The organism is Corynebacterium sp. KPL1986, assembly GCF_000477975.1.
GTDB classification, from domain to species: domain Bacteria; phylum Actinomycetota; class Actinomycetes; order Mycobacteriales; family Mycobacteriaceae; genus Corynebacterium; species Corynebacterium accolens.
Genome location: NZ_KI515719.1, coordinates 1,072,863 through 1,297,461 on the forward strand (window position 1 = coordinate 1,072,863; position 224,599 = coordinate 1,297,461).

Annotated in this window: 224 protein-coding genes and 8 tRNA genes (2 of these 232 only partly in view); 71 read left to right on the forward strand and 161 right to left on the reverse strand. The window is 60.0% G+C overall.

The window, feature by feature from the left end; genetic code table 11:
- Positions 1-217, reverse strand: partial view of a 6-carboxyhexanoate--CoA ligase gene (locus tag HMPREF1287_RS04965; protein ID WP_023017160.1) — the start only. It extends 500 nt beyond the left edge of the window; the window shows 217 of its 717 coding nt (coding positions 1-217); the start codon lies at positions 215-217; the stop codon falls past the left edge of the window.
- A gap of 252 nt (positions 218-469) precedes the next feature.
- Between HMPREF1287_RS04965 and HMPREF1287_RS04970 the strand changes: the two genes are divergently transcribed.
- Positions 470-542, forward strand: a tRNA-Asn gene (locus tag HMPREF1287_RS04970).
- 206 nt (positions 543-748) lie between these two features.
- On the opposite strand, the gene HMPREF1287_RS04975 is transcribed toward HMPREF1287_RS04970, so the two are convergent.
- From HMPREF1287_RS04975 to HMPREF1287_RS04990, 4 genes are all read right to left on the reverse strand, one after another.
- Positions 749-2,122: an NAD-dependent succinate-semialdehyde dehydrogenase gene (locus HMPREF1287_RS04975; protein WP_023017159.1), complete on the reverse strand. Its 1,374-nt coding sequence runs from the start codon at positions 2,120-2,122 to the stop codon at positions 749-751.
- A 122-nt stretch (positions 2,123-2,244) separates the two neighbouring features.
- Entirely contained in the window at positions 2,245-3,450 is a 1,206-nt protein-coding gene (locus HMPREF1287_RS04980) for an oxygenase MpaB family protein (RefSeq protein ID WP_023017158.1), read from the reverse strand.
- Positions 3,451-3,483: 33 nt separating this feature from the next.
- Complete coding sequence (locus HMPREF1287_RS04985) at positions 3,484-4,860, reverse strand: oxygenase MpaB family protein (RefSeq protein WP_023017157.1); 1,377 nt, start codon at positions 4,858-4,860, stop codon at positions 3,484-3,486.
- Positions 4,861-4,917: 57 nt separating this feature from the next.
- The gene (locus HMPREF1287_RS04990; protein WP_023030419.1) at positions 4,918-6,276 is read right to left on the reverse strand and encodes an oxygenase MpaB family protein; all 1,359 of its coding nucleotides are present in this window, start codon (positions 6,274-6,276) and stop codon (positions 4,918-4,920) included.
- A gap of 404 nt (positions 6,277-6,680) precedes the next feature.
- Between HMPREF1287_RS04990 and HMPREF1287_RS04995 the strand changes: the two genes are divergently transcribed.
- The gene (locus HMPREF1287_RS04995; RefSeq protein WP_023017155.1) at positions 6,681-7,733 is read left to right on the forward strand and encodes a PDR/VanB family oxidoreductase; all 1,053 of its coding nucleotides are present in this window, start codon (positions 6,681-6,683) and stop codon (positions 7,731-7,733) included.
- A gap of 76 nt (positions 7,734-7,809) precedes the next feature.
- On the opposite strand, the gene HMPREF1287_RS05000 is transcribed toward HMPREF1287_RS04995, so the two are convergent.
- The 4 genes from HMPREF1287_RS05000 to HMPREF1287_RS05015 all read right to left on the reverse strand — a co-directional run bounded on the left by HMPREF1287_RS05000 (position 7,810) and on the right by HMPREF1287_RS05015 (position 12,382).
- Positions 7,810-8,733, reverse strand: coding sequence for a DMT family transporter (locus HMPREF1287_RS05000; protein WP_023017154.1), 924 nt, complete (start codon positions 8,731-8,733; stop codon positions 7,810-7,812).
- A 144-nt stretch (positions 8,734-8,877) separates the two neighbouring features.
- Complete coding sequence (accC, locus tag HMPREF1287_RS05005; RefSeq protein ID WP_005284133.1) at positions 8,878-10,254, reverse strand: acetyl-CoA carboxylase biotin carboxylase subunit; 1,377 nt, start codon at positions 10,252-10,254, stop codon at positions 8,878-8,880.
- Positions 10,255-10,271: 17 nt separating this feature from the next.
- Positions 10,272-10,823 (reverse strand): acetyl-CoA carboxylase biotin carboxyl carrier protein, encoded by a 552-nt coding sequence (gene accB / locus HMPREF1287_RS05010; RefSeq protein WP_023017153.1) that lies wholly within the window; start codon positions 10,821-10,823, stop codon positions 10,272-10,274.
- 2 nt (positions 10,824-10,825) lie between these two features.
- Positions 10,826-12,382 (reverse strand): hypothetical protein, encoded by a 1,557-nt coding sequence (locus HMPREF1287_RS05015; protein ID WP_023017152.1) that lies wholly within the window; start codon positions 12,380-12,382, stop codon positions 10,826-10,828.
- Between the two features lie 425 nt (positions 12,383-12,807).
- Between HMPREF1287_RS05015 and HMPREF1287_RS05020 the strand changes: the two genes are divergently transcribed.
- Positions 12,808-14,154: an MFS transporter gene (locus HMPREF1287_RS05020; protein WP_023017151.1), complete on the forward strand. Its 1,347-nt coding sequence runs from the start codon at positions 12,808-12,810 to the stop codon at positions 14,152-14,154.
- A 74-nt stretch (positions 14,155-14,228) separates the two neighbouring features.
- Here the strand turns inward: HMPREF1287_RS05020 and HMPREF1287_RS05025 are convergent, their stop codons facing one another.
- Positions 14,229-14,870: a 3-oxoacid CoA-transferase subunit B gene (locus HMPREF1287_RS05025; RefSeq protein WP_005278126.1), complete on the reverse strand. Its 642-nt coding sequence runs from the start codon at positions 14,868-14,870 to the stop codon at positions 14,229-14,231.
- Entirely contained in the window at positions 14,870-15,613 is a 744-nt protein-coding gene (locus tag HMPREF1287_RS05030; RefSeq protein WP_005278125.1) for a CoA transferase subunit A, read from the reverse strand. The genes HMPREF1287_RS05025 and HMPREF1287_RS05030 overlap by 1 nt, the downstream gene beginning before the upstream one ends.
- 116 nt (positions 15,614-15,729) lie before the next feature.
- Here HMPREF1287_RS05030 and HMPREF1287_RS05035 point away from each other — a divergent pair, with 116 nt between their 5' ends.
- Positions 15,730-16,503: an IclR family transcriptional regulator C-terminal domain-containing protein gene (locus HMPREF1287_RS05035; protein WP_023017150.1), complete on the forward strand. Its 774-nt coding sequence runs from the start codon at positions 15,730-15,732 to the stop codon at positions 16,501-16,503.
- Positions 16,504-16,512: 9 nt separating this feature from the next.
- A complete protein-coding gene (locus HMPREF1287_RS05040) occupies positions 16,513-17,730 on the forward strand; it encodes an acetyl-CoA C-acetyltransferase (RefSeq protein ID WP_023017149.1) in 1,218 nt (405 codons plus the stop codon).
- Between the two features lie 12 nt (positions 17,731-17,742).
- Here the strand turns inward: HMPREF1287_RS05040 and HMPREF1287_RS12580 are convergent, their stop codons facing one another.
- On the reverse strand, positions 17,743-17,907 hold the full coding sequence (locus HMPREF1287_RS12580; protein ID WP_198010364.1) for a hypothetical protein: 165 nt from the start codon (positions 17,905-17,907) through the stop codon (positions 17,743-17,745).
- A gap of 154 nt (positions 17,908-18,061) precedes the next feature.
- On the opposite strand from HMPREF1287_RS12580, the gene HMPREF1287_RS05045 reads away from it, so the two are divergent.
- Positions 18,062-18,343 carry a hypothetical protein gene (locus tag HMPREF1287_RS05045; protein ID WP_023017147.1) on the forward strand — a complete coding sequence of 94 codons (282 nt, stop codon included), beginning with the start codon at positions 18,062-18,064 and terminating at the stop codon, positions 18,341-18,343.
- 67 nt (positions 18,344-18,410) lie between these two features.
- Here the strand turns inward: HMPREF1287_RS05045 and dnaG are convergent, their stop codons facing one another.
- The gene (gene dnaG / locus HMPREF1287_RS05050; RefSeq protein ID WP_023017146.1) at positions 18,411-20,330 is read right to left on the reverse strand and encodes a DNA primase; all 1,920 of its coding nucleotides are present in this window, start codon (positions 20,328-20,330) and stop codon (positions 18,411-18,413) included.
- Between the two features lie 225 nt (positions 20,331-20,555).
- Between dnaG and HMPREF1287_RS05055 the strand changes: the two genes are divergently transcribed.
- On the forward strand, positions 20,556-20,978 hold the full coding sequence (locus HMPREF1287_RS05055; protein ID WP_034654152.1) for a ribonuclease domain-containing protein: 423 nt from the start codon (positions 20,556-20,558) through the stop codon (positions 20,976-20,978).
- Between the two features lie 2 nt (positions 20,979-20,980).
- The gene (locus HMPREF1287_RS05060) at positions 20,981-21,214 is read left to right on the forward strand and encodes a hypothetical protein (protein ID WP_005284161.1); all 234 of its coding nucleotides are present in this window, start codon (positions 20,981-20,983) and stop codon (positions 21,212-21,214) included.
- Positions 21,215-21,370: 156 nt separating this feature from the next.
- Here HMPREF1287_RS05060 and HMPREF1287_RS05065 read toward each other — a convergent pair whose 3' ends face one another.
- Together HMPREF1287_RS05065 and HMPREF1287_RS05070 are read right to left on the reverse strand one after the other, a co-directional pair.
- Positions 21,371-22,663: a deoxyguanosinetriphosphate triphosphohydrolase gene (locus tag HMPREF1287_RS05065; protein ID WP_005278111.1), complete on the reverse strand. Its 1,293-nt coding sequence runs from the start codon at positions 22,661-22,663 to the stop codon at positions 21,371-21,373.
- A gap of 11 nt (positions 22,664-22,674) precedes the next feature.
- A complete protein-coding gene (locus HMPREF1287_RS05070; RefSeq protein ID WP_023017144.1) occupies positions 22,675-23,262 on the reverse strand; it encodes a YdcF family protein in 588 nt (195 codons plus the stop codon).
- A gap of 71 nt (positions 23,263-23,333) precedes the next feature.
- Between HMPREF1287_RS05070 and HMPREF1287_RS05075 the strand changes: the two genes are divergently transcribed.
- Positions 23,334-25,349, forward strand: coding sequence for a TPM domain-containing protein (locus HMPREF1287_RS05075; protein ID WP_034654155.1), 2,016 nt, complete (start codon positions 23,334-23,336; stop codon positions 25,347-25,349).
- Positions 25,350-25,380: 31 nt separating this feature from the next.
- Here HMPREF1287_RS05075 and HMPREF1287_RS05080 read toward each other — a convergent pair whose 3' ends face one another.
- The 3 genes from HMPREF1287_RS05080 to HMPREF1287_RS05090 are packed head-to-tail and all read right to left on the reverse strand — an operon-like array spanning position 25,381 to position 27,804.
- Entirely contained in the window at positions 25,381-25,911 is a 531-nt protein-coding gene (locus HMPREF1287_RS05080; RefSeq protein ID WP_023017142.1) for a hypothetical protein, read from the reverse strand.
- Positions 25,911-26,420, reverse strand: coding sequence for a hypothetical protein (locus HMPREF1287_RS05085; RefSeq protein ID WP_023017141.1), 510 nt, complete (start codon positions 26,418-26,420; stop codon positions 25,911-25,913). The genes HMPREF1287_RS05080 and HMPREF1287_RS05085 overlap by 1 nt, the downstream gene beginning before the upstream one ends.
- 4 nt (positions 26,421-26,424) lie before the next feature.
- Entirely contained in the window at positions 26,425-27,804 is a 1,380-nt protein-coding gene (locus HMPREF1287_RS05090) for a glycine--tRNA ligase (RefSeq protein WP_023017140.1), read from the reverse strand.
- A gap of 188 nt (positions 27,805-27,992) precedes the next feature.
- Here HMPREF1287_RS05090 and HMPREF1287_RS05095 point away from each other — a divergent pair, with 188 nt between their 5' ends.
- Both HMPREF1287_RS05095 and HMPREF1287_RS05100 read left to right on the forward strand, forming a co-directional pair.
- Positions 27,993-28,283, forward strand: coding sequence for a helix-turn-helix transcriptional regulator (locus tag HMPREF1287_RS05095; protein ID WP_005278104.1), 291 nt, complete (start codon positions 27,993-27,995; stop codon positions 28,281-28,283).
- Positions 28,284-28,351: 68 nt separating this feature from the next.
- On the forward strand, positions 28,352-28,771 hold the full coding sequence (locus HMPREF1287_RS05100) for a Fur family transcriptional regulator (RefSeq protein WP_034654292.1): 420 nt from the start codon (positions 28,352-28,354) through the stop codon (positions 28,769-28,771).
- A 31-nt stretch (positions 28,772-28,802) separates the two neighbouring features.
- Here the strand turns inward: HMPREF1287_RS05100 and HMPREF1287_RS05105 are convergent, their stop codons facing one another.
- The 11 genes from HMPREF1287_RS05105 to hemW form a co-directional block, all read right to left on the reverse strand.
- On the reverse strand, positions 28,803-29,555 hold the full coding sequence (locus HMPREF1287_RS05105; protein WP_023017138.1) for an isoprenyl transferase: 753 nt from the start codon (positions 29,553-29,555) through the stop codon (positions 28,803-28,805).
- A 10-nt stretch (positions 29,556-29,565) separates the two neighbouring features.
- Positions 29,566-30,282 carry a DNA repair protein RecO gene (gene recO, locus HMPREF1287_RS05110; protein ID WP_005278101.1) on the reverse strand — a complete coding sequence of 239 codons (717 nt, stop codon included), beginning with the start codon at positions 30,280-30,282 and terminating at the stop codon, positions 29,566-29,568.
- Between the two features lie 6 nt (positions 30,283-30,288).
- Complete coding sequence (gene era / locus HMPREF1287_RS05115) at positions 30,289-31,326, reverse strand: GTPase Era (protein ID WP_023017137.1); 1,038 nt, start codon at positions 31,324-31,326, stop codon at positions 30,289-30,291.
- A gap of 913 nt (positions 31,327-32,239) precedes the next feature.
- Positions 32,240-33,259 carry a formamidase gene (locus tag HMPREF1287_RS05125; RefSeq protein WP_023017135.1) on the reverse strand — a complete coding sequence of 340 codons (1,020 nt, stop codon included), beginning with the start codon at positions 33,257-33,259 and terminating at the stop codon, positions 32,240-32,242.
- 126 nt (positions 33,260-33,385) lie between these two features.
- Complete coding sequence (pdxY, locus tag HMPREF1287_RS05130; protein WP_005284194.1) at positions 33,386-34,234, reverse strand: pyridoxal kinase PdxY; 849 nt, start codon at positions 34,232-34,234, stop codon at positions 33,386-33,388.
- Positions 34,235-34,285: 51 nt separating this feature from the next.
- Positions 34,286-34,906 carry an rRNA maturation RNase YbeY gene (gene ybeY, locus HMPREF1287_RS05135; RefSeq protein WP_005278097.1) on the reverse strand — a complete coding sequence of 207 codons (621 nt, stop codon included), beginning with the start codon at positions 34,904-34,906 and terminating at the stop codon, positions 34,286-34,288.
- Positions 34,907-35,884, reverse strand: a complete 978-nt coding sequence (locus tag HMPREF1287_RS05140; RefSeq protein ID WP_023017134.1) for a PhoH family protein — start codon at positions 35,882-35,884, stop codon at positions 34,907-34,909. It lies immediately after the preceding gene.
- A 10-nt stretch (positions 35,885-35,894) separates the two neighbouring features.
- Positions 35,895-36,638, reverse strand: a complete 744-nt coding sequence (locus HMPREF1287_RS05145) for a 16S rRNA (uracil(1498)-N(3))-methyltransferase (protein WP_023017133.1) — start codon at positions 36,636-36,638, stop codon at positions 35,895-35,897.
- Complete coding sequence (gene dnaJ, locus HMPREF1287_RS05150) at positions 36,638-37,798, reverse strand: molecular chaperone DnaJ (RefSeq protein WP_023017132.1); 1,161 nt, start codon at positions 37,796-37,798, stop codon at positions 36,638-36,640. The genes HMPREF1287_RS05145 and dnaJ overlap by 1 nt, the downstream gene beginning before the upstream one ends.
- Before the next feature lie 81 nt (positions 37,799-37,879).
- A complete protein-coding gene (gene hrcA / locus HMPREF1287_RS05155; RefSeq protein WP_023017131.1) occupies positions 37,880-38,920 on the reverse strand; it encodes a heat-inducible transcriptional repressor HrcA in 1,041 nt (346 codons plus the stop codon).
- Positions 38,921-39,083: 163 nt separating this feature from the next.
- Positions 39,084-40,223 (reverse strand): radical SAM family heme chaperone HemW, encoded by a 1,140-nt coding sequence (hemW, locus tag HMPREF1287_RS05160; RefSeq protein ID WP_023017130.1) that lies wholly within the window; start codon positions 40,221-40,223, stop codon positions 39,084-39,086.
- Between the two features lie 149 nt (positions 40,224-40,372).
- Between hemW and HMPREF1287_RS05165 the strand changes: the two genes are divergently transcribed.
- From HMPREF1287_RS05165 to HMPREF1287_RS05180, 4 genes are all read left to right on the forward strand, one after another.
- A complete protein-coding gene (locus HMPREF1287_RS05165; RefSeq protein WP_023017129.1) occupies positions 40,373-41,758 on the forward strand; it encodes a hemolysin family protein in 1,386 nt (461 codons plus the stop codon).
- Positions 41,758-42,816: a CNNM domain-containing protein gene (locus HMPREF1287_RS05170; protein ID WP_023017128.1), complete on the forward strand. Its 1,059-nt coding sequence runs from the start codon at positions 41,758-41,760 to the stop codon at positions 42,814-42,816. The genes HMPREF1287_RS05165 and HMPREF1287_RS05170 overlap by 1 nt, the downstream gene beginning before the upstream one ends.
- A 108-nt stretch (positions 42,817-42,924) precedes the next feature.
- A complete protein-coding gene (locus tag HMPREF1287_RS05175; RefSeq protein WP_034654297.1) occupies positions 42,925-44,079 on the forward strand; it encodes an ATP-binding protein in 1,155 nt (384 codons plus the stop codon).
- Between the two features lie 164 nt (positions 44,080-44,243).
- Positions 44,244-45,185 (forward strand): hypothetical protein, encoded by a 942-nt coding sequence (locus tag HMPREF1287_RS05180; RefSeq protein ID WP_023017126.1) that lies wholly within the window; start codon positions 44,244-44,246, stop codon positions 45,183-45,185.
- 93 nt (positions 45,186-45,278) lie between these two features.
- Here the strand turns inward: HMPREF1287_RS05180 and HMPREF1287_RS05185 are convergent, their stop codons facing one another.
- From HMPREF1287_RS05185 to HMPREF1287_RS05205, 5 genes are all read right to left on the reverse strand, one after another.
- Positions 45,279-46,715: a hypothetical protein gene (locus HMPREF1287_RS05185; protein WP_023017125.1), complete on the reverse strand. Its 1,437-nt coding sequence runs from the start codon at positions 46,713-46,715 to the stop codon at positions 45,279-45,281.
- Between the two features lie 358 nt (positions 46,716-47,073).
- A complete protein-coding gene (locus tag HMPREF1287_RS05190) occupies positions 47,074-47,754 on the reverse strand; it encodes a hypothetical protein (protein ID WP_005278077.1) in 681 nt (226 codons plus the stop codon).
- A gap of 225 nt (positions 47,755-47,979) precedes the next feature.
- On the reverse strand, positions 47,980-49,812 hold the full coding sequence (locus HMPREF1287_RS05195; RefSeq protein WP_023017124.1) for a long-chain fatty acid--CoA ligase: 1,833 nt from the start codon (positions 49,810-49,812) through the stop codon (positions 47,980-47,982).
- Between the two features lie 151 nt (positions 49,813-49,963).
- Complete coding sequence (locus tag HMPREF1287_RS05200; RefSeq protein ID WP_023017123.1) at positions 49,964-50,239, reverse strand: hypothetical protein; 276 nt, start codon at positions 50,237-50,239, stop codon at positions 49,964-49,966.
- On the reverse strand, positions 50,232-50,417 hold the full coding sequence (locus HMPREF1287_RS05205; RefSeq protein ID WP_232218816.1) for a hypothetical protein: 186 nt from the start codon (positions 50,415-50,417) through the stop codon (positions 50,232-50,234). Before HMPREF1287_RS05205 ends, HMPREF1287_RS05200 begins: the two co-directional genes overlap by 8 nt.
- Positions 50,418-50,472: 55 nt before the next feature.
- On the opposite strand from HMPREF1287_RS05205, the gene HMPREF1287_RS05210 reads away from it, so the two are divergent.
- Positions 50,473-51,735: a carboxylesterase family protein gene (locus tag HMPREF1287_RS05210; RefSeq protein WP_034654162.1), complete on the forward strand. Its 1,263-nt coding sequence runs from the start codon at positions 50,473-50,475 to the stop codon at positions 51,733-51,735.
- A gap of 8 nt (positions 51,736-51,743) precedes the next feature.
- Here HMPREF1287_RS05210 and idi read toward each other — a convergent pair whose 3' ends face one another.
- Together idi and HMPREF1287_RS05220 are read right to left on the reverse strand one after the other, a co-directional pair.
- On the reverse strand, positions 51,744-52,289 hold the full coding sequence (gene idi, locus HMPREF1287_RS05215; RefSeq protein ID WP_023017121.1) for an isopentenyl-diphosphate Delta-isomerase: 546 nt from the start codon (positions 52,287-52,289) through the stop codon (positions 51,744-51,746).
- Complete coding sequence (locus HMPREF1287_RS05220) at positions 52,286-52,834, reverse strand: hypothetical protein (RefSeq protein WP_023017120.1); 549 nt, start codon at positions 52,832-52,834, stop codon at positions 52,286-52,288. The genes idi and HMPREF1287_RS05220 overlap by 4 nt, the downstream gene beginning before the upstream one ends.
- Before the next feature lie 173 nt (positions 52,835-53,007).
- Between HMPREF1287_RS05220 and HMPREF1287_RS05225 the strand changes: the two genes are divergently transcribed.
- The 11 genes from HMPREF1287_RS05225 (at position 53,008) to HMPREF1287_RS05275 (ending at position 67,904) form a co-directional block, all read left to right on the forward strand.
- Complete coding sequence (locus HMPREF1287_RS05225; RefSeq protein ID WP_023017119.1) at positions 53,008-54,885, forward strand: ABC transporter ATP-binding protein; 1,878 nt, start codon at positions 53,008-53,010, stop codon at positions 54,883-54,885.
- Positions 54,886-54,936: 51 nt separating this feature from the next.
- Complete coding sequence (locus tag HMPREF1287_RS05230; protein WP_023017118.1) at positions 54,937-56,067, forward strand: MalY/PatB family protein; 1,131 nt, start codon at positions 54,937-54,939, stop codon at positions 56,065-56,067.
- A gap of 204 nt (positions 56,068-56,271) precedes the next feature.
- Complete coding sequence (gene brnQ, locus HMPREF1287_RS05235) at positions 56,272-57,690, forward strand: branched-chain amino acid transport system II carrier protein (RefSeq protein WP_023017117.1); 1,419 nt, start codon at positions 56,272-56,274, stop codon at positions 57,688-57,690.
- 167 nt (positions 57,691-57,857) lie between these two features.
- Positions 57,858-58,877 carry an LLM class flavin-dependent oxidoreductase gene (locus tag HMPREF1287_RS05240; RefSeq protein ID WP_005278049.1) on the forward strand — a complete coding sequence of 340 codons (1,020 nt, stop codon included), beginning with the start codon at positions 57,858-57,860 and terminating at the stop codon, positions 58,875-58,877.
- A 188-nt stretch (positions 58,878-59,065) separates the two neighbouring features.
- The gene (locus tag HMPREF1287_RS05245) at positions 59,066-60,586 is read left to right on the forward strand and encodes an ABC transporter substrate-binding protein (protein WP_023017116.1); all 1,521 of its coding nucleotides are present in this window, start codon (positions 59,066-59,068) and stop codon (positions 60,584-60,586) included.
- Positions 60,583-61,548: an ABC transporter permease gene (locus HMPREF1287_RS05250; protein ID WP_023017115.1), complete on the forward strand. Its 966-nt coding sequence runs from the start codon at positions 60,583-60,585 to the stop codon at positions 61,546-61,548. Before HMPREF1287_RS05245 ends, HMPREF1287_RS05250 begins: the two co-directional genes overlap by 4 nt.
- The gene (locus HMPREF1287_RS05255; protein WP_023017114.1) at positions 61,545-62,366 is read left to right on the forward strand and encodes an ABC transporter permease; all 822 of its coding nucleotides are present in this window, start codon (positions 61,545-61,547) and stop codon (positions 62,364-62,366) included. The genes HMPREF1287_RS05250 and HMPREF1287_RS05255 overlap by 4 nt, the downstream gene beginning before the upstream one ends.
- On the forward strand, positions 62,363-63,811 hold the full coding sequence (locus HMPREF1287_RS05260) for an ABC transporter ATP-binding protein (RefSeq protein ID WP_023017113.1): 1,449 nt from the start codon (positions 62,363-62,365) through the stop codon (positions 63,809-63,811). Before HMPREF1287_RS05255 ends, HMPREF1287_RS05260 begins: the two co-directional genes overlap by 4 nt.
- Positions 63,812-63,887: 76 nt before the next feature.
- Positions 63,888-65,579, forward strand: coding sequence for an FUSC family protein (locus HMPREF1287_RS05265; RefSeq protein WP_023017112.1), 1,692 nt, complete (start codon positions 63,888-63,890; stop codon positions 65,577-65,579).
- Between the two features lie 145 nt (positions 65,580-65,724).
- The gene (locus HMPREF1287_RS05270) at positions 65,725-67,524 is read left to right on the forward strand and encodes a BCCT family transporter (RefSeq protein WP_034654302.1); all 1,800 of its coding nucleotides are present in this window, start codon (positions 65,725-65,727) and stop codon (positions 67,522-67,524) included.
- On the forward strand, positions 67,524-67,904 hold the full coding sequence (locus HMPREF1287_RS05275) for a hypothetical protein (protein ID WP_023017110.1): 381 nt from the start codon (positions 67,524-67,526) through the stop codon (positions 67,902-67,904). The genes HMPREF1287_RS05270 and HMPREF1287_RS05275 overlap by 1 nt, the downstream gene beginning before the upstream one ends.
- 2 nt (positions 67,905-67,906) lie before the next feature.
- Here HMPREF1287_RS05275 and HMPREF1287_RS05280 read toward each other — a convergent pair whose 3' ends face one another.
- Positions 67,907-69,283, reverse strand: a complete 1,377-nt coding sequence (locus HMPREF1287_RS05280; RefSeq protein ID WP_023017109.1) for a M20 family metallopeptidase — start codon at positions 69,281-69,283, stop codon at positions 67,907-67,909.
- A gap of 157 nt (positions 69,284-69,440) precedes the next feature.
- Between HMPREF1287_RS05280 and HMPREF1287_RS05285 the strand changes: the two genes are divergently transcribed.
- On the forward strand, positions 69,441-70,430 hold the full coding sequence (locus HMPREF1287_RS05285) for an HNH endonuclease signature motif containing protein (RefSeq protein WP_023017108.1): 990 nt from the start codon (positions 69,441-69,443) through the stop codon (positions 70,428-70,430).
- A 398-nt stretch (positions 70,431-70,828) separates the two neighbouring features.
- Here the strand turns inward: HMPREF1287_RS05285 and efeB are convergent, their stop codons facing one another.
- The 5 genes from efeB to lepA form a co-directional block, all read right to left on the reverse strand.
- Positions 70,829-72,055 (reverse strand): iron uptake transporter deferrochelatase/peroxidase subunit, encoded by a 1,227-nt coding sequence (gene efeB / locus HMPREF1287_RS05290; protein ID WP_023017107.1) that lies wholly within the window; start codon positions 72,053-72,055, stop codon positions 70,829-70,831.
- The gene (locus HMPREF1287_RS05295) at positions 72,055-73,176 is read right to left on the reverse strand and encodes an EfeM/EfeO family lipoprotein (protein ID WP_023017106.1); all 1,122 of its coding nucleotides are present in this window, start codon (positions 73,174-73,176) and stop codon (positions 72,055-72,057) included. The genes efeB and HMPREF1287_RS05295 overlap by 1 nt, the downstream gene beginning before the upstream one ends.
- Positions 73,177-73,179: 3 nt before the next feature.
- Positions 73,180-74,619, reverse strand: a complete 1,440-nt coding sequence (locus HMPREF1287_RS05300; protein WP_023029108.1) for a phospholipase C — start codon at positions 74,617-74,619, stop codon at positions 73,180-73,182.
- On the reverse strand, positions 74,546-75,082 hold the full coding sequence (locus tag HMPREF1287_RS12775; RefSeq protein WP_023017104.1) for an alkaline phosphatase family protein: 537 nt from the start codon (positions 75,080-75,082) through the stop codon (positions 74,546-74,548). Before HMPREF1287_RS12775 ends, HMPREF1287_RS05300 begins: the two co-directional genes overlap by 74 nt.
- Before the next feature lie 246 nt (positions 75,083-75,328).
- Positions 75,329-77,179, reverse strand: coding sequence for a translation elongation factor 4 (gene lepA, locus HMPREF1287_RS05305; RefSeq protein WP_023017103.1), 1,851 nt, complete (start codon positions 77,177-77,179; stop codon positions 75,329-75,331).
- Between the two features lie 18 nt (positions 77,180-77,197).
- On the opposite strand from lepA, the gene HMPREF1287_RS05310 reads away from it, so the two are divergent.
- Both HMPREF1287_RS05310 and rpsT read left to right on the forward strand, forming a co-directional pair.
- Entirely contained in the window at positions 77,198-77,734 is a 537-nt protein-coding gene (locus HMPREF1287_RS05310; protein WP_023017102.1) for a type II toxin-antitoxin system PemK/MazF family toxin, read from the forward strand.
- 225 nt (positions 77,735-77,959) lie between these two features.
- On the forward strand, positions 77,960-78,223 hold the full coding sequence (gene rpsT, locus HMPREF1287_RS05315) for a 30S ribosomal protein S20 (RefSeq protein ID WP_005278016.1): 264 nt from the start codon (positions 77,960-77,962) through the stop codon (positions 78,221-78,223).
- Positions 78,224-78,321: 98 nt separating this feature from the next.
- Here rpsT and HMPREF1287_RS05320 read toward each other — a convergent pair whose 3' ends face one another.
- A complete protein-coding gene (locus HMPREF1287_RS05320) occupies positions 78,322-78,900 on the reverse strand; it encodes a TetR/AcrR family transcriptional regulator (RefSeq protein WP_005278014.1) in 579 nt (192 codons plus the stop codon).
- 304 nt (positions 78,901-79,204) lie between these two features.
- Between HMPREF1287_RS05320 and HMPREF1287_RS05325 the strand changes: the two genes are divergently transcribed.
- Together HMPREF1287_RS05325 and HMPREF1287_RS05330 are read left to right on the forward strand one after the other, a co-directional pair.
- Entirely contained in the window at positions 79,205-80,047 is an 843-nt protein-coding gene (locus HMPREF1287_RS05325) for a DNA adenine methylase (protein ID WP_023017101.1), read from the forward strand.
- Positions 80,040-81,401: a hypothetical protein gene (locus HMPREF1287_RS05330; protein WP_023017100.1), complete on the forward strand. Its 1,362-nt coding sequence runs from the start codon at positions 80,040-80,042 to the stop codon at positions 81,399-81,401. The genes HMPREF1287_RS05325 and HMPREF1287_RS05330 overlap by 8 nt, the downstream gene beginning before the upstream one ends.
- Here the strand turns inward: HMPREF1287_RS05330 and HMPREF1287_RS05335 are convergent.
- The 11 genes from HMPREF1287_RS05335 to HMPREF1287_RS05385 all read right to left on the reverse strand — a co-directional run bounded on the left by HMPREF1287_RS05335 (position 81,398) and on the right by HMPREF1287_RS05385 (position 90,577).
- A complete protein-coding gene (locus tag HMPREF1287_RS05335; RefSeq protein ID WP_023017099.1) occupies positions 81,398-82,045 on the reverse strand; it encodes a LysE family translocator in 648 nt (215 codons plus the stop codon). The two genes, HMPREF1287_RS05330 and HMPREF1287_RS05335, sit on opposite strands and share 4 nt — an antisense overlap.
- Positions 82,042-82,431 carry an ankyrin repeat domain-containing protein gene (locus tag HMPREF1287_RS05340; RefSeq protein WP_034654175.1) on the reverse strand — a complete coding sequence of 130 codons (390 nt, stop codon included), beginning with the start codon at positions 82,429-82,431 and terminating at the stop codon, positions 82,042-82,044. The genes HMPREF1287_RS05335 and HMPREF1287_RS05340 overlap by 4 nt, the downstream gene beginning before the upstream one ends.
- Positions 82,432-82,441: 10 nt before the next feature.
- The gene (holA, locus tag HMPREF1287_RS05345) at positions 82,442-83,410 is read right to left on the reverse strand and encodes a DNA polymerase III subunit delta (protein ID WP_023017097.1); all 969 of its coding nucleotides are present in this window, start codon (positions 83,408-83,410) and stop codon (positions 82,442-82,444) included.
- A gap of 7 nt (positions 83,411-83,417) precedes the next feature.
- The gene (locus HMPREF1287_RS05350; protein WP_023017096.1) at positions 83,418-84,821 is read right to left on the reverse strand and encodes a ComEC/Rec2 family competence protein; all 1,404 of its coding nucleotides are present in this window, start codon (positions 84,819-84,821) and stop codon (positions 83,418-83,420) included.
- Between the two features lie 20 nt (positions 84,822-84,841).
- Positions 84,842-85,519: a ComEA family DNA-binding protein gene (locus HMPREF1287_RS05355; RefSeq protein WP_023017095.1), complete on the reverse strand. Its 678-nt coding sequence runs from the start codon at positions 85,517-85,519 to the stop codon at positions 84,842-84,844.
- 158 nt (positions 85,520-85,677) lie between these two features.
- On the reverse strand, positions 85,678-86,475 hold the full coding sequence (locus tag HMPREF1287_RS05360; RefSeq protein WP_023017094.1) for a DegV family protein: 798 nt from the start codon (positions 86,473-86,475) through the stop codon (positions 85,678-85,680).
- Entirely contained in the window at positions 86,475-87,173 is a 699-nt protein-coding gene (locus HMPREF1287_RS05365) for a histidine phosphatase family protein (protein ID WP_023017093.1), read from the reverse strand. Before HMPREF1287_RS05365 ends, HMPREF1287_RS05360 begins: the two co-directional genes overlap by 1 nt.
- A gap of 7 nt (positions 87,174-87,180) precedes the next feature.
- Positions 87,181-87,624: a ribosome silencing factor gene (rsfS, locus tag HMPREF1287_RS05370; RefSeq protein ID WP_198010384.1), complete on the reverse strand. Its 444-nt coding sequence runs from the start codon at positions 87,622-87,624 to the stop codon at positions 87,181-87,183.
- Between the two features lie 117 nt (positions 87,625-87,741).
- Positions 87,742-88,359: a nicotinate-nucleotide adenylyltransferase gene (nadD, locus tag HMPREF1287_RS05375; protein ID WP_005284339.1), complete on the reverse strand. Its 618-nt coding sequence runs from the start codon at positions 88,357-88,359 to the stop codon at positions 87,742-87,744.
- 18 nt (positions 88,360-88,377) lie between these two features.
- The gene (locus tag HMPREF1287_RS05380) at positions 88,378-89,304 is read right to left on the reverse strand and encodes a cutinase family protein (protein WP_023017091.1); all 927 of its coding nucleotides are present in this window, start codon (positions 89,302-89,304) and stop codon (positions 88,378-88,380) included.
- 4 nt (positions 89,305-89,308) lie between these two features.
- Positions 89,309-90,577, reverse strand: coding sequence for a glutamate-5-semialdehyde dehydrogenase (locus HMPREF1287_RS05385; RefSeq protein ID WP_023017090.1), 1,269 nt, complete (start codon positions 90,575-90,577; stop codon positions 89,309-89,311).
- A gap of 225 nt (positions 90,578-90,802) precedes the next feature.
- On the opposite strand from HMPREF1287_RS05385, the gene HMPREF1287_RS05390 reads away from it, so the two are divergent.
- The 4 genes from HMPREF1287_RS05390 to HMPREF1287_RS05405 are packed head-to-tail and all read left to right on the forward strand — an operon-like array spanning position 90,803 to position 94,183.
- On the forward strand, positions 90,803-91,882 hold the full coding sequence (locus HMPREF1287_RS05390; protein ID WP_023017089.1) for a metal ABC transporter substrate-binding protein: 1,080 nt from the start codon (positions 90,803-90,805) through the stop codon (positions 91,880-91,882).
- Positions 91,879-92,577, forward strand: a complete 699-nt coding sequence (locus tag HMPREF1287_RS05395; protein WP_023017088.1) for a metal ABC transporter ATP-binding protein — start codon at positions 91,879-91,881, stop codon at positions 92,575-92,577. The genes HMPREF1287_RS05390 and HMPREF1287_RS05395 overlap by 4 nt, the downstream gene beginning before the upstream one ends.
- A complete protein-coding gene (locus tag HMPREF1287_RS05400) occupies positions 92,574-93,398 on the forward strand; it encodes a metal ABC transporter permease (protein WP_023017087.1) in 825 nt (274 codons plus the stop codon). The genes HMPREF1287_RS05395 and HMPREF1287_RS05400 overlap by 4 nt, the downstream gene beginning before the upstream one ends.
- Positions 93,386-94,183 carry a metal ABC transporter permease gene (locus HMPREF1287_RS05405; RefSeq protein ID WP_023017086.1) on the forward strand — a complete coding sequence of 266 codons (798 nt, stop codon included), beginning with the start codon at positions 93,386-93,388 and terminating at the stop codon, positions 94,181-94,183. Before HMPREF1287_RS05400 ends, HMPREF1287_RS05405 begins: the two co-directional genes overlap by 13 nt.
- 57 nt (positions 94,184-94,240) lie before the next feature.
- On the opposite strand, the gene HMPREF1287_RS05410 is transcribed toward HMPREF1287_RS05405, so the two are convergent.
- The 7 genes from HMPREF1287_RS05410 to HMPREF1287_RS05440 all read right to left on the reverse strand — a co-directional run bounded on the left by HMPREF1287_RS05410 (position 94,241) and on the right by HMPREF1287_RS05440 (position 103,830).
- A complete protein-coding gene (locus HMPREF1287_RS05410) occupies positions 94,241-94,930 on the reverse strand; it encodes a metal-dependent transcriptional regulator (RefSeq protein WP_023017085.1) in 690 nt (229 codons plus the stop codon).
- Between the two features lie 156 nt (positions 94,931-95,086).
- On the reverse strand, positions 95,087-96,016 hold the full coding sequence (locus tag HMPREF1287_RS05415) for a D-isomer specific 2-hydroxyacid dehydrogenase family protein (RefSeq protein WP_023017084.1): 930 nt from the start codon (positions 96,014-96,016) through the stop codon (positions 95,087-95,089).
- Between the two features lie 23 nt (positions 96,017-96,039).
- A complete protein-coding gene (proB, locus tag HMPREF1287_RS05420) occupies positions 96,040-97,272 on the reverse strand; it encodes a glutamate 5-kinase (protein WP_005277962.1) in 1,233 nt (410 codons plus the stop codon).
- A 137-nt stretch (positions 97,273-97,409) separates the two neighbouring features.
- Positions 97,410-98,942 (reverse strand): GTPase ObgE, encoded by a 1,533-nt coding sequence (obgE, locus tag HMPREF1287_RS05425; RefSeq protein ID WP_023017083.1) that lies wholly within the window; start codon positions 98,940-98,942, stop codon positions 97,410-97,412.
- A gap of 172 nt (positions 98,943-99,114) precedes the next feature.
- Positions 99,115-99,393: a 50S ribosomal protein L27 gene (gene rpmA, locus HMPREF1287_RS05430; RefSeq protein ID WP_023017082.1), complete on the reverse strand. Its 279-nt coding sequence runs from the start codon at positions 99,391-99,393 to the stop codon at positions 99,115-99,117.
- A 43-nt stretch (positions 99,394-99,436) separates the two neighbouring features.
- A complete protein-coding gene (gene rplU / locus HMPREF1287_RS05435; RefSeq protein ID WP_005277949.1) occupies positions 99,437-99,742 on the reverse strand; it encodes a 50S ribosomal protein L21 in 306 nt (101 codons plus the stop codon).
- 224 nt (positions 99,743-99,966) lie between these two features.
- Positions 99,967-103,830: a translation initiation factor IF-2 N-terminal domain-containing protein gene (locus HMPREF1287_RS05440; RefSeq protein ID WP_023017081.1), complete on the reverse strand. Its 3,864-nt coding sequence runs from the start codon at positions 103,828-103,830 to the stop codon at positions 99,967-99,969.
- A 224-nt stretch (positions 103,831-104,054) separates the two neighbouring features.
- Here HMPREF1287_RS05440 and HMPREF1287_RS05445 point away from each other — a divergent pair, with 224 nt between their 5' ends.
- Positions 104,055-104,822 carry a hypothetical protein gene (locus tag HMPREF1287_RS05445; RefSeq protein WP_034654308.1) on the forward strand — a complete coding sequence of 256 codons (768 nt, stop codon included), beginning with the start codon at positions 104,055-104,057 and terminating at the stop codon, positions 104,820-104,822.
- On the opposite strand, the gene arsB is transcribed toward HMPREF1287_RS05445, so the two are convergent.
- Entirely contained in the window at positions 104,819-105,883 is a 1,065-nt protein-coding gene (gene arsB / locus HMPREF1287_RS05450; protein ID WP_023017079.1) for an ACR3 family arsenite efflux transporter, read from the reverse strand. The genes HMPREF1287_RS05445 and arsB overlap by 4 nt on opposite strands.
- Before the next feature lie 110 nt (positions 105,884-105,993).
- Here arsB and HMPREF1287_RS12095 point away from each other — a divergent pair, with 110 nt between their 5' ends.
- Positions 105,994-106,344: a metalloregulator ArsR/SmtB family transcription factor gene (locus HMPREF1287_RS12095; RefSeq protein WP_023017078.1), complete on the forward strand. Its 351-nt coding sequence runs from the start codon at positions 105,994-105,996 to the stop codon at positions 106,342-106,344.
- A gap of 147 nt (positions 106,345-106,491) precedes the next feature.
- Here the strand turns inward: HMPREF1287_RS12095 and ndk are convergent, their stop codons facing one another.
- From ndk to HMPREF1287_RS05475, 5 genes are all read right to left on the reverse strand, one after another.
- The gene (ndk, locus tag HMPREF1287_RS05455) at positions 106,492-106,902 is read right to left on the reverse strand and encodes a nucleoside-diphosphate kinase (RefSeq protein ID WP_005277934.1); all 411 of its coding nucleotides are present in this window, start codon (positions 106,900-106,902) and stop codon (positions 106,492-106,494) included.
- 76 nt (positions 106,903-106,978) lie between these two features.
- Positions 106,979-107,290 carry a hypothetical protein gene (locus tag HMPREF1287_RS05460; RefSeq protein ID WP_023017077.1) on the reverse strand — a complete coding sequence of 104 codons (312 nt, stop codon included), beginning with the start codon at positions 107,288-107,290 and terminating at the stop codon, positions 106,979-106,981.
- A 5-nt stretch (positions 107,291-107,295) separates the two neighbouring features.
- Positions 107,296-107,790 (reverse strand): DUF4233 domain-containing protein, encoded by a 495-nt coding sequence (locus tag HMPREF1287_RS05465; RefSeq protein WP_005284398.1) that lies wholly within the window; start codon positions 107,788-107,790, stop codon positions 107,296-107,298.
- Positions 107,787-109,358 (reverse strand): folylpolyglutamate synthase/dihydrofolate synthase family protein, encoded by a 1,572-nt coding sequence (locus HMPREF1287_RS05470; protein WP_005277926.1) that lies wholly within the window; start codon positions 109,356-109,358, stop codon positions 107,787-107,789. The genes HMPREF1287_RS05465 and HMPREF1287_RS05470 overlap by 4 nt, the downstream gene beginning before the upstream one ends.
- Positions 109,358-112,090 (reverse strand): valine--tRNA ligase, encoded by a 2,733-nt coding sequence (locus HMPREF1287_RS05475; protein ID WP_023017076.1) that lies wholly within the window; start codon positions 112,088-112,090, stop codon positions 109,358-109,360. Before HMPREF1287_RS05475 ends, HMPREF1287_RS05470 begins: the two co-directional genes overlap by 1 nt.
- A 57-nt stretch (positions 112,091-112,147) precedes the next feature.
- Between HMPREF1287_RS05475 and panB the strand changes: the two genes are divergently transcribed.
- A complete protein-coding gene (gene panB / locus HMPREF1287_RS05480; RefSeq protein WP_023017075.1) occupies positions 112,148-112,969 on the forward strand; it encodes a 3-methyl-2-oxobutanoate hydroxymethyltransferase in 822 nt (273 codons plus the stop codon).
- Between the two features lie 11 nt (positions 112,970-112,980).
- On the forward strand, positions 112,981-113,802 hold the full coding sequence (gene panC, locus HMPREF1287_RS05485) for a pantoate--beta-alanine ligase (RefSeq protein WP_005284412.1): 822 nt from the start codon (positions 112,981-112,983) through the stop codon (positions 113,800-113,802).
- Here the strand turns inward: panC and HMPREF1287_RS05490 are convergent.
- Entirely contained in the window at positions 113,799-114,761 is a 963-nt protein-coding gene (locus HMPREF1287_RS05490; protein WP_034654179.1) for a malate dehydrogenase, read from the reverse strand. The two genes, panC and HMPREF1287_RS05490, sit on opposite strands and share 4 nt — an antisense overlap.
- A 408-nt stretch (positions 114,762-115,169) precedes the next feature.
- Between HMPREF1287_RS05490 and HMPREF1287_RS05495 the strand changes: the two genes are divergently transcribed.
- The gene (locus tag HMPREF1287_RS05495; RefSeq protein ID WP_005277915.1) at positions 115,170-115,928 is read left to right on the forward strand and encodes a TetR/AcrR family transcriptional regulator; all 759 of its coding nucleotides are present in this window, start codon (positions 115,170-115,172) and stop codon (positions 115,926-115,928) included.
- Positions 115,929-115,967: 39 nt separating this feature from the next.
- Here HMPREF1287_RS05495 and clpX read toward each other — a convergent pair whose 3' ends face one another.
- Positions 115,968-117,263, reverse strand: coding sequence for an ATP-dependent Clp protease ATP-binding subunit ClpX (gene clpX, locus HMPREF1287_RS05500; RefSeq protein ID WP_023017073.1), 1,296 nt, complete (start codon positions 117,261-117,263; stop codon positions 115,968-115,970).
- Between the two features lie 230 nt (positions 117,264-117,493).
- On the opposite strand from clpX, the gene fabG reads away from it, so the two are divergent.
- Complete coding sequence (fabG, locus tag HMPREF1287_RS05505; RefSeq protein ID WP_023017072.1) at positions 117,494-118,258, forward strand: 3-oxoacyl-ACP reductase FabG; 765 nt, start codon at positions 117,494-117,496, stop codon at positions 118,256-118,258.
- An 83-nt stretch (positions 118,259-118,341) separates the two neighbouring features.
- On the opposite strand, the gene HMPREF1287_RS05510 is transcribed toward fabG, so the two are convergent.
- The 9 genes from HMPREF1287_RS05510 to HMPREF1287_RS05550 form a co-directional block, all read right to left on the reverse strand.
- The gene (locus HMPREF1287_RS05510) at positions 118,342-118,596 is read right to left on the reverse strand and encodes a hypothetical protein (RefSeq protein ID WP_005277906.1); all 255 of its coding nucleotides are present in this window, start codon (positions 118,594-118,596) and stop codon (positions 118,342-118,344) included.
- A 164-nt stretch (positions 118,597-118,760) separates the two neighbouring features.
- Positions 118,761-119,051, reverse strand: a complete 291-nt coding sequence (locus HMPREF1287_RS05515) for a hypothetical protein (RefSeq protein ID WP_005277904.1) — start codon at positions 119,049-119,051, stop codon at positions 118,761-118,763.
- 3 nt (positions 119,052-119,054) lie between these two features.
- The gene (locus tag HMPREF1287_RS05520; protein ID WP_005277901.1) at positions 119,055-120,359 is read right to left on the reverse strand and encodes an inorganic phosphate transporter; all 1,305 of its coding nucleotides are present in this window, start codon (positions 120,357-120,359) and stop codon (positions 119,055-119,057) included.
- Between the two features lie 323 nt (positions 120,360-120,682).
- Complete coding sequence (locus HMPREF1287_RS05525) at positions 120,683-122,185, reverse strand: peptide MFS transporter (protein WP_005277899.1); 1,503 nt, start codon at positions 122,183-122,185, stop codon at positions 120,683-120,685.
- Positions 122,186-122,455: 270 nt separating this feature from the next.
- Positions 122,456-123,079 (reverse strand): ATP-dependent Clp protease proteolytic subunit, encoded by a 624-nt coding sequence (locus tag HMPREF1287_RS05530; protein ID WP_005277894.1) that lies wholly within the window; start codon positions 123,077-123,079, stop codon positions 122,456-122,458.
- Between the two features lie 20 nt (positions 123,080-123,099).
- Positions 123,100-123,711, reverse strand: a complete 612-nt coding sequence (locus HMPREF1287_RS05535; RefSeq protein ID WP_005277891.1) for an ATP-dependent Clp protease proteolytic subunit — start codon at positions 123,709-123,711, stop codon at positions 123,100-123,102.
- Between the two features lie 191 nt (positions 123,712-123,902).
- A complete protein-coding gene (gene tig / locus HMPREF1287_RS05540; protein WP_023017071.1) occupies positions 123,903-125,258 on the reverse strand; it encodes a trigger factor in 1,356 nt (451 codons plus the stop codon).
- Positions 125,259-125,352: 94 nt separating this feature from the next.
- Positions 125,353-125,426: transfer RNA gene (locus tag HMPREF1287_RS05545), tRNA-Pro, on the reverse strand.
- 134 nt (positions 125,427-125,560) lie between these two features.
- Positions 125,561-126,409, reverse strand: a complete 849-nt coding sequence (locus HMPREF1287_RS05550; RefSeq protein ID WP_023017070.1) for a hypothetical protein — start codon at positions 126,407-126,409, stop codon at positions 125,561-125,563.
- A gap of 121 nt (positions 126,410-126,530) precedes the next feature.
- Between HMPREF1287_RS05550 and HMPREF1287_RS05555 the strand changes: the two genes are divergently transcribed.
- Together HMPREF1287_RS05555 and HMPREF1287_RS05560 are read left to right on the forward strand one after the other, a co-directional pair.
- Positions 126,531-126,602: transfer RNA gene (locus tag HMPREF1287_RS05555), tRNA-Gly, on the forward strand.
- Positions 126,603-126,736: 134 nt separating this feature from the next.
- Positions 126,737-127,570 carry an aldo/keto reductase gene (locus tag HMPREF1287_RS05560; protein ID WP_023017069.1) on the forward strand — a complete coding sequence of 278 codons (834 nt, stop codon included), beginning with the start codon at positions 126,737-126,739 and terminating at the stop codon, positions 127,568-127,570.
- An 88-nt stretch (positions 127,571-127,658) separates the two neighbouring features.
- Here the strand turns inward: HMPREF1287_RS05560 and HMPREF1287_RS05565 are convergent, their stop codons facing one another.
- The gene (locus tag HMPREF1287_RS05565) at positions 127,659-128,138 is read right to left on the reverse strand and encodes a ribose-5-phosphate isomerase (RefSeq protein ID WP_023017068.1); all 480 of its coding nucleotides are present in this window, start codon (positions 128,136-128,138) and stop codon (positions 127,659-127,661) included.
- Between the two features lie 120 nt (positions 128,139-128,258).
- Here HMPREF1287_RS05565 and HMPREF1287_RS05570 point away from each other — a divergent pair, with 120 nt between their 5' ends.
- The 3 genes from HMPREF1287_RS05570 (at position 128,259) to HMPREF1287_RS12100 (ending at position 129,527) form a co-directional block, all read left to right on the forward strand.
- On the forward strand, positions 128,259-128,660 hold the full coding sequence (locus HMPREF1287_RS05570) for a hypothetical protein (RefSeq protein ID WP_023017067.1): 402 nt from the start codon (positions 128,259-128,261) through the stop codon (positions 128,658-128,660).
- Positions 128,661-129,153: 493 nt separating this feature from the next.
- The gene (locus HMPREF1287_RS12410) at positions 129,154-129,303 is read left to right on the forward strand and encodes a hypothetical protein (protein ID WP_023017066.1); all 150 of its coding nucleotides are present in this window, start codon (positions 129,154-129,156) and stop codon (positions 129,301-129,303) included.
- On the forward strand, positions 129,300-129,527 hold the full coding sequence (locus HMPREF1287_RS12100) for an AlpA family transcriptional regulator (RefSeq protein ID WP_023017065.1): 228 nt from the start codon (positions 129,300-129,302) through the stop codon (positions 129,525-129,527). The genes HMPREF1287_RS12410 and HMPREF1287_RS12100 overlap by 4 nt, the downstream gene beginning before the upstream one ends.
- 42 nt (positions 129,528-129,569) lie before the next feature.
- Here HMPREF1287_RS12100 and HMPREF1287_RS05575 read toward each other — a convergent pair whose 3' ends face one another.
- The 48 genes from HMPREF1287_RS05575 to HMPREF1287_RS05780 form a co-directional block, all read right to left on the reverse strand.
- Positions 129,570-129,914 (reverse strand): hypothetical protein, encoded by a 345-nt coding sequence (locus HMPREF1287_RS05575; protein ID WP_023017064.1) that lies wholly within the window; start codon positions 129,912-129,914, stop codon positions 129,570-129,572.
- Between the two features lie 3 nt (positions 129,915-129,917).
- The gene (locus tag HMPREF1287_RS05580; protein WP_156905099.1) at positions 129,918-130,325 is read right to left on the reverse strand and encodes a hypothetical protein; all 408 of its coding nucleotides are present in this window, start codon (positions 130,323-130,325) and stop codon (positions 129,918-129,920) included.
- Positions 130,322-130,690, reverse strand: a complete 369-nt coding sequence (locus HMPREF1287_RS05585; RefSeq protein WP_023017062.1) for a hypothetical protein — start codon at positions 130,688-130,690, stop codon at positions 130,322-130,324. Before HMPREF1287_RS05585 ends, HMPREF1287_RS05580 begins: the two co-directional genes overlap by 4 nt.
- 5 nt (positions 130,691-130,695) lie before the next feature.
- Positions 130,696-131,490 carry a peptidoglycan recognition family protein gene (locus tag HMPREF1287_RS05590; protein ID WP_023017061.1) on the reverse strand — a complete coding sequence of 265 codons (795 nt, stop codon included), beginning with the start codon at positions 131,488-131,490 and terminating at the stop codon, positions 130,696-130,698.
- An 11-nt stretch (positions 131,491-131,501) separates the two neighbouring features.
- On the reverse strand, positions 131,502-131,675 hold the full coding sequence (locus tag HMPREF1287_RS12415) for a hypothetical protein (protein ID WP_023017060.1): 174 nt from the start codon (positions 131,673-131,675) through the stop codon (positions 131,502-131,504).
- Positions 131,672-132,274: a hypothetical protein gene (locus HMPREF1287_RS05595; protein ID WP_023017059.1), complete on the reverse strand. Its 603-nt coding sequence runs from the start codon at positions 132,272-132,274 to the stop codon at positions 131,672-131,674. Before HMPREF1287_RS05595 ends, HMPREF1287_RS12415 begins: the two co-directional genes overlap by 4 nt.
- Positions 132,275-132,283: 9 nt before the next feature.
- On the reverse strand, positions 132,284-132,508 hold the full coding sequence (locus HMPREF1287_RS12420) for a hypothetical protein (RefSeq protein ID WP_023017058.1): 225 nt from the start codon (positions 132,506-132,508) through the stop codon (positions 132,284-132,286).
- Between the two features lie 711 nt (positions 132,509-133,219).
- A complete protein-coding gene (locus HMPREF1287_RS11920) occupies positions 133,220-134,737 on the reverse strand; it encodes a hypothetical protein (RefSeq protein WP_023017056.1) in 1,518 nt (505 codons plus the stop codon).
- A gap of 11 nt (positions 134,738-134,748) precedes the next feature.
- Positions 134,749-136,005, reverse strand: coding sequence for a hypothetical protein (locus HMPREF1287_RS05605; RefSeq protein WP_023017055.1), 1,257 nt, complete (start codon positions 136,003-136,005; stop codon positions 134,749-134,751).
- Positions 136,006-136,977 carry a hypothetical protein gene (locus HMPREF1287_RS05610; protein ID WP_023017054.1) on the reverse strand — a complete coding sequence of 324 codons (972 nt, stop codon included), beginning with the start codon at positions 136,975-136,977 and terminating at the stop codon, positions 136,006-136,008.
- 79 nt (positions 136,978-137,056) lie between these two features.
- The gene (locus HMPREF1287_RS11925; protein ID WP_156905101.1) at positions 137,057-137,782 is read right to left on the reverse strand and encodes a hypothetical protein; all 726 of its coding nucleotides are present in this window, start codon (positions 137,780-137,782) and stop codon (positions 137,057-137,059) included.
- Between the two features lie 12 nt (positions 137,783-137,794).
- Positions 137,795-144,349, reverse strand: coding sequence for a phage tail tape measure protein (locus HMPREF1287_RS05620; protein ID WP_023017052.1), 6,555 nt, complete (start codon positions 144,347-144,349; stop codon positions 137,795-137,797).
- A 23-nt stretch (positions 144,350-144,372) separates the two neighbouring features.
- Positions 144,373-145,071: a hypothetical protein gene (locus HMPREF1287_RS05625; protein ID WP_023017051.1), complete on the reverse strand. Its 699-nt coding sequence runs from the start codon at positions 145,069-145,071 to the stop codon at positions 144,373-144,375.
- Positions 145,071-145,427: a hypothetical protein gene (locus HMPREF1287_RS05630; RefSeq protein WP_023017050.1), complete on the reverse strand. Its 357-nt coding sequence runs from the start codon at positions 145,425-145,427 to the stop codon at positions 145,071-145,073. The genes HMPREF1287_RS05625 and HMPREF1287_RS05630 overlap by 1 nt, the downstream gene beginning before the upstream one ends.
- A gap of 138 nt (positions 145,428-145,565) precedes the next feature.
- On the reverse strand, positions 145,566-146,426 hold the full coding sequence (locus tag HMPREF1287_RS05635) for a hypothetical protein (protein WP_023017049.1): 861 nt from the start codon (positions 146,424-146,426) through the stop codon (positions 145,566-145,568).
- Between the two features lie 76 nt (positions 146,427-146,502).
- Positions 146,503-146,928 (reverse strand): hypothetical protein, encoded by a 426-nt coding sequence (locus tag HMPREF1287_RS05640; RefSeq protein ID WP_023017048.1) that lies wholly within the window; start codon positions 146,926-146,928, stop codon positions 146,503-146,505.
- Positions 146,918-147,220 (reverse strand): hypothetical protein, encoded by a 303-nt coding sequence (locus HMPREF1287_RS05645; protein WP_023017047.1) that lies wholly within the window; start codon positions 147,218-147,220, stop codon positions 146,918-146,920. Before HMPREF1287_RS05645 ends, HMPREF1287_RS05640 begins: the two co-directional genes overlap by 11 nt.
- Complete coding sequence (locus HMPREF1287_RS05650) at positions 147,210-147,578, reverse strand: hypothetical protein (RefSeq protein ID WP_023017046.1); 369 nt, start codon at positions 147,576-147,578, stop codon at positions 147,210-147,212. The genes HMPREF1287_RS05645 and HMPREF1287_RS05650 overlap by 11 nt, the downstream gene beginning before the upstream one ends.
- Positions 147,575-148,045 carry a Gp19/Gp15/Gp42 family protein gene (locus HMPREF1287_RS05655; RefSeq protein ID WP_023017045.1) on the reverse strand — a complete coding sequence of 157 codons (471 nt, stop codon included), beginning with the start codon at positions 148,043-148,045 and terminating at the stop codon, positions 147,575-147,577. Before HMPREF1287_RS05655 ends, HMPREF1287_RS05650 begins: the two co-directional genes overlap by 4 nt.
- A gap of 24 nt (positions 148,046-148,069) precedes the next feature.
- Complete coding sequence (locus HMPREF1287_RS05660; RefSeq protein ID WP_023017044.1) at positions 148,070-148,429, reverse strand: hypothetical protein; 360 nt, start codon at positions 148,427-148,429, stop codon at positions 148,070-148,072.
- A gap of 11 nt (positions 148,430-148,440) precedes the next feature.
- Positions 148,441-149,373: a hypothetical protein gene (locus tag HMPREF1287_RS05665; RefSeq protein ID WP_023017043.1), complete on the reverse strand. Its 933-nt coding sequence runs from the start codon at positions 149,371-149,373 to the stop codon at positions 148,441-148,443.
- 14 nt (positions 149,374-149,387) lie between these two features.
- Positions 149,388-149,780, reverse strand: a complete 393-nt coding sequence (locus tag HMPREF1287_RS05670; RefSeq protein WP_023017042.1) for a capsid cement protein — start codon at positions 149,778-149,780, stop codon at positions 149,388-149,390.
- Positions 149,773-151,242 (reverse strand): head maturation protease, ClpP-related, encoded by a 1,470-nt coding sequence (locus HMPREF1287_RS05675; protein WP_034654329.1) that lies wholly within the window; start codon positions 151,240-151,242, stop codon positions 149,773-149,775. Before HMPREF1287_RS05675 ends, HMPREF1287_RS05670 begins: the two co-directional genes overlap by 8 nt.
- Positions 151,235-152,629, reverse strand: a complete 1,395-nt coding sequence (locus HMPREF1287_RS05680; protein WP_156905102.1) for a hypothetical protein — start codon at positions 152,627-152,629, stop codon at positions 151,235-151,237. The genes HMPREF1287_RS05675 and HMPREF1287_RS05680 overlap by 8 nt, the downstream gene beginning before the upstream one ends.
- Complete coding sequence (locus tag HMPREF1287_RS05685) at positions 152,619-154,208, reverse strand: phage associated protein (RefSeq protein WP_034654186.1); 1,590 nt, start codon at positions 154,206-154,208, stop codon at positions 152,619-152,621. Before HMPREF1287_RS05685 ends, HMPREF1287_RS05680 begins: the two co-directional genes overlap by 11 nt.
- Positions 154,177-154,500, reverse strand: coding sequence for a hypothetical protein (locus HMPREF1287_RS05690; RefSeq protein ID WP_023017038.1), 324 nt, complete (start codon positions 154,498-154,500; stop codon positions 154,177-154,179). Before HMPREF1287_RS05690 ends, HMPREF1287_RS05685 begins: the two co-directional genes overlap by 32 nt.
- Positions 154,501-154,631: 131 nt before the next feature.
- A complete protein-coding gene (locus HMPREF1287_RS05695) occupies positions 154,632-154,973 on the reverse strand; it encodes a hypothetical protein (RefSeq protein WP_023017037.1) in 342 nt (113 codons plus the stop codon).
- A gap of 197 nt (positions 154,974-155,170) precedes the next feature.
- Positions 155,171-155,596, reverse strand: a complete 426-nt coding sequence (locus HMPREF1287_RS12425) for a hypothetical protein (protein ID WP_156905104.1) — start codon at positions 155,594-155,596, stop codon at positions 155,171-155,173.
- A 155-nt stretch (positions 155,597-155,751) separates the two neighbouring features.
- Positions 155,752-156,558: a hypothetical protein gene (locus HMPREF1287_RS05700; protein WP_156905105.1), complete on the reverse strand. Its 807-nt coding sequence runs from the start codon at positions 156,556-156,558 to the stop codon at positions 155,752-155,754.
- A gap of 31 nt (positions 156,559-156,589) precedes the next feature.
- On the reverse strand, positions 156,590-157,189 hold the full coding sequence (locus tag HMPREF1287_RS05705; protein ID WP_023017034.1) for a hypothetical protein: 600 nt from the start codon (positions 157,187-157,189) through the stop codon (positions 156,590-156,592).
- Positions 157,177-158,550 (reverse strand): DEAD/DEAH box helicase, encoded by a 1,374-nt coding sequence (locus tag HMPREF1287_RS05710; RefSeq protein WP_023017033.1) that lies wholly within the window; start codon positions 158,548-158,550, stop codon positions 157,177-157,179. The genes HMPREF1287_RS05705 and HMPREF1287_RS05710 overlap by 13 nt, the downstream gene beginning before the upstream one ends.
- The gene (locus HMPREF1287_RS05715) at positions 158,531-158,812 is read right to left on the reverse strand and encodes a VRR-NUC domain-containing protein (protein WP_023017032.1); all 282 of its coding nucleotides are present in this window, start codon (positions 158,810-158,812) and stop codon (positions 158,531-158,533) included. Before HMPREF1287_RS05715 ends, HMPREF1287_RS05710 begins: the two co-directional genes overlap by 20 nt.
- A gap of 270 nt (positions 158,813-159,082) precedes the next feature.
- The gene (locus HMPREF1287_RS05720) at positions 159,083-161,575 is read right to left on the reverse strand and encodes a virulence-associated E family protein (RefSeq protein WP_023017031.1); all 2,493 of its coding nucleotides are present in this window, start codon (positions 161,573-161,575) and stop codon (positions 159,083-159,085) included.
- 130 nt (positions 161,576-161,705) lie between these two features.
- The gene (locus tag HMPREF1287_RS12430) at positions 161,706-162,113 is read right to left on the reverse strand and encodes a hypothetical protein (RefSeq protein WP_023017029.1); all 408 of its coding nucleotides are present in this window, start codon (positions 162,111-162,113) and stop codon (positions 161,706-161,708) included.
- Between the two features lie 12 nt (positions 162,114-162,125).
- A complete protein-coding gene (locus HMPREF1287_RS12435; RefSeq protein ID WP_023017028.1) occupies positions 162,126-162,305 on the reverse strand; it encodes a hypothetical protein in 180 nt (59 codons plus the stop codon).
- A gap of 308 nt (positions 162,306-162,613) precedes the next feature.
- Positions 162,614-163,210, reverse strand: a complete 597-nt coding sequence (locus HMPREF1287_RS05735; protein WP_023017026.1) for a DUF2815 family protein — start codon at positions 163,208-163,210, stop codon at positions 162,614-162,616.
- A gap of 192 nt (positions 163,211-163,402) precedes the next feature.
- Entirely contained in the window at positions 163,403-164,845 is a 1,443-nt protein-coding gene (locus HMPREF1287_RS05740; protein ID WP_023017024.1) for a DUF2800 domain-containing protein, read from the reverse strand.
- A gap of 3 nt (positions 164,846-164,848) precedes the next feature.
- Positions 164,849-165,238, reverse strand: a complete 390-nt coding sequence (locus tag HMPREF1287_RS05745; RefSeq protein ID WP_023017023.1) for a hypothetical protein — start codon at positions 165,236-165,238, stop codon at positions 164,849-164,851.
- A complete protein-coding gene (locus tag HMPREF1287_RS12440; RefSeq protein WP_023017022.1) occupies positions 165,238-165,411 on the reverse strand; it encodes a hypothetical protein in 174 nt (57 codons plus the stop codon). The genes HMPREF1287_RS05745 and HMPREF1287_RS12440 overlap by 1 nt, the downstream gene beginning before the upstream one ends.
- On the reverse strand, positions 165,408-165,617 hold the full coding sequence (locus HMPREF1287_RS05750) for a hypothetical protein (protein ID WP_023017021.1): 210 nt from the start codon (positions 165,615-165,617) through the stop codon (positions 165,408-165,410). Before HMPREF1287_RS05750 ends, HMPREF1287_RS12440 begins: the two co-directional genes overlap by 4 nt.
- Positions 165,614-165,793 carry a hypothetical protein gene (locus tag HMPREF1287_RS05755; RefSeq protein ID WP_023017020.1) on the reverse strand — a complete coding sequence of 60 codons (180 nt, stop codon included), beginning with the start codon at positions 165,791-165,793 and terminating at the stop codon, positions 165,614-165,616. The genes HMPREF1287_RS05750 and HMPREF1287_RS05755 overlap by 4 nt, the downstream gene beginning before the upstream one ends.
- On the reverse strand, positions 165,793-165,987 hold the full coding sequence (locus HMPREF1287_RS05760) for a hypothetical protein (RefSeq protein ID WP_023017019.1): 195 nt from the start codon (positions 165,985-165,987) through the stop codon (positions 165,793-165,795). Before HMPREF1287_RS05760 ends, HMPREF1287_RS05755 begins: the two co-directional genes overlap by 1 nt.
- A complete protein-coding gene (locus HMPREF1287_RS05765) occupies positions 165,965-166,165 on the reverse strand; it encodes a hypothetical protein (protein ID WP_023017018.1) in 201 nt (66 codons plus the stop codon). Before HMPREF1287_RS05765 ends, HMPREF1287_RS05760 begins: the two co-directional genes overlap by 23 nt.
- A gap of 64 nt (positions 166,166-166,229) precedes the next feature.
- A complete protein-coding gene (locus tag HMPREF1287_RS12115) occupies positions 166,230-166,424 on the reverse strand; it encodes a helix-turn-helix domain-containing protein (RefSeq protein WP_023017017.1) in 195 nt (64 codons plus the stop codon).
- Between the two features lie 195 nt (positions 166,425-166,619).
- Positions 166,620-166,695, reverse strand: a tRNA-Ser gene (locus tag HMPREF1287_RS05770).
- Between the two features lie 425 nt (positions 166,696-167,120).
- Positions 167,121-167,576, reverse strand: coding sequence for a hypothetical protein (locus tag HMPREF1287_RS12445; RefSeq protein WP_156905106.1), 456 nt, complete (start codon positions 167,574-167,576; stop codon positions 167,121-167,123).
- 4 nt (positions 167,577-167,580) lie between these two features.
- A complete protein-coding gene (locus HMPREF1287_RS05775; RefSeq protein WP_023017015.1) occupies positions 167,581-168,378 on the reverse strand; it encodes an antA/AntB antirepressor family protein in 798 nt (265 codons plus the stop codon).
- A gap of 58 nt (positions 168,379-168,436) precedes the next feature.
- The gene (locus HMPREF1287_RS05780; RefSeq protein WP_156905107.1) at positions 168,437-168,754 is read right to left on the reverse strand and encodes a hypothetical protein; all 318 of its coding nucleotides are present in this window, start codon (positions 168,752-168,754) and stop codon (positions 168,437-168,439) included.
- On the opposite strand from HMPREF1287_RS05780, the gene HMPREF1287_RS05785 reads away from it, so the two are divergent.
- The 5 genes from HMPREF1287_RS05785 (at position 168,747) to HMPREF1287_RS05810 (ending at position 172,054) form a co-directional block, all read left to right on the forward strand.
- Entirely contained in the window at positions 168,747-169,004 is a 258-nt protein-coding gene (locus tag HMPREF1287_RS05785) for a hypothetical protein (RefSeq protein WP_034654193.1), read from the forward strand. The two genes, HMPREF1287_RS05780 and HMPREF1287_RS05785, sit on opposite strands and share 8 nt — an antisense overlap.
- Positions 169,005-169,305: 301 nt before the next feature.
- Positions 169,306-169,830, forward strand: a complete 525-nt coding sequence (locus HMPREF1287_RS11930) for a transcriptional regulator (protein WP_023017012.1) — start codon at positions 169,306-169,308, stop codon at positions 169,828-169,830.
- The gene (locus HMPREF1287_RS05795; RefSeq protein WP_023019839.1) at positions 169,823-170,194 is read left to right on the forward strand and encodes an ImmA/IrrE family metallo-endopeptidase; all 372 of its coding nucleotides are present in this window, start codon (positions 169,823-169,825) and stop codon (positions 170,192-170,194) included. Before HMPREF1287_RS11930 ends, HMPREF1287_RS05795 begins: the two co-directional genes overlap by 8 nt.
- 170 nt (positions 170,195-170,364) lie before the next feature.
- A complete protein-coding gene (locus HMPREF1287_RS12695; RefSeq protein WP_232218821.1) occupies positions 170,365-170,745 on the forward strand; it encodes a hypothetical protein in 381 nt (126 codons plus the stop codon).
- 109 nt (positions 170,746-170,854) lie between these two features.
- Positions 170,855-172,054, forward strand: coding sequence for a site-specific integrase (locus HMPREF1287_RS05810; protein ID WP_023017009.1), 1,200 nt, complete (start codon positions 170,855-170,857; stop codon positions 172,052-172,054).
- Here HMPREF1287_RS05810 and HMPREF1287_RS05815 read toward each other — a convergent pair.
- On the reverse strand, positions 172,051-172,671 hold the full coding sequence (locus HMPREF1287_RS05815; RefSeq protein WP_023017008.1) for a hypothetical protein: 621 nt from the start codon (positions 172,669-172,671) through the stop codon (positions 172,051-172,053). The genes HMPREF1287_RS05810 and HMPREF1287_RS05815 overlap by 4 nt on opposite strands.
- A gap of 98 nt (positions 172,672-172,769) precedes the next feature.
- On the opposite strand from HMPREF1287_RS05815, the gene pepN reads away from it, so the two are divergent.
- A complete protein-coding gene (gene pepN, locus HMPREF1287_RS05820) occupies positions 172,770-175,286 on the forward strand; it encodes an aminopeptidase N (RefSeq protein WP_023017007.1) in 2,517 nt (838 codons plus the stop codon).
- 4 nt (positions 175,287-175,290) lie between these two features.
- On the opposite strand, the gene HMPREF1287_RS05825 is transcribed toward pepN, so the two are convergent.
- Positions 175,291-175,980, reverse strand: a complete 690-nt coding sequence (locus tag HMPREF1287_RS05825) for an SDR family oxidoreductase (RefSeq protein ID WP_023017006.1) — start codon at positions 175,978-175,980, stop codon at positions 175,291-175,293.
- Positions 175,981-176,059: 79 nt separating this feature from the next.
- On the opposite strand from HMPREF1287_RS05825, the gene HMPREF1287_RS05830 reads away from it, so the two are divergent.
- A complete protein-coding gene (locus tag HMPREF1287_RS05830; RefSeq protein WP_023017005.1) occupies positions 176,060-177,931 on the forward strand; it encodes an FAD/NAD(P)-binding protein in 1,872 nt (623 codons plus the stop codon).
- Between the two features lie 26 nt (positions 177,932-177,957).
- Here the strand turns inward: HMPREF1287_RS05830 and HMPREF1287_RS05835 are convergent, their stop codons facing one another.
- Positions 177,958-179,115 carry a cystathionine gamma-synthase gene (locus HMPREF1287_RS05835; protein WP_034654196.1) on the reverse strand — a complete coding sequence of 386 codons (1,158 nt, stop codon included), beginning with the start codon at positions 179,113-179,115 and terminating at the stop codon, positions 177,958-177,960.
- 156 nt (positions 179,116-179,271) lie between these two features.
- Here HMPREF1287_RS05835 and HMPREF1287_RS05840 point away from each other — a divergent pair, with 156 nt between their 5' ends.
- Together HMPREF1287_RS05840 and HMPREF1287_RS05845 are read left to right on the forward strand one after the other, a co-directional pair.
- A complete protein-coding gene (locus tag HMPREF1287_RS05840; RefSeq protein ID WP_023017003.1) occupies positions 179,272-180,276 on the forward strand; it encodes a mechanosensitive ion channel family protein in 1,005 nt (334 codons plus the stop codon).
- Complete coding sequence (locus HMPREF1287_RS05845; RefSeq protein ID WP_023017002.1) at positions 180,277-180,660, forward strand: globin; 384 nt, start codon at positions 180,277-180,279, stop codon at positions 180,658-180,660.
- 132 nt (positions 180,661-180,792) lie between these two features.
- Here HMPREF1287_RS05845 and ald read toward each other — a convergent pair whose 3' ends face one another.
- From ald to HMPREF1287_RS05875, 6 genes are all read right to left on the reverse strand, one after another.
- Positions 180,793-181,884, reverse strand: coding sequence for an alanine dehydrogenase (ald, locus tag HMPREF1287_RS05850; RefSeq protein ID WP_023017001.1), 1,092 nt, complete (start codon positions 181,882-181,884; stop codon positions 180,793-180,795).
- A gap of 257 nt (positions 181,885-182,141) precedes the next feature.
- Positions 182,142-182,780, reverse strand: a complete 639-nt coding sequence (locus HMPREF1287_RS05855) for a hypothetical protein (protein ID WP_023017000.1) — start codon at positions 182,778-182,780, stop codon at positions 182,142-182,144.
- A gap of 42 nt (positions 182,781-182,822) precedes the next feature.
- Complete coding sequence (locus HMPREF1287_RS05860) at positions 182,823-183,236, reverse strand: thioesterase family protein (protein ID WP_005277857.1); 414 nt, start codon at positions 183,234-183,236, stop codon at positions 182,823-182,825.
- 12 nt (positions 183,237-183,248) lie between these two features.
- Positions 183,249-184,919, reverse strand: a complete 1,671-nt coding sequence (gene ettA / locus HMPREF1287_RS05865) for an energy-dependent translational throttle protein EttA (RefSeq protein ID WP_005277855.1) — start codon at positions 184,917-184,919, stop codon at positions 183,249-183,251.
- Between the two features lie 110 nt (positions 184,920-185,029).
- The gene (locus HMPREF1287_RS05870) at positions 185,030-185,626 is read right to left on the reverse strand and encodes a single-stranded DNA-binding protein (RefSeq protein ID WP_023016998.1); all 597 of its coding nucleotides are present in this window, start codon (positions 185,624-185,626) and stop codon (positions 185,030-185,032) included.
- 192 nt (positions 185,627-185,818) lie between these two features.
- Positions 185,819-187,870, reverse strand: a complete 2,052-nt coding sequence (locus tag HMPREF1287_RS05875; protein ID WP_034654200.1) for a cytochrome c oxidase assembly protein — start codon at positions 187,868-187,870, stop codon at positions 185,819-185,821.
- Positions 187,871-187,936: 66 nt separating this feature from the next.
- Here HMPREF1287_RS05875 and HMPREF1287_RS05880 point away from each other — a divergent pair, with 66 nt between their 5' ends.
- Together HMPREF1287_RS05880 and HMPREF1287_RS05885 are read left to right on the forward strand one after the other, a co-directional pair.
- Positions 187,937-188,860, forward strand: coding sequence for a LysR family transcriptional regulator (locus HMPREF1287_RS05880; RefSeq protein ID WP_034654201.1), 924 nt, complete (start codon positions 187,937-187,939; stop codon positions 188,858-188,860).
- A 40-nt stretch (positions 188,861-188,900) separates the two neighbouring features.
- Positions 188,901-188,974, forward strand: a tRNA-Arg gene (locus tag HMPREF1287_RS05885).
- Positions 188,975-189,072: 98 nt separating this feature from the next.
- On the opposite strand, the gene HMPREF1287_RS05890 is transcribed toward HMPREF1287_RS05885, so the two are convergent.
- Positions 189,073-190,266 carry an IS481 family transposase gene (locus HMPREF1287_RS05890; RefSeq protein WP_034653752.1) on the reverse strand — a complete coding sequence of 398 codons (1,194 nt, stop codon included), beginning with the start codon at positions 190,264-190,266 and terminating at the stop codon, positions 189,073-189,075.
- An 855-nt stretch (positions 190,267-191,121) separates the two neighbouring features.
- Here HMPREF1287_RS05890 and cmrA point away from each other — a divergent pair.
- Positions 191,122-191,922, forward strand: coding sequence for a mycolate reductase (cmrA, locus tag HMPREF1287_RS05895; protein WP_023016996.1), 801 nt, complete (start codon positions 191,122-191,124; stop codon positions 191,920-191,922).
- On the opposite strand, the gene HMPREF1287_RS05900 is transcribed toward cmrA, so the two are convergent.
- Positions 191,919-193,463, reverse strand: coding sequence for a sodium:alanine symporter family protein (locus HMPREF1287_RS05900; protein ID WP_023016995.1), 1,545 nt, complete (start codon positions 193,461-193,463; stop codon positions 191,919-191,921). The two genes, cmrA and HMPREF1287_RS05900, sit on opposite strands and share 4 nt — an antisense overlap.
- A 161-nt stretch (positions 193,464-193,624) precedes the next feature.
- Between HMPREF1287_RS05900 and orn the strand changes: the two genes are divergently transcribed.
- Entirely contained in the window at positions 193,625-194,266 is a 642-nt protein-coding gene (orn, locus tag HMPREF1287_RS05905; protein ID WP_034654203.1) for an oligoribonuclease, read from the forward strand.
- A gap of 49 nt (positions 194,267-194,315) precedes the next feature.
- Positions 194,316-194,391, forward strand: a tRNA-His gene (locus tag HMPREF1287_RS05910).
- Between the two features lie 28 nt (positions 194,392-194,419).
- Here the strand turns inward: HMPREF1287_RS05910 and HMPREF1287_RS05915 are convergent.
- Together HMPREF1287_RS05915 and HMPREF1287_RS05920 are read right to left on the reverse strand one after the other, a co-directional pair.
- A complete protein-coding gene (locus tag HMPREF1287_RS05915) occupies positions 194,420-195,364 on the reverse strand; it encodes an MsnO8 family LLM class oxidoreductase (RefSeq protein ID WP_023016993.1) in 945 nt (314 codons plus the stop codon).
- Between the two features lie 20 nt (positions 195,365-195,384).
- The gene (locus HMPREF1287_RS05920; RefSeq protein WP_023016992.1) at positions 195,385-196,590 is read right to left on the reverse strand and encodes an Ig-like domain-containing protein; all 1,206 of its coding nucleotides are present in this window, start codon (positions 196,588-196,590) and stop codon (positions 195,385-195,387) included.
- A 209-nt stretch (positions 196,591-196,799) separates the two neighbouring features.
- Here HMPREF1287_RS05920 and HMPREF1287_RS05925 point away from each other — a divergent pair.
- A tRNA-Lys gene (locus HMPREF1287_RS05925) sits at positions 196,800-196,872 on the forward strand.
- 104 nt (positions 196,873-196,976) lie between these two features.
- On the opposite strand, the gene HMPREF1287_RS05930 is transcribed toward HMPREF1287_RS05925, so the two are convergent.
- The 5 genes from HMPREF1287_RS05930 to HMPREF1287_RS05950 all read right to left on the reverse strand — a co-directional run bounded on the left by HMPREF1287_RS05930 (position 196,977) and on the right by HMPREF1287_RS05950 (position 201,654).
- Complete coding sequence (locus tag HMPREF1287_RS05930; protein ID WP_023016991.1) at positions 196,977-197,744, reverse strand: ABC transporter ATP-binding protein; 768 nt, start codon at positions 197,742-197,744, stop codon at positions 196,977-196,979.
- Positions 197,735-198,790 (reverse strand): iron ABC transporter permease, encoded by a 1,056-nt coding sequence (locus HMPREF1287_RS05935; RefSeq protein ID WP_005277826.1) that lies wholly within the window; start codon positions 198,788-198,790, stop codon positions 197,735-197,737. The genes HMPREF1287_RS05930 and HMPREF1287_RS05935 overlap by 10 nt, the downstream gene beginning before the upstream one ends.
- The gene (locus HMPREF1287_RS05940) at positions 198,790-199,956 is read right to left on the reverse strand and encodes an ABC transporter substrate-binding protein (protein WP_023016990.1); all 1,167 of its coding nucleotides are present in this window, start codon (positions 199,954-199,956) and stop codon (positions 198,790-198,792) included. Before HMPREF1287_RS05940 ends, HMPREF1287_RS05935 begins: the two co-directional genes overlap by 1 nt.
- An 83-nt stretch (positions 199,957-200,039) precedes the next feature.
- Positions 200,040-201,317, reverse strand: a complete 1,278-nt coding sequence (locus HMPREF1287_RS05945; RefSeq protein ID WP_005284487.1) for a glutaminase — start codon at positions 201,315-201,317, stop codon at positions 200,040-200,042.
- Positions 201,318-201,375: 58 nt separating this feature from the next.
- On the reverse strand, positions 201,376-201,654 hold the full coding sequence (locus HMPREF1287_RS05950) for a DUF3618 domain-containing protein (RefSeq protein ID WP_005277817.1): 279 nt from the start codon (positions 201,652-201,654) through the stop codon (positions 201,376-201,378).
- Between the two features lie 97 nt (positions 201,655-201,751).
- On the opposite strand from HMPREF1287_RS05950, the gene bcp reads away from it, so the two are divergent.
- The 3 genes from bcp to HMPREF1287_RS05965 all read left to right on the forward strand — a co-directional run bounded on the left by bcp (position 201,752) and on the right by HMPREF1287_RS05965 (position 203,912).
- A complete protein-coding gene (gene bcp / locus HMPREF1287_RS05955; RefSeq protein WP_023016989.1) occupies positions 201,752-202,219 on the forward strand; it encodes a thioredoxin-dependent thiol peroxidase in 468 nt (155 codons plus the stop codon).
- A gap of 4 nt (positions 202,220-202,223) precedes the next feature.
- Positions 202,224-202,841 carry a TetR/AcrR family transcriptional regulator gene (locus HMPREF1287_RS05960; RefSeq protein ID WP_023016988.1) on the forward strand — a complete coding sequence of 206 codons (618 nt, stop codon included), beginning with the start codon at positions 202,224-202,226 and terminating at the stop codon, positions 202,839-202,841.
- A gap of 84 nt (positions 202,842-202,925) precedes the next feature.
- On the forward strand, positions 202,926-203,912 hold the full coding sequence (locus tag HMPREF1287_RS05965) for an HNH endonuclease signature motif containing protein (RefSeq protein WP_023016987.1): 987 nt from the start codon (positions 202,926-202,928) through the stop codon (positions 203,910-203,912).
- A gap of 21 nt (positions 203,913-203,933) precedes the next feature.
- Here HMPREF1287_RS05965 and bioD read toward each other — a convergent pair whose 3' ends face one another.
- A complete protein-coding gene (gene bioD / locus HMPREF1287_RS05970) occupies positions 203,934-204,608 on the reverse strand; it encodes a dethiobiotin synthase (protein ID WP_023016986.1) in 675 nt (224 codons plus the stop codon).
- Complete coding sequence (locus tag HMPREF1287_RS05975) at positions 204,605-205,870, reverse strand: adenosylmethionine--8-amino-7-oxononanoate transaminase (protein ID WP_369707518.1); 1,266 nt, start codon at positions 205,868-205,870, stop codon at positions 204,605-204,607. The genes bioD and HMPREF1287_RS05975 overlap by 4 nt, the downstream gene beginning before the upstream one ends.
- Positions 205,871-205,920: 50 nt before the next feature.
- Here HMPREF1287_RS05975 and HMPREF1287_RS05980 point away from each other — a divergent pair, with 50 nt between their 5' ends.
- Positions 205,921-207,315, forward strand: a complete 1,395-nt coding sequence (locus HMPREF1287_RS05980; RefSeq protein ID WP_023016984.1) for a peptide MFS transporter — start codon at positions 205,921-205,923, stop codon at positions 207,313-207,315.
- Between the two features lie 4 nt (positions 207,316-207,319).
- On the opposite strand, the gene HMPREF1287_RS05985 is transcribed toward HMPREF1287_RS05980, so the two are convergent.
- From HMPREF1287_RS05985 to pflB, 5 genes are read right to left on the reverse strand one after another with little or no spacing between them, the layout of a single operon-like run.
- On the reverse strand, positions 207,320-208,225 hold the full coding sequence (locus HMPREF1287_RS05985) for an SPFH domain-containing protein (RefSeq protein ID WP_005277794.1): 906 nt from the start codon (positions 208,223-208,225) through the stop codon (positions 207,320-207,322).
- A gap of 56 nt (positions 208,226-208,281) precedes the next feature.
- Positions 208,282-209,520, reverse strand: coding sequence for an alpha/beta fold hydrolase (locus HMPREF1287_RS05990; protein ID WP_034654208.1), 1,239 nt, complete (start codon positions 209,518-209,520; stop codon positions 208,282-208,284).
- Between the two features lie 11 nt (positions 209,521-209,531).
- Positions 209,532-210,401, reverse strand: coding sequence for a pyruvate formate-lyase-activating protein (pflA, locus tag HMPREF1287_RS05995; protein ID WP_005277788.1), 870 nt, complete (start codon positions 210,399-210,401; stop codon positions 209,532-209,534).
- Between the two features lie 2 nt (positions 210,402-210,403).
- On the reverse strand, positions 210,404-210,655 hold the full coding sequence (grcA2, locus tag HMPREF1287_RS12780) for an autonomous glycyl radical cofactor GrcA2 (protein WP_005284503.1): 252 nt from the start codon (positions 210,653-210,655) through the stop codon (positions 210,404-210,406).
- A gap of 23 nt (positions 210,656-210,678) precedes the next feature.
- Positions 210,679-212,766: a formate C-acetyltransferase gene (gene pflB, locus HMPREF1287_RS06005; RefSeq protein WP_005277782.1), complete on the reverse strand. Its 2,088-nt coding sequence runs from the start codon at positions 212,764-212,766 to the stop codon at positions 210,679-210,681.
- Between the two features lie 310 nt (positions 212,767-213,076).
- Here pflB and HMPREF1287_RS06010 point away from each other — a divergent pair, with 310 nt between their 5' ends.
- Positions 213,077-214,984 (forward strand): solute carrier family 23 protein, encoded by a 1,908-nt coding sequence (locus tag HMPREF1287_RS06010; RefSeq protein ID WP_023016981.1) that lies wholly within the window; start codon positions 213,077-213,079, stop codon positions 214,982-214,984.
- 52 nt (positions 214,985-215,036) lie between these two features.
- Here HMPREF1287_RS06010 and HMPREF1287_RS06015 read toward each other — a convergent pair.
- Positions 215,037-215,118 (reverse strand) — tRNA-Leu (locus tag HMPREF1287_RS06015).
- Positions 215,119-215,214: 96 nt separating this feature from the next.
- Here HMPREF1287_RS06015 and HMPREF1287_RS06020 point away from each other — a divergent pair.
- Positions 215,215-215,733, forward strand: a complete 519-nt coding sequence (locus tag HMPREF1287_RS06020; protein WP_023016980.1) for a hypothetical protein — start codon at positions 215,215-215,217, stop codon at positions 215,731-215,733.
- 3 nt (positions 215,734-215,736) lie between these two features.
- Positions 215,737-216,087 carry a DUF3817 domain-containing protein gene (locus HMPREF1287_RS06025; protein WP_023016979.1) on the forward strand — a complete coding sequence of 117 codons (351 nt, stop codon included), beginning with the start codon at positions 215,737-215,739 and terminating at the stop codon, positions 216,085-216,087.
- On the opposite strand, the gene rdgB is transcribed toward HMPREF1287_RS06025, so the two are convergent.
- The 8 genes from rdgB to clpS form a co-directional block, all read right to left on the reverse strand.
- Positions 216,088-216,690 carry an RdgB/HAM1 family non-canonical purine NTP pyrophosphatase gene (rdgB, locus tag HMPREF1287_RS06030; protein ID WP_023016978.1) on the reverse strand — a complete coding sequence of 201 codons (603 nt, stop codon included), beginning with the start codon at positions 216,688-216,690 and terminating at the stop codon, positions 216,088-216,090. It lies immediately after the preceding gene.
- The gene (rph, locus tag HMPREF1287_RS06035) at positions 216,684-217,412 is read right to left on the reverse strand and encodes a ribonuclease PH (protein ID WP_005277773.1); all 729 of its coding nucleotides are present in this window, start codon (positions 217,410-217,412) and stop codon (positions 216,684-216,686) included. The genes rdgB and rph overlap by 7 nt, the downstream gene beginning before the upstream one ends.
- 15 nt (positions 217,413-217,427) lie before the next feature.
- Positions 217,428-218,189, reverse strand: coding sequence for an MBL fold metallo-hydrolase (locus tag HMPREF1287_RS06040; RefSeq protein WP_023016977.1), 762 nt, complete (start codon positions 218,187-218,189; stop codon positions 217,428-217,430).
- Positions 218,190-218,264: 75 nt separating this feature from the next.
- A complete protein-coding gene (gene murI, locus HMPREF1287_RS06045) occupies positions 218,265-219,044 on the reverse strand; it encodes a glutamate racemase (protein WP_023016976.1) in 780 nt (259 codons plus the stop codon).
- Positions 219,044-219,676 carry a rhomboid family intramembrane serine protease gene (locus HMPREF1287_RS06050; RefSeq protein ID WP_034654209.1) on the reverse strand — a complete coding sequence of 211 codons (633 nt, stop codon included), beginning with the start codon at positions 219,674-219,676 and terminating at the stop codon, positions 219,044-219,046. The genes murI and HMPREF1287_RS06050 overlap by 1 nt, the downstream gene beginning before the upstream one ends.
- Positions 219,677-219,689: 13 nt before the next feature.
- Positions 219,690-220,604 (reverse strand): P1 family peptidase, encoded by a 915-nt coding sequence (locus HMPREF1287_RS06055; protein WP_023016974.1) that lies wholly within the window; start codon positions 220,602-220,604, stop codon positions 219,690-219,692.
- Positions 220,604-221,140, reverse strand: a complete 537-nt coding sequence (locus HMPREF1287_RS06060) for a DUF2017 domain-containing protein (protein WP_023016973.1) — start codon at positions 221,138-221,140, stop codon at positions 220,604-220,606. The genes HMPREF1287_RS06055 and HMPREF1287_RS06060 overlap by 1 nt, the downstream gene beginning before the upstream one ends.
- A gap of 4 nt (positions 221,141-221,144) precedes the next feature.
- Positions 221,145-221,471, reverse strand: a complete 327-nt coding sequence (gene clpS, locus HMPREF1287_RS06065) for an ATP-dependent Clp protease adapter ClpS (protein WP_005277757.1) — start codon at positions 221,469-221,471, stop codon at positions 221,145-221,147.
- Positions 221,472-221,588: 117 nt separating this feature from the next.
- On the opposite strand from clpS, the gene HMPREF1287_RS06070 reads away from it, so the two are divergent.
- Both HMPREF1287_RS06070 and HMPREF1287_RS06075 read left to right on the forward strand, forming a co-directional pair.
- Positions 221,589-222,917 carry a nicotinate phosphoribosyltransferase gene (locus HMPREF1287_RS06070; protein ID WP_023016972.1) on the forward strand — a complete coding sequence of 443 codons (1,329 nt, stop codon included), beginning with the start codon at positions 221,589-221,591 and terminating at the stop codon, positions 222,915-222,917.
- An 18-nt stretch (positions 222,918-222,935) separates the two neighbouring features.
- Positions 222,936-224,599, forward strand: the 5' portion of a protein-coding gene (locus HMPREF1287_RS06075; RefSeq protein WP_023016971.1) for an ATP-dependent DNA helicase. Its footprint extends 301 nt past the window's final position; the window shows 1,664 of its 1,965 coding nt (coding positions 1-1,664); the start codon lies at positions 222,936-222,938; its stop codon lies off the right edge, out of view.

A 224,599-nucleotide genomic window follows, 5' to 3' on the forward strand; every position in this document is an offset into this window, starting at 1 on the left:
CTTTGACGTCTACGGAAGGGACGTGCAGAATATCGGACTCGGCCAAAGCCTCCACGGTGATGAAGGTATTTTCCGCCATTCCCTTCGGGTGTGCCAAAGCACGCTCGGATAGCGCCGCACAGACCGCCGGAACTTCGTGTTCCCTGACAATTCGCTCTGCGCCCGAAATGTGCTGGCCTGCGGAATCCGACCGCATTCGCACTGAGAAATAAGTCATAGCCTGAGGGTACCGGACGTATTGAACGGTGTTCAGGAAAAGAGAAAATTAGCCAGCCTCGACCAGGCTCCAGGCGACGCTTTCCAAACCGGATTACACAGGCCATGCGCTTTCCGATGCCTCCCGCCCCACCCCGCGTTGAGCCCCTAATTTTTCCGGACTAACCAGGCGATTTGTGCAAAAACGGCGTTAGCCTATATAGTTAATTCTCGTTGCACAGAGAACGGCACGTTCGAAGTACAACATGGATATTCCTCCATAGCTCAGTTGGCAGAGCATTCGACTGTTAATCGAAGGGTCACTGGTTCGAGCCCAGTTGGAGGAGCAGACTACATCCCGCCCAGCATCGCGCTGAGCGGGATTTTTCGCATGCACCACACAGCCTTGAATTCAGACCGGGTTCCGAAAGTCGGGGTTAAGCACAACGGGGACAGGAAAAGGGGCCTAGCCAATCAAGACTAGGCCCCTTCCTATTGCACTCTATGCGCTCGCTGCAGGCTCAGGGAGCGCTGAGCGAGCCTCAACGAGTAATTAGTCGTTGATGTAGAGGTACTGCTTGTTCACGAACTCGTCCAGCGCGAAGACGGAGAGCTCGCGGCCGAAGCCGGAGTTCTTGACGCCACCGAACGGCAGTACTGGGGAGAAGTACTGGCCCAGGTTGACGTGAATCATGCCGGCCTCGATCTGGTCAGCAACCTTGGTGGCACGCTCGGTGTCATCGGAGAAGACGGCACCGCCCAGGCCGTAGTTGGAGTTGTTGGCCAGCTCTACGGCTTCCTTCTCGGAGGAAACCTTGTAGATCTCTGCTACTGGGCCGAAGAACTCTTCGTAGTAGGAGTCGGAACCGACTGGGACATCGGTAAGCACGGTCGGCTCGTAGTACGCAGCGGTCTCGTGCAGGTTGCCGCCGGTGCGGATCTTAGCGCCGTTGTCCACAGCGGTCTTGACCTGCTTATCCAAGTTCTCTGCGGCTTCGCGGGAGGACATTGGGTAGTACTGGTTCTCGCCCGGCTGGGTTGGGTCAGCCTGCTTCATGCCCTCTGCAATGCGGACCATTTCATCGACGAACTCATCGTAGATGTCTTCCATGACGATGATGCGCTTGTTGGAGGTGCAAGCCTGGCCAACGTTCTCGATGCGCTTGACCCAAGCTTCCTCGGCAGCCTTGGTGATATCGGCTGCATCCAGGATGATGTAGGGGTCGGTGCTGCCAAGCTCCAGCACAACCTTCTTCAGGTTGCGGCCGGCGATCTCAGCCACAGCGGCACCGGCGCGCTCGGAACCGGTCAGGGATACGCCCTGGACGCGCTTGTCCCCGATGATCTCTTCAATCTGCTTGTGGTCGGCGTATACGTTGATGTACACGCCCTCTGGCAGGCCAGCCTCGCGGAAGATCTCCTCGATGACTGCAGCGGACTTCGGGGTAATTTCGGCGTGCTTCAAGATGATGCAGTTGCCGTTCATCAGGTTCGGTCCGGCGAAGCGGGCGACCTGGTAGAAGGGGTAGTTCCACGGCATGATGCCCAGCAGGGTACCAATGGGCAGACGGCGGAGGGTGGCCTTACCGCCTGGCACGTCAACCGGTTGATCCTTGTTGTGCTCTGGGGCGTTGTCTGCGTAGAACTGCAGGATATCGCCGGAGAAGTTAATTTCCCACTCGCCTTCTGGGGTGGACTTACCCATCTCCTCTGCGGCAATCTTGGCCAGCTCGCCCTTGCGCTCCTTGAGCAGCTCGGCTGCGCGGGAAACGATCTTTGCGCGCTCCTCAATGGAGGTCTCGCGCCAGGTCTGAAAAGCCTCGTTGGACTTAGCCAGTACCTCTTGAATCTGCTCATCGCTAAAGGTGTCGAACTTCTCTACTACTTCATTGGTAGCGGGGTTAGTTACTGCATAATCCTTGGACATTATTGTTCCCTTTCTAATTGGATTCTTGGAACTAATGTGGCGGCGAGCACACTCTGTGTTCGCCTGCCACAAGAGTACTTAAGTTCTATTAACTGCGTCACCCACGAATGTGGGTAATTCGTTTAGGAAGCCGCGACGACCGAGCCATCCTTCATCTTGATGCCCTCATCCTGCTTCATATAGGTGGCATCGCGAGTGAGCATCTGGCGCACCGCCTCCTCGTTCTTCTGGATTTCCGCCTCGAGCGCCTCCGAGTCTTGGCGGAGGAGGTCAAAGCGCTCCTGCACCAGTGGCGCCTCCATTTGCAGGATGGGACGCATGACGGAGTCGGCCACGCCGCAGGCATCGGCGACCTCATCGCCGTGAATGATGCGCACGTGCGCGGCGGTCCAGTCCGCTAGGGTGTCATCGGGCATGCCCGTGAGCTCCTTGGCGTTGACGACGAAGCCATCCATGAGGGCATCGACAAGCTTGCGGGCCGATTCGTTGATCTCGCCGTCGACGGTGTGGATGGCATCCATGGTCTCCTGGGAGGCCTCTACCCCATCTTCACCTTCGAAAAGGTCCGCGGAAATGCCCAGCATGCGCCCGGCAATCTTCCACAAGTAGAACGCGTCTTTTTCTTCTTCTGCGGTAAGCTTCCAGCCCATGTTGCGCAGGCCAGCGTACGGAATGTAGGTGAAGTCAAACCAGGTGCGCAGCATGTCAAACTCGCTGATCGGCGCGCCGAAGTGGGAGTAGTCCAGCTCCTTGCGGGTGTGCACACGCCGCACGTGGGCGTGGATGGCGCGCACCATACCGGTATGGATGAAGCCTTCGCCGCCGGGCTGCAGCGCATCCGGCAGGTAGAGCGAATAGGTCCAGTTGGTGGTGTAGGCAAGGCGCTTGACGGCACCATCGGTAAGCTCACCGGTGTTGACCAGCAGGTCCGCGATCGCCGGGGTGGAATAGGTGTGGACCAGCGAGCCCGGGCCCAGCGCCAGGCCGTGGCTGAGCGGCGGGATGGACAGGTAGACGCGGCGGCCGCGCTCCAGCTTTTCGGCGTCGATGCCGTCAAGTGCCTTGGTCATGTCCTCAATAAGGGCGGCAACCTCTGGGAAGGTGTCCTCGTTGGCGGTACCGCGCGCGAGGGCATCGCGCAGGTTAGGCATGATTTCCTTGACGGTGTGGCCGCTGGTAAACAGCGCATCTGCTACTGGATCCATCTTCCAGAAAGCCTCATGGTAGCGGTCTGCGCGCTCTTGGCCGAAGGTGGCGATGAATTCGTCCTTATCGCCGCGGCCGGCAGGCCACTCGCCGACGGTACCTAGGGACATAGTGGTAGTCATGGTGTTCTCCTCAGGGAATGTTATGGGGATGGGTTAGCTGCGAGCTTCTTTAGAGTCATCGTGCAGCGTGTAATCGGACTTGGTCTCGGGCTCGTTTTTCGCGATGTGCGCCTTAATCACCGCGGTGACATCGGACCATGGCGGCTTATTCTTATTGGCGCGCTTAATCTTTGCCTTTTGCGCACCCGGCAGCTTGTCCCGCAGGCGGGCAACCTTGGCTTCTGCGCGCGCGGCGCCTCGGTACAGGATGGCCCACGGCTTGTAGTTCACCTTTTCCCAGCGCGTGCCTTTGACCATGAACTTGGTGTCTTCCACGCCGCAGATGGTGGTCAAAGCACCCAGCGCCAGCTTGGGGACCAGCGGGTGGATGGTTTCTAGAATGCTCATCAGGGCGTTGGCCACGCGCTCGTGGTAGGTGGAGGAATATCCGCCATTGGCGTAGATATAATCCGTCATCTTGCGCATTTCATCGCCGTTTTTGGGGATGAGGCGCTCTTCGGCGCCCATCATATACAGGATATATCCCCAGTACTGGGCCACATCGTCCCAATCCTGGCCGGAGTGCGGGCGGCCAAAGCGCTCGTCGATGGCCAGCGGCATCATCCCGAACCAGCCCTCACCGGAGACCAGGAAGCTGGAGCCAATTGGCCGGCCGAATTCGTTGTAGTGCTCCTTACCCCACATCTTTTCTAGGCCACGATTGGCCTGGGAGTGCAGCAGGCGCACGCGCACGGCTGCCTTGCGGCCTTCACCGAAGCGGTCAAAGACGTCCTTCTTGCCCAAGTCGGTGAAGAATTGCGCTGTTTCAATAGAGCGCTGCATGGCCTTGAACTCGAACATGCCGGTCTCACCCGTAGCCGCAGAAGTGCGGTCTTCCATCGTGGTGGCCCAGTACGCGAAGGCAATGGCCAGAACCTCAGAGGTGCGCGTGACGTTGTAGTAAGCCACACGGCCGCGCTCAGCGGCCTCGAGATCCAGCCACTCCGGAATGCGGTCTACCTCTTTAAAGAAGTCCACTAGCTCCGGGGCGGGGTCTTCTACCGTCTCGATGCCGTGGTTGAGCGCCTGCTCGAACTTGGCGCGCGATTCCTTGGCACCGTCGCGGCGGAAGGCCTGCGCTAGTTTTTCACCGGTCTCGTCGGTCTGCCACATGTGGTCATCGAGAAGCTTTGTTTGCAGGCTATCGTAACCTGCCCACTCATCTTCTACCGTGTGCCAAGAGTCAAAGATGTTGTGCCGCAGCTCAGACCAGCCTGGGGCTGCGGTACGGCGCTTTGGCGCTGGGCGCAGGTCCATGCCATCGCGGTAGAAGTAGCGGAAATCCTCATAGGGATTGTCCGACATGGGCAGGACCTGCGGTTCCACCTGCGACGTGTTGGCAGCATCAGAGGTATCTGTGGGAGCAGTCATTGTGCTTTATTCCTTTCCTTATTATTAAACCTTGGTAACTAGCTGGGGGTGCAGCAGCTAGTTCCGGCGGGCTTCCTTGGAGTCATCGTGCAGGGTCCACTCGGCCTTGACGTCTGGCTCATGGTTGTTGATGTGCTCTTGCACTTCCTCCAAGGCATTGATCCACAGCGGGCGACCTTGCGCGGCGTTGTGCTTTTTGTATTCCTCCGCGCCCGGCTTTTCATCGGCTTCGCGGGCTTCCTCTGCCTCTGCGCGCGCCTTGGCTTCAAAGTCTTTGGCTGCCTGGGAAAAGTCCATATCGGCCCAGCGGGTTCCTTCCACCATAAACTTGGTGTCTTCTTCTCCCACTAGCGTGGCCAGCGAACCCAACATTTCCAGCGGAAGGTCCGGGTTCATCTGCTCCACGATGGACATCAGTGCCGTGGCCACCCGCTGGTGGTACGAGGAAGAACGCCCGCCGTTTGCGTAAATGAAATCGGTCATCTTGCGCATTTCATCGCCGGTCTTGGGGATGATGCGTTCTTCGCCGCCCATCATGTACAGCACATATGCCCAGTATTGGGCGACATCGTCCCAGTCCTGGCCAGAGTGCGGGCGCCCGAAAAGCTCGTCGATGGCCAGTGGCATGAGCGCGAACCAACCCTCACCGGAGACCAAGAAGCTGGAGCCAATCGGCCGACCGAATTCGTTGTAGTGCTCCTTGCCCCAAAGCTTTTCCAGCCCGCGGTTGGCCTGGGCGTGCAGCAAGCGGACGTGGACTGCGGCCTTGCGGCCTTCGCCAAAGCGGTCAAAGACGTCTTGTTTGCCCAGGTCCACGAAGAACTTGGAGGTCTCCAGCGCGCGCTGCATGGCCTTGAACTCAAACATGCCCGTCTCACCGGTGGCCGCAGAGGTGCGGTCTTCCATGGTGGTGGCCCAGTAGCCAAAGTTGAAGGTGAGAAGATCCGCGCTCGGGGTGGCGTTGTAGTAGGCAACGCGCCCGCGCTCGGCGGCTTCAAGGTCGATCCAGTCTGGGATGTTATCGACCTGCTCGAAGAAGGCAACCAATTCAGGCGATGGATCCTCGACGGTCTCGATTCCTTCATTCAGCGCCTGCTCGAACTTTGCGCGCGATTCCTTCGCGCCATCGCGGCGGAAGGATTCTGCCAACGCGGCACCCAGTTCATCGGTTTGCCACATGTGATCATCGAGCAAACGAGTCTGCTGGGTGTCGTAGCCTTCCCACTCATCATGAACGGTGTGCCAGTGGTCAAAAATATTGTGGCGCAGGGTGGACCAGCCGGGCTTGTCCACGCGGCGCTTCGGCGCCGGGCGCAGGTCCATGCCATCGCGATAGAAGTAACGGAAATCCTCATAGGGATTATCGGACATGGGCAGAACCTTTGGTTCCGTCCGAGTATCAGTAGGAGCAGTCATGGGGAGTAAACAACCTTTCCAATCTTGGTGCCGCACCACACACATTTCCTGTTTATGTGGTGTAGTTCACCATTTAGCTGTGCCCGTAAGCCTATAGAGACTTTGCTCGCAACTGCAATGAATTTTGAATCCAATTTTCTGGGAAAGTTCTGGCCGCCAACGCCGCTACTACGCCCGCCTTCACAGCACCTATCCCCTCCTGCACAAATACCAAAAATGGCCATCTTGGCAGATTTTGCAAGCCTTCTGCCTACTCACCCCATATAGGTGTACTAGGCGCACATCCGTCCGCTATGCGAACGCGTTTGTAACCTGGATCTCGCTACAGGCTGTACCATGACGTGCATTACATACAGTGGATTGGCACTGAACTACAGTCACGAAAGTGAGGTCTATTCACCCCTATGCCAAGTTCTCCTTCTCAACCCGCGCCCCAGCTTGCCGATGCCCCCTCCACCACCGCCACGGTGCACAATATCACCGCTGTAGCGGAAGACCTTGCGGTCATCGAGTTTTCACTGGACGGTGATGCGCAGCTCACGGATTACTCCCCCGGCTGCCACGTCGATATCACCCTCCCGGGAGCTAACGGTGAGATGCTTACCCGCCAGTACTCGGTTTTTGAGATGGCCGGTGCCTCTTCCCCTGCTGCTGGCCAACAGGAACGGCCAACGTATGGAGTCGCGGTAAAGCGGGAGAAAAACTCCACGGGTGGCTCGATTGCGATGCTCAAACTGCGCCGCGGGGATAGCTTTAAGATTTCGCAGGCATTCAATAACTTCGAGCTCGTGGCAGACGCCGGCTACTACGTCCTAGTTGGGGCCGGAGTGGGCATTACCCCCATGCTCTCTATGGCCCAATCCCTCGAGCGCGAGAACAAGCCGTATCTCGTGCTCTTTTTCGCGCGCGATAGGCACCACGCGGTACTGCTCGAGCAATTGCGCGAGACCTGCGGCGATAAGCTCATTGAGGTCTTCGGCCGCCCGCGCGACAAACAGGCGGATATCTACCGGCACCTGCTGGGCCAGGCGCCAAAGGAGACGGCCTTTTATGTCTGCGGCCCGCAAGGATTTATGGATTCCGCCAAAGAAATCGCGCTCGACTACCTGCCCGAGCATGCCTTTCACTGGGAGAACTTCCACCCCGATCTCCAAGCGCTATCCGGTGAGAAAAACGCCGGGGCCGGCGACGGTCCGTTCGAGGTGGAATTTTGCGGCGAGACGGTAGAAATCCCAGAAAATAAGACGGTCCTAGAGGTCCTCGAGGATCTCGATCTGCCCGTAAAATCGCGCTGCCTGGAAGGCACGTGCAGCACCTGCCTGATGCGCGTGGTCGAGGGCGAACCAGATCACCGCGATTCCGTCTATGACGCGCAAATGTATGCCGAGGGCGCCTTCGCGCCATGCGTCTCCCGCGCACTAAGCCCCAAGCTCACCTTAGAGCGCTGGCGGCAATAACCCTTCGCTCCCCCACCCTGGCCGGGAGTGGGAGCGAAGGGGGAAAGAAGGGGGCATCGGCAAGCGCGGCACAGCTCTAAAGGGCGCGCACCATAATCACGCCAATGATGACCAAGACCAAGCCGATGATGCGGTGGACCGGCGGCAGGCCGCGCTTGGCATTGCCCCAGCCCAGCGATTCAATGACCTGGCCACAAATGATTGAGCCCACCAGCGAGCCGATGACCGTCGTGCCAGTGCCGATCATGGGCGAAAGCGTCGCGCCGCCCACCACAAAGAGCGCGCCGAGCACACCGCCGAGCCACATCCACCAGGGACCTGGGGCGATACCGCTTAGAAGGGCGCGGCGGGGTGCCTTCCAGCCTACGGTGAGCAGGGCCAACAGGATCACGCCGACGCCCAGGGAAATGACGCTGGCGGGCATGGGGCTGTGCAACGCGCCTCCCAGGTAGCCGTTGACGGCGGTTTGGGTGGCGGAGCCCATGCCAATGAGCACGCCGAAAACCCGCCACAGCCACAGCGAAAGCCCGGTGGCTTGCGCGCGCGTGGTGGCAGCGCCCCGGCCGATTTCTAGCACCAAGGCGATGCCGCCCACCACGATGAGGGCGCCGAGGATGCGCAGCGGGCCGACGGGAACCAAGGGGGATTCAAAAAGGCCGGTCAGATCATAAATAAGGCCCATCGTCACCTGTCCCAGGATGGGCAGGATGACGGTTTCTACGCTGCCGATGCGCGGGAAGAGCAGGATATTTCCCACGATGAAGGCCACGCCCATAAAGCCGCCGAGCCACACCCACCACGGTTGCGCGGCCGCCAGCGCCAGGTCCGGTATCGCGTCACCGGTGACTATCAGCGCGAGGATGGCGGAGACAGCAAAGCCGATAATGAAGGAGAAGAACCCGGCGGCGATGGGCGAGCCCACGGACTCGCGCAGACGAGTATTAATGGCCGTTTGCGCCGGCACGATGGCGCCGACCAGCATGGCGGCAATAACCAACATTGTTTTTCCTTCCCCACACGTATGGGACTAAGCAAAGCCTGGAACCAGGCGTGACATAGAGATGTAATTGTAGAGCCTTAAAATGCAAAAGAGTGCAGGCCGGCAAAAGCGGAACCTGCACTCTCTCGCTAGAAGGAGCCGGCTTTAGTCATCCGTAGGGATGGAGTCGGTACCTTCCAGCAGCTTGGCAACGTAGCCAGTGTTGAACTCGCCACTGCGGAACTTCTCGCTATCAAGCAGCATGGCCTGGAATGGCGCCGTGGTGACAACGCCTTCTACCTGCAGCTCGTCGATGGCGCGCAGCATGCGGGTTATGGCCTCATCGCGGTCTTCTGCCCACACGATGAGCTTGCCCACCATGGAGTCATAGAACGGCGGGATGGTGTAGCCCGTTTCGATGTGGGTATCCATGCGCACCCCGAAGCCACCTGGCACGCGGTAGTGCTCGATCTTGCCCGGCCGCGGAGCGAAGTTCTGGTTCGGATCCTCGGCGTTGATGCGGCACTCGATGGCGTGGCCACGAATCTCCACATCATCCTGGGTGATGGAGAGCTTCTGCCCGGAGGCAATGCGCAGCTGCTCCTTGATGAGGTCCACACCGGTGATCATCTCCGTAACGGGGTGCTCCACCTGGATGCGGGTGTTCATCTCGATGAAGTAGAACTTGTCTTCGGTGTTATCGAAGACGAACTCGATGGTTCCGGCATTCTTGTACTTCACCTCTTTACACAGGTTAATCGCGGCTTCCTGCATCTCCTGGCGCAGCTCATCGGTCAGCACCGGCGAAGGGCCTTCCTCAATGAGCTTCTGGTTGCGGCGCTGCGAGGTGCAGTCGCGCTCGCCCAGGGCGACGGCATTTTCGCCATCGGCCAGCACCTGGATCTCAATGTGGCGGATATCCGTCAAGAAGCGCTCGATGTAGACCGACGGGTCATTGAACGCGGACTCTGCCTCGTTCATGATCTCGTTGAGATCCTTTTCCAGCGTGTCCTCGGATTCCACGACGCGCATACCGCGACCACCACCACCGGCGGCAGCCTTAATCAGCAGCGGGAAGCCGGTGTTATGGGCAACCTCCAGGGCCTCGTCGAACTCGGTGACCACGCCGTCGGAGCCCGGCACGGTGGGAACACCGGCGGACTTAGCGATGCGCTTGGCCGCGATCTTGTCACCCATCAAGCCGATGTGCTCGGCCGAAGGGCCAACAAAGCCGATCTCTTCTTCTTCCACCATGCGGACAAAGTCCGGCTTTTCGGACAAGAAGCCGTAGCCCGGGTGAATGGCATCCGCCTTGTACGCCATGGCTGCGGAGATGACCAGCTCGGGGCTGTTGTAGCTCTTGGAAACATTCGCCGGGCCGATGCATACTGCTTGATCGGCGAGCTTTACTGGCAAGGAGTCCTTATCGCCTTCGGAATAAGTAAGGATGGACTTGATACCCAATTCCTTGCAGGCGCGAATGATGCGAAGCGCAATCTCACCGCGGTTAGCAATGAGCACGCTACCTAATAGATCTGACATGTTTTCCTCCAGATCGATTACTTCGGCTGGATGACCATGATGGGCTGGCCGTGCTCCACGGCGTCCTCATTATCAACGAGGATTTCCTTCACGGTGCCGGCAACCTTGGACTCGATGTTGTTCATCAGCTTCATAACCTCAACGATGCACAGCACCTGGCCAACCTCAACCTCGTCGCCGACCTTGACGAAGGGATCTGCGCCCGGCTTCGGAGCGGCGTAGAAGGTACCGACCATAGGAGCCTTCACGATCTCGCCCTCTGCAGACGGCTCACCGGAACCGGAAGCCTTTGGCTCTTCCTTCGGAGCTTCTTCTTGAGCTGGAGCAGGATTGGACTCAGGCTCAGCGGCCGGAGCGGAAGCCGGTGCGGCCTCCTGTGCTGGTGCGGTAGCTGGAGCTGCAGCCGGAGCGGCTTCCGGAGCCGGTGCCGGGTGGTTCAGGCCACCTGGGGTGCGGGACATCGCGAGCTCGACGTCACCGTACTTAATCTGCAGCTCTTGAATGTCATCAGAAAGGTTGGCCCACTTCAGCAGGGACTTCAGGTCGTGCAAGTTGGTGGAATCAGTCATGGTTACTTTTCTCCTTTGATGAGGTTGATTTCCAAATCGGAAGTCTTGAGGTGGAAGTCGGTGGTATCGGAAGAGTCGTAGATTTGCTGTACCAGGGAGGTAAGGACGCCGCCCTTGACGCCTTCGCCCTCGCCGCCGCGGCCTTCAGCCACGAAGCGCTTCATTTCATCGACCTGGCTGCCGGCGAACATCACGCGCAGCAACAAGGTGTCGATATCCTCGTCCGGGTGAGCCTTCTTCAGGTCCGGCAGGACCGGCTTGAGCTCTGGGATTTCCTCCGTGATTTCGGAGGAACCGTTGGCCATGATCTTCTCCAGCACGTCTGGGTCCAGCGGGGCGAGTGGCTCGCCGTAGTAGCCCAAGGCGTACTTCTTAATCTCGTTCGGGACCACGGAGTAACGGTCACCGGTCATCACGTTCATGACGGCCTGGGTGCCCACGAACTGGGCGAACGGCGTAATCATGATGGGGTATGCGAGCTCTTCGCGCACGCGTGCGACCTCGTACAGCAGCTCTTCGAAGCGGTCACCCAACCCAGCGGTTTCCAGCTGGGATTCGAAGTTGGTAAGCATGCCGCCTGGCAGCTGGTGCATGTAGTGCAGGCCATCGAATGCGCGCGGAACGCCTACCGGCTTATCTTCCGTATCGGCGATTTCCTGAATGCGCTCGCTGGCGGAATCGATGCGCTCATCGTCAACGTCCACCGTGTAGCCCAGTGCGCGAAGGTCGCGCACCACGGCCTGGGTGGCTGGTTGTCCCGGGCCATTGGCCAGCGGGGCGATGGAGGTGTGGATAGAATCCACGCCCAATTCCGCTGCGTAGAGGTAGGTCAGCGGGGACAGTCCGGTCAGCGAGTGGGTGTGTACCTCGAGCGGTACGTCACCGATGGAGCTGCGGATCGCCGGGATGAGGGTCTTCAAACGGTCCGGAGTAAGCAGGCCGCCGGCGTCCTTTAGCATGATGCGGTCCACATCGGTGCGCTCGAGCAGCTCCGTGGCCTTCCGCTTGTACAAGTCATCGGTGTGCACCGGGCTCAAGCAGTAGGACAATGCGCCGAAGGTTTCAGCTCCGAGTTCCTTGGCCAGCTTGAGGCCCTGGTCGATGTTGTCGATGTCATTCAAGCCATCGAAGGAGCCGATCACACGGAAGCCATTGGCGTAGAGTCGCTCGGTCCAGTTCAAGATGGCATCATCCGGCAGGAAGTCGAAGGAAGCCAGGTTCTTGGAGCGAATCAGGGCGCGGAACTTGGTGCCCGGCGCGGCGTTCTCGTGGACGAGGCGAACGCGCTCCCACGGGTCTTCCTTGAGGTAGCGCACGGATACGTCGAACTGGATGGGCGCGACCAAGTCCACGTGCTCGAAGCCAGCGTTGGTGATGTCATCCAACAGCGACAGGATGTGGCTCGTGGTCATGCGGGTGGCCCAGATACTCTGGTGCGCATCACGCAGGGTGGTATCGATGATGTTGATCTTGCGCTCGCTATCGGCCGGGCGTCCGCCCGCGGCCATGATTTCGGCGAGGCCTTCTGTGCTTAGTTCCTCGGGACTAAGAGCAGTCATAAATCCCTCCTTAGGGTGTGGCTCCGGAAAGACTCGGTTGGTTCACAGTGACGGGTCACTTTGGTGGTTCAAGACTCTTCGAAAACCTTCCGTGTCGTGGCTCACACGCTACACCACACCTAAATTTTCAGCGCCGGAATTCTGGCCAAAAATGACCTTTTCCTGCGAATTCCAAGCTCGTTACGGCAAAGAATTTATACAAATACCCCTATACGGGGTCACAGTGCGCACTATAGTTCACCTAGCGAACAGCGAATTTTTATGGACCTTTCCCCCGAAAAGTGGTGGACGACATGCAGTTTCTAGCCAGTAACTAAATCTGCCCCAGCCGCGCTGCGCTTCTCGTGGCTTACATCGCGGCCTAAGCGAAGTGTGATGTGCGTAATATCTTCCTCAATATTTCGGACCCATACCTAGGAGGAACAATGACTTCTACCGCCCCGCCGAGCCCCACGCCCACTAAGTCATCGGGCGCAACAAAAACGGACCGCAAATCCCTCGCAGCCAGCCTGACCGGCCAGGTCCTGGAATGGTACGAGTGGAGCTCCTATGCGGTCTTCGCCCCGTTCATCGCCGCGGCGATGTTCGACAAGGGCGATACCGCCTCCGCACTGCTTGCCACCTTCGGTGTCTTCGCCGTCGGCTTCTTGGTCCGCCCGCTGGGCGGCATCATCTTTGGCCGCATCGCCGACCAGCGCGGCCGCAAAACCGTCTTGATGACCACCATCATCATGATGGCTAGCGCCTCGGTCCTCATCGGTTTGCTGCCCACCTACGAATCCATTGGCATCTGGGCTTCTGTCGGCCTGCTCTTCATCCGCGTGCTGCAAGGCTTTGCACACGGTGGTGAATCCGCAGCCGCCAATAGCTACATCCCTGAGATCGCCCCGAACGCCCACCGCGGCCGCTGGGGTTCTATGGTCTATGTCTCCATCTTCGGCGGCTCGGTCATCGCCTACGTCTTGGGCGGCGGCATTTCGCTGGTCCTGACGGACGAGCAGATTGGTGCTTGGGGCTGGCGCATTCCGTTCCTCTTGGGTGCCGTAGCTGCGCTGATCGCGTTGTACCTGCGCCGCCACATGAAGGAATCCGATCACTTCCAGGAAATCGATAGCGCCGAGCCCACCGTTGAGGCCCCGAAGCGCCCCAAGAAGTCCGTGAATTCGCAAAAGCCTGCCTCGGTTGTTCGCCCGGCATGGCAGAATATCTTGCTCGTCGTGGGTATGGTCTCCGGTGTTACGGCCGCGCACTACACATGGACCTCCTATGTTTCCACCTACGCCATTAGCCACGAAGGCATGTCCACCCAGGGCGCATATTGGGTCACCGTGGCCGCACAGACCGCCGGTCTCATTGCCCTACCGCTATGGGGCAGCCTGTCCGATAAAATCGGCCGCAAGCCCGTCATTTATATCTGCGCCATTGGTCTAGCCGTTCTGCAGATTCCACTGATGAACTTCATCGATGATCGCCCCTGGACCCTGCTGGTGGCCTCCACCGTCGGCGTGGTCATCGTCGCCGCCGGCGGCGCCCTGTTGTCCTCCATCATGTCCGAGGTCTTCCCCACCGCTCAGCGCACCCGCAGCATCGGCCTGGCCTACTCGCTGTCCGTCGCCGTCTTTGGCGGTACCGCACCGTATATTTACCAGTGGTTCGTAGCCCACGGCCTTACTTGGGCTTCTGGCTTCTACGTCGTCGCACTGTGCATACTCACGCTTGTCAGCATGTACATCCTGCCTGAAACCAAGCGCGTGGACCTGCGCGATGTCTAATCCACCCGCGAAACACTAAATCGCCGCTTCCCAGTCTTTCTCGGGAAGCGGCGATTTTTCACGTCCATAACTAATTAGTCGAGCGCTACTTTAAAGGGTGCGTCCGTGACCTCGCGGATGGACTCCTCGGTTTCGCCCTCGGCGACCTCGATAAGCGTCAGGCCCTCCAGCTCGTCCACAGTGAATACGGCGCGGTCGGTGATGATGAGATCCACACACCGCGCGCCGGTCAGCGGCAGCTGGCACTCCGCCAGGATCTTGGAATCGCCGTGCTTAGATACGTGCTGCATCATCACCACGATGCGCTTGGCACCGTGCACTAGGTCCATCGCACCGCCCATGCCCTTGACCATCTTGCCGGGGATCATCCAGTTGGCTAGGTCGCCGAATTGGGATACCTCCATTGCACCGAGCACCGCGACGTCGATGGCGCGGGAGCGGATCATGGCAAAGGACTCGGACGAGGAGAAGAAGGATGCACCGGGGGCTTCGGTAATGGTTTCTTTACCGGCGTTGATGAGCTCCGGATCCACCTTGTCTTCTTCAGGGTAGGCACCAACGCCTAGGATTCCGTTCTCAGAGTGCAGGACCACCTCACGGCCCTCCGGCAGGTAGCCCGGGATGAGCGTCGGCATGCCGATGCCCAGGTTGACGTAGTCACCATTGTCCAGTTCTTGTGCGGCGCGTGCCGCCATTTCTTCGCGTGACCAGGTCATTACTTGCTCACCGTCCTGAATTCGATTCCGGTTTCTTGTTTGCCCACTTCCACTACGCGGTCCACGTAGATTCCGGGCACATCCACCTCTGCCGGCGGAACGGCTTCTACCAACTGTTCTGCTTGCACGATGGTGATATCGGCGGATTTGGCTGCATCGGGGTTGAAGTTCTGGGCGGTTTTATTAAAGGCAAGGTTGCCAAAGCGATCCGCGCGGGCGGCATGGACGAAGGCGAAGTCCGGGGTAAGAGCTTCTTCCATGACGTAGAGCTCGCCGTTGAACTCGCGGGTTTCCTTCGGTGCGGAGGTCTCCGCGATGGTGCCGTCGGGGTTGTAGCGGGTGGGGATATCGCCATCGGCAAGCGGCGTGCCCACGCCAGCCTTGGTGTAGAAGGCCGGAATGCCCGCGCCACCGGCGCGCATGCGCTCTGCCAGGGTGCCCTGCGGGGTAAATTCGACGGTAAGCTCGCCCTCGAGGTACTGGCGCGCGTATTCCTTATTGGTTCCCAGGTAGGAACCAATGGAGCGGGCGATGCGGTGATCCTTGAGCAGCAGGCCCAGACCAAAATCGTCCGTACCAAGGTTATTGGAAATGATGGTGAGCTCGCTCGCACCCTGGGAGCGCAGCGCGGCAATGAGTTGCGCTGGAATACCCACAAGGCCGAATCCGCCCACCGCGATGGAGGAACCGTCCGGGATATCCGCGACGGCCTCCTCTACTGAGGCTATGACTTTATTCAACATGGGCCTTAGACTACGTGCGGTTCACAGACAGCACAAGGGTTCAGAATGCGAACACGATCGGGTACACTGAAGAGACCTGGGCCACTTAACCCTAAAAATAGCTTGGAGGACACACCGTGGCAGATACCCCCGTAGTGCAATCATTAGCCCGCGGACTCAACGTCATTCACTCGTTTAATGGCGAACGCCCGCGGCAAACACTGGCCCAGGTTGCCGAGGTCACAGGCCTAGCGCGCGCCACCGCACGCCGCTTTTTACACACGCTTGTCGCGGAAGGTTACGCCCGCACCGATGGCTCGGATTTTTGGCTCACCCCGCGCGTTTTGGAACTGGGCTACTCCTACCTATCTAGCTTGGGACTGCCGGATATTGCCCAGCCCCATTTGAGGGAGTTATCTACGAAACTCGATGAGTCCTGCTCCGTGAGCGTGCTCGACCGCGACACCGTGGTCTATATCGCTCGTGCCGCAGCACACCGCATTATGTCCACCAATATCACCATCGGCACGCGCTTCCCGGCGCACGCCACGTCCATGGGCCAAGTACTGCTCGCTGATTTAACGCCGGCAGAGCTGGATGAGTATTTCGCCACCACCGCTCCGCTCGAGCAGGTCACCCCGCACACCTTGGTATCCCAGGACGCGCTGCGAGCCCGCCTCGGCGAGGTCCGGCGGCGCGGCTGGGTCATCGTAGATCAAGAGCTAGAAATCGGCCTGCGCTCCATCGCCGTTCCCATCCGGGATCGCACCGGGCGCGCGGTGGCGGCCATCAATATTTCCACCCAGACCTCCGTGTATTCCACCCAAGATCTCACCGCGCAGATCCTCCCGGAGCTCCTCACCACGTGCGCGGCCATTTCCCACGATCTCACCACCACCGAAATTTCCTAAGGAGAATCCATGCATACTCAAGACGTCGTCCTGTGCTACCCCAAGCGCACCCCAGTCGGCCGCTACGGCGGCGCGCTGAAATCCGTCCCCGTCCAGGATCTGGCCAGCCTGGTGGTGTCCACCATCGTGGAAGAATCCGGCATCGATCCAAACGTCATCGATGACATCATCCTCGGCCAGGCCTCCCCGAACGGCGCTGCGCCTGCCTTGGGTCGCGTCGCCGCCCTCGATGCCGGCCTGCCCGTCTCCGTGACCGGCATGCAGCTCGACCGCCGCTGCGGCTCCGGCCTGCAAGCCATCGTCACCGCCGCCGCCCACGTCGCCACCGGCGTGGCCGAGGTGGTCATCGCCGGCGGCGCCGAATCCATGTCGCGCACCGAGTACACCGTGGACGGCGATATTCGCTGGGGCGCGAAGGGCGGAAACATGGTCTTTCGCGATCGCCTCCAGGAGGCCCGCGAAACCGCCGGTGGCAAAAACCACCCCATCCCCAGCGGCATGATCGAAACCGCCGAGAACCTCCGCCGCGAGCGTTCCCTGTCGCGCGAGGACCAAGACGAGCTTGCGGTGCGCTCCCACCACAACGCCGCCCACGCGCAGGAGCAGGCGCTTTTCGATGCCGAAATCGTCCCCGTCTCCGTCCCCCAGCGCAAGGGGGATCCCATCATCGTGGACAAGGATGAGCACGTGCGCGCCGATTCCAGCGTGGAAAAGCTATCCAAGCTGCGCCCGGTAATGGGCAAGCAGGATGACGAGGCCACGGTGACCGCAGGTAACGCCTCCGGCCAAAACGACGGCGCCGCCGCCGTACTCGTTACCACCCGCGAAAAGGCCGACGAGCTCGGTCTCGAGCCGATGGTGGTATTGAAGGGCTGGGCGCTTGCCGGCGTGGAACCAGAGCGCATGGGCATCGCACCGGTTGAGGCAACCCGCAAGGTCATGGACCGCCTCGATCTCACCTTCGATGACCTCGACCTCATCGAGCTCAATGAGGCATTTGCCGCCCAAGCCCTCGCGGTACTCGATCAGTGGGGGATCTCGCCCGAAGACCCCCGCTTCAACCCCAACGGATCCGGCATCTCACTGGGCCACCCGGTGGGCGCGACCGGTGCCCGCATCGTGGTTACCGCCGCACACCACCTGCGCCGCACCGGCGGCAAGCGCGCGCTAGTTACCATGTGCATCGGCGGCGGCCAGGGCCTTGCCACCATCGTTGAGGCGGTCTAGCCTCCACAAGCGCTATTCGCTGCTGCCGTAATCCCCCACCGGGCGCTGCACCAAGGCGCCATCCGCGTTGGGCTCGCCCGCCGCGATGCTGGCAGTAACCAGCGCGGCTAGGGCCACGGCCGAAGCCGCAGCTGAGGCCATGGCCGAGTCCCTACCTGCCCGCTTGGAATACTTCATTTCCTTAACGTAGCGCGAATGAAGGTTAGGGGGAAGGAAAAAGAGAATAAGGGGTAGATGAGGGGTGCGGTGGATAACCCGACAACGACACCGCACTTCGCTGTAAGCTGGAATGGAACTTTGCTCGCATGATTTTAAGGGGACTTAGTCAATAATGATCCAATTCGTCTTCGGCGCCGCCGCAGGGTACGTATTTGGCACCAAGGCGGGCCGCAAGCGCTACCACCAGATGAAAAGCGCCTACCAAAAGACCGTCAACTCCCCCGCCACCAAGTCCGCGGTGCGCTCCGCGCGCAAGATGGTAGCCAACCGCCTGGATCCAGAGCCACGCATGCGCGAAATCCACGACCTTTCTGAAAAGCGCCGTGGAAAAGGAAAAATTCGGGGCGACCAAACTCCGCAAGCCGATCGCATCTATGAGCCGGATGAGGATTAAAGCTCTTCCGCGCTAACCCCTCCCCGCGCAGCACCTGAACTAGCGTCCGAGTGCCTGCCCGGGGATTTTATATCCCCGGGGTGCCGCGAAAGGCGCGGTCATTGAGCTCGCGGCGGGCCTGTTCCAAGGCAATCAGGTCCGCGAACAGGGAGTTATAGCCGGCCTCATCATCGGTAGGCCGCATCCGGCCCAATTGGGCTTTCAGCTGCGCAATCTGATCGCCCACGACGGTTTCCTGCAGCCGCGAGAGTACGGAGTCCGCATATTTTTCTGCGCCCACGTCCGTGGGCAGGATGGCCTCGACTGCCAGCTCGGAAACGAAATTCCTTCCTGTCAGATCCTGCATTTCCCCGGCAACGGCGGCAATCCAGTCCACCCCGGACATGGTGGCACCTTTTTCTGCCCCGCCCACGGCGGAAATCGCCTGCCGGACGATGCGGTAGGCGTCGTTGGTATAGGCATCGGCAGTAATGCCATCAAAATACGAGCCAACGACCTCCGGCATCTGCAAGGCCAATTTCAGCGCCTCCCGCTGTGGCCACAGATGGGTCTCCTTCGGGCTTGGCGGATGGATCATCGGCACGTCTTGCTGCGCCGGCTGTGGCTGGGCATTATCAAAGCGGCGAATCGTCGGCTTGTCTGCCTTCTTCGGCTTCTTTGCCTCCGCGCGCACTTGGCGCAGCACCTCTTCCGGATCGTTCCAGCCCACCCAGCCGGCAAGCCGGCGGGCGTATTCGCGCTGTAGGGGCTGGTCCCGGATCTGCGCAACGATGGGCACCGCCCGCCGCAAAGCCTGCAAGCGGCCCTCAGCAGTATCGATCCGGAAATCAGCAATGACTGATTGAATGACGAACTCAAACATGGGGATGCGGTCTGCCACCAGATCGCGCACCGCGGCATCGCCCTTTTCCAAGCGCAGATCACACGGGTCCATGCCGTCTGGGGCCACGGAAACAAAAGATTGTCCGGTAAATTTCTGCTCGCCGTCAAAGGCACGCATCGCGGCCTTCTGCCCCGCCTCATCACCGTCAAAGGTGTAGATGAGCTCGCCGTGGAAATAGGAATCATCCAGCATGAGTCGGCGCAGCACCTGCAGGTGCTCCCCACCAAAGGCCGTACCGCACGAAGCCACGGCAGTCTTAATGCCTGCCGCGTACATGGCCATCACATCCGTATAGCCTTCCACCACCACGGCCTGGTGGCCTTCTGCGATATTGCGCTTGGCCAAATCCAGACCAAAGAGCACCTTGGACTTGTGATACAGCATGGTCTCGGGCGTATTCATGTACTTGCCCAGCTTGTCATCATCAAAGAGCTTGCGCGCACCAAAGCCAATGACGTTGCCGGAAAGATCCTTAATGGGCCACAACAACCGGCGGTGAAAACGGTCAATGGGACCGCGTTTGCCCATCTTGGAAATACCGGCCGCCTCTAACTCCTCAAAGGAAAAACCCATGCGCAAAAGATGCTTGGTGGCGGTATCCCAGCCTTCTGGGGCGTAGCCACACTCGAAATCATAAATAACCTCGCGGCTAAACCCGCGGTCCAGCAAAAAATTACGCGCCGTTGCTGCCTCTGGGGTTTCCAGCTGCTTCCGGTAGAACTCGTGCACCGCCTTATTCGCCGCGATGAGCCGCTGCCTAGTACCCGGCTTCTCATTGCGGGCACCGGTCGATCCGCCCTGGTAATTAATGTGGTAGCCAATCTTCTGCGCCACGGCTTCCACGGCCTCAGGAAAAGAGACCTGTTCCATCTCCATCAGGAAGCTGAATACATCGCCGCCTTTACCGGTGGAAAAGCAGTGATAATAACCGCGCTGCGGGCGGACGTGGAAGGACGGCGTCTTTTCATCCTTGAAAGGGCTCAATCCCTTCAAAGAATCGTGCCCAGCAGGTTTGAGCTGCACATATTCGCCCACGATTTCTTCTAAAGGCGCGCGTTCACGGATAGCTTGGATATCACTGTCCGGAATTCTGCCCTTTGCCATGGCTACAGACTACCCCGCCCATTTATCGAATGCTCAACCGCCAAAGCCAGGATGGTCGCATTAGGTTGTCCCGATCAACAAGTACACAGAATCACCGTGTTTTACCCACATGTGGGGCAGCCTTTCGCCAGGTATTCCCACCCCCGGGACGGGGCAATTTTGGATATTGCTCTTGACGCGGTGGATATTTATGTTTTCGAGATAGTTCCTGCAACAATAGAGAGCATGTCCAAGTCCAAAGCGTCTAAGAAATCGCTTCCAGTGGCCCTTGGTGGACTCGCCATCGTCGCAGGCGCTAGTTATTTCGGCTTCGACCTCGGCGGTGATGAGGATTCAACGTCGACGGATGAGACCTGCGCAATTCCTTCCCTTCCCAGCGAGGCCGAAGAAACCGCAGACGATATTCTGGGCGGCGGCCCTTATGACTACCCCGACAAAGACAATTCCCATTTTGGCAATTATGAAGGCGTCCTCCCCCAGCAGGCGCAGGACTATTACCGCGAGTACACGGTAGAAACCCCTGGCAGTAACCATCGCGGTTCGAGGCGCATCGTCACCGGCGGCGGCACCGAAACCGACCCCGATGTGTGGTACTACACCGACGACCATTACCAAACATTCTGTTCTATCCCGGACGCAGAGGATTAATAGTGCACCGCATTTTAATTACGGAACCCATCCGTACCCGTACGGATTTCTTCAATGCCTTAGGCCGCACCCATGGCTGCGTGGATTGTGGCCCGCGCAGCCTAGAGGATCTAGCTAAATTCTTGCGCGAGAATGAGGTCTCCACCATCGTGGCTGCCAACATGGAAATGGAATTGGATGACTTCGCGGCCATCGCGGCCATCGCCCAAGACGAAGGCGTTAGGCTCGCACGTTAATGGGTGCGCCGCGATGCTATAGGTCCTCTGCTATAACTGAGCATTGCGCGCCCTCAGATATGACTTTTCCGCCTCAAAAATAGCAGCGGAGGCTGCACTTTTAGAGAAATACCGCGGCCAAGCCCCTCAAAAAGGGCAACCAAGCCTGCATAGCTACTAGTCCAAGAACCCCGAAAGGTCAGCGCTGCGCCGGGCCAGCCGCTCCAGGCGGGATTCGGTCATGGAGGCGATCTGGTCGATGATGGCGCGGTCGCGGGCGGCATCAGTATCGGCCTGCTCCCACCACAGGCGGAAGGTGGCATCGAGCGAACCGGGCGCACCTGCGACGAGGTAGTCGTAGACGCGGTAGATGCGCTCGCGCTGGCGGTCTTGGCGGGCTAGATGCGCTGGTTCATCCATCACGTAAAGCACGGCAATCGTTTTTAAGAGCTTAACCTCTGCCTGCGCCAAGGGCGGAACGCGGAGGTCACCGTGCATGCGGCCGAGCGTATTGGCGCTGATGAGTTCGGCATTCGCCTCCGAGGTCGCGCCAATAGTGACACCCACATAGCGTCCCACCAGCTCAGAGGTCATCTTTTTCAGCTTGGCATAATCGCGCAGGGTGTAGTCGAAATTGCCAAGGGCGTTGATGACATCGAGGTTGCGCAGGCTATCGGCGGCTTCCAAGAGTTCATCGGCGGTTCCGCCAAAGGCCTCGGCGCCCTTTTCTGCAAGGTGGGCCAGCTCCACCAAATCCCACAACACGTTCAAGGAAATGCGCTGGGAGATGATGCCGTCTTCCACGTCATGCACGGAATAGGCAATATCATCGGACCAGTCCATGACCTGGGCCTCGATGCACTTTCGCTTATCGCTATGGCCTTCGCGCAGCCACGCTAAAAGGTCTGCGTCCTCATCATAAGCGCCGTATTTGCGGTTGATGGTGCCATCCGGATTGGTCTTGGTCCAAGGATATTTGCACGCGCCATCGAGCGCGGCGCGGGTGAGGTTGAGGCCAAAGCTGTGGGCGGTGCCATCGGCGTCCTCGACTAGGACTTTGGGCTCGAGGCGAGTCAGGATGCGCAGGGTTTGCGCATTTCCCTCGAAACCGCCTTGAGCAACCTCATTGAGCGCATTTTCGCCATTGTGCCCATAGGGCGGGTGGCCGATATCGTGGGTGAGCCCCGCCATGTCACAGAGATCCGGATCGAGACCGAGGCCGGCGCCGATGCCGCGGGCAATCTGGCCAACCTCGAGCGAGTGGGTAAGCCGGGTGCGCGGGGTATCGCCATCACGTGGGCCTACGACCTGGGTTTTATCCGCCAATCGCCGCAGCGCAGCCGAGTGCAAGACGCGGGCGCGGTCGCGGGAGAATACCCCGCGGTGTTCTTCGATATCGCTAATCGTGGATCCCTTGGGCCGTTCTTCGGCCAGCCGGGCAAAATCAGCTGCAGCATAAGAGTAAGACACGGCGTTTTAGTCTATTCCCCCTGCGTGCGGTCTGCGTCTTTATTTTGCATCGTTTCGTGCCGCAGCTTCTGATTCGGCCGCAGCATCAGCTCGATGCGGTACAGGCGCCTTTTCCAGGCACGCGCGCACTGGGGAGAAACGATGCTGGCGAGCCCAATATAAAACAGCCCGCCGCATTCGTGCGCGAGGTAGCGCCACCAGGGCTTGGAAAAGCGCCGGGCGGGATAATAAGGCGTGCCCGAAACCGAGGCATTGAGCCCTTCCTGCTTGGCGATGACCCACGTGCGCAACCTGTGCAAGGGATCGGTGACGATGATGGCATCGGCAAGGCCGTGGGCATCGATAACCGCAGCTAAGGACTCACGCGTGTCGAGGCCTTCCTCCACGGCGGATACCTGCAGCTCAGGGAAGTGCTCGCGCAGGTAATCGCGCGCGACCCCGGCCTCGGTAACCCGATCCCCGGGCAGCTGGCCGCCGACGGTTATGACGGGCAGGCCGCGGGAGGTGGCCAGCTCCCCGGCATGGCGCAGACGCCCGGCCAGGATGCGGGAGGGGCGGCCATCGTATTGCGCGGTGCCTAAAACAACGACGTATTTCACAATGCTTCCCACCCTACTGCCTGCAGAGGAGGTTCTCCGGATTGGGCGTTCGGGCAGGTAGAGTTGTGGGCATGAATCTTAGTGCACGAATCGGCCGCGCTACCATCGCGGCATTTTTGCTCGGCTGCACCTCCATTGGCGCAGGCCAGGCCTTAGCCGCGGAGACCACTACCATCGCCCAAGCCCCGGATACGGCGGCGGTGACGGATAGGGTAAACGACGAGGCAGGGGTCTTAAGCACCGAGGAAATTAGGGAGATCAATGAGAAGATCACCCAGCTGCAAAAAGACCAGTCGCTCATCATCTTCGTTGTCTTCGCAAACGATCTTGGCACTGATCCAGAAAGCTATGCGCGCAACATCGTCAACGAGAAGGGCCCGAATTCCGCGGCCTATGTCGTTGGTGTGAACGAGCGCCAGGTGGGCGTGCAGACCGGCGATCAATGGCCGGAAGGCCGCCTGGATCAGATGTACGATGCCGCCTATAGCAAGCTCTCCGCCGAGGAATACGGCGCTTCTGCGATCGCGCTTGCCGATGCCGCCCTTGGCTCCTCCAGCTCCTCCGATTCTTCCGGCATGGCCTGGCTGGGCGGTGGCGCCGCCGCCATCGTCGCTGCCGGCGGTGGCATTTGGTACTACTCGCGCCGCAGCACAAAGAAGAGTCAGGCGAAGACCTTAGAGTCCGCCCGCGGGATTGCGCCAGAAGATACCGATCAATTAAACCGGCTGCCGCTAGATACCCTGGATAAGTTGGCCCAGGAGGAACTGGTCTCCACGGATGAATCCATCCGCCGCGGCAAGGAAGAGCTCAATATCGCCCTATCTGAATTCGGGCCGGAGCGCACCCGCCCGTTTACCAAGGCGATGAATCACTCCACCTCTACCCTGCAAAAGGCGTTCAAGATTCGCCAGCGCCTCGATGATGCGGTACCGGAGTCCCAGGCCGAGCGCCGGCAGATGCTGGTAGAAATCGTCTCTACCTGCGGCCAAGCCGATGACGCACTGGATAGCCAGGCAGAAGAGTTTGCCCGGATGCGCGACCTGCTGCTGCAAAGCGACTCCAAGTTGGACGAGCTCACCCAGCGCATCGTCGGGCTGCGGACCCGCCTGCCGGGCGCCGAAGGTACCCTCACAAAGCTCCAAGAGGACTACTCCGCAGAGGTCTTATCCTCCATTGCGGATAACCCAGAATTGGCCAGCGCTTCCCTCGATGAGGCGGAAAAGCTCCTGGACCAAGCCCGCGAGGTGCAGGGCCAGCCTGCCGGGAAGCAGGGTTCACTCGTGGGGCTTATCCGCGATATCGAGCATGCCACGGAGGTTACCGATAGGCTCCTGACCGGTGTGGAGCACGCCGAGGAGAAAATTTCCTCCGCGCGCCGCAATCTGGGCGCGCTCATTACCGAGGTCGAGGGCGAAATCGAGGAAGCCCGAGAGCTGGAGCGCCAAGGCAAGTCCCAGGGAACCCAGGCGGATTGGGAGGCCCTCGAGGAGCTGCTTGAGCGCGCCTCTGCCGCGATCACTGACGCCAAGCAACAGGGCGATACGGATCCCTTGGGCCAGCACACCGCCCTTATGAGCATCGATACCGAGCTTGATGAGCGCCTCGACCGCGTGCGGGAAAAGACCTCCACCCACGCGCGCCAGCTCGAGCTTTTCCACCAGCAAATGTCGGTGGCAGAATCCAATATTCAGGCCGCCGAGGATCTCATTTCCTCGCGCGGGCGCATCGTTGGTTCCGGCGCCCGCACCGCGCTTGCCGATGCCAAGCGTCTCCACGCCCAAGCCCTGCACACCCAGCGCAGCGATATCCGCGGCGCACTGCAATCCTCCCGCGAAGCCGTTGCCGCAGCACAGACTGCCCTGCAGCGGGCCAAGGATGATTCCGATGAGTACCGCCGCCAGCAACAACGCCAGCAGACGAGCTCCACGGCCGGCAATATCATCACCGGTATGGTCCTAGGCCAAATCTTGGGCGGCGGTGGCCGCGGCTTCGGCGGCGGTTTCAGCGGAGGCGGCGGCAACTTCGGTGGCGGCGGAGGATTCTCCGGCGGCGGTGGCGGAGGCGGTTTCCGCGGCGGCTCCTTCTAAGCCCGGCTCAGAAGGCCTGCTTTGTTGGCGCTTAGCCGCGTACGATGCGCGGTGTGGCATCAACAAGCAGGCAGCTATAGCTCAGCACTACCGCGTCTAAGTCCGGAAGGCCATTGTTATCAGCGGCCGCTACTTCCAAGCCATTGCCCCGCGGGGTAAGGCGCGCAACTTCGGTGCCCTCCGCGCTGCCATCTTGGCTGTCGAGGGCCAGTATGCGGCGCTGCTTGCCAAAGATGGCGGAGCGCTCCAAAAGGTAGTGTGCATCTCCGCAGGTCGCGCGCAGGCGCGTGACGGTCAAACCCGCCTGCGAAACTTCACACTGCTTCGCTGCCTCGGAGCCCGCGCTGCGGCTGGCACGCGGCCTAGCCCGCAGGAAGAAACGCGGGGAGGCGGTTGTCCCGTCTAGCGAGGTCTCCACATCAAAAAGCACATCCGGCTGTGCGGGATCCCCAGAGAGCGCGCCGGCAATGGTCAGTACCCCGTCTCGCACCCAGGCGATGTCGGTGCCGCGTACGTCGCGCAGAGTAGTACCTGTCCACTGCCACGGCATCGTTCCCGCCATTAGAAGATGAACACCGCCAGCAGGGCGACGATGGAGGCTAACACCAACGTGATGATCCATACCCACGCGGAATTTTTGGTGTTCTTTTCCAAAATCGCGCGGGTAAACCAACTCAGACCGGCGATCTCGGCGGTGCTTAAGCCTGTCGCATTGTCTTCGAATTCCAAGATGGCCTTGCGCACACCAGAATTCTTGGCGGAAAACTGTGCCACCTTGTTGTCATCGACGTCATCGATGATCCAATCGCCGCTATTTTCATTGACGTAATGAAAAGTGCGGCCATTGAGAGAGGCCTCCAGGCGCTTGTCGCGGCCGAGGCGGCCGGCGAGGCGGTAGACGGAGCCATCGTCAAGCGTGGCCGAAGCGCCCAGATCGCTGACCTCGACGCGCCAAAAATTGCCGTCTACCTCGGCGGAATGCTCCGCGAAGACGCCTAGGCGCTCCGGTCCCTCCTCAACGAGGAGGACGGGCTTTTCGCGCTCGGAGCGATCCCAGCTGGTGTAGTGCATCTGCTTAGCATCCAATCAGGCGCGCGGCGAGGTAGGACTCAAGATCCTCAATCTTTACGCGCTCTTGCTCCATGGTGTCGCGCTCACGCACGGTCACGGCGTTATCCTCGAGCGAATCGAAGTCGAAGGTGACGCAGAATGGCGTACCGACCTCGTCCTGGCGGCGGTAGCGGCGGCCGATGGCACCGGAGACGTCAAAGTCCACGTTCCAGTAAGCGCGCAGCTTATCCGCCAGCTCGCGGGCCGGGGTGGAGAGCTCCTCTTTCTTGGACAATGGGAGGACGGCGACCTTGATGGGTGCCAAGCGGCGGTCCAGGCGCAGAACCACGCGCTTGTCGGTGCCGCCCTTAGCGTTCGGGGCCTCTTCCTCGTCGTAGGCATCTACCAAGAAGGCCATCATGGAACGGCCCAAGCCGGCGGCCGGCTCGATGACGTACGGAATCCAGCGCTCATCATTGGCCTGGTCATAGTAGGACAGGTCCTCGCCAGAGCCCTTGTCGTGAACGGAGAGGTCATAGTTGGTGCGGTTGGCCACACCTTCCAGCTCGCCCCACTTGGAGCCCTTGAAGCCGAAGGCGTACTCCACGTCCACGGTGCGCTTGGAGTAGTGCGAGAGCTTTTCCTTGGGGTGCTCGTACAGGCGCAGGTTTTCTTCCTTGATGCCCAGATCGGTGTACCACTTGTAGCGGTCGTCGATCCAGTACTGGTGCCACTCTTCGTCCTCGCCCGGCTTGACGAAGAACTCCATCTCCATCTGCTCAAACTCGCGGGTGCGGAAGATGAAGTTACCCGGGGTGATCTCGTTGCGGAAGGACTTACCAATATTGGCAATGCCAAATGGCGGCTTCATGCGCGAGGAGGTCATCACGTTCTTGAAGTTGATGAAGATGCCCTGTGCGGTCTCGGGACGCAGGTAGTGCAGGCCCTGCTCATCATCGACTGGCCCCAGGAAGGTCTTCAGCAGGCCAGAAAAGGCCTTCGGCTCGGTCCAGTCACCTGGCTGGCCGGTTTCCGGGTCATTGATATCCGCTAGGCCGTTTTCTGGCTCGTGGCCGTGCTTTTCCTCGTAGGCCTCGATCAGGTGGTCGGCGCGGTAGCGCTTACCTGTGTGGCGGGATTCCACCAGGGGATCAGTAAAGACCTCCACGTGGCCGGAGGAGACCCACACCTGGCGCGGCTGGATGACGGAGGTATCCACACCCACGACATCGGGGCGGGATTGGACCATGTGGCGCCACCACTGACGCTTGATGTTTTCCTTCAACTCCACACCAAGAGGACCATAGTCCCATGCGGAGCGGGAACCGCCGTAAATCTCACCCGCCTGGTAGACCAAGCCGCGGCGTTTACACAGATTAACAACGGTATCGATAAGGGATGCCATGGTTGTAAAGGACTCCTCTGGTAGGGGACAGTCGTGACAATCTCATTCAGTCTAACCCTTATCCCCCATCAGTAGTGGGATCAGGGGGTGCAAATTTAATTCGGTTAATGTACAGGTAATGACCAACTTGAGGTAATATAGTAGTGGTCGACAGATAATAGATACCGTATTGAAGGTGCCCACTCCCTATGACGACCGTTCAATTAGCATTTAATAACTCTGCGGCCGCAAGCGTTATCGCGGCCCTCGATTCTCCGCTGCGCATTTCCATCATTACCCGGCTGGCGGAACGCGACCACTACGTGCACGAGCTGGTAAAAGCCACCGGCAAGTCCCAGCCGCTGATTAGCCAGCACCTGCGGGTACTTAAGCAGGCAGGGATTGTCAGCTCTGAGCGCAATGGCCGCGAGGTGACCTATTCCCTAGTTGCGCCGGAGGTTTTAACCCTTTTGGAAGACGCCGCGAAAATCGCCTCTTAATCACTAGTCTGCATATAAAGACGATTTATTATAGCGCTTGTTGAAAAAGAGTTGATAATATGGATGGCATGTCCATTCATGAGAGTATCCCCAAGCTCGGCTCGCGCAATACTAAACAGCGCACCGCGGTGGTCGAGGTCCTGCGGGACATCGACAAGTTCGCCTCCGCCAAGGAGATTTATCACCAGCTCCAAGAGCGGCAGGAAAAGGTCGGCCTCACCACCGTCTACCGCACCCTGCAGTCTCTTTCTGATATTGATGCCGTAGATGCGCTACACATGCCCAATGGCGAGACCCTGTACCGCCATTGCGAAACCGACGCGCACCACCACCACTTGGTATGCACCAAATGCGGCCGCACCGAAGAAATCGATGGTGGCCCCATTGAAAAGTGGGCTTCGGCCGTAGCCGCCGAGCACAACTTCGAACTTACCGGCCACGACGCGGAGATTTTCGGCGTCTGCTCGCAGTGCGCCGCCGCACAGTAATCACGCGCGTTGTTTTTAATCCCCTATTTCCCTACTTCACGGCACCGAAGCGGCGATCGCGGCGGGCATATTCCTCAATAGCGGCAAAGAGATCCTCCGGGGTGAAATCCGGGAAAAGCTTGTCCTGATAAATCATCTCGGCGTAGGCGGACTGCCACAACAGAAAGTTCGAGGTGCGCTTCTCGCCAGACGGCCGTAAGAATAGATCCACGTCCGGCATACCGGGATCATAGAGATTCTCTGCGATGGTGCTTTCTTTAATATCGCGCGGGCGGATCTCACCGGCGGCGACCTTTTCCGCAATCTGGCGCACGCCATCGACCATTTCCGCCCGGCCGCCGTAATTGACGCACATGGCCAGCGTCATTTTTGTATTATTTTTGGTCAATTCTTCGGCGGCCTCGAGCTCTTTAATCACCGAACGCCACAGGCGCGGGCGCCTTCCCACCCACACCACGCTCACGCCGCGCTCATTGAGCCACTCGCGCTGCCGGCGCAGCACGTCGCGGTTAAAGCTCATCAAAAAGCGCACCTCTTCTGGGCTGCGCCGCCAATTTTCAGTAGAAAACGCATAGGCCGAAAGGTACGGGACACCGGCGGCGAGGCAGGCATCGACGACATCGAGAAGCACCGCCTCTCCCCTGCGGTGGCCTTCCGTGCGTTTCATGCCCTTTTCCTGGGCCCAGCGGCCATTGCCATCCATCACCAACGCAATATGGCGCGGCAGCAGCTCATCCGGGATATTCGGCGGGGTCAGGCGACGAGAAGGATCTGGGGTAATCACGGACTACAGTTTACTGTTCCATCACCTGTAATGCGGACACATTTCGCTCCATGTGCCACTGCAGGTGCGCCCGCGCTAGCCGATGCCCCTCCTGCCGCTGCGCATTCGTCGGGTCCGTCGGGTAGCCATGTGCCAAAAGCCACAAGTGGTGCAGGGTTTCCGGATCCACCTCTGCAGCACCTGGTGGCCGGCATTCGTGGCAGGCGGCGCCGCCGACGGCCGGGTGAAAGGCGTGGTGCGGGCCGGGGCGCTGGCACTGGGCGCAATCAAAAAGGCTCGGTGCCCACCCGGCATGCGCCATGGCCTGCAATAAGAACGCATCGAGCGTTTGCGTCGGCTCCTCGGTTTGCAGATGCTCTAGCGTCGCCACCACCGCGTTGTAGAGATACGGGTCGCCGTCGCCATCCGCGTAGATGAGCCGCTCGGCCGACTCCAAGACCGCGCACGCGGCCGTATAGCGTTCGTAGTCTTCGATGAGACGCGCACCAAAATAATTCACCGTATCCGCTTGGGAAATCGTGGCCAGGTTCTTCCCCACATACAGCTGGACGTCCAAATTGACGAAGAGCTGCAGCCGCGAACCAAAGCGGGATTTTGCTCGGCGCACGCCCTTGGCCACCGCACGCACCAACCCATGGTTTTGGGTGAGAAGAACGATAACGCGGTCTGCTTCCCCAAAATCATAGGAGCGAATGACCACGGCGCGGTCGCGATAGTTTTCGCGCATGGCCTTTTAGAACCCGAGCCTGCCCAGCGACTTGGCATCCGATTGCCAGTTTTTCAGCACCTTGATGCGCAGGTCCAGGTACACGTTCTGGCCCAGTAGCTCCATGATTTCCTTGCGGGCATTGCCCACGATGCGGCGGAAACGCAGGCCATCTTTACCTTCAATGATGCGCTTTTGCCCTTGACGCTCCAAGTACATGATGGCGTGAATATCCAGCACTCCCTCACGCGTGCGCGAGGGCAGCATTTCATCGATTTGCACCGCAACTGAGTGCGGCAGCTCCGCTTTCAAGCCAGATAGCGCGGCTTCACGGATAAGCTCCTCGATGCGCTTTTCTTGCCGCTCATCCGTGATGTGATCATCCGGATAGAACTTCGGGCCCTCCGGCAAGTGATCCACGATGACCTGCACCAAGTCATCCAGCTGCACGCCCTTTTTACTAGAAACCGGAATCACCACTGCCTCTGGATCTTCTTGCGCCAAGAGCTCGTGCAAGGCCAAAAGCTGCGCGCCCACTTGGTCCTTGGAGGCTTTATCCAGCTTGGTCACGATGCCGATGATGGGGGTCTTCGGCGCAATCGAGCGCACATTATCCAAGATCCACCGGTCACCCGGGCCGATCTTTTCATCTGCCGGAATGGTCAATCCGATAACATCCACATCCGCATACGTTTCTTTGACCACTTCATTCAGCCGCTCGCCCAACAAGGTGCGGGGGCGGTGCAGACCCGGCGTATCCACCACGACCACCTGTGCATCCTCGCGGTGAACCAAACCGCGGATGGTGTGACGGGTTGTTTCCGGTTGGTCCGCGGTAATGGCAATCTTTTGACCTACCAGCGCATTAGTCAGCGTGGATTTACCCGTATTCGGGCGGCCCACAAAGGAAACGAATCCAGAGCGGAATCCTTCTGGGGTATCCGTGTATTGCGAATAATCTAGCGGAGCGGCCTTCTCCCCGGCGACTTCCGGAGCAGCATCATCGGGGCCATCTGGCAGGCCCTCGAATGCCGCATCAAACTGTGCATCAATATCAGAACTCATTACCTGCAATGATAGCCCACTGCACCAAAATCTCCGATTGTTTCACGTCACAACAAATCTGCAGGCTAAGCTAAGACAGTTCTCTCCTCCAAGGTGTATTTCTAACCGCTTCCTGAAAGGCAGCCCACCATGCCAACCAAGTCTCCCCTACTTCTGCTAGGAACTCTTCTCACCATTTTCATCAGTGCGTGTTCATCCCCTGATGCCGCCCCTTCGCCTGCCGAAGAGGAATCCACCAGTACTTCTTCCAGTTCATCATCCAGCTCATCTAGTGCGTCCTCTTCGAGCAGCGTTGCACGATCCACCACGCAAGAGCCCACTACCGAAACCCCAGCAGAACCAGAAGCCCAAGTAGTAACTGAGGAGTCAGGCGCACAACCACAAGCGGCAGCCGCTGAGCCTGAGCTGCTGTACTGCGAAATCGGCCTTGGCGCATTCGGGAGATTTTCTGATGGCTCTTCGCACCAAACCGAACTGTGCAATACCCCTGCGCTCCAGCGTTCCATGCGCGCGGAACGGGTATGCGGTGGCCTTAATGGACACTTGCTTTATCCAGACGAGTGGCCAGAACTTTGCAACGGCGGCGCTCCATATTCCGGACCACCGCAGGGTGGAGCCTCGCCAGAACTCTATGACGAAGATTCTCTTGCGGAAACGCCCTTGGAAACACAAGGGGAAAGACTCTAGAGCGGTGCCTCGAAGCTATACCGCGTCGACCTTTTCGCAGATGCTATAGGTCCACTGCAACAACTGAGCATATTCGCACCTGAAATGTAGCAAATCTCGCTCAGATATACCTGAGGACATTGACCTTTTGATGCTGCTATCAGGTCAACACCAGCCTGAAGGCCCCGCTCCCTCAAAATAAATGAGGGTGCGGGGCCTTCAATAGCTAAGAGATTTAGCCGAGTGTCTAGTTCTTGAATTCATCCGGGAGCGGACCAAGCTGCGGTCCGTCCGGGTAGTACTTCCAGCCGTCCTTGATGCGAACATCATCGGACCACGGCAGTTTGTACTCGCCCTTGGCTAGGTCTTCTACCCAGGTGAGGTAATTCTCGGTCTTTCCGCCTGGGTAACCGACGTAGCCGCGGTTGCCTAGGTTGAAGATGTTGTTTTCGAGGCCCCAGTTGATGCGCGCCTTATCAGCCAGCGCTGGAAATACCTCTGCAGTGACGATTTCGCCCGGGTTGCGGTGGCCCTCAGAAATCATGTGGCCATCGTAGTTGCAGACATTGCCCTCACCGAAGTAGTAGAAGACCTGGTCATAGCCCGCCAAGTTCACCGATGCCGTGTACATCAGGTTCTGGAAGGCGTTGGTCTTGTTGGTCATCACCCACTGGTCTTGGGTCTGGGTGGAATAGCCCGAGATGCGGATGTAGACATTGGCACCCTTATACGCCGCTTCGCGGGCGAGCTCAGGGAACATGCCATCGTGACAGATATTGACCGCGAGCTTGGAGCCCTTGGGGCCATCGCATACCGGCATGCCCAAGTCGCCTGGGTACCACGGCTCGATGGGGGTCCATGGCTGCAGCTTGCGGTAGTGCAGTGCAATCTCACCGTCGGAGTTGATGATAATCGCCGTGTTGAACGGGGGCTTTCCTTTCTCATGGTTGGGTTCCATGATGGAGAAGACGCCCCAGACGTCGTTATCCTTACAAGCCTGCTTGTACTGGTCCACCTTGGGATCATCGAGCCCGATGAGGAATTCATCGTAGGACCAAATCTTGGTGTTCAGTCCCGACGAGGAGTATTCCGGAAAGACGATGAGATCCAAGTCTGGGTAGCCGGCCTTGGTCGAGGCCACCATGCGGCAGATTTCATCGACGTTTGCCTGAACGTCTTCTGGGGTATTGACTACGGGAACTGGGTATTGGATAAGGGCCATCAACAGGCCGTCGGGGGATGCGCTGATGCTTCCGGTGCTGGACAAGACGGGACTCCAATCACGTCGTCGATTAAGTTACACCTATCACTCTATATGGCGAACATCACGTATCCACTAGAAAAACGACGCTCTTGTCTCAGATTGCAGACGCATCCCCTCTGGGAGACAGCTTTAGAGCTCCTCGGCCTGGAATTGCATGCTCGGGTGGGCGAAAGCGTCTTGGGCCTGAATGAGCTGCAGCTCGGTGGATTCGGCTTCATACGTGGTGCGCAGAAGCTCGTAGACGGAAGATGCGGTGCGGCGCAGCGCTTCTTTAACGTCATGGGTTTCAACGTAGTGGCCGGTAAACAGCGCGGCGGTCACGTCGCCGGAGCCGTTGCGCTTAAACGGCAACAGCGGGGTCGAGAGCAAGAAAGCGCGCTCACCGTCGACGGCGAGCATCTCAATCTGATCCGCAGGGGTTTCCGGGCGCTTTACGGAGGTAACCAGTACCGTCTTCGGCCCCATTTCCTGCGCCTTCTTCACCGCCGCCAAGGTCTGGTCCAAGGTGCTGACCTCGGTATCGGTCAGATAGCCCAGCTCAAATTGGTTTGGAGTGATGATATCGGCAACCGGCACCACGCGGTCGCGCAGCAGCGGCGGAATGTCATCGGAAACGAAGCAGCCCGACTTCGCATTACCCATCACGGGGTCGCAGGCGTAGAGAGCCTTGGGGTTGACGGCCTTTATGCGGCGGACGGTGTCCACGATGGCATCGGCAATGTCGGCACCACCCTGGTATCCGGAAAGGATGGCGTCGATGCCTTCAAAAGCACCGCGCTTTTCGATGCCATCGATGATCGACGTGACATCACTGGCCGGAATCATCGGCCCGCCCCAGTCACCGTATCCGGTGTGGTTGGAAAAATTCACCGTGTGCACGGGCCACACCTCGTGGCCGGCGCGCTGGAGGGGAAAGACGGCCGCGGAATTTCCCACATGGCCGTAGGTGACATGAGACTGGATGGAAAGGATAGTCATAGCTATCCATTGTGCTACTGACTGTGCACAGAGACAAAGGAATGGGCGAAATTATTCTTGGGGTTCCTCGTCGCGTGGTTCCCCGATGGCAGGAATTCCGCCACCAGGCACCTGCTCATCAAGGCGTGCGCGCTCGGCAGCATCCGGAAAGGCCTTCGGGCCCGATGGCTTTGGCTGGTAGCTCTTCCCGCGAGCAGCGAGGTCATCGTACCAATCCGCCAGCAGCTCATTCTGCCGGGCAAACATTTCCTTTTCCTCCGCCGCGGTGGCGTGATCGTAGCCCAGCAAGTGCAGGCAACCGTGCACCGTCAACAGCGCGAGCTCGTGCCCGAGCGAATGCCCGGCGGCATCGGCCTGGCGCAGGGCAAACTCGGGGCACAATACGATATCGCCAAGCATGGCAGGGCCCGGATCGGCGGCATCGGGGCGCCCACCACCAGAAGTGGCGCCGGGGGTAAGTTCATCCATGGGAAAACTCATCACATCGGTAGGGCCCTCTAGATCCATCCAGCGGATGTGCAGATCCTCGATGGATTTCAGGTCCACGCAGGTAATGGTGCATTCCGCAGCGGGATTGATGTCCATGGCGCCGAAGGTATAAGAGGCGACATCGATAAGCATCTCCTCGTTGACGCCATCAAAACCCGACTCATTGAGAAATTCGATACTCACTTATTCCCCCTCGTTTTCCGCGGCGTTTTTATTATCAAAGGAATCATAAGCATCCACGATGCGGCCCACCAGCTGGTGGCGCACCACGTCTTGGGCGCTGAGATCCGCAAAGTGGATATCGTCCACGTTATTGAGAATCCGCCGCACAATGCGCAGGCCGGAAACCTGGCCGCGCGGGAGATCCACCTGAGAGATATCGCCGGTGACCACTATGGTGGAACCAAAGCCCAGGCGGGTCAAAAACATCTTCATCTGCGCCGGTGTAGTGTTTTGCGCCTCATCGAGGATGACAAAAGCATCATTGAGCGTGCGCCCGCGCATATACGCCAGCGGGGCGACCTCGATGATGCCGGCATCCATCAGCTTGGGAATCATCTCCGGATCCAACATGTCCCGCAGCGCGTCATAGAGCGGGCGCAGGTACGGGTCGATCTTGTCATTGAGCGTACCCGGCAAAAAGCCTAGATTTTCGCCCGCTTCGACTGCCGGACGGGTCAGGATAATGCGCGAGACCTGCTTATTTTGCAGGGCCTGCACGGCCTTCGCCACTGCCAGATAGGTCTTGCCGGAACCGGCCGGGCCAATGCCAAAGACCACCGTATTATTATCGATGGCCTGCACATATTCGGATTGCCCCACGGTTTTGGGGCGGATGGACTTGCCGCGGCGCTTGACGATGTCCGCCGCCATCGCCGCTGCCACCGACTGCGGCGCCTCTACAGCGACCATGTCCATGGTGTGCTTGACCGTATCGGTAGATACGGCATGGCCGCGCCTAGCGATGACCTCGAGCTCATCGAGGATCTTCGCCGCGCGGGCTACCTCGTAATCGGGGCCGGTGACGGTGACAATATTGCCGCGGGCAAAAAGGTCCGCATCGAGGCGGTCATTGAGCACGCGTAGGTTATCGTCCGCGCTGCCCAATACGCTGCTGACATACGCGGAATCGATCTCACATTTCTTGGTGATGATAGGCACGTCTAATAGGCTACCAGCGCTCAGTCCGCATGCCGATAGCCGCCAAGGCCACCATCGCCGCGCTGGCGGTGCGCAAAACCTCTGGGCCCAATTTGATGGGAACGGCACCTGCCTCGCGCAGTGTTGCCAGCTCTTCTTCCCCAATTCCGCCCTCAGGGCCAACCAAAAGGAAGACCTCACCGCGCAAGTCCACCGTGCGGATAGACTCGGTGGCTTCCTCGTGCAGGACTAGCACGCTCGCTGATCCTGCGCGTTCTGTCAGTTCCGCAACCAATTGGCGGGTAGTCAGAGGACCGCGAATCTGCGGGATGCGGTCTCGCCGCGATTGCTTTGCGGCCGATTCGGCGGCGGCCTGCCATTTGGCCACGGCCTTCGGAGCCTTCTTCCCGTCCCACTTGGCCACGCAGCGATCCGCCTGCCAAGCGATGATCTCATCCGCCCCGGCTTGGGTAGCCAGGTCAACGGCCAACTCGGCGCGCTCTGATTTAGGAATCGCCTGCACCACAGTGACCCGCGGATGCGGCTCCGGAAGGTGGGTGACAGAGTCGACGGTACCGGTTAAGTGGTCCTTGCCCGAGGTCTCGGTGACAGTAAGGGTAAGGCGGATACCGGTGCCATCGATAAGCGCCAGCTTCTCCCCCTGCTGCATCCGCTTGACCGTTACGGCGTGGCGCGCCTCAGGCCCCGACAACGAAATGCTGTCTCCGGCCGCGACGGCGCCGAGATCTGGGTGGATGAAGACGGGCAGCGACATTAGCGGCGGAACTTATCGCGCAGGCGGGTAAAAAAGGAGTCTTCCTGCCCGTCGCTAGCGGTACGCACGCGGGCGCCCTCATCGCGGGTATTGCGGATTTTTTCCAGAGCCTCGCGACTCTTGCGGTCCAAATCCTTAGGAACCACCACGTCTACGTGGGCAAAGAGGCTACCGTAACCATCGGTGCGCAGGCGTGGCATACCCGCGCCTTCGATCTTGATGGACTCGCCCGGCTGGGTGCCCGGCTCGATATCGATGGTGAGCTCTTCGCCGTTGAGCTGGTCGATGGTGAAGTTGGTGCCCAGGGCAGCATCGATCATCGGCACATGCACGGTAACGTTCAGGTCATCCGCATTGCGCTGGAAGACCTCGTGTTCCTGCGTGTGCACCTCCACGTAGAGGTCACCTGCAGGCCCGCCACCGTGGCCGACCTCGCCCTGGGAGGCCATGCGGATGCGCATGCCATCGTTGATGCCGGCCGGGATAGAGACCGTAAGGTCGCGGCGCTTTTTCACGCGTCCGTCGCCGGCGCACTGGTTGCAGGGATCCTCAATGATTTCGCCAAAGCCCTGGCACTTCGGGCACGGGCGGGTGGTCATCACGTTGCCCAAGAAGCTGCGCTGCATCTCCTGGATCTCACCCATGCCGTTGCAGTTATCGCAGGTGACGGGCTTGGACTTGGAGTTCGAGCCGGTGCCGCCGCAGGAATCACACAGCACCGCGGTATCGACGGTGACCTTCTTCTTCAGGCCGGTATAAGCCTCTTCCAGGGTAATTCGGGTGCGCAGGAGGGCATCGTTGCCGGGCTGCACGCGCGACTTAGGCCCGCGGGATCCGCCGCCGGCGCCACCGCCGAAGAACTCGGCGAAGATATCACCTAAGCCACCGCCGCCGAAGCCGCTAAATCCGCCGGCACCGGCACCAGCGCCACCGCCGCCTTGCTCCATGGGATCGCCGCCCATATCGACGATCTGGCGCTTTTGCGGATCCAACAAAACTTCCTGGGCAACCGAGGCCTCGCGAAATTTCTCCGCCGCTGCCTCATCATCCGGGTTCACATCCGGGTGATACTTGCGGGCCAGTTTGCGGTACGCCTTCTTAATTTCCTGGTCCGTTGCGTCCTTATCAACACCGAGGATGCCGTAATAGTCACGAGCCACTGTTAGAGATATTCCTTACTCGATCGTCTTGTTGGTATTACCTTGCAAAAATTTATGTAGCGACCGGCTAGTCTACTCGCACTACTCGCCGGCCAAAATTTCACTCACGTATTGTGCAACAGCAGAGACCTTAGAGATTGTTCCCGAATAGTCCATAAAGGTCGGCCCCACCACGCCAAGGCCGCCAAGCGTAGCCGCCTGTCCCCCGGTTCCAAAACCATACCCGGCGGCAACGACGGAGGCATCGCGCAGTTGATCCTCTTCATTTTCGTCGCCGATCACCACGGAAACATTGCCCAGGTCCGGTACGCGTGCCAGCAATTTCAACACGACGACTTGCTCTTCCAAGGCCTCGATAATTTTGGGCAGTCCTTCCGGGAATTCGCGCGCGACGCGGGTGAGATTCGAAGTCCCCGCCAAAATCAAGCGATCGGAAGGCTGCTCCACCAAGGTTTCAATGAGCGTGGTCGCCACCTTGAGCACGTGGCGGCGAATATCCAGCGGGGCGTCATCGACGAGGTGGGCGAGCTCCACGGAGGCATCAGTAAGCGTCTTGCCCACCAGTGCATTATTGACGATGTCCCGCAGGCGATACGTCTGGTCTTGGTCAATGACCTCATCCAGTTCCACGTTGCGCTGATCCACGCGGCCATTATCCGTAATCAACACCAGCAGCACCCGCACCGGAGATAGCGTGACCACCTCACAGTGCTTAACGCGCGAGACCTTCAAATTGGGCAACTGCACCACGGCCGCCTGCTCAGTGACCTGAGCCAAAAGCTGCACGGAGCGGCGCAGCACATCTTCGAGGTCTACCCCGCCTTCCAGGAAGTTCAGCATCGCCTTGCGCTCAGGGGTAGAAAGCGGCTTGACCTCGTGCAGAGAATCAACGAACTGCCGGTAGCCCTGCTGCGTGGGAACGCGCCCAGAACTAGCATGCTGCTGCGAAATCAGCCCCTGCGATTCCAGCACGGCCATGTCATTGCGGATGGTCGCGGAAGAAACGCCCAGCCGGTAGCGCTCTACCAGCGTTTTGGAACCGACAGGCTCCTGGGAGGCAATGTAATCCGCAACGATGGCCCGCAGGACCTCCTTGCGGCGGGCATCAGTTGAGGTGGACACTTCGAGTGCTCCTATTCTCTGCGGGTTAGTTTCCGTCGATGTGCCGGCGTCTCTCTATAAATACAGCGTAAATCCAGTGCCGATCTTAAAAGCCTAACAAGAATAAGCCCGAATAAGGGGTTTTGGTGGTTCAGAGGGGAATATAAGAACTTTCTGACGGCGGCTAGGACTCTTCGGCGATGAGGAGATCTGAGACGATGCCATCGGCAAGCAGGCGCCCAGGCTTGGTCACTCGCACGCGCTGGCCGGCGCGCTCGAGCAGGCCGCGGTCGATGAAGCCCTCCAATGCCGGGGCAGCGTGGGCATCGAGCCAGGATTCTGGGATGCCCTCGCGCAGGCGCAGGCCGAGCATCACCTTCTCCATGTGACGATCGGCACCCGTTAGGGTTTCACTATCTTTGATGGGCAGCTCGCCGTTTCCTAGCGTTTGGATATAGCGGTTAGGGTGCTTGACGTTATTAAAGCGCTCGTCGCCTAGGTGGGAGTGCGCACCGGGCCCTGCACCCCACCAGTTGCCGTCCACCCAGTAGATGCGGTTGTGCTCGCATTCGCCGCCGGGCAGCGACCAATTGGAGACCTCGTACCACTCGAAGCCGGCGTCTTCGAGGGTGGAAGAAATCATTTCATAGCGCCGGGCCAGCACGTCTTCATCCGGGGCGGGCAGCAATCCCTTGTTCACCTTGCGGGCCATGCGAGTGCCGTCTTCCACGATAAGCGAGTACGCGCTGACGTGGTCGACGCCGGTCTCGAGCACGCGGTCCAAGGTCTCGCGGACGTTATCGTCGGTTTCGGTGGGCGTACCGTAAATCATGTCGAGGTTGACGTGCTGGAAGCCTGCCTCCCGGGCCTCACGCGCGGCGGCGAAGGCGCGTCCGGGGGTGTGGGCCCGCTCGAGCACCTGGAGCACGCTGTGCGAGGCGGACTGCATGCCGAGGCTGATGCGGTTAAAGCCGGCATCGGCAAGCGCGGCAAAGTACTCCGGCGAGGTGGACTCCGGGTTGGACTCGGTGGTGACCTCGGCACCTGGGCTAAGCCCAAAGGTAGAACGCACCGTATCCAGGATGCGGCTCAGGCCCTGACCGCCCAGGAGCGAGGGCGTGCCGCCACCGATGAAGACCGTATCCGCGGTGCGCCCCACGCGGCCAGCGGCCATCTCCAGCTCTTTGTCCAGGGCGTCGAGGTACGGACCGGTGAGATCGCGCGGGCTGCCCAACTCGCCGGGGGTATAGGTATTGAAATCGCAATAACCGCAGCGGGTGGCGCAAAAGGGAACGTGGATATACAGCCCGAATGGTTCAGTCATGAATCAAACCCTAATAGGAGGGGAACAAAATGGCCGAAATGGGTGTTAAACATGTAGTATATTGCCAACTTCCCGCGTATAGAAAGGTACCTTCAGTGGAGCCTCCCAGTCGATGTCCCCGCCACCTTATAGGCGGTGGGGAGTAAATCATGTTATCGGCTATTGCGATGATCCTGGCAGGCTTTGTCGTCATCGGGCTCATCATCGTCGCGAATGCTTACTTCGTGGCGCAAGAGTTTTCATTCATGTCCGTGGACCGCACCCAATTGCGGTCCATGGCTGCTGAAGGGGATAAATCCGCCCAGCGCGCGCTCGACATCACCAAGCGCACCTCTTTCATGCTCTCCGGTGCGCAGCTCGGCATCACCATTACCGGCCTGCTCATTGGTTATGTGGCAGAGCCCTTGGTGGGTCAGGGCCTGGGCGTGCTGCTCGGCGGCGTGGGCATTCCCACCGGCGTATCCGTGGCTATCGGCACCATCGCGGCGCTTTTCATTTCTACCATCGCCACGATGCTCTTTGCGGAGCTTTTCCCCAAGAACTACACCATCGCCGCGCCCATGAAAACGGCGCTGCGCCTAGCCGCCTCCACGCAGTGGTACCTGCGCATTTTCGGCTGGCTCATCCGCTTTTTCGAATACTCCTCCAATGCGATTTTGAAGCTATTCCGTATCGAGCCGGTAGAAGACGTCGATTCTTCCGCTACTGCTGACGATCTCGAATCCATCGTCGATTCCTCGCACGAAACCGGCGTTTTGGATGAGGATACTTACATGGTTTTGGACCGTTTGCTCGACTTTCCCGAACACGACGTCGAGCACGCCATGATTCCCCGTTCCCGCGTGGATGTGATTGACCCCGGCACCACCTTGGGCGAAGTGCGCGAATTGATGTCCGAAAACCACACGCGCTACCCCGTCATCGATGATGAGCACAATCCCATCGGCGTGGTGCATCTTTTCGATGTCTTGGGCTCTGATCTTCCTCCCGCCACCAGCGCAACCACCATCATGCGCGAGCCCTTGGTGGTTCCGGAACTCATGCCGCTTCCCGATGTCGTCGATGAGCTGCGCGGCGAGGAACAAAAGCTGGCCTGCGTCATCGATGAGTACGGTGGATTCGTTGGCATCGTCACCATGGAAGACTTGGCCGAAGAGATCTTGGGCGATGTCACCGATGAACACGATATCGAGGAAACCGAAGAAATCACCGAGCAGGACGAATCTCACTGGCTGGTCGATGGCGATACGCCGCTGGATGAGATCGAGCGCGCCATTGGCCACGATCTTCCAGAGGGTGACTTTGAAACCATCGCTGGACTACTTATTGCGCACGCCGGCGCCCTACCAGAGGTAGGCGAGGTCCACACCATCGCCTTGGAGGCAGAGCCGGACGACTGGGTGGATCAGGATGAAGCGCCCACCCGCTCCATTCGCATGCGTGTGGACGACGTGGACCGCCACGTGCCTTCCTCCCTCGCCATCGAGCTCATTGAAGATTACGTTCATGCCAACGACGAAGAGGAGGAGGCATAATGACCGATACATGGTGGTTCAACCTCATCGTCACGCTGCTTATCGTTGCCGCATCCGGCTTCTTCGTGGTCATCGAGTTTTCCCTCATGGGCTCGCGCCGCAACCGGCTCGAAGAAAACGCAGAGACCTCGCGCACCGCCCGTGCCGGGCTGCGCTCGCTTAATGAGCTGACCATCATGCTGGCGGGCGCGCAATTAGGCATCACCGCCGCCACCTTCGTCCTCGGTGCCGTGACCAAGCCTTGGGTGCACCACCTTTTGATGACCCCGCTGGAGGCCCTTGGCCTGCCGCTGGGCATTGCCGATGTCGCCAGCTTCATCCTCGCCCTGTTCATCGTCACCTTCCTGCACTTGGTGCTGGGTGAAATGGCGCCCAAATCGTGGGCCATCGCCCACCCAGAATCCGCCCTGCAGGTCATTGCCATTCCCGCCCGCGGTTTCGTGTGGGTTTTCCGTCCACTGCTGAAGTGGATTAACACAATGGCCAATAAATTGGTGGCCATGACGGGCGAGGAACCGGTGGATCGCGCCGGTGCCGCCGGCTACGACGCCGAAACGCTGCGCACCTTGGTCGAGCACTCCCGTGAAACGGGCGCCCTCGACGATAATTCCGCCAATCAGATTTCCGATGTCATCGAGCTGGAGAACTCCACGGTGGGCTCCATGGCGCGCGCCCACGGCTCCGAGGTAGTGCCCCTGCCTTCCGATGCCACGGTGGAACAGCTCCAAGAGCTTGTCCTGCGCAAAAACATTATGCGCGTGCTCGTCTTCCCCAAGGATTCCCGCGTCCCCCGCGTGGTTCACGTACGCGATACCCTCATGGCGGATCCCGATACCCCAGTCCTCGAATTCTCCCGCGCCCCGATCTCCGTCTCTTCTGCCACCACCGTGCAAAAGACGCTCGATCACATGCGCGCCCGCAATGAGCAGCTCGTCGTCGTGGGCAAGGCGGATAAGGACAAGGCCGTGTGGATCCTTACCTGGGATGACATCATGGGCCAGCTGTGGCCGCAGATTACCGAGCAGCTGGACAAGGTCACCCCTCCCCCAGCGGTATAGCGTCCTCATCGAAACCAACCACCCGTTGGTTTCGGCTCCCAATAGTTTTATAAACAAAATTCAAAAGATAAACAAACGTACACAAGTGCGGTGTTTTACACTTGGACTGTGACCCACCGGAAGAATCCGTTTACCGCCACGCTTGGAGCCACGCCTCCCTACCTAGCTGGCCGTAAAGACTCCATTGAGGAGTTCGCTTATGCCTTGGACGATGGCCCCGGATCCCATGAACGCATTTCCCTCGTCGTGGGTCCACGCGGTATCGGCAAGACGGTATTGCTCAATGCTTTCGAAGACACCGCGTCAGATCGCGGTTGGCGCATCCTTAATGACACGGCATCTGCCGGTTTTGCGGAACGGCTCCGTGCTGAAATTATTAATACCCTTCATCTCAACCGCACAGCACTAAAAGGCTTCAACCTGCACCTTTTTCAATTGGGCATCGGAATGCAGTGGGATCCAAAAACATTATCCGCGGAAGCCTATCCCTTAAGGAAGGCTTTGAAAGACCTCCTCCATGCGCAGCGCAAACTTGACCGCATTTCCCACAGCGATCCCACCGGGGTGCTCATTACTTTGGATGAAATGCACCACCAGCGCAGCAATGAAGTAATTGATTTTGGCGCTACTATCCAGCACCTCGTGCGAGAAGGGGAAAATATCGCCGTCGTCATGGCGGGGATTCCCTCCTCGATTAAAACGCTTTTGGCCAGCCAAGATGGCTCTAACCCTGTCACTTTTCTTCGTCGTGCGAACCGTATTGAATTAGACCGCGTGGCGGATACAGACGTCCGGAAAGCACTCGAGGCTCCGGTAGAAGAAACAGAGGTTAATTGGGACTCGGGCGCACTGAATTCAGCCGTGTCCGCTTGCCAGGGATACCCCTTCATGATTCAGCTCGTTGGCCTATGGGCTTTCCGCTTCCGAACAAATAATACGATTTCGCCCGAGGCTGCGAAGGAAGGAATTTCCAAAGCGCGCCGAAAGCTGGGGCAGCTAGTCCGTGAGCCGGCCCTAGCGGAGCTCTCTCCCATCGATCGGACGTTCCTGCTCCACATGGCTCAAGACGATGGCCCCTCATCCATGAGTGACATCACGGGCCGCCTAGGGAAAAGCTCGCAATATGCATCCAATTATCGGCGCCGCTTGCTTGACTCGGAGCTAATCGAAACACCCTCCAGTGGCCAAGTAGATTTTGCCCTGCCCTATCTTCGAGATTACTTGCGCGAGCATGCCGCTAGTTTGGTAATCGATCCGCACTAATCAAGCTCAGTCACGCAACCCAAACATGCCACCAGTGTGGATAACTTAAGTTCGTGGCACCACTAGAGCATCACAGTTCACACTTAGTGAAGATTCAATAAGAATTCCACAGCCTGCGCGCATTCTCCTGGCGGGCAGCCTGCCCTTCGTATGTGCTCGGTGGCATGAACCAGGCACTAACCAATATTCCTTCCATCCGGCAGAACCATCCCACCTTTTGGCACGACCTCGATAACGGCACCTACCTAAAACTCGCACCCCGCATCGCGGTGCACCGTGATCATTACCGCAGCCTACCCCTGCCTGCCCAGCTGCGTCTGCGTGCCATTGCCGCCGCCCGCAGTGCTTATACCGCAGTACTCATTTCCAAATCAGCCGCTCGCGTCCATGGGCTATGGGTGCTTGCCTCCACCGAAGAGAAAGTGGAAATGGCCCTTCCTTGCAATTCCTTGCCGCACAAAGACCGCCGCCATCCGGATCGCATTTACCGCAAGGCCACTATTCCCGCCCCAGACACTGTCGACGGTGCCCGGACGGTAAGCAAGGCGCGCGCGGTTATCGATGTCGCTCGCTACCATGGTTTCCGCAACGGCCTTGTCGCCGCTGATTCTGCGCTACGAGCAGGTATAACAAAAGAGGACATGACACAGGAACACGCCCGCATGGGCAGGGTTCGCAATAGCTCCACCGTGCGCGAGGTTATCCACCACTGCTCGGAGCTATCCCGGTCGCCCTATGAATCCTTTGCCCGAGCGCTCCTTATCCAAGCGGAGTTTCCATGGCCGCTGTTCTTTCAAGCACGCTATACCGCCGTTGCCGGAATAGTGGTCGCCTTGTGTATTAATAACACCTACATCATTGAGGTCGAGGCCTGTTCCTGCGAACAAAGCTCCCATATCACCGACACAGAGTTCTCCACACCCGCTACCGCCGCCCACCACCTACGGGAAAACCGGTTACGCGCAGCCGGCTATACGGTGCTTCGCTACTGCCCACACCGGCTTGTAGAACACCCCCAGCGCTTTGTCTCTGCGGTCACCTCGGTCATTTCAGCACGGCAAAACTCCCTCCGGTCGCAACGCAATCGCAATAACGCTGCGACTTAATTGGTCTGAAAACCGCGAAAGTCCCGCGCTTTGGTAGAAAACGCGGGAACTTTGCAACGCGCCCTTAAGGTCTAGTAGCGCCGATCGTTGAGGCTACTTGTTCCAAGGAAGACTGTTCTTGGACAGGTAACCATGCTTGTAAAGGTAATCGCCCACAGAAAGCAGGCCCAGTACCGTGCCGCCACCTACCAGAGCAGAGACCAAGGAAAACCCGTTCGCGGAAGGGGCCTTAGAAGCCTTGTGGGCTTGGCTTTCTTCCTTCTTTCCATCATCTGCGTCTGCGTCGTCAGCGTCAGAATCGTCCTCATCCGCCTCGATACTGGCCTCGTCATCTTCAGCCTGTGCAGTTGACTCTGCTTCGTCGGTAGCCTCTTGCGCATCCTCGTCCTCATTCTTCGGCTCGGAGGCTTCGGCGGTCCCCTGGGAAGCAGGCTCTTCTTCGGAAAGCTCTTCAGGCGTACTCTCGCTGGTTGATGAGCTAGATTCGCTTTCCTCATCAGCCGATGCTGCGGCGGTGGCGGTGGATGCAGCAGAAGCTGCGGCGGACTCCGCGGTGTCGTCGCTGGTGGACTGAACAGAAACTTCCTTACCGTTCAACATATCCGAGCACATTTGACCGGCCGGAGCGTTCACCGCAGCCAGGTCGGAAGCCCGCTCAGAAATGGTACCCAAAGAATCCGCGATGGCTTTTTGTTGTTGCGCACTGAGCTTCAGGTGGTTTGCCGCACCCGCTCCAGGGACCAAGCCCGCAACGGTCACGGCTACGTTGAAGAGCTGAAGAACGGTCTTCGCGCCGCTGCCAAATACCCCGTCCGCGAACTTAATGAGGCCAGATACGGTGCGCTTTGCCGCCTCAGGGTCCTTTAGATCGACATCCGCATCAGCGTTGTCAATCCGCCCAATGGCCATGCCTTGTGCGCGAGAAAGATCCCAGGTCACGGTCTTGTCCTGCTCGCCTTTACGCACAAGCTTTTCGATTCCCTCCCAGGTCAAACCGGAAATCTTCTCCATAAACTCCGCCGGGACAACGTCCCCAACGACGGGAAGAAGCTCCCACACCGTTTCTAGGATCTGCTCGCCGCCATCATAGAAAGACTTGGCCAGGGCAAGCTTGAGGTCGAGCAGGTTTCCTTCCTTGCCAGGAGCATCGGTTACCTCGCAAACAAGCTTGCCCTTCTTTTCGTCCTGGAGCACCTTGATGTTGACGTCCTCATTGGACGCTGCGGACTGCTTGAGCTCAGCAAGGGAGGAAGGCTTGGTGGATTCTGCATCTTCAACATCGGCCGCAGACTCATCGGTTTCTGCTTCGAGCTCGTCCAATGCTTCATCGCCAGCGTTACTTTCCTCAAGCAAGTGGCCGTCTTCATCAAACTCAATACCGTTGACGTCAACGGTATTGTCGGTGGTCTTTTCCTCGACGAAGGTGGTGTTATCTTCCGCGGCAAAGGAAGACGGAACGGCGGTGACAGCAGAGAACGTGGCGATAGCCACTGCGCTGGCAATTAGGCGAGAAGAACGGCGTGCTCCCATCGGAAATCTCCTTGTGTTGTGCAATATACGGATTTTCATGTCTACTCCGTCGCTGAGAACGGCATCGCCGCCAACAAAGATGTAGACGGCGGAAACATTACACAGTAATGACAATCTTTTCCAGTTAGTTTTTCAGTTTTCCTCAAGGTGCTAATCATGGTTCTTTATTGGTTTTCCACGCCCACATGGAATAACGGAAAATTAATTAGTCCACCGTTAGCCAAAAACTTTTTCAGGGTTACCTAACGCTCGTCCCCTTAAGCGCCCCTAAAAGGAGGTAAAACTACACCGGCCACCGAGAGAGGGAATCTCGGTGGCCGCTAAAATCCCCTTGCTTAAAGCAAGGAAGTCTAAAAATCTATGCGGTTGTGGCCCTGCGGGCTGCCTCACGCTTGGCGCGAACTTTTTCTACGACCGCAGCAATGCGGGCGCGCTCTTCTAGGAACTGCGGCGGGTTATGTCCACGCATTGAGCGCACGTACGCTGGGTGCGTATCGAGCACGGTGTGCTTCCATGCCTGTACGGCAATGAGTGCGGATTCTCCGGTGCATTTGTACAGGTGCGGCAGGGAGACCATGTCGAGGTTGCGAGCGACGGCATCGGTTTGCGCCAGCACGTAGTCCACGACTTCACGCAGGTAATCTGCTACCGCCTGCGTGCGCTGGCGCAGAGCTTCTGCCAATTCATGCACGACGATGGGCTTGGCAATGGGATAACGCTCATCCAACAGGCGCGGGGTGAGCTGCTCTGGCTCCTCCGCATCATTCGCACCAGAAGGAGCGGCAGAAATGGTCCCAGATCGCACACCAGACACGAGTGCTTGGCGAAGCCCAATCAGCTCACCCACGCAGCGCCCCGAGTCCACGCGAGCATCGTCGACGATATCGCCGAGCTCTGCCAAGCAGTCCATGGACAGTTCCTCATCCCAATCCTCAATGGCTTCAATGAGGTGTTCGAGGTATTCCGCGACTTCGTCGCCGATATTGTAAATCTCCTGGGTGAGCTCGCGGTGACGCAGCTCGGCGGCGATCTTCTGCATAGGCTTCGAGCCACTCCTTCCGCAGTTTTCATTTTCTAACCTCTAGTAGAGGTTGAGGTTTTCGGCGACGACTCATGACTCTATGCCAGATCAGCCACCGCGGGAGCGCGACACTCCGAAGCGTTTCACAGGTTTATGGCAGGTTCGCGGTTGCGCCCTAATTGACCTGCAAGAAAGTAAACACCCGAGGATTAGAATCCCCGGGTGTACCCGTTTCGTTTCTTTCTAACGCTTGTAAATGTGCTCGATGGCGCTGGCATAGCGTTGCGCCACCACGTTGCGCTTGACCTTCATCGTTGGCGTGAGCTCATTTTCATCCTCAGTAAGGTCACTTTCTAGGATGTAGAACTTCTTAATGCCTTCCGCGTGGGAAACTGTGGAGTTCACCTTGTTGACGGCGTCTTGCACCTCGGCGCGCAAGGTGGCGTCGGTAGCAATATCGCTCATGGAGCGGTTTTCTGGGATATTGTGGTCCAGCTTCCACCGCTTGAGGATGTCCGGGTCCAACGTGATGAGGGCTCCCACGAACGGCTTGCCATCGCCTACCACCATGGCCTGCGAGATCAGCGGGTGGCCGCGCAAAATATCCTCCATCGGACCAGGCGAGACATTCTTGCCACCTGCGGTAACAATCAGGTCCTTTTTGCGGCCGGTGATGGTGAGCTTGCCATCATCGTCGATTTCTCCTAAGTCACCGGTGTTGTACCAGCCATCCTCAAAGGCTTCCTCTGTGGCTTCGGGGTTATTCCAATATCCCTCGAATACCATGCCGCCCTTGATGCAGACTTCGCCGTCATCGTTGATCCGCAAGGTAACTCCGCCCAGCGGTGGGCCTACGGTACCAATGGACTGGTCTAGGTAGTCCACGGCCGCGGCCGCAGCGGTCTCGGTCAGACCATAGCCTTCAAAAATGGGAATGCCGATGCCGCGGAACCAGTGCAACAAATCGTGGCCCATCGCGGAACCACCGGTAATGCAGTATCGAACATTGCCACCCACGCCCTGGCGAATGGTGGAATACACCAGCTTGTCAAAGAGCTTGTGCTTAATTTTCAGCAGGCGGTCTGGGCCGTCCGGCGTATCGAGGGCCTTGGAGTATTCGATGGCGATTTTTTCGGATTGTTCAAAAAGGAAGCTCTTGATGCCAGAATCCGCCGCCTTCGATGCCGCGGAGTTGCGGACCTTTTCAAATACGCGCGGCACGCCCAAAATCACGTTGGGGCGAGAGCGGGCGAACTCGATGGAGATGGTGGAAAAATCGGACCAGTGGTTCTGCGAGGCACCGCGAATGGCCACGGCAATCGATACGGCGCGGGAAAAGACGTGGGCCAAGGGCAAAAATGTCAGCGTATGGCTGCCCGGCACGGCGAAGACGCCGATGGGATTGGTGGTCAGAGCCCTAGCTTCCGAGAGCCAGTTCCGGTGCGTCAGGATGCAGCCCTTCGGGCGGCCGGTGGTGCCGGAGGTATAAACCAAGGAGGCCAGGTCATCGGTATTGGTGGCGGCGATGCGGGCAGACACCTCGTCGGTGCCAACGCTGCGGCCTTCGAATTTCAAGGTATCGATGGCGGAGGAATTAATCTCTAATACGCGCCGCAGCTGCGATGGTGAGCCCTTCAGATTCGGTTCCCCATCGTCTTGCAGGACCAAGTTTTCTACCAATTCGGAGTGCTCGCGGGTTTCGGTAATCGCCAGCACCGCCCCGGAATCCTCGATAATCCAGCGCACCTGGGAGGCGGACGAGGAAGGATAAACCGGAACCGATGCCGCACCGGCGGCCCAGATGGCATAGTCCAGCAGGGACCATTCGTAACGGGTAGCAGAAATCAGGGCGATGCGATCTCCCTGCTCCACGCCTAGCGCGATTAAGCCTTGGGCTACTTCAAAGACCTCATCGATAAACTCTTTACCGGTGACATTGACCCACTCATAATTAGCTGGGCGGGTAAACATGACGCCGTGCGGGCGCTTCTTCGCGGTATCCATCAGGGCGGTGAGGCAGGTCTCCCCCGGCTCAATGGTAAATTCCGCCGGGGTGTGCACTTGTTGCAGGGTCACGCGATATCCTTTCGCACAGCTAATAATAATCTCTGCCTACTGTACCAACCAGATGGCTTATCAACGCGTTTTACCCACGATCGAAGCTGTAATCACTCAGGGCTTATAACATCAGGGTGACTCATTTATTGGTGCAGACCACCGGCCCACGCTAAGGCCACAGGCTGCCGATGAGCGCAACGATAAGAACTAGCGCAATCATCGACCACAGCGTGAGCGAGACCCGGGATTTGGGCAGGGAGCGCTTGCGGCGAACAGGCTGGGAGGTGCCGGCAACTGGTGTGGTTGCAGCTCGCTCATCCTTTTTTCGCTCTGGATCCCACAGGCCCTCGCGGGGATCGACCGGCTGGATCCTATCCGAGCTGGCGCTGGGCACGTCGCCGCTCGCGGCGTTATCGCCCGCGCCCTCCGAATGTTGTTCAGCCATGGTCTTTTACTGTAGTGCCGCGCTTGTGAAACTGGGAAATTAGGGCGGCGCTGCGGTCCACGGCCCACATCAGGCACCAGGCCAGCCCAATCATAATGGGAACCACGACGATGACCACGATGATCATCTGTACCCACACAGGCGCCTGCACCAAGAACTGCGAAAATGCGCTGCTCACGTCAGTCAACCACTCCATGGGTCTTTATATTACTGCCCACGGTAATCTGGCAGGTATGTCGAGCGCACAGATACCCGTCACCATTGCCAGCCCATCTGGCCGCATCACCGGTTTTAGCCGCGATGGCCTTTGTTATTTTCATTCGCTGCGCTTTTGCGAAATCCCTAGCCGCTTTTCCCCGGCGCGGGCATTGGATACGCCCCTCGACCAGGATGCGCGCACACCGCAGCCGGATGAGGTAGCTCTCAGCATCACCGCCCCCGATAACGCGGCGGATTGCCCCGTGGTGGTCTATATCCACGGTGGAAGTTTTGAAGGCGGCTCTCATGAGGACGAGCGGGTGCCAGGCACGGTAACGGCCCGCAAGGGCATCATCCATGTGCGGGTGGGATACCGCGTGGGCCTAGCCGGATTTGCCCGCTTTGCTGAGGATGAAGCAGACCGCTACCGCGGGATCGATGACTGCGTGCTGGCTTTAGAGTGGCTGCAAGACAATATCGAATCCTTTGGCGGGGATAAAACGAATATCACCTTGGTGGGCCAATCCGCCGGCGCGGCTATTAGCCTGTGGCTTGCCCGGCGCGATCACTACCGCGGCGCTTTTCGGCGCGTCCTCGCGCTATCGCCTGCCTACCCCCGCGATACCTTTGAGCACCGCGTGGCGGGATTGCACAGGTACCTCTCGGTACCCATCGAACGCAACGCTCTGGAGTCGCTTTCGCCCGAGTCTTTAGAAAAGGGCTACAAAAAGTTCCGCAAGAAGCACCGCTATGACTTGGCCCTGGGCCCGGCACCGCTGCGGGCATCCGAATTAGCTGATATTCCCATAGTGGTCAGCTCCACTCGCGATGAGTTTTACGATCATCCGGCCGGCAAGCGCATCGATAACATGGCCCTTGGCAAATTTATTTGCAATTATCTTTCCCAGCGCTTCGGCTTCCCGCACGGCCGCTACACGCAATGGCGCCAGCTGGCGCAGTACGTTGACCCAGACCGTCTCATGGGCCGGATGATCGGCGACTCCCTCGTTCGCCGCTGGACGGCGCAAGTTGCCAGCGGCGCACCGGGGCCGACCTGGATGATGGAATTTACGAGGAATCTCAAGCCAGCGCTGCACTGCGATGAGCTCTATCCGCTATTCGGCACCGACTGTGAGCTGAACGAATGGCTCTGCCACTTCGCTACCACCGGCGAGCCGGGTTTTCCCCGCTATGGCAGCGACCACCGCGTCCTCGAATTTGATTTGGATACCGGGGATCGGCGCATTGCCTATGCCACCCTGGATTACGTGGCGGCGGCGTTTTATGAAGAAGACTAGTTGGCCAGCTATCGCGCCTGAAGCGCCGCGCGCAATTCGGCTTCTGCCAGTTCCTCGCACATCCATGGGCTAAATGCCGCTGGAACCGCATCGGCCGCGGCGATGAGGCGGGCGGGATCGACCCATTCCCAAGAGTCGACCTCGTCCGGGTTCGGCTGCCACTGCGCTTGGGAATCAAGCTCTACGCAATAGACGGGGCAGATTTCATTTTCTACCAGGCCGGAGGAATCCACCGCACGGTAAGAAAAGGTGGGCAGCACCACGTGCAGGTTAGAAAGCGCGTCTGCAGGAATCCCTAGCTCGAATTCAGCGCGGCGAATGACGGCATCGGCAGTTGGCTCTCCCGGGCCAGGATGGCCACAGAAAGAATTGGTCCACACGCCGGGCCAGGTTTTCTTGCTCAGCGCCCGGCGGGTGATGAGTACTTTTCCGTGGCAGGTAACCCACGCGGAAAAGGCAAAGTGCAAGGCGGTGTCGGTGGTATGCACCTCGGATTTGAGGGCAGTGCCAATGGCCTTTCCATCGGCACCCGCCAGGACTACCCGTTCCGTCATAGGTTCAGGTCACCCACCCAGGTGACGTTTCCAATATGCAGGCGGGCATTCCATAGGTTGCCCGGCGCGACATCGTAGCGATATTGCAGGTTGACCGAGGCGCCCGCACCCAGCGGGTGATCAAGCCCCGGTGGTTCCACCCCGGGCGCGGAGTTTTGGTCATAAGGCAGGGATTGCACCTTAGACCAGCCACCATTGCCGTCGGCGCGTTCGAGGACAGGGTCGTCGAAGGCATCAGTGGGCAGGGCCATTTCGTTTTCATTCTTGAGCAAAATGGTCACCACGGACCCGCCGGAATTACTATCCGCATATACTCCTTGCAGCTCCCAGCTAACGCCGAGGCCGGCATCCTTTACCGGGCTCGCCAGGTTGGAAGTAACTTCCTTATCGTCGGTGTCTTCCGCTTGATAAGGCGCTTCTTCCGAGCTGGAGACGGTGATATTGTCCCCCAACCCGGTCTCTTCCGGCTGGAGAATGCTGCATCCGGCCAGGGTCACGGCGAGAAGGCTGACCACGCCTGCGCCTAAAGTGTGAGAAATTTTCACCGTGGATGGATCCTTTGCACGCGAAGATAACTTTATTTCTGCACAGATACCTTAGCCGAAAGCCCGCCCAAGGTATGCATCTGGGCTGCGCGCCGTGGCGTGTGGCATACTTGTCCGTTGCTTCACTCTTCCCTAGCTGCTTTCTTTCGCGTATTTGAATCGAGTATTTTCCTATGTCTTCCCTAGTGCGCATCGTCCGCAGCGCTTCTGCCCTGTGGCCCTTTTATCTCGGCGTCCTGCTTACCGCGACTATCACCGCCCTCGTCTCGCTGGTGGCACCGTTTTTAACGAGGGAGGCCACCGATGTCATCGTCGAGACCGTACAGTCTGGCGGCGATACCGCAGGCGCCCTGCGCACAGTGCTGCTTTTAGCCTTAGCCTTGTTTATTGCCGATGCCACGAAGGCCCTGTTCAATAATATCGGCGGCTATATCGGCGATGTCATGGTCTCCCGGCTACGTCAAATTTTATCCAATCGGTACTTTGCCAAGCTCTTGGCGCTGCCGCAGGGCTATTACGATGACCAGATCACCGGCACCATCATTGCCCGGCTCGACCGTTCTATCGCCAATATCACGCAGTTTATTCAGTCCTTTGCCAATAACTTCTTCACGATGATCATCCAGACCATCGCCGTATTGGCCATTACCGCGTGGTTTTATTGGCCGCTGACTATCCTGCTTGCGCTGCTATTTCCCGTGTATATGTGGCTTACCGCCCTGACATCTAAGCGGTGGCAGGAATTCGAGGCTATTAAAAACGAACACATTGACCTCGCCAACGGCCGCTTTGCAGAGGTCATCGGCCAGGTCAAGGTCACCAAATCTTTCGTCAGCGAATCGCGGGAACTCAACCATTTTGCCCAGCACTACGGCGGCGTGGTCGAGACCACTAAGCCACAATCGCGCTGGTGGCACACCATGGATACCTTCCGCGGGTTGGCCATGGCGGTCATCTTTTTGGGCATCTACGCCGTCATCTTCTGGCGCACGCTCGAGGGATATTTTTCCATCGGTGACATGGTGATGCTGCTGCAGATGGTGGCCGGAACCAAGCAGCCGGTATTCATGATGAGTTGGATCGTCGATACCGCCCAGCGCGCCATCGCGGGCTCCCGCGACTATTTCCATGTCATGGAGGAAGAAATCGAGCCCACTGCCCCACGCGAGCTCGTTGCTGCCACCACCGGTTCTGGCACCCCAGAGCTGGATCTCACCCCGATAGCCCCGCTGGAGGCCACCCCCGGCGCGCCGGTCTTTGCCTTTAATGACGTGTCGTTTTCCTACGAAGAAGGAAAACCCGTAGTAGAAGACATCTCTTTCACTGCGCATGAGGGCCACAAGGTTGCCCTAGTCGGCGAATCCGGCGGCGGTAAATCTACCTTGGTCAACCTATTGCTCGGCCTCTATCATCCATCGGATGGCGATCTAGTGGTCTTGGGCCACCGCATCGATGATCTCAGCGCGTCCCGGCTGCGCGCCTCGGTGGGCGTAGTATTCCAGGAGTCTTACCTATTTTCTGGCACCATTCGTGAAAACATCGCCTACGGAAAACCCGGCGCCACGCAGGAGGAGGTCGAGGACGTTGCCAAGCGCGCAAATGCACACGACTTCATCCAAGCCTTCCCGGATGGATATGACACGGTCATCGGCGAGCGCGGCTTGAAGCTATCCGGCGGGCAGAAGCAGCGCGTTTCAGTCGCCCGCGCCATGCTTAAAGACGCCCCTATCTTGGTGCTCGATGAGGCCACCTCCGCCCTTGATACCAAGGCGGAACGCGCCGTCCAAGCCGGACTGGATGAGCTGATGAAGAACCGGACCACGCTGATCATCGCGCACCGCCTGTCCACCATCGCGGATGTGGATACCATCATCACCCTAGAGGCAGGGCGGATTGAGGAAATGGGCTCGCCCGCCGAGCTCGCGCAATCCGGCGGCATTTATGCCGAACTACTCAAACTCACTCAATCCAGCTCCGCCGCGGACCGCCGTCGACTCAAAAAGTACGGCTTTGTCACCGGCACCAATTCCCACAGCGAGCACGAAAAATAAAGTGAATAAATCCACTGGGACTGCTGCGTTTAAAGCGTTAAGCTTGTGTGCATGCAGTTTCCTAGCCTAGAAGAGTTGCAAGCCCGCGGTACCCGCAAATGGACCGTCTTCGATGAGGAGGTCCTTCCGCTGTGGATCGCGGAGTCCGATTTCCCCACCGCTCCCGCCGTCAAAAAGGCGGTGCAGGAGATGGTGGACAATGAAACCTTCGGCTATACCCCCTCCCCCAAGGCCTCGGGGCTGCGCGAGGCGGTCGCGGATTTCTATGCGGAGCGCTATGACTGGCGCCCCAACGCCGATCACATCTTCTGGATAGGCGATGTCGTCCGCGGGCTCTTACTCAGCGTGCAGTACTTTACCCGCGATGATTCCCCTGTCATCGTGCCCGTGCCTTCCTACCCACCACTGCTGGAACTTCCCCGCACGGCGGGGCGGGAAAAAATCGAGACCAGCCTCGAGTTAGATGAGATCGAGCAGGCTTTCAAGGACGGCGCCGGTTCCATTCTCTTGGCCAATCCCTATAACCCGCACGGCCACGTCTTTTCGGAAGATTACCTCCGCGGGTTGGTGGAGTTGGCGGAGAAATACGATGCCCGGATCTTGGCCGATGAGATCCATGCCCCGCTGGTGTATGAAGGAAAGCATATCCCGGTGGCATCGCTTAGCGAGGAAGCAGCGCAGCGCACCATCACCGTCACCGCCACCTCCAAGGCCTTTAATACTGCGGGCCTCAAGTGCGCGCAGATCATCTTTTCCAATGCTGCCGATGCCCAGAAATGGAACGGACTTACCGGCGTGGCCAAAGACGGTACCGGCACCTTAGGTGTGCTTGCAGCCGAGGCCGCCTACCGCCACGGTGGGGACTTCCTGGACGAGGAAATTGAATACCTACGCGAGACCCGCGACTGGCTGGTAGAAGAACTGCCGCAGCGCATCCCCGGACTGAAGACCTTGCAGCCGCAGGCCACCTACCTGCTGTGGCTAGACTTTTCCGATACCGCTATCGCCGGCAATCCCCAGCCTGCTAAGTGGCTCCGCGAGAATGCCCGCGTCGCGCTCAACGAGGGCGATACCTTTGGCACCGGCGGCCCCGGCCACGCGCGGTTAAACTTCGCCACCTCTCGCGAAATCCTAGGTGAGGCACTCGACCGCATGGAAAAGGCCTTCGCCGAGCTCGATTAGTTCCCAGCCATCCCGCCCCATTGCGCACGCACTGGGGCTTTTATTGTATTTTCACCATGCTTTGATTTCTCAACAGGTGGGCAGTAATATCTCATTACACGAATAGCCCCTATAGGGCTACAGAATTCACATTCTCGTTCGCGCCCCCGCCACCACGGCGCCGGTGCGGCAGATGGTTTTAGTACGCAATATTAAGGAGCCAAGATGGCTACCCCCACCACTGCCAAGAGCAAGGCCACTGTTGTAATTGCCTCGCTGATGCTCTTTTCGATGTTCTTCGGCGCCGGCAACCTCATTTTCCCACCGATGGTGGGCGTTTCCGCCGGCACCAACTTCTGGCCCGCCGTGCTGGGCTTCCTCGCCGCCGGCGTACTCTTGCCCGTCCTGGCCATCATCGCGGTCGCCATTTCCGGCCGCTCCGTGCGCGACCTGGGCGCGAATGGCGGCGCTATCTTCGGCGTCGTCTTTTCCGCCATGGCCTACCTGTCTATCGGCGCTTTCTACGCGCTCCCGCGCACCGGCGCGGTCTCCATGGAAACGGCGATCACTCCCCTTTTGGGTTGGAAAGGCACCCTGGCCAGCGGTTTATTCAATACCGTCTTCTTCCTCATCGCGTTAGGCCTGGCGTGGAAGCCCAATTCCATCATCGATACGCTGGGCAAATTCCTCACCCCGGCCCTGGTTGCGCTGCTAGTGGTCCTCATTACCTTGGCGGCACTGAATAACCCGCGCGATCCCCAGATGCCCACCGAGGATTACACCTCTTCCCCCATGGTCACCGGCCTTTTCGAGGGCTACAACACCATGGACGCCATCGCCGGCCTCGCCTTTTCCATCGTCATCGTGGGTTCCCTGCGCTCTAAGGGCTTTAAGACCCAAAAATCCTTGGTGAAGGGCACCATCACCGCGGCGCTCGTCGCCGGCGCCCTGCTTGCCGCTATCTACTTGGGGCTGGCTTGGGTGGGCCAGACCTTGCCCGATGGCCAGTCCTATGATTCAGGTGCGCCGCTGCTTGCCGAGGCCGCCAATCTCACCATGGGCACCTTCGGCCAGGCCCTCTTCTCCGCCATCGTCGTCCTCGCCTGCCTGACCACCGCGGTGGGCCTTATCACCGCGACCTCCGCGTTCTTCGAGATGCTGGTGCCTAAGACGACCTACCACCTGTGGGCCTGCATCTTTACCGCGATGTCCATCCTCTTCGCCTTCCAGGGCCTCGACACCGTGTTGTCCATTGCGGTTCCGTTCATCACCTTCCTGTACCCACCGGCCATCTCCCTCATCCTGCTCACGCTCATCCAGCCGGCGGTAAAGAAGTCCGTCGTGTTCTACTGGACCTACCGCCTTGCCCTGTGGGTATCGGTCATCTGGTCCGCCCTGACCGTCATTTCCGCGCAGGGTTGGGCAACCGACGTCCTGGATCCCATCTTGTCGCTGGCGCCCGGCCAAGCCGTTGATCTCGGCTGGATTGTGCCTACCGCCATCGCGGCAATCATTAGCCTGATTGTCGATATCTCTACCAAGGCCGGCGAGAAGCACTCCAACTCCGTGACAGCGGCGGCCGATGCCGACGACGATGCCGTCGTCGATTCCCCGCTCGATGCAGCGGCATCGCCTAAGAGCTAAGCTCCCCCCTCTCCTTCTCTGCCCCGCCGTCGACCCGCATTCCCCGGGTTCCACGGCGGGGTTTCTGTTTGCGGGCGCACTCCACGCACAAGAAGCACGGAATAGCGCCGCCCCGCGCACCGTTGCACTATAGGTACTATCCCCGCGAGAAAAAGGATTATTTTCCCATGACTGATCACGCGCCACTTTCCGTATTGGACTTTTGCACCATCTATGACGGTGAAACCCCTGCCCAATCCATTAACCGGTCGGTGGAATTGGCCCAGGAAGCCGAAAAGCTGGGGTATTCCCGCATGTGGTACACCGAGCACCACAATATGAAGTCCATTATGTCCTCCGCGCCCGCCGTCCTCATCGCGCACATCGGCGCTAAGACGGAGCGCATCCGGTTGGGCTCCGGCGGCGTGATGCTACCTAACCACTCGCCGTATGTCATCGCCGAGCAATTCGGCACATTGGAGGAGATGTACCCAGAGCGCATCGACCTAGGTGTCGGCCGTGCCCCCGGCACGGACATGAATACCTTGGGCCGTGCGCTGCGCCGCGATGGTCAATCCGCCGAGCGTTTTCCAGAAGACGTCAAAGAGCTCAACGCTTATCTGGAGGGCAAGGCCTATATTCCTGGGGTCAGCGCGGTTCCCGGTGCCAATACGAACGTTCCTATCTATATTCTGGGCTCGTCCATGTTCGGCGCTTCGCTCGCGGCAAAGCTCGGCCTGCCCTACGCCTTTGCCTCCCACTTCGCCCCGCAGCACCTCGAGGAAGCAACGACCTACTACCGGGAGAACTTCCAGCCTTCCGAGCGGTTTAGCAAGCCCTACGTCATCGCCGGTGTCAACGTCACCGCCGCCGATACTATGCAAGAGGCAGAAGCTGAGTACGAGCGCGTGTGCTTTAACCGCGTGAAGTCTTTCGCCGGCCGCGGCAAGTACTTGACCGACCAGCAGGTAGAGCAGATCATCGAGTCCTACCAAGGCCAGCAAATCCTGGACATGCTGCGCTACTCCGCGGTTGGCACCACCAAGGAAGTCACCGAATACCTGGAGAAGTTCCAAGAGCACGCCAAGGCCGATGAGCTCATGATTTCCCTGCAGTCCAGCTCGCACGAGAACGTCATCAAGAACATGCACGTATTGGCCGAGGGCTGGCAGCTCGATCCCGCCAACGTGGCGGGCACCCCGCGCTAAACCCCGCCTCGCTGCGCTACACAGCGTCGCGTTGGGCTGCCCTCGGTCTCAACGCTGGCCGCGCGGTGCCACCGAATCCGCCGCACAACAATCCGCTGGGATTGCCCTAATTTATGGCAATATATGCCTCCCCCCGAATGGTTTTGGGGCATTTATGTGTTGAGTAACACACAAGTTATTCTTCATCTATGAAAATTTTGCGTGCGCGCTCAGCGCTGGGCTGTCTCGCGGTGGCGACAGCGCTGGGCACGGTAACAGCTTGTTCAGCGGGCCATACGGCGGTGGTAGATACCTCCGGGAACGAAGCCGCCCTGACGGTGGCGTCCAGCTCGGGAGCCACCTCGCTCGACTTCACCACCACGAGTGGGGCCGCCGCGCCCTCGGTGCTGATGGATAACGTCTATGAGACCTTGGTGCGCATCGATGAAGACGGATCCATCACCCCAGGCTTGGCCAAGGACTGGGACATCAGCGAGGATGCGAAGACCTACACCTTCCACCTGCGCGATGACGTGACTTTTTCCAACGGCGATCCCTTCACCGCGCAGACCGCCGCCTTTTCCATTAATTACGTCAAAAATGACTGGGCCAACGGCATTTCCTCCGCCATGGACCCGGTCGACAGCGCCACCGCGGTCGATGACCACACCCTCAAAGTGCGCCTGGCTAAGCCCTCCAACGGCTGGCTGTGGTCCATGGGCACCACCATCGGCGCGATGATGTCGCCTAAGGGCATGGACGATCTCGCGGCCCAGCCCATTGGCACCGGCCCCTACGAGGTGGCGGGATTCTCGCCCTCGGAATTCGTCTCCTTGCACAAGCGCGAGGATTACTGGGGCACGCCGTCTGCGCACGATGTCACGGTGCGCTACTTCCCCGATGCCATTTCCTCGGTCACCGCGCTGCGCTCGGGCGGCGTGGACGTCGTCTGGGGCGTGGGTAACCCGGAAATCCTCGATTCCCTGGATGATTCCATCGATACCAACGTAGGCACCACCAATGGTGAGGTCCTGCTATCGATGAATAATGACCGCGCCCCCTTCGACGATCCGCGGGTGCGGCAGGCCGTGGCCTACGCCGTCGACCGCAAGGCGGCCAATGACATCGTCTGGTCTGGCATGGCCACCGATACCGGCGGCGCGCCCATCCCACCTACCGATCCGTGGTTCGAAGGCAAGAATTACTACGACTTCAACCCGGATAAGGCCCGCTCGCTGCTTGCCGATGCCGGCGCCCAAGGCACCCCGCTCACCATCACCGTGCCTACGCTCTACTATGCCCAGGCCATCTCCGAGCTGCTGTACTCGCAGCTTTCCGATGTCGGATTCGACGTCACCCTCGAAACCGCCGAGTTCCCTGCCGTGTGGCTGGGCCAGGTCCACGGCGCTAAGGACTATCAGATGTCGCTTATCTCCCACGTGGAGGCCCGCGATGTTCCGGCGCTTTTTGGCAACCCGGATTATTACCTGAATTATGATTCCGCCCGCACGCGCGAGCTGCTCGAAAAGGCCGATACCGCGAAACCTGAAGACTATCCCCGCCGCATGACGCAGGTCGTGGACCAAATCATGGCCGATGCCGGCGCGCTGACCGTGATGAATATGCCGAATGTCGTTCTAACGCGCCACGGCATTAGCGGCTTGCACACCGATCAGGTCACCGACGCCATCGTATTGCGCGATCTCACCGACGACAAGGAGGACCAATGAGTACCTCTCGGGCCCAGGCCATAATCCGGCCGCTGCTGCGCTTTGTGCTCACGCTTTTTCTCGCCTCCCTCATTATCTTCGCGCTCATGCGCGCCGTGCCCGGCAACCCGGCGCGCGTCGCGTTGGGCGTTAATGCCACTGAGGACGCCATCGCCGAGCTCAGCGCAGATCTCGGCCTCGACCGGCCGCTCATCGCGCAATACGGCGAGTGGATGAAGGGCCTCGCTACCGGTGATTTTGGCAAGTCGCTGTCCTCGCAGCAGGACATCACCCCTCTGGTTGTGGACCGCCTGCAGGTCACGCTCATCCTCATCGGCCTGGCCATGGCCTTGGCGCTGGCCTGCGCGATTCCCATCGGCATGTGGCTGGCGCATAACCGCAATTCGCGGGTTGCCGGCCTGGTCTCCGCGGGAACGCAGTTGGGCATCGCCGTGCCAAGCTTCTTGGTCGGTATCATCTTGGTGGCCATCTTTGCGGTCCACCTGGGCTGGCTGCCGGCCAATGGTTGGGTGCCGCCCAACCGCGGCGTGGGCGATTTCCTGCGCCACCTGATCCTGCCGGTCATCGCGCTGGCCCTGGTCCAGGGCGCCATGCTCACGCGCTATATGCGCTCCTCGGTGCTCGACGTTATGGACCAGGACTATATCCGCACCGCGCGCGCCCTGGGCGATTCCCCGCGGGAGGCCCTGCACCGCCACGGGCTGCGCAATGCCGCGCTGCCGGTGCTGACGGTGTCTGGCCTGCAATTGACCTCGATGGTGGTAGGCGCCGTGGTCATTGAATCCGTCTTCGTCATCCCCGGCGTGGGTTCCATGCTGCTCGATGCTGTCTCCGTGCGCGATCTGACCACGGTGCAGACCCTCGTCATGCTGCTGGTCACCTTCGCGCTGGCAGTCAACATGCTTACCGATGTCGCCTACCGCCTCATCGACCCCCGAATCAAGGCAGGTGACGCGCGATGAAAATGCGTTTTTCTGGTTGGCTAGGCGCCGTGCTCGTCGGCGCGGTCGTGGTAATCGCCCTCGTATCGCTGGTGTGGACGCCGTACGATCCCACCCTCGCCCAGCCGGGCAGCCGCCTATCCGGCCCCACCGCGGATCACGTCCTAGGCACGGATCGCTACGGGCGCGATACCGCCTCGCGCATCATGGCAGGCGCGAAAATCACGGTCTTCGTAGGGCTTATCGCCGTCGGCATCGCCGGTCTTATCGGCATCCCGCTCGGCATTATGGCCGGCATGCGCCGCGGCACCTGGGTAGAAGCGCTCATCATGCGCGGCGCCGACGTGGTGATCGCCTTCCCGGCGCTCTTGCTCGCTATTATCGCCGGCGCAGTCTGGGGCCCATCGACGTTAACGGCCATGATTGCCATCGGCATCTCCGGCATCCCGTCCTTTGCCCGCGTGGCGCGTTCTGGCACGCTGCAGGTAATCACGCAGGACTATATCGCCTCCGCCCGCATCTCTGCCGTACCTGGATGGAAGGTTGCGGTGCGCCACGTGCTGCCGAATATCGCAGGCCTTATCATCGTCCAAGCCTCCATATACTTCGCCCTCGCCATCTTGGCCGAGGCAGGCCTGTCCTACCTGGGCCTAGGCACTCCTCCCCCAGCCGCATCGTGGGGCCGCATGCTGCAGGATTCCCAATCGCTGCTGAGCACCGATCCCCTCCAAGCCCTCTGGCCAGGACTTGCCATCGCCGCCACGGTCTTGGGCTTTAACCTGCTTGGCGATGCCCTCCGTGATGCCCTCGACCCCCGCATGAAAGGAGCCACGCGATGAGCCTTTTAAGCGTGCGCGATCTCAGCCTCAGCGCCTCTGAATCCTCCCTCGTCGGCCCGCTTAGCTTCGAGCTCGAGGCTGGCGAAAAGCTCGGGATCATCGGCGAATCCGGCTCCGGTAAATCACTGACCGCGTTATCCATCATGGGCCTGCTACCCACGGGCATTTCCGCCACCGGCGAGATCACCGTAGCCGATCACCAGATCATCGGCGCGCGGGATTCCGCCATCCGCCCACTGCGGGGAAAGACCATGGCCATGGTCTTTCAAGAACCCATGAGCGCACTGGATCCCTTGATGCGCATTAGCGCCCAGCTCACCCACGCCGGTGCGCACGATATCGCCGCTGCCTTGGAAGAAGTCGACCTCGATGCCGATCTCTCCTCCCGCTTTCCCCACCAGCTATCCGGCGGGCAGCGCCAACGCGTGCTCCTGGCCATGGCCATGGCGGGAAGCCCTGACGTGCTCATCTGCGATGAGCCCACCACCGCCCTCGATGCCACCACGCAAGACGGTGTCCTCCGCGTCATCGAGCGCGTTACCGAACAACGCGGCACCGCACTGCTTTTTATCACTCACGACCTCAAGGTCATCCAGCGCATGTGTCCGCGGGTGCTGGTCATGCGCGATGGCTACACCGTGGAGGAAGGCCGCACCGAACGCGTGCTCACGCAGCCGCACCACGCCTACACCCAAGAGCTAGTCTCGGCCTCGCAGCCGCCCGACTTCGCCCTTGCCCCGGCGGGTGGGGAGAAGGACGCGGTGGTATTGGAGGGCATCGGCAAGCAGCATGGCTCCCAGGCCGCGCTGGCAGGGATCGATCTCCGCGTGCGTCGCGGCGAGCGGCTCGGCATCGTCGGCGGTTCCGGTTCCGGCAAAACCAGCCTGCTAAAAATCGTCTCTGGGCTCGATGCCCCCACCTCTGGAACCAGCACCGTGGACGGGCGCGTGCAGATGGTCTTCCAAGACCCGCAAGGTTCGCTGAACCCGCGGCTAAAGATCTGGAAATCCATCGCCGAGGCCATGCCCGGCCGCCTGCCCAAATCCGAGCAGCGCGAGCGCGCCGCCGCCGCGCTGGAAGAGGTAGGCATTTCCGGCAAGGCGCTCGACCGCTACCCCCACGAGTTTTCCGGTGGTCAGCGCCAACGCATCTCCATCGCCCGTGCGCTGTGTGGTGAACCGGATATCCTGCTTGCCGATGAAGCCGTCTCCGCCCTCGACATGTCCGTGCAAGCCCAGGTGCTGGAACTACTCGCCCACCTCATCGAGGACCGCGGGCTAACCCTGCTGTTTGTCACCCATGATCTCTCCGTGGTGCGCGGCCTCTGCGATAGAGTCGCCGTGCTCAACCGGGGCGAATTGGTCGAACAAGGTCCCACCGAGCGCGTGTGGTCCGCGCCCACCAGTGACTACACCCGCCGTCTCATCGCCACCGCAGGGCAGTAGGGCGGCTCGAGCGATTTTACCCACGGCGTAGGGTGGTTGCGGTAGAAGTTTCTAGCGAAAGGAGTCCAACAGGCTCGTGAGCACCGACCACCCCATCCCGCAACGCCCCAGCACCACCCAACTGTTGACCGCTTTTAATACCGCCTCCGTGCGGTGGCCCGGCGCGCTACGCGCCGGGCTGGCAATCCTTATTCCCGGCGCTTGTGCCCTGCTTACTGGCCACGACTACGCCATCCTGCTGCTGGCCACTGGTGCCTTCGCCGTGATTTTCGGCGAGGGCCATCCCTTTCGCACCCGGCCCCGCGTCATCCTCATTGCCGGCCTAGCCCTGACCACCGTGGCCACCGTGGGCGTGCTGGTCGGCCACCTGATTTTCGTCCCCGGGCACGGGCACTGGTGGCTGCTGCTCGCCGGCCTCTATTCCCTCCTGCTCGCCGCGCTCTGCGGCTTTACCCAAAACGCGCTGCGCCTGCCGCCGCCGGGCGCCTTCTTCCTCGTCTTGGTCGGCGGCGGTTCGGTGATGCTGGCGCGGACGGATACGAGCGTCGGCCAGCTCTTCTTCTGGTCCCTAACCGGCGTGCTGGCCAGCCTGATTTTGGGCATGGCGCCCGCGCTTATTGATGTTCACGGCCCCGAACGCCGCGCCGTCGCTGCCTTAGAGAAGGCCACCGCTGCGTTCGTCTCCGGCGAAGATGATTCCCTCGCCCGCCACCACCAAGCCCAAACGGCGCTCTCAACAGCCTGGCAAGCGCTTGCCGATGCCGGCGTCATCCGCGGCGGCCGCATCATCAATACCGCCGCTGCGGGCTTGGTGGATCGCACCTTACAAGCCCAAGGGCGCATCGTCGCGCATAACCGCGCGCTGGATTTAAAATTCTCTTCGGACCTGCTGACTGATTACGCCACCGATGTAGATCCACACCGCACCGCCATCCCGCACACCCGCCCGACTGGCCGCTACCGCATCTACCGCGCCGCGGTGCGGGATTCGCATGCCATGGTGACCACGCAAAAGATCGTGCTGTCCGCCGCCATCACCACGGTGGTCAGCCTGTCCTTAGGTTTTGACCGCCCGGACTGGGGCGTGGTCTCCGCCTTCCTCATGCTGCAGTGGGGACCAGACCATGTCGCCGGCACCGTCCGCGGCATCCACCGCATGCTCGGCTCCATCGTTGGCGTCATGCTGTTTTCGGTCTTTCACTACTTCGGCGTGTCCGGGTGGAGCTTGCTTTTGGCCCTCGCCGCCTGCCAATTCTGCGCAGAGATTTTCGTGGCCAAGAACTATGCCATCTGCGTCATCTTCTCCACCCCGCTCGCACTGCTGATGGGCAATTCCGCCCAGCGCCCCCTCTGGCCCACTATCCAGGCGCGCATCAGCGAGGTCCTCATCTCCATCATCGTGGCCACCATCGTACTGTGGTTCTGGCAGCGCTCCGCGCCCGTCCGCAACCAGCACCGCCTGCAAACCCGCGCCATGGAATCCATGTCCACCCTGCTCGGGCTGCTTTTTATCAATACTCCCGAAGAGGTCCTGGCCAGCCGCCGCGACCTGCAATACGAGCTGCTATCCGAGCGCCGCGCCATCCAATCCCTCGCCGCCGATAACCCCGCCACGGCCCGCGAATTGTGGCCACGGCACATCGCCATCCAGCACGCGGGCTATTTCTTGCTCGACTATTGCTCCACGCACCCGTTCAGGAATGCGAGCTGGGAGGAACTGGACGGCATCATCAAGCAGATTCACGCCGCGCATGCCCAACCGCGCTAGCTTGTGGAATGCGTTGCGGTACTGAACAATTGGAGCCACTACCCCTCGCCGAGCTAAGGACACCGTGACTTCTTCCTCCCGCGCCTACAAGCGCTCCCTCGAACCGCACGATAAGGGCAGCGCCGTCGGGCTCTACCCGCACAATATGCACCCTGGGCTGGTGCCCGGCATCAGCGTTGAGGACCAACGCAACCGCTTCGGCCTGGATAAATCGCTATTTTCCATCACCGCCGTCCTCATCGTGGCCTTCATCATTTGGGGCATTACCATGCCCGATAACCTGGCCGCCGCCTCCTCCACCGCCTTTAACTGGGCCATCACCAATACCGGATGGCTGCTGAATATCACCATGCTGCTAGCCACCGTGACCATGGCTTATATCGGGTTCTCCCGCCTCGGCCGCATCAAGCTTGGCACGGATACGGAAACGCCCGAATTCAGCTACTTCAGCTGGGTAGCGATGATGTTTGGCGCCGGCATCGGCGTCGGCATCTTCTTCTACGGCCCATCCGAGCCGCTATCGCACTACCTCAGCCCTCCCCCGCACACCGTGGATAATGGCAGCTCCGTCGAGGCACTGCACCAGGCAATGGCCCAGTCGCACTTCCACTGGGGCATTTCCCCATGGGCGGCCTACGCCTTAGTCGGCGCGGCCATTGCCTATTCCTCCTACCGGCGCGGGCGCGTTCCCCTCATTTCTTCCATCTTCCAGCCGCTCTTCGGCTCCCGTGCCACGGACGGCCCGCTGGGCAAGCTTATCGATGTCATGGCGCTTATCGCCACCCTCTTCGGCACCGCCGCTACCTTGGGGCTTTCTGCTATTCAAATCGGCCAGGGTGTCAGTATCATTCGCGGCGCGGGCCCCATGACCAATTCCGCGCTCATCATCGTCATCGCCGTGTTAGGCTGCGCGTTTATTATCTCCGCGGTCTCCGGCGTCGCGCGCGGCGTGCGCTATCTGTCCAATTTCAATATCACCTTGACCTTGGGACTTATTGCCTTCGTCTTCTTGGTCGGGCCCACCCTATTGCTGCTGAACCTGATTCCTTCGGGCATCGTGACCTATATCGATCAATTCCTGCCCATGATGGCCAAGGGGCTGTCCTGGGGCGATGAGACCATAGAATTCCAGTCTTACTGGACGGCGTTTTACTGGGCCTGGTGGATTGCGTGGACGCCGTTTGTTGGCATGTTCGTCGCCCGCATCTCCCGCGGCCGCACCATTCGCGAATTCGCCGCCGTGACCATTTTCGCCCCCACCGCCATTTTGGCGCTGGCTTTTACCATCTTTGGCGGCACCGCCATTACCTTCAGCCGAGATGGCGTAGAGGGCATCGACGGTGAATCCTCCAATGAACAGGTGCTCTTTTCGATGTTCCAGGATCTTCCCCTTGGCACCATCACCCCCTTTATCCTTTTGGTCATCCTCGCGGTCTTCTTTGTCACCTCGGCTGACTCCGCATCCGTGGTCATGGGCACCATGTCCTCCAAGGGCGATCCAACCCCGAATAAGCTCATCGTCATCTTTTGGGGCCTGTGCATGATGGGAATTGCCATCGTCATGCTGTTGACCGGCGGCGAAGACGTGCTCACGGGCCTGCAAAACCTCACCATCCTGGCAGCGCTGCCCTTCTGCCTCGTGCTGTTGACCATGATGGTGGCGTTCATCAAGGATCTGCGCTCTGATCCGATGTTTATCCGCCGCACCTATGCTCGTTCGGCGATGGACAATGCGGTCATGCGCGGCATCGCAGAGCATGGCGATGAATTCGAGTTCTCCGTCCAGCACGCCGAAGACGGCCGCGGGGCCGGCCATGACTTCGATTCCGCCGCAGACCGCTACACTGAGTGGTACCAGCGCACGGACGAAGAAGGTCGAAACGTCGATTATGACTTCGAAACCGGCGAATGGTCCGATGGCTACGACCCAGAGGAGGAGAAGTAATGGGTCTTCCCAGCGACGTCGTCCTCGACGGCTACACCCTCATAGAGCAGCACGAGATTGACCACGAATTCTTATTGCGCGGATCGCCGCTTAGCACGAACACTCCCCTGCTCTTCGCACTCACCATCGTCGGCATCGTACTCGTGGCTGCCAGTTTATTTCTACGCGGGCGCGGGCGGATCATCGCCGGTGTACTGGGCGCGGTGCTCGCAGTAAGCAAGCTGTGGTGGATGCCCTTCGCCTTGGCGCGGCGCTTCGATGACGGCCAGGTCTTCGGCTATACGCTCAAGTACTTCCCGCAGTACTGGCCGGTAGCCTCCATCATTGTCGGCGCCATCGCGCTCATCGGCCTCGGCTCTGCCGTTATCCGCCGACATTAACATTATTTCTGCACGCCGGCGGCCTCGCGCATGGCCTTGGTCTGCGCGGAAGGGTGCTCGTTTTCGGTGGCCAGTCGCTCGAAAGCCACGGCGGCGAGCGCCGCCGCTTGCATGCCGAGCACGGAGTCATCAAAACGCATCATCGGCGAGTGATTCCACTCGCGCTGGTTTTCGGGCGTCGAAGGGTTGGCCGTGCCCATCCACATAAACGTGCCCGGCACTTGGGAAAGGACATAGCCGAAGTCCTCAGAAGCCATCATCGGGGCCTCGAAGGGCTGCATGTTTTCTGCGCCAAACATCTGCCCCCACAGCGTGGCGGCGAATTGATTCTCCCGCGGGTTCGTCTTCGTCGTGGGATACAATACCTCGAAATCCACCTGCGCGGTACACCGGTGCGAGGCAGCCACCGAGCTGGAGACCTCGGTGATCATTTGGCGGACGGCGTCGATCTTTTCATCGCGAAGCACGCGCACTGTAGCCCCCAGGGCTGCGCGATCCGGAATGGCGTTATACGCACCATTGCCGGCCCAAAGGTTGGTCACGGTGATAACGATGGGCTCCAGCGCGTCAAAGCGGCGCGTCAGCGCGGTCTGCAGCGCCATCTGGATTTCTGCCAGCGCCGCGACAGGATCAATGGCATCGTGCGGGCGCGACCCGTGTCCGCCCTTACCTAGCACCGTAATAGTCAGGTTGGACGAGCTCGCCATCATCGGCCCTGGGACATAATGGAACGTTCCCCGGTCCTGCGGGCCCACGTGCAGGCCGTAGGCGGCAATCGGGCGCCGGCCGGCGGCATCGAGCACGCCTTCTTCAATCATCGGCTGCGCACCGCCAGGGCCTTCTTCGCCGGGCTGGAACATAAACGTGACATCACCATGCAGCTCCTCCCGGTGCTCGCACAGCATACGCGCCGCCCCAATCAGGCCCGCTGTATGCAGGTCATGGCCGCAGGCGTGCATAAATTCGTTAATCGATGCAAAGGGGCTGCCGGTTTGCTCATGTACCTCCAGCGCATCCATGTCCGCGCGCAGCAGCACCGATACCGGCCGCTCGCCGCGCTTGCCGCCGCGCAGGACCGCCACCACGGAGGTAAGGTCCTGCCCCACATGGATCTCTAGCGGCAGGCCTTCAAGCGCCTCAAGGACCTTTTTCTGGGTGCGCGGCAGATGCAGCCCGATTTCCGGGTGGCGGTGCAAATCGCGCCGAATGTCTTGCAGGTCCTCCACCATGGATTCGCCCATGTCCTGAAAAATCTCCGTGGCCGGCTGCTTGCCAATGCGCGCCCGCGTCACCGGCAGCGGCGGCAGCTCCTGCGCTTGGCGCGGGACGGACTTACGGCCGGGGTGGTTGGGGCGGACAATTTTCGTGGGATCAGTCATGTGGGCTCCTTTACTCGCTGTCGTATTCGACAATACCGCAGGTTATCCACAGGGTGAATGGGCGTCGAGGCGTCAGGTGTGACGCGTGGGGCGAGTTATCCACAGGCGGGGCGACGCAGGCTTTCCCGCGGGTGGACGGTGGCTTAACCTCGCAGGCATGACCCGCTTGCAAGACTACGCCCGCCAATTAACCTCGCCGATGGAGCTTCTCGGCGAGGTCTTCGGCCTTGCCGAGGCGGACCTGCGGCGGCTTGGCATTTCCCGGCAGGAATCGCGCGAATTGCTGCTGCTTGCCGATGCCTACTTCGGCCCCACCTCCTTTACCCGCCGCCAGCGCACGTGCCGGGCGACGAAGCACTGCTTAACCACGCTCAAGTTGATTGAAAAATACGTCTCCCGCACCAAGACGAAGCGGGATGCGTGGGCGCTGCGGGCAGAGTTGTGTGGAACTTCGGGGAACATCGACAAGCTGGCGCGCACTCGGCTCAAGGAAATGTATCCTCCCCGCCAGCCCCAGCGCGGGGTGCGCATGACCCGGCGCAAGGGCGGGCCCTCCACGCTGTCTATTACCGGCGATTCCGATTTCATCGCCGACCTGCACTCCACCATTGGGGAGGATTCCCCGCTCGAGGCCGTCGACCGCATCTTCTTCCGCGGTGGTGCCACGCGCCCGGTGGCTAGCACCAATATCGTCATCCACCTCGATGAGCTGGATGAGATATTAAATGGTGGCGGCGAAGAGGTCACGCTGCAGATGACCAACGGTGCCGAAATTTCCGGGGCCAAGTTGGTGGAGAAAAAGCTTGCCGAGGTTGGACTTGTCACCCTCATCCATCCCTTCGAGGGCCCGGTCAACCTCTATAGGACCTCGCGGTTCGCCTCTGAAAAGCAGCGGCTGATGGCCGCTGCCGAAAACCCCTCCTGCCCGTGGGCGGAGTGCAATTATCCGGCCGATAAATGCCAAGTCCACCATCTCCAGGCGTGGAAGCACGGCGGCGAGACGAATATGGACAACCTGACCATTGCTTGCCCCTATCACAACGGCGTCAACGACGATGACCCGCACGCCCCGCCGGTGCGCGGCCGCCTGCATCGACACCGCGGCCGCATCGAATGGCTTCCGCCCTGGGCCTCGCCGCCCGGCTAGGTGCCGCCTTTACTTGATTCGAATGAGCCGGCCCCGAGCAGTTCTGGGGTTCCTAAGTAAGTGGCGCCTTTTCCTACCGTTGCTCTTCTCATTGCCGCCGATAACAACCGCTGGTTTAGCGGTTGCCGGTTTGGCATGCCATAAGCCATCTACCCTGCGGCCCGTATGCTGTGAGACCCGTGCGCCGTAAGGCTCGTGCGTCGTGGGAACCGTGTGCCAGAAGACAGGGCGCCCTGGGATCCGGGCGCCGTGGGATCTTTGTGCCGGGAGAACGGTGCACCGGGAGACCCTGTGCCGACGGTGCGTTGTGGTGTGCCTCCATCGCTGGGTGCTAAGTCAGGGCCTTGGCGCGGTGATAGATGTTCACGAGCGACCAGTGGCTAGCTGGGTAGGAGGTTTTAGGCTTCGAGGAGGCTGCGGCCGAAATAATCGGATTCATCGGTGATGCCGGGAAGCGCATAGAAGTAGCCGCCGCCGTAGGGGCGGATATAGTCAGCCAGCGGTTCGCCTTCGAGGCGTTTTTGCACCGTAATGAACTGTCGTTCCAGGTCCTGCTGGAAGGAGATGAAGACCAGCCCCACGTCGAGGGTGCCATTATCGCGCACGCCGTTGTCGTAATTATAAGCGCGGCGCAGCATAAGTTGGTCAGCGGTTTCTGGGGTGCGGGGGTTGGCCAGGCGGATGTGGGCATCGGTGGGAATGACATCGCCGGTGGCATCATCGAGGTAATCTGGTTCGGCGTGCTCATCGCCGCCCGACAACGGGCCGCCAGTAGTGCGGTCGCGACCGAAGATTTGCTCCTGCTCGGCAATGGAAATGCGATCCCAAAACTCGGTGTACATCGCGATAAGCCGCACCGCCATATAGCTGCCGCCCGCGGCCCAGTCGGGTTCATCCGAACCTGCCCACACGAGCGAATCATAATCATCGGGCCCAGGATTGACGATGCCATCCTTAAACCCCAGGTGATTGCGCTGCGTGCCCGATGGCCGCGGGGAATTCATATAACCATTTTGCCGCCAGCGCACCGCCACATCGCCGCGCGTATGTCGCAAGATATCGCGCAGCGCGTGGAGAACGGTATCGCGTTCATCGGCGCAAATCTGCAAGGCTAAGTCACCGTGGCACATTTCTTCTTGCAGGGAGTCATCGGCAAATGCTTCCATCGCGCGCAGGTGGGCGGGCTTGTGGGCGGCAAGGCCGAAGCGGTCATCGAAAAGCGAATCGCCCACTGCGAGGGTGATGGATAAGTGATCGGCCGGCAGCTCTGGGCCCAACTCGCCCGAATCCATCGCCGGATAGGCGATTCCATCGGGCGCGGGCGTGCCACCAGCGGTTAAGATGCGCGCCCTTTCACTTAGCGTGCGCAGGAGCTTGTCCAAACGGGCTTTTGACTTCACCTGCACGTCCAGCGCCACTATTTCCGAGTATTTCTGCGGGGGATTGATGATGCCTTGCTGGTGTTCGCCGTGAAAATCCAGCGCGCCCGGCTGATCCAAGGAGTCGGTGGTTTCGAGCGGAAGCGAGGTGGGCTCGGCTCCTGCTCTCGGGGCTGCGCCGGCGGCCGCGGAGGCGGCGAGGCCAGACAAAAAGGAGCGGCGGGAAAAGTTAAACGGGCACGGCACTAGTTCATCCTCCGGATAACGGTCATGGTGGCAACCGGGGCGAGCAGCTCATTCGCCTTGGCGACGCCCGCCTGTAAGCGCAAGCGGTCCTCCTGCGGCCAGTCCGCAAAAGCGACGCTAGACGCACCACCGTATTTATCGTCGAATTCCTCAGCAAGGGCGTCCAAGTCCGCGAGCTGGTCGTAGATGGGAGCGGTGTCTAAACCGCGATCCTCGACCAAAGAGCGCACGGGATCCAGCGTCATCCGCGTCGATGTAATAACCCCGCGCAAGGCGGCAGGCAGGGCATGGGCGCCGAAATCGCGCTCGCCGCGCAGGTCAAAGCGCTCGAACTCCTCCATCACCTCATGCGCGCGCAGCCCATAATCCGGGGCGGGGATGGCGAAATGGGCGGTATCGAGGGCGTGGGCGGTTTTGTCGGTGGCATCGGCAAGCGCGGTGGCGGGCAGGGTGGCATCGCTAGGCGGGCGGTTGGACCACAGGATGCGCTCGATGTCTTCGTAACCCTCCAAATCCGGGCCCGGCCACTCCGCGCTGGAATCGTCGAAGGAACGGTAATACTCCAGGTAGTCGAGGTAGGCGGCTTGGGCGGCGGAGCGGGAGGAGGAGGTGGCATCGGCAAGCGCATGCGCGCGCTTTTGCAGCTCCGACACGCGCTTTTTCTGGTTTTCTGCCTGCTTGATGGACACCGCGGCGATCTCGTGATCCGTAATGGGAACCATCTTGGGCGCGTTGCTCACCGTGGACCCCGTTACCGTGAAGGCGTCCGACTCCACGGCGGAGTCGTTGTGAAATACGCAGGTCAGGTGGTAGGTTCCATCCTCCAGCTGCGGATTCCACTCGCGCACGGCAGGGGTGCCGACGCGCTCGAGAACCTGGTAGGCATTGCCCTTATCATCGGAAACGTAGACCGTGAGGGCAAGCCCGGTGGTGTTATTGATCTTCCATTTCGCCTCACCCTGCACGTCCTCTGGCGCCGGGCAGGAATACACATCGCGCACGGCGAGCTCGCGCGTGGGTTGCTCGTCGCTGTGCCCGGCGAGCCTCGCCTGGGCAGCAGTTTGCGGGATGGAAAGCCCAACGGCGAGCGCGAATGCGGTGGCGAAACGGGAAATCTTCATAACTTAGAACGGCAGGTTCTTCAAATCAAGGCCGGGGTGGCCGCTCATGAACCAGCCGATGATGCCGGCGGCGATACCCAGTGCGGCGAGGATGCCGATGATGCCTGCCTTGGAGGACCCGGATGCGGCGTGGTTGGTGTCCGGCTGCTGGGCCTTATCCAGCGTGGTCACGGCAGGAACGCCCTGCTCGGTGACCTTGGTGTCATTCATGCCATCGACAACCGGCTTCAGATTGGTGCCAGCGCGCGAGGTGTCGTCGACGCGCTCGACGGAGCTGTAATCCTCCGCCACCGTGCCATCGGTTTCATTGAGGAAGAGCTTCGGGGCCTTCTCCGCGGCGGCGAAGTCGAACATGCCGGTGAGCTCACCCGCGCGATCATCGAAGGAATCGCCGCCCAAGCGGCCGAGGCCCCAGTTGTCCTGGATGAACTTGGTCACCGAGGTCTGCTCGGTATAGGTGGAATCGATGTGGTTGGTCTTGGCGTAGGGAGATACAACCAGCAGCGGCTGGCGGGTGCCGGGTCCGCACTGGCCGTTCTTATCGCCCTTGATGCCTACCTTTGCGGCAGCGGCGGTGCAGATTTCCTTATCCTGGTGCGGGTCGTCGGAACCATTAAGGATTTCCGGCGCCTTGTGGTCGTACCAGCCATCGGAATCGTCGTAGGCGATGACGACTGCGGTGGAATCCCACTCCGGGGAGTTCTGCAGCTCGTTGATGTAGTGGGTGATAAACGCCTGCTCATCCAACGGGTTGGAGTAGCCGGCGTGGCCATCCTGGTAGTTGGCGGCCTTGAGGAAGGACACGGAGGGCAGGTTGCCCTGCTCGATGGCGGTATCGAAGTCCGCGAGGTCGTACTGGTGGTTCGCCTGGTCGGTCTTGCCAATCATGTCATCGCTGGACGGGGCCAGGTGGTGCGGGTTGGCGGTAGAGGCATAGTACTGGAACGGCTCGTGGTGCGGGTTGTAGTCCGTCTGATTCTGGCCGGTCAGCGTGGTGTGCGAAGAACCGCAGCGGGCGCGGGAGTCCTTCGTCGCCTCATCGGTGGGGCGGAATCCGCCTTGGAACCAGCCCCAGGTGACGTCCTTATCGTTGAGCTGGTCACCGATGTTCTTGGAGTGCATCGCGGTGACTTGGTTGGTACCGGCGGAGGACTTATTGGAGCAGTCATCGAAAAGCGGGTCCGGGTCGCCCACCACGGTGGCGGTGCTGCCGTCCTCGGATACGCCGGCTAGGGCGTGGTTCTTGCCATCCTCGATTTTCTGCTGGTCGCCCGTGGCTGGGTCGTGCATGGTGGCATCCGCAACGGTGCCGGAAACCAGGTTCAGCGCTCCCGGGGTGGAGGGGCCGAAGATGGTGGAAAAGCTGTTGTCATTCAGCGCGAAGTTCTGCGCGTAGTTCCACATGCCGGTCACGGTATTGCCGTCGTAGTATCCCATGGTCATGCCGGGGGGTGGCGTACGAGCCTTCGCCATACTTATCGATGTCCGTGGACACCGTCTCCGGGAACTTGTCCATCTTGCCGCCGTTGTAGGCTTCCTGCTCATCGGCGTAATGGTGGTTCTGGTCCGTGGTTACGGCGTGTTCGGGAGCGATGCGGAAAGGCTTGATGGAGTTGGGGTTCTTCTCCCCCAGCAGGTCAGTATTTTCGAGGTTTTCTGCCCGCGGGGTATCGTCCTTGGCGGTGAATTTGGGGGCGGGCTTCTCGCTGCCCTGGAGTTTCTCGTCGTCGTTATTTGCGGCGTGTGGGTAGGTGCCGAAGTAGTGGTCGAAGGAAATGTTTTCGGAGTAAATGACCACGACGTGATCGATGGGGGTCTTGGTTTCGGCCTGTGCGATACCGGGGACCAAGGAAGTTGTGGCAGCGGCTGCGGCGCACACTGCCACAGCGCGAGAGCGAAGCTTCATCTTATTTTCCGCCTTAAGTCGAGTGAAACAAAGAGGGAGAAAGTGGCTGTGGCTCGCCGAAGAGTCATCGGTCGCTTTCGACTCGAAATTAAACGCCGCCCACCTATAAACCGCAAATACTCAAAAAGGGCATTCCTAGTCTCAGGAATGCCCTATAGGTGCAGCTCAGCCTCGCTTTTAGGCGGCGGCCGCCGCGGAGATTGTTAACTGAAAGTTAAGGTACTATTACGCTGCGCTTTCCAGTGCCTAGTCGTCCCCATCGGTCGACAGCGCCGCCACGAAGGCCTCCTGCGGCACCGACACGGAGCCCAAGGTCTTCATGCGCTTTTTACCCGCCTTCTGCTTTTCCAGCAGCTTGCGCTTACGCGAGATATCGCCGCCGTAGCACTTGGCCAGCACGTCCTTGCGCATGGCGCGGATGTTTTCGCGGGCGATAACCTTGGTACCAATGGCCGCCTGGACGGGGACCTCGAATTGCTGGCGTGGAATCAATTCCTTTAGCTTCTTGGTCATCTTATTGCCGTACCACTGGGCGGAATCGCGGTGGATGATGGCAGAGAAGGCATCGACCGGGTCGCCGTTGAGGAGGATATCCACCTTGACCAGGTCAGATTGCTGCTCGCCGGCCTCCTCGTAGTTGAGCGAGGCGTAACCCTTGGTGCGGGATTTCAACATGTCGAAGAAGTCGAAGATGATCTCACCCAAGGGCATGGTGTAGCGCAGCTCCACGCGGTCTTCGGACAGGTAATCCATCCCACCCATCTGGCCGCGCTTGGATTGGCATAGCTCCATGGTCGGGCCGACGAACTGCTCGGGCACGATGACGGTCATGGAAACAATGGGCTCGTAGACCTCATTGAGCTTGCCTTCCGGCCAGTCCGAAGGGTTGTGAACCCAGCTTTCCTCGCCGTCTTCTGCCACCACGCGGTAGGTCACGGACGGGGCGGTAGAAATCAGGTCGAGGCCGAACTCGCGTTCCAGACGGTCGCGGGTGATCTCCATGTGCAGCAGGCCCAAGAAACCACAGCGGAAGCCGAAGCCAAGGGCGACGGAGGTCTCGGGCTCGAAGGTCAAGGAGGCATCGTTAAGCTGCAGCTTTTCCAGCGCATCGCGCAGGTCGGGGAAATCGGCCTGGGAGATGGGGAAAAGCCCGGAATAGACCATCGGTTCAAGGTCCTTGTAGCCCTTGAGTGGGGTCTCGGCGCCGCCGTGGGACCAGGTAACGGTATCGCCCACCTTGGTCTCGCGCACGTCCTTCACGCCAGTAATGAGGTAGCCCACCTCGCCGGGGCCCAGGCCATCGCACTTTTGCATCGTGGGCGAGACGATGCCGATTTCCAGCAGCTCGTGGTTGACGTTGGTGGACATCATCGTCACCTTCTGGCGCGGGGTGAGCTTGCCATCCACCATGCGGATATAGGTCACCACGCCGCGGTAAGTGTCATAGACGGAGTCAAAAATCATCGCGCGCGCGGGCGCATCGGGCTCGTACTCCGAGGACGGCGGCGGCACCAACTCGCAGACCTTATCGAGCAGCTCAACCACGCCTTCACCGGTCTTGCCCGATACCTTCAGCACTTCCTCGGGCTCGCAGCCGATGATATTGGCGATTTCCAGCGCGTACTTATCTGGGTCCGCCGCGGGAAGGTCGATCTTATTGAGCACCGGGATGATTTCCAGGTCATTTTCCATCGCCAAGTACAGGTTGGCGAGGGTTTGGGCTTCGATGCCCTGGGCGGCATCGACAAGCAGGATGGCTCCCTCACACGCCTCGAGCGCGCGGGAGACCTCGTAGGTAAAGTCCACGTGGCCGGGAGTATCGATCATTTGCATGACGATCTGCTCGCCTGCCGATGCCCCCGATTGCGGCACCCACGGCAGGCGCACGTTCTGCGCCTTAATAGTAATGCCGCGTTCGCGCTCGATATCCATGTTATCGAGGAACTGGTCACGCATATCGCGCTCCGCAACCACCTTGGATAGCTGCAGGATGCGGTCTGCCAGCGTCGACTTTCCGTGGTCGATGTGAGCAATAATGCAGAAGTTACGGATCCGGGAGGGATCCGTAAACGTCGTGGCCGCAAAGTTTTCAGACATACGTCTACAATAGTCGACATGAATTCCGGCATGCTCACCCGTCTGCGCGAGGCGCTCGGAATCAGCGAGCGCGAGCCCGTGGACTCCGGCCTCAACCGCATCAACTCCCAGTTAGGGCTGGACAGGTCCACCCAGAGCCACGAGCCGCGCAAGGCCGCCTCCATCCAGGTCGAGGCCACCGCGGCGCACCCCCGCTCCATCTTCTTCTCCCCCGATATGGATGGCCAGGCCGATTCCGGCGAGGTGGTGTGGGTGTGGACGCCTTCGGAAGGCAAGCAGTCCCCTCCCCGCGAGCGCGCCATCTTGGTGGTCGGGCGCACCCGCACCACGGTGACGGGCCTGCTCATTTCCGCCAACCCGGAGCATGCGCTTGACGATGCCTGGCTCGAAATCGGCTGCGGCGAATGGGACGCCTCTGGGCGCAATTGCTGGGTGCGCTTGGATCGTTTATTGGAGGTTTCCGAGGAGCAGGTGCGCCGACAGGGCATCCTTTTTCCAGAACGCAGGTTTGAAAGGATTGCGAACCGCTTGCGCTCGCGCTATCACTGGGCGTAGTTCTGCGGCGCGGCGCCCGCAAACTTGGCCGATGCGCGGTTGCGCTGCTACTATGTGCAAGTTACTTACTTTCCGGGCGCGTTGGTCGGGGCGGGCAGGACCTTGGGTTCGCTCTTCGAATACCAGCGCCGAGCGCTTCCCTCGTTCTTAGCGAGGGGATTCGCGGGACACGTCCGGCAGGTTTGTTTCTGAATCAATCATCTTCGATTATCAAGAGGTATTTTCATGGCTAATATCAAGTCCAAGCAGAAGCGCGTTCTGACCAACGAGAAGTCTCGTCAGCGCAATAAGAGCGTGCGTTCCGCGGTTCGCACCGAGATCCGCAAGTTCCGTGCGGCCGTAGAGGCTGGCGACAAGGCTGCAGCAGAAAAGCAGCTGCGCGTTGCTTCCCGTGCGCTGGATAAGTCCGTTTCCAAGGGCGTCTTCCACCGCAACGCTGCTGCCAACAAGAAGTCCGGTTTGGCCACCGCCTTCAACAAGATGGACTAGTAACTAGCCTTCTTGTCTCCCCCGAGCAAAGCGCTGCCTGTGTGCAGCGGCTTGTTCGGGGGATTTTTATTGCGCCGGTTTTGTTGCGTCGGATAGACCTAGGCTAGGTCATCGTCGAAGTAAGCCTCGAAAATTTTACCCGCATCCGCGTAGGCCACCGACAAGGATGTCCGGCCATGGGTTTCCACGAAAGTCTGGATGGCGGTTTGAAACTGCGTGTGGATGATATTGACCGTCGGAATGAGCCTAGGATCCGAGGCCTTCCACCCTTCGCGCGCTTGCAATGCCCGGCGGATGTGCATCATGACGCGCTCGTTTCGGCGCCAATACATGGACAATAACTTCCCGTCTTGGGAAAGCGCCTGGGCGGTCAATTGGGAAATCTCTGGGAAATGATCGTTGCCCACGGCGTGATCAAATTCCGCATTCGCCATGATCGCAGAATCCTCCCGCAGGCTACCCGTGGGCAGGCCAGCGGCAAAGTTCTGCAATTGCTGGTCGAACTTTTCCGAAACCTCCGGGCCCAGAACCGCCGATTCCTTATCCTTGACGTAGTTAAAAAGGGTGCGCCGCGATATCCCTACGTCTTGTGCAAGCGTTTCCATGGTGAACCCGTCATACCCGTGGTCAATGACGAGCCGCAGTGCTGCGACGCGGATTTCTGAAATGCGCGGCATACTCTCTCCCCTCTTTCCCACGACCCCGTGGGAAACCCAACTATTCAATCCCCTTAAACATGGGATTTTTCTTCACCTTATAGTCTTTCTCCCCGCCAAGAAAAACCGACCCTTGCTAGGCTTCCCTAACCACCGCAAAGCGCTGAGGTCTCCCGCGCGGGTGCTAGCGCGGGAAGCAGGGCCCAGGCAGCGCTCCCCATGCAGGCCGATTCTCTTCAGCGCGCCAAATTGGAATTTTATGGGCCAGTATGTTCGAAAGGGCGATGGTGTTCGTGTCTGCGGGGGCGGCTAAGATAAGTCACCAATGAACAACGTCAAGCCTCTGGTGAAATGGGCCGGCGGGAAACGCCAGCTCTTACCGCATATTCACGCCGCCCTGCCCGATGGGACTCCGCGGCGTTATTATGAACCCTTCATCGGCGGCGGCGCGGTTTTATTCTCGCTCACCCCAGCCTGCGCGCGGGTCAATGACCTCAACTCGGAGCTTATTAATTTATATGAGGTAGTACGTGAAGGCGTCGAAGAGCTCATCAGCCTGGTATCGACCTACCCGAACGACGCGGATTTTTTCTATCAGCTGCGCGCGGTAGACCGCGATGCGCAACGATTTGCCGCGCTTTCTGCTACAGAGCGCGCCGCGCGGACGCTGTATCTGAATAAGACCTGCTATAACGGCCTGTACCGGGTAAATTCTGCCGGGCAATTCAATGCGCCCTTTGGCCGCTATAAGAACCCTGCGATCTGTGATGCGGATACGCTGCGCGGGGTCCACCAGTATTTTCGGGACAATGACGTCACCTTCACACAGGGCGATTTCGCTGCGGCGGTAGCAGGTGCTGGTGAAGGAGACTTTGTCTATTTCGATCCGCCCTATGACCCGGTCAACGTCACCAGCTCCTTTACCGGCTATCAAAAGGGCGGTTTTGACCGCGCCGAGCAAGAACGCCTGAAGGCGGTATGCGATGACCTCGATGCCCGCGGGGTGAAGTTTCTCCTCTCCAATTCCGCCACGGAGTTTATCCGCGACCTCTACGTAGATTTTTCCATCGACACCGTTGCGGCCACCCGCGCCATCAACTCCGTGGGATCGCGCCGCGGCAAAGTAGATGAAGTGCTCGTGCGCAACTACGAGGTGGGCCATGAGTAAAGCACCGGGCGCACAAGAACAGCGGGAGCTTCGCACGCTGTTCGGTGTCCCAGAAGGCGAAAAGCTTGGCCTCGATGATTGGGGCTGGCTGCGCATCGTGGCCTCGGGGTGTGGCGATCAGCTGGAAGAAAAAGGATACTTCTATCTCACGGCCAAAGAGCTAAAAGAGCTTTCCGGCCGGGAGCCGCGGCTGATGGCCAAGCACGATTTTTCTACCTCGCGGCCGTGGATTTTCAAGGAATTGGGGCTTGGGATCCTTCCGGTTAGCCGCAGCGAGTACTTTGTCGGTCCGTTGGACCTGTACGAACGGTTCCCGGACCCGACCCACGCCGGGGCGGGTTCCGTGCGCACGTTGGACATGCCCGCGGGCCTTGACACCCTCGATATCGAAAGCGTGAACTCGGAATCGATGGCGTTAAATGTGGCATCGGCAAGCGGCATGCTCGAGCACTTCTTGGGGTGCGAACCATTGCAGGCCACCGTCGCCGGGCGCATGTCGTCGCTGGAGATGACCATTCCGGTGCCGGATGTGGGGCTGGAAGTCAAGGTCGACCGCGCGCAGATGGAAATCGACGGCGGCTTCGAATCGCTCGAGCATTTGGTGCTGGTGGAGGCGAAAAATCACCTCTCCGAAGACTTCAATATCCGGCAATTGTATTTTCCGTACCGGCGCTTCCAGCAATGGCTATCCAAGGCCGTGGTGCCGGTCTTTTTGGTCTACTCGAATGGGATTTTCCACCTGTATCGGTATGACTTCAGCGATCCCGCGGATTTTCGCAGCATCGCGCTGGTAGATCACGCCCGCTACGCCCTGAGCGCTTCGCACCTCAGCGTGGAGGATGCGCTGGGCATCATTGGCTCCGTCGATGCCGAGCCGGAGCCGGCGGGGATTCCCTTCCCGCAGGCCAATAGTTTTGAGCGCGTGGTCAACCTGGTGGAGCTCATCGCGCAGCAGCCGATGAGCAAGGAGGACATCGCCGAGCAGTACGATTTCCATCTGCGCCAGGCGGACTATTACGCCAATGCGGCCTGCTACCTCGGGCTGCTGGCGCTTGCCGATGGCCACTATCAGCTCACCCCTCGCGGCGAAAAGGCCATCGCACAGCCGCGGCGCGATGGGCGCAACGCTGCCCTACTGCGCGCGTTGGCGGCGCGGCAGGTATTCCGGCAGGCGCTAGAGGTGAGCCTGCGGCGTGGGAAGGTGGCCGAGGCGCACGAGATTGCGGCGGCGATAGAAGGACTCGGCTTGGGCGCTGGCACGGCGAGGCGGCGGGCCTCGACGGTTGCGCGGTGGATCCAGTGGGCGCTGGATGTGGTGGCAGAGGGCGAACCTGAAACCCTGCCCGGGCTTTAAGCCACGAGCTGCTGTACACCAGCGACCACGAGCGCGAGGCCGGCGATGATGAAGAACAGGCCCGATCCGATATCGATCCACGGGCCCGCGGCGATGAGCTTGCGGCGCACCGCATTCGTAGAAATCACCATGGCCACCACGAGGAAGAAAGCGAAGGCCGAGAGCGCCAGCGCCAGGGTCAGCGCGATGGCCAGCCACAGCGGTGGGGATGCCGGCAGCTGCGGAGCGATCATGGCGGCGAGGAAGAGCACGATCTTCGGGTTCGACAGGTTCGTTGCCAGCCCCATCTTGAAGGAGTGGCGCAGCCGGCCCAGCTTGGCCTCGGCATCCTCCAAATCAACGGGCGGGTTGGTGCGCTGTTCGAGGCCGCTTCGCAGCGCCCGCCATCCCATGAAGACGAGGAAGCTGCCGCCAATGGCCTGGACCGCGCCTAAGATCCCGGGGAAGGCGGTCAGGAGGGCGGCCGCGCCAAAGACGGTGGCACCGCACCAGAACAACACGCCGATTTGAATGCCTGCGGCCGCGGCGATGGCATGGCGGCGCGACTTGGTGGCATAGCGGGTGACCAGGATGATATCTGGGCCTGGCGAGGCCACGCCCACCAGGTTCATCAGGAGAATGGTGAAAAAGGAAGTCCAGCTCACTGCGCGGACTCGCCTTCCAAGCGTCCGAGGAGATCCTCTCGGCCAAACATGCGGGCTGAATCGATGGCGGTTGGTTGCCCGGCGGTAGCGGAGGCGCCGGCGTTTAGGAGGGCATCAATAACCGCGTCTTCTTTTTTGAAGATCGCCCCTGCCAGGGGTGATTGGCCGCGATCATTGAGCAAGTTCACGTCGGCACCGGCCTCTGCTAGCGCGGCAACGAGATCTGCGTGGCCGTGGTAGGCGGCAAGCATGAGAAAAGACTGGCCGTCTTGGTTGACCAGATTGATATTGACGCCCTGGTCAATGTAATTCAGGAGATCCGGGTTTCCCTCCCGCGCCATGTCAAAGAGCCGACCGGCGAATTCTTGCACTTGTTCCTCAGACATGGACTCTAGCTTAACGTGCCAATTCCGCGATTCGTTTTACGGCCGCCTCAACGGCGAATTCGGGCTCACCACCTTGGCCTTTAACGGCGGCGTCCAGTTCGGAGACGAGGATGACGGCGGCGGTGATGTCATCGGCAGTCCAGCGCCTAGCCACCGGCTGGGTCATTTTCACCACATACGGGGCAAGCCCGGTTTGGCTGGAAAGTGTGTACTGGTCCCCGCGGGCGGAATATAGGCGCGCGATGGCGCCTACCTTATTGGCCAAGGCCGCGGCGATGGCCACGGGGCTAGCACCGAGCTGGAGGGCGCGCCTGCAGGTGGAGACGGCGGCTTCGACGCGGCCGGCGACGGCGGCATCGGCAATGTCCCAGTTGGCGACCTCGGCCACGCCGACGTAATAATTGCGCACCGCTTCCTGCGTGACGTTGCCGCCCGTATCGGCCACGAGCTGAGAGATGGCGGAGGCAAGCTCGCGGAGGTCGGAGCCGACGCCGTCGAGAACCGCGTGCACGACATCCGGGGTGGGGCGAACGCCGTGGGAGGCGAACTCGCGGGTGGCCCACTGGCCTAGCTCATTGGGGTAGAGCGAAAAGACCTCGTGCACCTCCGCAATCTTGCGCAGCTTCGCCACCAGCTCGGGCGCCTTCTTCTTTTTCTTCAGCGTCTTCGCGGCCACGGAATAGACCACCACCATGGTCATGCCCGGCGCGGGATTGACGCAGGCGCGCAGGATGATATCGACTACCTCTTTCCCGGCGCGTTCGCAGTCCGTGATGACGATGACGCGGTTATCGCCAAACAGCGATGGGCTGGTGGCCTCTAAGATTTCGCCCTCGGATACCTCGGAGGCCTTGAGCGTCATCAATTCGGGGCGGGAGGCCTCGCCTTCGGCCGCAGCCTTGTGGATGGTGTGGCGGGCGCGTTCGGTGAGGAATTCATCGTCGCCGAGAATGAGGTGTACGGGAGGCATGTCCATCATTTTAGCGCTAGGCGGCAAGCAGACCCAGACAAGCGATAACCCCCGCCAAGGTCAGCCATGGCCGGTGATAGAGCAGCCCGGCGATGACCCATCCATATGCGAGAAGCGTAAATAGCGGGTGGGCGGTGATGGTGACCACGGGCAGGCTGGCCACGCCGTGGGCGATGGTATTGATCCACCACGCTGCGGGTTCGATGAGTTTTAATAATCCCGCGGCGATAATGCTCAAGGGTCCTAGCTGCGCGGCGATGGCCGCGAGCAGCCCTACCACGGTAATGGGTGCGGTGGCGGGCGCTACTAGGACATTGGCGAGGACCGAGACGACGGATACCTCGCCGGACATGAGGGCGATAAGCGGCAGAGTGAGGATATCGGCGGCAATCGCCACCGCGATAGCGCGCAGAAAGATGGCGGGCCAGCCGGTGACCGCTAGATGGGAATAAATAAGCGGGCTTAGCATGACGATGCCGAAGGTCGCCGCGCACGATAGCGCGAAGCCAAAATGCACCGCGAGGTCCGAATCCACGAAAAGGAGGGTGAGGATGCCGAGGCTGAGCGCGTGGATGGGTTCCATGGTGGAAGAGTGCAGCACCGCGAGCAGGCCTACTACCCCGGCGACGGCTGCGCGCTGCACCGACGGTTCAAGTCCTACCAAGACGACATAGGTGGCTAGCGCGGCCAAGGACACCGCCACCCTAGTGCGCGGTCCGGCGGCACACGCGGCGCAAACGATGGCGGCGAAGGAACAGACGATGGCCACATTGGCACCAGACACTGCGCTGAGGTGCGATAGCCCGGTATCGATGTAGAGATCGCGCTCGGCGGGGCTTTGCAGGGAGGTATCGCCAAGCACCATGCCTGGGATAAGCCCCTGGCTGCTCGGGCCTACCGCCTCTAGTACGACCGCGCGGAAGTTATCGGCCACCCGCGCGGCCCAGCCGGCCAGGCCCGAAGGCGGCGCATCGATACGCAGGCGGGAGGCGTTGGCTATCACGGTTCCCACTCCGGGTTGGTCGGACTCGGAAAGCTGTACCGCGGCCGTGACCTGCGTTCCGGCGGGTGCGCTCAGTGGTTCGGGGCTAAATACCGGAAGCTGCGCGGGGTAGCCTGGGACATCGAGCCGGATGAACCAACCGCCGGTGCTCGTTTGGGTCGGCGCGGTGACCACGCGGCCGGTAATCTCGCGGCCGAAATCGAAGGCGGCCGCTCGCGCCTGCCGCACCGCTGCAACGAAGGCGGCGGCGCTGGCGAGCACGCCGCAAAAAATAGCTTGGCCCCAGTGCCGAGCGAGCAGGCATATTCCTACGACACTGCCGATGCACGCCACGGCCCACCCCTGCCCGAAAACCAGCACCGCGATGACCGCCACCCATGCGGTCAGGGCGCCGGGCAGCAGACGGAGTTCTTTCATCGCGGCGTGGCCTCTTCTGCCTACAGCTGCACGTCATCTTTGAGCTTGGCAAACTTGGCAGGCCCAATCCCGCTGACCTCGAGGAGTTCCTCGACGTCCTTAAATCCCCCGCGCTCTTCGCGGAAGGAGACGATGGCTTCCGCGGTGACCTCCCCTACCCCGTTGAGATCCATGAGATCGGCGGCGGTCGCGGAATTAAGGCTGACTTTATCGCCGCCGGCGGGTGCGGCGGTGGGGGCATCGGCAAGCGCGGGGTCGGGCGGGGCGCCTTGGGGCAGGACGTGGAGCTGCTGGCCATCGGCAAGCCGCTGCGCTTGGTTGAGCGTCATGGTCTCCGCCTCCGGCAGGGGTGTGGCTGCGGCGAGGGCATCGGCGACGCGGGCGCCGGGCTCGAGGGTCTTCAGGCCGGGCGCTGCAACCTCGCCGACGACGGATACGACGATTTCGCTCGCCTCCGCGCTGGGCTCGGCGGTGGTACTGCCCATCGCTGCGGGCTCGGGCATGCCGGACTCATCCGAATTACGGGAGCTCAGTCCCAGCCAAATAATGACGCCCACCACCACCATGATGGCTACCGCGCACGCCTGCCAGCGGCTGATGCGCACGCGCGGGCGCGGGTAATCGACGCGGAGGAGTTCTTCCTCGCCGGTGGGTTGGGTAAATTCGCGGAGTCGTTCGCTGATTTTGGGAGACGCCATAGCTCACAGGCTAGGAAGCCCCCGCGTGCGGTGCGGGGATGTGGGCGGAGGCGCTGTGGATAAGTCGTTGCGGGACGCAACCAAACGGGCTGAGGCGGGGCGGTTATCCACAATCTGGGGCGCACAGGCCGGCCAGCTTCGCGCGTGCGTGCGAGGGACTAGGAGCTAAATACCGCAGAAACCCCGATGGCGGAGGGACCAGCGTGCACGGCGAGTACCTCGGTTAAGGGCGTGGTGATAAAGGACGTGCCCTCTGGCAGGGCGTCGCGCAAGAGGCCCTGCAGCTTGTCCGCCGCCTCGCCGGCCTGGTTGTGCTGAATGGCGATGAAGGCGGGCTCCCCGGCGGCGCGGGCGGCGATGATCTCTACTACCTTGGTAAAGGCCTTGGTCTGCGTGCGGGTTTTCCCCACCAATTCCAGCTTGCCGTCCACGATGGACATGATCGGCTTGGTGGCTAAAAGCGCGGTGGACAACATGGCGGTGGCGGCAGACATGCGGCCTGAGCGGCGCATGTCCTCCATGGAATGCAGGTACGCCCAGGTAGCCGCGCGTTCGATGCTGTCGAGCGCCGCCGCGTGGCATTCTTCCAGCGCCGCGCCCTGTGCCGCCTTGGTAGCAGCCGCCATCGCCGCCGCGCCCATGACCATGCCGGCCGAGCCGGAATCGATAACGCGCACCGTATCAGGAAAAACCCCTGCCGCAGCCACCGCCGCCGACCACGTAGATGAAAGCTCCTTGGACAGGTGGATGGCGATCACGCCATCATCCTGTGCCTTTTCCATTTCCCGGCCGTAGGCCGCGGCCAATTCGAGGGAGGACAGGCCCGAGGTGGTGCGCAGTTTTCCGCCCTTGTCCTCGCTATCCATCACGTGCAGGTCAATGACGGTGATATCGAGTTCTGCAGCAATCTCTGGGGGCAGGCTGGCCGCGGAGTCAGTAATGACGCGAACGGTCACTAGGTATCTGCCCCTCCATCACCGGTGACCTCGCCACCCATATTCCACCCGTCGAAGTACCACTGTGCGCTCGCCACCGTCTCCGGCGTGAATTCCAGGGAGGTCACGGGGGTTTCCGGGTTGAAATCCGGGCGGGCGGTCAGCTGCGACCAGTGGGTATTTTTCAGGCCGGATAAAATGCCGTACTGGCCGTGATCCAAGCCCAACAGGTGGCAGGTGAGAGCGGAAATTGCGCCCCCGTGGGCGACGATGAGCACGGCGCCGTCATCCCAGCCGGAAAAGTCCTGCATGAGCTCGTCGATGACCGGACGAGCCCGCCGCGCCACGTCCACGCGGGACTCGCCCTCCGGCGGGGCCCAGGTGGGGTCATGGCGCCAGATGGCGCGGGCGCCGGGAAATTCCGCATCCACTTCGGCAGAGCTTTTGCCCTGCCACTGCCCCAAATTGGTCTCGCGCAGGCGGGGATCCGTAGAAAAGTCCAAGCCGAGAGATTCTGCCACCACCCGCGCGGTTTCTCGCGCGCGCTGCAAATCGGAGGCGACGATTTTTACCACGCCCTGACCCCGGAGCAGGCGCGCGGCGGCGCGGGCCTGTTCATAGCCGACATCGGAAAGCTCAGTGTCCAAGTGGCCCTGCATGCGGCCGGAGGCATTGTAGGTAGTTTGTCCGTGGCGGATCAGAATCAGGCGGCGGCTCATGGTGGGGTTAAAGCTCCTCGTCCTCGCCAGGGGCCTTTTGCGCCAATGGCAGCTCATCAATGGAATCCACGGTGCGCGGGTTAACGCCATTGGTCCAATCGCCGGGGCGCTCGGGCGGCTCAATGCCCTCGATGTCCACCAACGGGCAATCGTGGTAGAGGCGGTCGAGCCCGTAGTGCTCGCGCTGGTCCGTGCGCTGCACGTGGATGACGATATTGCCATAATCCAGAAGCACCCAACGGTTTTCGCGGTTGCCCTCGCGGCGCTGCGGCTCGAAGCCCTGGGCCGTCATCTGGTCCTCCACCTCATCCACGATGGAGCCGACCTGGCGCTCATTATCGGCAGAAGCCAGCACGAAAACCTCGGTGATGGCGAGGACATCGGAGACATCGATTGCCGCGATATTGCTAGCTAGCTTGTCCTGTGCGGCATGCGCCGCGGTTGCCGCCATACGGCGGGCGAGATCAGAAATAGACAATGTATAAAAATTCCCTTTTCGCGTCTGGTGAGGAAGTGTCTTTTAGCTGTCTATTCTTGCACGTTCGGCGCGATTGTGCCCAAACTTGAACTATAAAGGTTTATCCGGCTGCGCCGAGTAGAGATTATTTTTGGTGATGTATTGCACCACCCCATCTGGAACCAGGTACCACACCGGGCGGTTTTGGGCGGCGCGCTCGCGGCAATCCGTGGAAGAAATGGCCATGGCGGGGATATCGATAAGGTTGATATCCTCCCGCGAGCCGGCCGGCAGCATGTCCGTACTCAGCTCGTAGCCCGGCCGCGTGACGCCTACGAAGTGCGCCATGTCCAGCATCTCTTCCCAGTTATGCCAGCTCATGATGGATTGTAGGGAATCCGCACCGGTAATGAAGTAGAACTCGGCGCCCGGGAAAAGCTCGCGCAGATCGCGCAGGGTATCGATGGTATAGGTAGGGCCTTTGCGGTCGATATCCACGCGGGAGACGGTAAAGCGCGGGTTGGAAGCCGTGGCAACCATCGTCATCAAATACCGGTGCTCCGCGGCGGTGACCTCGCGGGAGGATTTCTGCCACGGCTGGCCGGTGGGAACGAAGACTACGGTATCGAGGGCAAAGCGGTGCGCCGCCTCGCTAGCGGCGACCAGGTGGCCATTGTGGATTGGATCAAAGGTGCCGCCCATGATCCCAATGCGCTGGGAATTGGTCATGGCTGGAGAGTATAGCCGCTACCCTGCTGGGGAGTTAAGCCAGCCAGCCACGGTATCGGCCACGCGGGCATTGTCCTGTTCCACTGCCGCATCGCCCTTGCTATCGCGGAAATACGAAGCGTGGTGGGCGGCCTTGGTGGCCAAGGCATCTTTGGCGTTGCGCAGGCTGAGATCGCAGACGAAGTCGCCGGCAAGGCAGTAATCGATGCGGCGGTCAGCTGGCAGTGCGGCACTATGAGGAATGAGGTATCGCGGAATCGGCCCGGCCATGCCGCCTGGACGCCGCAGGGGATTGCCCAGGTAGATCGCCCCGGCGAGCTTGTCCTGGGACGCGAGGTAGCGCTCCGCGCTGGTGGCGATGATGGCCCCTTGCGAATAGCCGGCGGTGATATAGCGCGGGCTGCATCCCGTTTCTTCTTCGTACTTCTCCACCACGCGCGGCGCGTTGTTCATGCCGCTGCGCAGGCTCTGCACAAACCCGACGGTGACCTGATAGACCAGCTCGTGCAAGGGGTGTTCCAGCAACACCCCACCAAGGCGGCGCATCAGCTGCAGCGGGCGCAGGTTTTCGCCTTCTTGAGCCAGCGGTGGCAGGTTCATCGAGGCTGGATACGCATCCGCATCCAGCGCCAGCACGTAGGCATTATCCATCGCACCGGGGTGGCGTTGTTCTACCAAGTGGAAAAGCGCGGCAAGGTTGGGGCCTTCATAGCCATTGGATTCCGCGCCCTGTTCCGAGTAGCGCTGCGGTCCGAAGTACTCGCCGTGCTCCTCGTTTTGGTCCGAGCCGCGCGCGGCAAGGAAGACGTAATCGGGGCAGGTCTCGGCCTGCGGGTGGTTCTCCCCCGCCGCCGCAACAGGGGTGATCATAGACGCGCCAAGCGCCGCCGTGGCGGCAATGGTGACGACACCAGCGGCGGCGCGAAAGCGAGTTAAAAGGCGCACGTTCTTATGGGCGCACGTGGCCGGTGCCTTGGAGGACCCACTTGGAAGAGGTCAGCTCCGGCAGGGCCATTGGGCCGCGGGCATGCAGCTTCTGGGTGGAAATGCCGATCTCTGCACCCATGCCGTAAACCTCGCCATCGGTAAAGGCGGTGGAAGCGTTCAGCATGACGGCCGCGGCATCGACCTCGTTGCCGAACTTGACCAAAACGTCCGCATCCTGGGCCGCAATGCCCTCGGTGTGGCCGGTGGTAAATTCCGCGATGTGCGCGATGGCACCGTCGACGCCGTCCACTACCTTGGCGCAGATATCCATGGACAGCGACTCTTCACGCCAGTCCTCCTCGGTGGCTTGGACGACGTCCGTGGCGCCGAAGCCCTCAAGCTCGTCCACGTCGCCGTGGACGGTGACGTCTGCATCCTGAAGGGCGCGGACGATGCGCAGCTTGGTGGCATCATCAAGCGCGGCATCGATAAGCACGCACTCCGTAGAGTTGCAGACCGAGGTGCGGCGGGTTTTGCCGTTGATGACCATGTCGATGGCCTTGTCCATATCGGCCGAGGCATCGATGTAGAAGTGGCAGTTGCCGGTACCGGTCTCAATGGCCGGAACGGTAGCGCCGGTAACCACAGCCTCGATGAGCTTGGCGCCGCCGCGGGGGATAACCAGATCCACCAGGCCACGCGCGGTAATCAAGTCCTGGACGGAATCGTGGGTCTCGCACGGCAGGAGCTGGACCACCTCGCGCGGCAGATCGAACTCCGCGAGGGTATCCTGCAGGAGTTCCACCAGCTTGGTATTGGAGTTGCGCGCGGACTTGGAACCGCGCAACAGCGGCACATTGCCGGACTTCAGCGCCAGGCCAAAGGCATCGACCGTGACGTTCGGGCGGGCCTCGTATACCATGCCCATCACGCCGAGCGGGACGCGCACCTGCTTCATCTGGATGCCGTTATCCATGGTGCGGCCCTGCAGGATCTCGCCTACCGGGTCCTGCAGGCCAGCGACCTGGCGCAGGCCATCGGCAATGCCCTCAACGCGGGCGGCGTCCAAGGTCAGGCGGTCAATCAGGGAATCGGACATGCCGCGTTCGCGGCCGGCCTCAATATCCTGCTGGTTGGCAGCAAGGATGTCATCGGTGTGGGTAATGAGATTTTCGGCTGCGCGCTGCAAGATTTCATTCTTGCGCGGCGTGGACAGCTGCGCCACGACGGGCGCAACGTCCTTTGCAGCACGGGCTTTGGACAGAACTTCGTCGCGTTCAGTGTTGCTCATGTCATACCAGAGTAACGTACCCGCCCGAGTTTTTCAGCCGCCCGCCGTGTACCTCACGCTTTGCCTAAATTAGGCAGGCCACGCAGAGAAAACCACCCCCTCTACCCGCACCCGAGAGTGCGGTAAAGCTCACAACTACAAATCCAATTGTTCAATTCCTTGAAATAGTTACTTGGGTATGTTTATTCTTTGCTTGATAGGTTTCACTGCACAAAAGGAGCACTCATGAAAAAGAACGTGGCCAAGCTGGGCCTGATGCTGACCCTGAGCGGGGTCGCCCTCGCCGCCTGCAGCACGAACGACGGCGGCAACGGTTCCGACGCGGGCTCCGGTTCGGGCGACGATCAGACCATCAAGGCCGTTGCCACCACCACGCAGATCTGCGATTACCTCACCCAGATTGCCCAGGGTGGCATGACGCTCCACAAGGTGGATTCCAGCGGCAAGGAAACCACCGAGGGCGATGGCGATACCACCCTCGATCTCACCTGCCTGTTGGCGCCGAATGCCAGCGCGCACGAGCACGAGATGACCCCGCAGCAGATGAGTGCCATGGCGGATGCGGACTTCCTCTTTAAAAACGGCGTCGATCTCGAGCACTTCCTCGATAACGCCGTGGAGTCTTCCGGCTTTGACGGCGAGACCATCGTCACCGCCGGCGATGACAACTCCAAGCACAAGGTAGACCTGCGCGAGTGGCCTTTCCCCGGTGAGGACGGCGAGGAACCAGAATTCACCCACGACCCGCACGTATGGACCTCCCCCAAGAACGCCAAGATCCAGGTAGAAAACATCGTGGATGCCTTGGCCGATAAGGAGCCATCCGTGAAGGAGGTCGGCGAAAAGTACACCAAGCAGCTCGACGAGCTAGATAAGTGGGTCACCGAGTCCCTAGAGACCGTCCCCGAGCAAGACCGCGTGCTGTTTACCTCGCACGATGCCTTCGGCTATTTCTCCAATGACTATGACGTGAAGTTCATCGGCTCCGCGCTCACGGACTTCAATAACCAGCAGGACGCCACCTCCTCGCACATCGAGGATGCCGCCAAGGAGGTCCGCGATTCCGGCGCCAAGGCCATCTTCGCGGAAAACTCCAATAACTCTAAGTCCATCGAGGCCATCGCCCGCGCCGCAGGCGTCAAGGCCATTATGGATGATGACGCCCTGTACGGCGACTCCTTGGGCGTGCCCAATAGTGACGGCGCCACCTACATCGGCTCCATCATCCACAACGTCACCACCCTGGTAGAAGCCTGGGACGGTGAAGCAGCCGATCTGCCCGAAAGCCTGGATAACGCACGATGAGTGCACCGCTTCTAAAGCTTTCCCATGCCTCCTGTGGCTATGGCACCACCACCATCGTGGACGATGTCTCCTTGACCATCCACGAAGGTGAGGCCATCGCGCTGCTGGGGGCTAATGGCGCTGGTAAATCCACGCTTTTAAAGGCCATCGCGGGCCTTGCTACGCTGCGCGGCGAGCATCAGCGCACGGCGACGCTGGGGTATGTTCCCCAGCACCACACCTGCGATCCCACCTTTCCCGTCACCGCCGGCCGGGTCGTGGAAATGGGCCTGCTCAATAAGGCCTCGTGGTGGGAGCGCATGGGCAGCATGCGCCGTCTGCGCCCGCAGATTACGCAGGCCCTCGAGCTCGTCGGCATGGCGGATAAGGCGAAGACCCGCTGGGATAAGCTCTCGGGCGGGCAGCGCCAACGCATTTTTATCGCCCGCGCGCTCGCCGCGCACCCGGACTTGGTGCTCATGGACGAGCCCTTCAATGGCCTGGACCAAGACAGCAGGCAGGTGCTTTTAGGGATCATCGCCAAGCTTAAGGAAAGCGGGGTTGCCCTGCTCATTTCTACCCACGATCCCATTTTGGCGCAGCGCGCTTGCGATGCTGGAATGCTCATCGTGGACGGCCACAGCGAGGTCCTCGATACCGAGGATGCAGTCGAGCGCTACCTGGAGGCCACGTCGGTATTGCAGGGGGACATGTGACGCTTCTGCTTACTGCTCCCTATATGCAGCGCGCCGCCCTGTTCTTGTTGTGCGTGGCCTTGACCGGCGCAGTGGTCAGCGTGATGGTTAACCTGCGCCGCATGGAATTTAGCGTCGAGGCGCTGGTCCACTCGGTATTCCCGGGCATCGTCATCGGCCTGGCCGTGGCGGGCTTTCCCGGCATCTTGCCCGGTGCCGCCGTCGCCGCGGGTGTCGCCGTGCTCATTTTGGCGCGCCTGAATTCCGGCAGCGATGGCCACGATCATGAATCCGGTACCGCGGTGGTACTGACCTTGATGTATGGCATCGGCGTGGTCATCAGCCTCGCCGTGGGGGATCGCTCCGGCCAGCTGGAGGCCCTTATGTTTGGCCGCTTGCTCGATATCACCACTGACCGCATGATCCCCTCGATCATCTTGTGCGTGGTTGCCGCCCTGCTCATCCTGGCCACCTGGCGCTCGCAAGTAGCCGTCGCCTTTGACCGCGAATCCGCGCGCGCCACCGGCATCCGCGTGGGGGTAATCGATGTCACTGCCAACGTAGCGGTGGGCCTAATCGTAGTCGCCGCGAGCTCCGCCATTGGTGTATTGCTCGTTCTGGGTTTCGTGGTGGTACCTGGCCTGGTCGGGCGCGTCCTGGCTAGCACCCCACTGCAGATGCTCCTATGGGCGCTGCTGGGCGCGGTAATCGCCGTATGCGTGGGCTTGTGGCTGATGCTTTCGGTAACCTCCCACCAGATTTCCCCGCAGGCCATCGTCGCGCTGTCGCTGTCCCTGACCGTTCCGCTCGCACTTTTAGGCAGGCGCATATGGGTGTCTTAACATTGCCATTCCTCGAGGCCATCGCGGTGGGCTGCCTCTCCGGGCTGGTGGGTACGCTCATGGTACTGGGCAATCGCGTCTTTTTTGCCGAAAGCCTCTCCCACGGCACCTTTCCCGGCGCGGTCCTCGGCGTCGTCGTGGCCAATGCGCTGGGCGCCAACTTGAGCGATGGGCTCATGCTCGGCTCCGTGGCGGTCTGCATTCCGCTGGCGATTTTCATGCATTACCTGGGCAAGGTGCACGGCGTCTCCTCCACCGCTGCGGCGGGCACCACGCTGACTCTGGGCTTTGCGCTGGGTATCTTGTTGCTGCGCTGGTTCCAACCGCTGCCGCTGCACGTCGATAGCTTCCTGGTGGGCTCGCTCACCACGGTCAACCACCGCGATGTCGCCGTCGCGGCCGGCTTGGTCATTATCTGCTTGCTGGCGGTACTAGCCTGCCGGCGCCGCCTCTTCCAGGCGTATTTCGACCCCACCACGTCTCCGCATAGCGGGCTTTACGATGCCCTGACGCTCGGCCTTATCTGCTTGACGATGGCCGCCGTCATCCCCGCCGTCGGCACCATCTTGTCCATTGCCCTGCTCGTGGCCCCGGCCGCGGGCCTGCGCCCGTGGGTATCGCGCCCGGAGGCGCTCCTTATCGGGGCGGGCATCATTGGCATCACCATCGCGGTCGCCGGGCTTTTTATCGCCGCACACTTGAGCCTTTCGGCCGGCGGCACCATCGCCATTGTGGCCGGCGTGTTTTACCTCGCCAGCATGACGGCCTATAAGGCGGTCTCCTAACGTGCGGCGCAGCATGGCGTCGCACGGCGCGACGCAGCAACGCAGTGCTGCGCCGCGTTAATTGTTCGAGGCCAGGCGGACTGTGATCTCGCGGGCGGCCACCTCCGCCAGCGACATCTCGCCAGCTTCGGTCTGCACCGTCAATAAGCCGGCAACGCTATCGCTTACGCGCAGCTCGTTGCCCAGCTCCACCCCAAAGCGGTCGAGGTAGCGCAGCAGGCCTGGATCCTCATCGCAGACGCGCTCCACGGTCACGGGCGCATCGAGCGGGGCGCTGGCGAGCGTGAGCGTGCCAAGATCCTCGATCCCGCCGCCAATATCGGGAATGGGATCGCCGTGCGGGTCGCGGTCGGGGGATCCCAGCAGCGCATCGATGCGGCCGATAAAGCGATCGGAGCAGGCGTGCTCGAGGCGGTCAGCATCCTCGTGCACCTCGTCCCAGGAATAGTCCAGGGTCTCTACCAAGAAGGTTTCTAATAGCCGGTGGCGGCGCACCATCTGCATCGCCAGCTCACGGCCCTCAGGGCTCAATGAGACGCCCTGATAGCGCTCGTGCTCCACCAGCCCTTGGGCGGCGAGCTTCTTAATCGCCTCGGAGGCGGTGGGCACCTTTTGCTCCAGGCGCCCCGCCACATCCTTCAGCGCAACCGGGGCGCCACCGGAGTGCTCCGATAAGTCCCACAGAACTTTCAGGTAGTCCTGGCTGCGGGTAGGCAGTTCTTCTAGGTGCATATCCACCATCTTCATAATCGTGCTTGCGTCGTCCTTGGATTAGTGTTAGTTTAGCAGTAGTTCAACGAGTTGAACTTTTATTTTCACTTGCCACGGACAGTGGGCGGTACGTCCTTTCTTCGGTACACACACGACGCACCCAGCCATCGCTGTCCGTGGCTTTTGATTTTTCTAGTATCCCGCCTCTGGGTCCACCTGGGTGGGCATGGGCTCGCCCTTCTCCCACGCGGCGGCGTTGGCGTTGAAAATATCGCCCATGTGATACTGCGCCACGTGCTTTGTCGCCCCGATATGCGGGGTCATAGTGCAATTGGGCAGGGAGAGCAGCGGGTGGTCATCGGGAAGCGGCTCTGGGTCCACGACCTCCAAGCCGGCGCCGGCAATCTCGCCCTCGCGCAAGGCATCCACCAAATCATCCGTGACCACGGTGCTGCCGCGGCCGACGTTGATAAACAGCGCGGACGGCTTCATGGCGCGGAACTTTGCGGCATCGATAAGCCCCTCCGTTTCTGCCGTAGCGGGGAGGATGCAGAAAATGACATCGGCCTCGCCCCACACGTGCGCGGCATCATCCATGGCCACCACCTCATCGGCGCCCTCCACCGGGCGGCCGGAGCGATTCACGGCGGTAATGTGGACCCCAAAGGGCTTGAGCAAGGCAATGAGCTGCTTGCCGATGCCCCCAGCGCCCAAAATCGCCACCTTTTTCGGCCCCTGCTGGTCATAAATCCACTCCTGCGCCTCATCCAGCTCCTTGGCCACCGACCACGTGCCGGCCTGCGCAAAGGCCTTGTGCTGGTGCGCCTGGGAGAGCAGCAGGCCCAGGGCGCATTCGGCCACAGGCTTAGCAAAGGCGCCGGCGGAATTGCACCACGGCAATCCCTCAGGGGTAATCAATCCGGCATCGATGAGTTGGTTGACGCCGGTAAAACAATGCTGCACCCAGCCGATATTGTCCGGCATCTCCGGGATGCGGCGCGGGCTGGGCGTGTTATTGACATAAACCTCGGCATCTTCGAGGTTTTCTACGCGTTCGTGGCCGGCAGCGCTTAAGTCATCGACCATCGGCTGCCAGGTTTCTGGTCCCATAAAATACTTCATGGGAACCAGCGTACGGCACGCGGCTAGATGCGCGAGGCGAAGTTAGACAGGTAATCCGCGTGCACGACCGAGCGGCGCTTATCTTCTGGCAGCTCGCTCATCTGCATGCCCTTGATGGCGTTCAATTCCTCAGAATCGAAGCGGACCTCGCCGCGGCCGATAACCTCGCCCTTCGGGCCCAAGATATCGATGATTTCGCCCTTGTTGAATTCACCGCGGACATCGGTAATACCCACCGCGAGCAAGGAGGTGCCGCCCTTGGTCACTGCTTCCTTGGCGCCCTCGTCCAAGCGGACGGCTCCGCCGGTATCGGCGCAGTAGAGTGCCCAGAACTTCCAGGCCGAAAGCTGGCGTTCCTCGCGGGTGTGGAAGACGGTGCCCACGGAGGCATCGGAAAGCGCGGGCCCAATATTATCGGTAGAGGTGAGCAGCACTGGAATGCCGCCGCGGGTAGCCAGGCGGGCGGCGGAGACCTTCGTGGCCATGCCGCCGGTGCCGACCTTGCCGCCATCGCCGGCAACAACGCCCTTGAGATCCTTACCGGTGCGCACCTCATCGATGAACTTCGCATCCGGCTCGGCCGGGTTCTTGTCATAGAGGCCATCGACGTCAGAGAACAAGAAGAGCGCGTCCGCGCCCACCAAGTTGGCGACCAAGGCCGACAGGCGGTCGTTATCGCCAAAGTGCATCTCAGAGGTAGCCACGGCGTCGTTTTCGTTCACGATGGGAATGGTGCGCAGCTGGCGCAGGCGATCAATGGTGCGCTGCGCGTTGCGGGCGCGGTCGCGGTGCCCGGCATCGGAAGCCGTGAGCAGCACCTGACCGATGGTGCGCTGGTAACGCGCAAAGGAGCGGCCCCACTCATAGGCCAGGTGCACCTGGCCCACAGACGCCGAGGCCTGCTTGGTAGCCAGGTCGGTGGGGCGCTGGTGCAGGCCGAGCGGGCCCATGCCGGCGGCAACCGCACCGGAGGAAACGATGATGACATCGGAGCGCCCCATGCGCGCGTGGACGGCATCCACGATGTGATCGATCTTTTCCTGCGAGACGCGGAAGTTATCATCCGTGAGCGACGAGGAACCAATCTTGACAACGACGCGCTTGGCCTCAGCGATGGAGTTGCGCAATTCGGATTCAAACCCGGAGGCTATCGGGTTTTCATCAAGGGCTTCAGGGAACGGGGTATCAGCGGTAGGGCCATCAAAAGGCTCTACGGGGAGCGGAAGAATGGGCTCTTTCTGTTGATCAGAAGACATAACTCAATAGTGTACAAAGCTTCCGGCACGAGTCCCCTTCATTGGGGCGTATTTCCCCCATGTGCGCAGCACATTATGCCCGGGGTGGGGGCACTCGCCCCAGCGGACGAGGCCCCACTTCCCCACTCGCGCGGTGGCTAACCCTGCCAGCGGTCGCGGTTGGCGCCCTCGCGGGTGACCTCTTCCTCGTCTCCGTAGTCGAATTCATCGACCAAGCCACGCCGGGCCTGGGAGGCGCGCTTGCGCTCCGCCGCGGAGACGCGGTTGGTGCCCTTCAGGCGGGCATCCTCGCCGCGGCTGGCCATGGTGGGATCGCCGCCGGTCATCGGCTCCCACTCGAAGGTAATCCCGCCAATGGTCACGGGGCAGCCTTCCACCGCGCCTTGCTTGTGCAGCTCGTCTTCCACGCCGGCCTTGGCCAGGCGGTCCGCCAGGTAGCCCACGGCTTCATCGTTTTCAAAGTCGGTCTGGGTAATCCAGCGTTCGATCTTTTCGCCTTCCACGATGAATCCGCCCTGCACCTCTGGATCCGGGTGCACATTAAAGTCAGCGAAGCTGCCGGTGTGTTTCTTATGCGCCTGCGCCTTGGGGTGGATCACCGTATGGGAAGGATCGCGCTTGGGCTTAGGTTGCGCCTTTTGGTGCTCGGTAACCATCTCCATCAACTTAAACTTCAGCGGCTCGAGGCCCTTGCGCGCAGCAGCGGAAATGATGAAAACGGGCCAGCCGAATTTTTCCTCTAAGTCGTCTTTGACGAACTCTGCCAACTCTTCCGCCTCCGGAACATCGGCCTTATTCAAGATGATAATGCGCGGGCGCTCGCGCAAATCCCCCAAGCCGGTATCGCTTTCCAGCGCGTCCTGGTACTTGGCCAACTCATTTTCCAAAGCCTCAATATCGGATTCCGGATCGCGGCCGGGCTCGATGGATGCGGTATCAACCACGTGTGCCAGCACGGCCGTGCGCTCGATGTGGCGCAGGAAATCCAAGCCCAGCCCCTTACCATCGGCGGCGCCAGGGATAAGCCCCGGAACATCGGCGATGGTAAAGGAGCTATCGCCCATATCCACCACGCCCAAGTTGGGCTGCAAGGTGGTAAACGGGTAGTCACCAATCTTCGGCTTCGCGGCAGAAAGCACCGAAATCAACGAAGACTTACCTGCCGAAGGAAAGCCCACAAGCCCCACATCCGCCATGGATTTCAGCTCCAAGACGAGATCGTGAGCCTGGCCCGGCTCGCCCTGCAACGCAAAGCCCGGCGCCTTGCGGTTTTTGGAGGCCAGCGCCGCGTTGCCCAAGCCGCCGAATCCGCCCTCAGCCGCGACGAAACGCGTGCCCGGCACGGTGAGATCCGCCAGGGTCTCACTCTTTTCCGTGCGGACGACGGTGCCTGCGGGTACCTCCAGAATCAAGTCCTGCCCACGGGCGCCGTTGCGCATATCGCCAGCGCCATTGCCACCGCGCTCGGCCTTAATATGCGGGCGATAGTGAAAGTCCATCAAGGTATGGATCTGCTCTGAGACCTCCAAGATGATATCGCCACCATGGCCACCATTGCCGCCATCCGGCCCGCCCAATGGCTTAAACTTCTCACGGTGGACTGACACGCAGCCATGCCCACCGTCGCCAGCCTGCAAGTGCAAGACAACGCGGTCAATAAAACGTGCCATGATGTGCCACACCCTTCTTAGTTATATCTATTATCTTAGCCAGTGTAATGCGTAGCCAAGCGCGGACTCCAACCCAAGCCTTTTCAACGCATTGAGAGATAAAACGAGAAAATCCTCGGGCTACCCTCACCCGTAGTGAAGGCTGCCCGAGGATTGACCGCTGCGGCTGTGCTTAAGCAGTAGCTTCTGCAGCAACCTCTTCAGCCGGAATGATGTTGACCATGCGGCGGCCACGCTTGATGCCAAACTTTACAGAGCCAGCAGCAAGTGCGAACAAGGTGTCGTCGCCGCCACGGCCAACGTTCTCACCTGGGTGGAACCTGGTACCGCGCTGACGCACGATGATCTCGCCGGCGTTAACCTGCTGACCACCGAAACGCTTGACGCCGAGGCGCTTGGACTCGGAATCGCGACCGTTGTTGGAGCTGGAAGCACCCTTCTTGTGTGCCATGTCGTTTCCCTCCTTCGGGGATGAATTGCAGCCCGGTTAAGGCTTACTTGATACCGGTGATCTTCAAGGTGGTCAGAGGCTGGCGGTGACCTAGGCGCCTCTTGTAACCAGTCTTGTTCTTGTACTTCAGGATATCAATCTTTGGACCTTTACCCTGTTCAACGATTTCCGCGGAAACAGAAACCTTCTCCAAGTCGGAAGCCTTGGACTTCACAGCGGCGCCATCGACGAGCAGAACCGGGGTGAGAGCCACGGCAGAGCCTGGCTCACCCTCGATCTTCTCGACCTTGACGAGGTCACCTTCAGCAACCTTGTACTGCTTGCCGCCGGTCTTGACGATCGCGTACATAGAGGGTTACCCCTTATCTAAACTCGCTCGGACACGGCATCCAGGCCGTCATCCGAATGGACACTTACATATTGCGTTCAGACCTCGCGCGAACATGTCCGCAATTACCGGGCGGCAATTGTGGGCTGATCCAGCGCCGAGAGTTCTAAACAGCGACTGTCAAAGACTACCCCGCCGCGGGTACAAAATACAAACCACGCACTTCGTACCCGCGTGGCGGTGCGCTAGGACGTAGCCCGCCGTGCTACGCGGCGCCGCCGCCGGCCCGCATCCTTAGCGCCAGTCTGCGGGGTCTCCGGCGCGTTAGTAGACGCCTTTTCCCCAGCACGTTCCTGTCGCGCAGCTGCTGCCGGCGCCCCCGTCTTTTTCACCGCGCGCTTCTTCCCACGGCGAATCACCTTGGTCTCGGTCTGCGGGGCGCTAGCCTTCTGGGAATCCTTCTCCCCTTGAACAGGTGTAGCCGAAGGCGTACCCGCGTTGTGCGAGGTGGCTTTATCCCTCGGGTTGGTACGCACCACGCGGCGCTTGCCGCGACGGCCTCCCTGTGCCGGGGAATTCTTCTTCCCGCCACTGATATTTTCGTGGCGCTGCTCCGCCGTCCGCGAGGAGTCCTCGCCCTTATCGCCGTGCTGCGCCTCCTGGGCGTTGGCCCGGTGCGAAGCCTGCACGGTAGCCCGGCGAGAGTTCGGCTGGGTGCGAACACTGCGGCGCCGGCCGCGCCCGCGTGCCTTGCCCTGGGACTGCTGCTGCTCGCCTTCCTGCTGGGCCACATCGTCACCGCGGGCCTTATCGGAGGAACTCGCGGATTCCGCCTGTTGTGGCTGGGCAAAATCCTCTGGGCGCGGGCGATTATCGGAACGCGAATTCCCGCGTGTGCGGCGCTTGCGGCGCGGAGAGGCCTCAAACTCGGCTACTGCCTCCTCGTAGGTCTTCTCCGGCGCATCGGCAACTTCTGCCTTCTTTTCCTCAGCCTTTCCTTCAGCGGCCTGCTGGCGCTTGTTCGGCTGCTCCTGCGCGCGACGGGTCGCAGGCGAGGTCCGCGTTGCCCGGCGCGGCTTCTTGCCCCGCTGGGTGCGCTTCTTCTCCTTCGCCGGTGCTTCTCGGCCATCGGGCACATAGGAATTAAATTCCTGTACCTCATCGCTTTCGGCGGCGTTGTCCGCCGCGGCATAGGCGATGGCCTCAATTTCAGAGACCTCCGATTTCTTCTGGGCCCGTCGACGCTTCTTCTGCTTGCGCTCGCCGCTGCCGCGCTCGTTTCGGTTTCTACGGGAATTTTCGGCGCCCTTTTGTGGCTCCTTGTGCGTGGAGTCGGCGGACTCATCGTCTACGACGACATTGGCCACCAGCTCTTCCAGCGACGGTGACTGCTCGTCCTCGTTGCCGTAGAGCGGTGCGTCCGTCTTCTGGTACTTCTGCGGATGGGAGGTGGCATTCCTGCGGCCCTTGCGGCCCTTCTGCCCCTTCTTCTCCGCGCGCTCGTCCTCATCGTCGTGCTCGTGCATGACCACGGCAGCCGGATGCTGCTGGGGATCGTGCTCAGGCTTCTTGTGAGCCTTGGAGGAACCGTGCGAGTGGTGGCCGGAGTGGTTGTCTTCTGCTTCATCGACCGGGTACTCGTGGATGATGATGCCGCGGCCATGGCAGTGCTCGCATTCGGTGGAAAAGGTCTCTACCAGGCCGGTGCCCAAACGCTTGCGCGTCATTTGCACCAAGCCCAGGGAAGTAACCTCGGACACCTGGTGGCGCGTGCGGTCACGGCCCAAGGCCTCCTTCAGGCGCCGCAAAACCAGATCCTGGTTTTCCGGCAGCACCATGTCAATAAAGTCCACCACAATCATGCCGCCCAGATCGCGCAGGCGCATTTGGCGCACGATTTCCTCGGCAGCCTCCAGGTTATTGCGGGTCACGGTCTCTTCCAGGTTGCCGCCGGAGCCGGTGAACTTGCCGGTGTTGACGTCGATGACAGTCATGGCCTCGGTGCGGTCGATGACCAAGGTGCCGCCAGAGGGCAGCCACACCTTGCGCGAGAGCGCCTTATGCAGCTGCTCATCAATGCGGTAGGCGGCAAAGGCGTCCTGGCCGCCGTGGTCCTTCGGCTTATAGCGCACCACGCGGTCCGCAAGGTCCGGGGCCATGGATTCCACGTAGGCATTGACCGTATTAAAGGAACGCTTCCCATCCACGATCAGGCGGTGGAAATCTTCGTTGAAGAGGTCACGGACAACCTTGATGAGCATATTCGGCTCTTCATAGAGCGTGACCGGCTTAGCGCCCTTGGAGGATTTTTCCTTCTTGGCCTGGGCAGAAATATCTTCCCACCGGTTATGCAGGCGCTGCACATCTGTTGCGATGGCCTCTTCGGGAACGTTTTCGGCAGCGGTGCGGATGATGGCGCCGCCATCGCCTGGCACGACGCGGCCCAAGATGTCCTTCAGGCGCTTGCGCTCCGGTGCCGGCAGCTTGCGCGAGATTCCGGCGCTGCGCCCGCCTGGAACGTAGACGAGGTAGCGCCCGGCCAAGGAAATCCGGGTGGTCAGTCGCGCACCCTTGTGGCCAATCGGGTCCTTTGCCACCTGCACCAAAATCTGGTCGCCGGATTTCAGGGTATTTTCTACCTTCCGGGAGCGCCCATGCAATTTGGTCTTGCGCCAATCAATCTCGCCGGCATAGAGCACACCATTGCGGCCTTGGCCGATGTCCACGAATGCCGCCTCCATAGACGGCAAGACGTTTTGCACGCGGCCTAAGTAAATATTGCCAATGAGGGAGGCCTGGGACTCGGTGGTAACGAAGTGCTCGACCAAGAGGTCATCTTCAAGCACGCCAACCTGCGTGACGACGCCCGCGCCGTCCTCGCGCTGCTTATCGCGCACCACCATGGTGCGCTCCACGGCCTCGCGCCGCGCCAAAAATTCCGCCTGGGAGACGATGTGCTGGCGCTCGCGGCCCTTCTCGCGCAATTCTGCGCGGCGTCGCTTCTGCGCCTCGATGCGGGTGGAGCCGCGGATAGCCTTGGGCTCATCGATAAGCTCCGGCTCCTTATCCGCCGCCTCCTTCTTGGAGCTCTCGTTCCCGCCGCGCCCGCGGGAGGTACCGCGGCGGCCGCGGCGGCGCTTGTCAGAACCCCCGCGCGCTGCCTTATTGCCTGCCTCGGCCTCGTCGGGTTCCGCGTCGTCGCTAGGCTCCGCCGCATCAGCGGCTTCAGCGATCGCCGCCATGTCTGCGGCCTCATCCTCACCAAGCTCGGCGGCGTCCTGCTGCGGTGGCATAAACAGCGGCGCGAAGTCATACGCAGCGGAATCGTCATCCGTCTCCGCGCGCGGGACTATGCGCGGGGCATAGTAATCATCGTCGAAGTCCTCGCCGGCCTCTGCCAACACCTCATGCAGCTTGGCGGGATCCACGGTCCCGGTCGTTTCGCCAGCACCAGCAGCGGCAGCGTCGGTGGCATTAGCGTCGGCATCATCTTCAGCGCGCGCAGACGCGTTCGCCGGCTCAGGATCCGGCAGACGGTCCGGCGCCTGCTTTACATCCGGCAATGCGCTTTTTACCAGCGATGCATCGACCTTTTCCTCAATCTGGGAGATTTCATTATCCACGTTCTTGCGCACGCGATAGCGCAGGTTCTTTTCCTCTTCCGCATCGGCTGCGGTGTTGTCAGCCGGGGCGCTATCTGCCTCCGCGGCATCTGCCTGCGCTGGTTTTTTCTTTGCCGCGGGCGCGGACTTCTTCGTGGCCTTGCGGGTGCGCCGAGCCCGCTTGGTGGTCTTGGCCTTGCTCTCAGGCTTTGCTTCTGCCGGGCTCTCGTCCGCGATTGCAGGCTGCTCCGCATCCGAGCCCCCTTCATGGCGGGCTAGAGCAGCAAAAAGGTCGCCTGCTTCCGCGCGGGTAATGGAGCTCTGCGCGGTCTTGTTCAGGCCCATGTCCTTAAGCTGGGCCACCAGCTGGCGTGACGATAAGCCGAGCTTTTTGGCCAAGGCATACACGCGGGTTTTATCTTTGAGCTCGCTCGGGTCTATGCGCTGGGCCAAAGCCGCGGCTGCCTGGAGGTTTTCAGTTGTTTCTTGAGAGTTCTGTGCCGCCATTAGTTGGGCTTACTCCTGTACTTCGATTGTATGGTGCGTCGGCCACTCGGGCGCAGGCACAGCCCCAAAAAGGACCGCGCCGCTGCCGCACGAATAGCCACGATAAACGCACTGCGTTAAAGCTTGTAGGATTATGAAATTATGCGCGCGCTGCGCGTGAGTTCCATTGTGTCACAGAATCTTGGCGGGGCGAGCAGGCTGTGGGCGATGATACGTTTGAACTTATGGCAGAACTGGCACCACGTCCCGCCCGAACATTATCGCAGTACCGGCAGCGCAATGAGATTACGCCGAAAGAGGCGTGCTTATGCGGCGTTCCGGCCGGCTTTGCCCTCGGTTTTGCTCAAACGGGGGCCAGCTACATGCTGATAGGCGCCGCTGTTTTTGCGGTCTTTGCAGTCATCGGATTAGCGCCCCTCATCCGCCACTATCCCCGCTCCATTGGGGCTAGCCAGGATATCTACCTCGAGGGCGATTACCCCGCCATTGCTTATTGGGCGCCAGTAATTCCAATTGCTCTACCGCTAGCCATGGCCCCGCTATCCGCGGCTGGCTGGTTGCCGGACATTTCCCTGGCCCCACCCGTGGAAGGTATCTTAACCGGCGCGGTGTCGGCGTTCGCACTCCCGCTGGGCTTGTGGGCCATGTTTTCCCAGTCCTTCCGCATTGGCCGCCGCCGCATGCAGCGCATCGTGGCTGAAGATCCCTTAGAAGGGGTCACAGATCATGCCATGCAGCTTGCCGATGCCCACCTCGATATCCTCACCGCCCTCGTCACCGCCGGGGCCGTCCAGGGCAATACGACCACCACTAAGGCTTTGTCCCGCCTGATGCAGGTGGAGCTAGATCCCCTGTCCGATGCGCTCCAGGAACTAAAAAAGCATGGGCTAGTGAAGGTAGAAAATATTGGCCTGCGCTCGAAAATAGAAAGCTGGCGCATCAGCCTCACCCCTACTGGCGTGCGCTGCCTCTATCAAATTGGCAAACGCTAACTTGGCAAACTTTGGTCTCCAGGAAACAACTTTGGGCCAATCCAGAGCATGACGTATACCAGGCCAACCAAAACCGGAATTTCCACGAGGGGTCCGATAGTACCGGCTAACGCTTGAGCAGAGGTGGCACCAAAGGTACCGATGGACACCGCGATGGCTAACTCAAAATTATTTCCCGCTGCGGTAAAGGCCACTGAGGCAGACTGTGCATAATTCATTCCGGCAGCTTTAGCTACGCCCAAAGCCAGAAAGAACATCCCGACAAAGTACAGCATCAGAGGCACCGCTACCCTAACCACCGCTATCGGCTGCTCCACGAGCTGTTCTCCCTGCAGGGAGAACAGTAAGACGATTGTGTACAGCAAACCGATCATTGCCAAAGGAGACACCGCAGGAAGGTAACGGTTTTCGAACCACTCACGCCCTTTAGTTTTCTCTGCCCATACTCGGGAGATAACCCCGAGCAAAAGCGGGATGCCTAAGAATACGAGCACCGAAGTAACAATGGACCAGAAAGAAAATTCGACAGAGGTGGTATCAAGGCCCAGCCATCCCGGCAGTATCTGCAGGTAGAACCACCCCAGGACACCGAACATCGCAACTTGGAAGACAGAGTTAATTGCCACGAGTACTGCCGTGGCTTCCCGGTCCCCACAGGATAAATCTGACCACACCAAGACCATGGCGATGCAGCGGGCAAGACCGACAATAATAAGACCCGTACGCAGCTCCGGTTGATCCGCCAAGAATATCCAGGCCAGTACGAACATGAATGCTGGCCCTACAAGCCAATTCAAGACGATCGACACGGTCATCAACCGCCGATCTGTTGCAATCTCCCGGGTCTTTTCATAGCGCACTTTAGCAAGCGGTGGATACATCATCACCAGCAGCCCTAAAGCAATTGGAAGGGATATACCTCCAACTTCCCAAGCTGAGAGCGCCTTTCCAATTCCCGGAAGAAAATGACCTATAAGCAGGCCAAGAACCATAGCTATGATGATCCACACGGGAAGAAAGCGATCGAGAAAAGCCAAACGCGGCTGCTGTGATGTAGCCATAACCGTCTCCTCTATTGACCCAAGTAGCACTGTATTCTGCACTACTGTAACCGTTCATATCGATGCTCGTCAATATGAATAGATGAGGCAAACGCCCATATACTAAAGGCATGGTTTCTTCGCACGGCACGACCAAAAATCCCCACATCAACGAATGTTGTTCACTCAGCAACGGCCCCATAGACCAGGCCGATTCCGTGCATCTTGCCCAGCAATTCAAGGTACTTGCAGATCCCGCCCGACTTCGTCTTTTATCCATCTTGTGCGATGAAGGCTGCGGCCCGATGAGCGTTTCCGAACTGACCACATTATCCGGTCTCAGCCAGCCGACGGTGTCTCACCATCTTGCAAAATTGCGGGATGCTGGCCTCTTAGCCAAACGGCAAACTGGCCGCACCGTCACCCATGAAGTGCAAAAACAAGCTTTCACCGCACTGTGCAAGTTACTCTCCTTCGATTAAAGAGCCACTAACTATAAAACTTTGAGCTAATATGCCCGCAATTCTGTGAGCCAATCAACGTTTTTAGACCCTTAATAAATCCCTTTATAAAGGAAAAGGCCCGAGCTTAACGCTCGGGCTTCCTTGAAATCTAGCTAGCTTCAGTACTTAGAGATTCGGGAACCAAATTCCAATCTCGCGCTCTGCGGACTCTGGGGAGTCGGAGCCGTGCACGATGTTCTCGCCCACGCTGAGTGCGAAGTCACCGCGGATGGAACCCGGTGCGGCCTTGGAGACTGGGTCGGTGCCACCGGCCAGCTGGCGCCATGCCTCGATGGCGCGCTCGCCTTCAACAACGCCGGCAATCAGCGGTGCGGAGGTGATGAAGTCCACCAGCTCGCCGAAGAATGGCTTGTCCTTGTGCTCTTCGTAGTGCTTTTCTGCGGTCTCGCGGTCAGCCACGCGCAGGTCCAGCTCGGCCAGCTTGAGGCCCTTGCGCTCGATGCGGGCGATGATCTCGCCCACGTGGCCGTTCTTTACGCCGTCCGGCTTAATGAGGATCAATGTACGTTCAGTCATGCCCCATACTGTACCGAATACCCACAACTCGTCCACGACCGAGGGCTATAAGCGGGGGCAGCACAATAGGGCGGCATTAAGTAAGCTGCTGGACTATCTCCGTCGCGCGCTCGTGCGAGGTACCCCGAAACCACAGGCGCACTTGGTTGACCGCCGTACCGAACTGGCCGTTACTCAGCAAACGCTTAATTTCCGCGCGCTGCTCTTTATCCAAATCATCAATGGTGGCTTCTTCTGCCCGCTGAAAATTAGCGCGCAGGGCAAGGGCCAAAAATACGGCGGCAATGATGAGCGCTACCAGCGGCAACCACGGCGCACCCGTGGCCGCGCGGGCAGCGACCGCGGCAATGCAGGCCAGGGCCGCGAGGACGAGATAGACGGTGCGCATGGCCCCTACTTCTGGTTGAGGTGCTGGGTAGTTAAGTAACCGCGCTTCATGCGGGCGATTAAGTTACTGCGCAAATACGCCGCGAGCAGCCACTCCATGCCGAAGATGATGAAGATCGCGGCGATGGACCAGTGCGCCATAAACCCCAGGATAAGCCCCAATAGCTGCGCCCAGACGATGACGGTCAGCGCCCACTTCTTATTCATAAACGCGATCATGCCCAGGTGGAATATCAGGGCACCTACGACCACACCGTAGTTAAACGGCGTCCACAGCGTGCCGTCATACAGCTTGTACAACAGCGGCAGGGCTAAAACGAGCGTGATCGACTCCATGATGAGCGAGCTGGCGATGACCATGCCATTAAAGCTCTTGAGCGGATCCTTGACGGGGTCCTGCCCCAAGCCCAATGGGCCGATTTCATTATCCGCGACTTCATCGCCGCGGCGCGGCGGACGAGGCGGACGAGACGGGCGGGACCGGGGATCAGGGCTGGTCATGCGGGCTCCTTTCCAAACATCGCGCGGGCTTCACCTGCGGTGACCACCGAACCGGTAATGACAATACCGGAGCCGGATTGCACCTCGGATTCCTCGGCCAGCTCCACGGCTTGCGCGTAGGCACCGGGCAGATCATCGGCCACATAGACGCGCTCTTCGCCATAAATATCGCGGGCCGTTTCCGCTAGTTCATAGGCATCGAGCGCGCGCGGCGAGGAATTCTGGGAAATGACTACCTCGCTCAAATACGGCTCCAGCGCGGCGAGGATTCCCTGGGCGTCCTTATCGGCAAAGATGGAGACTACGCCGATAAGCCGCGCGAAGTCGAAATCGCGGTCGAGCGCCGCGCCGAGCGCCTTGGCGCCGTGGGGGTTATGGGCGGCATCGATAAACGTCGTGGGCGAGGTGCGCACGCGCTCAAGGCGGCCGGGCGAAATCGTCTTGGCAAAACCATTGCGCACAGAGGCAATATCCAGAGGATGCCCGGAAGCGGCACCGAAGAAGGCTTCCACCGCCGCAAGGGCAACGGCCGCGTTCTTGGCCTGGTGCTCGCCGTGCAGCGGCAAGAAAATATCCTCATACATGCCGCCGAGGCCCTGGATATTGACCTGCTGGCCACCGACCGCGATGCGGGATTCTAGGGCCGCGAACTCTGCGCCGGAGCGCGCCACGCCCGCATCCATATCCACCGCGCGCTGCAGAATGACCTGCATGGCCTCGGGGACTTGCTCGGCAATAATGGCGATGTTTTCGTTCGGGGTCAGCGGGTCTTCGGCATCGGCGCGGCGCTTGATGATGCCCGCCTTCTCCCCCGCAATCTCCCGAATATCGCTGCCCAGGTAATCCGTGTGGTCAAGACCCACCGGGGTGATTACGGAGACGTCTGCATTGACCACGTTCGTGGCATCCCACAGCCCGCCGAGGCCAACCTCGACGACGGCGACGTCAACGGGGGCATCGGCAAACGCTGCATAGGACAGGCCCACCAGGACCTCGAACTTGGACATGGGGACATCGGAACGCGCATCCACCATCTCCACATACGGCTTGATTTCGTGCCACAGGCGCACGTAGTCGCGCGGGTGGATGGGCCGGCCATCGATGCCGATGCGCTCGGTGACCCGCTGCAGGTGCGGGCTGGTGACCAGGCCCACGCGGCGGTGGAAGGAACGCAGCAGCGAATCGACCATGCGCGCGGTAGAAGACTTGCCGTTGGTGCCCGCGATGTGGATGACATCAAAGGATTGCTCGGGGTGGCCGAGCAAATCCATGAGCATCTCGATGCGCTCCAGGGTGGGCTCGATCTTGGTCTCCGGCCAGCGCTGGTTGAGCTCGTCTTCCACCTCACCGAGCGCCTGCAGCTCCTCCGGGGATACCTCTTGGGGCGCGGCGTCATTATATTCTTCGTCCTCGCCCATGCCCAGGTTCAGGGTCAGGCCCGATTCCGTGATCTCCACCGGGGTGCCATCGGTACCCTCCTTGAGGGCGTCGACGATCTCAAAATCGTCCTCTCCCCCGGCGGCCTCGCCATTGCCGTTGGCGTCGTGATTGAAGCGCTGATCTGACACTACTTAAGGCCCTCCAAACGGCTGGTAATGCGCTCGACTTCCTCGCGCGCGATGTCTTGGCGCGCCCGAATCTTATTGACCACGTCTTCCGGCGCCTTGGCCAGGAAGTTCTCATTGCCCAGCTTTTTGCCTGTCTGTTCCAGTTCCTTATTGGCCTTGGCCAGATCCTTTTCCAGGCGCTTGCGCTCGGCTTCAACGTCGACCGCACCGTGGGTATCCAGCGTGACCTCCACGGTGGCCTGGGACAGACGCACCTCAATGGAGGCCGAGGGGTTAAAGTCCTCGTCCGGCGCGGTGGTATTGGCCAGGTTGCGGACCAATTCCTCTTGGTCCTGCAGGTCTGCCGCGGCGAAGTCGAGGCGGCCCGGTACCTTCTGCGATGGCTTGACGCCCTGATCGGAGCGGAAGCGGCGCAGCTCGGTGATGAGCTTATCGGCATCGTCAATGCGGCGGGCGGCCACCGCGTCCTTGGTGGCGCCGCCGTTGGTATCGGCCACCGTGGGCCATGGGGCGATGACGATGGATTCCCCGCCGGTCAATGCCTTCCACAGCACCTCGGTCACATACGGCATGGTGGGGTGCAATAGGCGCAGCACCACGTCGATGACGCGGCCCAAAACGATCTGGGTATTGCGGCCTTCTACCGTTTCGCCATCACGCGGGATCTGCGTCTTGGCAATCTCCAGGTACCAGTCACAGAGCTCATCCCAGGTGAAGTGGTAAAGCAGCTCGTTGGCCTTGGCAAATTGATAATCGTCCAAGTAGGCATCGACCTGAGTGCGCACCTCTTCGGCGCGGTCGAGGATCCAGCGGTCGGCATCGGAAAGCTCCGTGCGTTTTGGCAGCGGTGCCACGCCGGCGCCGTTCATCAGCGCGAACTTGGTGGCATTAAAGAGCTTGGTGGCAAAGTTACGCGATGCCGCGGCGGCATCAGAGCCCAGCGGCAAATCCACGCCCGGGTTGGCGCCGCGGGCAAGGGTAAAGCGCAGCGCATCGGCGCCGTAATCGCGCACCCAGTCCATCGGGTCAATGCCATTGCCCAGGGACTTGGACATCTTGCGGCCCTGCTCATCGCGCACAAGGCCGTGCAGGTAGAGGTCCTTGAAAGGAATCTGCGGGCAGCCATCGGTGCCCTCACCCAAAAGCTCTGGGGTCTTGGTGCCGGCGAAGGTGCCGAACATCATCATGCGCGCGACCCAGAAGAACAAGATGTCATAGGCCGTAACGAGCACGTTGGTGGGATAGAACTTCTCCAGATCCGGGGTCTTATCGGGCCAGCCCAGGGTGGAAAATGGCCACAGCGCCGAAGAGAACCAGGTATCAAGGACATCCGGATCCTGCTCGTAGCCTGCCGGCGGCTCCTCATCGGGGCCGACGCACACGATGTCGCGTTCGACCTCGCCGGACTCGTTCGTGCGCTCCGGGCCGTACCAAATGGGGATGCGGTGGCCCCACCACAGCTGGCGGGAAATGCACCAATCGTGCATGTCATCGACCCACTCGAAATAGCGCGGCTCCAGCGACTGCGGGTGCAAGACGGTATCGCCCTCGCGCACGGCATCGCCAGAGGCCTTCGCCATCTGCGCGACATCGACGAACCACTGCAGCGATAGGCGCGGCTCGATGGGCTCGCCGGAGCGCTCCGAGTGGCCCACGGAGTGGACATAGGGGCGGATTTCTTTGACGATGCGCCCCTGCTCCCGCAGCGCCTCCCGGATTTCCACGCGCGCTTCTTCGCGCGTCATGCCATCAAAGCGGGTGCCGGTATGCGCGATGTGGCCGGTGGTATCCATGACCGTCGGCATATCCAAGTTATGGCGGGTGCCCATGGCGTAGTCATTGGGATCGTGAGCTGGGGTGATCTTTACCGCACCGGTACCAAACTCCATGTCCACATAATCATCGGCGATGATCTTCAGCTTCAAGTCATCGCGGAAGGGGTGATCCAATTCTTGGCCCACGAGGTGGGCGTAGCGCTCATCGTCGGGGTGGACGGCAATGGCGACATCGCCAAGCATGGTTTCCACACGCGTGGTGGCAACAATGAGGTGCGGCTCATCGTCATTGAGCGAGCCATAGCGGATGGAGACCAGCTCGCCCTCGACGTCCTTGTAGACGACCTCGATATCAGAAACGGCGGTCTCTAGCACCGGTGACCAGTTGACCAGGCGGTTGGCCCGGTAAATCATGCCCTCATCGTAGAGGTTCTTAAAGATGGTCTGTACCGCACGCGACAGGCCCTCATCCAGGGTAAAGCGCTCGCGGGTCCAGTCCACGGAGTCACCGATGGCGCGCATCTGGTTCTGGATGGTGCCACCGAATTCTTCCTTCCATTCCCAGACCTTGTTGATGAATTCCTCGCGCTCATAGTCCCAGCGCTTCTTTCCCTCCTGCTCACGCAGACGGGCCTCCACCTTGGTCTGGGTGGCGATGCCTGCGTGGTCAGCGCCCGGCAGCCACAGGGTGGCATAGCCCTGCATGCGCTTGCGGCGAATGATGGAGTCGATCAGAGTGTGGTCCAAGGCGTGGCCCATGTGCAGCTGGCCGGTGACGTTCGGCGGCGGCAGCACGATGGAATAGGGCTCCGCCTCCGAGGATGCATCCGGGGTGAAGTAACCGGCGCTTACCCAGCCTTCGTAGAGGTCTTTTTCTACTGCCTGCGGCTCCCAGGACTTGGGAAGCTGGTCCGCGCGGTTGGTGCCAACGAGTTGCTCTTTATTCTGATCAGTCACCTGGCCAACTCTACCCTGTGCGTCAACTGGCACCACCGGCCTGTCTAGAGTAAGGGCATGTCTCACAACCCTGGCCACCGCGCCCGCCTCCGCACCCGTTACTTCACCCAAGCCAAAGACAACTCTCAGGCCTTCGCGTGCCTGACGAGCTACGACTGCTTGACCGCCGAAATCTTCGATGAAGCCGGGGTCGATCTCCTGCTCGTCGGCGATTCCCTGGCCAACGTGGTGCTGGGCCGCGAAACCACGCTCTCGCTCACCCTCGATGAGATGATCCCGCTGGCCACCGCGGTGGTTGCTTCGACCTCCCGCGCCTTCGTGGTGGTGGACCTTCCCTTCGGCTCCTATGAGGACGGCCCCTCCCAGGCGCTGGAGACCGCGGTGCGCGTCATGAAGGAAACCGGCGCGCAGGCCGTGAAGCTGGAGGGCGGTGCGGAGCGCGCTCCCATTGTTGCCGCGCTTGTCGCCGCCGGCATCCCGGTCTGCGCCCACATTGGCTTTACACCCCAGCAGGTCCACGCCTTGGGCGGCTTCGTGGTCCAAGGCCGGGGTGCCGGTGCGGAGAAGCTTCACGACGACGCCCGCGCCCTCGCCGAGGCCGGCGCCTTCGCCGTGGTTCTGGAGATGGTCCCGGCAGCCCTTGCTGAGCAGGTGACCAAGGAGCTGCCCATCCCCACCATCGGCATCGGCGCCGGCGCGCAGACCGACGGTCAGATTCTGGTGTGGACCGATGCCTTCGGCCTGGGAGGTCCCAAGGCGCCGCGTTTTGTGCGCCGCTACGCGAATCTGCGCGGCGCGCTGCTGGAAGGAGCGAAGGACTATGTCGCAGATGTGGGTGAACGTTCCTTCCCCAACGCCGAGGAGTCTTTCGAGGACTAAGGTCTTAAGCCATGCAGATCCTCACAACTAAATCCGAACTCCGTGCCTTCCGCGCGGCAGCGTCCGGTTCCGTGGGTTTGGTGCCCACGATGGGCGCGCTTCACGACGGCCACGCTTCCCTCATTCGCCGCGCCCGCGAAGACAACGACACCGTGGTGTGCTCGGTCTTTGTCAATCCCCTCCAGTTCACGGACCTGGGCGACTGCGAAGACTACCGCGCCTACCCGCGCACCCTCGACGCGGATGCCGCACTGCTGGACTCGTTGGGAGTCGATGCGGTCTTCGCCCCCAGCGTGGAGGAAATGTACCCGGGTGGCACCCCGCGGGTGTGGGTGCGCACGGGTGAGATGGGCTCGGTCTTGGAAGGTGCCTCGCGCCCCGGCCACTTTGACGGCGTGGCCACCGTGGTGAGCAAGCTGTTTCACCTTGTCACACCAGACCGCGCTTATTTTGGGCAAAAGGATGCGCAGCAAGTAGCGATCATCCGCCGCCTGGTGGCGGACCTCGACCTGCCGCTGGACATCATCAGCGTGCCCATCGTGCGCGCAACGGACGGCGTGGCCGAGTCCAGCCGCAATGCGCGCCTCAGTGCCGCCGAGCGTGAGCAGGCGGTCGCCTTATCCCAGGCACTCTTCGCGCTGCAGGATGGCGCCTCACGTGAAGAAGCTGAGGCCCAGCTCGCTTCCTCCCCCGGCGTGACGGTGGATTACCTCACCGTGGTGGACCCGGCCACGCTCGAGCCCGTAGATGCACAACACCGGCCCGCCTTGGCGCTGGTAGCAGCGCATGTGGGGCCGGTGCGGCTCATCGATAACTTGGTGCTGGAGGCTTAACCTTTCAGCAGGTGGGCTACGGCCTCGCGCTCCTCACGCAGCTCCTGCACGGAGGCCTCGATGCGCTCCTTCTGGAAATCGCTGAGCTCCAGGCCTTGGACGATTTCCCACTTGCCGTCGCGGCAGATGGTGGGAAAGCCGCAGATGAGGCCCTCATCGACACCGTAGGAGCCATCCGAAGGCACGGCGGCGGTGCGCCAATCCTCGGTGCCGTGGACCCAATCGTGCATGTGGTCCACGGCCGCAGATGCAGCCGACGCCGCGGACGAGCTGCCGCGCACCTCGATGATCTCCGCGCCGCGCTTGGCCACCTTGGGGATCATCTCCTCGCGGTACCACTGCTCATCTACCTCCGCGTTGGAGAAAGCGATATCCGGGAACTGGGTGGCGGAGTGGTTGCCCCAGACCGCAATCTTGGAAAAGTCCTTGGTGGCCTTGCCCGTCTTGGCCGCCAGCTGGCCCAAGGTGCGGTTATGGTCCAGGCGCATGAGCGCGTTGAACTGGGAGTTATCCAAATCCGGCGCGCTATGCGCGGCAATCAGCGCGTTAGTATTGGCGGGATTGCCCACCACCAGCACGCGAACATCGCGCGCCGCGTAGTCATTGATGGCCTTGCCCTGCTCATTAAAGATGGCGCCGTTGGCCTCGAGCAGGTCCGCGCGCTCCATGCCCTTGCTGCGCGGGCGGGAGCCGACGAGGAATGCGGCGGAGGCATCCTCGAAGGCGACCTTGAGGTCATCTGTCACCGCAATCGAATTCACCAGCGGCAGGGCGGAATCGCGCAGCTCCATGGCCACGCCCTCGGCCTTTTCTACTACCGCGGGGATTTCCAAGAGGGCAAGGTCTACCGGGGTGTCCTTGCCAAATACGTCGCCTGCGGCAATCCGCCACAGCAGGGAGTAGGCGATATTTCCGGCGGCGCCGGTAACGGTTACTTTTACTGGCTGGGTCATGCTCATTCCTCCTCATATGTCGTGGAGTTGTAAGCGTCCCTCATGCACGCCACCCTCCACGGGATGTATCTACCCCCGAGCTTAGCGCTATACGGAGGTAGCGTGTTGTGAAATAAATCCCCCTCTTTCGGAGGGAAAACGCCGCCAAATTTCCGGATATTACCCCCGTTTACCTCCAAATTAACGCCCCCAATGGGCACATACCTCCCGCGGGGTGGGGCTAATCGGGCATGATGGAAGCGGCACAGACCCCACTGGGGAGCGCGCTTGCAGGGATGCATTCACTGCCTGTGGGCGGCTGCACGGTGGCCAACCACTGCCGCATCAAACCAGCATGAGGCCGGCCGTGCAGTTCCCGAGACACTACCCACCATCGCCACATCGGCGCCGCGAAGCAGAGATAGGACACATGCTATGAGCACTGAGCACACCGAACCGCTGCACGCTGCGGAGCAGGCGGAGGACTCCGACACTCACGCTGCGGATTCCATCAGCACCGATGCCGTGGTGGATATCGCCATTTCCCAGTTTTCCGCGTGGGGTTTTTCTGAAACCAAGCTGGATACCATCGCCGCGGAATCCGGCATGTCCAAGCGCATGATTCACTACCACTTTGGCGATAAGCAGGGCCTGTATTTAAGCGCTCTAAGCACCGCCGCCGAGCGCCTCCGCCCTGACGAAGAAGACCTGGAACTCGATTCCGCGGTCCCAGTCGAGGGCGTGCGCAAGCTGGTGGACTGGATCTTCTGGCAGTACGTCAACCACCCCGAGGCCATCCGCATGATGACCTGGGAAACCGCCCAGTCCATCGTGGGCTCTTCCACCAATCCCGTGGCGGATTTTAGCGGCGTCGCCCTTCACCTCGATCGCCTGCTCATGCTGGGCCAGGACGCCGGCGCCTTCCGCCCGGGCATTTCCACCAACGATATTTTCACCATCATCGCCTCGCTCACCTCGTACCGCGTGACCAACCGGGCGATGATGGACAACCTGTTGGGCGTGGATATGTCCAGCCAGGCAAATACCGACGGCATGCACCGGCTTACCGTCGATGCCGTGCTGGCATTCCTCACCGCCAATATCCCCGATTCCGGCCACGAGTCTTATTTGGTGCCTTCTGATGCCGACGAGGGCGATGAAGCCTCCCCGCAAGATATCTACGGCGAGGCATAAAAGTAGGGGCACCGGCTGCTTGCCGGTGCCCCCTTCTCACTAAGCCGATTCCTTCGCCTCATCCTTGTAGGTGAATTCGGGCTCTGCGCCCTGGGTGACGCAGTCTGCGGTGATGTGCACGGCGGAAATATCTTCTCTGTCTGGCAGCTCAAACATCACTGGAACGAGCAGCTCTTCCAGGATCGCGCGCAGGCCGCGCGCGCCGGTTTTGCGCTCGAGGGCGAGCTCAGCGATAGCATCCAGCGCCCCGTCCTCCATGTGCAGCTCGCAGTCATCCATCTCAAATAGGCGGCTGTACTGCTTGAGTAGCGAGTTCTTGGGCTCAGTAAGCACCTTGACCAGGGCCTCGCGGTCCAAGTTATCCACCGTCGCCACCACGGGCAGGCGGCCGATAAATTCTGGGATCAAGCCGAACTTCACGAGGTCTTCCGGGCGCACCTGGGAGAATAGGTCCACCTTTTCCCGCTCGTCTTCGGTGCCCAGCTTCGCGCCAAAGCCAACGCCCTTCTTGCCCACGCGATCCGCGATCACCTGGTCGAGGCCCGCAAACGCGCCAGCAACAATGAAGAGGATATTGGAGGTATCTAGCTGGATAAATTCCTGGTTCGGGTGCTTGCGCCCGCCCTGTGGCGGGATGGCGGCCACGGTTCCCTCCAGGATCTTCAGCAGCGCCTGCTGCACGCCCTCGCCGGAGACATCGCGGGTAATGGAGGGGTTTTCAGACTTGCGGGAAATCTTATCCACCTCGTCGACGTAGATGATGCCGCGCTGGGCACGCTCCACGTCAAAGTCCGCTGCCTGCAGCAGCTTCAAGAGGATATTTTCTACGTCTTCGCCCACATAACCGGCCTCGGTCAAGCTGGTGGCATCCGCGATGGCGAAAGGCACATCCAGCAGGCGCGCCAAGGTCTGCGCCAGGTAGGTCTTACCGGAACCGGTAGGCCCCAGCATCAAAATATTGGACTTAGAGATCTCTACCTCTTCGCCCTCGGCCTTCTTCCGGCGCGCATCCAACGCGGCGGATTCTTCAGCCTTAATGCGCTTGTAGTGGTTATACACCGCTACCGACAGCACGCGCTTGGCCTTGTCCTGGCCAATGACGTACTTATCCAAAAAGGAAGAAATCTGCGAAGGCTTGGGCAGGCGCACCTCCGCCTCGGAAGACTCCTCGGCCTGCTCGTGGCCGAGCTCTTCTTCAATAATCTCATTGCAGAGCTCGATGCACTCATCGCAGATGTAGACCCCGCCACCGGCAATGAGCTTTTTCACCTGCTTTTGGCTCTTTCCGCAGAAGGAACACTTCAGGAGATCAGCGCTTTCTTGCATACGTGCCATTCAGTACTTTCACACTCGCTCTTTTTTACCGCTTTTAAAGGTGGGTAGGAAGGCTCGCTCACTTCCGTCCCCGCGGTTGGTTGTTCAAAAATCTACCTTAGTAAATCAACCCGACACGGCTCCTATTCATTCCCTCCGCGTGGCGAAATTCGCAGATCTTTATCCGCCCACACCACTAAACTTGAGATTGGATCCTCTACTTCCTCCACCACCGCCGAAGGAGCCATTTCATGTTTGACCTCACCAACCGTACCGCGATTGTCACGGGCGGGGCTGCGGGCATCGGCAAGGGCATCGTTGCCTCCCTGCGCGAAGCCGGCGCCAACGTCATCATCGCCGATATTGATACCGACAAGGCCGAAGCCACCGCCGCAGAGCTCGGTGCCACCGCCTACCCCGTCGATGTCACCGATAGGGCCTCCATCAAAGAAATGTTTGCCAAGGTCCACGCCGCACACGGGGCGATCGACATCGTCTGTTCCAATGCCGGGATCTTTCCCAACTGCCCGCTGGAAGAGATGACCGATAAACAGTGGGAGACAATGTTTGAAATCAACACCCACGGCACGTTCAAGGTCGTGCAAGAAGCCCTGCCGTATATGAAGGAGCGCGGCTACGGGCGCATCGTTATCACCACCTCCATTACCGGCTCGCACACCGGCTTTCCCGGTTGGGCACATTACGGCGCCTCCAAGGCGGCCCAACAGGGCTTTATCCGCTCCGCTGCCCTAGAAATCGCCCGCGATGGCATCACCATCAATGGCGTTTTGCCCGGAAATATCCTCACCGAAGGCCTCGAAGCGCAGGGCCAGGACTACCTCGATGAAATGACGCGCTCCATCCCGCTGCACCGGCTTGGCAGCCCCCGCGATATTGGCAATGCCGCGGCCTTCCTCGCCTCCACCGAGGCCGGATATATCACCGGCCAAACGCTCATTATTGATGGCGGCCAGCTCCTGCCCGAAACCCCGGAGGCCATCCTGCCGCCGCGCTAGCGCTTGCCGATGCCCAGCCCTATAACGCAGATAACCCCGCCGACACCGAGGATGGTGCCTGGCGGGGTTATCTAGTGCGGCTTTTATTGCAGCCAGCCGAATTCGAGCAAGAATGCCTCGACATCGAGCATTTCCAACTCATCTGGCGCGTGGCCGGCAACGAATGCGAAGGACTCAGCGACGTCCTTGGTCGTCGCGGGGGTCAGCCCCGCGTCAACGAGATTTTCCGCTACGCGGGCAGAAACCGGCGTCTGCGACACCGTATCCAAACCCGTACCCGTGGTGGAGTCCTTGAACATATCGCTAATGCCACCAAAGAAGGTCCGCATCGTGTTCATCTCTCTCACCTCTCAATGTTGCACTGTTGATAGGGTTGAATATACTTGGTACTTACCCACTAAGCAACCCCTAAGCCACTTAAAGTTAACCTTTTGTTAACTTTAAGTGGCTGTGAGGCGTATTACATGGTCACGGGCTCGTTCCCTCGGCCCGCGGGTGACTCTTAAAGGTCGCCGAACGGGGCGAAGCCGAAGTAATGGTTCAGGGTATCGCGCGCAATCCACGCGATTGCCACCACAATGATGGCACCTAGTACGGCATAAACGGTCCAACCCAGCACCTTCATTTGCCGGCTCGCGGGAGTATCTCCTACCACCACGCCGTTATCATCCCGAATGGGATCGCCCGTCATGGAACGCATGCCCAGGGCGAAGAGCAAGGGAATGCCGGCGCCGAAGACGAGGGCCAATCCAGCGACGCGAAGAATAGATTCGAAGATTTCTGCAGCAGTCATGTTCTAGCGCTCCTCGTTCGGAGTAGATGAGGTGGGGTTCGTGCTCCCGTCGACGGCCGCTACCGGGGTCATACCCCCTGCGGCTGCGACGGACTCTTTCGCGCCAACGCGTGGCTCCAAGGAGGAATCCACGGACTCAGCGTTGTCATCCCAGTCATTATTGACGTTGGAGGCATCGACCGGGTTCATGCGGGAGCGGATAACGATGAGCGCGGTCATGGCCAGGAGCAGGACGAAGTCCACGATGGCACCGGTAGCTACCGTCGTGACAGAGGAAACGCCGTGCGCCAGCCACCACGATGCGAAGCCAACGAAAGCAGCACAGGGCAGCGTAATGAGCCAAGCAGCCACCATGCGCATCGCCACGCCCCAGCGAACTTCCGCGCCGCGGCGGCCCAAACCGGTACCAAGGATGGAACCGGTGGATACGTGAGTCGTAGAAAGCGCCATGCCGCCGGTAGCGGAGGTCAAGATGATGGCCGCAGACGTTGCCTCGGCTGCCATACCTTGCGGGGATTCGATCTCCACGAGCCCCTTGCCCAAGGTGCGGATAACGCGCCAGCCGCCGGACAGCGTACCGGCCGCAATGGCAATCGCACAGGCAACAATGACCCAGGTGGGAATGCGGGCATCGGCAACCGCATGGCCTGAGGCCACGAGGGCGAGGAAGATAACGCCCATGGTCTTCTGAGCGTCGCCGGCACCGTGCGCCAGCGATACCAAGCAAGCGGTCACAATCTGGCCGTGACGGAAGTGCTCGTTCTTTTCCTTATTTGGAATGGTGTTGGTTACCCAATACACGAGGAAGGTGGCGCAGGCAGATACCAAGGCGGCGATAATCGGGGAGGCCACAGCCGGAATGATGATCTTGGCCATGATGGAGGTCCACTCCACTCCCCCAGTGCCCATGGCTGCGAAACCGGCGCCGATAAGGCCACCGAAAAGGGCGTGGGAAGAGCTGGACGGCAGTCCGAGCAACCAAGTGAACAGGTTCCAGAGAATACCGCCGATAAGGCCGGTAAAGACCACCATCAAAAGGGCCTGACCATCGGAATCAGCGGCTGCGCCCGACAGGTCATAAGAATCGAGGTTGACGATGCCCTTAGCCACCGTTGCCGCGACATTCACGGACAGGAATGCGCCGACGAGGTTGAGCGCGGCAGAAATCGCTACCGCGGTAAATGGCTTCAGCGCGCCGGTGGCAATGGAGGTTGCCATCGCATTGGCGGTGTCGTGAAAACCATTGGTGAAGTCGAAGGCTAGGGCGGTAACCACCACAATGCCCAAGATAATCAAAGTCGCTGTCACAGCATTGGCCCCTTGTAAGCAATCAACAAATGACGAGAAAGTGCATTTGCGACGCCGTCATTCGTCGCGCACCAAGAGCAGCGTACCCCGCAATAATAAGGCGAGCCAATAGCGTTTCTAAGAAGTAAACTGCACTTTGCCTAGTGTTAACCTTCCGCGCGCAGCTTGGCACCAGCCCCATACCGAAAATCCGCGTTCTACCAGTATTTTTTCAAAAATCTAATCTATCTTCAGCCTTTAATACCGTGGTATAAAACACTAAGAGAGGTGCGCCGGCTTAACGCCAACGCACCTCTCGAAATATAGGGTGTTTACTTCCCGTTTTAACGGAAGGTAGCGAACTTCTTGACCACCCAGCGGCTCAGCACGAGCAGGACGATGCCCAGCGCGATGGAAGCGACACCCAGGGAAATGAAGAAGGTGTTTTCCGCAGCCGCATCCTCTGGGTTGTAGAAGCTAGCCAGCGAGCCGGCAAGCGCGGTACCCATGGCCACGGCCATCATCCACACGGCCATCATGCGCGATGGGAATGCCTCTGGAGCCACCTTGGTGGCCAGCGAGTTGCCCACCGGGGACAGCATGAGCTCACCCATGGTGAACAGGAAGAGGATCCAGATAATGACATACATTGGCGTGGAGTTTGCGCCCGAACCGGAGAACGGCAGGAAGAAGAAGAGCGAGACACCGATGATGATATTGGCCACGCCGAACTTCACCGGAGTGGACCACTGACGGTCACCGAGCTTCGTCCACATCGCTGCGAAGATTGCGGAGAAGATAACGATGAAAATCGGGTTAATGGACTGCACCAGTGACGGCGGGATCTCGAGGCCGAAGATGTGGCGGTCCAAGCGCACATCGGCGTAAATGGTCATCACGGTAAATTGCTGCTGGAAGATACCGAAGAACAGCACACCGGAGATGAACATCGGGATAAAGCCCAAGAGGCGGTTCTTTTCTTTCCGGGTCACCAAATCAGAGGTGTACATCTGAATCCAGAAGTACACGGCGGCAATCAGGGCAACGGCGGTGACGATATTGGACAGCCACTCTACCTTGATGATTCCAGTACCCAGGCCAATGACCATGACGAGGATGACGACGACGATCGCGCCCAAGCCCATCATGCGCTGCTTGGAGTCCGCCGGGTTCGGGATTTCGTGTCCGGCGTCCTTAATGGTGGTCTTACGCATGATGGTGTACTGAATAAGGCCCAAGGCCATACCGACGGCAGCGATGCCGAAGCCCCAGTGGAAGCCCTTCCAGCCCCACATTGCGGTGGTAAGAAGCGGACCAAAGAGAGCGCCGATATTAACGCCCATGTAGAAGATGGAGAAGCCGCCGTCACGGCGAGGATCGTCGCGGCTATACAGCGAGCCCAGCACCACCGACGCGGTGGTCTTCACGCCACCGGAACCAACGGCGATGAGGATCAGGCCGATGGCAAGACCCGTCACGGCGGGGATGAAGGCCAAGACGAGGTGTCCAGCCATTACCATGATCGCGGAGTAGAACAGGGTGCGCTCCGCACCGAGGATGCGGTCTGCTACCAAGGATGCCAACAGGCAGGCCATGTAGACCAAGCCGCCGTACGCGCCGACGATCGATGTTGCATCGCCGCGGTCGAGGCCGAGGCCGCCATCGGTCGTGGCGTAGTACATGTACAGCAGCACGATGGACTGCATGCCGTAGAAGCTGAATCGCTCCCACATCTCCACGCCGAACAGGTTAGCCAGCCCCCACGGGTGACCGAAGAATGTGCGCTCCCCGCTCGAAGCAGCGGGTGCGGAGGTCTGCTCCTCCGCCTCTGGATCCTTATTTGTCATAGCATAATACGACCACTCAGAGGTCTAATTCACAAATCGGGCATTATACGTGAAACATCGCACTGAAAAATCTGCCTAACGACCTGCAGATATTTCTCTGAAAGATTCACCCCATTTGGGGTAGCCGCTCGCGCACTACCACTCCCCTGCTACGCCCCTCATAGGCATATATCGAGCGCACTCATATGCACATAATAAAACCCTGCGAGGGCTCCTCTCGAAGCGGCCTCGCAGGGTGTTAGCTGATGGAGTTAGCCCACCAGCACCGTATTAAGAATTGAGCTTGCGGTACTCAAAGACGGTATCGATGATTCCGTATTCCACGGCGTCTTCCGCGGTGAGGATCTTATCGCGGTCGGTGTCGATGCGGATTTGCTCGGCAGTACGGCCGGTGTGCTCCGCCAGGGTGTTTTCCATCAAGGTACGCATACGCTCGATCTCTGCGGCCTGGATTTCCAAGTCCGAGACCTGGCCCTGGGTGCCCTGGGTTGCAGGCTGGTGGATCAATACGCGGGAGTTCGGCAACGCCGCGCGCTTGCCCGGAGCACCAGCGGCCAAAAGCACTGCGGCAGCAGAAGCTGCCTGGCCCAGGCACACAGTCTGCACATCGGGGCGCACGTAGCGCATGGTGTCATAAATTGCCATCAGGGCAGTAAAGGAGCCACCGGGCGAGTTGATGTACATGGTGATGTCACGGTCCGGATCCTGGCTTTCAAGAACCAGCAGCTGGGCCATGATGTCATTGGCAGAGGTGTCATCAACCTGGGTGCCCAAGAAGATGATGCGCTCTTCAAAGAGCTTAGAGTACGGGTTGGTTTCCTTCGTCCCCTGAGCGGACTGCTCAATAAAAGAAGGCAGTACGTAACGGGAACTTGGCATCTGCGACTTATTCATAGTGATTTTCTCCTTATTCCCTAGTTGCTCAGTGGGCCGTTCACGGACTCGATAACGTGGTCAACAATGCCGTATTCCTTGGCTTGCTGCGCCGTCATCCAGCGGTCGCGGTCAGAGTCCTTGGTGATCTGCTCGAAGGTTTGGCCGGTGTGCTCTGCAATAAGTTCGGCCATCTCGCGCTTGGTCTGGGCGAACTGCTCCGCCTGGATGGCGATATCGGCAGCGGTACCGCCCACGCCAGCGGAAGGCTGGTGCATCATGATGCGAGCGTGCGGCAGTGCATAGCGCTTGCCCTTCGTACCACCAGAGAGCAGGAACTGGCCCATAGAAGCGGCCAAGCCCATGCCGTAGGTGGAGATATCGCAGGGCGAGTACTTCATCGTGTCATAAATGGCCATGCCCGCGGTCACGGAGCCACCCGGGGAATTGATGTAGAGCGAAATATCGCGCGTGGGATCCTCTGCGGAAAGCAGCAGGATCTGTGCGCACAGCTTATTGGCAATTTCATCGTCTACCTGGGTGCCCAAAAAGATAATGCGCTCGTGCAACAGGCGCTCATAGACGCTGTCACCCAAGTTCAGGCCGGAGCCTGCTGGGGTGGTCATCTGAAGCTGGTCAGATTTCTTAGACATTCGAAAAGTCTCCTTGAGGACGGTTAATCTCTAATGCCACCACACTACTTAATGTGGCGATAATTGTGGGGTCTGTTCGCTATCAGCGTTTGCACCGATCTTTGTCTGCTTTTTCGACCCGGCGATGAGAAAAGCCCAGCCAGACTTCCTCGCTGGTGCGAGGGGCCAAGCTGGGCTTTTAAGGAGAAGATTTACTCCGCGTCGGTAGCTTCGTTCTCATCTTCTTCTACTTCACCGAAGTACTGCTCAACGTCAACGTCGTTGCCTTCTTCGTCCTTTACGGTGGTACGGCAAATGGCGGCAGCCAGTGCCTTGCCGCGGCGTACGTCAGAGAACAGGTTGGCAATCTGGCCGTTGGACTGCAGCTGCTGGATGAACTGGTTCGGGTCCATGCCGTAGGACTGCGCGGTGAACAGGATGTGGTCCGAGAGCTCCTGCTGGGAAACTTCCGGCTCTTCCTTTTCTGCCACGGCATCCAAGAAGATCTGCGTGCGCACGGACTCTTCGGCCTGCTCGCGGGTCTGCTGATCAAACTCTTCGCGGGAGGTGCCCTGAGCCTCGAGCAACTGTGCCAGCGCCTTCTCATCGTGTGCCAGCTGACCCAGGATCTGGTGCAGCTGGGCGTGAGCCTGCTCGTCGACGACGGACTGGGGCAGCTCAAAGTCGACATCGGCAAGCGCAGCCTTCAGAACCTCATCGCGGATCTGGCCGGCCTGCTCAGCCTTCTTGGACTCCTCGACCTCGGTCTTGGTGGCTTCGCGCAGCTCCTCGATGGTGTCGTACTCGGAGGCCATCTGGGCAAACTCATCATCCATGTCCGGCAGCTTGCGCTCCTTGGTCTGCTGCACGTGGACCTTAAAGGTAGCCTCTTCGTCCTTGTGCTCGCCAGACTGGATGGTGGAGGTGAACTCGTTATCCTCGCCGGTCTTCATGCCGCGCAGTGCGGTGTCCAGACCCTTGATGAGGTTGTCATCACCAATGGAGTAAGACAGGCCCTCGGTGGAAGCCTCCTCGATCTTCTCACCGTCAACCTCTGCGGTGATGTCGATGATGGCGTAGTCACCGGTCTTCATCTTGCGCTTGGTGTCCTTCAGTTCACCGAAGCGCTCTGCAAGATCCTCGAGGGCCTTGTCCACGTCTTCCTCGCCAGCCTTGATGGCCGGGACGGTGACGGAGATTTCGGAGAAGTCCGGAACCTCGAACTCAGGGCGAACGTCAACCTCGGCGGTAAACTCGACGAAGTCCTTGTCCTCGATCTTGGAAATGTCTACGTCCGGCTGGCCGATGACCTTCAGGTCTTCCGACTGAACAGCCTGCTCGTAGCGGGAAGGCAGCATGTCATTGACGACCTGCTCCAGAATCGGGCCGCGGCCGAAGCGAGCGTCGATCAGCTGGCGCGGGGCCTTGCCCTTACGGAAACCTGGAATAGAAACCTGCTGCGCGATTGCCGCGTAAGCTTGATCGATTTCCTGGTCCAGCTCCGCAAACGGAACGTTGACGGTGAGCTTAACGCGGGTATCGCTCAGCTTGTCTACGGTGGTCTTCACGAGTGAATCTCCCTGGCTTCATTGTTTTTCTACGTACATAAAAATTAAAGGGGGTCTGAAAAACCTTATTAGGGCATTTTCAGACCCCCATACGTCGGGGCGACAGGATTTGAACCTGCGACCCCCTGCTCCCAAAGCAGGTGCGCTACCAAACTGCGCCACGCCCCGTATGTAGGCCACCAAGTTACCTTGGCTGCGTTGCATACCTGAGCCAGTTTAGCGTGTTGGTTTTAAATCTCCTAAATCAGCCCCCTGTTAAGGGCGTAGCCGCAGGTTAACGGCATATTTTCCGGAAGCTGGACTTAGAAATCGAAATCAAACATGCCGTCAAAGAATCCGCCGCCATCACCATCAGATAATCCGTCGAAGAAGCCGCCACCGTCACCGGCGTCTCCCCCTCCGGCATCGCCGCCCATATCACCGGCGCCCCCGGCGTCTCCGGCATCTCCGCCGCCGTCGGCTCCGTCCATTCCTTCGCCACCCTCGGCGCCGCCCCAGTCGCCGTTTTGTGCGGCGGCTGCGGAATAGCCCACGCCGGACATGCCGGCAAACATGGCGTTAAACATCATGGAATAACCCATCATCCACACGCCCGTTTGCAGGGCATCTGCCCACCACGGGCGGGAGTACCAACCGGCCGGAACGGGGCGGCCGGCTACGGTTCCGCCTGGGTAATAGTTCGGGGTTTCCTCGGAGGCGTACGGAGACGCAGTCAGCTGCTCGCCATTCGCATCCACCGTGCGCTTCTCGGTGACCTTGCCCGCGGCGCGCTGGCCTTCCAGCGGCGGCAATTCCGGCCCCGGATTCATATCCATAATCTCGCGGGCAGCATTGACGTAATGCATGCCCTCAAGCGCCGATTCACGGGCCAAGTTGGCCTGCTTGACCGTAGTGGCCCGCGAAATAGCGGAATTGGCCGCGGTAAAGCGCTCCGATGCATCCGCCATTGCCTGCTGCGAGGCGGTATCCGTACCGGAAATCTGCATGACCTGCCCGCCCAGGCGCTCAATCCACCGACGCGCATCCGCCTGGGCATCCGCTAACTGCTGCGCCTCTCGCTCCTCCCGGTTCTTTGTTGAGCTGCGCGAGGATAGATACCACGCGCCGCCACCGAGTACGACTACAAGAAGTAGGAGTTCCACAACAATCATCGCTTTCTTTACTGGAATTGGTCCTACCTATTTTAACGGCCTACCCACTGCGCGTGTTCCCTATTTTCGTTTTGGGGCGCTCATGCGCTAAAGTAGCCGACAGCGTTCAAGGTAACGCTGTGGGAATGTCGTATAGTGGCTAATACCTCAGCCTTCCAAGCTGAAGACGCGGGTTCGATTCCCGTCATTCCCTCGCTTTAACCCACCGTATGGTGGGTTTTCCATATCTGCAGCTAGGCTCCTGCTTGCCGATGCCCATCTCCCGCCAAGCGCGGCTATAAATACATCACATTGGGGCGGTGGCCAGAAAAGCGTAATCTGGTGTCCATGACCGTACCTAATATTACTTTGAACGATGGCAATACAATCCCCCAGCTGGGCTTTGGCGTCTTCCAGATGGACCCGGAAAAGACCGAGGAATACGTAGCCGAAGCGCTGCGCGTGGGCTACCGCCACATCGATACCGCAGCCATCTACGGCAATGAAGAAGGCGTGGGCAAGGCCATCGCCAACTCCGGCATCCCGCGCGAGGAGCTTTTCATTACCACCAAGCTGTGGAATGACCGCCACACCGATGCCGCTGCCGCACTGGATGAATCCCTGCAGAAGCTGGGCCTTGATTACGTTGATCTGTACCTCATTCACTGGCCTACCCCGGCCAAGGGCACGTACGTGGAGGCTTGGAAGCAGCTCATTGAACTGCGCAAAGAGGGCAAGGCGAAGTCCATTGGCGTATCCAACTTTGAGCCAGAGCACTTAGATCAGCTGGAAGTGCACACGGACGTCGTCCCCGCGATTAACCAGGTGGAGCTGCACCCTTACCTGCAGCGCTGGCGCGAACTGGACGCTGGCCGCGCCCACGGCATCGCCATCGAGGCATGGGGCCCGCTGGGTCAGGGCAAGAGCGATATCTTGGAGGCACCAGAGGTGACTGAAGCCGCCGAGGCGCACGGTGTTTCCCCAGCCCAGGCGATTATCCGCTGGCACCTGCAAAATGGGGTCATCCTCTTCCCTAAGTCCTCGACGCCATCGCGTATTGCAGAAAACTTCGATGTCTTCGGCTTCGAGCTCACGGAAGCAGAGATGGCCGCCATTACCTCTTTGGAGGAAGGCGAAGACGGCCGCGGTGGGCATCACCCCAATGACATGAACGACGCCTAATGCGTTTGGTGTAACCACCATATAAAACGCCGCGTGCCCCAAAAGGCCCGCGGCGTTCATTTATGTTTATTCAAGGAACCTGGCGATTTTAGCGCGGGTCCTTGGGCAGCTCGGGTGGGATATTGGTGCGCTCGTATTCTGCGAGGATATCGATGCGGCGCTGGTGACGCTCGGCGCGGGACCATTCTTGATCCAAAAAGGCATCCACGATTTCTAGGGCCTCTTCTTGCGAGTGCATGCGCCCACCAATGCCGATGAGCTGCGCATTATTGTGCTCGCGGGCCAGGCGCGCGGTCTCCGGCGACCACGCCAGCGCGCAGCGCGCGCCCTTGACCTTATTGGCAGCAATCTGCTCGCCATTTCCGGATCCGCCCAGCACGATTCCCAGGGAACCTGGATCGTTGATGGTGCATAGGGCCGCTTCAATGCAGAATGCGGGGTAGTCATCCTCGGCGTCATAGGTATGAGCACCGCAGTCGATAACGTCATGGCCTTGTTTGGTGAGGTGTTCAAAAATCAGGTTTTTGGTCTCAAAACCTGCGTGGTCAGCTCCAAGATATACGCGCATAACCCCTACAGTACCGGCACCACTGCCTCCTAGGCACCACTTTGCACAACCTATTTCGCTCATAGCCCGGCGCTGTTAAGCTAAAGCGCAGACTACGTGCTGCACTGAAAGGCGATAAAAATGAGCCCTCGCACCCTCGCACTCTACGGCAGCGTCCTTGCTATCGCGGTGCTGTTATTTGCGGCAAATATTTTCTTAACCGATAAGAACTACCTCGTGCCGCTTATTCATTCCGTACTTTTCACACTCGCCCACCTTGTTCTGGGGCTGTGGTGGCTGAACCAGAGGGCGATAAAGAAAAATCACCTCGGCGGTTTAGCCGCGGTGATTGGGGTTTTATCCCTGCTCACTGCGGCCTCATGGGCTACGTGGGTGGCCGCCGCTTGGTCAGAATTCCAAGCGCAAACGGCCCTGCCCATTATTAATATCGCCGGGGTACCGGCGTTTTTACTCACGCCGGTCATCGCGGTGTGCTGCCTAGCCGCCGCGGTGCGCCGCAAGCAAGACCAGCAGCGCTTATAACTAGTCCTCTTCTACCTGAGGCATCTCCGTGCGGGAGCGCTTGAGCTCGAAGAAATACCGGCAATCCCCCGACCTTTCGGTTTGCAATAACCGCAGGTCAAGAGTGTGCCACCCTCGCCACCCTTGCCACCTCTGGCAGGGTTGCCAGCCCGTTTGCGGGATCTTTGCGGGATCGGGCCTGCAATCCAACACACAACAGGACGGGTTGAATGTCAGGGTCGAAAAGTTCCCGATTTCCAGCTTGACCCATAGCGCTCTAGCGCGCTATAATAAAGATACAACTTAAGAGAGGAGGTGAAGCGTTGAGCGAAATTGCACAGATAATAACCGCCATAACAGCGGCCATAATCGCAATCAGCACGGAAGCCCGAAAATGGTACGAAACCATAAAAGGCTCCAAGAAACGCAAAAAGTAAGACCCCGGTTCAGGATGCTCAAACCATTCTGAACCGGGGCTTACCCCCATACTTCCACACCACAGAAAGAAACAGCAATGAAACCACTCGAGTTAGCCGCCACCTACACAATCGGCGCATTCCTGCTCTACGCCTTCACCGGCTACAAATGGACCCTCGCACTCGGCGGCGCCCTCGCACTATCCGCAATCGCACGCCACGTCTACCAACCCGAAAATGCAGCATGAAACCAATCATCACAGACCGCGACACCGGGCGAGAACTCTGGCGAGTAAAAGAATGCGCCGCACACTGCGGAATAAAACCATCAACCTGGACCACCTACGTCGCCCAAGGGCGCACCCCGCAACCCATCGGCCACTTCGATGGCCGCACACCACTATGGGACGCCAATGAGGTAGCCCAATGGCACAACTCCAGGCCCGGCTCCCCCGTTCCCAATCACCCCTAAACGCAGAAAAAGACCCCCACCCCGCTAAGGGTGAGGGTCAATTTATATATCCTGTGCGATTTCTTCCGGCGTGGGCACTTCCTCGCGAGAATCAGGATAATGCAAATGCAGCTGCCGAATATGGTTCACCGCAACCCAGTAGCGACTTTTGAGCTGGTCAATGCGCTCCCTTAGAGTTTCCACCTGGGATTCAAGCGAGCTAATCTTTTCATCCTGCTTATTCAGGTCGGCACGCATTTCCTCCGTGAAAGCTTTCCAGTCCGGTCCAGATTGCTCAATTTGCTTTGTCTCTTTTTGTGAGCGGCCCGCTACCTTTTGCCCATAGACCGTGCCGATGGTCGTAATGAGAGCGACAAGAGCGGCGCTGAGAAGTGAGGCTAGAGACATGCGTCACCTCATTTCAGGAATCTGGATTCGCTCTCTGCCGTAGGCGTACAAGGCCAGAAAAACAACGCCGAGATAATTCAGGGCGCTAACCCAAGCACGCGGAGCTTCTCCCAAGATTGTGCCCATGAGAAAGCTCATCGCCCACGCCGCATGAAGCCCCACAGCAAGCCCCACCGCTGCCGGTAGAAGCTTCGGAAGGAAAGTCGCCACGAGACAAAATGCACCGGCAGCAATCCAAATACTCGCCCACAAGGTAGGGCTTGCCCACCCCTCCAAATAGTGAGCAGGCGTGCGTTCTGGATTAATCAAAGGCGGCACATAGGAAAGCCCACGAATAATAGTGAGCAGAGCGAGGATAGCCAGTCCGGCTTCATCCGACTTGAACCAGGTCTCAATCCTCGTCCGCATCATGCCTCGTTTGTGGTGGGGCCGGTGTAGACCGGCAGACCGGAGGCCACCGGCTCGGTGGCTTCATGCTTGGGCTGGTACTCTACAGCGCTGCGGTAGGCAGAGGCTGCACCGGCGATTTCGAGAATCGCAGGCATAAGCTTTTCAAGCTCTAGCCCACCCGTGCGAGACTGGTCCGGGGCCTTGGGCAGATTAGCTGCTGCGGTACCACCTGTGATGGCTGCACCTGCACCAGCGACAGTACCAAGCAGTAGGGAAAGGTCTCCCATGCCGAGAGCGTTGACTACAACTGCGGCCAGGCCAACGAGTCCGGAGATGACGTAGATGATAAGGCGGGCCCAACCCGCCGGGTTCAACTTAGACTGCATTGCTTTTACTTCTCCTCAATCTTTTTCTCGATACGTGCTAAGTCATGCCGGACAGCTGCGATAGCATCAACGAGGGTGAGGTTCTGGCCTTGGCGGTTCTGTCCGAGCTGCGGCCAGCCCTGCCCTTTGGGGCCGCGTAGCTGCGTCCACACGTCCTGCAACGCTTGGAATTGGGGGCCGAAATAGCCGCTAATCCAGTCAGTAAAGAATTTGGTCGTTAACATGCCGCTACTTCCTTTCTGCGGTGCCGCATGCTTCGGAGCGGCTGGCTTTGCGTCGCCATCGGGATGGTCGTACCAGTAGACAGCGCGGGCCATGAAGGTATCGTGATCTTCGCCGCCGACATTGAGCTGCCACGGGCAGCCGGTGGAGGTGAACTGCGAGTGAGGGAATACGTTTACTCCCCACTTCGGGCGGCCGAGGCCGTAGGCATGGCAAAGCGCGGCGACAAGGTGCGCGCCCTCCTCGATGGTTTGGTCTGAGATTTGCCAGCGGTCAGGACCGGAGATGTTGGCGTGCTCGATACCGATAGAACGGGCATTAATGTCAAGGTTATCGGCGTGCCATGCAGTATCCCAGTCGTTGACGATCTGGCCGATAGTGCCGTCGGCTTCGACTTGATAGTGGGCAGAAGCTTCGCGGCTGTTGTTCCACAGATCTCGGCATCCTTCCGTCGTGAGGCGGACGCCGGCATTGTGGTGGATTACGATGCGGTCGATGGAGCGTGACCGCCCTGGGGTGAAGCGGTGCCCGCCGACCAGAGCGTATTTGTCTGGTTCTAGTGTCTTCCAATCTTTCAATTTTCCCTCCTTTAGGTATGCGAAGACCCCACCGCTTTTGGGCTGATGGGGTCGAATAGGTCTGGCGTCTTATCCGGCGGGTAGCCCTCGAGGGCGGTGTGACCATAGCGGGCGCGGTACGCCCGGCCTTGGTGCTCGTACACCATGCCGTGCATTACAAAAATTCCCGGCTCCCACGTGGTCATGCGAGCTTCTTCCAGCCTGCCGGGTAGGCGTCTGGGCTGTATGCATTCGCATCGATGAGGGATTCGTACACGGCGCCGTTGTAGGTGACCTTGGCGCCCTTGGCGTAGGCATCGTGCGCGCCGGTTGGTTGCTTGAAAGCTTCGGGCTGCTCAACGGGCGGCTCCGGGGCCTGTGTTTCTTCCTCCGATGCCTCCGCCTCTGGCTCCTCGGGCGTCTTTGGGGTGATGCCCTCCCAGATGCGCCCATCAAGGGCTAGGGTGCCTGGCTCCCAGTGATTCAGTCCTGGGTGGGTGGAGCGCACGAGCTTGTCGCCGTAGCGCACAATATCGCCTTCGCGGTACATCATGGAATGATCCGTGCCTGGGTTTACCCATTCCGGCACGTCGCTAATCGTCACCGGTAGCTTCTCTGGGTCGGTCAAAGCATCCGGCAGCGGGAGTTTGCCCGCGTCCTGCAATTCCTTAACCACCTCAGCCTGAGCCTGCTCTACTGCGGGCTGGGCTTGTCGGCGCTGTACCTCGTCATCGAAAATCCAGCGGCGTAGTTCCGCAAAATCAACGCCGTTTAGGGCCTGAATCTGCTTCTTAATATCTTCCATTAATACTCCTTAATTGATGCGTTCCCACGTGCGTGGGTCATTCCACGGGTAGTGATAAAACGACGATTCATGCGTGACCAAGGCACGGTACGTGCCCTCCGCTGCGGCCGCGGGATACTCCCCACGCCCAATAGTCACAATGTCGCCTGCTTGGTAGGTCACACCTAGCTCGAATTTGCCCTTGCCACTACCGTTTTGTGTTGGCGGCTCCGGCTCGGGTTGCGGCGGCGTCACGCTACCCCCCCCCAGTGAGCTTCGGCAACGTCGGGTCAACGCCAAAAAAGTGGATAATTGCGAATCCGTCACCGCCCGCACCGGATGAACGGCCACCAAGAGTGCTGTTAAGCACACCACCGCCACCACCCATTTCCCCAGAGCTGGGGCTTAGTGAATCTCCACGCCCCGCAGTTTGGGGGCGGTAGCGTGAGCCAGGTGCACGGTTCAAATACCGGGCTTCACGCTCCGGCAAGCTATTCCAGCCATCGTCAGTGCCATCGGCTTGACTGACATCACGTATCGGCTCACCACCGCTGGCAGTCCAGGTTGATTGAGCATCCCACCCGTTGAACCGCGTGACGCCGCCAGAGTTACCACCCCCTCCTGGGCTGGTTCTGGCGCTCCCTCCCCCACCTACGATGACGCTAGCGCGCCTACCGGGATTCGATACCAAGTCAACCGTTAGTAATCGCAGCTGCCCATGGCCACCGCCACCAAAACCGTATCTGGATCTCTCGGTACCGTAGGCCCCGCTTGCACCACCCCCGGAAATCAAGATGCTCATAAAAGAAGCCCATTCGGGCACGTCCATGCCCAGGGTGCCGGGCGTGGTTTTGCGCCATTCTTCCACGCGGTTATAGACGAGCTTGTCCCCGGCTAGGAGAGCTCCGATGTGCTTATCGCCGAGGTGTACGGAATCCGGTGTCATCGCGGTAAAAACAGGCACTTTTACACCCCCACGATGTAGAGCGTATTCGGGTCTTTGCTGCTTATCCTGTCGTACTCGGCTTTTGAGCCTGTCCAAAAGTTAGCGCCCCCGCCGCCGGATTCCAGCGCTCCTACGCGGTCGCGTACGCTACTGACCTGCTCATCTACGTATTTCTTATTGGCGACGTGCTCCGCTTTTTGTGGCTCACCGTAGGCCTCTACCCAGCCATCATCGTCCGTGACGACAACATGCTTGCTATGGGGGAACGCTCCAGGGTCACCTATCGTCGAGGTGACGCCTTTGGAGCCGAAAAAGTCAGCGTCTGCCACGTACTCCGCTAGGTGGTCAAGCACCTGGGCCTTATCCTGCTTGCCATCCACCGCGCTATCCACGTATTGCTTAGTCGCGGCGTGATTATCACCAGCAGGGGCAGGTAGTCCACGGAGTTGGTTGTTCCGCATGTCCACGGCGGTTTGGTGCTCGAAAGTATTCCGGTCAGCCTGGAAAAGACCGCGCTGGTTGGTCTTGTCCCATGCGCCGAACTTTCCGGCGGCATTCGTGAAAAACTCATACTCATGCTGGCCGTTCTTCAAAAACAAGGACGTGGAAAAATTGCCCGAGCCATCATGCACCAGCGAGAAATGCTTACCCATCTCCACGCCGTCCTGACCACGCCGCACCACGTCAGATAGCTGCTCTACCTTGGCGTACTGGGAGAAGTCGATACCTTCCACAGTGCCGGGAGGCCCCTGCGGGCCACGCTGGCCTTGCGGGCCAGTCAGGTGTGGGGACTGCCTGCCGTTGACGGTGACCTGGTCACCATCCCAATGGGTGGACTCCGCAATTTCACGTATCTGCTGTGCGGATTCATCGGCACGCCCGGCAGCACTCTGAGCGTCACCAGCAGACGATGCGGCAGCAGTGGCGTGCCCCTCCGCTGTGCTTGCGTGGCCCTGGGCGGCATCGCGGGCTTCCTTAGCCCCGTCCCACGCCGTGCGGGCCTCCGAGCGTGCCCCCTCGGCCCTGCCCGCAGCAGCCTCAGCAGATTCAGCCGAGTATGCCGCAGCACCAGACGATAACGCCGCAGAAGACGCAGACTCACCAGCCTTACCAGCAAACTCCTTAGCCTCCGCAGCAGACGAAGACGCTGCACCAGCATGGCCAGAAGCCGACTCATCATGCTCCCGCGCTGAGTCCAGCGCCTCCATCATCTCCGCAGACAAGCGCTCAATCTCACGCGAGGCAGCCTCGTCCACCACCTGGGCGGCGCGCACCACATTCCGCAAAGACTGCTCGTCGGACTCGCCGACGACGATAGGAATCGTATCCACAGCACGCCCCTGACTAATCAGAGCGAGCACGGCGGGGCCAGGCAGGGCCGTAAACGACACCTCACCGTCCTGGACGGGGAAGCGGTCATTCCCCGTCGTCACCACACCAGTCGTATGGGTACGCACCTCACGAGCGTGCAGCCACACCTCCGACACCTGCGCCGCACGAGACGACACAAACAATAAATTTCCACTCACAGTAGGCATAAAAACCCTCCTTAATCAGGGACAATAATCGCCAAGCCAGCCTTCACCGACTCAAAAGCGCCCACGCGGAATTCCTTTTCGCGTTCCGACGAGCTCAAGAAAATCTGCGACGCAATCGGATAAGCCAAAATCGCATCAACCCAAGCAAAAATAGCCACATTCCCAGACCACGAACCCGACTTTGAGAAGACGATGTTGCCGCGGCTAATCGAAATCGCCCCCAGCGAACTAATACCCCCACCAGACGAAAACGCGATGAATTGCGGCTGACGGCGCTGCACATCCGCGATGACGTTATTCAAACGCCGCGACTGGTCCTCCAGGCGGGACTGATTGGCCTGGATTTCCTGCTGGCGACGGCGATTCGTCTCAATCAGATTCGTATTCGCCTCTTGGCCCTTCTTCAACGCCTCGTCACTACGCCGCAAAGCCTCGTTCGTTTCCTGCTGCACCCTCCACAATTGCGTATTCATCTGCAGGTAAGCGGGGATAAGGCCAGGGGCGGGCTCCTCACCATTACGCCGCAACTGACGATTCAACCCCTCCAACGACGCGAGCAAGTCCCGCTGGTGCTCACCCCCACCAGTCAACACGCCACGCACCGACTCCACATCAGCCCGACGCGCCGACGACTCAGCACTAATAGCCTGCTTGCGGCTACTAGCCTCAGCCTGAATCTTCGCATCCAGACCAGCCAAATCACGCCGGTCATCCACCACAGCCTTATAAATATCCGCATTCTCAGCCAGGCGCGCATCAGCATCAGACACCAATTGTCCACCTACGTGCACAGACCAATCAGTATCCGAGTGGTCCGTGCGCTTCGGCTCAATCCGGGTCACACGCAGCTGCACCACACGCCCCCAAATCTCTACATTTGCGACATCGCCCACGACGAAATCCTCAAAAGGCCGCCACGGCCCGAGACCAGCCAGGCTGATGTCCGACTCGAGGAAAAAATCACCCGAGGTGCGCTGCGCCGCTTCGTCCAGGACGCGTTCCACGTTCGACGCCGGCGTGGCACCCTCGCCCTTGGCGGTAATGTCCACGTCAGCGCGCACGAACCGTCGGAACATCCCACCGACACGCTTACGCGGCCCGAGGCTGGACACGTAGGCGAGCTCATTGCCTGGTGCGGCCACGTCGTACACGTCCTCCAGGTTCACGCCCTCAGGCAGCGTGAGGTTGTATTTCCCGAACGCCGTCGACGCGAGCGACCGCAAAACCGTCACTTGGGCGGAATCAGCCACAAAATACGGCACCGGCATCTAAGCCACCTCCTTGACCGTCATCACGGTCATCGCATGCTCAAAACTCCGATACGACAAAGTGCGAGACGAATCACCCTCGGACGGCGTAATATCCACATCCCGCGGCGCCATGTCGGATGTCGCCTGATTCCAGCACCGCACCGGCGCATCACCAGGCCACCACAAATAAGCACCCAAAATCACGCCAGCGTTCTCAGCCTGCCCACTCACCGTTTCCCACAAGAAACCATCGCGGGCTTCTAGGCTGATTTCTGCCGACGTATCCAACTCCGGCACCTCAACCACGTGGTACGGGTCATCGACCCATTTTGTGCCATCGGGGTCAGCTTGGGTACGCATCGCCGCGTCTAGGGATTCTTGGGCCAGGCGGCGGATGACGAAAGCAGCAGGCCCGTTTTTCCACACAAACATCGGCCTCGTTGCCAGCTCCACGCGTGCCATGTACCTGGTCTTTTTGTACTCCAGGCCAGACTCGTCGGATTCTGCCTCGTAGGGCTCAGCTTTCCACCACGCTGCAGGCCACGACACTGCAGGTACGGTGTGCCACACGTCCATCAGGTTTAGGGCGTTAATCGTGATTTCTGCGGGCACGCCATCATTGGTGGGGTCATTACCAACGGCGTGCACAATCGCCCCGCCGCGGCGCACCACCGTGCCGTTCTTGCCGGGGAATGCCGCGAGCAGCATGTAATCGCCCTCGGCGGTAGGCAGCTGGCCGGACGGGTCGAAATCATCAATCGCCGACGTGAGCAAAAGCTCCGTGACGCGATTGGGGCGCCCATGCTGGTCACGTGCAGGGAATGTCATCTGCAAATCAGCCGCGTCCATCCACTGCTCCGGCGTGTCATGCTCCGACGGCATCGGCAGAGTAAAAAGCGGCGCACCGTCAGCATCACCAATCCCATACCAGCGGCCCTGTGTCCGCACTGTGTGGTTGACGGTCTTTTGCCACGAGTCCCAATCGGTCATGCTCACACCTCACAAAGAATTCAGTTAGAAAAATAAGGGGAGGCGGGGCCACACCTCCACATTCTTTAGGCCCACATTTTTAGCTCCACGGGTCAGCCACACTAATCGTCCACTCAAGCTGAGCGCCCGCGGGTAGCTTCCACACGCCCTCGCCGCCCGGCGGCACGCTTTCGGGAAAAGCGCCGTCCAGGCGGAGATTCATCGGATTCAAATCCACTATTGCTTCCGACTCCACAGCCGGAAGCGTAAAAGTCGCCGTCGATGGGGTTGTGACCACCCCGCCGGCGCCCTCGTAGCGGATTTTTGGCCATACTGGGACATCACCGTGATTCGTCACTGTGACAGTATTAGTGCCGGTCATCAGTGACGATTTCGCAACCCCGGCCGCGCACACCACCGGCACCGACAGCACTTCAGCGGAACGCCGCCTCATGTCTACCGGCACGCCCGGCAATGCCCCGTCAACGACGAGCTCAAACGTCAGCGGCGACAGTGGATTATCCGACTCAATACTGAGCACGCACGGATTATCCCAGTCTGCCGCCGCCCACCCTTGGCGCAAACGCCGGTACACGTCCTCCAGGTCACGACCCTCACGAGCTTTCAGATAAAACTCCAGCTCTGCTTGAATCGGCCCGAAACGACGCGCCCCCGGCAACACACCGGCACCGCCCGGCACCGCAATGTCAGACCGAGACGAGTTGGCTTTCAGCTCCTCCAGCATGCCGTACGGGGCAAGCACCTCAGACTCCCGGTCAGTGCCGGTAAGCCGCCACTTGTCCCCAAAGGGCGTAATCAACATCACGTCCAGCATTGTTTAGACACGCTCCTTTCGACGAGCCGTAGCCACCTCACTAGCCGAGCGCACGATACGGTAATCCGCACTCGTGCCAGCCGTCACCTCAGCCAGCAATTGGTCAATCTGGTCCGCGGTGTACATCTTCGCCCCGTCCAGGTGAATCGTGGTCTCCCGGCGAATTTGGTCACGCACACCCTGGGTGGCGTACTTCTTGTCCAGCTTCCAGTCCACACCAGCCGCGGCCGCAGCATTACTATTAGCCTCAGCCGCCCGCAAATACTCGCCGCGCAATTCCTCATTGCCCTTAGCGAACGCATTCGCCGACTGCTCCAGAGACTTAATCGTATACTCAAGCCCCCGGATGGTGCGCTCAAGCGGATTCGACTTGTCGTACAAGTCCATCTCGGACTTAAAGTCCTCGACTTGCCGTTCGAGCTGCTTTTTCTGGTCACGCGCATCATAAATCGGCTTCAACGCCTCATTGACACGCAGAGCCGTTTCCGCGTCCGCCAGCTGCGGCATCTGTGCACGAAGCACAGCGGTGGGGTCACCACCGCGAGCTGCAGCCCGCGCCATCATCTTCAAAGTGCGGTCCAGGTCGCCACGATTAATGTTCGTGCCGGTCTCCTTGACCACCGCATCCAAAGCGTTCTGCAGGGACTGCAGCTTCGCCTGCTGCCCACGGTACTCATTTGCATGAGACCCACGCGCACCAAGCTTCGCGCCCCACCGGCCGAAAAGGTTTCTGTCCATGGCTTGTTTGACTTCCGCCATTTCAGCCATAATCTTCGCCACCTGCGCAGTACCGGTAGCGTCCACCAGGTCGACGCCGGCGACTTTCGCGGACATGCGAATCAGCCGCTCTTGCGCCGTCAGCAAATCCTGCTGGTTTCGCACGTTTTGGCGTGCAGCAGCAGCCAACGCGGCTTCGGCCTTAATATGCTCCAGGCGAGCAGTAACCTCACCCTTGAGGGCTTCGGCACGCGCCTTTTCGTAGGTGTACAGAGCACTGATAGCCGCATCAGACCATTCCTCCAGCACACCCTGCGACTGCTTCGCCTGGTATGCCATATACGAGTCCCAGTCCTCATGCAGACCCATCAGCTTCAGCTGCGCGATGGTCGCACCGCGCTTAATCTCCGCATCCAACGCCAGGCGGGCCTCAGCCACCTTTAGTGCGCCCTCAGCTTCCGCAATATAGCGGTCATGCTGAGCAAGCATCAGGTTGTATTCTGCTTCCCGCTGCGCATTAGCACCACGCACCAGCGCCTGCTGCAAATTGACCACATTGGTCTCTAGCTCCATGGTGAGCTTCGCGTAATCCGCGATAATCGCCCACCCATCAGCCAAAGCCTTCAACGCATCAAGGCGAGCCTTCCGAATCTTCTCGATAAGCTCCAGCACCCCGCCGACAATTTGCGTAATGATGGAAATACCGACCTTAAGCAGGTCGAGTGCCATACCCAGGGTGATACCGGCAGGACCGGCAAAACCGGCCAAGGCACTAATCGCACCCACTACCTGCTGCAAACCAGCATTAACCGCCGGCATCGGTGCGCCCATGTTAATGAGCTGTGTGGCGAGCTGTTCCGCTTGCGGAATCAGGCCCTTAATCTGCCCCTGCGACAGCAATACGATGTTGTCGAGGTCCATGGCCTGCTTCTTGCGGGCTTCGACGAGCTCCTGTTCCGCCTGGGTCACGGCCTCATTGGCCTTAGTGACCTCGTCGGCGTGCTTCTGAGCATTCTCTTCCGTGCTCTTATCTACCTCCTCGCGGACTTCCTGCAGTTTCTTCTCGGCTTCGGTGACCTTATCGGCGGCCTTTGCGCGGGCATCCTCAGAATCGGCCTTAGCCTTTTCAGCCTTTGCCTCATCGAGTGCCTTTTGCGCATCGTCAATCCGCTTCTGGTCGTCCTCGGACACGCCAGATGGGTTGTCGGCCAGGTCTGCAGCGGCCTTACGCGCCTCCTGCAAGGCCTTTTCCTTATCGGCCAAGTCCTGCACATGGCCGACAGCGCGAGCGCGAGAATCCCACAGCGTGTCCTCCGCGTCGAGAATCTGCGTGATTACCTCCGCGCCCGGCAGGTCCAGACCGAGGTCTAATAGACGACGCACACCCTGACGGGCATTAATCCCCTCAATACTGTGATAATCCCCGGCCTTAGCCATCCAGTCTTGCGCATCATCAACAGCACGAGCAATGACCTCAGTTTGCTGCTTAATTGCAGGTACTAGGTCACCCACGCCGCGAATCATGTCCGAGATACTCGACCACTGAGCCGCCGTAAACACCGGCTCCGGCCGACCAGACTGATTCATCGCCATACCACCATGCGGCAGCCAGCCACCCTGGTCATACAGCTTCGGCAGGTCGACGATACCACCGAGGGCATAGCCACCGGCGCGATTATAGCCATTAGGCAAAGACCCATAAGTGGCCATCGTGTAGTTCATCGATGCACGCAGGTTAGCCTCAGGGTCATAAATATCGTCATAACCTGGGTCCTTATGCGCCTGGAACGTCGGGTCAATGACCTGCATCAGGCCCTTAGATGGCGTGCCTCGCATGGCGTTAGAATCCCAGTCGTTAATCGCATGAGGATTACCGTTGGACTCCTGGTCCATGCGGCGAAGCACCGTATCTGCCAGGCTTACCGGCTGGCCCTTGGCCTTGAGGACAGATTCCACCATTGGGCGCCACTGCTCCACACCGGCGCTACCGTTGTATTCCACCTCCTTTTCACCGGCCTTGCCAGTGATGAACTCCCACGCCGAGCTAACCAATTTCTTGGCCATTGCGCCCGGGAGCTTGCCCCACTCGCCGAATTTCTCGGCTCCGGGGAAATCACCAATCTTGTCGACGAACTTATCCCAGAGGCCCTTGACCACGCTGATTAGGCTCCAGCCACCTCCGCCTGCGCCGGGGACGTCATCGAGGACGATGTCGTCACCGTCGAAGCGGATTGGCGAGTGCGTCGCCCAGTGCACGTGGTTGGTGTGGTCCGCGTTGGTGCCAGCACCAAAGTTGATTTCCGCGCCGTCGCTCAAGTTCTGCCACCCGTCCAGCGGGTAGTGAATGAGCTCGGCAGAATTGTGGAAATTCTTGTAGATAGCCCGCGCCAAAGCTTTCGACCCTGGGGTCGGCATCTGCGTTGCATACTGGCCATCGCCAGCCTGCCAGTCCGTTGCCTTTTGCGACGCGAAATCGTGATACGACCCTGGCTCACTACGAGACGCCGACGTCAGGGTGAACAGGCCCGGGAAGAACTTCGACACGAACTTTGCTTGCGCCGCCTGGACAGGCGACAGGGCGCCCGCAATGTTGGTGAATCCTCCCCCGGCGAAGTTGCCGAGGTCGATGATGCCGCCGTTCGCGAAGTGCGAATGCTCGAGGCGCTTGCGCACCCCGTTCACTCCACCTTGGCGGGCGGTGCGGTTGACGTTGTCGACCCAGTCTTTACCGAGGGCGCGGGTGGCTTCCGGTCGCAAAATAGCCTCACCACCGGACAGGCCAATCCGCATTCCCGTACGCGGGTCCACGAAATTGTACGGGTCCCGGCCCGGGGTGTAGCCCGGCAGAATACCGCCCGAGGCGAACTTAATTTCTTTCAGCTCGTCCAGGCCCACATGCGTGGCAACTGCGTTCCACGCCCGGCGAATGCCGTTGTTGTAGACGGTGTTGACGACGAACTCCACTGGTTTGCGGGTCTTGTCGCGAATATCGTCCCAAATGCGGCCGATATTATCGACAGTCTGCCTAAACCAATCTTTGACGGTGTCCAGACCGGATTTCAGCGGACTGAACACATTCTGGTCAATCCACACCCAGCCCTTGTGCAGCTGGTCTCCCATCCAGTCCCACTTTTCGGCAATCCACGTCACGACGTCCAAGAAATTCTGCCAGAGATTCTTATAGCCGTCGATGGCGCGCAAAATGACGTTCTGGTAAACCCAGTTCCACACGTCGGACAGCCGGTCCGCCATCCACTGCCACTTCTCAGCAATCCAGTTGATGACCTGCTGGACGTTATCCCACAGCATCTTGAGGGCATCAACGTAAAACATAATTACGTTGTCGTAAATCCAATTTACGATAGTAGACAGCGTATCCGCCATCCACTGCCATTTTTCGCCAATCCAACCAAGCGCATCTTGGATGGCGGGCCACAGGGTATTCTGGAAAAAGTCCACCATGGGGCGTAGAACGTTGTCGCGAATCCAGCCCCACACGGCAGAGAACGTATCCGACAGGGCCTTCCAGGCGTCACCAATCCAGGTAAATACCTGCTGCAGCCCAGGCCACAGCACGTTGGTGGCAAAGTCCACGAGGGCCTGGAACACGGGCCGGACAATGTTATCCCACGCCCACGACAATCCGTCCCAGACGCTAGTCAGCAGCTCACCAAGCATGGTGAACACGGACTGCATGACGGGCCAGAAATTATCCTTGATGTAGCCCAGGAACTCGAAAATTTTGTCCCAGACCGCAGTAAATACGCTAAAGACGGTCTCGGCCCACCAGGTGAAAGCCGAGATGACTTTTTCGATGATGACCTGGGCGATTTCCTGGATTGTCTCGATGATGGGAGACATGGCTTCCCGCGCCTCGCCGAATTTCTCGACCGCGCTATCCCACAGGCCCTTAGCCCAGTCGAAGAAGCCGGACATCTTCTCCTTGACCGCGTCCCAGCCGGACTTGAGTACGTCCATGAATTGGGACCAGATTTCCTTACCGGTCTCGGTCTTGGTGAAAAACCACGTCAGACCGGCCACCAGGGCGGCAATCGCAGAAATCACTAGGAAAATAGCGTTTGCCTTCAAAGCTTTGTTAAAGAGCTTCGTCTCAGCCGTAGCCAGCTTCGTCACCGTTTTATACAGGCTCATCGCCCCATTCCAGGCTTTCACCGCGACGACTGCGGCAGCCATAGAGCCTGCAAAAGTGCCCAAAGCGACACCCAAAGGTGTTAGCCAGTCACTGTTCTTCTGTACCCACTCGCCAAAGTTTTTAAATGCCGGGATGAGACTATCGGTAACCCACTTAGCCAAGGATGCGAATTTTTCCGCGACGACGTCCAAAGCAGGCCCAAGACTTTTGTATAGTTCTGTCGCTACTGGCTCCAAAGCAACCATAACCTGGGTCTTGAACTGGTCCCACTTTTCGCCAAAATCGGCGGTCTCTTCAGCCAGATCGCCGATAGTGTCCGACGTGGCACCCGTGGCACCCATGAAATCCTCTACGGACAGGGTTCCAGTTTTCACCGCATCCACAAATTGGGCGGCGCCGCGAGTGCCGAAAATACCCGCAGCCATATCAATGGCCGCTGCTTCATCACCAGCGTTAATGAAATCTTCAATAGACCCAATAGTTTCTTTCAATGCTTCCGGCGCGTCACGGCCCTCAGCCGCAAACTCCGCCAAAGCACGCTGCATCGACTGCAGCGTCTTATCCGCATCCAAGCCAGCCTTATCCATCTGACCAACCAAGGCCGCAGAATCAGCCATCGAAAAGCCGAAACCACGCAGCGACGGGCCCGCCTTTACCGCAGAATTCGACAGCTCAGTAATCGTCAACCCCGTGGCCTGGGAAATCTGGAACAGCTCATCCAAAGCGTCCGGCATGTCCTTAGCTTCAACACCGAAACCGCTCATCGCCTTAGATACTTCATTAATGTCCGCATCGACACCCAAATTCTGCAGCTGCAGGAATTGGGACGTCATCTTTTCCAGCGGCTCCCCGGTCAGCCCAAGGCGCGTATTCAAATCAGCCAGAGTGGTACCAATAGCACCCATATCAGAGCCGACGCCAATAGATTCCGTGGCGACGTTGCGCATTGATTCTTTAAGGTCATCGAAAGCTTGACCAGATGCACCCGTACCCACGCGGATACTATCGTATGCGTCATCAAATTGAGAGCCCATATCGAAAAGGGCTTTACCTGCAACGACAGCGCCGCCAGCTAACGCGGTGAACCCAGCTGCTGCCTTAAGCTGCCAATTCTCCAGCAACTCAGACTGAGCCGCCGCATCACCAGCCGCATCACCAGCCTCACGCATAGCGCCGGCCGATTCCTTCGCGCCATTAGCGTTCTCTTTTTGAGCATCACCCAGCTTGCCCAAAGTTGCATTCAAATCATCAAGCTGGTTCTTGTGCTTTTCTTCCGCGACGCGAGTATCAATCTCCGCCTGCTCCAGCTTTTCCGTCTCACCAATTAGGCGTGCTTTCGCCTCCTTGACCTTGGCGAGCTCAGAAAGGCCCTTATCGCCGCTTTCCAGAGCAGTCTGGTACTTTTCTTCCGCGTCCTGCAACTTCAGGGTAGCGGCCTCAACCTTTTCTTTCTGTGCCGCCTGCTTCGACGCGGACTTCTCGTAGGCGCGGTCCAGGTCCTGCAGCTTCGACGACGATGCCCGCACCTGCCGTTCGAGGTTTTCAACACTGCTGCCCAGCCCGTCACTGATTGCCTTACCGGCGGCCTCACCCGACTTTTTCGCGGGCTTCTCCAGGCGCTCAGAAAACTCCTTGGACATCCCACGAAAAGTTGGCACGACGGGGACGGATACGAATCCAGCAGCCATTTCAAAACCTCAATTTCCCCCACCTACGTGGGCTCTAATTCCTCCAGCATCCGCAGCGACTCCGACTGCGAAGATTCAAACGACCGGCCACTACCATCAGACAGCACACGCCGGCGGTCTTGGGTCATGCGCTCACGCTTCTGCGCGGCGATACGCGCCTGCTCAGCCTCTTGCTCCAAATCAGTAGGCGACTTAATAAATGAATGCTCAAACCCCTGGTCCATGAAGCTGGTGTGGAATAGCACGGCCGCAAGGCCTGCTTTATCAATCGGCTTCACGTCGAAACGCTTCGCGCCCACACGTGTTTCCGGCCGGTCCAGCAAATCTTGATACAGCGCCACTACCCGGCGCGTGGACAGGGGGCCTTCGGGGTCAAGCCAGTCACGAATATCCACCCCAATACGCAAAAGGTCCACCTCAAGCAGGTCAGCATCTTCGAGGGCGTGGGTGGCCAGTGCCAGCTTGAAAATACTCAGCCCCACCGCCTCCAGATACGCGACAAGCTGGTCATCGACCCCACCGTTAATCATCGCCGTGGTCATGGACTTTATCCGCGAGTCATCATCCATGAGCCACCACAGTAGGCGCGGGTTAACCAGTAATTCTGGTAGGTCGTCGTGGCCGAGCCACATGGGGTCACGCCGCGCCGTAAAGCGCCGGCGACCGCACGTAAACTCCACCCAGCTGCCCGGCTCATCGTCCAAAATCAGCCGGGCGGACATTACTTCTTATACTTCTCAGACTCGGGCAGCTCATCCGCACGCCGAACAATTGGGGCGATTACCTCACGCAAGTCCTTTTGCGTCGCGCCAACCCAATCCAGAAGCTTACGAGTCTTCTCGGGCAATTTCGCCATAAGCATTCCGCCAACGTTGCCTTCAGCAACCAAAGAAGCAAAAGACGCAGGCAGGTCGTCATTATCTAAAAGGACGCTGACATCGACCAGCGCACCGTTGGTAAGCTCCACGTCCTTTTCGGTGTAGATACGATTTTCGACGGTCCCCTTAACTTCGGGCGCCGGGTCGAGGACCTCAACCTCATCGTTCTTCTTGGTGGTGTTTTTCTTTGCCGTGGCCATGGTGATTCCTCCTATGGAATTGAATAAAGCCCCGCACTTTACGGGGCTTAAAAGTGGTGGTGATTCCTCGACCTTGGAAGTCTGTGTTAGGGCCTTGCGCGGAATCACCACAACAAAGACGCAAGGCCCATCAGCTAGCTACATCTCGCCGCCGAGGTCGCCGGACTCTTCCTCAGAATCTGGCAAGCCGCCAGCTTCCTCTTCCTCAGAGCCCACGCCCGGGCCGCGAGGCTCATCGCTCGGGCGAACACCCTCAGCAGAGCCCTCAGCGACCTCACCCGTCTCCGGATCCTTGTACTCGTACAGGTTGACGTGGTCGGACTTGTCTTCCGCCACGACCATTGCGGTCAGGCCACTGGACGAAGCCTGCGGGTGGAACGCAGTACCGGCCTCAATCTGCTCCTTGACGTCAGCGACGTCCTTAAAGACCTTTTCCTCCACGCGAACCACGGAGCCATCCTCTCCGACGATGTAGAAACGCTCCTCGTAGTAGCGCTCATCGTCACCATTGTTGAACGTAATCTGAACCGGGCGAGCCTGCGGGTCCTTAGCGGTCGCACGCTCATTGACCACAAGGTCAGCCTTTTCACGAGACACCCAAATACGCACCAGGCCAGAGGTGAACTTGTGCACGAAAGCGATGTATGCCTTTGCTACCTGGTCAGAGTGCTTGCCGTAGGTGGTGCCGTCCTGCACAACCGCGCCCGGGTTTTCGATGTAGCGCATGACCGGCGAGCCAGCGATACCGTCCACCGCGGCGGTAATAGCGCCGGAAGTGTAGGAAGTGGAGGACTGTCCACCGGTCAGGTTGGTGGTGTTGGACGAGACCTCACGGGTGTGGGAGTGCTGGGAGTCGGTGGGCTCCAGGCCGAGGGATTCCCACTCGCCGACGAAAGCACCGGTCTTCTTGTCAATGATTGGAGTGTCGGAAAAGTTGACGAGAACTTCGCGGTCTTCCAGGACGCGCAGGTCAAGGCCAACGCTACGATTCTTAGCCATTACTATCCCCTTTCAAAAGGACATAAATAGAACTTATGACCACCCCATACAAGGTGGCCAATGGAAAAATGTGTGATTACTGCGCCGACGGGGTGAAAAACATCTTCGCGATACCGACCGACAAAGACATCGTCGACACAAACCCCGTCGGCTGATACGACGGACCAGACCCGAAAAAACGCGAGCTGGACCGGGACACACCCAGCCCGATACCCGTCATTCCTTGGGTTAAAGCTGTGTACAAGTTGCGACCGAGACGGCGTACCATCTTGTGGTCAGGCCCGTACACGCTAATTTTGACGAGGTCACGCGAATGCGCCACCCCGTCCACCTCTGCCGTATCCCCACCAACCACGACGGCCATGCCGTCGGTGTGGCAGTTATATCCATCCGGCAGGAAGTGAAGATGAACCATGTCATGGTCCGCTTCCGGGATGAGTCTTAGAACGTGCTTGTGTACCAGCGCGGGCGGGTCAGGAGTTACCCCGAAATCAGGAAGCATCCTTCACCGCCTTAGTGATGAAACCGTCCTTGGCCTGCTTAGCGACAGCGCCAGGGTGGCGTACCGTCACCACCTGCGTAGGGCGGTTCGTTCCACGGGTAGCGTGGGTGATTTTCACGACCTCACCGCTGTCATCATCGAGGAAGGCACGGTCACGCTCGGACATCTCATTGACTTCGGGCCAGCGAAGTTCAATGTACTTTTTCACCTGCTCCGCCTTCTTACGAGGCGCTGCCTTCACCTGCGGCGTGGCAGCCATCTGCTTGAAGAGCTCGTGATAGTTAAGCGACACCGTCACTGACCTCCCCACGCTCCACAATGAATACAACCTTCGGCTGGTGCCACGACACCACAGGACGCCTACCTACGCTGTAATCAAACGAGCGGCGCTGCTGCACCGTATAGTCCTCGCCACGAATGGTGACCGTATCCCCATCGGCCACCACCGTGCCCGGTGGGGCTAGCACCTGCAGCTTCGTAATATCCCCATGGGTAAAACCATCGCCTTTAACGACCTGGTCACCCGCGGGGGACACTACACAGTGCTCAATCACTTTTCCCGGCGCGTACTGCGGGCGTCCACGATGGTCACGCCCCACCATGCCACCTTTCACAGTGACAGGCTCACCAGACTGGTCAGGTCGCATCATCGGTACCACCTGCCCTCGGCGAACTCCGCACCGTGGTGGTGGTCGCGGCGCCGTTGCCCGAACGGGATAACCTGCCCGCCGCGCCCCATCGGCATACCGCCGGCTAACAGGCCAAGAAGTGCAAGGATCTCATCATCAATCCCCACGCCGCCCCACTGGATGCCAATGCCCTGCGAGTATGAGATGGAATCCGACTGCGGACCGGTCGTAGATGATACGGACGCACGCCCGATGTCCTCACCGATGAGTACGGCTTTGGACACCATGACAAGCACCGCTTGCTTCACCGCGGTGGAAAGCCACGGTTTAGCAGCAATTTCTGCTTCCAGGTCTCGTCCGCGGCGACCGAACTCCATGTCGATGAGATCAACCGCACGTTTGATGAGTTTTCCCATGCGGGTGGTTTCATCGTCGGTGAGTGTGCGCGGCAGGATGCCGGCCACGTCGTTGGTGGTGATGGTAATCATCTCCGGCCTCCTTTCCTCGCCCGGCTAGGCGTTGACAACCTTGGTGATGAATCCGACGATTTCCGGCTTCTTGGTAAACCCGGTCAACTTAATGCTGTTGACGCGGGCGTATTCCTTCCATTCCGCAGTCGGCGCGGTCTTCTTTGGCAAAGGTGGGTAATCCCCACCAGACGTGGCGTCTGGCTCTAGGGTTTCCTCCTCTACTGATTCAACCTCGACAGCAGCAGGCGCTGGAGTCTCTGCAGGAGTCGGGTCAGCGACAACCCCCATCTCGCGAAGCTTGTCCATATCTGCAGCATCAACCTCGATGGTCTCGCCAGAACGGTGAACGATCGTCGACCCAATGGGATAGCGCGCCGCCTTAGCTAGCAATACCTGCGGCATGCTCACCTCCTTTAAATAGCGCCAGTGATCTTCACAGCGGCCTTAGGTGCACGCACCACCAGGCTGCGGAAGTGAACATAGTCGGAGCGCCAGGACAGGCGTGGGCCACCGATACCGGACTGGCCACCCTCCTCGTACCAGTCAGAGAACAGCGGTTCACCAGTCTGGAAACGAGTGCCCAGGCCACCGGTCAGGGTGTCGGAGATGACGTAGGTTTCGCCGTCCTTCATGCCCTCATCAACGATGAGATTGAACTGCTCACCGATGAGGGGCTGCTGGCCCAGCGGGGTAAAGCGTGGGTCAGCGTGAGCCATGTCTCCCGTGTAGAGGTCAGTGACCTGCTTATTACGCTTCAACGCGTTGATAGTACGGCGGTTACCCAGCACGTACTTGCCGGAGTAGCCGAAGCGCTTACCGTTGTCGTCAACAGTGCCAGCGAGGAGGTCGTCAGCGGCGTAGAGGTCATCCATGGCCTTAGCCTCAGCGGTATTCCACTTTGCATCGACCGGCAGTTCTTCCACATTGGCGCCTGCCAGTGCGGCGATAGCCTCGCGGCCATTACGGCGACGAATTTCCGCAGCACGGCCCACGAGCTCGCGCTGGATAGCGGAGCCGGTGCCGAAGTTGCGCTGCTGGTAGGACACGCGCAGGCCAATACCAACTGGGGTGAGGTCGGTGTAGCGACGCTCTCCGCGCAGCGGGTCACCAACAGGAATTTCGGCGAACTCGGCGACCTTCTGGACTTCCTCTTCCAGGCCAGCCGCGGTATCGAGGTTGTAGCCGACGGTCAGCTCACCGACGTTGAACGGGTCGAACAGCAGGTCGTAGAACTGCTCGCCCTCCATCAGCTCAGTGATAGCTGCCTCGATGAGTTCAGAGGAGGTCAGAATGTCCTTGACAGAGAGGTCTGCAAGGTCATCGAAATAAGAGTTAGAAGTGCTCATTTAACGCGCCTCCTTTAGGCTGCTACGGCCGATGCCGCGGCATGCGGCAGGCCGTTGAGTACGGTCAGGGTCTTGTTGTTCTCGGTGGCGCGAACAGCGACGCCTACCTGCACGGTGCCGGACGCGGAGACCTTGCCATCAGCGGCGGCATACACTGCGGCGCCGGCCTTGATGGTGTCGGTGGTCTCGAGCTTCACAGCAGCAACACCGTAGTGAACTGCGAGTTCCGGTGCGCCGGCTGCTTCTGGGGCCAGGCGGCCCTTCTCAGTGACGGCGCCGAAGATTGCGCCATCAGCAGCGGCGTGGGCGATCTTGCCCTCATCGTTAACTGTCACGAGTCGGAATTGCTCAACTTCGGAGGCAATCGGGAAAGTGATCGGCCCCTGGCGGAAAGTTGGGTTAGACATACTTCGTCTCCTTCTTCTTATTCTTACGGTTGGCCGCTGCCTTAGCGCGCATGCGCTCAAGGGTGGTCATGTTATCCATGTCACCGGAGTGGCCAAGCTCAGCCACCGGCACAGCCTTATTCTTCGGGAGTGCACCCCAAAGGCGCTCGGCGGCGACTGGGTCTGCCTTGTAAGCCGCTAGTGCCTCACCGCGGTGTGCAGCGGAGTAGCGACCATCGCGGATGTGTCCGTCAATCTTTGCCTCAAGCTCGCGTGCCTTGTCGGCTTCGAGCTGCGCGGCGTACATTGCACGGTCCGCCACGTACTCATCCCAGACAGCCTTAGGCACAGTCACCACAGCGTTCGCTGGTGCTTCCGCCGGAACATCACCAGCAGGCGCCTCGCCCTCATCCTCGCCATCGTCGGAGAGGGAGCGAACCTTGAAGCTCACCGGAACATCAGTCGTGTCGTTAACCTTCACGGTGGCTTCAACAACGTCACCAACCTCAACGCCGACCGGTGCCTTAGCTGTCACCACACCAGTCGCCTCGTCAACAGTGAAGTCCCAACCCTCAGGCACCGTGCCCGGCGCGAATGCCAAGCCCAGTCCGGTAGCGTCCATCGCCGCGTTCTGCGGTGCTGCTGGTGCTTCCTCGTCACCTGCAGCCGGCGTATCGCCGATGGTTGGTTCAACCGTTACTCGTTCGGTTGGTGCGATTGCGGTCTCATCCGGGTAAGTGACCTCGACTTCGCCGGAGACTGTTACGGTCTCATTAAAAAAGCCGGAGAGTGCGCGCTGCACATCCTCCGGCGTTTTACCCAGCTCCTTAGCGAGCTGATTAAGAATACCCACAGTATCCCCTTTCTCTTGATTTGTTTCTGGCACCGATTCCGGCCGGCTACCAAGTGTCGGCGGCGGCGCCGCAGACCGGGACGAATATTTATACGACGCCATTACCCGCGCACGCCCAAGCGTCGCTGCAGGAGTACTAGACTTCGCATCCTCGATAGCGTCCACCAGCCCCGCGTCAAGTGCTTCCTGCGCGCTAAACCAGGTTTCAGCTTCCATACGCTCAAGCCACTGTTCGGTGGTGCCGCCGGTACGCTCCGCGTAAATCGCTGCGAGCTTTGCGTCCTGGCGTTCGAGGTCAGCAATCGTCTTCGATAGGTCAGTCGAATTGCCCATCTGCATGGTCCACGCCCGGTGCACCATGATTTCCGCGTTAGGTCGAGCAACAACGCGGCCTCCGGCGCCCGCGGCGATGAACGACGCGGCAGACGCTGCCAAAGATTCAATGAAGATTGATACGTCGCCCTCGTATCCGCGCAGTGCGTTGAGGATTGCGATTCCTTCGTACACGTCGCCGCCGCCGCTGTTTAGGCGTACGGTGACAGGTTCGCCGCCTGCCTGTGAGAGTTCATCAATGACTTGGCGGGCGACAATGTCAAAGCCGACTTCGCCGTACATCAAAATGTCATTCAACTTCCCCACCCCGTTTCGCTATGTCGCGCAACAACGCCGTAACCTGGTTTTTCGTGAAAACAGCGCGCTCTTTAACAGCAACCGGTGCTTCACTCTCCCCCTCTGATTCAGGGGTTAAGGTCACGCCCATTTCTTCCTCCGCTTCACGAAGCTTCTTCTTCGCCCTAAGCGCGTCAAAAAGGTCACGCGGCGCGGGGATACGGAACGTTGAGCGAACCCAACCCTCAAGGTTTGGTTCCTTCGTCAGCACGCCCTGAGCCGCCAGCTGGGAAATATCACCCGGCGTCAGGTCCTTCTGAACCTGAATACGCGTTGAGGTAACCAGCGGCAGCGTCCCGTCATACTCCGGGAAATTCAACGCCACCAAACGCTCCACGATGTACTTCGTAGCCACGTCGGCCACCAGTTCCACGTGTGACTGTTCACCCTGGATAAACTCGCCAAGCTGAACGTTTGCCAGGGCGTACGAGCCGCCCGCGCCGGTCAGGTTCAAATGGGTTGCGTTGCAGGCAATGGCGATCTGGTTGGAGTGGTACTCCATCGACGCCGGAATATCCGGCAACGAACCAGACACGCCCTCGACGGGCATATCCGCGCCCGGCGGCAGCGAGTAGCCGGCGACTTCGCCCGCGGCATAAGACTCGGCAAGCTCCTGGCCGCGCGCAATCTCCTCTTGCACCTGCGAACGATCCGTAAGCTGCGACGCCTTGTATTTTGCAATGCCCATGCCGTTTCGCTGCAAAACGAGACTGTTGAGTCGCTGCAGTTTCATCAACTCAAGCCAATTATCCCGCGCTGGTTCAAACACACTCGAGCCTTGCCACGTATCATCACGTCGACCACTGCGATACACCACGAGACGCTCAACCGGGATAAACACCTCACCCCGGCCCTTCACACCGCGCTGTGTGATTCCTTCAAGGCCGCCGTCGGTGGCAACGTGAATCTTGCGGATAGACAGGTTCGGACGCGGGGCAAGCTTACGCAGGTGCACCAGCCCATCCGGGCCGTACTCGTAGACCTGCTCAAAAAATGCCACACCGGTAAAAATCGAGTCCAAAGCCACGCGCAGATGCTCCGCCCAAGACACACGCCCAGCACGCTGCGCAGCAATGCCCTCCTCACCCTTCACAGGCAAAGACAAATCACCAGAAACAAGATCAACAATGTGCTTAGGCGCGCCATTCGGGTCAATACTCCACGTAGCCTGCTCAATAGGCTTACGGATAGCGTTCTCGACCTGGGCAACCTTTGCCGTAGAACGCATCTCCAGCAATTCCATCTGGCGCGTATCCCACTGCTTCGGCAAATTATCGTTCGTCCGCACTCTCCACGCCGGCACAGACGCATGACCAACCTCAGAAACCATCTGCTTCTCAGGCAACAAGAACACCTCCAATCAACTTCTTACGTTTAAACATCGGGAACGAATCAAGCGGATTCACCGGCTTCGACTCCACAGCCTTACGCTGACCAGACTCAACCCCCGCCAGCCACGTAGCCAGCCCCCAAGCCGCAAACGTCGCCGCAACAAGCTCAGAAACATCACCGGAATAACGGTCAATCGCCGGATACTTACCATCCTTAGACTTCCGCTCCACCGCCTGCTGTAACTGCGACTCCCACAAATCAGAACCATCATGGGAGACAACACCATCAACCACACCCTGGCGAAGCTCGCGGAACGCCAACGACACCTGCCCACCATTTAAAAGCACCGGCTCAATGCCAGCCTGCAGCAACTGCGCGACCATCACCGCGCCCGGCGCGCCCTTATCCAACAGCACCGCCGCCGGGTCGTACTTATCAACAAACCAACGAATTAACTCAACAGCAGAAGTAACCTCAAACGACTTCCCCACCGAATGAGCCACCAAATGCACACCACGTAGAGTCTGCCCAGCAGCTACAAACGCCACAGTCGACGAATCAGGGGATACCTCCACGCCAAGCACGCACTCCCCCACGCGCACATCCCGCGTGACAGCAAGCTCACGCCAACGCTCAAGCGGGAAAACATACTCATGCTGGGACGCGCCACGCAGATCAAACCACAACCCCCAGCCCAACATCTCAACGTCAAACCCGTTATCAGTGAGCTTGGAGCGCATCGAGCGCATCTTCTTGCCGTCCACGAGCTTCGGGAAACCGTAGGACGGGTTAGCCAGCTTATGAGTCAACGGGTCATCACGACCCATGCCCTCGGGCGCGGCAAACTCAGCGAACAGCATGCCCTCGTTATCCCCGTGCAAAGCTTGGTCACGAATCTTCGACAATTCCTCACCCTTCGGGTGATTGAACCTGTTGACGGCCGATGAGGTGTACACAGTCTGCGGGTCCTCAGCCGCCAACTGCGTCGGCGCGACAGCCTCCAACTCGCCAGACTCAAGGTTGTAAGCCTCGTCCAGGAGCAAAAGGTCAATCTCGTCGAAACCACGGCCCATGTCATTCGAGCGTGTCGAGAACTGCAGTTTGCCACCCTCGGCGGTTTCCATCTCAGCCTCACCCGCACTCGCGGTATTACGAACCAGACGCCGCGCAGCCCACGGCTTCGACTTAATCTTCTTCCAAATACGATTACGAATCGCTTTCGCCGTGCGCCACTGATGAGCAGAGAAAACAATCTGATGATGCAGAACAAACAGCCGATAGAGGATAACGACCTCAAGAATCAAAGACTTGCCGTTCTGGCGAGGGCACAACAAAACAATATCTTGATGCAGCCAACGCCCCTTTGAATCAACAGCCAGAGACCGCATAACCTGCTCCCGCTGCCACGGCATCAAAGTTACGCCAAAACGCCGCGCCAACTCCACAGCCTTCTCGCCGTGCGTGAAATCCCCACCATCAACATGAACATATTCCTGCGGCGACTGGCGCCCCTCAAGACCCGGGAACTCACTCTCAATAATCTCCCGAAACTCCGCATTGTAATCAGAGCCCCGCGAGCCCGTCTTCCTCACCATCAGAGACACCGTCACCCTGCCTCCTTTGAATCTCCGCCAACAACTGCCTAAAAACCGTCAACAACTGCCGCTGCTCAGACACCGCAGTATCCAACTTCAGCACCAATTCCCCCTCACCAGCGAAAATACGAGTCCACGTATCCTCATCACCCGACGTAATCCTGGCCAAACAGTCCAAACGGTCCTTAGCCCTGGCCGCTTCAACGATCAATGCCACCGTCGACACGTCCCAATCTCCAACCATCAACTGGTCATAAAGCCGCTGGCCACCAGGCCCAAAATCTTCCGGCATTTCCCACCTCATCAACGTCTCTTCTTAGCTGATAAACCCGTAATTTTTCGGCACCCTGAAGAAATGCCCGATAGCCAGGCCGAGGGGGGAGTCTAGGAGCTGGTCGGTCAGGATTTTAGGCACCCCGTTGTTTAGGCTGGCCAGGTGATGATGCGGCCTTTTGGCCAATCGAGTCCTTCTGCGCCTGTTGGGTTGGTGCCCTGGTGTGTGTACCAGCCAGGGCCGTGTTCTTGCCAGTGGTTGGCGATGCTGCGGTTACAGCGGCGGTGCAGGAGACGGTAAGCCAGCTGTGTCTTGTCGCCTTGGCGGTGGTCGGCTTCGAGTGGTGCTTTGTCTGGGTTGTTTTTGGGGTCGCGGTGCATGGGTTGGCCGCAGATGTCGCAGGGGGTGCCGTCTTCGAGGTTGTAGAGGAGTTGTTGGCGACGAGTTTGGTGGTTGTGGCCGTAGCCACGTTGGGTGGAGCTAGTCATCATGTGTGCTCCTTCCCTTTTTTGTTTGTGTCTTGTCCCGGTCGTGAATCGGTGTCCTGCACTCGGGGTTTGAATTTTTCCTGGTGAATAATGTGGTGAGTCAGGCGACAAGGCTTGTTAAAACGACGAAAACCCCCAACGCGTGTTGAGGGTATAAGTTGTCGTCGCGTCGATTATAGCACACAGCGTGACAAGACAGGCTATTCCGAATTTAAGCTTTTCAGGCTCGAGGAAGTACCGCGGCGTGCTTTAGCATCTGACTTACGGCGCTCGAGTTCGTCAGCTTTGCAAGCATTGCTCCAGTGGTAAGCCAATTGACGGGAAACTTGCACACAACCAAATACCGACCACAAAACCAAAATAAAGGGAACAGCAGTAACTCCCCACATTAGCCAACTATTATTACCCAAAATTGGAATAACATTCGCCGATACCAGTCCGGCAGCTGAAGCGGCTGCCGCGACTTGGGCAACTATCTGAAAAGGCCGAGCAGCACCAGCGACCCCTGACTTCGTTTGCGAAAGCATTTTTGCGTAAGCCGGTGAGACAACTCCCACCAATACCGCCATAGCCGTAAGGATTAGGGTAGCTACCCCTGCGCCGACACCCGCGATTCCAATAAACATTGACTGCAAGCCTTCTCGACTAGCACTCGAAATCGCGGGGACGATCGCAACTGCGCCTCCCACGAGAACCCCAAGAATGAGGTCCGGTGACGCTACGATACTCCACACTGGGCCTAAGTCACGGCGCGGTTTCTTACCCATCATCCCTACCCACTTTAATCTGCTCGCCGCGATACCTCGGCAATATCATTGTTCGAGACTTCTCCGTTTTCTAACGTTTCGATTTCAACGGCTTCCTCTTCCGAACCTGCTATTGAAGAATATTTAGTCTCTACATTTTGGCCTGTCGCATCCGACCTAATTCCTACAAAGTCAGCCTCTCCATAACCTCGCTCCGTATGGAGTTGGGTTTCTTGCAGAAAACTGGAATCTAAGTCGAGACCTTGGTCCGAGCTCACTTCTAAGGTTGCAACTTCAGCTTCAGCACCCTCCATAATTTCTTCAAGGCTTTTCGCCTCTCCATAATGAGGATTTGGTTTACGAAGTTTGTACTTAGCGCGCACGATTTTGTCAACGCTATTTTTCCATTGCTCAAAGCTCACAGCTCGTTTCAATGGGCTCAACGTCCACTTTTCACCTTCAAGTGAAAGTAAAGCTCGTATAGCTCCCAACGCTGAAGTAACTCCTACATTAGGGGTTGACTGAATCGCCAAGCTGAGGTTATCCAAGTTCACTGCAAACGTAGCCGAGGAACCATCCTTGAATTGGACCTCTTGAAAGTCCAGTTCTTCTTCATCCCATATTTCAGAAGTCTTCGGCCTGTTGATAAAACCTAATTTGCCGATTACAACATTATCTATCTTATCGACTCTTCCAATTCGCCACAGCCGCCCGTAGCGTTCGACTCCACTGCCTTGAGATAAGGCGTTTTCCACACGCTGACCGGAGCTTTGGTTTGCGAGCATTGGCTCAACAGGTGGCTCGATTTTTACCCGATAGACTTTTGCAAAACTTGACGACATGCTCTGAAGTATAGAGCTAGTTGACCGTACTTCAGGTTCGATTTATCGACGAGTCTTGAGCGATCTGAAGAACCTCTCTTAAGGAATATTGAATCCTATCTCCGTCTTTACTCTGTATCCTTTTTCGTTGTGCCCATTTGCGCAGGAGTTCGGGTGTGATTCGATACCCCTGTTCTCTCAACTTGTAGGTGATGGTTCTCGCGGTGAGCCAAACTTCCCCATCGTCGTCGACTGTTCCTACCTCATCGTCGTGCGGTCGGCAGTGGCGGCTTATCACCTTGGTCTGGTGCTCGAGTTCGTCGGTGAGGTCGCTTGCCCAGTCGAGTTCTGCTATGGCTTGGGCGTGGAAAGCAAGCTTGCGGCAAAGGGCGATGGGCCCTGTCTCATTGTCGCGTATCTTCACGTGCACGTCTCCGAGTGCGTTGAAGGCAACTTCGCGGAGTTTGACTGACTGGTCGAGCCAGCATGCGACGTAGAGCCAGTTGCCGGGTGATTGTGGTCCGGGTGCTGGTTTCATGGTGCGGACCTCGGGCGGTGCGGGGCGTGAGTACTTGAGACTGTCGAGTTCCTGGTAGAGGTTGGCGAGTGTGCGGGCTAGGTCTCGTAGGTCGCGTTCATCTACTTGAGACATGGGGTCTCCTTGAGTTGTGCTTTGACGGCGTTGATGAGTGCGGATTGGGTTGTGTCTTTACGTGCCAACGCCGCCGATACCTGGGTGTCGATGGTGTCGGCGGCGTTGATGTGTGTGATGGTGACGGGCTCAGTTTGTCCTTGTCGGAAGAGGCGGGCGTTGGTCTGCTCGTAGAGTTCGAGTGACCAGGGTGTGGTGAGCCAGACGAGGATGTGTCCGCCGGATTGTAGGTTCAGGCCGTGGCCGGCGCTGGCGGGGTGGATGAGTCCGATGGGTATGTTCCCCGCGCACCAGTCGTCCATGTCTTGGGCGGTGGTGAGTTGTCGGGCTTGGGGGAAGCGTTCGAGGATGCGGGTGGCTTCGTGTTTGAACCAGTAGGCGACGAGGATGGTGTTGCCGGCTGCTGCTTCGATGATGTCTTCCAGGGCGTCGAGTTTCGCGTTGTGGACGGTGATGGTGTTGTTGTCGTCGGTGTAGATGGCGCCGCTGGCGAGTTGTTGGAGTTTGCCTGCGAGTACTCCGGCTGAGGGGGCGTCAATGGTGTCGTCGTCGATGGTGGTGACCATTTGTTTGCGGAGTTCGTCGTAGTTGCGGCGTTGTGGTGGTGTGAGGTGGATGGTGTGGTTGGTGTAGGTGCATGGTGGGAGGTTGAGGTAGTCGGTGGTGCGCATGGAGACGGTGATGTCGGCGATGGCGTTGTAGATTTCTTGGTCTGCTCCAGGTTTGAGGTTCCATTGGTAGACGATGTGACCGTTGCGCTTGCCAGGGGTGAAGTAGCGGTCGCGGAATCCTGTGATGGTGCGGCCGAGGCGTTGGCCACCGTCAAGCAGCTTGAACGGCGCCCAGAGGTCTTCGAGGCTGTTGGGGGCGGGTGTTCCTGTTAGGCCGACCATGCGGGTGATGTGTGGTTGGGCTTTGGTGAGTGCTTTGAAGCGTTTGGCTTTGTGGTTTTTGAATGATGAGAGTTCGTCGATGATGACCATGTCGTAGGGCCAGGTGCTCCCCTGCTTTGTGAGTTCTTCGACGAGCCAGGGGAGGTTTTCGCGGTTGATGATGGTGATGTCGGCGTTTTGGTTGAGGGCGTTGCGTCGGGTGGTGGGTGTGCCGATGCAGGTTGCGGTGGTGAGGTTGTGGAGGTGGTCCCATTTGTGGATTTCGGCTGGCCATGTGTCGCGGGCTACGCGTAGTGGGGCGATGATGAGGGCTTGCCGTGTTTCGAAGGTGTTGTAGATGAGGTTGTTGATGGCGGTGAGTGTGGTGATGGTTTTGCCCATGCCCATGCCGAGGAGGAGGGCGGACCGTGGGTGTTCTTGGATGAAGTTGATTGCGTGTTGTTGGTAGTCATGTGGTTTGAATTTCATCGAGGATCCTTGGGATGTCGTGGGGGTTGTCGCACCAGGTGGCGTAGTGGCCCATGTTTTGGAGCCATGTGAGGCGTTGTTGTTGGAGTGGGCGGGGTTTCTTGCCGGGTGCTTTGAGTTCTACGAAGCCGGTTTTCCCGCCGCGGAGGATGATGAGTCGGTCGGGGGCTCCGGACCATCCGGGGCTGGTGAATTTGAGGGCTTTTCCGCCGCGTTGTTTGGTGGCGTTGATGAGTGCTTGTTCGATGTGTTTTTCGTTCATGGTTTTTGTCCTTTTGGGGACAAGTGGCGGTTTTTCCTATATACGCGTCCGGATTAGGCGTTATGTGTGTCTGTGCATACATAAGGGTTGTCTGTATGTCTATATTCTCCTTAGGTATATTTCTTGTCCCTTGTCCCTGTAGTGTGTTGTTTCTTTGCTTGCGCTGGGGTTTTTCTTGGGACAAGGGCCGGGACAAGCAAATTGTGCTTGTCCCGCTTGTCCACCCCGGGACAAGTGATTTTTTTCGTCTTGTCCCGGGGTTGTCCCGCCCTAGTTTTGGGCCAAAATTCGGTCTCTTCGGTACACGCGCTGGCGCCCATAAATTGGGAGCCGTTCTCGTTCTCCAGTGTTCTCCCAGCCGTCGATTTGGGCCATGATGGCGGCGATATCGTAGGAGTCGGAGCGGCGCATGGTGTCTGGGTCGCGGCCGAAGCATTCTGCCCAGATTTCAATCTTGGAGACAGTCTCGCGGGGGCCGGCGTTGTCCCACATGCTCGAGGTGATGCATTCGGCTGGCAGCATGCCGCCGTCGAGGTGGATGCGTCGCATGCCTAGCGGTAACTCTGCCCAGTTACCGGGGAGGACCTTTTCTAGGTATTCGGCGACGATGCCGGTTCGGTCGTCGGACTCGGCGGCGTCGACTTGGTGTTGTTCTGCTTCTGCGGCAAGTTCTCCTTCGAGGTAGAGGGTTTCTCCTTTCTTTTCATAGTGGACGGCTTCGGCCCAGATTTGGTCGATTGTTGCTTGGTCGAGTGTGTGGACGCTGGCGTGTCCGTGGCCGGCGACGTTGACGGTCCACCAGCGGCGGTTGCCTGTGGGGTCGCGGAGGAAGCCGTCTTGGGCGTTGGTGGTTGCGATGAGGATGCACTCGCGTGGGTAGACCTCGATGGTGCGTCCGTAGGCGGGGCGGTATTTGTCGGTGGTGCGGCTGATGAAGGATTTGACTTGTTCGGCTTCGGTTTTGCGCATGCCGGCTAGTTCGGCGATTTCGACGATGATGTTGCCGGCGAGTTTTTCGGCGGCGGTTTTGTCTTTCATGTCGCTGATTGCCATGTCGTCGGTGAACCATTGGCCGGCTAGTTTGGACCAGATAGTGGATTTGCCGATGCCTTGGGGGCCGACCAACGTTAATACTTGGTCGAATTTGGTTCCTGGTCTCATTGTGCGGCGGACGGCGGCGACGAGGGTTTTGCGGGTGACGGCGTGGGCGTAGTCGGTGTTGTCGGCTCCGAGGTAGTCGACGAGGAGGGTGTCGAGTCGGTTGATGCCGTCCCAGGGTGGGAGCATTCGGAAGTAGTCGCGGACGGGGTGGAATGCGCGGGCGGCAGCGGTGGCGTTGAGAGCGTCTTGCATTTTGGTGGGTGCGTAGAGCCCGCCGTAGGTGGCTGCGATGGATTGTTTGAGCTGTGCCATGTCGGTTTCGGACCAGCCTTCTTTGACTTGTTTCCAGGGCAGTTTTTGTGGGTCGGTGACTGCGAGGGTTCCTGCGTGGGCGTTGAGGCTGATGTGGTTGTAGTGGTGGTCGTGGGTGAAGATTTGAACGAAGTTGTCGAAGGTGTCTTTGATTCCTCCGCCTTTTGTCATTTCGAGGTCGGCGACCCAGTCGGTGTCAGTATCAGCGGCCGGTTGCTCGCCAGTGTCCACGGCGCTCTCCCCTGCCGTGGCGTCCGGGACGACGTCGAAGACTTCGTTGATTTTCTCGACGGTTTCCTTCGCGTTTTCGAGCTTGGTGGCTCGGTCGTTGGTCGCGAGCTCCGTCATGGCGACATACGACGGCAGCTTGTTGACCGGCGTGCCGGCTACTGCTTCCTCGTCAAGGTGCCCGAACTTGTGGATGCGGACGAGGTCGAAGGCGGTGCAGCGTTGTTCGCAGGCGGGGTCTGTGGCGTGCTGGGAGTAGGCGATGGTGTCGTTGTCGTAGATGATGAGGCCGTTGGTGGAGGTGCCGCCTTGGTAGGTCCAGCGGTCGGGCATGGTGCCGGGTTTGTAGACGTCGGTGAGGAATGTGGTGATGGCTTTGGTGATTGTGTATGCGCGGTTGAAGGCGCCTATCATGCCGGGTTTTTCTCGGGGGTCCTGGAACTTGCCGTCGGACTGCTGGGCGCGTTGTGCGCGTTCAGCGTCGTCTTGGGTCATGCCGGGCCAGGTGGTGATGTCTGTCCAGTCGGTGTAGCGGCCTAGCCAGGCGTCGACGTTGAGGTCTTCGCGGCCAGTGGAGACGTGTGCTTGGTAGTCGCCGTCGGTGGTGGCGGCTGGCCAGTACATAAAGCGTTCTGGCTGGTAGGTGGTGTGGTCGAACCATTCCAACCCTGGGTTGATGTCTTGGGCTGCGCGCCTAGCTAGTGCGGTGTATTCGTCTGGGGTGACTTTGCGGCCTAGCCAGATGATGACGCGCCAGCGGGGCTGGTCTGGGGTGTGGCTGGTGGTGGTGTGTGCGAGCCATGCTGCGTCGAGGTTGTCCTGCAACACCTGTGGGAGGTCTGTGTCTTTTGGGAGGTTGTCGATGTCGAGGGTGATGGCGGAGCGGTTGTGGACGTGGCCTTTGCGGCGGCGTCCTTGTTTGAGGTGTCCGAGGACGTAGCCGCCGTGGTCTTTGGCTTTGTCGCGCTCGGCCTTGGGTAGTGCTTGGTATTCGGCCTGCGTCATGTCTAACGCTATGGGGTCGTAGATGCGGGCGGTGAGGTCTTGTTTGGTGGTGAGTTGGTTGTTCCAGTATCCGCTGGTGCGGCTTGTGGCGGTTGAGATGGTGAGTTCGCGGTTCATCGTGTCCTCCTTTCGAGGGTGGTGAAGAGTGTGATGAGTGCGTCGAGTAGTTGTGTGCTGCATTGAGAAACGCCATGGTCTGCGAGGAGCAGGCGCATGGCGTGGCGTTGTTGGTTGGTGTGGGTTGCGGTCATTGGTCCGTTTTGAGTGGGGCGATGATTTCAACGTCGCAGTCGTCGGTTCGTAGCCAGCGGGTGCCGTTGAGGAACCACCAGGCTTCCAGGTCGATGACGCTATGGGTGCGGACGACGAGTTGTGGGAGGCCGCCGCATACGCTGGCGAGGAATGGGGTCCCGGCTGGGGAGTCAAGCGGCTCGACGTCGTCGGCGCTTTCTGAGTCGGTTTCCGCGTACTTGATTTTGTAGCGGTAGCGGGCATCGGCGTCGAGGCCGATGTCGTCCGAGGGGATGGTCACGGTTAAGCCGTAGATGTTGCTGCCGATGTGGCGGATCGTCGGCTCTGGGTTGTGCATCACGATGAGGTCCTGGCCGTTGACGCGGAAGGCGTTAGGGCTGATGGTGATTTTTGGAAGTTCCATGAGGAGGTTCCTTTAGCGGTAGCGGAATACGGGGCGTGGTGCTGTTTCGCGCTGGGCGTGCTGGTGGGTTGGGATGGCTGCGAGTTGGCGGGCGCAGGCGCGGCCTACGATGGCGTGTTGAGCTTCGGTGAGGTGGCCTTGTTCGGCGCGGGTGACTAGCCGGTCGATGAGGCTCGGAAAGGTGGTTGGCATTCGAGTCCTTTCAGGTATGGGTCGTTGTTGAGGGCGAGGTGGTTTGCAGCGTGAAGGGCTTCGGACCGGTTGTTGAAGGTTCGAGAGAAGGGGAATCCGTAAGGCACGACTATGAGCACGGCGCTTTTGTAGATGGCCCAGCGGCGGGTTCCGTCCTCGCGTATGTAGGATCTGACGAGGAACATGGGCTGGGTAAGGCGTTGCATGAGCGGTCCTTTCAGAAGGGCGGTTCGGGTTTGTGGTGACTTGTCCCCTAACCAGCACGGGCTGGCTGGGGGTGTTAGCCGCTACAACACTGAACTGTGTGGTTAGAAGCCGAGGTTGGCCGACGGCGCATTCACGCCCGGCTGGGTGCCGATGGCGGAGAACACGTCCTCTACTGCGGTTGGTTCGGCGCCCAGGTGCTCACCATCGCGGACCTTCTGGATGCCGGTCAGGGACGCGGCGACGCCGACGTTTCCGGAGTTGGAGTAGACGTAGAACTGTACGGCGGCGTTAACGTACATGCCGGAGTAGACCTCGGACTGGTCAATAAGCGGCTGAACGTTCTGGTCAACAACAAACGGCTTGCGTGCCTGGGTGGCTTTCGCGCTGATGAACCAGTGGCCCTGGTAGGCGTCGCCGCGGCTGGTGCCGTCGTTCTTCGGTCGGTCGCCGTCACGCAGTGGCGGGTACTGGGTCATGGTGGGGTCGATGGGCTGTTTGATGGTGCCGCGGGAAACCGCGTCCTTGATGGCGGCGTCGATGGCGGTGTTGATGGCGGTGATGGTTTTCTCGTCGGTCTTGGGGACGAGGAGAACTGCTTGGTATTTGGGGTCTTGGCCTTCTTGGGCTGCGCGTGGGGTGAACAGGTCGTTGAAGCTCAGCCGAGCTGGGAAGGTGACGTCGCGGTTTGTGATTGCCATGGTGTGGTTCCTCCTTGGAACATTAGGTGGGTGGTTATTGTTGGTTCAAAGGTGCCGGTGAATCTCGTCGACCAGCGGCGAACATGGGGTTAGGCGGCGTCCGGGTAGTCCGGCTCCGGGCCAGTGGCATCTTCGAACTTCTCCCCTGTGGGGTTGAATAAGTTCTGAATCTGTGCGTACTTGGTTTCTTGGTCAGTCATTGTTGTCTCCTCCTATTGGTTGGAATACGGTTTCTGGGGTGGCTGCTTGTAGCGCTGGCCGTTTGTCGGACTCCGGGACGAGGGTTGGCTTCCCGGCGGGCTTGTGTACTAAGTCTCCGAGCACATCTTGGAACTGCTTCTTGCCGAGCAGCTTCGTCATCGCAGTGACGCCTAGTAGCTTCTTCTCGTAGGGGTCATGTCCGGTCTTTTCGACCGCGGCGGCAACTTTCTCCTCGTCCGAGTATTTGCGCACGCTGCGGCCTTCCACGAGCTTCAGCCCGGGGTAACAACGGCCGTTGTTGGCCTCGTCCAGGGCGAATTTCTCCACTTTCGAAAGCCACTTCTTAATCTCCCCAGACCAGGCCACGATGTTGGCTACCTGGGCGTCGGTGAGTGTTTCCGGGGCAGGTGCTGCCGGTGTAGCCTCATCTGATTCTTTCGGCAGCGGTTCGAGGTATTGGGCCGCGAGTGCTGGGCATTGTGGAGCATGCCGGCAGAAGCGGCACCAATCCCCGGCGTTGAGCTCCCCCTCACCTTGGATTGCGAGCTGCGCGCGCGGGGCGACCACTTCCCTAGCCCACGTAGTCAGTTCGTCGACGCTGATTTCATCGACGCTCACGTTATTTAGGCGGGGTTGAAAAATCACCATGCGTACTCGGTCGATGTTGTAAATCATGCCGAATTGGGCTAGGGCGCCAAGCGCGTACAGTCGCATCTGCGGATTACCCACCGCGCTGACCTCTACACCTTTGCCATATTTCAGGTCGATAACGGTCATGGTGCCATCTCCGACAATGAGTGCGTCGCCAGTACCGAAGCCGCCGGGCACGATGTGGGAGAAGTCGAGGCGTTGTTCAATGGTGAGGAACGCAGCTGGGCTGGTCTCCTGGGCGCGCGCGAGTTCTGCCATGACGTTATCGGCGTAGTCGTCGGTGTGGGCGTCCATTTCCTCGTTTATCCAGTTGGAGTCCCCTACGAGGATGGATTCGTCTCCGTTGAGGAGGCGTAGTTTGTGCTCCGCGAGCTCATGGGCGGCGGTGCCTTCCGTCGCGGCGTCGGACTCACTATCTGGGTATTGGGCTTCAAGTCGTGGCGCGGGGGTGCAGTTGAGCCACCTGTGGGAGCTAGAAGCAGACAATATGGCGTGCGCCCGCCCGGTGTGCTTCACCTCGCCCGCTGCCTTGTCTTTCGATTCTTCCAGCATGCCGAATGTTCGTACTTTGTCGAAAGTAAGGCGCTGCGGTCCGTCACCACCATTGTTGAGCGGTACAGTCTTTTTGTTCAGCCTGCCGAAGATTTTCCGAATATCGCCCCGGTCATCTTCAATGTGAGTAATCCCTGCTTGGGTGATGGTCTTTTCTACCCTGGCGCGCTCATCGTCGTTGGTGAAGTCGATGCTGGTGGCATCGAGTAGGGGGACGTAGACATCTGTCATTGTTTAGTCCCCCTTGTGGTGTTTTTGGGCCATGGTGATGAGCTCCGTGAGCTTGTCGGCTGGAACGTCGGTGAGGGACTGGACGTTGAAGTGTGGGAATAGGGTTCCGGTGACCCAGTCGGGGCCTTCGGCCTGGACTATGCTGCGAAGCAGGGTCTGTGCTTTGGGGAGGAGGTCTTCGTTTGTGGGTGCTGTTGCTTCTGACTGTGGCTGCGGCTGTGGTGTCTCTGGCACGGTGTCTGCGGGGTGACGGTTGTCCGAAGTCTCCGAAATCTCCGAAGTCTCCGGCTGCGTTTGTTCGGTCTGGTTGTTGATTGCTTCGGCGCAGCGGCGCAGGAAATCCTGGCCGATAGCCAGCAGGTCGAGGGTAAGGTCTTTGGTCATCCAAGTCATTAGTGGCGGTCCTTTCTGGTGTTCATGAGTTCGATGCCGCGGCGGGTGGCAAGGTGCCGGCCATCGTCGGTGGTGTAGATATAGCCGTCGGTGATGAGTTCGTTGAGCTGGGCTTTGTTGATGGTTTTTCCTGCTGCCCAGCGGCGTAGCAAAGAGAGGATGTAGGTGTTCATTCGGTTTCCTTGGAATGGTCGAAGCGTCCGAGTGTGATGTCGGTGAGTTCTATTGCGGTGTCGTAGTCAAAGCCGCGGCTGGTGAAAAGGTGCATGAGGTAGATGGCGTCTTTGGCTAGGGCGGAAAGCACTACTTCGTGGCGTACAGTTGCTTCATGGGCTGCTGCGAGACTGTGTGCTGGCAGGTCACTGGGCTTAGCGCTCATAGCTGCTCTCGTTCTTTCTCGATTTCCACCTCAATCTGGTGGCACAAATCCCGCAGGGTGGGGAAGGCATCTCCGTGGTCACGGGCCCAGTCGAGCACTTCGCCTTCGAGGCGGGCTAGGGCGACTTTCTTCGCTTCTCGCGAGGGGGTGATGGATTCGTACCCGAATACTGGCATTAGAGTGCTCCCAACCAGAGTGGAGGGACTGCGATAACGGCCATGAAGACGATGCCGATGAGGATGCCGGCGATGAGCATCGCCCAGGCGAAGCGCATACGCTTGGCGAGTTGGTCTTCAAGTCGGGCAATTTTGCGGTAGTCACTGCTGGTATCGCGGCGTGGTGGGCGCTTAGGTGTGTTCTGGGTTGGCATTGCGAATCTTCCTTTCATAAGCACTGGTGAGTGAAGCAATATGGTGGGCGTGCGCGGCTCCGTCCTTGAGGCGGCGGCGAATATTTTCCGGGGCGCGTGTGTAGCGGTACAGGGCCTGATAACGGCCCTCGATTTCTTTCAACTGTGCGATGACCTCAGCTAGTGGGATTTCGTGCATTAGCGCCACCTCATTGCATAGTTGCGGCGGTGTTTGCCGCGGCGGAGGAGTTTCTTGAGCCAGTTCATGCGGCACCTGCCGGTTCCACCAGGGCATCGATGACCCGACGCGGGAACACGACCCGGTCGCCAACGGTGATAGGTCGCAAGTGCGCAGCTGCACCGCTTTTCACATGGCGATAAAGCGAACGAGTACTTACTCCGAGGATTTCGGAGGTTTCGGCCACGGAGTACGTTCGGGCCTGTTTGTTAGGATTCATGGTGTTCTCCTTTCGAGAATCGAGAATTGGGACCCCGCACGTGCTTGGTAGGCCGCGGGGTCCTTTTCGTGTGGGGGTGCAGGCTAATCAGTGCCCGGCGCGGCCCTGCTGGAAGGCCAAGGCCGCGAACGAATGGCCGGGTTAATACCTTTGGGCCGCGTAGTGTCCGCATGATGGATAGCCCTTTGACACCCCTGGTGCCGCGTCCTGGAATCGAACCAGGGTCCATGTGGGCTTCTTCCCACTCCTCTACCAATTGAGCTAACGCGGCTGGTATTTACGTCCTTGGTGGTTCCCTCCCGCTTATGGCGGGGTTCCTGCCTGTCGGCTTGGCCAATGCTTCACGGACATGTCGACGTGGTTCTTGGCCCGGTATCTTCTATCAGGACAATTCACTTTTCAGTTCTCGATACAACGTTTTTCGCCTAGGCTTAACCCCTCAGGGATTAAGTCACCTTGACGAAAATTTGGGACACACAAGTACCCAGTGCCCGCAGGGAGGCTCGCACTCCCCCGCCTGCTAGTCGGGCTAAAATTCAGGGATGGATTGGAATCTCTTTGTTGCTTCACTCAGTTTGGGATTTGCTCCAATAACGGTGTGGCTTGCACGAAAGCAGATAAAGCTCGAGAAAGTGAAAGAAACTTCTTACTCAATAAGCATCGAATTGCGGCAGTCAGAACAGCTGGACCTACTCGTCAAGCACAACGGGATTTCCCCTCTCCATCGCTTTTCTGTCTGGGTAAAGAACGGCGAGAAACATCAACTACTGCACGAATCCCCAAAATTTGAATCTGGAGATGCACTAGAGGCCCCTGGCCTTGAGCAGTACCCTGACGAAGTTCTTGTGACATGGTTCGTTCCTCGTCGCTCTGGGAAAGGTCTTCAGTCTCAGGCTCTTCGCGTCCGCTACCATTCGGGGCAACATAATCGTGTCGAAGAGTGGAAGTACTACTGGTGGACACCACTCCGGTTGTCCCTCCGTACTCGTCTAAGAAGATGGTCGTATCTGAAACTTGAGGAAACTCCGACAAAGGCACCCCTTGGTTACTGGAAGGCTCGTCCTCATGGCGTAGACCGTCCCGGCGGCCGGCCAGGATGGCCAAACCAACCACAATAACCACAGCAGCCAGACACAAAAATGTTTTAGACATCGCACTACACCGACCCTGGCAGTGCGTCGTAGATGGACTGGTCAACCTGGATGCCCGCATTCTTCGCGACGGCGATTGCCCAACCAGCACGCACGTACAGCGTTTGCCGTACTTGGCCGTTGTGGTAGCGGGGAGCATTGTGTTGTGCCCTAATATCGAAAAGATTCCGGTAAGCGGCATAGGCGCGGTACTCATTACGGTCAACCACATCACCTTTGCGCGATGACCATTCCCGCGTTTGGGTCTTGCGGTAAATCATCTTCGCGTCCAGTAATTTCTGACGCACCTGCGGCTCAGTCAACCCAAAATGTGCGCCCCAATCTTTTACAGTCATCACGTCCGAATCGATAGAAACGCAATGGTCGTAGTACTCCACTTTTGGCTTAGCGGCCTCCAAGGCGAGGGCCTGGTCCGCAGTCTTAGCTTCCAATTCCTTAATCGTGTGGTCGGCGACTTTGATGGCGCGGGCCATGATTTCTTCCGGCGACAACTCGGCAGGCTCCTTAGCGCGACGCTCACACTCAAGGAAATATGCGCGAGCCTGCTTGCCCTTGTCGGTGCGCTGAATCATGGAGATTTCCTTCGCCATGTCCAACGAGACGATGTGGTCAATTCGCGGGCGGCCAGCGCCGTTGGGTTTATCGGAAAATTCCGAGAAATCCTGACCTGCGGAAAACCCGTAGCCAATCATCCGCTTCATCCAGTCGGTATAGCTGTCACGCACCTCAAGGAAAGCGTGTAGGTCTCGGCCCATAACGGCTTGAGTACCTTCGTTATTGTGAATCGGGATTAATTCGTTCATGATGTAAACTCCAATATGAGTAGTTAATTTCGCCCCTTGTTCCCGCAAGGGGCTTTTCTTATGCGGCGGCGTGGTCGAATACCGGGTCAAAGTAGCCGGAGAGATAGCTGGCGTCTCCTTGTAGGGCTGCGACCTTGAGCGCCAGGCGCGCTGTGACCATTGCGCCGGCACGCAGTCGCGGCAGGTCTTCGGGCTTCACGCCGATAGCGGCCGCGAGCTGTTCGTCCGTGTCGAGGTGTCGGGTGCGCATGATGTGGTCGAGTGCGCCGGGGCGGAAGCGGTAGCGTGGCGGTTCCATGTGGCCTCCTTTCTGGGGGCGGTAATCTCCTTTATTGGGCGCAACCAGCGCCGGAAAGGAGGTGATTATTGTGACCATTTCTCGTTCTGATTCGTGGCGGGAAAAGGCTGACGCTTTTGCTTCTGACCTACCGATCTCTGCTGATCTTTTTTCCAAGTTTGCTGATGATGTCGATAACCTTGGTGAAGGTCCGGTAAGCACGGAGCGGCTGATTACCCTTGCTTTGAGCTGGGCGAATGAGTCTGCAATCGCGGTGGCTCGTGTTGAGGCTCTTGCCCGTGGGCTTGAGTTGAATATTGCCGAGCCCTCGGGTGACCTCTCTGAGTAGTGAGTCGACTTCCTCCGGCGTGTAAGACCTTTCACCGCGGAGGTTGACGGTGGTTTCCCCTGGCGTTGCAGCGCTGGGGGTTTCCTTATTGGTGGCCATGTCGTTTCACCTCCTGCTTGTAATTACGGGGCTGTAAGTCTGTGCCGGTGAGGGTGTTTCCTGCGCCGGTGATTACATTTTGCAGCCAACGGCGGCCACTCGCAACTACACCCACAGTACACTACACCCGTAGATCACCCCCGTTACACGGTTTAACCTGCTAATATTGCGGGTGGCGGCAATCTGCAATACTGTTAGCCATATGAACAGCAACGAACACGAAACTTGGCTGCAGGACCTCATTGGCGGCGACTCCATGCGCACCGCAGCACAGCGCACGGACTACGCCCAGACGACGATTAGCCGCCAGCTATCCCGCGGGCACCTGTCCCCCGAGATGGTCATTGCCCTCTGCCGCGCTTACGACCGCTCCCCCGTGCAAGGCCTAGTCGAGACCGGCTACATCAATGAATACGAAGTCGAAGGCGTAGACCTCGCCATCGCGCTCCACGACGCCACGAACGAACAGCTCCTCAACGAAATCATGCGACGCTCCGACCCCGAAGCCCGCTATCTCTTCGGCGCCGACGGGGACAGCGAGGTCGTAGATATCGATGATGCCGGAGGAGCCGCCGTGTTCGACATCCAAAAAGCTCGTGTCGACCCCTCCGATTACGATGACGGCACCGTCCGCGAGTTCGACTATGACGAGTCCGAGTACGCGGCAGACTCATCCCCCGATGAGCAGAAGATTCGTGAAGAAAGAGGTGAGGATCCGATTGATTGATGCCCTCATTGCCGAAGCCGAGGCCCGCGGCTTTAACGTGCGGTGGCACCGTGGCGGACCCAAGGCCGCATGGATACCTACGCGGAACATCGTGACCGTGCGTGTCGGCATGGACGATGCGACCACTCTCTGCGCCTTGGCACACGAGCTGGGCCACGCGCACTACGGCGACCCGCCTGGCCACCACGGTGCACACGAGCTCCGCGCCGATCGCTTCGCCGCCCGTCTCCTGGTCTCCCCCGCCGAATACGCCGCGGCTGAAGCCCTCTACGGGCCACAGCTCTCACTCATAGCCCACGAACTCGGAGTGACAGTCAAAGTCCTTAAGACTTGGATTACTCTCTATGAAAGGACCGCAGCATGAAAAGGGTCATGCCCATAATTCTCACTATTCCTCTCGCTTTGACCGCCTGTAGCGGTACCGACAACGCCGCCCCTTCCACATCGAGTACGGCCGATACATCATCGACCACGACGTCGACGTCTTCCTCGGCGTCTGCCTCGAGCTCGACTTCCAGCACGGCGCCGCCAACCGTGCAGACCACTACTGAGCCGTCCATCAACGCCCAGTCTCCAACCATCGCATCAGCTAACACGGAGGCCCCGCCGGCCGGCGCACAACCAACTTTCGTTTCCTGCTGGGAAAACGGCTACGCACAGCTATCCGATATGAGCGTGGTCGAGTGGCCGGATTGTGCGCTTCCCGCCGATGAAGCGTCCGTGCTCGGCCCCGGCCCGGACCCGGCAACCATCCCCTACGCTGACGGCGGTACGTGCCCCGCCTATAAATGCGGGTACGGCCACGACGAGAACGGCAACCCGAACCCCAGTAATTCCGAAATTCAGTCGTGGTGGTCCGATTGCACCGCCACGAACACGGCGGAGTATTGCCGGGCCAACGACCCGTACCAGTAAAACAAAGACCGCCCCAGCGCTCTCCAACTCCTACATCTTCGAGCACCAAGGCGGCATTTATCAGACCACACCCCACAAGGGGCATGACCACGAAAGAAGTGTATCAGCCATGGCTGTGCAAAAACGTGTAACCAAAAGCGGAACTACTCGTTGGGTGGCCCGTATTCGAGACGATAATAGAAAGGAACGGTCCAAAAGCTTTAACACTCGCCGCGAGGCTAAGGCGTGGGAAGAGCGCGTTCAGTCCGAGATTCGACAAGGTGAATGGATTGCGCCGGAAATCGGCGCCGTTACTGTGGGCAAGCTTGCGCACGAGTGGGCGGATCAGCCTGCCCGCGATAACACGAAAGCCAACCGCGAGGCTTTGGCTCGCAACCTCGGCCCGCTTAAAGACATGCCCATTAACAAAGTGCGGTCAAGCGATGTGAGCGCATGGCATGCAGAGCTAATTCATGGGAGAAGCTGGAAAAGCGGCAAAACGCTTTCAGCCAATACCGCAGCAAATCTAGCGGGAATGCTTTCTGGCCTTTTTGCCCGAGCGGTCGACGACAAAATGATTCGTTCCGCGCCGAAATTTACTATGCGAAAAAGTGCGCGAAGCTCACTACAGCGGGCGGATATCCTCACTACGAAAGAGGTTGAAGCGCTTATTCTTCGAGCTGGCGAAGACCACTTTAATTCCCCTGCCCGCCCATGGTTGGCAACGATGATTGCGGTGGCAGCTGGTTCCGGATTGCGTGTGTCAGAGCTTGGCGGGTTGAAGGTCGAGAATGTGGATTTTCTGCGGGGTCAGATCCATGTAAGGCAGCAGTCCAATAATGATGGCACGGGATTGGTCGCGTTGAAATCAGATAGCGCTCGTCGTTCGGTTCCGGTGCCGGATTCGGTTTTTGAGGTGCTCGAGCGGTATTTGCACGATTTTCCTAGGGAGCCAGGGCAGACGGTGTTCTATCGCGTTACAGATGGTGTTGAGCGGCTGCATTCGAAGAATTCGGCTGGCACTGCTTTGCGTCGATTGCAGTCGCTCCATGGGTTGCGGAAGAAGTCTTTTCACGATTTCCGGCACTATTACGCGACGGTCCTGATTGCAGGCGGCGCTCCGGTGAATGTGGTCCAGTCGGCGCTTGGTCATGCGAACCCTACAACGACGATGGAGACATATGTTCATTTCTGGCCGGGTAGCGAAGAGTTGACCCGCGAGGCGGCTTCGGTAGGGGTTGATTTTTTGCGGGATCATTGCGGGATCGGGGCGCGAGTGCGCCCCGACGAGGCAATAGACCAGGGCGTGAAAGTGCAGGTTGTTGGCTAGTTTTCGACCTGCGGCATCTCCGTGCGGGAGCGCTTGAGCTCGAAGAAGTAAGGGAACTGGGCTAGGCGCACGGAGGCATCGAAAAGCTCGCCGGCTTCCTCACCCTTGGGAACGCGGGTAATAACCGGGCCAAAGAAGGCGGTATCGCCCAGCTTAATAACCGGGGTTCCTACCTCATCGCCCACGGAAGAAATGCCGTTGTGGTGGTACTCGCGCAGCTTCTCGTCGTATTCCTCGGTGTGTGCCACCTCCGCAAAGTCTGCGGGGAGGCCAACCTGCTCTAATGCCTGGGCGATGATCTCGTCATAGCCGCCATCGCCCTTCTTTCCGCCGTTGCCCTTGGCGTGGATCAGGGTGCCCATGGCGGTATAAAGCTCATCAACCTTTTCTGGCTGCTCGGTCTTAACCTTGGCGAATACGCGGGCAGGGCCCCAGTTGGCCTCCATCATTTCCATGTATTCGGGATCAAGATCGCGGCCATCATTAAGCACCGACAGGGACATCGGCTCGAATTCCACGGCAATATCGCGGACCTTTTCTACCTCTTTGATCCAGCGGGACGTTGCCCATGCAAACGGGCAGGAAGCGTCGAACCAAAACTTAACTGGGGTAGTCATTATTCCTCCTTGAAATAAGTGCAGTTTGCCCCACCACTGTAAACGCGCTGCTAACCTTGATGCATCACTATTTTCGTTAGCAAAGGAGAATCTAGGCAATGACCTCTGTAAACCTCACGTGGGAGGAAGCAAAAAATCGCTCCCAGATGCTCAAGGTTGACCATTACGATGTCGCTTTAGACCTTAAGCATTCCGATACCCACTTCCTGTCCACCACCACGGTGCGCTTTAGCACCCAGGAGGCCGGTTCTACCTTCATCGATCTGCGCGCGGACAAGCTGCACGAGGTACGCCTGAACGGAAACCCGCTGCCCACGCAGTCCTATGACCCCACCTACGGCATTCCCCTCTCCGGGCTGCAGGTAGCGGACTACACGCTCGAGGTCACCGCGGAAATCCCCTTCTCCCGTACCGGCGAGGGCCTGCACCGCTTCGTGGATCCCGCCGATAACGAGGTCTACCTCTACACCCAGTTTGAAACTGCCGATGCCAAGCGCGTCTTTGCCTGCTTCGACCAGCCGGATCTGAAGGCCACCTACTCCCTGCACTTTAAGGCCCCAGAGGAGTGGACCATTATCACCAATGGCCCGGTCACCCGCGAGGGAGATACCTCCCATTCTGAGATCGACTATCCGCTGTCGACCTACCTGGTTGCCCTGTGCGCCGGCCCCTACCACGAGGTCACCGATACCTGGCACGGCGAGCTGACCGAGCACCCCGAGGGCAAGCCGGCGCAAAAGCTCGAGGTTCCACTCGGTATTTATTGCCGCGCTTCGCTGGCAGATTCCCTCGATGCCGAACGCCTCTTTACTGAGACCAAGCAGGGCTTCGACTTCTACCACCGCAACTTCGGCTTCCCCTACCCCTTTTACAAGTACGACCAGATTTTCGTCCCCGAGTTCAACGCCGGCGCGATGGAAAACGCCGGTTGCGTGACCCTCCGCGATGAATATGTCTTTAGCTCGCAGGCCACGCACTACAAGTACGAGCGCCGCGCCGATACGGTCCTCCACGAGCTCGCCCACATGTGGTTCGGTGACCTCGTGACCATGCAGTGGTGGAATGACTTGTGGCTCAACGAGTCCTTCGCCACCTGGTCCGCTGCCATCTCGCAGGCGGAAGAAACCGAATACGATACCGCCTGGGTCACCTTCGCAAACGTGGAAAAGTCCTGGGCCTACCAGCAGGATCAGCTGCCTACCACCCACCCCATTTCCACCGATGCCAGCGATATCGAAACCGTGGAGCAAAACTTCGACGGCATCACCTACGCCAAGGGCGCCTCGGTGCTCAAGCAGCTGCAGGCCTACGTTGGCCGCGAGAACTTCCTCGCTGGCGTGCGCCGCCACTTCGCCGCCCACGCGTGGGGTAACGCCACCTTCGATGATCTGCTCCGCCACCTCGAGGAGGCATCCGGGCGCGATCTCTCCTTCTGGGCACAGCAGTGGCTCAAGACCACTGGTATTAATACCCTGGCGGTTGCAACGGCGGCCGACGATGATGGCACCATCACCCAGGCGCACCTTACCCAGCGCGGCGATACCCTGCGCACCCACCGCGTTGCAGTGGGCCTGTATGGTACGCAGGACGGCAAGGTCGTGCGCACCGAGCGCCTCGAGATGGACGTGGAGGGCGAGGCCACCGAGATCCCAGAGTTGGTCGGGCGCAACCTCAATGACATCGATTTCATCCTGCCCAACGATGACGATCTGACCTACTGCCTCATCGATTTGGATGCAGGATCCCTGCAATTCCTGCTGGATAATATCGAGAAATTCGATGACCCTATGGCGCGCACCCTCTGCTGGTCCACCGCCTGGGAGATGACCCGCGCCGGCACCATGCGCGCCCGCGACTTCATCCGCTTGGTGGCCCGCGGCATGAAGGCGGAAACCGAGCTCGCCGTCCTCGAGCGCATCGTCTCGCAGGCGTCTACCGCGCTGAAAAACTACGCGGATCCGGCGTGGGCGAAAGACAGCACGGTTTTGGCGCAGGCGCTTGTCGATGGCGCCCGGAGCACCGATGCGCAGCGTTCCATCATCTGCACGCAGGCGCTGTCTCGGATTCGGCTGCACCAGCCTGCCCGCGACTACCTGCACGATCTCCTCGCGGATTCCGATGATGCCGGGCTGCGCTGGTCCGCCGTCGCAGCGCTTGCTGCCGCGGGCGCGCTTGCCGATGCCGAGGCCGCCATCGCCGCCCAGCTCAAGCGCGATAACTCCGCTACCGGCCACTACTCTTCCCTGCGCGCCCGCGCCGCGATTGCCACCGCAGATAATAAGCGCGCGGTATGGGAAGAGATCGTCGCCGGGGATCTCACCAACCGCGAGCTCACCTCCAAGCTGGAAGGGCTAAATTACCCGCACTCCGATGATCTCTTGCCCACCGCGGAATTCTTCGAGGTGGCCGAAAAGATCTGGGATTCCCAGTCCTCCGAGGTGGGCCTGACCACCGTCACCGGGCTATTCCCGTCCTGGGATATCACCCAAGACGGCCTCGATCGCGCCGATGCCTTCCTGCAGAAGGATCTGGCTGGCGGCCTGCGCCGCGCGATTACCGAGCAGCGCGACCGCGTGGCCCGCGCCCTGCGCAACCGCGAGCTCGACGCCAACTAGGTGACTATTTCTTGCGGAGGTTCAGCTCGATGCGCGGGCGCACCTGGATCTCCGTGAGCTGGGTGGTGGGCCCTGCCTCCACGACGGTGCGGATGGCGCGCGCCACCTCCACGGGCGCAATAACCTCGCTCGGGTTGTAGTCCTGCAGGCCCTCCAGCATCGGGGTATCGGTGGGGCCTGGCGCCACGGTGGAGACGCGGATACCGGGCTCGGAGATACGCAGGGCATCGGCAAGCGCATACAGCGCGTGCTTCGTTGCTGCATAGACCACGTTATCGCCGTAACTTTTGCGCCCCGCCCCAGAGTTGATGAAGACGACGGTGCCCTCTGCCTTGCGCAGCTGCGGCAAGAGCGCGCGGGTGACCTCTGCTGGCGCGTGGACGTTTAAGTCCATGTGGGCGCGCCAATCGTGCGGGGTGGCCTCTTCCACCGAAAACTTCGTGGCGCGCGCCGCGCCGTGCACGAGGACATCGACCCGCTCTAGCTCGGGCAGCTGCATGCCCTCGTCCAAACCGGCGACCAAGTCGCTGGCAACCGGCGTGATATTCGCGGCCTCTGGCAGCTCATCGGCGCTGCGGCCCAGCGCATAAACGTGGTAGTCGCGGGCGAGATCCTTGATAATCTCGCGCCCCATGCCACCGGTGGCACCGGTAACGACGGCGATTTTCTCTGGCACATTCGTGGTATCAGTCATGCCACCCCATCATAGGGAAAATGGATGCTAGCGGTGCGCGGCGTCCGTCCCCGTTCCGCGATGTGGAACGATAGGGGTTATGGCTACTCCTGCAATCGCGATCGTCGGCATGGGCCCGCGCGGCATTTCCATCTTGGAACGCCTCACCGCCCGCATGGATGATTCCAGCTCCCCCGTTACCATTCACCTCATCGATGAGGCCCAGCACGGCGCCGGCCGCGTCTGGGAAACCGACCAAACCAAAACCCTGTGCATGAATACGCGCGCGGGGGCTGTCACGCTTTTTACCGAGCCCGGCGCGACGGTGGATGCCCCCGTGCTCGAGGGGCCGACGCAATACGAGTGGATCCAACTGCTGCGCGGCGAGGGCGATAAGGTAGCTCCTGCCAAGCGCGAGCTTTGTGCACAACACCCTCCCGCCCCGCACATTGCGGCCGAGTACCGCGCGGAGTTGGCCGCAACCCGCCCGGAGTCCAACCCCACGCGCGCTTTATACGGCGAGTACCTGCGCTGGGTCTATGATGTGGTGCTGGCTCGCCTGCCGGAGAGCATTTCTACGGTCAGCCATCACCACCGCGTGGAGACCATTACCGCGGACGGCGCGGCCGATATCCTGCACTTGGACGATGGCTCGCAGGTGCGCGCCGATGCCACGGTCCTAGCCTATGGCTGGATGGCGCCGCGCTTTAATGATGAGGAGCAGCGCTTGGCGGAGTCTGGGCTGCGCTGGATCGCGCCAGGCAACCCCGTGGAACAAGACTACGAAGCCATTCCCGCCAGCGAAGACGTGCTGGTGCGCGGGCTTGGCATGGGCTTTTATGACATCATGGCGCTGACCACCATCGAGCGCGGCGGCAGGTTCGTCGAGGATGCCACCACCCGCTCCGGCCTGCGCTACGAGGCGAGCGGGAAGGAACCACATTTCATCGTCTCATCCGGCCGCGGTTATCCCTTCCATCCCAAGTCCGAGTACAACGAGCTGCCGCCCACGATGTCGCGGCGGCGGTTGCATGAGGTCATCGACAAGCTCCAGGGCACTGAGGACATCGACTTTGACACCCAGGTTTGGCCCGCCATCGCCCGCGATAGCTACGAGGCGTATATCACCACGCTGGAACGGGTGAATCCGGCGGCGCTGCTCCGCCCGCGCGAAGAGATCCTCGCGGTCATCGATTCCACCGCGCCGGATGATCTCGGCACCGCCCTTGCTCCCCTGGTCACCCAGCCGTGGGATATGACCGAGCTGATGTACCAAGTTGCTGGTTTTACCGACGATATTTCGGCGCTCACCGCCCACATTGCGGATTCCCTGGCGGGTGATATCCAGGAGGCGGCCGCCGGCCACGATTCGCCCATGAAGGCCGCGCTGTGGTCGCTGTCCCAGTCGCGCAAGCCCGCCTCCATCCTCGGCGCAGAAGGCCGCTATACCCGCGAGTCCCGCACAGGCCGCTACGCGCAATTCATGTCCTTTGGGCAGATGGTGGGCTCGGGACCTCCGCTTTTCCGCGTGCGCCAATTGCTCGCGCTTGTCGATGCCCACCTGGTCCACTTCCTCGGCGATCACCCCACCCTCGCGATCGAGTCAGACCATTACACCCTGACTTCTGGCCCGCGCTCGGCATCGGCGCCCACGCTTGTCGATGCCTTTATGCACAAGCCCGATATCCGCGTCGCCGGCGACCCGCTCACCCGCGGATTGATCGTGGGTGGACGGGTGCGCCCGTTTGCCGATCACGGGCAGGACACCGGCTCCCCCGAAACCGATGGTGCCACGCGGCGCTCCGTCCACCCAGATGGCAGCCTGGATGAGCGCCTGCATATCGTGGGCATTCCCACCTATGCGCAGTGGCCGGATACAACGATCTCCCCTATGCCGGGCACGGATCCGCTCATGCTGCAGGAAACCGATAAGACCGCCGGCTCCCTGCTCAAGGTTGTCGGCGGCCGGTAAGTTCGCGGTTGCGCTGTGAGCGCGACTTAGAGGGCGTCGAGCGCCTGCTGCAGATCCTCCAGAAGGTCATCGATGTCCTCGATGCCGATGGAGATGCGCACCATGTCCTCCGGCGGCACCAATTCGGAGCCTTCGGCCGATACGTGGGTCATATTCTGCGGGTGCTCGATGAGCGATTCCACCCCGCCCAGCGATTCCGCCAGGCAAATAAGGCGCGTATTCAAACAAATCTGCTTGGCGTACTCTGGGTCGTGGAAGCGCACGGACATCATGCCGCCGAACCCACGCATCTGCTGTGCCGCCAGCTCGTGACCTGGGTGCTCTGCCAATCCCGGGTAGCGCACCTGTTTGACCTCTGGGCGGGCCTGTAAGAATTCCGCCACCTTTTGCGCATTGGCGCAGTGGCGATCCATGCGCACGCCGAGGGTCTTAATGCCACGCGCAGTCAGGTAGGCATCGAAGGGAGAGGCGACCGCGCCCACGTTGCCCTGGAAGTACAGCAGCTGCTCATCCACCTCGGGGTCATTGGTAACTACGGCGCCACCGAGGACATCGGAATGCCCGCCTAAGTACTTCGTGGTGGAGTGCAGGACGTGGTCTGCGCCGAGCGCGAGCGGGTTCTGCAGGTACGGCGTGGCGAAGGTATTATCCACCAACACCTGCGCATTGCCCTTGACCTTGGCCACCGCCGCAATATCGGTGATATTCAGCGCCGGGTTGGTCGGGGTTTCCAGCCAGATGAGCTTGGTATTGTCCTTCACCGCGGCGGCGACGGCATCCACATCGCAGGTATTAACGATGGACATCTCCACGCCCCACTCCGTGAAATCATTAAGCAGGCGGTAGGAACCGCCGTAGGAGTCATTGCCCAAGATGACGTGGTCGCCGGGGCGCACCAAGATGCGCACCATCGTATCGGCGGCTGCCATGCCGGTGGCAAAGACGCGGGAGTAATCCGCGCCCTCCAATGCAGCCAAGGTCTTTTCAAGCGAGCGAACCGTCGGGTTGGCCACGCGCCCGTATTCAAAGCCGCCGCGCAGCTGCGCGAGGCCATCCTGGGCGAACGTAGTCGAGGCGTAGATCGGCACGTTGATGGATCCCATGTGCGGATCCGGGTGATATCCAGCGTGAATGGAACGGGATGAAAATCCTTTTGCCAAGTTATGCGCGCTGTGTTCAGTCATGCCTCCCAATCGTAGACTAAGCGGTTCATCCACACCGGCCATTCGGCAATTTATATTCTGCCCTCTCCACGCATTGCCGATTCGGCGCCGTCAGTGAGATTTCAGGATTCTCCTCTAGAATGGGTGCGGTTAGTTTGTGTCCACGATCAAGAAAGAATGATGAGTACGAACCTATTTACCATGGCTCAGGGAGCTGCAGAGAAAAAAGACGATGCAGTAGAGTCCGTATCGAGCTTCTGGAACGACGAGAACGTTCAACTTTGGCTTATCGAGCGGCCCATCCGCATCGGCCTCATTATCATTTTGGCCTTCATTGCGCACTGGGCGCTGCGCCACCTCATCAACCGGCTGGCGAAAAACAGCATTAAGGCCTCCACCCTCAAAAAGCCCAGCCGCACCCGCAGCAGGCCTGGGGAGGATAGCCAGCCAGATGACACCCTGCGAGAAACCAGGGAGGCGCGCCGCGCCTCGAGGATTAAGACCCTCGCCGGCGTGGGGCGATCGGCGGTTGCCATCGTGGTCTGGGTTTCGGCTGGCATTGCCATCCTGGATGAATTGGAAGTCAACGTTGCCCCGCTGATCGCTTCTGCCGGTGTTATCGGTGTTGCCCTCGGCTTCGGTGCACAAGAACTGGTCCGAGACTTCCTCTCCGGTATCTTCATGCTCATTGAGGATCAATACGGCATTGGCGATGTCATTGACCTGGGCAACGGCGTCTTTGGCGACGTCGAGTCCATTTCCCTGCGCATTACCACCGTCCGCGATATCGACGGTGCCCTTTGGTACGTCCGCAACGGCGAAATCCTGCAGGTGGCTAACCACTCCGATGAGTACTCCGTTGCCCGCATCCAAATCCCCGTCGGGCTATCCAACGACCCAGAGGTTGCCGGGGAGGTCATCGACAAGGCCGTCAAGGATGCCGTCAAGGACGAAAAGATCCGCAAGATGGTGCTCAGCACCCCGCGCATCGACGGCATGTCCAAGTTCGAGCCGGACTACGTCTCCTTCCGCGTGTCCACCAAGACGCTGCCGGGCCGCCAGTGGGATGTCCAGCGCTTTGTCCAGTCCCGCGTCCTCAACGTCATGCACGCAGAGGGCATCAGCACCCCTTACCCACACGGCATCGGCATTGCCAATCCGCATAAGGGAGACGATGCCTAAATGAATTCCGTCTATGAAGCCATCGGTGGGACCCCTACCTTTGAGCGTCTCGTGCATGGCTTTTATGACCAGGTCAAAGAAGATGACGTGATTGGCCCCATGTACCCGGATCAGGATTGGGAAGGCGCGGAACAGCGCCTTACCTGGTTCCTGATTCAGTACTGGGGCGGTCCCCAACACTTCTCCGAAAACCGCGGCCACCCGCGCCTGCGCATGCGGCATGCAACCTTTCCCATTGATATGGAAGCTCACGACCGCTGGCTCGAGCTGATGGGAAAATCCCTCGATAGTATCGAGGAAGACACCATCCCGCCGGCGTATAGCACCATGATTTGGGACCACATGCAGCGCGTCGCCGCCATGCTCATCAATAGAGCGCCTTAAGTTTCACCTGCTTGTAGCGCTGCCTGTGCAAGGCGTTACAGGCTGTACAAAGAGGCCCGCGCACTTCTACATTAGGTAAGTGCGCGGGCCTCTTTTACTGTGCGCTAGCGCCAAGTTAGCGCTGCCGGATGCTTAGTCTTTCCAGTCGAAAGCCTGGCGTACCGGCTCAGATATCAGCTTGCCGCCGCGGGTCATCACGCCGGAGCGCAAGCCTGGGAAGCGCTCGATCGCGGCATCCAGGTTGTCGTTGGCCACCGCGCGGATATACGGCAGCGTCGCCGAGGCCAAGGCGCGGGCCGAGGTATTGGCCACCGCACCGGGCATATTGGCCACGCAGTAGAAGAGGGTGTCGTGCACCTTGAAGGTCGGCTCGTCGTGGGAGGTCTTGCGCGAGTTCTCGAAGCAGCCGCCTTGGTCGATGGCGACATCGACAAGCACCGCGCCCTCCTTCATCTTCTTCACGGTTTCCTCGCGCACCAGCTTCGGTGCCGCAGCGCCTGGAATCAGGACGGCGCCAATGACGAGATCGGCCTCCTCCAGCTCCTTATCCAGCGTGGATGGGTCAGAAATCAGGGTCCGCACGCCGCCGGCGTACTGGTCATCAAAGCGCTGCAAAACGTGTGGATCCACGTCCAAGACCGTAACCTCCGCGCGCAGGCCGTGCGCCATAGCCACGGCGGACGCGCCTACCTGGCCGCCGCCGATGACCACCACGCGCGCAGGCTGGGTGCCCGGGATGCCAGAAACCAGGAGGCCACGGCCGCCCTGAGTGGACAGCAGGTGGTGCGAGCCCTCGATGACAGCCAAGCGCCCGGCGACCTGGGACATGGGGGTCAAAAGCGGCAGGGTGCCGCGGCGGTCCGTCACGGTTTCATAGGCAATGGAGGTTGTCTTCGCTTCCGTCAGCGCCTCCGTCAACGGGCGATCCGCCGCCAAGTGGAGGTAGGTAAAGACGGTGAGATCAGAGCGCAGGTACTGGTACTCGGACTCGAGCGGCTCCTTTACCTTCAGCAGAAGCTCGGCCTTGGCCCACGTCTCGTCCGCAGAATCAACGATGGTAGCGCCAGCCTCTACGTATTCCTCATCGGGAAAGGACGCGCCTACGCCCGCGCCCGATTCGATGAATAGCTCGTGCCCATCAGTAACCAAGGTCCGCACCTCGGTTGGGGTGAGGGCGACGCGGCTTTCATTATTGATGATTTCTTTGGGTACAGAAATGCGCACGGAGGTTCTCCTTCATGTGTTGGTTACAGAGGCGAAAATTTACTTCTCGCTGTCAGGTTAACGCAGAATACGAAGGAGGATATTAGTTTGTGCGTATTTCACGAACGGGGGTGACTACAATAATCATGATTTCCCCGATACTGCAGTGTATAGGGTTAAAAAGGCGAGCACCGGGAAGGCCCACCACCCCCGACTAGTGGGTTATAGGTATTAATCACTTTCCGTTTTGGGCGGCGGAATACCAGATTCGGGGAGTTTTACAGCACGGATAGCCGCGTGGAACGGTAGATGCTGCCAAACGGCGCATCAAGGCGCACCCACCGGCCAAGGCTCGATACGCGCAGGTGCCGGGGTATATCCATAGAGGCAGAGAACCCCGGGATTAGGCCCAGGTTGGTGCAGGCAAAGATCATCCGCATCGGGATTTCCACCGTCTGCCCATTGCCCTCAACCGTGACCACGGTCTGATTAAGCAGGCTGGGTGGCGGGCCCATGGGGCCAGAAAACTCCCGGGTCAGCTTCTGGCCTTGGTCCGAAAGCTCGCGCACCACCGTCACCGGCAGGGTATCTACCACGCTAAAGCCGGTCGCCGGGGGCAATGCGCCCGGCCACGACGCATCGCGGGACGGGCCGAGTTCCATAACGCCGGTGCCATCGTTTTTCGCGAGCTGTTGCTCCAGCGTCGACGCGGAGACCACTGCCCCATCGCGGGAGACTTTCCCCTGCACCCGCCGGGAGGCTACGACCTCGAAGGGGGTGGTGACGAAGGCGTCAACGACGTCATCGGCAAGCTGGCGCAGGCGCACCGACGCAGTCGCGTCTACCCCAACTGCGCGCGCAAGAAGGGCCCGCAAGCCAGGTCCTCCGCTGCGAATTTCAAGCGACTCGGTGACCATGGCGTGCGGGCCCTACCTTTCTATATGTGCACTGTGCGCCGTTTAAGAGGCGCTCATCTGCAGAATATCTTTTTCCTCATCCGTAAGCGGGCGCGGGGTGTGCTTCTTCTTGTCAATGACTACCTGCACACAGTTCACCGTGGCCGCTACCTCTCCAGCAGCGGTCTTGACCTGCTGGGAAGTGGTAAAGGACGACGAGCCGATGTGGGAAACGGTGGTTTCCACGATGACGTGGGCATTGCCCTCAAAGGGAATGGGGCGCATATAGTCCACGTCGAGATGGCGCACCAAGGCCATGAAATCGATGCCCTTGGCATAGATATTCTCCTTGGCAAAAGCCAAGCGTGCCTCCTGGGCAACCTCGATATAGTTGGCGTTCATCATGTGGCCGTACATATCGAAATCGCCCCAGCGGGTGGGCACTTGGTGGGTATGCGCGTTATCGGTCGCCATCATTCTCCTCAGGGATTATCGGGTGAGCTTGCGGTGAGTGACGCGAGAAGGACGGGCGGCGTCTTCTCCCAGACGCTCCACCTTGTTCTTCTCATAATCACCAAAGTTACCCTCAAACCAGAACCATTGCCCCTCGGCAACGTTGCCTTCCCACGCCAGAATATGGGTACAGGTGCGGTCCAAGAACCAGCGGTCGTGGGAAATAACAACGGCGCAGCCAGGGAATTTCTCCAAGGCGTTTTCTAGCGAACCCAGGGTTTCGACGTCCAAGTCGTTGGTTGGCTCATCAAGAAGGATAAGGTTGCCGCCCTCTTTCAAGGTCAGCGCCAAGTTCAGGCGGTTGCGCTCACCACCGGAGAGCACCTTCGACGGCTTTTGCTGATCCGGGCCCTTGAAGCCGAACGCGGACAGGTATGCGCGCGATGGCATCTCATTTTGGCCAACGTGAATATAATCCAGTCCGCCGGAGACGACCTCCCACACCGTAGCCTCTGGGTCGATATTCTCGCGGTTCTGGTCCACGTAGGACAGTTTGACGGTCTCGCCGACCTCAACCGAGCCATCATCCGGCTCTTCCAAGCCGACGATGGTCTTAAACAGCGTCGTCTTACCCACACCGTTCGGGCCGATGACACCGACGATGCCGTTGCGCGGCAGGGTGAAGGACAAGTCCTTAATCAGGGTGCGATCATCGAAGCCCTTGACCAGGTTCTTTGCCTCGACGACCTTATTGCCCAAGCGCGGCGGCGTAGGAATCTGGATTTCCTCGAAGTCCAGCTTCTTGTACTTCTCCGCCTCTGCAGCCATCTCTTCGTAGCGCTCCAAACGAGCCTTGTTCTTGGCCTGGCGAGCCTTGGCACCGGAGCGTACCCATTCCAGCTCGTCCTTCAAGCGCTTGCGCAGCTTGGCGTCCTTCTTACCGGCGACCTGGAGGCGCTCTTGCTTCTTATCCAGGTAGGTGGAGTAGTTGCCCTCGTACGGGTACAGCTTGCCGCGATCCACCTCACAGATCCAGCCCGCGACGTGGTCCAGGAAGTAACGGTCGTGGGTGACAGCTAGGACGGCACCTGGGTAATCCGCCAAGTGCTTTTCCAGCCACTCCACGGACTCGGCGTCCAAGTGGTTGGTGGGCTCGTCCAAAAGCAGCAGGTCCGGCTCCGTCAACAGGAGCTTGGCCAGGGCCACGCGGCGGCGCTCACCACCGGAGAGGTTGGTCACTGGGGCATCGGAAGGCGGGCAGCGCAATGCTTCCATTGCCTGCTCGATCTTGGAATCAACCTCCCATGCATCGGCGGCATCCAAGTCCTCTTGCAGCTTGCCCATTTCTGCCATGAGCTCATCGCTGTAATTGGTCGCCATTTCTTCGGCGATTTCCTCGAAGCGCTGCTTCTTTTCAAAGATATCGCCGAGGCCCTCCTCGACGTTGCCGCGCACGGTCTTTTCTTCATTCAGCGGCGGCTCCTGCTGCAAGATGCCCACGGTAGCACCCGGATCGAGGAATGCCTCACCATTGGAAGGCTGATCCAAGCCGGCCATGATCTTCAGAATGGAGGACTTACCGGCACCGTTGGGGCCGACCACACCAATCTTGGCGCCCGGGTAGAACGCCATCGTGACATCATCAAGGATGACCTTATCGCCAATTGCCTTGCGCACGTTTTTCATCGTGTAGATGAATTCGCCCACTTTTTACCCCTTTGCAAAAATTTGGGAGACGTATTTATCTACACAAACACTACATCAGAATGCGCGCCTAGGTGCCTCGGGTCGGGCGAACCCGAGGCGGATGGCTGGCGTTATGCATGCACGGTTTCGGCGGCCTCCTCCTCTTGCGTTGCTACTTCCTCGCCGTCCTGGGCTGCCGCGCTATTTCCCGCTTGGATGCGGTCTGCAGCGGTATCAGCGGCGGTATCGCCCGGCGCGGAGTTATCCACGTCGGGCACAACTTCGTTTTCACCAAGCTCTGGGATGGCGATGTTTTCCTGGTTATACTGCGGCGCCAAGCGCTTTGCTCCGATGACGTGGCGGTTTAGGTCCAGGCCCACATACTGGGCCTTGATAAAGGTGCGGTAGTGGTCCTTGCCTTCATCATCGCGCCACTGGTCGGAGACGATCGAACCGCAGACGAGCAGCGGCATGCCCTTGGCCAGGGATTTTTTGACGTTGATGGCAAATTGGTTCCACATTTCCACGTCAATAAAGAGGTGGTCTACATCGCGCCACTGCTGCTGGCCGCGTTGGTTATCGGCGTCGGTGCCGGTATCGGCGGGGCGATCAGGAACGCGCCGGGAGGATGCGATGCGCAGCTTGGTTTTATATGCGCCGGTCGAGGTCTTGGTCAAGATGGGATCTTGGGTAAGGCGGCCGGTGAGCATCACTGGGTATTGAGACATGGTGCTGAAATTCCTTTACTAGGTTGTGAGTTCGCGAGTGGTATGTCCCTCGCTCGCCTTCACATCCTGCTGCCGAAACGCAACCTGCACCATGCCGTACCACCCAGCGCTGTGGATAACTTGTTGTCCCCTTCAACAAAGTGGTGCCAGGATGGTCACTTTCGGGTGGGTTATCCACAGGTGGGCAATAAATTAGTGCCCGCGGAATCCGCTTTCATCGCCGTGGCTCATATCCTCCAGCATCGCGTTATAGCAGGCGAGCTCAGCGTCATCGTCCGCCTCCGCCTGCACATCGTGGCGCCGCGCCGTCGCGCGGTCATCGCGCAGCCAATCCAAAAAGAGCTTGCCAAAGACAATGACCAAGGGGAATTGGCCAAAGCCCCAGGCAATGCCCCCGCCCACGCGCTGGTCCTGCAGCAAGTCTTGATCCCAAGGCAGCTCGAGGTACTGATAGAAGTCGAGGCCAAGCACCGTCTGCAGCTGCATCAGGTACACGCCGGCGAAGAGGTGAAAGGGCATCGACAAGAAAAGCATGCCAAGCCGGAAAGGCGTGGAATGGCGCCTAGGCAAGGGATCTGGGCCAATGACCTCCCAGAAGTAGAAGTAGCCGGAAATGAGGAACACGTAGTTCATGATGAGGTGGCCGGCGTGCTCCGAAATGGCGAATTCGTACAGGCTCGGGAAAAGATAGAGCACGTAGAGGAAAAAGAGGTACTGCGCCAAGTTCACGAAGGGATTGGTAATGACCCGCACGAACTTAGATTGGGTCAGCGCCAAGGCATAATCGTGCGGGCTGGGTTGGCCCTTCGGACCCGGTTCGTAGGCCTCCATGACCAAGGTGAAGGGCGCGCCTAGCACCATGAGCAGCGGAATGGTCATGGACAAAATCATGTGCACCAGCATGTGGATGGAATACATTGCTGGCATGTACAGGCCTAGGCCAGTGGACATGACGAGCGTAAGGCCCAGCGAACCGACCATAAACCACGCGGTGCGCCCCTTGTCCCAGCTCAATCCGCGCTTGTGCACGCGGTAAACGCAGTAGCCATATGCCGCGGCCAAGAGCAGGCCAATCGTGCCAAACATGATGTCAAAGCGGAACATCGTCCAGATATTGAATACCGTGGGCGCCTCATGCAGGTTATAGCCCATGAGGATCTGCATGGAGCTCAAGTTCGGATCCCGCGGTGGCGGCGGCACGGTGCGCCCCAAGGTGATGGCTACGCCAATCGTGCCCGCCATGACCGCGAGCTCCACGATGGCGATGCGGATAAAGAGGCGCGGGTTTTTATCTAACTGCGGAATGGTGAGTTCACGGTGGATAAGCCCCATAATGCCCAGCAGGATGGTGAGCACGAATTTGGTGATCAGGATGATGCCGTAGGGCGATTGCGGTAGGTCCGAAATATCCATCCGGATGAGCGTATTGACCAGGCCAGACACGGCCAACACGACGATAGCCATGAATGCGATGGCGGAATAGCGCTTGACGGCGAAGGCGAGGTTCGGGCCCAGGCGCCGTCCATGCGCGATGAGCGCCATGAGGCCGCCCACCCACAGCATCACAAATACCAGGTGCCACAGCAGCGAGTTCGTGCCGTAGTCGTGGTCGCCGCCGGTCGCGGAGTGGCCCTCAAGGCCGATGGGAACCACCTGCAGGATGGACAGCAAAAGCAGGACCGGCTGCATGGCCCAGGTGCGGCTGAAGCTGCCAATAATTCCCACGGTAAGGGCGATAAGCACCGCGATTCCCCACACGATGGTGGAGGAAATCTCCGTAAAGGCCATTTTCAAAATGGTCAGGTTGAAGACCTTAAAAAATGGCGTGCCGGTCAGGTCCGACATGATCATCGGGATTTCTACCAGCCCCACGGCCGCAACGCCGAAGGCCGACCACGTGCCAGTGCGGGCGGCGATATGGCCGTCGACCGATAAAGGCGCCTCGATGAGGGAATCGTTGTCCCCGCGCGGGGCGATGAGAAACGACGAGGCCAAAAAGGATCCCACGGATAGCGCCATCAGCAGCCACGCCAGACCGCGGAAAAGCGGCAAGCCGAAGGTGGTAATCCGCCCTGGGTCCGGAATGCCCAAGGCGGCCAAGGAACCCGCCAATAAGAATAGGGAAATGAACCCGGCGACCAAGCCAGCAAAAAGCATTGCTGCAATAAAAATTCCCCAGGAAGGACGGGGTTTTTGCGTTCCAGACGGCGTGCTTTTGACCAGCGTATTGACCATAGCTCGCATTCTATAGGGCCACCCTAATCCAAAGCGAACGCATATTTTGCCCCCGGATGTGCCATGATAGAGCCTATGGACACCCGTCAACTTCTTTATTTCCGTGCCGTTGTAGACAATGGGTCCTTCACCCATGCCGCCGCAGCCCTTGAAATGACCCAGCCTTCCCTGAGCCTTTCCATCCGCAAATTGGAAAAGGAGCTCAATACCCAGCTGCTCTCCCGCGGGCGCTCGGGCGTAACCACCACGGAGGCGGGTGATTATGTCTATGACACCGCCCTCAAGGTCGATGCCCTGCTTGCCGATGCCCAACGCCACATCAGCGAAATCACCGGCGATAACGCCAATACCGTGTCCCTGACGTCGTGCCCCATCTTAAACTGGGAATTTACCCCTTCCGTCCTCTCCGAGCTCACCGAAATCCACCCCTCAGCTCGCATCAGCCTGGATGATTCCACCGCCGCCACCGCCATCAAGCGGCTCTTGGAAGGCCAGGTGGACCTCGCGCTCTTGCCGACGTCCGACCCCAAAGCCTTCATCCGCCGCTACTCTCCCGAGCTCACCATCCACGACGTCGCCGAATTCGACTACTCCCTCGCGGTGCCAGAGGCCATGGCAGACCTTCCTTCCCCTGTCTCCTTGCAGGACTTGCGCGAGGAAACCTGGCTGGTGCCTCCCCACTGCCGCGAGCTTCCAGGCATGGCGGAGCTTTACGATGACCTGTGGGAGAACCACCCCTCCTACAAGCCGGATCACATTCAAGACGTCGCATCGCTGCATGCCGCCATCCCGATGATTTCCAGTGGCTTTGGCATCAGCTTCATGCCCCGGTGCGCCCCCGCGCTGCATCCGCAGGGCATCGCTAAACTAACGGTCAAAGAGGATCTTCCGCGCTTCCATGCCATCTTGGCCTATCGCTCCGACCGCGAACTTACCCCGGCCGCCCAAGAATTGGTCGACATTTTGCGCTCGCACGATTCCGCCCGCCCCCTGGCTTAGGAATCGCCGTGGCTGTGGGCTAATATGAGTGTGCTGTCCAGCCCCCATAGCTCAGCGGATTAGAGCAGTGGGTTTCTACCCCATGTGTCGCGGGTTCGAGTCCTGCTGGGGGCACCGCTGTCATGAGTCGCGACATGCTTGACAGGTGAGTCGCGACATCGTTGACAAACCGGCATCTCAGTTTCTTTTTGTTCTGGGATGCCGGTTTCTTCTTATTCTGGGCCTAGGGGTGGGTCTCCTTGTTTCCAGTAGGGCTTTTGGTAGTTGCGGCTGGTGTCGATGTAGTGCTCGGTGATGACTTCTCCGGTTTCGGCTAGTGATGTGATGACGTGGTTGTCGGCGATGACCATGAGGATTTTCTGTCTTTTCCATTTGCGGCCTATGCCTAGGTGGAAGATTTTGCCGGCGTAGCGCACGGTGGTTTTGCCGTTGTCCCAGACGACGTCGTTTCTTGTGCGCCATTCTTGTGTCGGGTTGTGGGCTGGGTTGGCTTTGGTGCCGGTGGTGTAGGCCTGGTGTGGGGTGCGTCGGCCTAGTGCTTTGTGGGGGCGTGTGGTGTTGTAGTAGTCGCGGAATTCATTGAGGAGTGTCTGCAGGTCAGCTACGGTTTTAGCGGGTGGTCGGGCGTTGATCCATTTTTTGAGGGTTTGGTGGAATCGCTCGATTTTTCCTTGGGTTTGGGGATGGCCTGGTCGGCCGTTTTTCTGTTGGATTTTGTTGGCGTTGAGGACTTTTTCAAAGGCGTTTCGTCCGCCTTTGCGTCCTGCTAGGCGGGCGGTGAAGACGAGGCCGTTGTCGGTGAGTGTGGATGCTGGTGGTCCGTATTCTGCTATCAGGCGTGATAGTTCCTCGGCGACTTGTGTGCCGCTAAAGGCTGCGGCTGCGGTGATTGATAGCAGGTAGCGGGAGTGATCGTCGAGGAAGTCAAGGACTTCGATGCGGGTGGTGTCCGCTAGGTACAGGTGGGTGATGTCAGCCTGCCAGCATTCGTTGGGCATGGCTGCTTCGAAGCGGATGAAGGAGCTTTTGGGCTTCTTTTTTGGTGCTGGGGTGATGAGTCCTTCTTTTCTTAGGATGCGGCGGATTGTCGAGGTTGAAGGGACGCGTTTGCCGTCTTGTTGTAGGTGGTAGGCAATGGTTTCTGGACCTGCGTCGAGTCCGTGACGGGTGAGCTGTTTACGGATTGTGATGATGTCTTTGCACACGGTGTCTGGCACGGCTTGGGGGTGAGTGCGTGGGGCGCGGGATTTCGGCGCGATGGCGTCTGTGCCACCGGCATCGAAGGCATGAAGGATTTGGTAAACGCGTTGGCGAGAGATACCGAATTGCTTGGCTACTTGTGATGGGCTGCGCTTTTGCCCGCGGACTGCTTTGACGATGGCGAGGTTACGGTTGGGACTGTTCATAGTGTCAAACATGTCCCGACTCACCTGTAAAACATCACCTGACACGGTAAGGGTGGGCTAAGTGTCAAGTTTGTCCCGACTCACCTGTCAAGCATCAGGACTGCCTTCGCAGGAACAGGGTGTCAAATATGTCGTGAACTCAGACACTGCTGGGGGCACCGCAGCTCAAGGCCACTTTCTGACGAATTAACACCGCGAAGAAAGTGGCCTTTGGGCACACAATGGGCACAATCCTTTGAAAATAACGTATCGCAACCGGAAGTGAACGCGCTTAAATCTTCCGGATAAAGATGACCGTATCTGTCTCCTTCGTGATGGTTACGCTCGAGTGTCCAAATATCATCTGAAGCACTCTAGGATTTGCCCACCGGACTTGACCCCGGGCTTGACCTCGGCAAATTCGTCAGCTGAGGAGCCGTGCTTTTGGCATACTCGAAGATAGACTTTCGGAATTAGTTAAAGTACGGTCAGACATCGCACAGAAAGGAAAGTGACAAGCTCCATGCCAGCATTCTTGATTGAATACCATCGCAAAAAGGGCACTGTCCGATGTGAAAAGTTCGATTCACTCTCCGCAGCTACGCGTGAACGATTGCGTTTAGACCGATCCAATAATGACCCGGATATGGAAATTGTGGCGGTTGCTAGCGCGAGTGAGGAAAACCTCCGCCAGTCACACTCCCGATATTTCTCCGGAGCGTAGCAGTCACGGGGAGCTGAATGGCCGCCTGATGGCCTATTAGGAGGCCCCTCGAAGCTCTATATGCCTGTGATGCCTCGAGACTTTTTCGCAGCATGCCGGCTTTTTGTCTACGCTGGGGTCTTTAGCAAACGGCTCCTTCGAAAGGCTCGACAATGTCACTTCCGGCACCATCTCGTACCTCCTATGCCCTGGTTACGGGCGCTAGTCAGGGCATCGGCAAGGCGATGGCCCACGATTTTGCGGCGATGGGCTATAACGTCATCCTCGTTGCCCGGCGCGGCGAAATCTTGGAAGACATAGCCGCAGAACTTGAGCGCCGCCACCACATTGAGGCCAGTGCCCTGCCCGCGGATTTGGCCACCGATGAAGGGGTCGAGGTAGTCATTGACGCCATCTCCTCCAAGGAAGTCTCTATCCTGGTCAATTCCGCCGGCATCGCCAGCTTCGGGCCCTTCATGGACCAGGACTTGGGCTACGAGACCTCCCAATTCGCCTTAAATGGCACCGCCGTGCACCGCCTGACCCGCGCCGCGCTGGAACATATGCTCCCGCGGCGTGCGGGCGCCATCTGCAATGTGGGCTCAACGGCCGGCAATATCCCCATCCCCAATAACGCGACCTACGTCTTTACCAAGGCCGGGGTGAATGCGTTTACGGAGGCGCTGCACTATGAGCTCAAGGGCTCTGGCATCAGCTGCACATTGCTTGCTCCTGGGCCGGTGCGCGAAGCGACCATCGCCGAAGAGGACCAGACCATCGTGGATAAGGTCGTGCCCGATGCGTTGTGGACCACATATGAGTCCTGCTCCAAAGAGACCATCGCGGCCATGCAAAAAGGCCAGCGACGCGTGGTCCCTGGCCCCTTGTCAAAGGCGATGAACGTGGTCAGCAAGGTGCTGCCGACCCCAGTCATCGCGCCGCTCATTGGGCGGTTTTATTCCCAGATGGGCTAGCTTTCCGCATTCTCGCCGGCGGCTTGCTTGCTGGCGGCTTGTGCCGCCGCGCGGGCGTTTTTGCGGTCCACCCAGAAATCGGCGTTCTTGATGCCCACCGCTTCTGGGTCGAATTCCGGATCCTTGCCCGCCTTCTTTTGCTTCTCGTAGTCCTTCAGGACCTTGATCGCCGGCGCCTGCAGGAAGAGGATGGCGATGATATTTAGCCATGCGGTGGTGCCCACGCCGATATCGCCCAGCGCCCAGGCCGAGCCCGGAGTCGTGGTAGCACCCACGATGACCGAGACGATAATCAGGATGCGCAGCGCCCACACCAGGCCGCGGCGAATCGGGCGAGACTTGACCCAACGGTTGAAGTAGGTCAGGTTGACCTCGGACATGTAGTAGTACGCCAGCACGGTGGTAAAGGCGAAGAAAGCAATGGACACGGCGATAAACGTCGGGCCCCAGCCGGCAAAGACGCTATCGAGGCCGGATTGGACGAAGCCGGGGCCGACCGCGACGTCATCGGGAAGCGAGCCCTGGTAGACAACCTCGCCGTCCTCGGATTCGCCGCGGAAGACGGTGTACATATCCGTGGAGATGATCATAAACGCCGTAGCGGAGCACACGAAGAGGGTGTCGATGTACACGGCGAAGGACTGCACGAAGCCCTGCTTAGCCGGGTGGGAGACCTCCGCGGCGGCAGCGGACTGCGGGCCGGTACCCTGGCCAGCCTCGTTGGAGTAAATACCGCGCTTGACACCCCACATGATGGCCACACCCAGCATGCCGGAGAACCCGGCCTCGAGGTTGAAGGCAGACTTAAAGATAAGGCCAAAGACATCTGGAATCTGCGAGTAGTTGATGAGCATCACGACGATGGAGATGCCGATGTAAATCACGGCCATAAACGGCACGACCAGGGTGGCGAAGTTAGCGATGCGCTTGACGCCACCGATAATGATGATGGCCAAAATGCCGGCCAGGACCACCGCGGCCCAGGTGGAGTTAACACCCCACGCGGTATCGGCCGCTGCGGCCACAGCATTGGCCTGAATGCCCGGCAGGAAGTAGCTGGTGGCCAAAATCATGGCGATGGCAAAGAGGATGCCATAGACCATCATGAACGGCGCGGCCTTGGTGTGCTTATACGCCTTTTCGATGTAGTAGGCCGGGCCACCGCGGTATTCGCCGGTGTCCTGGTCCTTTTCTTTATAAATCTGCGCCAGGGTGCACTCGATGAAAGAGGTGGACGAGCCCAAAAGCGCCACCGCCCACATCCAGAACACCGCACCCGGGCCACCGAAAGCAATGGCCGTGGACACGCCGGCGATATTACCCACGCCCACACGGCCAGATAGCGAGACCATCAGCGATTGGAAGGAAGAAACACCGTCATCGGATTTTTCGCCCTTAGAAATTTGCCGCAGCATATCCGGCAGGCAGCGGACCTGCAGGCCCCGCGTTACCACGGTGAAATAAACACCCGCACCCAAGCACAAAAACACGAGGGCGGGCGACCAAATTATGGAATTGAGGGCATCGAGAAAGTTTGCCATCGAGAAACTCCTTAGTCATTCGCACCTCCCTTGTGAAGCACGATATAGAAAGTATGCCGTAAATCACTTCCCAGTGTCGGTAAAACGATAGGTAAATTTTTCTTTTTGTTTTGCGGGGTGCGGATCGGGGCACGCGGAGGGCCCCGCCGGCCGGGGCTAGAATGGAACGCATGTCTTCTCCCGAAATCGCCGCAAAATATGATCGCCTCGTGTGGATCGACCTGGAAATGACCGGCCTCGACCCAGAGCGCCACGTCATCGTCGAGGTAGCCGCCGTCATCACGGATGGCAACCTCAACATCCTTGGCAAGGGCATCGATCTCGTCGTCCACGCCACCGAAGAGGAACTATCCCAGATGGATTCCTTCGTCACCGAGATGCACGCGAGCTCCGGCCTCGATAAGGAAATCCGCCAGTCCGCCACCACCATCCGCGAGGCCGAGGACGCGGTGCTGGCGCTCATCAACGAGCACTGCGAACACCCCGCTCCCCTGGCCGGCAATTCCATCGCCACCGACCGCACTTTCATCCGCGCCTACATGCCGCGGCTGGATGAGGCGCTGCACTACCGCATGATCGACGTCTCCACCATCAAGGAGCTCGCCCGGCGCTGGCACCCGCGGGCCTACTACAACCAGCCCGATAAGGGCATGGCCCACCGCGCACTGCAGGACATCATAGAGTCCATCCGCGAGCTGGATTTCTATCGCCGCAGCGTCTTTCGCACCGATGAGGGCCCAACTTCTGCCGAAGCCGAGACCCTCAAGGCCGAAACAACCGCCGATTACCAGGCGTTTTTGTAATTTACGCGGCGTGAGTTAACCTATATCTCGTTGCTTTCGCGCAACGATGGTGGTTGTAGTTCAGCTGGTAGAGCACCAGGTTGTGATCCTGGTTGTCGCGGGTTCGAGTCCCGTCAGCCACCCCAATCTCCCGAGCCCCGCGCTCGGGATTTTTTATATCTCCACCACCATTTCCTCCGAGCGGGCCCTCCCCGCGAGATCCGGCATGTCTCCGGTAATCAGGAACTCATCGACACCCAGCCGCTTGCCGATGCCCCTTAGTTCCTCCCCCACTTCCCCCACCGTCCCCCAGACGTCGTGGCCCAGGGACTCGTCGATACGGCGCTGTTGCTGGCTCGTTAGCCCCTCCAGGTCCAATTCGCGGGCCGGGCGCAGCGGCGCGAATTCCCCGGTGGACTGGGCCATGACCTTTGCATAGGACTCCGGCAGCAAAAGGTCGCGCGCTTGGTCCGCGGTATCGGCGACGGCGATATTGAGGGAGGAAATGATAGGTGGGGCATCGGCAAGCGCATGCTCGCGGTAGAGCCGTGCCGCCTTTTCCTGCATCTCAACAGGCCCACCCAGGATGACGCCCAATCCCAGCCGCGCCGCCACCGCAACTGACCGGAATCCGGCGAGGATATAGAGGGGCGTGCCCGAGTACTCGGGCCTCACCGTGACCGCCTCCTCGCCGCGCAGGTACCCCAATAGGGCCTCCACCTCGTTCTCGAACTGCTGCTTGAGCTCCAGCGGATCGCCCTGGCGCAGGGCCTTGCGCACCGGCGCCGTAAAGCCCACCGAGGAGCCCAGTCCGATATCGATCCTGCCCGGGTACAGCGCCTCCAGAAGGTTGATTTGTTCCGCGACAAGAAACGGCGGGTGGTTGAGCAGCATGATGCCTGCGGTCCCCACGCGAATGCGCTGCGTGCGCGCCGCTACGTGCGCGGCCAACATGCCCGGCTGGCCCGCTGGGATGCCCGGCACGCCGTGGTGCTCGGCCAGGAAAAACCTGCGAAACCCCAGCCGCTCCACATGCTGCGCATGCTCGGCTATCCCATCGAGCGTGCCCGCCGCCCCGCGGTCCAAAATAGAAAAGCGCATGGCCACCACTGTAGCCATGCGCCTAAAGGTTGTGCGGATTATTGATTAGCGTCCGCGTTGCCCTTGGACCATTCCTCCCAGGACAGGTTCCAGTCGCCCAAGCCATCCATGGGATTGAGCGTCTCGCCATAGGTATTGAATACGCGGACGATATCGCCGCGCTTGACGGTGTTCTGGAACCACTGCGCTGCCTCTGGCGTGACGTTGATGCAGCCGTGGGAGGTATTGGAGTTACCCTGCGCCCACACGGACCACGGCGCAGAGTGCACGTAAATGCCCGAATAAGACATCTGGGTAGCCCAGTCCACCTCGGTGCTATACCCGCCCGCATCGTGCGGCAACCCGAAGGTCTCAGAATCCATCAAGAGCGACTGGTGCTGATCTCCAATGACATAGCGCCCGTTCGGGGTGTCGTATTGGTAGTCGCGGCCCAGCGAAACCGGAATGGTGCGCAGGAGCTCCTTATTCTTGTAGACCTTCATGGTCTTGGTGGCGTTATCCACCAGCGCGACGGTGCGATCCCCAATGGTGAAATCCGTCCCCGTATTTTCCCCGCCGTAGATTCCGCCACCGAGGTCCTTGCCGTACTGATCGACCTTGACCTCAACCTTGGTGCCCGGCTCCCAATACTCCTTGGGTCGCCAGCGCACCTCTTGGTTATTCACCCAGTAGAACGCGCCTTCTACCTCTGGGTTGGTCTTAACCGTAATCGTGTCCTCTGCCGCCTTGCGATCGGTGATATAGGTACCGAAATTGACGCCGATGACCTGGCCCACGCCCACCTCGGAGCCCGGGATAGGCGTCATCGCCACCTGGGCGACGCCCGCCGCCTGAGACGTAGAAAAGCTCAGGTTCTTCTTATTGCCGTCCTTATCGGAGGCAACGATGGAATAGGTGTGGTTATAGCCAAGATCCTCGGCCGTAGTCCACTTCTTGCCGTCCTCAGAAAGCTTTTCTTCAACTTCCACGCCCAGCTCATTGGTCATGGTCACGCTCTTGAGCTCGGTGGTGGATTCCACGGTGACGGGCTTGGATGGATCGACGTCTTCTGCCCCATCCTTCACGGAAGCCGAAAGCTTCGACTTTTCTTTCTGCTCAGATTTCTCTGCTGAGCTCGAGGTAGTTTCCTTATCCTCCGGGCGGTTTTCAGCGGCGGAATCAACGGAGCACGAGGCTACTACCAGGGAAATGCACGCAATGCTCGCAGCAGCAATGCGGCGGGAATTAGAGAGGGAGTTAATCACTAAGTAGACCTTAGAAACACAGTAGTTCTTTCAAGACCAATCCAGATTATCGCCTTGCCACCCCAAATACCAGAAACAAGCGCACCATTGTCCAAACTGTTATACTCCCCCGAAAACACGCTATGACCAGTCGATTTTACAGTTTTTCAACCGGGGTGCTAAAGTTTCTACTCGTTGCACAGAGAGCCGCACGGCAGGACGTCAACACTGCGCCATTAGCTCAATTGGCAGAGCAACTGACTCTTAATCAGTGGGTTCGGGGTTCGATTCCCTGATGGCGCACAACAGCGAAATCGCGAGGTATATGCCTCGCGATTTTTTCGTTTTCAAAGTTCGCTTTCAAAGCTAGCAAAAAGGCCGAGCATCTCGCTCGGCCTTTGCTTGTTTTACTGCTTATTCACGCGCTGGGGCGCGACGACGGGAACACCGCGGTGCTCCACGATGTCTGCCTCTACCCCATAGACGCTTTCCACCAGCTCGCACGTGAGCACGTCTCCAGGCGCGCCCTGGGCGCGAATATGGCCCGATTTCAGCACCACCAGCTGGTCACACATGCGCGCGGCCAGATTGATGTCGTGAATGGCCACCAGCCCCAGGCTGCCTTCCCGCCTAGCCTTCTCGCGCACCTCCTCGAGGACGAAGAACTGGCGATGCAGGTCGAGCGCGGACGTCGGCTCGTCCAAGAGCATCAGGCCCGGGTTGCCCACCAGCATCTGCGCCACGGCCACGAGCTGGCGCTGGCCGCCAGATAGCTCGTTGAGGTAGCGCGAGGCAATGGCATCCAGCCCCATCGCGTGCAGCACCTCGGCGCTGCGGGTGATGGGATCCTCGCATGCTTCCCGACGCGCCGCGATAAGCACCGTCTCAAACGCCCGCAGCGCCGCGGTGCTGGGCAGGTCCTGCGGGACGTAGCCGATGAGTTGGCGGCGGCGCTTGCCCCGCGGGCTTTCGCCATCCACCAGAAAATCCACCTCGCCCTTGTACCCGCGATGCACGCCGGCAAGGGACTTGATCAGCGTGGTCTTGCCGGAGGCGTTGGGCCCTAGCAGGCCAACCAACTGGCCGCCTTGCAGCGTATCCACGTCGACCGCTTCGAGCACGGTGTGCTTGCCGTAGGCCGCGCTTATGCCGCGCAGGGTAAGTTCTACGTCCACAGCGCCCTCCTTCGAGTCATCACGATGGCGATAAAGAACGGCACACCCAAAAGCGAGGTCACGATACCAATCGGGATGGCCAGACCCGGCTTAATCATCAAGCTCGCCGCGTGCGCCGCGCACATCACGGCCGCACCTGCGGCCATGGAGGCGGGCACGAAATAGCGCTGGTCCTCGCCCACCAGCATGCGGGCGATGTGCGGACCTACCAGACCGATGAAGCCGATGATGCCGGCGAAGGCCACCGTCGTTGCCGCCACGAGGGAAACCACGATGAGCACCACCACGCGCAGCCGGGCGGTATTAATGCCCATGGCGGCAGCGCGGGCATCGCCAAGCCGCAAGGCCGTAAGCCGCCACGACAGCGCCCACAAAATGGGCAGGGCAACCAGCAGCACGCCCGCAAGCACGCCGTTGGCAACCCAGTTGGCGCGCGTGAGCGAACCCATGGACCAAAAGACGATCTGCTGCAGCGCCTCGGCCGAAGACTGGTATTGGATAAGCGCGAGCATGGCCTGGAAGAAAAAGACCAAACCAATGCCCAGCAGCACCATGGTTTCTGCCTTCGCGCCGCGGATGATGGCCGCCACGACGATGATCGCCGTCGCCACCGCCGCCGACAGCCACGCCACCAGCGCCAGGTTGAACTGCGGCTGGGTCAGCAGCTGCCACTTCAGCACGATGGAACTAGCACCACCGAAAGCCGCTGCGGCGGAAATGCCGAGCGTAAACGGCTCCGCCAGCGGGTTATTCAAGATGGTCTGCATCTCCGCGCCGGCCAGCGAGAGGCTGACGCCGATGAGCAGGGCCATGACGGCCATCGGCAAGCGCAGCTTCCACAGCACCGTATGCGTCTGGTCATCCAGGCTCGAAGGATTGACGATGCCTCTGATGACCTCGCCGGGGCTGATGTCGATGGCGCCGACGAAGTTGCTGACCACAAACGCCACCGCCGCGATGAGGCACAGGCCCGCGACGATGCTAATGCGCTGCCAGGTGAGCTTTTTGTGTTGCTGCGTAAGGGCAGCTACCTCCCCGCTTACCATTAATTCGTGCTAAAGAAGGTTCCCTCGCCAGCAACCGGCGAGTACTTTTCTTGCGCTTGCATCCACTCCTTGTCGACGTCCATATCCTCATACGCCTCCGGGTTGATCCACTTCGCGATCTGCAGCAGCGCTAGGTAGTTGAACGGCGAGTTGTAGAACTGGTGCCACATGCCATGCAGCTTGTGCTCCTTGACCGCACGCAGGTTCTCGAATCCTGGCTGGTTGCTCGGCAGCTTGGCGATGCTCGCCTCTGCCTCATCTTCGCCGATGCCATAGCCCACCGCGGCGTAGCCGACGGGGTTGCCCTCATCGTCCTTCTTCTCGGACCAGTCGCCGCCGGTCGCAATCACCATGTCTGGGTCCGCCTCGAGGACCTTTTCTGGGGTGATGGCTCCAACCTCGCCCGGAATGATGCCATCGGCTACGTTCTCACCGCCGGCTTCGTTCACCAACTGCGCGATATTGGAGTCATTCCAAGAGCCACAGCAGTCCATGACGCCGGCCGCGCGCCAGACGAAGGTCTTGGGCTTATCCTTTACCTTGTCCGCGCGCTCCTTAACCAGGTCCACGGTCTTTTGCCACTCTTTGTTGAATTCCTCGGCGCGCTCTTCTTTGCCGAAGATCTCGCCGAAGATTTCCATGGACTTGGTGGTGTTTTCCAGCGGCTTGGCGCGGAAATCGGTCACGGCGTACTTAAGGCCCGCCTGGTCCATCTTTTCGGTCAGGCCCGCCTCTTGTGAGGCGTCATACTGGTCCTTGGACAGCACGATGAGGTCTGGGTCCAGGCTCACCAGGTTTTCCACGGTGACATCGCCCTTGGAGATAGCACCAACTTCCGGCAGTTCAGTGACCTTGGGCAGCTTTTCTTCCAAGACGTTGTAGTAGTCCGGCACGTTTTTCTTCAGATCGGATCCAATGCCCACGACTTTATCCAGCGGGTCTTCAGTGTTGAGAATGCCGGTGGCGAAGATGGAGCGGCCCTCGCCCAATAGAACGCGCTCGGGGGCCTTGTCGAGTTCTACGTCGCGGCCCGCGAGGTCGGTGAAGGACAGGGCAGCATCGTCGCTGCCACTGCTATTAGTCGTTTCTTCGGCGGTGCTGCAGCCTGCCAATGCAGCGGCGGAGGCCGCCACTACGGCGATTACCTTGGGAAATCTATATGCCATTTTAAATCCTTGGTCGGTCGGAATCCTCGATACGAGGACACGTGCGAGCTTATCCTAACCTAACCAAGTAAGGTGGCTCAAACCTAAACGGCTTCCTCGCTGAGGGCATAATCTTCCGGCTCGCCCTTGGGCACCTCGGTGCCGTCCGCCATGGTGCGATCTTCCAATTCGCCATCCGGATCCACGATGGCGATATCGAAGCCGGCCTCGCGGATGCGCCGGAGGCCTTCCTTCAGCATGCGCCGGCCCATCCGGTTGGATCCGGTGATATGAGATAGCTCCAGCACCACCGTGCCCTCGCCGAATTCGCATTCGGTGAGCTGATGCAAGATGGTCTCCGCTGCGTTGAAATTGATAAGCCCCTGCAGGAAGATCACCGTGAGGTCGTCCTCGGTTTCCATCCTGCGCACCGGGTGCACGCCGTAGCGCTCATCCGTGGACATCAAGTGCAGCCCCATATCCTTCGAAAGCAAGGTCAAGGCATCCACTCCGCGGACGGAATTGCCCTCCTTATTAAGCCGCGGCGAGAAGGTCGCGACCCCCAATTGGCCGGGCAGGGTGCCCAGCAGGCCACCCGAAACGCCGGACTTCGCTGGGATTCCGACCTCGGCCATCCATCGCCCAGCGCCGTCGTACATGCCCGCAGAGCTCATGACAGAAAGCGTCAGGCGGCAGACATCGGCATCGAGGATCTTCTCCCCCGTCACCGGCTGCGTGCCACCATTGGCCAGGGTGGCAGACATCACGGCGAGGTCGCGCACCGTGACCTTAATCGAGCACTGCTCCACATAGGTCGAGACCGCATCGTGGGCCTCGTCCTGGATGATGTCGTAATTGCGCAGCATATGCGCCAAAGACAGGTTCCTATCGGAGACCTGCAGCTCGGAATCGCGCACCTTTTCATCAATCTTCAACTCGCGGCCCGCCAGCCGCGAAAAGTAGCTGCGCAACTGTTCTACGCGCTCGGCCGGATCCGAATCCACGCCGTTAATCAGCTGCGTTACCGCAATCGCGCCCGCATTGATCATCGGGTTCACCGGCCGGTGGTCATAGCGGTTCAGCGAAAGTTCGTTGAAGGCCTCGCCAGATGGCTCCATACCAACGATCTCACGCACCGCATCCAAGCCGAGCTCCTGCAGCGCTAGAGCATACGCAAAGGGCTTCGACACGGACTGCAAGGTAAATTCCACCTCTGCATCGCCAGCGGAATATACGTGCCCCGTCGTGGTGCAGATGGCCACGCCGAGGTAGTCCGGTTCCGCCTTCGCGAGCTCGGGAATATAGTCCGCCACCGCGCCGCTGCGGTTTCCTCGCACCTGGGTCAAAATTTCCTGCAAATAAAAAGGAATTGGAGTTTTCATCGCAACTTAGCATACGAAAAAAGCCCCCACGGCGCGCGTGGGGGTAAGGCAGGGAAAATTAGTGGCGCTCAGACAGCAAGCGCTGCAATTCCTTCAGGTCGCTCTTGCGGCGGCGCGAGCGGAACACGGAATAGGCAATCAGCCCAGCAACGGCCGCGCCGACGCCACCGAGCACCAACTGCACGTTGCGGTCCTGCAACTTTTCGGTGGCGGCGTTCTTGGCGTCATCGACGAGGTTTTGCGGCTTGCTGCGATCCGCAATTTCATCCAGGGTGCTAGCCAGCTGGCGCCGGGTGCGTTCGATATCGCGTTGAATATCTTCAATATTGCGTGCCACGGAATTCTCCTCTTAGCTTAAGTTTCGCTCTTAACGAGCTTATCTTACCGTGCAGGGCCTCCCCCGCGCAGGCCGGGGAGCACGTAAAGTAGGTCCCATGACTGAAACTCGTTTGAACGTAGGAGATACTGCCCCAGCTTTTGCGCTTGCCGATGCCACCGGCAACACCATTTCCCTTTCCGATTACGCAGGCCAGCGCGTGTTAGTGTACTTCTACCCGCGCGCCAATACGCCGGGCTGCACCAAGGAAGCCTGCGATTTTCGCGATTCCTTAGCAGAGCTCAATGCCCTCAATATCGCGGTGGTAGGCATCTCCCCCGATAAGCCCGAGGCGCTGGCGAAGTTCCGCGATGACCACGATCTCAACTTCCCGCTGCTTTCTGATCCGGATAAGTCCGTCATGACCGCGTATGGCGCCTTCGGGGAGAAGAAGAACTACGGCAAGGTGGTCCAGGGCGTTATCCGTTCCACTTTCCTCGTGGAGCCGGATGGCACCATCGGCCAGACCCACTACAATGTGAAGGCCACTGGACACGTCGCGCGCGTGATGAAGGGCCTCGAGTAAGCCGGTGGAGGAGATCCTCGTCCCGCGGCGTCGGCCAGCGCAGGCGCGCAGCCGGGAGCGCTTTTCTCGCATTGTGCAGGCGGCGCGCGCCGTGCTTGTCGATGTCGGCTTCGAATCCTTCACCTTCGATGAAGTCGCCCACCGCGCCGAGGTTCCCATCGGCACGCTGTATCAGTTCTTTGCCAATAAATACGTGCTCATCTGCGAGCTCGACCGGCAAGATACCGCCACCAGCCTAGCCGAAATCGAGCGCTTTTCGCGCCTCGTTCCAGCCCCGCAGTGGCCGGATGTCTTGGATGAATTCATCGACCACCTCGCGCGGATGTGGCGCGAGGACCCTTCCCGGCGCGCTGTTTGGCACGCCATCCAATCCACCCCGGCGACGCGGGCCACAGCCGCCGATACCGAGCTGCAGCTCTTGGAGCCACTCTCCGAGATCCTCCGCCCGCTGGCCACCGAGCACAGCGATGCGCAACGCATTGAACTGGCGCGCTTCCTTATCCACACCGTAGTCTCGCTGCTCAATTACGCCATTTCGGGCGATCCAGACAAGTTCGATTCCGTGGTCATGGAGCTAAAGCGCATGCTGATTTCGTATCTCTTCGCGGTTGCCGCGGGATAAGTTTGTAGACGTTTATACAAGTTATCCACAGGCCGGCGCTGGGCGCGATTGGCGCCGCGGTAGCGCGCGCCTAGATTTGCAGGCATGAACGCACTGCAGGCCTATGCCACCCAGATTTCCTCGGCGATGGATATCCTCGCCGAGGCCCACGGCATGCCTGAACGCGACCTCGTTGAGCTCGGCCTACCGGATGTCGAGGCCCGCGAGCTGCTTGCCCTAGCGGAGGTTTATTTCGGCACCACTTCCTTTAGCCGCAAGCAGCGCCTTGCCGCCGCAGGCGCGCGCCACCACGATTTGATGACGCTCAAGCTCATCGAGAAGTACGCCACCCGCGCGGCCACCAAGCGCGCCGCGTGGAACCTGCGTGTAGAGCTGTGCCGGCAGCACGGACCGGCTTCTGAGATCGCCCGGCTTGCTAAAAAGCGCCTGCGCGAATGGCGCCCGCGCCGCCGGCCGCCGCGCGAGGGCGTACAACTCCTGCGCCGCCCGGAAGGACCGTGGACGATGCGCATTACCGCGCCCTCGTCCTTCCTCGCGGATCTCGATTCCGCCCTCGACCCCGAAAACCCACTCGCATCCTTCCGCGAACTCCTCCGCGGCGAGGGCGCTGCCACGGTGCAGACCACGACGAACGTGCTTATTCCGCTCAACGCGCTGGATCAAATACTGGAAGGCGATGGCGACGAGGTCATGCTTCGGCTGACCAACGGCTCGACCATCACCGGCGCGCAGCTCGTCGAGCGCACCTTCAGCGAGCACGGGCTAGCCACGCTAATCCACCCGGTAAAGGGCCCGGTCAACCTGTATCGGACCTCGCGCTTTGCCTCGGAAAAGCAGCGGCTGATGGCCGCCGCCGAAAACCCCACCTGCCCGTGGCCGCCGTGCAATCACCCGGCGGATAAGTCTCAGATCCACCACCTGCAGGCGTGGAAGCATGGCGGGATGACCAACGCGGAGAACCTCACCGTGTGCTGCCCGTACCACAACGGGGTAAACCAAGACGATCCGAACGCCCCGCCCTTGCGCGGCCGCCTTGCCCGGGTAAACGGCAAGGTCCGCTGGGTCCGCTAGCGCTGCCTCACCGAGGTAGCGCTACTCGGCGTGCGCAAGCAACTGCGCGCACACATCACCGGGAAAGAGCTCTCTGGCCATCCGGGCGAAGTCTTCCCGGCCCAGCGCTCCGGCCCCCTCTGGCACTCTGCCCCACAACCGGCAGCCCGTGACCGCCGGCAGCTCGTCCACGTTCAGCCGCGTCGCCAGATCCGGCCTCGCGGGCAAACTGCCGCCGATAAGCCCCATCGCGTTAATCCCGCGCCGCTGCGCCTCGCGGACGGTGAGCTCGGCGGCGTTGAGGCTGCCGAGGCCGAGGGAGGTGACGATGAGGAGGTTGGTAGCGACATCGGCAAGCGTGTAGTCGTCTGCCAAACGCACCAGCAGACCGCCGGCGCCTTCCACCAGCACCACACGGCCTGGTGCGTCCAACCCTGCGATCCAGTCCCGGAGCTCCTCTTTGCTCGGCGGAGTCATGCCCGCCCGGCGCGCCGAGAGGTTCGGTGCTAGCGGTTCGGGAAAGCGCGCCATCTCCGTGACCTCGACCCCGGCCAGGGCCCGCACCGTCGCCGCATCGCCGCTATTGTCCGGCTCGCCGGTCTGCAGGGGCTTGGCATAGACGACCTCGCGCCCGCTCTGGGCAAAGGCGCTGGCGAGCGCCGCCGTGGCCACCGTCTTTCCCACGTCGGTATTGGTGCCGGTGACAAAGATAATCATCGCTTTCCTCCTGCCACCGCAGCGCGCACCCCGCGGCAAATCTGCGCGACCTCGTCCTCGGTGCTAATAAACGGCGGCATGGTGTAGATGAGGCGGCCGAACGGGCGCAGCCACACACCCTGGTCCACCGCCGCATCCGTGGCGCCTGCCATATCGACGTCGCGCTCCATCTCCACCACGCCGATAGCGCCCAGCACCCGCACGTCCGCCACGCCCGGCTCGTCCTCTAGCCCGGAAAGCCCGGCGCGCAGCTGCTTCTCGATGCCCGCAACCTGCCCCCGCCACGTTCCCTCCAGGATCATGGAGGTCGCCTCGGCAGATACCGCGCAAGCCAGCGGGTTGGCCATAAAGGTCGGGCCGTGCATAAGCGCGCGGGGGTGCATACCCTCGGCTACCCGGGCGGTGGCAAGCGTGGCGGCCATCGTCATGAAACCACCGGTCATCGCCTTGCCCACGCACATGATATCTGGCACCACTCCCGCCGCCTGGGTGGTAAAGAGGTCCCCGGTGCGCCCAAACCCCGTGGCGATTTCATCCGCGATCAGCACGATTCCGTGGCGGTCGCAGATTTCGCGCGCCCCGCGCACCAACTCGTGATCGTGGAAGCGCATGCCGCCGGCGCCTTGGACGACGGGCTCGATGATCAGGGCCGCGACCTCGTCGGTAATGCAGCCCTCCAATTCGCGCAGGTAGTCCTCGCGCGCCTTCTCGCTCGCCCCGCGCGTCGGCGGTGCCGGGGCGAAAACCTGCTGCGCCAGGGTGCCGGTCCACATCGAGTGCATGCCGCCATCGGGATCACACACGCTCATCGCGGCGAAAGTATCGCCGTGATAACCCGAGCGCCAGGTCAGCATCTTGGTGCGCTCCGGGTGGCCAATCCCCTGCTGATATTGCAGGGCCATCTTGATTGCTACCTCCACCGAAACCGATCCCGAGTCCGCATAAAAGACCTGCGCGAAGTCGTGGCGCGTGAGCTCCATGAGATTGACCGTCAGCCGCGCCGCCGGCTCGTGCGTGAGCCCGCCGAACATCACGTGGCTCATGCGGTCGATTTGTTCCTTGGCGGCAGCGGTGAGCCGCGGGTGACTGTGCCCATGGGCGGCGGCCCACCAGGAGGACATGGCGTCGATGAGCTGGGTGCCATCGGCAAGCGTGAGGTGGACGCCCGCGGCCGACTCCACGACGCGCGTGGGCGCGCCGGGCTCGGCGTAGGGGTGCCAGATGTAGTGGGCATCGATTGTCGCTATGTCGTTAGTAGAAATATCCACCAAATTAGATCTAGCACACACTCTCGGCCGCTATAGTCCTTTTTATGAAAGTTCTTGAACGGCGTTCAATTCGCCGCGTACCCGTGGTTTTGCCGGCGGTTGCGGGCATCGAGATGTGGGAGCGCTTCAGCTTTTATGGCATGCAAGCCATCCTCGCGTACTACCTCTACTCCACCTCCGGTGGGCTCGGTATGGAGCAAACGCAGGCCACCGCGCTCGTCGGCGCGTACGGCAGCCTGCTCTATCTTTTCACGTTTGTGGGTGGCTGGGTCAGCGACCGGCTCTTGGGCGCCGAGCGCACCCTGCTTACCGGCGCCGGGCTGTTGGTGTGCGGGCACTTTGCCCTCTCGCTCGTCCCCGGCACGGCGGGGCTCATCATCGGGCTTTTGCCGCTCGCTCTCGGCTCGGGGCTGCTCAAGACCGCCGCGATTACGATTCTGGGCGCCGCTTTTCCCGCCGAGGCCGGCGCGCGCGACGGGGCCTTCCAGATTTTCTACCTCGGCATCAATGTCGGCGCGCTCTTTGGCCCCATGCTCACTGGGTGGCTGGCGGAGGAATACGGCTACCACGCCGGATTCTTCGCCGCAGCGGTGCTCATGTGCTGCGGCTGCGCCACCTACGGCGCACTGCGGAAAAAGATAAACGTTCCGTCGCGCCCACCACACCCCACCCAGGCCCCGGGTAAGGCGGGGCTGATCGCGCTGGCGGCGCTTGTAGCCGGCGTGCTGCTCGTCATCACCGTCTCCCCAGGCACGCTGACCGTGCTGCTTCTTATCGCCACGGTAGCGGCCGCAGCGGGGCTTTTTGCCAGCATGCTGCGATCCCCGCAGGTCACCGCGGATGAGCGGCGCCGCATCCTGGACTTCATTCCGCTCTTCGCCTGCTCGACGGCCTACTGGACTCTGCAGCCGCAAATATACGGCGTGCTCGCGGTCTATTCGGATCAGCGCCTCAACCGAACCATCGGCGGGGTCGAGATCCCACCGGCTTGGACGCAATCACTCAACCCGCTATTTATCCTGCTGCTCTCGCTGCCGTTGGCGGCGGGCATGACGCGCTGGGCCAACTCGCGGCGCGCGCTCATGGGCTGCGGCATCATCTTCGCCGGTGCAGGCATGTTCCTCCTGCTGCCCTTTGTCAGCGGCGGGGAAAATTCCACGCCGTTCCTCGTGCTAGCGGGCACCATCTTTTTGATGTCGCTCGGCGAGCTCTTCATCGGCCCAGTGGGCATGGCCGCATCCGCCGCCCACGCGCCACGGGCCTATGCCACCCGCTTTTCCGCGCTGTACTTCCTCACGATGGCCATCGGCACCTCGCTGGCCGGTTCGATGTCGCAGCTATACGATCCCACCTCGGCGTCCGCCGAAACGACCTACCTTCTCATCATGGGCGGCGTCCCCGTCATCCTGGGGCTGGTGCTCCTCCTGCGGCGCAGGTAGGTTCCTATCGCCCGGCGGACTCGTCGAGCGCGCGGTCGGCCATCAGCACGTCGCGCATGCCGCTGAATAGGTCGCCCATGCCCTGCGGATTGGACGGCATGTAGAGCACGGAGGCTTGGCCGTTATTCGAGACATCGACCATCGCATCGAGGTACTGCGATACCAGCATGAGGACCTCGGGGGATTCCTGGACCCCGGCATCGCGCAGTAGCTCGTATTGCTGGGCGATGCCCTCTACAATCTCCTTGCGCTGCTCGGCAACGCCCCTACCCTGCAGCTTCTTTGCCTCCGCGGCACCCTCGGCTTCTTTGACCACGCGAATCTTTTCCGCCTCCGCCTGGGCGATGGCCGCCTCGCGCTCGCGCTGCGCCGCGTTAATGGAGTTCATGGATTCACGCACGCGGGAATCCGGGCGGATATCGGTTACCAGCGTATTGACGAAGTTCCAGCCGTATTCGGCCATATTATCCCGCAGCGAGGCCGCCACGTTCTGCGCGATGGTGTCCTTGGAGGAAAAGGACTCATCCAAGCCCATATTCGCCACCGACGAGCGCACATTATCTTGCACATAGGCCACGATCTGCTGCTCGTGGTTGGACAGCATATAAAAGGCCTCGCGCTCGCGGCCCTCTACGACCTCGTACTGCACCGCGACCGGAATTTGGACGAAGACATTATCCTTCGTCTTGGTTTCTACCATCACGTCCAGCTGGCGTACCTGCAGCGAAATCTTATCGCGCACGCGGTCGATCCAGGGCATCTTGAAGTGCAAGCCCGCGTGGGCGACCGTCTGGAATTTACCCAACCGTTCCAAGATGGCCGCCTCGCGGGTACGCACGATGTAGTACCCATCGAATACGGTGCCGAGAATCAGCAAGATGATGACGCCGATGATGATTAAGCTCAACATTTCCTCTCCCTAACTACGTGTGTGAAATTAATTTTCGCACAGGCAGAAAGGGAGCGCTAGTGGTCATCGATAAGCGCAAAGAGCTTGCCCATCACCTCCGCACCGTTCTCACCGATGCCATTGTGCTGGTACTCATTCGTCACCCACGGGCGCAGATCGCCCAAGTGCGCGGCGGTGGCCAGGGATTCTTCCAGGGGAACGAAGATATCGTCGAGGTAGATGGCGGCGGCGGTGGTGGGGGCATCGGCAAGCGCATAAGGCGCAGTAAATTCCCGCTCCGCCAAGCCGTGCGCACCCTCCTTGAATGCTTGCAGCGCCGGGTCCTCGTCGAACTGCCACGGGAAAATATGCTCGCCGGTCAGCCAGGTACCGGACTCGGCAAACTCCGGGAACTCCTCGCGCACGCGGTGTGCCGACCACTGCGTCGCCGCCTGCCCGCCGCTGCCGGCATAAATGGACTCGTGGATCGCCGCATAAAGCGGGGCCTCCGCAAAGCTCACGCGCTCGCCGATGCCCCACAGGAAATCATCCCGCAGCACCTTCTCTCCCCGCACGGTGCGGAAGGGCTCTTCCAGGAGGTAGGCCAGGCCGTCGAAGCCGGTGCCCCGCCCCAAATCGGTGCCAATGGTGCGAAAACGCAGCGAGGACAGCCGCTCGCCGGTATGCAGGCGCTCATCTGAATTATCGAGGTGGTCGATGATTTCCTCGATGCGGCGCTGCACCCAGGGGAATTCGCGGTAGAAGCGCTCCTGGCGGGCCTTGAGCTTGCTAAAGGTCGCGCGGTAGAGGTGATCTGCGCCCTGCAGCGTGGGGATACCGCCGGTGAAAAACGCGTGCTTGACCGACTCTGGAGCTTGGGATAGGTACGCGGTGATGCAAAAGCCGCCAAAGGACTGGCCGAACAGGGACCAAGTCTCAAGCCCCAGGTGCTCGCGCAGGCGCTCGGCATCGCGCACGATATTGTCTTGGCGCAGCAAGGCCAGGTGTTCGGCGCTGCGCTCTTCTGCGGGGTTCAGCCTATCGATGCGGTGCGAACGCCCCGTGCCGCGCTGGTCGAGGAGGATGACGCGATAGCGCTCGAGCGCCTTGCCGATAAGCCCCGTCGGCTTGACCGGCCGCGGCGCCGGAAATCCCGGGCCGCCCTGCAGGTACAAAAGCGCCGGCAGGTCCTCGCCTCCTGGCGGGATGATTTCGCGGGCATAGAGATCAAAAGTCCCGCGCGGATTGTCATAATCCCACGGGACTTCAAGGGTGTGTTCAATAATATCGTGGCCGAAGCGGCGGTAGTGAGTCATGCCCACCCAGGTTAGTAGACCTCCAGGCCCTTTGCGCGGAAAACGTCGCGGACTTTTTCCACGTCCTCCGGTTTCGGCGGCTTGGTATCTGCCAAGTGGTAGGTCATATCGAGCCCCTCCCACTTGTCCTTGCCCATATTGTGGAAGGGCAAGACCTCGACGCGCTCCACATTGGACTTCCACCGCGCCACAATGGAGGCGACGTTTTCGACGTTCTCGGCCGAATCCGTCAGGCCCGGCACGACGACGAAGCGAATCCACACCGGCTTGCCTATCGCGTTGAGGCGGTCACCAAAATCGAGCGTGGGCTGCAGCTGGCGCCTCGTTACGCGCTGATAGGTTTCCTCGTCGCCCGACTTCACGTCCAGCAGCACAAGATCGATATTGTCCAGGTCCTCATCGCGCAGGCGCGAGCCTAAGAAGCCTGAGGTATCGATGGTGGTGTGGATGCCGGCGTCGTGGACCTCCTTAAGCACGCGGCGGGTAAACGCAATCTGGAAGAGGGGCTCACCACCGGAGATGGTCAGGCCGCCACCGGAAGCCTGGAAGATGGGCTTGTAGCGCTTGATGCGCTTGACCACATCGTCTACCCGCTCCAAGGTGCCGGTCTTCATCTCCATGGTGTCCGGGTTATGGCAATACTGGCAGCGCAGGGGGCAGCCGGACATGAACATGGTCATGCGGGTGCCCGGGCCGTCGACGGCGGTTACCAGCTCCCAAGAGTGCACGAGGGCGATATCGCCGGTGCGGCGCGCCTCCATGAGCTCGGGGCGGGTAATCTCATCGAGTTCGTGGTCGGTTCCCAGGCCCGCGGCAACACCGCGAACGCGCTCGCCGGATTCCGGCGACAGGGTGACCACACCAGTAATGCCATCAGCCATGATTATGAACCCTGGTGGAAGGTGCGGGAAATGACGTCAAGCTGCTGCTCCTTGGTGAGCTTGACGAAGTTGACCGCGTAGCCAGAGACGCGAACGGTGAGGTTCGGGTACTTCTCTGGGTGCTCGACGGCATCTTCCAGCGTGGACTTGTCCAGCACGTTGATGTTGGCGTGGTACAGGCCAGAGTTCATCTTGTGCTCGTCGCGGCTGGCCTTCATGTCTGAAAGGCGTTCTGCATAGGTTGGGGTTGCCATGATGGTTCTCCTTGTCGTGATTCTTATTGTTCCATGATGAAGCCGGCATCCAGCACGCCCACCAGGTTGGTGATGCGCTCTTCTGGGGTGCGGCCCAATCCGGACGGGGTGATGGTATTGGTCAGAGAGATGCCGTCCAAGGCATCCTTGTAATCCAGCTTGCCCACCGACAGCATGGAGGCGACCATGCCGTGGTTATCCGCGCCGTTTTCCGGGTTAGCACCCGGAGAGAAGGGGGTGCCAGCCTTGTGGCCCGACGGGAAGGAGCCTGTTGCCTTGCCGTAGACAACGTTGGAGGTAATGGTCAGCACGGACTGGGTGGGGATGGCGTTGCGGTACATCGGGATGGCCTTAATCTTTTCCATCACGGTGTGCACGATGGTGGCGGCGATATCATCGGCGCGGTCATCGTCGTTGCCGTAGAACGGGAATTCGCCTTCGGTGATGTAATCCGTAATCAGGCCGGTCTCATCCCGGACCGGGGTGACCTTGGCGTACTTGATGGCGGATAGCGAATCGGCGACGATGGAAAGCCCCGCGATGCCGCAGCCCATGGAGCGGATGATATTGGAATCATGCAGCGCCATTTCCACGGCCTCGTAGGCGTACTTATCGTGCGAGTAGTGGATGATGTTCAGTGCCTCGACGTAGGTGCCAACCACCCAGTCCAGCATCTCCTCGTACTTTTGCCAGACCTCGTCGAAATCCAACGGGCCATCGCCTTGAATCGGCTCGTAGCCTTCGACGATTTGCTTGCCGGAGACCTCATCCCGGCCGCCGTTCATAGCATAGAGCAGGGCCTTGGCGGCATTGACGCGGGCGCCGAAGAACTGCATCTGCTTGCCCACTTCCATCGGGGACACGCAGCAGGCAATCGCCGCGTCATCGCCCCACTCGTCGCGAATCTGGCGATCAGACTCGTACTGGATGGAGGAGGTTTCAATGGAGATGTGCGCGCAGAATTCCTTGTAGCCTGCGGGCAGCTCCGGATCCCAGAAAATGGTGATATTCGGCTCCGGTGATGGCCCCAAGTTGATCAGGGTCTGCAGGAGGCGGAAGGAAGTCTTGGTGACCATGTGGCGGCCATCGCTGCCGAAGCCGGCATCGGACCAGGTGGCCCAGTACGGGTCGCCGGAGAAAATCTGGTCATAGTCGATGGTGCGCAGGAAGCGGACGATGCGCAGCTTCAGCACGAGCGCGTCGATGATTTCCTGTGCCTGCTCCTCGGTGATGATGCCAGCGGCTAGGTCGCGCTCGAAGTAGCAGTCGAAGAACGCAGACAGGCGGCCGATGGACATGGCGGCACCATCCTGGGACTTGATGGAGGCGAGGTAGCCAAAGTAGGTCCACTGCACGGCCTCGTGTGCGGTGCGCGCCGGCTCGGAGATGTCAAAACCGTAGGACTCGGCCATCGCCTTGAGCTTCTTCAGGGCCTTGATCTGCTCGGAGTGCTCCTCGCGGTAGCGGGCCCAGTGCTCGGAAAAGCCGGCATCGGCAATGGCATCGCGGGCCTCAATCTTTTCTTGGATGAGGAAGTCCACGCCGTACAGCGCCACGCGGCGGTAATCGCCGATGATGCGGCCGCGGCCATAGGCATCGGGCAGGCCGGTGATGATGTGTGATGAACGGGCGGCGCGGATGCGCGGGGTGTAGATATCGAAGACCGCATCGTTGTGGGTCTTGCGGTAGCGGGTGAAGATCTTCTCCACCTCGGGGTCTACCTCTTTACCTGCCTCGCCGATGGCCTGCTTAACCATGCGCCAGCCACCGAACGGCATCATGGCGCGCTTGAGCGGCGTATCGGTTTGTAGGCCGACGATGACGTCATCGTCTTCTGAGATGTAGCCGGCCGGGAAGGCATCGATATCGGTCGGGGTGTGCGTATCGACATCGTAAATGCGCTTTTCGCGCTCGACTGACAGGTAGTCCTTTTCCAGGGTGTCCCACACGCGCAGCGTCTTATCGGTGGGGCCAGCGAGGAAGCTGGAATCGCCGTCATAAGGCGTGTAGTTGCGCTGGATGAAATCGCGGACGTTGATGCCCTCGGTCCAAGGGCCGGGCGCAAAACCTTCCCACCCTTGATACTGCTGGGGCTTAGTTGCGGTAGTCATAATTCCCTTCTTCTGGGTCAAATTTCCCGGGGCACATGCCGCCTTTTCTTCCCGCAGCATCAAGCCCCGTCACCTCTCCATTGTCGGCCCGATTCGCGAAATTAACAACCATAAACATCGCCGTGAGCACCAGTTATAAACCGGTCATCATACTTTGCTGGTAGCCCGATTCATATAAACCACCCGTACGTTTTTGTTCGGGGGCAATCTAGCCCCGATCGTGGCTTTGCTCACGTACACTTTGGCGCCGACCTGCGTGTACCTCTACTGTTAAGGCGGTCAGCTTCGCTTCCGTAACAAGGAGGACTTCGTGGCGTCCCAGCCCAAGCACCCCGTAGACATCGTTCCCCCCGCGCCGAAACTCGCCGCCCTTGGGCTGCAGCACGTCCTCGCGTTTTATGCCGGGGCGGTCATCGTCCCGCTGCTCATCGCCAGCTCGTTGAACCTGGACGCGGAAACTACCATCCACCTCATCAATGCCGACCTTTTAACCTGCGGCATTGCGACGATCATTCAGTCGGTGGGCATCGGCAAGCATATTGGCGTGCGCCTGCCCATCGTGCAGGGCGTGACCACGACGGCGGTATCGCCCATCATCGCGATTGGCCTGGGCGCCACCGACGGCGAGGGCGGGGTGGCATCGCTGCCCACGATTTACGGCGCCATCATCGTCGCGGGCCTTTTTACCTTCTTCGCCGCGCCGGTCTTTGGCAAGGTGCTGCGCTTCTTCCCGCCGGTGGTTACCGGTTCGGTGCTGCTGGTGATGGGTACCTCACTGCTGGCGGTATCGGCCAATGACTTTGTCAATTATGCCGAGGGCGTGCCGGCCACGCGCGATTTGCTCTATGGCTTTGGCACGCTGGCGGTCATCATTATGGTGCAGCGTTTTTCCTCCGGCTTCGTGGGCACGTTGGCGGTGCTCATCGGCTTGGTCCTGGGCACGGGCGTGGCGCTCGCGCTTGGCGATGCCTCCTTTAGCGAAGTCTCCTCCTCCCCCGCCCTCGGCATTACGACGCCGTTTTATTTCGGCATGCCGAAATTCGACCTCGTGGCGATCTTCTCGCTGATTATCGTCATGATCATCACGATGGTGGAAACGACCGGCGATGTATTTGCCACCGGCGAAATCGTCAAAAAGCGCATCCGCCGCGATGATGTGGTGCGCGCCATCCGCGCCGATGGCGTTTCCACCCTGGTGGGCGGCGTCATGAATTCCTTCCCCTATACCTGCTTTGCGCAAAACGTGGGCCTGGTGCGCCTGACCAATGTGAAATCGCGCTGGGTGGCCGTGGCGGCCGCGGGGTTCATGATCGTGCTGGGCCTGTTGCCGAAGGCCGGCGCGGTGGTTGCCGCGATTCCGTCGCCGGTGCTCGGCGGCGCATCGCTCGCGCTTTTTGCCAACGTGGCGTGGGTAGGCCTGCAGACCATCGCAAAGTCGGATCTCAGCGATGGCCGCAACTCCGTCATCGTCACCTCCGCGCTGGGCCTGGCCATGCTGGTGACCTTCAAGCCGGAGGTTGCCACTGCCTTCCCGGAGTGGGCGCAGACCTTCGTTTCTTCTGGCATGTCCATCGGCGCGATTACCGCCATTCTGCTCAACTTGTTGTTCTTCCACACCGGCAGCGCGAGCACGCAGGTCTCGCGCGCCGATGGCAAGGGCGTGAGCCTGAACGAGCTGAACGAGGCCTCGCGGGAGGAGTTCACCGCCGCGCTGCGCCCGCTCTTTAATAATGAGACCTGGCCGCTGGATCTGGCCTGGCAGTCCCGGCCGTTTAGCGATGTCAACGAGCTGCGCGCCGCCATCCAGGTTGCCGTGCTGACCGCGGATGCTGAACGCCGCGATGCGCTCATCCACGACTACCCCGCGATGGACGAGCTGCTTTTGGCCTCGGCCGATGAGGCGGCGAATATTTCCGCCGACCGCGGCTCGCTGGGGCTCAGCGATCTCGATGACGTGCAAACCGAGCGCATTACCGAGCTGTCCGCCGCCTACCGCGAGCGCTTTGGCATGCCCTTTGTCGCATACCTCGATACCAATGACACGGTGGAGCGCGTCATCGATGCCGGCGTGCGGCGCCTGGCCAATTCCGATGCGCAGGAATATCGCATTGCTCTCAGCGAAATCGTCGAGATCGCCAATGACCGCTTCGATATCCTGCTTGCCGATGCCAACCCCGTCCGCTCCTCCTGGGACCGCAAGTTCACCGAGGTAGATTAGGATCCGCAAAAGCACCGCAGTTCTTCAAGCAAGTACTGCGGTGCTTTTCTTGTGCGCCCGGTGAGACTTGAACTCACACGTCATAAGACACTAGAACCTAAATCTAGCGCGTCTGCCAATTCCGCCACGGGCGCGAGCAACGTTGAATAGTGTACACGGCGGGCTGATAAACAAGAAACCAGGGGCATTCCGTATTGCGGCGGCGGATAGGTAGGCTGGGTGAGGTGAGTATGCACGAGGATCAGAAGAAACGGCGCGTGAAGGTGCGGTGGTGGCACATCGCCCTCGTCATATTTTTCGTGGTGCTTTTCCTCTTCCTCGCCTATTGGCAGTGGACGCGCTTCCGCTCCGGCTCGGGCACTTTCCAAAACTTGGGCTATGCCTTTCAGTGGCCTCTTTTTGCGGTATTCGTGGTCTATGCTTATCGCACCACCCTGCGCTATGAAAATGAGCGCCTTGCCGCGGAAAACGAAGCCCGCGAGATGGATTCGCTGCAGGCCTCAAAAAACGCCTCTGAAAATGTCGGCTCAGAATCTGGTTCGATAGGCGGAGATTCGGCAGCTGGTTCGGAGGCCGGTAGCTCGATGGGCCGCGGGTCGGCGGAGAAGACCGCCATCGATGAGGATTTCTTGCCGCAGCGCCCGCAGCTGAATGTGGAAGAGTTTAATGCGTTGAATCAGCCTCGGCGCCGCCGCGGCTCCCCCGCAGAGGGGCGCGGCGAAGGCCCGACAGATAAAAGGAGAAAATAAATCATGACAAACCAGGTACACCCAGACCGCAAGGCGCGCATCCGTGGCCCGCTGAAGTTCTTTTCCATCGCGGCCACGGTGACCGGTATCTTCCTGATCATCCTGGTCATCCGCATGTTCTTCCAGTACGTCATGGGCGCAGAAATCCCGGAATGGGCGACCTACATCGCCATCGTGCACGGCATCGCGTACATGATCTATCTGCTGTCCATCCTGATTCTGGGCCCGCGTGCGCTGTGGCCCGCCGGCAAGCTGATTACCACCGCGCTCGCCGGCGTGGTGCCCTTCCTGTCCTTCTGGATGGAGCACAAGCGCCGCAAGGAAATCGAGGAGCAATTCCAGCTCAACGCTTAATTAGCTGGCCAGCTCTGCGATAAGCGGGACCAGCTGGGAAAGGGCGCGGCCGCGGTGCGAGACCGCGTTCTTTTCTGCGGGCGACATTTCCGCCGCAGAACGCGACTCGCCCTCTGGCTGGAAGAGCGGGTCGTATCCAAAACCATTGGCGCCGCGCGGCTCGCGCAGCAGCTTGCCTTCCCAGCGGCCCTCGGCCACGCGCTCTGTGCCTTCGGGGGTCACGAGGGCGCACACGGAGACAAAGGCGGCGGCGCGCCGGTCATCCGGTACATCCGCCATCTGCGCCAAGACCAGGTCATTATTGGCATGGTCATTGCCGTGCTGGCCGGACCACCGAGCGGAAAGCACGCCGGGCATGCCGTTGAGCTCCTCGATGGCCAGCCCGGAATCATCCGCGATGGTCACCAGGCCCGTGGCGGCGGCGCCGGCGCGGGCCTTGATGAGCGCGTTATCGGCAAAGGTGCGGCCGTCTTCGATGGGCTCTGGGTAGGCTTCGACCTCAGAAAGCAGGCGCAGTTCCACGCCCTCGATGCCCGCCTCGGACAAGATACGATCGAGCTCGGCCAGCTTCTTCGGATTGCCGGAGGCGACGAGGATTACCATCCCAGCGCCGCTTTCTGCGCCGCGATGAGCTCGCTGCAGCCCTTCTGGGCCACATCCAGCATCCCGTTGAGCTGCTCGCGGCCGAAGAGGCCGTGCTCACCGGTGCCCTGGATTTCTACGAAGTCGCCGGATTCCTGCATCACCACGTTAAGGTCTACCTCGGCGCGGGAATCTTCCTCATAGGGCAAATCCAAGCAGATTTCGCCGTCGATGATGCCCACGGAGACCGCGGCGATGGGATCGAGGAGCGGCTCGCCGGGGACAACGCCTTCGGATTTGAGGTGGGCGATGGCATCGGCAAGCGCGACGTAGGCGCCCGTGATAGAGGCGGTGCGGGTGCCGCCATCGGCCTGCAGCACGTCGCAATCGAGCTGGATGGTGTTTTCTCCCAGCTCCTCCAAGTCCACGGCGGCACGCAGGGAGCGACCGACCAGGCGGGAAATCTCATGGGTGCGGCCCTTGACCTTGCCGCGCATGGACTCGCGCGGCATACGGTCGTGGGTGGCGGATGGCAGCATGGCGTACTCGGCGGTCAGCCAGCCCTCGCCGGAATCGCGCTTGAAACGCGGCACCCCGAGTTCGACGGAGGCGGTGCACATCACGCGGGTATTGCCAAATTCCACCAAGACGGATCCAGCCGGGTTGGTGGTGAAATTGCGGGTAATGCGGACGCTGCGCATTTGGTCGAGCGCGCGCCCATCGGCACGAGTAAATTCAGTCATGCCCTCCAGCGTAACTTAGAACTGCATGCCCGCAGTACCCAGCACGATTTCGCCGTCGAATTCCTCTCGTGCCGCCGCCACGGTGGCCTCAGCATCGCCCCAGGGCTGGATGTGGATTAGTACCAGCGTGCCAACGCCCGCTTCCCGCGCCGCGCGCCCCGCTTCCGCGCCCGACATGTGCATGCCGGGTGCCATGCCCTCGGAGGAAGCACCCCAGGTGGCCTCGCAGAGGAAGAGATCGGCGCCCCGGGCGGCATCGACAAGCGCGGGCGTATAAGACGTATCGCCGGAATAGGTAATGGTCTTGCCGGTCTTGGCGTGCTCGATGCGCAGCGCATAGGCCTCAACCGGGTGATTGACGGGGAAGGGGGTGATAAAGACGTCATCGACAAGCTGGCGCTCCCCCGCCACCCACGGGCTAAACGCCAAGGTATCGGACATATCGTCGATCCCATTTACCTCGTCAGAGGACAGGCGGCCTAGGTGCGTCGGCGTGGCGGAGGGGCCGAAGCAGAAGTTACGCGAGGCCGCCGGGGCGGTGGGATGGAAGCGGCGCCACACCATGAGGGAGGGAAAATCCGCGCAGTGATCCGCGTGCAGGTGGCTAAAGGCCACGTGAGCATCGCACGGATCCTGCAGTTGAGCTAGCTGGCCCAGCGTGCCCGAGCCCATATCCAGGATGATGGACGGTGCATTGTCGAAGGACACGACATAGCCGGAGGCAGGATTGTCTGCGGTGGGTACGCTACCGGAGCAGCCTAGGATGGTCAGCTTCATGGAACCAATAGTTCCATGAATCCGGCCCAAATGCTGGTACCGCGCGCAAAAAGGGGGGAAGGAATTTCAGCTTCCTTAGCCGATCTGCGGGCCCAAAAAGCGCGTGGCCAGCTGGGCGAAGACCTCTGGATCACCGGTGGATTCGAAGGAATGGACCGGCTGGTTGCCCTCGGGGGCGAGCATGTCCGTTTCCGTGAGCAGGCGCATGACGTCCTTGGTGGTTTCCTCTGAGGAGGTCACCAGGGACACGTTTTCGCCCATGGCGAGCTGGATGATGCCGGTAAGCAGCGGGTAGTGCGTGCATCCCAGGACCAAGGTGTCCACGCCCTGGGCCTGCAGGGGCGCAAGGTAGCCCTCGGCGACGCCGAGGATCTGGCGGCCCGCGGTAATCCCGCGCTCGACAAAGGGAACGAAGTCCGGGCAGGCCGCGGCTACCACCTCGACATTGGGGTTGACCGCGAACAGGTCCTGGTACGCGCCGGATTTGATGGTGCCCTCAGTGCCGATGACGCCGATCTTGCCATTGCGCGTGGTGGACATGGCGCGGCGCACGGCCGGGCGGATGACCTCCAGGATGGGGATATCATAGCGCTCGCGGGCATCGTGCAGGAAGGCCGCGGTGGCGGTATTGCAGGCGATGACCAGCATCTTGCAGCCGCGTTCTACCAGCTCATCGGCGATATCCTGGGAAAAGGCCCGCACCTGCGAGATGGGCCGCGGGCCGTAGGGGCCGTGGGCGGTATCACCCTTATAGATAACGGATTCTTGCGGCAGCTGCTCCATTACCGCGCGGGCCACGGTCAGCCCGCCGACGCCCGAGTCAAAGATGCCGATGGGAGACGACGCGTTGGGCATTATTTCCTCCCTGCCTTTGCGGGGTTATCGGAAGTGATGAACATGCCGGCCGCTACACCGCCCAGGGCGCCGAAGAGGTGGCCTTGCCAGCTAATGCCCTCGGCAACGGGCAGCACGCCCCAAATCAGCCCGGAATAGGAAAAGCCCAGGATGATGCCCAAAATGATCTGCAGCAGGGAGCGATTGAAGATGCCGCGCACCACGAGGTAGGCCAGCCAACCATAGACCAGCCCGGACGCGCCGATATGCGAGGTACCGGCCCCGCCCAAGAACCACGTTCCAAGGCCCGCTACCACGGTGGTGATCAAGGTGACCTCCCACCACACCCGGCGCCCGGACAAGCCGATGAGGAAGCAAAACAGGGCACCCGGCAACGAGTTGGACATCAAGTGCTCCAGGCTGCCGTGCAAGAGCGGCGCCGTGATGATGCCCCACAGGCCATCCACGTCGAGCGGGCGGATGCCGTAGTTAGACAGCCCGCCGCCGAAGACGACGGCGTTAATCAAGTGGACCGACCACTCCACCGCGAGGAAGCCCAATGCCAGGGATAGGCCGGTGCTGATGCGGCCGCGGCCGCGGTTGGTCGTGTTAGTCGGCGCCGGCTGATTTCGCGAAGTTCCACCCATAGTCATAATGGGCAATATCTTAGCCGAGCAAGTCGCGATACGCGCGAAGCCCCAGGCCAGGGCGTGCGGCGGTGACCGCGGTGACGATGGCCTCCTCCACTACGTCGGCCGCCGCGGCGCACAGCTGGACCATATCCACCTCGGCGGGTTCCTGCGCTGTGGACAGGGCGAAAATGGTATCTCCGTCCAGCGGCGAATGCGCGGGGCGAACGGCGCGCGCAATCCCGTCGTGGGCCGTCATGGCGAGGCGTTGGGCTTGGGCGGTGGTGACGGGGGCATCGGTAAGCACGGCCCCAATCGTCGTATTCAGCTTCGCCGCGGGGTGCGGCAGCTCGCGGTAGGCGTCCGCGTTGACCGGCGTGCGGCCCGGCGCGCCGTAGAGGTGGCCGGAGCGCGGGTCGATGACCTCGCCCACGGGATTGGCCACCATCGCGGCGCTGACCTCGTAGTTTCCCACCTTGCGGGTGGCCAGGCCGAAGCCGCCGCGCAGCTTGCCCGCCGTGGCGCCGACGCCCGCGCCGACAGTGCCCACCGTCTCGTCGTGGCCGGCCATGGCCGCCCGCAGCGCCGCCGCCCCATCCTCCGGTCCCGGGCGGGAGGGGCCGACCAGCAGATCGAAAATCACCGCCGCCGGCACGATGGGCACACGTGGGCCGGGCTTGTCCTCGCCAAAGACGGGGAAACCCACCCCGTGGGCTTCCAATTCGCGCATGACGCCGTCAGCGGCCGCCAAGCCGAAGGCGGACCCGCCCGCGAGCACGATGGCGTGGACGCGCTCAACGGTATTGTGCGGTTGCAAGAGATCGGTCTCGCGCGTACCGGGCCCGCCGCCGCGCACATCCACGCTGGCTAGCGCGCCCTTCGGGCCGCAGTAGAGCACGGTGGCGCCGGTATCTTCGCCGGAAAAATGGCCAATGCTAATTCCGTCGATCATTAATCCATCAACACTTCCAGCAGGGAGTCCTGGCAATAGGCCAGCCATTCCACCAAGGTATCGCGGTCCGTCATGAGGTTTTCGTCGGTCACGTCCCCGGCCGCGACGTATAAGCGCAGGTCATTGAGGCCGGCCACGAAGGCTTGGGCTTCCTGCTCCGAAATGGAGACCTCTACCCCGCCGGTGGGGCCGAGCGCATTGCCGATGACCTGCAGGTTCTGCAGCTTCGCCCGTGCGATGTCATTTTCGTGCAGCGAGCGCAAGAGGGAGGCATCGCCGTCGTATTCCTCATCGCCGGGCTTTTGGAAGTCCGGGAACAGCCGCGCCAGGGAAGGATCTTCTGGAGCCTCGGTATGGCCGGTGGGCATGTCCAGCATTTCCGCGAGCTCGTCTTTCGGCGCGGACTGGGCGCGGCCGATGATCGCCTCAGAGACGGTGGCGGTGAGGTTGCCGATGACCTCGCGCTCCATGGGCTCGAATACCGCCGTGATTTTGGGCCCGCGCATCAGCGATTTCTTCTTTTTCCACGGTTGCATCTATCTACCCTGCCTGTTGCATCGTCGCCCACAGACCCGCGATCTGGAGCTTTTTCACGTCCGCCTCAACCTTGTCCTTTTCGCCGCTGGACACGGCGGCCTTGCCTTCCGTGTGGACCTGCATCATCAGCTCGTTGGCCCGCTTTTTGTCGTACCCCAAAACGGTTTGGAATACGTAGGACACGTAGCTCATCAAATTGACGGGATCGTCCCATACGATGCACATCCACGGCAGATTCTCGCTCGCGGCCACATCAACTTCGATTCCTTCATCCAAGTCGGGCGTGGCCATGGGAGAGCTCATACGGACTTCGGGGTGTTGCGGCTTCATGCCTTATAGCCTAATCATTTTTCGCTGGCATTTTGGGCATTGGGTCTCCCCGCAGCTCACCAGGGTGGTGGCCCGGGTATGCTGAAAGCTTCTTAACCTGTGAGTAGTATCAGGCTCATGAATGACATAGCACGCTCTATCGATCGCTCCACCGCTTTGCTCACGGATAAATACGAGCTCACCATGCTGCAGGCTGCGCTTCGCGATGGCACCGCCCACCGCAACGTGACCTGCGAGGTCTTTTCCCGCCGCCTGCCCAATGAGCGTCGCTACGGCGTCGTCGCCGGCACCGACCGCGTGTTGCGCGCGGTAGAGGACTTCCGCTTCTCCCCCGAGCAGCTGGAACAGATGGATTTCCTGGATGAAGATACCCGACAGTACCTGCGCGACTGGCGCTTTTCCGGGCAGATCGACGGCTACCGCGAGGGCGAGCTGTATTTTCCCAACTCACCCATCTTGACCGTGCGCGGCACCTTTGGCGAGTGCGTGGTGCTAGAAACCATCGTGCTGTCCATCTTGAATGCCGATTCCGCCGTCGCCTCTGCCGCATCCCGCATGGTCACTGCCGCCGATGGCCGCCCCATTCTGGAGATGGGCAGCCGCCGCACCCACGAGTACGCGGCCGTAACCGCCGCCCGCGCCGCCTACCTCGCCGGGTTTACCGCCACCTCCAACCTGGAGGCAGGCTTCCGCTATGGCATCCCAGTATCTGGCACCGCCGCCCACGCCTGGACCTTGGCGCACACGAACCCGGATGGCACGAGCAATGAGGAGGCGGCCTTCCGCGCGCAAATCGATACCCTGGGCATCGATACCACCCTGCTGGTGGATACCTATGACATCACCAAGGGCGTCGAGACCGCCGTCAAGGTCGGCGGGCCGGAGCTTGGCGGGGTGCGCATCGATTCCGGTGACTTGGGTGCGGTGACCCGGCGCGTGCGCAAGCAGCTCGATGAGCTGGGCAATCACAATACCAATATCGTTGTTTCCTCCGATTTGGACGAGTTCGCCATTGCGGGTCTGCGCGGCGATCCCGTCGATGTCTACGGCGTGGGTACCTCCGTGGTCACCGGCTCTGGTGCCCCAACCGCGGGCATGGTCTACAAGGTCGTCGAGGTTGACGGCGTGCCGGTGGCCAAGCGCTCGTCGTCCAAGCAATCGGTGGGCGGGGCAAAGCGCGCGCTGCGCACCTACCGGTCTTCCGGCGTGGCGGTAGAAGAGGTCGTGTACCCCTTCGCCGCGCAGGCGCCGGATACGGGCCAGCTCACCACCCGCGAGTTGACCATCCCCTTGATGCGCGATGGGCACATCGTGGAGGATCTGCCCGATTTGGAGGCCTCCCGCACCTACTTGAATGAGGCCCGCAAGACCCTGCCGTGGGAGGGACTGGCGCTCTCGCGCGACGATGCCGCTGTGCCCACGCGAATGGTGGGCTTTAAGGACTAGGTCGCTAGACTGTGTGGGGTGAGTGACCCCGCAGATGAGCCCCTAAACCACGACACGGAAACGCTGCTAGGCGCGGCGGTGGATGCGCTCGGCGGCTCCCGCCGCGAGGGCCAGGTTCGCATGGCCAACGCGGTATCCAAGGCCTTGGAATCCGAGCGCCACCTCGCCGTCCAGGCGGGCACGGGTACGGGTAAATCCCTGGCCTACCTGGTTCCGGCCATCCGGCATGCGATGAACTCGGCTTCCACCGTCGTCGTCTCCACCGCCACGCTGGCCCTGCAGCGCCAATTGGTGGAGCGTGACCTCCCGCGGCTGGCGGAGGCGCTAGCCAATGTCATGGAGCGCACCCCCACCTTCGCCATCATGAAGGGCCGCAATAATTACGTATGCCTGAATAAGATCGCGGCCACCCCGGATGATCCGGAGGCTCTTATCGATGAGTCCGATATCTCCTACCGCGGCAAGGCCGTGCGCCGCATCCACGACTGGGCGCAGGAGACCGAAACCGGTGACCGGGACGATTTAGACTTCGGCGTGCCGGATTTGGTGTGGCGGGCGGTATCGGTGACCTCGAATGAGTGCTTGGGGGCTGGGCGCTGCCCGCACGGTGCGGATTGCTTCGCCGAAGAGGCCCGCCGGGCGGCTGCCGATGTCGATATCATCGTCACCAACCACGCCATGCTCGCCATCGACGCCATCTCTGAGGCCAATATCCTGCCCGAGCACGATGTGGCGATCATCGATGAGGCCCACGAGCTCGATGGGCGCATTACCTCCGTGTCCACGGCGGAGATTACTTCCCGCGCCATTAAGATGGCGGCGAACCGGGCAAAGTCACTGGGCAATGCCGGCAACCTGGCGGAGTTGGCGGATGAATTCGATGATCTGCTGCGCGTGCAGGAGCCCGGCAGGTGGACGGATTTGGATGAGACGTCGCAGGCACATTTGCGCGCGCTTGCCGACGAGTTCCTGCGCGTCAAATCCCTCATCTCCCGCGCCCCAGAAGGCGAGGCCAACGATGACCCAGAAAAGAATGCCGAGCGCCAAAACTTAAGCAATCACCTCACGGACCTGGCCGAGGCGATCGGGAGGATCTTGGAGGTCTTCGCCACCGATGATCCTGCCGCGCAGGACGATGTCGTGTGGTTGGAGGGTACCGATACACTCGCCGTCGCGCCGCTGTCTATCGCGCATATGCTGCGCGAGAACCTATTTGGGGAGCAAACGGTCGTGCTCACCTCGGCCACGCTGGCCCTAGGCAGGCGATTCGACGCTATGGCGGCACAATGGGGCCTGCCTTCCGGCACGTATGACACGCTCGATGCGGGAACGCCCTTTGACCCGGCGAAATCCGGCATCTTATATACCGCCAAACACCTCCCGGCACCGGGGCGCGATGGCCTGTCCGCCGAAACCCTGGAGGAAATATACGAGCTCATCATGGCCGCCGGCGGGCGCACGCTGGGGCTATTCTCCTCGCGCCGGGCGGCGGAAGAAGCCGCGGAGGCGCTCGCGCCGCGGTTGCCGTTTGACCTCTATGTGCAGGGGGAAGATGCCATCGGCACGCTGGTGGACAAGTTCTCCACGAAGGAAAACTCCTGCCTGTTTGGCACTTTAACCCTCTGGCAGGGCGTGGACGTGCCGGGGCCGTCGTGTTCGCTGGTCCTCATTGACCGCATCCC

Excerpts from the sequence above, each read along its gene's own strand:
- HMPREF1287_RS04975 (WP_023017159.1), bottom strand. The coding sequence starts at position 2,122 with ATGTCCAAGGATTATGCAGTAACTAACCCCGCTACCAATGAAGTAGTA.
- HMPREF1287_RS04980 (WP_023017158.1), bottom strand. The coding sequence starts at position 3,450 with ATGACTACCACTATGTCCCTAGGTACCGTCGGCGAGTGGCCTGCCGGC.
- HMPREF1287_RS04985 (WP_023017157.1), bottom strand. The coding sequence starts at position 4,860 with ATGACTGCTCCCACAGATACCTCTGATGCTGCCAACACGTCGCAGGTG.
- HMPREF1287_RS04990 (WP_023030419.1), bottom strand. The coding sequence starts at position 6,276 with ATGACTGCTCCTACTGATACTCGGACGGAACCAAAGGTTCTGCCCATG.
- HMPREF1287_RS04995 (WP_023017155.1), top strand. The coding sequence starts at position 6,681 with ATGCCAAGTTCTCCTTCTCAACCCGCGCCCCAGCTTGCCGATGCCCCC.
- HMPREF1287_RS05000 (WP_023017154.1), bottom strand. The coding sequence starts at position 8,733 with ATGTTGGTTATTGCCGCCATGCTGGTCGGCGCCATCGTGCCGGCGCAA.
- accC (WP_005284133.1), bottom strand. The coding sequence starts at position 10,254 with ATGTCAGATCTATTAGGTAGCGTGCTCATTGCTAACCGCGGTGAGATT.
- accB (WP_023017153.1), bottom strand. The coding sequence starts at position 10,823 with ATGACTGATTCCACCAACTTGCACGACCTGAAGTCCCTGCTGAAGTGG.
- HMPREF1287_RS05015 (WP_023017152.1), bottom strand. The coding sequence starts at position 12,382 with ATGACTGCTCTTAGTCCCGAGGAACTAAGCACAGAAGGCCTCGCCGAA.
- HMPREF1287_RS05020 (WP_023017151.1), top strand. The coding sequence starts at position 12,808 with ATGACTTCTACCGCCCCGCCGAGCCCCACGCCCACTAAGTCATCGGGC.
- HMPREF1287_RS05025 (WP_005278126.1), bottom strand. The coding sequence starts at position 14,870 with ATGACCTGGTCACGCGAAGAAATGGCGGCACGCGCCGCACAAGAACTG.
- HMPREF1287_RS05030 (WP_005278125.1), bottom strand. The coding sequence starts at position 15,613 with ATGTTGAATAAAGTCATAGCCTCAGTAGAGGAGGCCGTCGCGGATATC.
- HMPREF1287_RS05040 (WP_023017149.1), top strand. The coding sequence starts at position 16,513 with ATGCATACTCAAGACGTCGTCCTGTGCTACCCCAAGCGCACCCCAGTC.
- HMPREF1287_RS12580 (WP_198010364.1), bottom strand. The coding sequence starts at position 17,907 with ATGAAGTATTCCAAGCGGGCAGGTAGGGACTCGGCCATGGCCTCAGCT.
- HMPREF1287_RS05045 (WP_023017147.1), top strand. The coding sequence starts at position 18,062 with ATGATCCAATTCGTCTTCGGCGCCGCCGCAGGGTACGTATTTGGCACC.
- dnaG (WP_023017146.1), bottom strand. The coding sequence starts at position 20,330 with ATGGCAAAGGGCAGAATTCCGGACAGTGATATCCAAGCTATCCGTGAA.
- HMPREF1287_RS05055 (WP_034654152.1), top strand. The coding sequence starts at position 20,556 with ATGTCCAAGTCCAAAGCGTCTAAGAAATCGCTTCCAGTGGCCCTTGGT.
- HMPREF1287_RS05075 (WP_034654155.1), top strand. The coding sequence starts at position 23,334 with ATGAATCTTAGTGCACGAATCGGCCGCGCTACCATCGCGGCATTTTTG.
- HMPREF1287_RS05080 (WP_023017142.1), bottom strand. The coding sequence starts at position 25,911 with ATGGCGGGAACGATGCCGTGGCAGTGGACAGGTACTACTCTGCGCGAC.
- HMPREF1287_RS05085 (WP_023017141.1), bottom strand. The coding sequence starts at position 26,420 with ATGCACTACACCAGCTGGGATCGCTCCGAGCGCGAAAAGCCCGTCCTC.
- HMPREF1287_RS05090 (WP_023017140.1), bottom strand. The coding sequence starts at position 27,804 with ATGGCATCCCTTATCGATACCGTTGTTAATCTGTGTAAACGCCGCGGC.
- HMPREF1287_RS05095 (WP_005278104.1), top strand. The coding sequence starts at position 27,993 with ATGACGACCGTTCAATTAGCATTTAATAACTCTGCGGCCGCAAGCGTT.
- HMPREF1287_RS05100 (WP_034654292.1), top strand. The coding sequence starts at position 28,352 with ATGTCCATTCATGAGAGTATCCCCAAGCTCGGCTCGCGCAATACTAAA.
- recO (WP_005278101.1), bottom strand. The coding sequence starts at position 30,282 with ATGCGCGAAAACTATCGCGACCGCGCCGTGGTCATTCGCTCCTATGAT.
- era (WP_023017137.1), bottom strand. The coding sequence starts at position 31,326 with ATGAGTTCTGATATTGATGCACAGTTTGATGCGGCATTCGAGGGCCTG.
- pdxY (WP_005284194.1), bottom strand. The coding sequence starts at position 34,234 with ATGACTATCCTTTCCATCCAGTCTCATGTCACCTACGGCCATGTGGGA.
- HMPREF1287_RS05145 (WP_023017133.1), bottom strand. The coding sequence starts at position 36,638 with ATGTCGCTGCCCGTCTTCATCCACCCAGATCTCGGCGCCGTCGCGGCC.
- hemW (WP_023017130.1), bottom strand. The coding sequence starts at position 40,223 with ATGACTGAACCATTCGGGCTGTATATCCACGTTCCCTTTTGCGCCACC.
- HMPREF1287_RS05165 (WP_023017129.1), top strand. The coding sequence starts at position 40,373 with ATGTTATCGGCTATTGCGATGATCCTGGCAGGCTTTGTCGTCATCGGG.
- HMPREF1287_RS05170 (WP_023017128.1), top strand. The coding sequence starts at position 41,758 with ATGACCGATACATGGTGGTTCAACCTCATCGTCACGCTGCTTATCGTT.
- HMPREF1287_RS05180 (WP_023017126.1), top strand. The coding sequence starts at position 44,244 with ATGAACCAGGCACTAACCAATATTCCTTCCATCCGGCAGAACCATCCC.
- HMPREF1287_RS05185 (WP_023017125.1), bottom strand. The coding sequence starts at position 46,715 with ATGGGAGCACGCCGTTCTTCTCGCCTAATTGCCAGCGCAGTGGCTATC.
- HMPREF1287_RS05190 (WP_005278077.1), bottom strand. The coding sequence starts at position 47,754 with ATGCAGAAGATCGCCGCCGAGCTGCGTCACCGCGAGCTCACCCAGGAG.
- HMPREF1287_RS05200 (WP_023017123.1), bottom strand. The coding sequence starts at position 50,239 with ATGGCTGAACAACATTCGGAGGGCGCGGGCGATAACGCCGCGAGCGGC.
- HMPREF1287_RS05210 (WP_034654162.1), top strand. The coding sequence starts at position 50,473 with ATGTCGAGCGCACAGATACCCGTCACCATTGCCAGCCCATCTGGCCGC.
- idi (WP_023017121.1), bottom strand. The coding sequence starts at position 52,289 with ATGACGGAACGGGTAGTCCTGGCGGGTGCCGATGGAAAGGCCATTGGC.
- HMPREF1287_RS05225 (WP_023017119.1), top strand. The coding sequence starts at position 53,008 with ATGTCTTCCCTAGTGCGCATCGTCCGCAGCGCTTCTGCCCTGTGGCCC.
- HMPREF1287_RS05230 (WP_023017118.1), top strand. The coding sequence starts at position 54,937 with ATGCAGTTTCCTAGCCTAGAAGAGTTGCAAGCCCGCGGTACCCGCAAA.
- brnQ (WP_023017117.1), top strand. The coding sequence starts at position 56,272 with ATGGCTACCCCCACCACTGCCAAGAGCAAGGCCACTGTTGTAATTGCC.
- HMPREF1287_RS05240 (WP_005278049.1), top strand. The coding sequence starts at position 57,858 with ATGACTGATCACGCGCCACTTTCCGTATTGGACTTTTGCACCATCTAT.
- HMPREF1287_RS05245 (WP_023017116.1), top strand. The coding sequence starts at position 59,066 with ATGAAAATTTTGCGTGCGCGCTCAGCGCTGGGCTGTCTCGCGGTGGCG.
- HMPREF1287_RS05250 (WP_023017115.1), top strand. The coding sequence starts at position 60,583 with ATGAGTACCTCTCGGGCCCAGGCCATAATCCGGCCGCTGCTGCGCTTT.
- HMPREF1287_RS05255 (WP_023017114.1), top strand. The coding sequence starts at position 61,545 with ATGAAAATGCGTTTTTCTGGTTGGCTAGGCGCCGTGCTCGTCGGCGCG.
- HMPREF1287_RS05260 (WP_023017113.1), top strand. The coding sequence starts at position 62,363 with ATGAGCCTTTTAAGCGTGCGCGATCTCAGCCTCAGCGCCTCTGAATCC.
- HMPREF1287_RS05270 (WP_034654302.1), top strand. The coding sequence starts at position 65,725 with ATGCACCCTGGGCTGGTGCCCGGCATCAGCGTTGAGGACCAACGCAAC.
- HMPREF1287_RS05275 (WP_023017110.1), top strand. The coding sequence starts at position 67,524 with ATGGGTCTTCCCAGCGACGTCGTCCTCGACGGCTACACCCTCATAGAG.
- HMPREF1287_RS05280 (WP_023017109.1), bottom strand. The coding sequence starts at position 69,283 with ATGACTGATCCCACGAAAATTGTCCGCCCCAACCACCCCGGCCGTAAG.
- HMPREF1287_RS05285 (WP_023017108.1), top strand. The coding sequence starts at position 69,441 with ATGACCCGCTTGCAAGACTACGCCCGCCAATTAACCTCGCCGATGGAG.
- HMPREF1287_RS05295 (WP_023017106.1), bottom strand. The coding sequence starts at position 73,176 with ATGAAGATTTCCCGTTTCGCCACCGCATTCGCGCTCGCCGTTGGGCTT.
- HMPREF1287_RS05300 (WP_023029108.1), bottom strand. The coding sequence starts at position 74,619 with ATGACCATGGGATACTACGACGGCAATACCGTGACCGGCATGTGGAAC.
- HMPREF1287_RS12775 (WP_023017104.1), bottom strand. The coding sequence starts at position 75,082 with ATGAAGCTTCGCTCTCGCGCTGTGGCAGTGTGCGCCGCAGCCGCTGCC.
- lepA (WP_023017103.1), bottom strand. The coding sequence starts at position 77,179 with ATGTCTGAAAACTTTGCGGCCACGACGTTTACGGATCCCTCCCGGATC.
- HMPREF1287_RS05310 (WP_023017102.1), top strand. The coding sequence starts at position 77,198 with ATGAATTCCGGCATGCTCACCCGTCTGCGCGAGGCGCTCGGAATCAGC.
- rpsT (WP_005278016.1), top strand. The coding sequence starts at position 77,960 with ATGGCTAATATCAAGTCCAAGCAGAAGCGCGTTCTGACCAACGAGAAG.
- HMPREF1287_RS05320 (WP_005278014.1), bottom strand. The coding sequence starts at position 78,900 with ATGCCGCGCATTTCAGAAATCCGCGTCGCAGCACTGCGGCTCGTCATT.
- HMPREF1287_RS05325 (WP_023017101.1), top strand. The coding sequence starts at position 79,205 with ATGAACAACGTCAAGCCTCTGGTGAAATGGGCCGGCGGGAAACGCCAG.
- HMPREF1287_RS05330 (WP_023017100.1), top strand. The coding sequence starts at position 80,040 with ATGAGTAAAGCACCGGGCGCACAAGAACAGCGGGAGCTTCGCACGCTG.
- HMPREF1287_RS05340 (WP_034654175.1), bottom strand. The coding sequence starts at position 82,431 with ATGTCTGAGGAACAAGTGCAAGAATTCGCCGGTCGGCTCTTTGACATG.
- holA (WP_023017097.1), bottom strand. The coding sequence starts at position 83,410 with ATGATGGACATGCCTCCCGTACACCTCATTCTCGGCGACGATGAATTC.
- HMPREF1287_RS05350 (WP_023017096.1), bottom strand. The coding sequence starts at position 84,821 with ATGAAAGAACTCCGTCTGCTGCCCGGCGCCCTGACCGCATGGGTGGCG.
- HMPREF1287_RS05355 (WP_023017095.1), bottom strand. The coding sequence starts at position 85,519 with ATGGCGTCTCCCAAAATCAGCGAACGACTCCGCGAATTTACCCAACCC.
- HMPREF1287_RS05365 (WP_023017093.1), bottom strand. The coding sequence starts at position 87,173 with ATGAGCCGCCGCCTGATTCTGATCCGCCACGGACAAACTACCTACAAT.
- rsfS (WP_198010384.1), bottom strand. The coding sequence starts at position 87,624 with ATGGCGGCAACCGCGGCGCATGCCGCACAGGACAAGCTAGCTAGCAAT.
- nadD (WP_005284339.1), bottom strand. The coding sequence starts at position 88,359 with ATGACCAATTCCCAGCGCATTGGGATCATGGGCGGCACCTTTGATCCA.
- HMPREF1287_RS05385 (WP_023017090.1), bottom strand. The coding sequence starts at position 90,577 with ATGAGCAACACTGAACGCGACGAAGTTCTGTCCAAAGCCCGTGCTGCA.
- HMPREF1287_RS05390 (WP_023017089.1), top strand. The coding sequence starts at position 90,803 with ATGAAAAAGAACGTGGCCAAGCTGGGCCTGATGCTGACCCTGAGCGGG.
- HMPREF1287_RS05395 (WP_023017088.1), top strand. The coding sequence starts at position 91,879 with ATGAGTGCACCGCTTCTAAAGCTTTCCCATGCCTCCTGTGGCTATGGC.
- HMPREF1287_RS05405 (WP_023017086.1), top strand. The coding sequence starts at position 93,386 with ATGGGTGTCTTAACATTGCCATTCCTCGAGGCCATCGCGGTGGGCTGC.
- HMPREF1287_RS05410 (WP_023017085.1), bottom strand. The coding sequence starts at position 94,930 with ATGAAGATGGTGGATATGCACCTAGAAGAACTGCCTACCCGCAGCCAG.
- HMPREF1287_RS05415 (WP_023017084.1), bottom strand. The coding sequence starts at position 96,016 with ATGAAGTATTTTATGGGACCAGAAACCTGGCAGCCGATGGTCGATGAC.
- proB (WP_005277962.1), bottom strand. The coding sequence starts at position 97,272 with ATGTCTTCTGATCAACAGAAAGAGCCCATTCTTCCGCTCCCCGTAGAG.
- obgE (WP_023017083.1), bottom strand. The coding sequence starts at position 98,942 with ATGGCACGTTTTATTGACCGCGTTGTCTTGCACTTGCAGGCTGGCGAC.
- rpmA (WP_023017082.1), bottom strand. The coding sequence starts at position 99,393 with ATGGCACACAAGAAGGGTGCTTCCAGCTCCAACAACGGTCGCGATTCC.
- rplU (WP_005277949.1), bottom strand. The coding sequence starts at position 99,742 with ATGTACGCGATCGTCAAGACCGGCGGCAAGCAGTACAAGGTTGCTGAA.
- HMPREF1287_RS05440 (WP_023017081.1), bottom strand. The coding sequence starts at position 103,830 with ATGGCGGCACAGAACTCTCAAGAAACAACTGAAAACCTCCAGGCAGCC.
- HMPREF1287_RS05445 (WP_034654308.1), top strand. The coding sequence starts at position 104,055 with ATGGCAGAACTGGCACCACGTCCCGCCCGAACATTATCGCAGTACCGG.
- arsB (WP_023017079.1), bottom strand. The coding sequence starts at position 105,883 with ATGGCTACATCACAGCAGCCGCGTTTGGCTTTTCTCGATCGCTTTCTT.
- HMPREF1287_RS12095 (WP_023017078.1), top strand. The coding sequence starts at position 105,994 with ATGGTTTCTTCGCACGGCACGACCAAAAATCCCCACATCAACGAATGT.
- ndk (WP_005277934.1), bottom strand. The coding sequence starts at position 106,902 with ATGACTGAACGTACATTGATCCTCATTAAGCCGGACGGCGTAAAGAAC.
- HMPREF1287_RS05460 (WP_023017077.1), bottom strand. The coding sequence starts at position 107,290 with ATGCGCACCGTCTATCTCGTCCTCGCGGCCCTGGCCTGCATTGCCGCG.
- HMPREF1287_RS05465 (WP_005284398.1), bottom strand. The coding sequence starts at position 107,790 with ATGACCAGCCCTGATCCCCGGTCCCGCCCGTCTCGTCCGCCTCGTCCG.
- panB (WP_023017075.1), top strand. The coding sequence starts at position 112,148 with ATGTCTCACAACCCTGGCCACCGCGCCCGCCTCCGCACCCGTTACTTC.
- panC (WP_005284412.1), top strand. The coding sequence starts at position 112,981 with ATGCAGATCCTCACAACTAAATCCGAACTCCGTGCCTTCCGCGCGGCA.
- HMPREF1287_RS05490 (WP_034654179.1), bottom strand. The coding sequence starts at position 114,761 with ATGAGCATGACCCAGCCAGTAAAAGTAACCGTTACCGGCGCCGCCGGA.
- HMPREF1287_RS05495 (WP_005277915.1), top strand. The coding sequence starts at position 115,170 with ATGAGCACTGAGCACACCGAACCGCTGCACGCTGCGGAGCAGGCGGAG.
- clpX (WP_023017073.1), bottom strand. The coding sequence starts at position 117,263 with ATGGCACGTATGCAAGAAAGCGCTGATCTCCTGAAGTGTTCCTTCTGC.
- fabG (WP_023017072.1), top strand. The coding sequence starts at position 117,494 with ATGTTTGACCTCACCAACCGTACCGCGATTGTCACGGGCGGGGCTGCG.
- HMPREF1287_RS05510 (WP_005277906.1), bottom strand. The coding sequence starts at position 118,596 with ATGAACACGATGCGGACCTTCTTTGGTGGCATTAGCGATATGTTCAAG.
- HMPREF1287_RS05515 (WP_005277904.1), bottom strand. The coding sequence starts at position 119,051 with ATGACTGCTGCAGAAATCTTCGAATCTATTCTTCGCGTCGCTGGATTG.
- HMPREF1287_RS05525 (WP_005277899.1), bottom strand. The coding sequence starts at position 122,185 with ATGACAAATAAGGATCCAGAGGCGGAGGAGCAGACCTCCGCACCCGCT.
- HMPREF1287_RS05530 (WP_005277894.1), bottom strand. The coding sequence starts at position 123,079 with ATGAATAAGTCGCAGATGCCAAGTTCCCGTTACGTACTGCCTTCTTTT.
- HMPREF1287_RS05535 (WP_005277891.1), bottom strand. The coding sequence starts at position 123,711 with ATGTCTAAGAAATCTGACCAGCTTCAGATGACCACCCCAGCAGGCTCC.
- HMPREF1287_RS05550 (WP_023017070.1), bottom strand. The coding sequence starts at position 126,409 with ATGATTGTTGTGGAACTCCTACTTCTTGTAGTCGTACTCGGTGGCGGC.
- HMPREF1287_RS05560 (WP_023017069.1), top strand. The coding sequence starts at position 126,737 with ATGACCGTACCTAATATTACTTTGAACGATGGCAATACAATCCCCCAG.
- HMPREF1287_RS05565 (WP_023017068.1), bottom strand. The coding sequence starts at position 128,138 with ATGCGCGTATATCTTGGAGCTGACCACGCAGGTTTTGAGACCAAAAAC.
- HMPREF1287_RS05570 (WP_023017067.1), top strand. The coding sequence starts at position 128,259 with ATGAGCCCTCGCACCCTCGCACTCTACGGCAGCGTCCTTGCTATCGCG.
- HMPREF1287_RS12410 (WP_023017066.1), top strand. The coding sequence starts at position 129,154 with ATGAAACCACTCGAGTTAGCCGCCACCTACACAATCGGCGCATTCCTG.
- HMPREF1287_RS12100 (WP_023017065.1), top strand. The coding sequence starts at position 129,300 with ATGAAACCAATCATCACAGACCGCGACACCGGGCGAGAACTCTGGCGA.
- HMPREF1287_RS05575 (WP_023017064.1), bottom strand. The coding sequence starts at position 129,914 with ATGTCTCTAGCCTCACTTCTCAGCGCCGCTCTTGTCGCTCTCATTACG.
- HMPREF1287_RS05580 (WP_156905099.1), bottom strand. The coding sequence starts at position 130,325 with ATGATGCGGACGAGGATTGAGACCTGGTTCAAGTCGGATGAAGCCGGA.
- HMPREF1287_RS05585 (WP_023017062.1), bottom strand. The coding sequence starts at position 130,690 with ATGCAGTCTAAGTTGAACCCGGCGGGTTGGGCCCGCCTTATCATCTAC.
- HMPREF1287_RS12415 (WP_023017060.1), bottom strand. The coding sequence starts at position 131,675 with ATGACCACGTGGGAGCCGGGAATTTTTGTAATGCACGGCATGGTGTAC.
- HMPREF1287_RS05595 (WP_023017059.1), bottom strand. The coding sequence starts at position 132,274 with ATGGAAGATATTAAGAAGCAGATTCAGGCCCTAAACGGCGTTGATTTT.
- HMPREF1287_RS11920 (WP_023017056.1), bottom strand. The coding sequence starts at position 134,737 with ATGCCTACTGTGAGTGGAAATTTATTGTTTGTGTCGTCTCGTGCGGCG.
- HMPREF1287_RS05605 (WP_023017055.1), bottom strand. The coding sequence starts at position 136,005 with ATGCCGGTGCCGTATTTTGTGGCTGATTCCGCCCAAGTGACGGTTTTG.
- HMPREF1287_RS05610 (WP_023017054.1), bottom strand. The coding sequence starts at position 136,977 with ATGACCGATTGGGACTCGTGGCAAAAGACCGTCAACCACACAGTGCGG.
- HMPREF1287_RS05620 (WP_023017052.1), bottom strand. The coding sequence starts at position 144,349 with ATGGCTGCTGGATTCGTATCCGTCCCCGTCGTGCCAACTTTTCGTGGG.
- HMPREF1287_RS05625 (WP_023017051.1), bottom strand. The coding sequence starts at position 145,071 with ATGTCCGCCCGGCTGATTTTGGACGATGAGCCGGGCAGCTGGGTGGAG.
- HMPREF1287_RS05630 (WP_023017050.1), bottom strand. The coding sequence starts at position 145,427 with ATGGCCACGGCAAAGAAAAACACCACCAAGAAGAACGATGAGGTTGAG.
- HMPREF1287_RS05635 (WP_023017049.1), bottom strand. The coding sequence starts at position 146,426 with ATGGCTAAGAATCGTAGCGTTGGCCTTGACCTGCGCGTCCTGGAAGAC.
- HMPREF1287_RS05640 (WP_023017048.1), bottom strand. The coding sequence starts at position 146,928 with ATGCTTCCTGATTTCGGGGTAACTCCTGACCCGCCCGCGCTGGTACAC.
- HMPREF1287_RS05650 (WP_023017046.1), bottom strand. The coding sequence starts at position 147,578 with ATGATGCGACCTGACCAGTCTGGTGAGCCTGTCACTGTGAAAGGTGGC.
- HMPREF1287_RS05655 (WP_023017045.1), bottom strand. The coding sequence starts at position 148,045 with ATGATTACCATCACCACCAACGACGTGGCCGGCATCCTGCCGCGCACA.
- HMPREF1287_RS05660 (WP_023017044.1), bottom strand. The coding sequence starts at position 148,429 with ATGCCGCAGGTATTGCTAGCTAAGGCGGCGCGCTATCCCATTGGGTCG.
- HMPREF1287_RS05665 (WP_023017043.1), bottom strand. The coding sequence starts at position 149,373 with ATGAGCACTTCTAACTCTTATTTCGATGACCTTGCAGACCTCTCTGTC.
- HMPREF1287_RS05670 (WP_023017042.1), bottom strand. The coding sequence starts at position 149,780 with ATGTCTAACCCAACTTTCCGCCAGGGGCCGATCACTTTCCCGATTGCC.
- HMPREF1287_RS05685 (WP_034654186.1), bottom strand. The coding sequence starts at position 154,208 with ATGGTGAGGAAGACGGGCTCGCGGGGCTCTGATTACAATGCGGAGTTT.
- HMPREF1287_RS05690 (WP_023017038.1), bottom strand. The coding sequence starts at position 154,500 with ATGCCGGAAGATTTTGGGCCTGGTGGCCAGCGGCTTTATGACCAGTTG.
- HMPREF1287_RS05695 (WP_023017037.1), bottom strand. The coding sequence starts at position 154,973 with ATGATGACTAGCTCCACCCAACGTGGCTACGGCCACAACCACCAAACT.
- HMPREF1287_RS12425 (WP_156905104.1), bottom strand. The coding sequence starts at position 155,596 with ATGTTTATTGGAATCGCGGGTGTCGGCGCAGGGGTAGCTACCCTAATC.
- HMPREF1287_RS05700 (WP_156905105.1), bottom strand. The coding sequence starts at position 156,558 with ATGTCGTCAAGTTTTGCAAAAGTCTATCGGGTAAAAATCGAGCCACCT.
- HMPREF1287_RS05705 (WP_023017034.1), bottom strand. The coding sequence starts at position 157,189 with ATGTCTCAAGTAGATGAACGCGACCTACGAGACCTAGCCCGCACACTC.
- HMPREF1287_RS05710 (WP_023017033.1), bottom strand. The coding sequence starts at position 158,550 with ATGAAATTCAAACCACATGACTACCAACAACACGCAATCAACTTCATC.
- HMPREF1287_RS05715 (WP_023017032.1), bottom strand. The coding sequence starts at position 158,812 with ATGAACGAAAAACACATCGAACAAGCACTCATCAACGCCACCAAACAA.
- HMPREF1287_RS05720 (WP_023017031.1), bottom strand. The coding sequence starts at position 161,575 with ATGAACCGCGAACTCACCATCTCAACCGCCACAAGCCGCACCAGCGGA.
- HMPREF1287_RS12430 (WP_023017029.1), bottom strand. The coding sequence starts at position 162,113 with ATGGAACTTCCAAAAATCACCATCAGCCCTAACGCCTTCCGCGTCAAC.
- HMPREF1287_RS12435 (WP_023017028.1), bottom strand. The coding sequence starts at position 162,305 with ATGCCAACCACCTTTCCGAGCCTCATCGACCGGCTAGTCACCCGCGCC.
- HMPREF1287_RS05735 (WP_023017026.1), bottom strand. The coding sequence starts at position 163,210 with ATGGCAATCACAAACCGCGACGTCACCTTCCCAGCTCGGCTGAGCTTC.
- HMPREF1287_RS05740 (WP_023017024.1), bottom strand. The coding sequence starts at position 164,845 with ATGACAGATGTCTACGTCCCCCTACTCGATGCCACCAGCATCGACTTC.
- HMPREF1287_RS05745 (WP_023017023.1), bottom strand. The coding sequence starts at position 165,238 with ATGACTTGGATGACCAAAGACCTTACCCTCGACCTGCTGGCTATCGGC.
- HMPREF1287_RS12440 (WP_023017022.1), bottom strand. The coding sequence starts at position 165,411 with ATGAACACCTACATCCTCTCTTTGCTACGCCGCTGGGCAGCAGGAAAA.
- HMPREF1287_RS05750 (WP_023017021.1), bottom strand. The coding sequence starts at position 165,617 with ATGAGCGCTAAGCCCAGTGACCTGCCAGCACACAGTCTCGCAGCAGCC.
- HMPREF1287_RS05755 (WP_023017020.1), bottom strand. The coding sequence starts at position 165,793 with ATGCCAGTATTCGGGTACGAATCCATCACCCCCTCGCGAGAAGCGAAG.
- HMPREF1287_RS05760 (WP_023017019.1), bottom strand. The coding sequence starts at position 165,987 with ATGCCAACCCAGAACACACCTAAGCGCCCACCACGCCGCGATACCAGC.
- HMPREF1287_RS05765 (WP_023017018.1), bottom strand. The coding sequence starts at position 166,165 with ATGCACGAAATCCCACTAGCTGAGGTCATCGCACAGTTGAAAGAAATC.
- HMPREF1287_RS12115 (WP_023017017.1), bottom strand. The coding sequence starts at position 166,424 with ATGAATCCTAACAAACAGGCCCGAACGTACTCCGTGGCCGAAACCTCC.
- HMPREF1287_RS12445 (WP_156905106.1), bottom strand. The coding sequence starts at position 167,576 with ATGTCTAAAACATTTTTGTGTCTGGCTGCTGTGGTTATTGTGGTTGGT.
- HMPREF1287_RS05775 (WP_023017015.1), bottom strand. The coding sequence starts at position 168,378 with ATGAACGAATTAATCCCGATTCACAATAACGAAGGTACTCAAGCCGTT.
- HMPREF1287_RS05780 (WP_156905107.1), bottom strand. The coding sequence starts at position 168,754 with ATGGTCACAATAATCACCTCCTTTCCGGCGCTGGTTGCGCCCAATAAA.
- HMPREF1287_RS11930 (WP_023017012.1), top strand. The coding sequence starts at position 169,306 with ATGAACAGCAACGAACACGAAACTTGGCTGCAGGACCTCATTGGCGGC.
- HMPREF1287_RS05810 (WP_023017009.1), top strand. The coding sequence starts at position 170,855 with ATGGCTGTGCAAAAACGTGTAACCAAAAGCGGAACTACTCGTTGGGTG.
- HMPREF1287_RS05815 (WP_023017008.1), bottom strand. The coding sequence starts at position 172,671 with ATGACTACCCCAGTTAAGTTTTGGTTCGACGCTTCCTGCCCGTTTGCA.
- pepN (WP_023017007.1), top strand. The coding sequence starts at position 172,770 with ATGACCTCTGTAAACCTCACGTGGGAGGAAGCAAAAAATCGCTCCCAG.
- HMPREF1287_RS05825 (WP_023017006.1), bottom strand. The coding sequence starts at position 175,980 with ATGACTGATACCACGAATGTGCCAGAGAAAATCGCCGTCGTTACCGGT.
- HMPREF1287_RS05830 (WP_023017005.1), top strand. The coding sequence starts at position 176,060 with ATGGCTACTCCTGCAATCGCGATCGTCGGCATGGGCCCGCGCGGCATT.
- HMPREF1287_RS05835 (WP_034654196.1), bottom strand. The coding sequence starts at position 179,115 with ATGACTGAACACAGCGCGCATAACTTGGCAAAAGGATTTTCATCCCGT.
- HMPREF1287_RS05840 (WP_023017003.1), top strand. The coding sequence starts at position 179,272 with ATGATGAGTACGAACCTATTTACCATGGCTCAGGGAGCTGCAGAGAAA.
- HMPREF1287_RS05845 (WP_023017002.1), top strand. The coding sequence starts at position 180,277 with ATGAATTCCGTCTATGAAGCCATCGGTGGGACCCCTACCTTTGAGCGT.
- HMPREF1287_RS05855 (WP_023017000.1), bottom strand. The coding sequence starts at position 182,780 with ATGGTCACCGAGTCGCTTGAAATTCGCAGCGGAGGACCTGGCTTGCGG.
- HMPREF1287_RS05860 (WP_005277857.1), bottom strand. The coding sequence starts at position 183,236 with ATGATGGCGACCGATAACGCGCATACCCACCAAGTGCCCACCCGCTGG.
- HMPREF1287_RS05870 (WP_023016998.1), bottom strand. The coding sequence starts at position 185,626 with ATGTCTCAATACCCAGTGATGCTCACCGGCCGCCTTACCCAAGATCCC.
- HMPREF1287_RS05875 (WP_034654200.1), bottom strand. The coding sequence starts at position 187,870 with ATGCGAGCTATGGTCAATACGCTGGTCAAAAGCACGCCGTCTGGAACG.
- HMPREF1287_RS05880 (WP_034654201.1), top strand. The coding sequence starts at position 187,937 with ATGGACACCCGTCAACTTCTTTATTTCCGTGCCGTTGTAGACAATGGG.
- HMPREF1287_RS05890 (WP_034653752.1), bottom strand. The coding sequence starts at position 190,266 with ATGAACAGTCCCAACCGTAACCTCGCCATCGTCAAAGCAGTCCGCGGG.
- cmrA (WP_023016996.1), top strand. The coding sequence starts at position 191,122 with ATGTCACTTCCGGCACCATCTCGTACCTCCTATGCCCTGGTTACGGGC.
- HMPREF1287_RS05900 (WP_023016995.1), bottom strand. The coding sequence starts at position 193,463 with ATGGCAAACTTTCTCGATGCCCTCAATTCCATAATTTGGTCGCCCGCC.
- orn (WP_034654203.1), top strand. The coding sequence starts at position 193,625 with ATGGAACGCATGTCTTCTCCCGAAATCGCCGCAAAATATGATCGCCTC.
- HMPREF1287_RS05915 (WP_023016993.1), bottom strand. The coding sequence starts at position 195,364 with ATGGCTACAGTGGTGGCCATGCGCTTTTCTATTTTGGACCGCGGGGCG.
- HMPREF1287_RS05935 (WP_005277826.1), bottom strand. The coding sequence starts at position 198,790 with ATGGTAAGCGGGGAGGTAGCTGCCCTTACGCAGCAACACAAAAAGCTC.
- HMPREF1287_RS05940 (WP_023016990.1), bottom strand. The coding sequence starts at position 199,956 with ATGGCATATAGATTTCCCAAGGTAATCGCCGTAGTGGCGGCCTCCGCC.
- HMPREF1287_RS05945 (WP_005284487.1), bottom strand. The coding sequence starts at position 201,317 with ATGAAAACTCCAATTCCTTTTTATTTGCAGGAAATTTTGACCCAGGTG.
- bcp (WP_023016989.1), top strand. The coding sequence starts at position 201,752 with ATGACTGAAACTCGTTTGAACGTAGGAGATACTGCCCCAGCTTTTGCG.
- HMPREF1287_RS05965 (WP_023016987.1), top strand. The coding sequence starts at position 202,926 with ATGAACGCACTGCAGGCCTATGCCACCCAGATTTCCTCGGCGATGGAT.
- bioD (WP_023016986.1), bottom strand. The coding sequence starts at position 204,608 with ATGATTATCTTTGTCACCGGCACCAATACCGACGTGGGAAAGACGGTG.
- HMPREF1287_RS05980 (WP_023016984.1), top strand. The coding sequence starts at position 205,921 with ATGAAAGTTCTTGAACGGCGTTCAATTCGCCGCGTACCCGTGGTTTTG.
- HMPREF1287_RS05985 (WP_005277794.1), bottom strand. The coding sequence starts at position 208,225 with ATGTTGAGCTTAATCATCATCGGCGTCATCATCTTGCTGATTCTCGGC.
- HMPREF1287_RS05990 (WP_034654208.1), bottom strand. The coding sequence starts at position 209,520 with ATGACTCACTACCGCCGCTTCGGCCACGATATTATTGAACACACCCTT.
- pflA (WP_005277788.1), bottom strand. The coding sequence starts at position 210,401 with ATGGCTGATGGCATTACTGGTGTGGTCACCCTGTCGCCGGAATCCGGC.
- grcA2 (WP_005284503.1), bottom strand. The coding sequence starts at position 210,655 with ATGGCAACCCCAACCTATGCAGAACGCCTTTCAGACATGAAGGCCAGC.
- pflB (WP_005277782.1), bottom strand. The coding sequence starts at position 212,766 with ATGACTACCGCAACTAAGCCCCAGCAGTATCAAGGGTGGGAAGGTTTT.
- HMPREF1287_RS06020 (WP_023016980.1), top strand. The coding sequence starts at position 215,215 with ATGCACGAGGATCAGAAGAAACGGCGCGTGAAGGTGCGGTGGTGGCAC.
- HMPREF1287_RS06025 (WP_023016979.1), top strand. The coding sequence starts at position 215,737 with ATGACAAACCAGGTACACCCAGACCGCAAGGCGCGCATCCGTGGCCCG.
- rdgB (WP_023016978.1), bottom strand. The coding sequence starts at position 216,690 with ATGGTAATCCTCGTCGCCTCCGGCAATCCGAAGAAGCTGGCCGAGCTC.
- rph (WP_005277773.1), bottom strand. The coding sequence starts at position 217,412 with ATGACTGAATTTACTCGTGCCGATGGGCGCGCGCTCGACCAAATGCGC.
- HMPREF1287_RS06040 (WP_023016977.1), bottom strand. The coding sequence starts at position 218,189 with ATGAAGCTGACCATCCTAGGCTGCTCCGGTAGCGTACCCACCGCAGAC.
- murI (WP_023016976.1), bottom strand. The coding sequence starts at position 219,044 with ATGCCCAACGCGTCGTCTCCCATCGGCATCTTTGACTCGGGCGTCGGC.
- HMPREF1287_RS06050 (WP_034654209.1), bottom strand. The coding sequence starts at position 219,676 with ATGACTATGGGTGGAACTTCGCGAAATCAGCCGGCGCCGACTAACACG.
- HMPREF1287_RS06055 (WP_023016974.1), bottom strand. The coding sequence starts at position 220,604 with ATGATCGACGGAATTAGCATTGGCCATTTTTCCGGCGAAGATACCGGC.
- HMPREF1287_RS06060 (WP_023016973.1), bottom strand. The coding sequence starts at position 221,140 with ATGCAACCGTGGAAAAAGAAGAAATCGCTGATGCGCGGGCCCAAAATC.
- clpS (WP_005277757.1), bottom strand. The coding sequence starts at position 221,471 with ATGAAGCCGCAACACCCCGAAGTCCGTATGAGCTCTCCCATGGCCACG.
- HMPREF1287_RS06070 (WP_023016972.1), top strand. The coding sequence starts at position 221,589 with ATGAATGACATAGCACGCTCTATCGATCGCTCCACCGCTTTGCTCACG.